183 protein-coding genes, 3 pseudogenes and 1 riboswitch (1 of these 187 only partly in view) are annotated in these 203,545 nt (G+C 71.0%); of the genes and pseudogenes, 78 read left to right on the top strand and 108 right to left on the bottom strand.

All coding sequences use genetic code 11. The features are described from left to right. Nucleotides 1-281 precede the first annotated feature (281 nt). Nucleotides 282-1,532, bottom strand: coding sequence for a threonine/serine exporter family protein (locus EDC34_RS04830; protein ID WP_114959287.1), 1,251 nt, complete (start codon nt 1,530-1,532; stop codon nt 282-284). Between the two features lie 68 nt (nt 1,533-1,600). Here EDC34_RS04830 and EDC34_RS04825 point away from each other — a divergent pair, with 68 nt between their 5' ends. The 5 genes from EDC34_RS04825 to EDC34_RS04805 all read left to right on the top strand — a co-directional run bounded on the left by EDC34_RS04825 (nt 1,601) and on the right by EDC34_RS04805 (nt 7,045). Continuing rightward, the gene (locus tag EDC34_RS04825; protein ID WP_114959288.1) at nt 1,601-2,722 is read left to right on the top strand and encodes an MlaE family ABC transporter permease; all 1,122 of its coding nucleotides are present in this window, start codon (nt 1,601-1,603) and stop codon (nt 2,720-2,722) included. A gap of 26 nt (nt 2,723-2,748) precedes the next feature. Further along, entirely contained in the window at nt 2,749-3,546 is a 798-nt protein-coding gene (locus EDC34_RS04820; RefSeq protein ID WP_114959289.1) for an ABC transporter ATP-binding protein, read from the top strand. 109 nt (nt 3,547-3,655) lie between these two features. Beyond that, nucleotides 3,656-4,582, top strand: coding sequence for an MlaD family protein (locus EDC34_RS04815; protein ID WP_114959290.1), 927 nt, complete (start codon nt 3,656-3,658; stop codon nt 4,580-4,582). Further along, nucleotides 4,579-5,286, top strand: coding sequence for an ABC-type transport auxiliary lipoprotein family protein (locus EDC34_RS04810; RefSeq protein WP_114959291.1), 708 nt, complete (start codon nt 4,579-4,581; stop codon nt 5,284-5,286). Before EDC34_RS04815 ends, EDC34_RS04810 begins: the two co-directional genes overlap by 4 nt. A gap of 82 nt (nt 5,287-5,368) precedes the next feature. Next, nucleotides 5,369-7,045 carry an electron transfer flavoprotein-ubiquinone oxidoreductase gene (locus EDC34_RS04805; protein WP_114959292.1) on the top strand — a complete coding sequence of 559 codons (1,677 nt, stop codon included), beginning with the start codon at nt 5,369-5,371 and terminating at the stop codon, nt 7,043-7,045. 25 nt (nt 7,046-7,070) lie between these two features. On the opposite strand, the gene EDC34_RS04800 is transcribed toward EDC34_RS04805, so the two are convergent. From EDC34_RS04800 to EDC34_RS04790, 3 genes are all read right to left on the bottom strand, one after another. Then, entirely contained in the window at nt 7,071-7,286 is a 216-nt protein-coding gene (locus EDC34_RS04800) for a hypothetical protein (RefSeq protein WP_114959293.1), read from the bottom strand. Between the two features lie 134 nt (nt 7,287-7,420). After that, nucleotides 7,421-8,047 carry a CoA transferase subunit B gene (locus EDC34_RS04795; RefSeq protein WP_114959294.1) on the bottom strand — a complete coding sequence of 209 codons (627 nt, stop codon included), beginning with the start codon at nt 8,045-8,047 and terminating at the stop codon, nt 7,421-7,423. A 1-nt stretch (nt 8,048) separates the two neighbouring features. Further along, complete coding sequence (locus EDC34_RS04790) at nt 8,049-8,765, bottom strand: CoA transferase subunit A (protein WP_114959295.1); 717 nt, start codon at nt 8,763-8,765, stop codon at nt 8,049-8,051. Nucleotides 8,766-8,945: 180 nt separating this feature from the next. On the opposite strand from EDC34_RS04790, the gene EDC34_RS04785 reads away from it, so the two are divergent. Together EDC34_RS04785 and EDC34_RS04780 are read left to right on the top strand one after the other, a co-directional pair. Beyond that, nucleotides 8,946-9,692, top strand: coding sequence for an electron transfer flavoprotein subunit beta/FixA family protein (locus EDC34_RS04785; RefSeq protein WP_114959296.1), 747 nt, complete (start codon nt 8,946-8,948; stop codon nt 9,690-9,692). Beyond that, nucleotides 9,692-10,633, top strand: a complete 942-nt coding sequence (locus EDC34_RS04780; protein WP_114959297.1) for an electron transfer flavoprotein subunit alpha/FixB family protein — start codon at nt 9,692-9,694, stop codon at nt 10,631-10,633. The genes EDC34_RS04785 and EDC34_RS04780 overlap by 1 nt, the downstream gene beginning before the upstream one ends. 252 nt (nt 10,634-10,885) lie before the next feature. Here the strand turns inward: EDC34_RS04780 and EDC34_RS12440 are convergent, their stop codons facing one another. The 7 genes and pseudogenes from EDC34_RS12440 to EDC34_RS12370 all read right to left on the bottom strand — a co-directional run bounded on the left by EDC34_RS12440 (nt 10,886) and on the right by EDC34_RS12370 (nt 19,864). Next, the gene (locus EDC34_RS12440; RefSeq protein ID WP_114959298.1) at nt 10,886-12,832 is read right to left on the bottom strand and encodes a tetratricopeptide repeat protein; all 1,947 of its coding nucleotides are present in this window, start codon (nt 12,830-12,832) and stop codon (nt 10,886-10,888) included. Between the two features lie 80 nt (nt 12,833-12,912). After that, complete coding sequence (locus EDC34_RS04770) at nt 12,913-15,117, bottom strand: glycosyltransferase family 2 protein (protein WP_114959299.1); 2,205 nt, start codon at nt 15,115-15,117, stop codon at nt 12,913-12,915. Further along, complete coding sequence (locus EDC34_RS04765) at nt 15,110-16,477, bottom strand: ABC transporter ATP-binding protein (protein ID WP_114959300.1); 1,368 nt, start codon at nt 16,475-16,477, stop codon at nt 15,110-15,112. The genes EDC34_RS04770 and EDC34_RS04765 overlap by 8 nt, the downstream gene beginning before the upstream one ends. After that, a complete protein-coding gene (locus tag EDC34_RS04760) occupies nt 16,467-17,273 on the bottom strand; it encodes an ABC transporter permease (RefSeq protein ID WP_114959301.1) in 807 nt (268 codons plus the stop codon). Before EDC34_RS04760 ends, EDC34_RS04765 begins: the two co-directional genes overlap by 11 nt. A gap of 46 nt (nt 17,274-17,319) precedes the next feature. Further along, nucleotides 17,320-17,718: pseudogene (locus tag EDC34_RS04755) on the bottom strand (CBS domain-containing protein); the annotation flags it as partial. A gap of 286 nt (nt 17,719-18,004) precedes the next feature. Then, entirely contained in the window at nt 18,005-18,220 is a 216-nt protein-coding gene (locus EDC34_RS04750; RefSeq protein ID WP_114959302.1) for an HP1242/YdcH family protein, read from the bottom strand. Nucleotides 18,221-18,661: 441 nt separating this feature from the next. Next, a complete protein-coding gene (locus tag EDC34_RS12370) occupies nt 18,662-19,864 on the bottom strand; it encodes an OmpA family protein (protein ID WP_162797661.1) in 1,203 nt (400 codons plus the stop codon). Between the two features lie 150 nt (nt 19,865-20,014). Between EDC34_RS12370 and EDC34_RS04740 the strand changes: the two genes are divergently transcribed. Continuing rightward, nucleotides 20,015-21,121 (top strand): PilT/PilU family type 4a pilus ATPase, encoded by a 1,107-nt coding sequence (locus EDC34_RS04740; RefSeq protein WP_114959304.1) that lies wholly within the window; start codon nt 20,015-20,017, stop codon nt 21,119-21,121. 53 nt (nt 21,122-21,174) lie between these two features. Here EDC34_RS04740 and maiA read toward each other — a convergent pair whose 3' ends face one another. The 3 genes from maiA to EDC34_RS04725 form a co-directional block, all read right to left on the bottom strand. Beyond that, on the bottom strand, nt 21,175-21,840 hold the full coding sequence (gene maiA, locus EDC34_RS04735; RefSeq protein ID WP_114959305.1) for a maleylacetoacetate isomerase: 666 nt from the start codon (nt 21,838-21,840) through the stop codon (nt 21,175-21,177). Between the two features lie 71 nt (nt 21,841-21,911). After that, nucleotides 21,912-22,901: a fumarylacetoacetate hydrolase family protein gene (locus tag EDC34_RS04730; RefSeq protein ID WP_114959306.1), complete on the bottom strand. Its 990-nt coding sequence runs from the start codon at nt 22,899-22,901 to the stop codon at nt 21,912-21,914. Between the two features lie 52 nt (nt 22,902-22,953). Continuing rightward, entirely contained in the window at nt 22,954-23,754 is an 801-nt protein-coding gene (locus EDC34_RS04725; protein WP_114959307.1) for a 2OG-Fe dioxygenase family protein, read from the bottom strand. A 121-nt stretch (nt 23,755-23,875) separates the two neighbouring features. Here EDC34_RS04725 and argS point away from each other — a divergent pair, with 121 nt between their 5' ends. The 5 genes from argS to EDC34_RS04700 all read left to right on the top strand — a co-directional run bounded on the left by argS (nt 23,876) and on the right by EDC34_RS04700 (nt 28,143). Beyond that, nucleotides 23,876-25,564, top strand: coding sequence for an arginine--tRNA ligase (gene argS / locus EDC34_RS04720; RefSeq protein WP_114959308.1), 1,689 nt, complete (start codon nt 23,876-23,878; stop codon nt 25,562-25,564). Further along, the gene (locus tag EDC34_RS04715) at nt 25,564-26,325 is read left to right on the top strand and encodes an SPOR domain-containing protein (RefSeq protein WP_114959309.1); all 762 of its coding nucleotides are present in this window, start codon (nt 25,564-25,566) and stop codon (nt 26,323-26,325) included. The genes argS and EDC34_RS04715 overlap by 1 nt, the downstream gene beginning before the upstream one ends. A gap of 119 nt (nt 26,326-26,444) precedes the next feature. Continuing rightward, the gene (locus EDC34_RS04710) at nt 26,445-26,816 is read left to right on the top strand and encodes a hypothetical protein (protein WP_114959310.1); all 372 of its coding nucleotides are present in this window, start codon (nt 26,445-26,447) and stop codon (nt 26,814-26,816) included. A gap of 53 nt (nt 26,817-26,869) precedes the next feature. Continuing rightward, entirely contained in the window at nt 26,870-27,637 is a 768-nt protein-coding gene (locus EDC34_RS04705) for an SDR family NAD(P)-dependent oxidoreductase (RefSeq protein WP_114959311.1), read from the top strand. Beyond that, the gene (locus EDC34_RS04700; RefSeq protein ID WP_114959312.1) at nt 27,634-28,143 is read left to right on the top strand and encodes a DMT family transporter; all 510 of its coding nucleotides are present in this window, start codon (nt 27,634-27,636) and stop codon (nt 28,141-28,143) included. Before EDC34_RS04705 ends, EDC34_RS04700 begins: the two co-directional genes overlap by 4 nt. On the opposite strand, the gene EDC34_RS04695 is transcribed toward EDC34_RS04700, so the two are convergent. From EDC34_RS04695 to EDC34_RS04670, 6 genes are all read right to left on the bottom strand, one after another. Continuing rightward, the gene (locus EDC34_RS04695; protein ID WP_114959313.1) at nt 28,140-29,258 is read right to left on the bottom strand and encodes an acyltransferase family protein; all 1,119 of its coding nucleotides are present in this window, start codon (nt 29,256-29,258) and stop codon (nt 28,140-28,142) included. The two genes, EDC34_RS04700 and EDC34_RS04695, sit on opposite strands and share 4 nt — an antisense overlap. Further along, the gene (locus EDC34_RS04690) at nt 29,258-30,004 is read right to left on the bottom strand and encodes a LytR/AlgR family response regulator transcription factor (RefSeq protein ID WP_114959314.1); all 747 of its coding nucleotides are present in this window, start codon (nt 30,002-30,004) and stop codon (nt 29,258-29,260) included. The genes EDC34_RS04695 and EDC34_RS04690 overlap by 1 nt, the downstream gene beginning before the upstream one ends. Continuing rightward, a complete protein-coding gene (locus EDC34_RS04685) occupies nt 30,001-31,101 on the bottom strand; it encodes a sensor histidine kinase (RefSeq protein ID WP_114959315.1) in 1,101 nt (366 codons plus the stop codon). The genes EDC34_RS04690 and EDC34_RS04685 overlap by 4 nt, the downstream gene beginning before the upstream one ends. 8 nt (nt 31,102-31,109) lie before the next feature. Continuing rightward, nucleotides 31,110-31,607: a nuclear transport factor 2 family protein gene (locus EDC34_RS04680; protein WP_114959316.1), complete on the bottom strand. Its 498-nt coding sequence runs from the start codon at nt 31,605-31,607 to the stop codon at nt 31,110-31,112. 106 nt (nt 31,608-31,713) lie between these two features. After that, on the bottom strand, nt 31,714-33,603 hold the full coding sequence (gene speA, locus EDC34_RS04675; protein ID WP_114959317.1) for an arginine decarboxylase: 1,890 nt from the start codon (nt 33,601-33,603) through the stop codon (nt 31,714-31,716). 39 nt (nt 33,604-33,642) lie between these two features. Continuing rightward, nucleotides 33,643-35,499, bottom strand: a complete 1,857-nt coding sequence (locus tag EDC34_RS04670) for a M48 family metalloprotease (RefSeq protein ID WP_162797662.1) — start codon at nt 35,497-35,499, stop codon at nt 33,643-33,645. Nucleotides 35,500-35,632: 133 nt separating this feature from the next. On the opposite strand from EDC34_RS04670, the gene speE reads away from it, so the two are divergent. Next, nucleotides 35,633-36,487, top strand: coding sequence for a polyamine aminopropyltransferase (speE, locus tag EDC34_RS04665; RefSeq protein ID WP_114959319.1), 855 nt, complete (start codon nt 35,633-35,635; stop codon nt 36,485-36,487). Nucleotides 36,488-36,572: 85 nt separating this feature from the next. Continuing rightward, the gene (locus EDC34_RS04660; RefSeq protein ID WP_114959320.1) at nt 36,573-38,474 is read left to right on the top strand and encodes a tetratricopeptide repeat-containing diguanylate cyclase; all 1,902 of its coding nucleotides are present in this window, start codon (nt 36,573-36,575) and stop codon (nt 38,472-38,474) included. Nucleotides 38,475-38,492: 18 nt separating this feature from the next. Here the strand turns inward: EDC34_RS04660 and EDC34_RS04655 are convergent, their stop codons facing one another. Beyond that, on the bottom strand, nt 38,493-38,831 hold the full coding sequence (locus EDC34_RS04655; RefSeq protein ID WP_114959321.1) for a P-II family nitrogen regulator: 339 nt from the start codon (nt 38,829-38,831) through the stop codon (nt 38,493-38,495). Between the two features lie 171 nt (nt 38,832-39,002). Here EDC34_RS04655 and ubiK point away from each other — a divergent pair, with 171 nt between their 5' ends. Both ubiK and EDC34_RS04645 read left to right on the top strand, forming a co-directional pair. Beyond that, on the top strand, nt 39,003-39,260 hold the full coding sequence (ubiK, locus tag EDC34_RS04650) for a ubiquinone biosynthesis accessory factor UbiK (RefSeq protein WP_114959322.1): 258 nt from the start codon (nt 39,003-39,005) through the stop codon (nt 39,258-39,260). Nucleotides 39,261-39,271: 11 nt separating this feature from the next. After that, nucleotides 39,272-40,786, top strand: a complete 1,515-nt coding sequence (locus EDC34_RS04645) for a YifB family Mg chelatase-like AAA ATPase (protein ID WP_114959323.1) — start codon at nt 39,272-39,274, stop codon at nt 40,784-40,786. A gap of 15 nt (nt 40,787-40,801) precedes the next feature. On the opposite strand, the gene EDC34_RS04640 is transcribed toward EDC34_RS04645, so the two are convergent. Continuing rightward, nucleotides 40,802-42,034, bottom strand: a complete 1,233-nt coding sequence (locus EDC34_RS04640) for a putative peptide maturation dehydrogenase (RefSeq protein WP_162797663.1) — start codon at nt 42,032-42,034, stop codon at nt 40,802-40,804. Nucleotides 42,035-42,122: 88 nt separating this feature from the next. Here EDC34_RS04640 and EDC34_RS04635 point away from each other — a divergent pair, with 88 nt between their 5' ends. Continuing rightward, entirely contained in the window at nt 42,123-42,428 is a 306-nt protein-coding gene (locus tag EDC34_RS04635) for an NHLP-related RiPP peptide (protein ID WP_162797664.1), read from the top strand. A 10-nt stretch (nt 42,429-42,438) separates the two neighbouring features. Further along, complete coding sequence (locus EDC34_RS04630) at nt 42,439-42,723, top strand: NHLP-related RiPP peptide (RefSeq protein WP_162797665.1); 285 nt, start codon at nt 42,439-42,441, stop codon at nt 42,721-42,723. Nucleotides 42,724-42,782: 59 nt separating this feature from the next. Here the strand turns inward: EDC34_RS04630 and EDC34_RS04625 are convergent, their stop codons facing one another. The 4 genes from EDC34_RS04625 to aceB form a co-directional block, all read right to left on the bottom strand. Further along, on the bottom strand, nt 42,783-45,275 hold the full coding sequence (locus EDC34_RS04625) for a putative peptide modification system cyclase (protein WP_114959327.1): 2,493 nt from the start codon (nt 45,273-45,275) through the stop codon (nt 42,783-42,785). A gap of 10 nt (nt 45,276-45,285) precedes the next feature. After that, on the bottom strand, nt 45,286-46,293 hold the full coding sequence (locus tag EDC34_RS04620; protein WP_114959328.1) for a GGDEF domain-containing protein: 1,008 nt from the start codon (nt 46,291-46,293) through the stop codon (nt 45,286-45,288). Nucleotides 46,294-46,376: 83 nt separating this feature from the next. Further along, nucleotides 46,377-47,675, bottom strand: coding sequence for an isocitrate lyase (gene aceA, locus EDC34_RS04615; RefSeq protein ID WP_114959579.1), 1,299 nt, complete (start codon nt 47,673-47,675; stop codon nt 46,377-46,379). Nucleotides 47,676-47,743: 68 nt separating this feature from the next. Next, nucleotides 47,744-49,375 (bottom strand): malate synthase A, encoded by a 1,632-nt coding sequence (gene aceB, locus EDC34_RS04610; RefSeq protein ID WP_114959329.1) that lies wholly within the window; start codon nt 49,373-49,375, stop codon nt 47,744-47,746. 118 nt (nt 49,376-49,493) lie between these two features. Here aceB and EDC34_RS04605 point away from each other — a divergent pair, with 118 nt between their 5' ends. Beyond that, the gene (locus EDC34_RS04605) at nt 49,494-50,462 is read left to right on the top strand and encodes a LysR family transcriptional regulator (RefSeq protein ID WP_114959330.1); all 969 of its coding nucleotides are present in this window, start codon (nt 49,494-49,496) and stop codon (nt 50,460-50,462) included. Between the two features lie 12 nt (nt 50,463-50,474). On the opposite strand, the gene EDC34_RS12365 is transcribed toward EDC34_RS04605, so the two are convergent. Together EDC34_RS12365 and EDC34_RS12360 are read right to left on the bottom strand one after the other, a co-directional pair. Next, on the bottom strand, nt 50,475-51,431 hold the full coding sequence (locus EDC34_RS12365) for an isoaspartyl peptidase/L-asparaginase family protein (RefSeq protein WP_240311055.1): 957 nt from the start codon (nt 51,429-51,431) through the stop codon (nt 50,475-50,477). A gap of 474 nt (nt 51,432-51,905) precedes the next feature. Continuing rightward, nucleotides 51,906-52,226: pseudogene (locus tag EDC34_RS12360) on the bottom strand (Type 1 glutamine amidotransferase-like domain-containing protein); the annotation flags it as partial. A gap of 282 nt (nt 52,227-52,508) precedes the next feature. On the opposite strand from EDC34_RS12360, the gene EDC34_RS04595 reads away from it, so the two are divergent. The 3 genes from EDC34_RS04595 to EDC34_RS04585 all read left to right on the top strand — a co-directional run bounded on the left by EDC34_RS04595 (nt 52,509) and on the right by EDC34_RS04585 (nt 57,211). Further along, on the top strand, nt 52,509-53,081 hold the full coding sequence (locus EDC34_RS04595) for an RNA polymerase sigma factor (RefSeq protein ID WP_114959332.1): 573 nt from the start codon (nt 52,509-52,511) through the stop codon (nt 53,079-53,081). Further along, a complete protein-coding gene (locus EDC34_RS04590) occupies nt 53,068-54,072 on the top strand; it encodes a FecR family protein (RefSeq protein ID WP_114959333.1) in 1,005 nt (334 codons plus the stop codon). The genes EDC34_RS04595 and EDC34_RS04590 overlap by 14 nt, the downstream gene beginning before the upstream one ends. An 85-nt stretch (nt 54,073-54,157) precedes the next feature. Then, nucleotides 54,158-57,211: a TonB-dependent receptor gene (locus tag EDC34_RS04585; protein WP_114959334.1), complete on the top strand. Its 3,054-nt coding sequence runs from the start codon at nt 54,158-54,160 to the stop codon at nt 57,209-57,211. Nucleotides 57,212-57,253: 42 nt separating this feature from the next. On the opposite strand, the gene EDC34_RS04580 is transcribed toward EDC34_RS04585, so the two are convergent. From EDC34_RS04580 to oleC, 14 genes are all read right to left on the bottom strand, one after another. After that, nucleotides 57,254-58,231 (bottom strand): hypothetical protein, encoded by a 978-nt coding sequence (locus EDC34_RS04580; RefSeq protein ID WP_114959335.1) that lies wholly within the window; start codon nt 58,229-58,231, stop codon nt 57,254-57,256. Further along, nucleotides 58,228-60,603: an LTA synthase family protein gene (locus tag EDC34_RS04575; protein WP_132982852.1), complete on the bottom strand. Its 2,376-nt coding sequence runs from the start codon at nt 60,601-60,603 to the stop codon at nt 58,228-58,230. The genes EDC34_RS04580 and EDC34_RS04575 overlap by 4 nt, the downstream gene beginning before the upstream one ends. After that, nucleotides 60,600-61,883, bottom strand: a complete 1,284-nt coding sequence (locus EDC34_RS04570; RefSeq protein ID WP_114959337.1) for a YaiO family outer membrane beta-barrel protein — start codon at nt 61,881-61,883, stop codon at nt 60,600-60,602. The genes EDC34_RS04575 and EDC34_RS04570 overlap by 4 nt, the downstream gene beginning before the upstream one ends. After that, nucleotides 61,880-63,412, bottom strand: a complete 1,533-nt coding sequence (locus tag EDC34_RS04565) for a glycosyltransferase family 2 protein (protein WP_205388032.1) — start codon at nt 63,410-63,412, stop codon at nt 61,880-61,882. The genes EDC34_RS04570 and EDC34_RS04565 overlap by 4 nt, the downstream gene beginning before the upstream one ends. Next, entirely contained in the window at nt 63,409-64,482 is a 1,074-nt protein-coding gene (locus EDC34_RS04560) for a HEAT repeat domain-containing protein (RefSeq protein ID WP_114959338.1), read from the bottom strand. The genes EDC34_RS04565 and EDC34_RS04560 overlap by 4 nt, the downstream gene beginning before the upstream one ends. A 363-nt stretch (nt 64,483-64,845) precedes the next feature. Next, nucleotides 64,846-65,466, bottom strand: coding sequence for a 1-acyl-sn-glycerol-3-phosphate acyltransferase (locus EDC34_RS04555; protein WP_114959339.1), 621 nt, complete (start codon nt 65,464-65,466; stop codon nt 64,846-64,848). After that, a complete protein-coding gene (arfB, locus tag EDC34_RS04550) occupies nt 65,463-65,876 on the bottom strand; it encodes an alternative ribosome rescue aminoacyl-tRNA hydrolase ArfB (RefSeq protein WP_114959340.1) in 414 nt (137 codons plus the stop codon). Before arfB ends, EDC34_RS04555 begins: the two co-directional genes overlap by 4 nt. 9 nt (nt 65,877-65,885) lie before the next feature. Continuing rightward, nucleotides 65,886-66,605: a pseudouridine synthase gene (locus EDC34_RS04545; protein WP_114959341.1), complete on the bottom strand. Its 720-nt coding sequence runs from the start codon at nt 66,603-66,605 to the stop codon at nt 65,886-65,888. Further along, nucleotides 66,598-67,524 (bottom strand): cation diffusion facilitator family transporter, encoded by a 927-nt coding sequence (locus EDC34_RS04540; RefSeq protein ID WP_114959342.1) that lies wholly within the window; start codon nt 67,522-67,524, stop codon nt 66,598-66,600. Before EDC34_RS04540 ends, EDC34_RS04545 begins: the two co-directional genes overlap by 8 nt. An 85-nt stretch (nt 67,525-67,609) precedes the next feature. Next, a complete protein-coding gene (gene ubiB, locus EDC34_RS04535) occupies nt 67,610-69,262 on the bottom strand; it encodes a ubiquinone biosynthesis regulatory protein kinase UbiB (RefSeq protein ID WP_114959343.1) in 1,653 nt (550 codons plus the stop codon). After that, nucleotides 69,259-69,897, bottom strand: coding sequence for a ubiquinone biosynthesis accessory factor UbiJ (locus tag EDC34_RS04530; protein WP_114959344.1), 639 nt, complete (start codon nt 69,895-69,897; stop codon nt 69,259-69,261). Before EDC34_RS04530 ends, ubiB begins: the two co-directional genes overlap by 4 nt. Nucleotides 69,898-69,956: 59 nt before the next feature. After that, complete coding sequence (locus EDC34_RS04525) at nt 69,957-70,112, bottom strand: DUF1328 domain-containing protein (protein ID WP_114959345.1); 156 nt, start codon at nt 70,110-70,112, stop codon at nt 69,957-69,959. Between the two features lie 89 nt (nt 70,113-70,201). After that, nucleotides 70,202-71,203 (bottom strand): 2-alkyl-3-oxoalkanoate reductase, encoded by a 1,002-nt coding sequence (gene oleD / locus EDC34_RS04520; RefSeq protein WP_114959346.1) that lies wholly within the window; start codon nt 71,201-71,203, stop codon nt 70,202-70,204. Further along, nucleotides 71,200-72,855, bottom strand: a complete 1,656-nt coding sequence (oleC, locus tag EDC34_RS04515) for an olefin beta-lactone synthetase (protein WP_114959347.1) — start codon at nt 72,853-72,855, stop codon at nt 71,200-71,202. Before oleC ends, oleD begins: the two co-directional genes overlap by 4 nt. Before the next feature lie 111 nt (nt 72,856-72,966). On the opposite strand from oleC, the gene EDC34_RS04510 reads away from it, so the two are divergent. After that, nucleotides 72,967-73,356, top strand: a complete 390-nt coding sequence (locus tag EDC34_RS04510) for a YkgJ family cysteine cluster protein (RefSeq protein ID WP_114959348.1) — start codon at nt 72,967-72,969, stop codon at nt 73,354-73,356. A 121-nt stretch (nt 73,357-73,477) separates the two neighbouring features. Further along, nucleotides 73,478-74,215: a glucose 1-dehydrogenase gene (locus tag EDC34_RS04505; RefSeq protein WP_114959349.1), complete on the top strand. Its 738-nt coding sequence runs from the start codon at nt 73,478-73,480 to the stop codon at nt 74,213-74,215. 152 nt (nt 74,216-74,367) lie between these two features. Here the strand turns inward: EDC34_RS04505 and EDC34_RS04500 are convergent, their stop codons facing one another. From EDC34_RS04500 to polA, 3 genes are all read right to left on the bottom strand, one after another. After that, nucleotides 74,368-75,270: an alpha/beta fold hydrolase gene (locus EDC34_RS04500; protein WP_114959350.1), complete on the bottom strand. Its 903-nt coding sequence runs from the start codon at nt 75,268-75,270 to the stop codon at nt 74,368-74,370. A 27-nt stretch (nt 75,271-75,297) separates the two neighbouring features. After that, the gene (locus tag EDC34_RS04495) at nt 75,298-75,843 is read right to left on the bottom strand and encodes a class I SAM-dependent methyltransferase (protein ID WP_205388033.1); all 546 of its coding nucleotides are present in this window, start codon (nt 75,841-75,843) and stop codon (nt 75,298-75,300) included. 556 nt (nt 75,844-76,399) lie between these two features. Continuing rightward, nucleotides 76,400-79,147, bottom strand: coding sequence for a DNA polymerase I (polA, locus tag EDC34_RS04490; RefSeq protein ID WP_114959352.1), 2,748 nt, complete (start codon nt 79,145-79,147; stop codon nt 76,400-76,402). A 79-nt stretch (nt 79,148-79,226) separates the two neighbouring features. Between polA and prpF the strand changes: the two genes are divergently transcribed. Next, nucleotides 79,227-80,408: a 2-methylaconitate cis-trans isomerase PrpF gene (gene prpF / locus EDC34_RS04485; RefSeq protein WP_114959353.1), complete on the top strand. Its 1,182-nt coding sequence runs from the start codon at nt 79,227-79,229 to the stop codon at nt 80,406-80,408. Nucleotides 80,409-81,170: 762 nt separating this feature from the next. Here prpF and EDC34_RS04480 read toward each other — a convergent pair. Further along, nucleotides 81,171-82,046, bottom strand: coding sequence for an SDR family NAD(P)-dependent oxidoreductase (locus EDC34_RS04480; protein WP_114959354.1), 876 nt, complete (start codon nt 82,044-82,046; stop codon nt 81,171-81,173). A 31-nt stretch (nt 82,047-82,077) separates the two neighbouring features. Beyond that, a complete protein-coding gene (locus EDC34_RS04475; protein ID WP_114959355.1) occupies nt 82,078-82,812 on the bottom strand; it encodes an HAD family hydrolase in 735 nt (244 codons plus the stop codon). 73 nt (nt 82,813-82,885) lie between these two features. Between EDC34_RS04475 and EDC34_RS04470 the strand changes: the two genes are divergently transcribed. After that, nucleotides 82,886-83,404, top strand: coding sequence for an adenine phosphoribosyltransferase (locus EDC34_RS04470; protein ID WP_140197724.1), 519 nt, complete (start codon nt 82,886-82,888; stop codon nt 83,402-83,404). A gap of 25 nt (nt 83,405-83,429) precedes the next feature. Here EDC34_RS04470 and EDC34_RS04465 read toward each other — a convergent pair whose 3' ends face one another. Continuing rightward, complete coding sequence (locus EDC34_RS04465) at nt 83,430-84,476, bottom strand: proline iminopeptidase-family hydrolase (RefSeq protein ID WP_114959357.1); 1,047 nt, start codon at nt 84,474-84,476, stop codon at nt 83,430-83,432. 109 nt (nt 84,477-84,585) lie between these two features. Here EDC34_RS04465 and EDC34_RS04460 point away from each other — a divergent pair, with 109 nt between their 5' ends. Then, nucleotides 84,586-85,641, top strand: a complete 1,056-nt coding sequence (locus tag EDC34_RS04460) for a GGDEF domain-containing protein (protein ID WP_114959358.1) — start codon at nt 84,586-84,588, stop codon at nt 85,639-85,641. Nucleotides 85,642-85,653: 12 nt separating this feature from the next. On the opposite strand, the gene EDC34_RS04455 is transcribed toward EDC34_RS04460, so the two are convergent. Both EDC34_RS04455 and EDC34_RS04450 read right to left on the bottom strand, forming a co-directional pair. Continuing rightward, nucleotides 85,654-85,995 (bottom strand): zinc ribbon domain-containing protein YjdM, encoded by a 342-nt coding sequence (locus tag EDC34_RS04455; RefSeq protein WP_114959359.1) that lies wholly within the window; start codon nt 85,993-85,995, stop codon nt 85,654-85,656. 178 nt (nt 85,996-86,173) lie between these two features. After that, entirely contained in the window at nt 86,174-86,506 is a 333-nt protein-coding gene (locus EDC34_RS04450; protein ID WP_114959360.1) for an EF-hand domain-containing protein, read from the bottom strand. A gap of 228 nt (nt 86,507-86,734) precedes the next feature. Here EDC34_RS04450 and ltaE point away from each other — a divergent pair, with 228 nt between their 5' ends. Beyond that, a complete protein-coding gene (gene ltaE / locus EDC34_RS04445; RefSeq protein WP_114959581.1) occupies nt 86,735-87,754 on the top strand; it encodes a low-specificity L-threonine aldolase in 1,020 nt (339 codons plus the stop codon). Nucleotides 87,755-87,775: 21 nt separating this feature from the next. Here the strand turns inward: ltaE and EDC34_RS04440 are convergent, their stop codons facing one another. Next, nucleotides 87,776-88,225, bottom strand: a complete 450-nt coding sequence (locus EDC34_RS04440; RefSeq protein WP_114959361.1) for a hypothetical protein — start codon at nt 88,223-88,225, stop codon at nt 87,776-87,778. 250 nt (nt 88,226-88,475) lie between these two features. On the opposite strand from EDC34_RS04440, the gene EDC34_RS04435 reads away from it, so the two are divergent. Beyond that, on the top strand, nt 88,476-89,030 hold the full coding sequence (locus EDC34_RS04435; RefSeq protein WP_114959362.1) for a fasciclin domain-containing protein: 555 nt from the start codon (nt 88,476-88,478) through the stop codon (nt 89,028-89,030). 48 nt (nt 89,031-89,078) lie between these two features. Here EDC34_RS04435 and EDC34_RS04430 read toward each other — a convergent pair whose 3' ends face one another. The 8 genes from EDC34_RS04430 to EDC34_RS04395 form a co-directional block, all read right to left on the bottom strand. After that, a complete protein-coding gene (locus EDC34_RS04430) occupies nt 89,079-89,267 on the bottom strand; it encodes a CPXCG motif-containing cysteine-rich protein (RefSeq protein WP_114959363.1) in 189 nt (62 codons plus the stop codon). Nucleotides 89,268-89,272: 5 nt separating this feature from the next. Next, nucleotides 89,273-89,815, bottom strand: coding sequence for a lipocalin family protein (locus tag EDC34_RS04425; RefSeq protein WP_114959364.1), 543 nt, complete (start codon nt 89,813-89,815; stop codon nt 89,273-89,275). Nucleotides 89,816-89,906: 91 nt separating this feature from the next. Then, complete coding sequence (locus EDC34_RS04420; RefSeq protein WP_114959365.1) at nt 89,907-90,278, bottom strand: YciI family protein; 372 nt, start codon at nt 90,276-90,278, stop codon at nt 89,907-89,909. A gap of 119 nt (nt 90,279-90,397) precedes the next feature. Beyond that, entirely contained in the window at nt 90,398-91,435 is a 1,038-nt protein-coding gene (locus tag EDC34_RS04415) for an alpha/beta hydrolase (protein WP_114959366.1), read from the bottom strand. A gap of 114 nt (nt 91,436-91,549) precedes the next feature. Further along, nucleotides 91,550-93,211 (bottom strand): hypothetical protein, encoded by a 1,662-nt coding sequence (locus EDC34_RS04410; protein WP_132982851.1) that lies wholly within the window; start codon nt 93,209-93,211, stop codon nt 91,550-91,552. A gap of 28 nt (nt 93,212-93,239) precedes the next feature. Then, nucleotides 93,240-94,007: a TSCPD domain-containing protein gene (locus EDC34_RS04405; RefSeq protein ID WP_114959367.1), complete on the bottom strand. Its 768-nt coding sequence runs from the start codon at nt 94,005-94,007 to the stop codon at nt 93,240-93,242. Nucleotides 94,008-94,085: 78 nt separating this feature from the next. Beyond that, nucleotides 94,086-94,607, bottom strand: a complete 522-nt coding sequence (locus EDC34_RS04400; RefSeq protein ID WP_114959368.1) for a hypothetical protein — start codon at nt 94,605-94,607, stop codon at nt 94,086-94,088. Between the two features lie 111 nt (nt 94,608-94,718). Beyond that, nucleotides 94,719-96,869 carry an adenosylcobalamin-dependent ribonucleoside-diphosphate reductase gene (locus tag EDC34_RS04395; RefSeq protein ID WP_114959369.1) on the bottom strand — a complete coding sequence of 717 codons (2,151 nt, stop codon included), beginning with the start codon at nt 96,867-96,869 and terminating at the stop codon, nt 94,719-94,721. Between the two features lie 552 nt (nt 96,870-97,421). Here EDC34_RS04395 and EDC34_RS04390 point away from each other — a divergent pair. The 7 genes from EDC34_RS04390 (at nt 97,422) to EDC34_RS04360 (ending at nt 103,419) form a co-directional block, all read left to right on the top strand. After that, the gene (locus tag EDC34_RS04390) at nt 97,422-98,852 is read left to right on the top strand and encodes a Do family serine endopeptidase (RefSeq protein ID WP_114959370.1); all 1,431 of its coding nucleotides are present in this window, start codon (nt 97,422-97,424) and stop codon (nt 98,850-98,852) included. Between the two features lie 92 nt (nt 98,853-98,944). After that, entirely contained in the window at nt 98,945-99,301 is a 357-nt protein-coding gene (locus EDC34_RS04385) for a hypothetical protein (RefSeq protein ID WP_114959371.1), read from the top strand. 7 nt (nt 99,302-99,308) lie between these two features. Further along, a complete protein-coding gene (locus EDC34_RS04380; protein WP_240311041.1) occupies nt 99,309-99,875 on the top strand; it encodes a phage holin family protein in 567 nt (188 codons plus the stop codon). Continuing rightward, nucleotides 99,872-100,186, top strand: coding sequence for a hypothetical protein (locus tag EDC34_RS04375; protein WP_114959372.1), 315 nt, complete (start codon nt 99,872-99,874; stop codon nt 100,184-100,186). Before EDC34_RS04380 ends, EDC34_RS04375 begins: the two co-directional genes overlap by 4 nt. Next, complete coding sequence (locus tag EDC34_RS04370) at nt 100,183-101,274, top strand: AI-2E family transporter (RefSeq protein WP_114959373.1); 1,092 nt, start codon at nt 100,183-100,185, stop codon at nt 101,272-101,274. The genes EDC34_RS04375 and EDC34_RS04370 overlap by 4 nt, the downstream gene beginning before the upstream one ends. Before the next feature lie 43 nt (nt 101,275-101,317). Beyond that, nucleotides 101,318-102,031 (top strand): HAD family hydrolase, encoded by a 714-nt coding sequence (locus tag EDC34_RS04365; RefSeq protein ID WP_114959374.1) that lies wholly within the window; start codon nt 101,318-101,320, stop codon nt 102,029-102,031. Continuing rightward, entirely contained in the window at nt 102,028-103,419 is a 1,392-nt protein-coding gene (locus tag EDC34_RS04360; RefSeq protein WP_114959375.1) for a leucyl aminopeptidase family protein, read from the top strand. Before EDC34_RS04365 ends, EDC34_RS04360 begins: the two co-directional genes overlap by 4 nt. On the opposite strand, the gene EDC34_RS04355 is transcribed toward EDC34_RS04360, so the two are convergent. From EDC34_RS04355 to EDC34_RS04335, 5 genes are all read right to left on the bottom strand, one after another. Beyond that, the gene (locus tag EDC34_RS04355) at nt 103,412-103,840 is read right to left on the bottom strand and encodes a hypothetical protein (RefSeq protein ID WP_132982850.1); all 429 of its coding nucleotides are present in this window, start codon (nt 103,838-103,840) and stop codon (nt 103,412-103,414) included. The two genes, EDC34_RS04360 and EDC34_RS04355, sit on opposite strands and share 8 nt — an antisense overlap. Nucleotides 103,841-103,950: 110 nt before the next feature. Beyond that, nucleotides 103,951-104,553: a response regulator transcription factor gene (locus tag EDC34_RS04350; RefSeq protein WP_114959377.1), complete on the bottom strand. Its 603-nt coding sequence runs from the start codon at nt 104,551-104,553 to the stop codon at nt 103,951-103,953. A gap of 44 nt (nt 104,554-104,597) precedes the next feature. Further along, a complete protein-coding gene (locus tag EDC34_RS04345; RefSeq protein WP_240311042.1) occupies nt 104,598-105,827 on the bottom strand; it encodes a sensor histidine kinase in 1,230 nt (409 codons plus the stop codon). A 46-nt stretch (nt 105,828-105,873) separates the two neighbouring features. Beyond that, on the bottom strand, nt 105,874-106,692 hold the full coding sequence (locus EDC34_RS04340) for an ABC transporter permease (RefSeq protein WP_425598117.1): 819 nt from the start codon (nt 106,690-106,692) through the stop codon (nt 105,874-105,876). Next, nucleotides 106,689-107,621, bottom strand: a complete 933-nt coding sequence (locus EDC34_RS04335; RefSeq protein WP_114959379.1) for an ABC transporter ATP-binding protein — start codon at nt 107,619-107,621, stop codon at nt 106,689-106,691. Before EDC34_RS04335 ends, EDC34_RS04340 begins: the two co-directional genes overlap by 4 nt. A gap of 189 nt (nt 107,622-107,810) precedes the next feature. Between EDC34_RS04335 and EDC34_RS04330 the strand changes: the two genes are divergently transcribed. The 4 genes from EDC34_RS04330 to EDC34_RS04315 all read left to right on the top strand — a co-directional run bounded on the left by EDC34_RS04330 (nt 107,811) and on the right by EDC34_RS04315 (nt 112,420). Beyond that, a complete protein-coding gene (locus EDC34_RS04330) occupies nt 107,811-109,070 on the top strand; it encodes an efflux RND transporter periplasmic adaptor subunit (protein ID WP_114959380.1) in 1,260 nt (419 codons plus the stop codon). Between the two features lie 55 nt (nt 109,071-109,125). Next, a complete protein-coding gene (locus EDC34_RS04325; protein WP_114959381.1) occupies nt 109,126-109,809 on the top strand; it encodes an ABC transporter ATP-binding protein in 684 nt (227 codons plus the stop codon). A gap of 133 nt (nt 109,810-109,942) precedes the next feature. Further along, nucleotides 109,943-111,100 (top strand): ABC transporter permease, encoded by a 1,158-nt coding sequence (locus EDC34_RS04320; protein ID WP_114959382.1) that lies wholly within the window; start codon nt 109,943-109,945, stop codon nt 111,098-111,100. 12 nt (nt 111,101-111,112) lie between these two features. Further along, nucleotides 111,113-112,420: an ABC transporter permease gene (locus tag EDC34_RS04315; RefSeq protein WP_114959383.1), complete on the top strand. Its 1,308-nt coding sequence runs from the start codon at nt 111,113-111,115 to the stop codon at nt 112,418-112,420. 13 nt (nt 112,421-112,433) lie between these two features. On the opposite strand, the gene rarD is transcribed toward EDC34_RS04315, so the two are convergent. The 13 genes from rarD to EDC34_RS04250 form a co-directional block, all read right to left on the bottom strand. Beyond that, nucleotides 112,434-113,369, bottom strand: coding sequence for an EamA family transporter RarD (gene rarD / locus EDC34_RS04310; RefSeq protein WP_114959384.1), 936 nt, complete (start codon nt 113,367-113,369; stop codon nt 112,434-112,436). Continuing rightward, nucleotides 113,366-114,283 carry a drug/metabolite exporter YedA gene (gene yedA, locus EDC34_RS04305; protein ID WP_114959385.1) on the bottom strand — a complete coding sequence of 306 codons (918 nt, stop codon included), beginning with the start codon at nt 114,281-114,283 and terminating at the stop codon, nt 113,366-113,368. The genes rarD and yedA overlap by 4 nt, the downstream gene beginning before the upstream one ends. An 88-nt stretch (nt 114,284-114,371) precedes the next feature. Beyond that, nucleotides 114,372-116,558 carry a carboxy terminal-processing peptidase gene (locus EDC34_RS04300; protein ID WP_114959386.1) on the bottom strand — a complete coding sequence of 729 codons (2,187 nt, stop codon included), beginning with the start codon at nt 116,556-116,558 and terminating at the stop codon, nt 114,372-114,374. A gap of 162 nt (nt 116,559-116,720) precedes the next feature. Continuing rightward, nucleotides 116,721-117,422 (bottom strand): lipoyl(octanoyl) transferase LipB, encoded by a 702-nt coding sequence (gene lipB, locus EDC34_RS04295; RefSeq protein WP_114959387.1) that lies wholly within the window; start codon nt 117,420-117,422, stop codon nt 116,721-116,723. Then, complete coding sequence (locus EDC34_RS04290) at nt 117,410-117,691, bottom strand: DUF493 family protein (RefSeq protein ID WP_114959388.1); 282 nt, start codon at nt 117,689-117,691, stop codon at nt 117,410-117,412. The genes lipB and EDC34_RS04290 overlap by 13 nt, the downstream gene beginning before the upstream one ends. A gap of 61 nt (nt 117,692-117,752) precedes the next feature. Then, nucleotides 117,753-118,964, bottom strand: coding sequence for a D-alanyl-D-alanine carboxypeptidase family protein (locus EDC34_RS04285; RefSeq protein ID WP_114959583.1), 1,212 nt, complete (start codon nt 118,962-118,964; stop codon nt 117,753-117,755). Nucleotides 118,965-119,043: 79 nt separating this feature from the next. Then, on the bottom strand, nt 119,044-120,297 hold the full coding sequence (locus EDC34_RS04280; RefSeq protein ID WP_114959389.1) for a septal ring lytic transglycosylase RlpA family protein: 1,254 nt from the start codon (nt 120,295-120,297) through the stop codon (nt 119,044-119,046). Further along, nucleotides 120,294-121,418 (bottom strand): lytic murein transglycosylase B, encoded by a 1,125-nt coding sequence (gene mltB, locus EDC34_RS04275; protein WP_114959390.1) that lies wholly within the window; start codon nt 121,416-121,418, stop codon nt 120,294-120,296. The genes EDC34_RS04280 and mltB overlap by 4 nt, the downstream gene beginning before the upstream one ends. Before the next feature lie 73 nt (nt 121,419-121,491). Then, complete coding sequence (gene rodA, locus EDC34_RS04270; RefSeq protein ID WP_114959391.1) at nt 121,492-122,619, bottom strand: rod shape-determining protein RodA; 1,128 nt, start codon at nt 122,617-122,619, stop codon at nt 121,492-121,494. Further along, complete coding sequence (gene mrdA, locus EDC34_RS04265; RefSeq protein ID WP_114959392.1) at nt 122,616-124,682, bottom strand: penicillin-binding protein 2; 2,067 nt, start codon at nt 124,680-124,682, stop codon at nt 122,616-122,618. Before mrdA ends, rodA begins: the two co-directional genes overlap by 4 nt. A gap of 3 nt (nt 124,683-124,685) precedes the next feature. After that, nucleotides 124,686-125,165 carry a rod shape-determining protein MreD gene (mreD, locus tag EDC34_RS04260; RefSeq protein WP_114959393.1) on the bottom strand — a complete coding sequence of 160 codons (480 nt, stop codon included), beginning with the start codon at nt 125,163-125,165 and terminating at the stop codon, nt 124,686-124,688. Beyond that, a complete protein-coding gene (gene mreC, locus EDC34_RS04255) occupies nt 125,162-126,172 on the bottom strand; it encodes a rod shape-determining protein MreC (protein ID WP_114959394.1) in 1,011 nt (336 codons plus the stop codon). Before mreC ends, mreD begins: the two co-directional genes overlap by 4 nt. A 106-nt stretch (nt 126,173-126,278) precedes the next feature. After that, nucleotides 126,279-127,322 carry a rod shape-determining protein gene (locus EDC34_RS04250; RefSeq protein WP_114959395.1) on the bottom strand — a complete coding sequence of 348 codons (1,044 nt, stop codon included), beginning with the start codon at nt 127,320-127,322 and terminating at the stop codon, nt 126,279-126,281. A 223-nt stretch (nt 127,323-127,545) separates the two neighbouring features. Between EDC34_RS04250 and EDC34_RS04245 the strand changes: the two genes are divergently transcribed. After that, complete coding sequence (locus EDC34_RS04245; RefSeq protein ID WP_114959396.1) at nt 127,546-128,481, top strand: carbohydrate kinase family protein; 936 nt, start codon at nt 127,546-127,548, stop codon at nt 128,479-128,481. Nucleotides 128,482-128,512: 31 nt separating this feature from the next. Here the strand turns inward: EDC34_RS04245 and EDC34_RS04240 are convergent, their stop codons facing one another. Genes EDC34_RS04240 through EDC34_RS04230 form a run of 3 tightly spaced genes read right to left on the bottom strand, consistent with a single transcriptional unit; the run spans nt 128,513 to nt 132,226 of the window. After that, the gene (locus EDC34_RS04240; RefSeq protein ID WP_240311043.1) at nt 128,513-129,262 is read right to left on the bottom strand and encodes a hypothetical protein; all 750 of its coding nucleotides are present in this window, start codon (nt 129,260-129,262) and stop codon (nt 128,513-128,515) included. Nucleotides 129,263-129,289: 27 nt separating this feature from the next. Further along, nucleotides 129,290-130,261, bottom strand: coding sequence for an alpha/beta fold hydrolase (locus EDC34_RS04235; protein ID WP_114959397.1), 972 nt, complete (start codon nt 130,259-130,261; stop codon nt 129,290-129,292). A gap of 18 nt (nt 130,262-130,279) precedes the next feature. Then, on the bottom strand, nt 130,280-132,226 hold the full coding sequence (locus tag EDC34_RS04230) for a M1 family metallopeptidase (RefSeq protein ID WP_132982849.1): 1,947 nt from the start codon (nt 132,224-132,226) through the stop codon (nt 130,280-130,282). A gap of 232 nt (nt 132,227-132,458) precedes the next feature. Here EDC34_RS04230 and EDC34_RS04225 point away from each other — a divergent pair, with 232 nt between their 5' ends. From EDC34_RS04225 to plsB, 4 genes are all read left to right on the top strand, one after another. Further along, nucleotides 132,459-134,723 (top strand): carbohydrate binding family 9 domain-containing protein, encoded by a 2,265-nt coding sequence (locus tag EDC34_RS04225; RefSeq protein ID WP_114959399.1) that lies wholly within the window; start codon nt 132,459-132,461, stop codon nt 134,721-134,723. A 74-nt stretch (nt 134,724-134,797) separates the two neighbouring features. Next, nucleotides 134,798-135,739 carry a hypothetical protein gene (locus tag EDC34_RS04220; protein WP_114959400.1) on the top strand — a complete coding sequence of 314 codons (942 nt, stop codon included), beginning with the start codon at nt 134,798-134,800 and terminating at the stop codon, nt 135,737-135,739. A 128-nt stretch (nt 135,740-135,867) separates the two neighbouring features. Further along, complete coding sequence (locus EDC34_RS04215; RefSeq protein WP_114959401.1) at nt 135,868-138,831, top strand: EAL domain-containing protein; 2,964 nt, start codon at nt 135,868-135,870, stop codon at nt 138,829-138,831. Between the two features lie 57 nt (nt 138,832-138,888). Next, entirely contained in the window at nt 138,889-141,594 is a 2,706-nt protein-coding gene (gene plsB / locus EDC34_RS04210) for a glycerol-3-phosphate 1-O-acyltransferase PlsB (protein WP_425477434.1), read from the top strand. Nucleotides 141,595-141,600: 6 nt separating this feature from the next. Here the strand turns inward: plsB and EDC34_RS04205 are convergent, their stop codons facing one another. Then, a complete protein-coding gene (locus EDC34_RS04205) occupies nt 141,601-141,819 on the bottom strand; it encodes a YdcH family protein (RefSeq protein WP_114959402.1) in 219 nt (72 codons plus the stop codon). Nucleotides 141,820-141,873: 54 nt separating this feature from the next. Here EDC34_RS04205 and ttcA point away from each other — a divergent pair, with 54 nt between their 5' ends. From ttcA to EDC34_RS04185, 4 genes are all read left to right on the top strand, one after another. Further along, nucleotides 141,874-142,812, top strand: coding sequence for a tRNA 2-thiocytidine(32) synthetase TtcA (ttcA, locus tag EDC34_RS04200; protein ID WP_114959403.1), 939 nt, complete (start codon nt 141,874-141,876; stop codon nt 142,810-142,812). 225 nt (nt 142,813-143,037) lie between these two features. Beyond that, the gene (locus EDC34_RS04195; RefSeq protein ID WP_114959404.1) at nt 143,038-143,940 is read left to right on the top strand and encodes a recombination-associated protein RdgC; all 903 of its coding nucleotides are present in this window, start codon (nt 143,038-143,040) and stop codon (nt 143,938-143,940) included. A 29-nt stretch (nt 143,941-143,969) separates the two neighbouring features. Beyond that, nucleotides 143,970-144,764: a M48 family metallopeptidase gene (locus tag EDC34_RS04190; RefSeq protein ID WP_114959405.1), complete on the top strand. Its 795-nt coding sequence runs from the start codon at nt 143,970-143,972 to the stop codon at nt 144,762-144,764. A gap of 53 nt (nt 144,765-144,817) precedes the next feature. Further along, complete coding sequence (locus EDC34_RS04185; protein ID WP_114959406.1) at nt 144,818-145,282, top strand: hypothetical protein; 465 nt, start codon at nt 144,818-144,820, stop codon at nt 145,280-145,282. A 54-nt stretch (nt 145,283-145,336) separates the two neighbouring features. On the opposite strand, the gene EDC34_RS04180 is transcribed toward EDC34_RS04185, so the two are convergent. Both EDC34_RS04180 and hemH read right to left on the bottom strand, forming a co-directional pair. Then, entirely contained in the window at nt 145,337-146,191 is an 855-nt protein-coding gene (locus EDC34_RS04180) for an alpha/beta fold hydrolase (protein WP_114959407.1), read from the bottom strand. Beyond that, on the bottom strand, nt 146,191-147,180 hold the full coding sequence (hemH, locus tag EDC34_RS04175; RefSeq protein ID WP_114959586.1) for a ferrochelatase: 990 nt from the start codon (nt 147,178-147,180) through the stop codon (nt 146,191-146,193). Before hemH ends, EDC34_RS04180 begins: the two co-directional genes overlap by 1 nt. A gap of 104 nt (nt 147,181-147,284) precedes the next feature. On the opposite strand from hemH, the pseudogene EDC34_RS04170 reads away from it, so the two are divergent. The 5 genes and pseudogenes from EDC34_RS04170 to EDC34_RS04150 form a co-directional block, all read left to right on the top strand. Then, nucleotides 147,285-148,097 (top strand): annotated as a pseudogene (locus tag EDC34_RS04170) (lipid-binding SYLF domain-containing protein); the annotation flags it as partial. Nucleotides 148,098-148,180: 83 nt separating this feature from the next. Then, on the top strand, nt 148,181-148,423 hold the full coding sequence (gene tatA / locus EDC34_RS04165; protein WP_114959409.1) for a Sec-independent protein translocase subunit TatA: 243 nt from the start codon (nt 148,181-148,183) through the stop codon (nt 148,421-148,423). Between the two features lie 15 nt (nt 148,424-148,438). Continuing rightward, nucleotides 148,439-148,780: a Sec-independent protein translocase protein TatB gene (gene tatB, locus EDC34_RS04160; RefSeq protein ID WP_114959588.1), complete on the top strand. Its 342-nt coding sequence runs from the start codon at nt 148,439-148,441 to the stop codon at nt 148,778-148,780. Beyond that, complete coding sequence (gene tatC / locus EDC34_RS04155) at nt 148,770-149,528, top strand: twin-arginine translocase subunit TatC (protein ID WP_275895181.1); 759 nt, start codon at nt 148,770-148,772, stop codon at nt 149,526-149,528. The genes tatB and tatC overlap by 11 nt, the downstream gene beginning before the upstream one ends. A 4-nt stretch (nt 149,529-149,532) precedes the next feature. After that, a complete protein-coding gene (locus EDC34_RS04150; RefSeq protein ID WP_162797666.1) occupies nt 149,533-150,216 on the top strand; it encodes an RDD family protein in 684 nt (227 codons plus the stop codon). A gap of 18 nt (nt 150,217-150,234) precedes the next feature. Here EDC34_RS04150 and EDC34_RS04145 read toward each other — a convergent pair whose 3' ends face one another. After that, entirely contained in the window at nt 150,235-151,149 is a 915-nt protein-coding gene (locus EDC34_RS04145) for a hypothetical protein (RefSeq protein WP_114959411.1), read from the bottom strand. 71 nt (nt 151,150-151,220) lie between these two features. Beyond that, nucleotides 151,221-151,937: a glutamine amidotransferase gene (locus EDC34_RS04140; RefSeq protein ID WP_114959412.1), complete on the bottom strand. Its 717-nt coding sequence runs from the start codon at nt 151,935-151,937 to the stop codon at nt 151,221-151,223. 118 nt (nt 151,938-152,055) lie between these two features. Here EDC34_RS04140 and glyQ point away from each other — a divergent pair, with 118 nt between their 5' ends. The 4 genes from glyQ to EDC34_RS04120 are packed head-to-tail and all read left to right on the top strand — an operon-like array spanning nt 152,056 to nt 160,957. Then, entirely contained in the window at nt 152,056-152,988 is a 933-nt protein-coding gene (glyQ, locus tag EDC34_RS04135) for a glycine--tRNA ligase subunit alpha (RefSeq protein WP_114959413.1), read from the top strand. Beyond that, the gene (gene glyS, locus EDC34_RS04130; protein WP_114959414.1) at nt 152,985-155,153 is read left to right on the top strand and encodes a glycine--tRNA ligase subunit beta; all 2,169 of its coding nucleotides are present in this window, start codon (nt 152,985-152,987) and stop codon (nt 155,151-155,153) included. Before glyQ ends, glyS begins: the two co-directional genes overlap by 4 nt. A gap of 57 nt (nt 155,154-155,210) precedes the next feature. Next, nucleotides 155,211-157,061 carry an autotransporter assembly complex protein TamA gene (locus tag EDC34_RS04125; RefSeq protein WP_114959415.1) on the top strand — a complete coding sequence of 617 codons (1,851 nt, stop codon included), beginning with the start codon at nt 155,211-155,213 and terminating at the stop codon, nt 157,059-157,061. Further along, entirely contained in the window at nt 157,058-160,957 is a 3,900-nt protein-coding gene (locus tag EDC34_RS04120; protein ID WP_240311044.1) for a translocation/assembly module TamB domain-containing protein, read from the top strand. Before EDC34_RS04125 ends, EDC34_RS04120 begins: the two co-directional genes overlap by 4 nt. 167 nt (nt 160,958-161,124) lie before the next feature. Here EDC34_RS04120 and EDC34_RS04115 read toward each other — a convergent pair whose 3' ends face one another. From EDC34_RS04115 to rhlB, 4 genes are all read right to left on the bottom strand, one after another. Next, complete coding sequence (locus EDC34_RS04115) at nt 161,125-161,961, bottom strand: response regulator (RefSeq protein ID WP_114959416.1); 837 nt, start codon at nt 161,959-161,961, stop codon at nt 161,125-161,127. A gap of 1 nt (nt 161,962) precedes the next feature. Then, nucleotides 161,963-162,913: a permease-like cell division protein FtsX gene (gene ftsX / locus EDC34_RS04110; RefSeq protein WP_114959417.1), complete on the bottom strand. Its 951-nt coding sequence runs from the start codon at nt 162,911-162,913 to the stop codon at nt 161,963-161,965. Continuing rightward, nucleotides 162,906-163,595: a cell division ATP-binding protein FtsE gene (gene ftsE / locus EDC34_RS04105; RefSeq protein WP_114959418.1), complete on the bottom strand. Its 690-nt coding sequence runs from the start codon at nt 163,593-163,595 to the stop codon at nt 162,906-162,908. Before ftsE ends, ftsX begins: the two co-directional genes overlap by 8 nt. 101 nt (nt 163,596-163,696) lie before the next feature. Beyond that, the gene (gene rhlB / locus EDC34_RS04100; protein ID WP_425477436.1) at nt 163,697-165,646 is read right to left on the bottom strand and encodes an ATP-dependent RNA helicase RhlB; all 1,950 of its coding nucleotides are present in this window, start codon (nt 165,644-165,646) and stop codon (nt 163,697-163,699) included. Between rhlB and trxA the strand changes: the two genes are divergently transcribed. Both trxA and rho read left to right on the top strand, forming a co-directional pair. Next, the gene (gene trxA / locus EDC34_RS04095; protein ID WP_114959420.1) at nt 165,626-165,952 is read left to right on the top strand and encodes a thioredoxin; all 327 of its coding nucleotides are present in this window, start codon (nt 165,626-165,628) and stop codon (nt 165,950-165,952) included. The genes rhlB and trxA overlap by 21 nt on opposite strands. Before the next feature lie 240 nt (nt 165,953-166,192). Continuing rightward, on the top strand, nt 166,193-167,887 hold the full coding sequence (gene rho / locus EDC34_RS04090) for a transcription termination factor Rho (RefSeq protein ID WP_114959421.1): 1,695 nt from the start codon (nt 166,193-166,195) through the stop codon (nt 167,885-167,887). A 54-nt stretch (nt 167,888-167,941) separates the two neighbouring features. Here rho and EDC34_RS04085 read toward each other — a convergent pair whose 3' ends face one another. Next, a complete protein-coding gene (locus EDC34_RS04085) occupies nt 167,942-168,553 on the bottom strand; it encodes an META domain-containing protein (RefSeq protein WP_114959422.1) in 612 nt (203 codons plus the stop codon). Nucleotides 168,554-168,579: 26 nt separating this feature from the next. After that, nucleotides 168,580-169,434, bottom strand: a complete 855-nt coding sequence (locus EDC34_RS04080) for an undecaprenyl-diphosphate phosphatase (RefSeq protein ID WP_114959423.1) — start codon at nt 169,432-169,434, stop codon at nt 168,580-168,582. A 242-nt stretch (nt 169,435-169,676) separates the two neighbouring features. Here EDC34_RS04080 and glnA point away from each other — a divergent pair, with 242 nt between their 5' ends. Continuing rightward, nucleotides 169,677-171,086, top strand: coding sequence for a type I glutamate--ammonia ligase (gene glnA / locus EDC34_RS04075; RefSeq protein ID WP_114959424.1), 1,410 nt, complete (start codon nt 169,677-169,679; stop codon nt 171,084-171,086). Between the two features lie 504 nt (nt 171,087-171,590). Here glnA and EDC34_RS04070 read toward each other — a convergent pair. Continuing rightward, a complete protein-coding gene (locus tag EDC34_RS04070) occupies nt 171,591-173,489 on the bottom strand; it encodes a M61 family metallopeptidase (RefSeq protein ID WP_114959425.1) in 1,899 nt (632 codons plus the stop codon). 147 nt (nt 173,490-173,636) lie between these two features. Between EDC34_RS04070 and EDC34_RS04065 the strand changes: the two genes are divergently transcribed. After that, nucleotides 173,637-174,020 (top strand): I78 family peptidase inhibitor, encoded by a 384-nt coding sequence (locus EDC34_RS04065; protein WP_165921013.1) that lies wholly within the window; start codon nt 173,637-173,639, stop codon nt 174,018-174,020. 7 nt (nt 174,021-174,027) lie between these two features. Here EDC34_RS04065 and EDC34_RS04060 read toward each other — a convergent pair whose 3' ends face one another. The 5 genes from EDC34_RS04060 to EDC34_RS04040 form a co-directional block, all read right to left on the bottom strand. Further along, nucleotides 174,028-175,296, bottom strand: a complete 1,269-nt coding sequence (locus EDC34_RS04060) for a TCR/Tet family MFS transporter (protein ID WP_240311045.1) — start codon at nt 175,294-175,296, stop codon at nt 174,028-174,030. Nucleotides 175,297-175,346: 50 nt separating this feature from the next. After that, nucleotides 175,347-175,970 (bottom strand): DUF2239 family protein, encoded by a 624-nt coding sequence (locus EDC34_RS04055; protein ID WP_240311046.1) that lies wholly within the window; start codon nt 175,968-175,970, stop codon nt 175,347-175,349. A gap of 3 nt (nt 175,971-175,973) precedes the next feature. Then, nucleotides 175,974-176,582 carry a GTP cyclohydrolase I FolE gene (gene folE, locus EDC34_RS04050; protein ID WP_114959427.1) on the bottom strand — a complete coding sequence of 203 codons (609 nt, stop codon included), beginning with the start codon at nt 176,580-176,582 and terminating at the stop codon, nt 175,974-175,976. 57 nt (nt 176,583-176,639) lie between these two features. After that, complete coding sequence (locus tag EDC34_RS04045; protein ID WP_114959428.1) at nt 176,640-176,855, bottom strand: hypothetical protein; 216 nt, start codon at nt 176,853-176,855, stop codon at nt 176,640-176,642. Between the two features lie 122 nt (nt 176,856-176,977). Continuing rightward, nucleotides 176,978-178,627, bottom strand: coding sequence for an acyl-CoA dehydrogenase family protein (locus EDC34_RS04040; RefSeq protein ID WP_425477437.1), 1,650 nt, complete (start codon nt 178,625-178,627; stop codon nt 176,978-176,980). A gap of 112 nt (nt 178,628-178,739) precedes the next feature. On the opposite strand from EDC34_RS04040, the gene EDC34_RS04035 reads away from it, so the two are divergent. Next, complete coding sequence (locus tag EDC34_RS04035) at nt 178,740-179,231, top strand: hypothetical protein (protein ID WP_425477444.1); 492 nt, start codon at nt 178,740-178,742, stop codon at nt 179,229-179,231. A 27-nt stretch (nt 179,232-179,258) separates the two neighbouring features. Here the strand turns inward: EDC34_RS04035 and EDC34_RS04030 are convergent, their stop codons facing one another. The 3 genes from EDC34_RS04030 to crcB all read right to left on the bottom strand — a co-directional run bounded on the left by EDC34_RS04030 (nt 179,259) and on the right by crcB (nt 181,321). Continuing rightward, on the bottom strand, nt 179,259-180,221 hold the full coding sequence (locus EDC34_RS04030) for an IS110 family transposase (protein WP_114959494.1): 963 nt from the start codon (nt 180,219-180,221) through the stop codon (nt 179,259-179,261). A 348-nt stretch (nt 180,222-180,569) separates the two neighbouring features. Further along, a complete protein-coding gene (locus EDC34_RS04025) occupies nt 180,570-180,890 on the bottom strand; it encodes a DUF190 domain-containing protein (RefSeq protein WP_205388034.1) in 321 nt (106 codons plus the stop codon). Then, entirely contained in the window at nt 180,887-181,321 is a 435-nt protein-coding gene (gene crcB, locus EDC34_RS04020) for a fluoride efflux transporter CrcB (protein ID WP_114959430.1), read from the bottom strand. The genes EDC34_RS04025 and crcB overlap by 4 nt, the downstream gene beginning before the upstream one ends. 38 nt (nt 181,322-181,359) lie before the next feature. Next, nucleotides 181,360-181,450, bottom strand: a riboswitch (Fluoride riboswitch). 226 nt (nt 181,451-181,676) lie between these two features. On the opposite strand from crcB, the gene EDC34_RS04015 reads away from it, so the two are divergent. The 5 genes from EDC34_RS04015 (at nt 181,677) to EDC34_RS03995 (ending at nt 185,522) form a co-directional block, all read left to right on the top strand. Beyond that, complete coding sequence (locus EDC34_RS04015; RefSeq protein WP_114959431.1) at nt 181,677-182,465, top strand: ATP-binding cassette domain-containing protein; 789 nt, start codon at nt 181,677-181,679, stop codon at nt 182,463-182,465. Continuing rightward, a complete protein-coding gene (locus EDC34_RS04010) occupies nt 182,465-183,214 on the top strand; it encodes an MlaE family lipid ABC transporter permease subunit (protein ID WP_114959432.1) in 750 nt (249 codons plus the stop codon). Before EDC34_RS04015 ends, EDC34_RS04010 begins: the two co-directional genes overlap by 1 nt. A gap of 85 nt (nt 183,215-183,299) precedes the next feature. Next, nucleotides 183,300-183,806: an outer membrane lipid asymmetry maintenance protein MlaD gene (mlaD, locus tag EDC34_RS04005; RefSeq protein WP_114959433.1), complete on the top strand. Its 507-nt coding sequence runs from the start codon at nt 183,300-183,302 to the stop codon at nt 183,804-183,806. Continuing rightward, nucleotides 183,803-184,453, top strand: a complete 651-nt coding sequence (locus EDC34_RS04000; protein ID WP_114959434.1) for an MlaC/ttg2D family ABC transporter substrate-binding protein — start codon at nt 183,803-183,805, stop codon at nt 184,451-184,453. Before mlaD ends, EDC34_RS04000 begins: the two co-directional genes overlap by 4 nt. Nucleotides 184,454-184,493: 40 nt before the next feature. After that, a complete protein-coding gene (locus EDC34_RS03995; protein WP_240311048.1) occupies nt 184,494-185,522 on the top strand; it encodes an MlaA family lipoprotein in 1,029 nt (342 codons plus the stop codon). 18 nt (nt 185,523-185,540) lie between these two features. On the opposite strand, the gene EDC34_RS03990 is transcribed toward EDC34_RS03995, so the two are convergent. Genes EDC34_RS03990 through EDC34_RS03980 form a run of 3 tightly spaced genes read right to left on the bottom strand, consistent with a single transcriptional unit; the run spans nt 185,541 to nt 188,909 of the window. After that, nucleotides 185,541-186,920 (bottom strand): DNA recombination protein RmuC, encoded by a 1,380-nt coding sequence (locus EDC34_RS03990; RefSeq protein ID WP_114959436.1) that lies wholly within the window; start codon nt 186,918-186,920, stop codon nt 185,541-185,543. Nucleotides 186,921-186,960: 40 nt separating this feature from the next. Next, the gene (locus tag EDC34_RS03985) at nt 186,961-187,671 is read right to left on the bottom strand and encodes a VIT1/CCC1 transporter family protein (protein WP_114959437.1); all 711 of its coding nucleotides are present in this window, start codon (nt 187,669-187,671) and stop codon (nt 186,961-186,963) included. A gap of 53 nt (nt 187,672-187,724) precedes the next feature. After that, nucleotides 187,725-188,909: a class I SAM-dependent rRNA methyltransferase gene (locus EDC34_RS03980; protein WP_114959438.1), complete on the bottom strand. Its 1,185-nt coding sequence runs from the start codon at nt 188,907-188,909 to the stop codon at nt 187,725-187,727. A 228-nt stretch (nt 188,910-189,137) separates the two neighbouring features. Here EDC34_RS03980 and EDC34_RS03975 point away from each other — a divergent pair, with 228 nt between their 5' ends. Next, complete coding sequence (locus EDC34_RS03975) at nt 189,138-190,100, top strand: TerC family protein (RefSeq protein ID WP_114959439.1); 963 nt, start codon at nt 189,138-189,140, stop codon at nt 190,098-190,100. A gap of 49 nt (nt 190,101-190,149) precedes the next feature. Then, on the top strand, nt 190,150-190,965 hold the full coding sequence (locus EDC34_RS03970) for a rhomboid family intramembrane serine protease (RefSeq protein ID WP_114959440.1): 816 nt from the start codon (nt 190,150-190,152) through the stop codon (nt 190,963-190,965). 31 nt (nt 190,966-190,996) lie between these two features. Here the strand turns inward: EDC34_RS03970 and EDC34_RS03965 are convergent, their stop codons facing one another. Further along, complete coding sequence (locus EDC34_RS03965; RefSeq protein WP_114959441.1) at nt 190,997-191,320, bottom strand: hypothetical protein; 324 nt, start codon at nt 191,318-191,320, stop codon at nt 190,997-190,999. A gap of 199 nt (nt 191,321-191,519) precedes the next feature. On the opposite strand from EDC34_RS03965, the gene EDC34_RS03960 reads away from it, so the two are divergent. From EDC34_RS03960 to EDC34_RS03950, 3 genes are read left to right on the top strand one after another with little or no spacing between them, the layout of a single operon-like run. Continuing rightward, complete coding sequence (locus tag EDC34_RS03960; RefSeq protein WP_114959442.1) at nt 191,520-192,977, top strand: efflux transporter outer membrane subunit; 1,458 nt, start codon at nt 191,520-191,522, stop codon at nt 192,975-192,977. Next, a complete protein-coding gene (locus EDC34_RS03955; protein WP_114959443.1) occupies nt 192,974-194,158 on the top strand; it encodes an HlyD/EmrA/EmrK family protein in 1,185 nt (394 codons plus the stop codon). Before EDC34_RS03960 ends, EDC34_RS03955 begins: the two co-directional genes overlap by 4 nt. 15 nt (nt 194,159-194,173) lie before the next feature. Further along, the gene (locus tag EDC34_RS03950) at nt 194,174-195,748 is read left to right on the top strand and encodes a DHA2 family efflux MFS transporter permease subunit (protein ID WP_425477445.1); all 1,575 of its coding nucleotides are present in this window, start codon (nt 194,174-194,176) and stop codon (nt 195,746-195,748) included. Nucleotides 195,749-195,856: 108 nt separating this feature from the next. On the opposite strand, the gene hrpB is transcribed toward EDC34_RS03950, so the two are convergent. Continuing rightward, nucleotides 195,857-198,355: an ATP-dependent helicase HrpB gene (gene hrpB, locus EDC34_RS03945; RefSeq protein ID WP_114959594.1), complete on the bottom strand. Its 2,499-nt coding sequence runs from the start codon at nt 198,353-198,355 to the stop codon at nt 195,857-195,859. A gap of 206 nt (nt 198,356-198,561) precedes the next feature. On the opposite strand from hrpB, the gene EDC34_RS03940 reads away from it, so the two are divergent. Next, nucleotides 198,562-199,368, top strand: a complete 807-nt coding sequence (locus EDC34_RS03940; RefSeq protein ID WP_114959444.1) for a TatD family hydrolase — start codon at nt 198,562-198,564, stop codon at nt 199,366-199,368. 58 nt (nt 199,369-199,426) lie between these two features. Here the strand turns inward: EDC34_RS03940 and EDC34_RS03935 are convergent, their stop codons facing one another. The 3 genes from EDC34_RS03935 to EDC34_RS03925 all read right to left on the bottom strand — a co-directional run bounded on the left by EDC34_RS03935 (nt 199,427) and on the right by EDC34_RS03925 (nt 201,888). Next, nucleotides 199,427-200,107: a hypothetical protein gene (locus EDC34_RS03935; protein WP_132982848.1), complete on the bottom strand. Its 681-nt coding sequence runs from the start codon at nt 200,105-200,107 to the stop codon at nt 199,427-199,429. Nucleotides 200,108-200,176: 69 nt separating this feature from the next. Beyond that, nucleotides 200,177-200,947 (bottom strand): ABC transporter permease, encoded by a 771-nt coding sequence (locus EDC34_RS03930; RefSeq protein WP_114959446.1) that lies wholly within the window; start codon nt 200,945-200,947, stop codon nt 200,177-200,179. Beyond that, nucleotides 200,944-201,888, bottom strand: a complete 945-nt coding sequence (locus EDC34_RS03925) for an ABC transporter ATP-binding protein (RefSeq protein WP_114959447.1) — start codon at nt 201,886-201,888, stop codon at nt 200,944-200,946. The genes EDC34_RS03930 and EDC34_RS03925 overlap by 4 nt, the downstream gene beginning before the upstream one ends. Nucleotides 201,889-202,019: 131 nt before the next feature. Here EDC34_RS03925 and EDC34_RS03920 point away from each other — a divergent pair, with 131 nt between their 5' ends. The 3 genes from EDC34_RS03920 to EDC34_RS03915 form a co-directional block, all read left to right on the top strand. Further along, nucleotides 202,020-202,742, top strand: coding sequence for an FAD-binding oxidoreductase (locus EDC34_RS03920; RefSeq protein WP_114959595.1), 723 nt, complete (start codon nt 202,020-202,022; stop codon nt 202,740-202,742). 136 nt (nt 202,743-202,878) lie between these two features. After that, nucleotides 202,879-203,049, top strand: a complete 171-nt coding sequence (locus EDC34_RS12220; RefSeq protein WP_162797667.1) for a hypothetical protein — start codon at nt 202,879-202,881, stop codon at nt 203,047-203,049. A 4-nt stretch (nt 203,050-203,053) separates the two neighbouring features. Then, nucleotides 203,054-203,545, top strand: the 5' portion of a protein-coding gene (locus tag EDC34_RS03915; protein WP_114959448.1) for a hypothetical protein. It continues 105 nt past the right edge of the window; only the first 492 of its 597 coding nucleotides appear in the window; it begins with the start codon at nt 203,054-203,056; its stop codon lies beyond the right edge, outside the window.

The raw sequence follows: 203,545 nt of genomic DNA, 5'->3' as shown, positions 1-203,545 counted from the left end.
TCTGGGTGAGGTTTGCTACCGCTACAACCATCGGGGCGAAGACCTGAAACCCTTGATCTACAAGCTTCTCAAGCAGACGTCGATCCAGGAACTCATGCCAACTTTGGTCCGGAAAGGCTAGGAATTACCTTCTTTTGGCCCCGCAGGGGAATCAGGCCGGGCCGTGCGCGGCATGGCGCCGGTTTCGCGGCCAGCGGGATTCCCCATTCAAATGCAGCGGAGTCTTGGCCCCACGGGCCGCCTGCGCGCGACCGATACCCCGCCGCCGCGGGGCGGCGCAGTCACAGGTTACGGCGCGCGCCCGCCAGCAGATTGCCGAACAGCAGCCCGGCCAGCAGCGCCATCAGGGTATTCAGCGCGGCCAGCGCGGCCTCCTGCCCGGCGCCCAGGTCCTGCGCCTGGACCAGGGTGATCACCCCGCGCAGGGCCACGCTGCCCGGCACCAGCATGATCAGGCCCGGCAGCCGGATCAGCGCGCCCGGGCGGTTGAACCAGCGCCCGTACAGATTGCCGGCGGCGGTGGTCAGCAGCGCCGCCAGAAACAGCCCCGCCTGCGGCCCGAACCACTCGCCGCCGTAGCGCGAGATCAGGTAGCCGGAGGCCGCCGCCACCATCACCAGCGGATAGTCGCGGCGGTGGGCGCGGAACAGCACCGCGAACGCGAACGCACCCAGCGCCAGCGCCGCCCACATCACCCAGTCCGGCTGCGGTCGCAAGGCGCGCACCTGCGGCTCGATCCCGAGCAGGCTGGCCAGGCCGAGCGCGATCGCGGTGCCGATGGTCAGCTTGAGGATGGTGGTGAGCGCGCCGGCGAAGCGCGCGGTGCCCGAGACCAGGTGGTGGCTGGTGAGTTCGTTCATCGCGTTGGTCAGCGCCATGCCGGGCAGCAGCACGATGAGCGAGGCGATGATGACGGTGTTGAGGTTGAGCGGGCCGATCCAGACCGACACCGCAATCGTCATCGCGCCCGCCACCAGCCCGCAGATGGCCTCGAACGCCTCGCCCAGCTGCGGCTTCGACTGCACGACCAGCGCCAGCAGGCCGATCACCAGCCCGATCGCGGCGGCGGTGCCGATGTCCAGCCACGGCAGCCGCAGCAGGCCGGCCACTGCGGCCGACGCCAGCGCGAACCCCAGCACCTGCATCAGCCGACCGCGCCGCCCGGCCACCCGCTGCAACGCGCGCAAGGCTTGCCGTCCTTCCGCCACCTGCATGCGCCCGGCCAGCACGTCCTCGGCGATGCGGTCGGCCTCGCACAGCTTGTACAGGTTGGTGTCGCCGCCGCCGAGCCGGATCACGCGGGTGGTCTCGGTTTCGCCCGGCGCACGCCGCGGGTCGCTGAAGGCCAGGATCATCCCGGTGGGGTTCACCCACGGCTCGCAGTCCAGCCCCAGCCGCCTGGACACCGCCACGATCGCGCCCTCCAGGCGCTGCGCGGTGGTGCCGTAGGCGTGCAGGTGCGCCGCCAGGTCGACCACGAAGGCGACACGCTCGGTGTAGGAAACGGCGTCGTGGCGGGCGTGCGCATGCATCGCCCAAGCATGACATGCGCGTGCCGGATTCACACCCGCATCACGGCTTTGCGTAAGCTTGCCCGCGCATGAGCCGCGCGCCCAACCACCATCCGCCCAGCGCCAGCCCCGACCCCGGCGACCCGCAGGTGCTGCGCCTGGGCGGACGCTGGACGTTGCGCTTCGCGGCCGAGATCGGCGAGGTGCTGCGCGCGGTCCCGGACGGCATCGCCTGCATCGATGCGCGCGGGGTGGACCGCCTGGACTCGCTGGGCGTGCTGCAGCTGCTGCGCTGCGCCGACCGCCGCGGGCTGGCGTTCGACCGCTTCCGCTTCCGCGACGAGCACCAGGCCCTGATCACCGCGATCGAGGACGTGCACGACGACCGCCCCAAGGGCCGCCGCGATACCGGCTTCACCGCCGCGCTGGAGCGCCTGGGCCGCGCGATCGTGGCCAATGCGCGCGAGGTGCTGGCGCTGGTGGCCTTCCTCGGCGAGGTGCTGGTGAAGTTGCTGCGCCTGCTGAAGGAGCCGCGCCGGCTGCGGATCACCGCGACCGTGCACCACATGGAGCAGGTAGGGCTGGACGCGGTGCCGCTGGTGGCGCTGCTGGCGTTCATGGTCGGCGCGGTGATCGCGTTCCTCGGCGCCACCGTGCTGGCCGATTTCGGCGCCACCATCTACGTGGTGCAGCTGGTCACCATCGCCTTCCTGCGCGAGTTCGGCGTGCTGCTGGCCGCGATCCTGCTGGCCGGGCGCACCGCCAGCGCGTTCACCGCGCAGATCGGGATGATGGTCAACCGCGAGGAAGTGGACGCGATCCGGGTGCTCGGGCTCGACCCGATCGACCTGCTGGTGATCCCGCGGGTGCTGGCGCTGCTGGCGATGCTGCCGCTGCTGACCTTCATCGCGATGATCGCCGGCCTGCTCGGCGGGCTCGCGATCGGCGGGCTGGTGCTGGACATCCCGGCCGCCGCCTACCTGGCGCGGATGCAGGACACCATGAACATCCGCCACTTCGTCGTCGGCATGGCCAAGGCGCCGTTCTTCGCGCTGGTGATCGCGCTGATCGGCTGCCTGGAAGGCCTGCAGGTGCAGGGCACCGCGCAGTCGCTGGGCGAGCGCACCACCTCCAGCGTGGTGCAGGCGATCTCGCTGGTGATCGTGCTGGATGCGCTGGCCGCGCTGTGGTTCATGGAGATCAACTTCTGAACACGCAGGACGCCAGCGAGGCGCGCATGGACGCCCTGGACGAGGCCGCCGGCGCGGACGCGCCGATCATCCGCGTGCGCGGCCTGGTGAACCGGTTCGGCAGCCAGGTGGTGCACGACGGCGTCGATCTCGACGTGCGCCGCGGCGAGATCCTGGGCGTGGTCGGCGGCTCCGGCAGCGGCAAGTCGGTGTTCATGCGCAGCCTGCTGGGGCTGCAGGTGCCGGCGGCGGGCCGGATCGAGATCCTCGGCGTGGACGCGCGGTCGCAGGACCCGGCCCTGCGCCGGCACATCGAACGCAACATCGGCGTGCTGTTCCAGGACGGCGCGCTGTTCTCCTCGCTCACCGTCGGCGAGAACGTGCAGGTGCCGCTGAAGGAGTACTACCCGGACCTGCCGGACTCGCTGCGCTACGAACTGGCGCTGCTGAAGGTGAAGCTGGCCGGGCTGCCGGCGGATGCGCTGGACAAGCTGCCCTCGCAGCTGTCGGGCGGCATGCGCAAGCGCGCCGCGCTGGCGCGCGCGCTGGCGCTGGACCCGCCGCTGCTGTTCCTGGACGAGCCCACCGCGGGGCTGGACCCGATCGGCGCGGCCGCGTTCGACCAGCTGCTGCACACCCTGCGCGAGGCGCTGGGGCTGACCGTGTTCCTGATCACCCACGACCTCGACACCCTGTACGCGATCTGCGACCGTGTGGCGGTGCTGGCCGACCGCCGGATCGTGGCGGTGGCGCCGGTGCGCGAGTTGGAAACCCTGGACCATCCGTGGGTGCAGGAATACTTCAACGGGCCGCGCGGACGCGCCGCGCGCGGCGATCCGCCATGAGCCACCTGCACGCCATGCACACGCCGCGGGCGGCACTGTCCCGACCACGCTCCCCCACTCCCGGACGATCGCACCCGCACGACCGCCTCCAGCCGACCGAGTCCCGCCGATGGAAACCCGCGCCAACTACGTCCTGATCGGAAGCTTCGCCCTGCTGGCGACGGTGTTCCTGCTGCTGTTCGTGCTGTGGGCCACCAAGTTCGGCGCCGACCGCAACTGGCAGCGCTACCAGGTGGTGTTCACCGAGCCGGTGGTCGGCCTCACCGAGGGCGGCGCCGTGCAGTACAACGGCATCGCGGTCGGCACCGTGGACAAGCTCAGCCTGGACCCGGCCGACCCGCGCCGGGTGGTGGCGCTGCTGAAGCTGAAGGCGGACGTGCCGGTGAAGGTGGACACCCGCGCCAAGCTCTCGCAGCAGGGCATCACCGGGGTGCCGTTCATCCTGCTCAGCGGCGGCAGCCCCAACGCGCCGCTGCTGCAGCCGCCGCCGGGCAGCGACATCGCGGTGATCCGCACCGAACCCTCGGCGCTGCAGAACATCGCCGACAGCGCGAACCGGCTGGTGGCACGGCTGGACGAGCTGCTGAGCGAGGACAACATCCGCCACATCAACGCCACCCTGGCCAACCTCGAGCAGACCAGCGCCGGACTGGCCGCGCGCCGGCAGGACCTCGAGCAGCTGATCGTCAACGCGCGCGACGCCGGCGCCGCGATGAAGACCACCCTCGATACCGCCAACGGCACCCTGCAGGGCCTCGACCGCAATCTCGTGCAGCGGCTGCCGGCGGTGCTGGACAAGCTCGACGCCAGCATCGCCAAGCTCGATGCGGCCGCCGGCAATGCCAATGCGATGATCGCCGAGAACCGCCCGGCGGTCCGCAGCTTCACCCACGACGGCCTGCCGCAGCTGGAGCCGACCCTGGTGGAGCTGCGCGGACTGGTGCGCGACCTGCGCGCGCTGTCCGGCCGCCTGCAGGGCAACCCCGCGCGCTACCTGCTGGGGCGCGACGCACCCAAGGAGTACGAGCCGAAATGAGCCGACTGCCGCACCTCCCGTCGCCCGCCACGCCCTCCGCCGCCACGCCCTCCGCCGCCGCGCGCGCGGCGCTCGCCCTGCCCGGCCTGCTGCTGGCCCTCCTGCTGCTGGCCGGCTGCGGCAGCCTGCTCGGCGGCGGCACGACGCAGGCCACCCGGATCTTCGATCCCGCGCCGCGCCTGCAGTCGGCGGATCCCGCCTGGCCGTCCGTGGACTGGTCGCTGTCGATCGCCGCCAGCGGCGAGTCCAGCCTGCTGGATGGCCAGCGTTTGCTGGTCAACCCGGGCGGCGACGAGCTGCAGCCCTACCGCGGCGCGGCCTGGGCACGCTCGCCCTCGTCGATGGTGGAGGACGCGGTGCTGCGCACCCTGGAAGACAGCGGGAAGATCCTCGCGGTGGCCCGGCAGGGCAGCGGCCAGGCCGCCGACTACCGCCTGCTGCTGGACGTGCGCCGCTTCCAGGCCGAGGTGGGCGGCAGCCCGGAAGCGCGGATCGAGGTCGGCGCCAAGCTGTTGAAGGTGGACGCGATGGCGATCGTCGGCAGCCGCGGCTTCAGCGTCCGCCAGCCCGCCGCCGGCGCGGATGCCCCGGCGCTGGCGGAGGCCTTCGCCGCCGGGCTGGGCACGCTCGGCCACGACATCGCCGGCTGGGTGCTGGCCACCGGGCAGGCGGCGCGCACGCCGGCGGCCCCTACGCGGCCCTGAGCCGGGAGCCGGGAGCCGGCGTCCGGATTGCCCGCTCCCGGCAAAGCCCGGACAATCGCAGGTTCGCCACAGGAGAGCCCCCATGAGCGCCAACCCGCAGACCGCAATCGAACGCGAATCGATGGAATACGACATCGTCGTGGTCGGTGCCGGCCCGGGCGGGCTGTCCACCGCGATCCGGCTGAAACAGCTGGCGGCGGAAGCCGGGCGCGAGGTATCGGTGTGCGTGCTGGAGAAGGGCTCCGAGCCCGGCGCGCACATTCTCTCCGGCGCGATCATGGACCCGCGTGCGCTCACCGAGCTGTTCCCCGACTGGCGCGAGCGTGGGGCGCCGCTCAAGCAGGCGGTGACCGAGGACGAATTCCTGTTCCTCGACGAGACCGGCGCCAAGGCCACGCCGCACTGGCTGCTGCCGGATTGCTTCAAGAACGACGGCAACTACATCGTCAGCCTCGGCGCGGTGACGCGCTGGCTGGCGCAGCAGGCCGAGGCGCTGGGCGTGGAGATCTTCCCCGGCTTCGCCGCGGCCGAGGTGCTGTACGACGAGGCCGGCGCGGTCAAGGGCGTGGCCACCGGCGACATGGGCATCGGCAAGGACGGCCAGCCGACCGACCAGTTCCAGCGCGGCATGGAGCTGCACGCCAAGTACACGATCTTCGCCGAGGGCGCGCGCGGCCAGCTCGGCCGCCAGCTCATCGCCCAATACAAGCTCGACGCGGGCAAGGACCCGCAGAGCTACGGCATCGGCATCAAGGAGCTGTGGCAGGCCGATCCGGCCAAGCACCGGCCTGGCCTGGTGGTGCACACCGCCGGCTGGCCGCTGGACGGCGACACCTATGGCGGCTCGTTCCTGTACCACGCCGAGGACGGCAAGATCGCGGTCGGTTTCGTGGTCGGGCTGGACTACAAGAACCCGTGGCTGAGCCCGTTCGGCGAGTTCCAGCGGTTCAAGACCCATCCCGCGATCCGCAAGCACCTGGAAGGCGGCAAGCGCATCGGCTACGGCGCACGCGCGATCACCGCCGGCGGCCTGCTCAGCCTGCCGAAGACGGTGTTCCCCGGCGGTGCGCTGGTGGGCTGCGAGGCCGGCTACCTCAACGCCAGCCGCATCAAGGGCAGCCACGCCGCGATCAAGACCGGCATGCTGGCCGCCGAGGCCGCGTTCGCGGCGCTGGGCGAAGGCCGGGCGCGCGACGAACTGGCGGCGTATCCGGCCGCGTTCGAGGCGAGCTGGCTGCATGCAGAATTGCTGCAGGCGAAGAACTTCAAGCAGTGGTTCAAGAAGGGGCGCAGGTTCGCCACCCTGATGACCGGCATCGAGCAGTGGCTACTGCCCAAGCTGGGCATCCGCAATCCGCCGTGGACGATCCATCGCCAGAAGCCCGATTACGCCTGCCTGGAACCGGCGGCGACGCAGCCGAAGATCGAATATCCGAAGCCGGACGGCGTGCTGACCTTCGACCGCCTCAGCTCGGTATTCCTTTCCAGCACCCACCACGACGAGAACCAGCCGGCGCACCTGACGCTGAAGAACCCGGCGATCCCGGTCGAGGTGAACCTGAAGGAGTACGCCGGGCCCGAGGCGCGCTACTGCCCGGCCGGCGTGTACGAGTACGTCGGCGATGTCGGCAGCGAGCGCCTGCAGATCAACGCCGCCAACTGCGTGCACTGCAAGACCTGCGACATCAAGGACCCCACCCAGAACATCGTCTGGGTGGCCCCGCAGGGCGGCGGCGGGCCGAACTACCAGAACATGTGAGGCGGGCGCGGCCCACGGCCCGCCTTCACAGGTTGCGCGGCGCGGTGGCGAAGTAGCCGCCGGTGGTTTCGTACTGGATGGCGCTCGCGGCCCCGAACATCGCCGCAAGCGCGGTGAACTGGGTCGCGGTCAGGAACACCTGGGTGGCCGCGGTGGCACCGTCCAGGGTGAAATACAGCCAATACTTCTTGTCGCTCGGCCGGAAGCCGAAGCTGTAGCTCTGCACGCTTTTCCAGGCCATCGCCGCATTTCCGTCGTCAGGTTTCCCTTGAAGCGGGAAAATCGGAGGAAACCGGACAGGCCTGCGCCCTGGGCCCGCTCAAGGCCACCCCTCTCCCGTCCTCCCCTGCTGCGCAAGGGAGGGACCGAAGCGCCTCAGCGCAGGGGCACGCCGGTCTTGGCCGCCACCTCGTCCCGGGTCACGCCCTCGGCCAGCTCGACCAGCGCGAGGCCGTCCGGGGTCACGTCGAACACGCCCAGCTCGGTGATGATGCGGTCCACCACGCCCACGCCGGTCAGCGGCAGGGTGCATTGCGGCAGGATCTTCGGAGTGCCGGCCTTGGTGGTGTGCTCCATCAGCACCACCACGCGCTGCACGCCGGCCACCAGGTCCATCGCGCCGCCCATGCCCTTGACCATCTTGCCGGGCACCATCCAGTTGGCGAGGTCGCCCTTGTCGGTGACCTCCATCGCGCCGAGGATCGCCAGGTCGATGTGGCCGCCGCGGATCATCGCGAAGGAGTCGTGGCTGCCGAAGAAGCTGGCGCCCGGCACCGCGGTGACGGTCTGCTTGCCGGCGTTGATCAGGTCGGCGTCCACCTCGTCCTCGGTCGGGAACGGGCCGATGCCGAGCAGGCCGTTCTCGCTCTGCAGCCAGACGTGCATGCCATCGGGGATGTAGTTGGCCACCAGCGTGGGCAGGCCGATGCCGAGGTTCACGTAGGCGCCGTCGGTGAGCTCGCGGGCGGCGCGCTGCGCCATCTGTTCGCGGGTCCAGGCCATGTCAGTTGCCCTCCTGGCGGATGGTGCGCTGCTCGATGCGCTTTTCCGGATGCGGATTGAGCACGATCCGGTCCACATAGATGCCGGGCAAGTGGACGTGGTCGGGGTCGATCTGGCCGATCTCCACGATCTGCTCCACTTCGGCCACGCAGACCTTGCCGGCCATCGCGCAGACCGGATTGAAATTGCGCGCAGTCTTGCGGAACACCAGGTTGCCCGCATGATCGGCCTTCCACGCCTTGACCAGCGACACGTCGGCCTTCAGCGCGGTTTCCAGCACGTACATGCGGCCGCCGAACTCGCGGGTCTCCTTGCCCTCGGCCACCACGGTGCCGTAGCCGGTGGCGGTGAAGAACGCCGGGATGCCCGCGCCGCCGGCGCGCAGGCGCTCGGCCAGGGTGCCCTGCGGGTTGAACTCCAGCTCCAGCTCGCCGCCCAGGTACTGGCGCTCGAACTCCTTGTTCTCGCCCACGTAGGACGAAATCATCTTGCGGATCTGGCGGGTGGCCAGCAGCTGGCCGAGGCCGAAGCCGTCCACGCCCGCATTGTTGGAGATCACGGTGAGGTCCTTCACCCCGGAATCGCGCAGCGCCGCGATCAGCGCCTCCGGGATGCCGCACAGGCCGAAGCCGCCGACGGCGAGGGTTTGGCCATCCGCCACCAGCCCGGCGAGGGCGGCGGCGGCACTGTCGTACAGCTTGCTCTTGGCGGACGCCACGGGCGGATCTCCGACTGCCGGTTAGAGCCGCCATTCTAGCGTTTCGTGCGACAACGCCCAGCGTACTTTCGGGCAAGCGCCCGCCCCGGCCGCCGCCGCGGGCAGTGCCGGCGCCCGTCCGCTAAAATACGCAGTCCGGCCGCCAGGGCCGCCCTCCGTTCCCCCAAGGACAACCGCACGATGAAAATCCTCGTCGGCTACAAGCGCGTGGTGGACTACAACGTCCGCATCCAGGTCAAGCCGGATGGCTCCGGCGTGGTCACCGACGGCGTCAAGCTGTCGCCCAACCCGTTCGACGACATCGCGCTGGAAGAAGCGCTGCGCCTGCGCGACAAGGGCATCGCCAGCGAGGTGGTGGTCGCCACGATTGCCCCCGCCGACGCCCAGGCGCACCTGCGCAACGGCCTGGCCATGGGCGCCAACCGCGCCATCCACGTGGTGGCCGATGCCGCCATCCAGCCGCTGACCGCCGCCCGCACCCTGCTCAAGCTGGTCGAGAAGGAACAGCCCGACCTGGTGATCCTGGGCAAGCAGGCGATCGACGACGACGCCAGCCAGACCGGGCAGATGCTGGCTACGCTGTGGGGCCGCCCGCAGGCGACCTTCGCCTCCAAGCTCGACATCGCCGACGGCAAGGCCACCGTGGTGCGCGAGGTCGACGCTGGCCTGGAGACGCTCAAGGTGGAGCTGCCGGCGGTGGTCACCACCGACCTGCGCCTGAACGAGCCGCGCTTCATCAAGCTGCCGGACATCATGAAGGCCAAGAGCAAGCCGCTGGAGACGATCGCCTTCGCCGACCTCGGCGTGGACGCCCACGATTCGTTCAAGACCACCCACTACGCCCCGCCCGCCCAGCGCAGCCGCGGCGTGATGGTGAAGGATGCGGCCGAACTGGTGGCCGCGCTCAAGCAGAAGGGGCTCCTGTGATGGCCAAGGTTCTCATCGTCGCCGAACACCTGGACGGCAAGCTCAACCCCGCCACCGCCAAGTGCGTGAGCGCCGCGCAGGCGCTGCAGCCGGAATCCATCACCATCGTCGTGCTCGCCGCCGACCCCGCCGGCGTGGCCGCCGAGGCCGCGCAGATCGCCGGCGTGGCCAAGGTGCTCACCGTCGCCAATCCCGCCAACGCGCATCCCATCGCGCAGGTGCTGGCGCCGCAGATCGCCGCGCTGGCAAGCGGCTACACCCACGTGTTCGGCCCCTCCACCACCTTCGGCAAGGACCTGATGCCCTGCGTGGCCGCCCTGCTGGGCGTGAACCAGGTCTCCGACCTGATGGCGGTGGAAGGCCCACACACCTTCAAGCGCCCGATCTACGCCGGCAATGCCATCATCACCGTCGAGACGCCGGCCGACCAGACCGTGGTCGCCACCGTGCGCACCGCCTCGTGGCCGGAAGCCTCGCGCGGCGGCAATGCGCCGGTGGAAGCGGCGAGCGTGGACGTGGCGCTACCCACCCACACCCGCTTCGTGGGCCTGGCGGCCGGCAAGTCCGACCGCCCCGACCTGCAGTCGGCCCGCCGCGTGGTCTCCGGCGGCCGTGGCGTCGGCTCGGCGGAGAACTTCGAGATCATCTACCGCCTGGCCGACAAGCTGGGGGCCGCGGTCGGCGCCTCGCGCGCCGCGGTGGATGCCGGCTACGTGCCGAACGAACTGCAGGTGGGCCAGACCGGCAAGATCATCGCACCAGAGCTGTATATCGCCGTGGGCATCAGCGGCGCCATCCAGCACCTCACCGGGATCAAGGACGCCGGCACCATCGTCGCCATCAACAAAGACGCCGACGCGCCGATCTTCGAAGTGGCCGACATCGGCCTGGTCGGCGACCTGTTCCAGGTGCTGCCGGAGCTGGAGAAGGCGCTGGGGTGATCCCCCGCCGCCCGCATCCTTCGCCCGGATACGCCAAGGCCCGCCGCGATGCGGGCCTTGTGCGTTGTGGGCTGCGCAAGCCGGCAGGCCAGCCCCGGCCTGTCCTGAGCACCATGAACCGTTTGGTGAGGAAGCGGATGCCCACGGCACCTTGGCAGGCGCGGGTGAATAGGGGCATCGGCTTGCGTGGCAGGGCGGCGGGCTTGCTGCCGGCCGCCGCATTGCCGCTTGCTTAAGGAGTATCTGGCGCGCTTACCGCGCGCCTTTTCTGTCGGCGCTGGTCATGCGCAGCGCCAGCACCTTGGCGAAATTGCCCGGCTTGGCCAGCTCGCGCGTGAGCGCCTGCCCTTCGAGCACCTCGGCGCGGCTCAAGGCTTTTCCCAGACGGTCGCGATCGGCAAGCAACTTTTTTTCTTTGAAAGAATTGTCCGCCGCCGCAAGGTTGTATAGCGCATAGGCCAGCACCTGATCCTCATCGACACCCTGGCCGGACTCATACATCCTGCCGAGGTTGTATTGCGCGGCGGCAGCCCCCTGCTCGGCAGCCTTGCGATACCACTTCGCCGCCTCGGCATCGTCCCGCGACACGCCCCGGCCGTTCGCATAGATCCAGCCGAGGTTGTTTTGCGCGGCGGCCTCCCCCTGCCCGGCGGCTAGGCGGCACCACTTCACCGCCTCGGCATCGTCCAGCGGCATGCCTCTGCCGCCCATGTACATGACACAGAGGCCGAATTGCGCAGCAGCATCCCCCTGCTCGGCCGCCTTGCGATACCACTTCTCCGCCTCGGCATGGTCCCGCGCCACGCCCCGGCCGAGCGCATACATCCAACCGAGGTTGTACTGCGCGGGGGCAACCCCCTGCTCGGCCGCCTTGCGGTACCACTTCACCGCCTCGACATCGTCCTGCGGCACGCCGCGGCCGTTCGCATACGTCACGCCGAGGTTGGTTTGTGCGACGGCAACCCCCTGCTCGGCGGCGCGGTGCCACCACTTCACCGCCTCGGCATACTCCTGTGGCACGCCTCGGCCGTTCTCATACATCACGCCCAGGTTGAATTGCGCGACAGCATTCCCCTGCTCGGCCGCCAGGCGATACCACCACACCGCCTCGGCATCGTCCTGCGGCACGCCCTGGCCTTTCTCATACATCACGCCGAGATTGACTTGCGCATCGGCATCCCCCTGCTGGGCAGACCTGCGATACCACATCGCCGCCTCGACGTAGTCCCGCGACACGCCCTGGCCGTTCGCATATCTAAAGCCCAGGTTGTATTGCGCATCAGCATCTCCCTGCTCGGCCGCCTTGCGATACCAATGCACCGCCTCCGCATCATCCTGCGGCACGCCACGGCCGCTCGCATACATCCAACCGAGGTTGTTTTGCGCAGTGGCATTCCCCTGCTCGGCCGCCTTGCGATACCACTGCACCGCTTCGGCATCGTCCTGCGAAACGCCCTCGCCGTTCGCATACATCACGCCGAGGTTGAATTGCGCGACAGCATCCCCCTGCTCGGCCGCCTTGCGATACCACTGCGCCGCCTCAGCATCATCCCGCGGCACGCCTTGGCCGTTCGCGTACATCCAACCGAGATTGTTCTGCGCATCGACATGCTCCTGCTCGGCGGCCTTTCGATACCACTGCGCCGCCTCGGCGTAGTCCTGCGGTACGCCGCGGCCGTTTGCATACATCCAACCGAGGTTGTATTGCGCGTCGGCATACCCCTGCTCGGCCGCCTTGCGATACCACTGCGCCGCCTCGACGTAGTCCTGCGGCACGCCGCGGCCGTTGTCATACATCACGCCGAGGTTGTATTGCGCCATGGCAAACCCCTGCTCGGCCGCTTTGCGGTACCACTGTACCGCTTCGGCCTCGTCCTGCGGCAGGCCACGGCCATGCTCATACATCCAACCGAGGGTGTTTTGGCCGTCGGCATACCCCTGCTCGGCCGCCTTGCGATACCACTTCAAGGCCTCGACATCGTCTTGCGGCACGCCCAGGCCGTTCTCGTACATCCAGCCAAGGCTTTTCTGCGCGGCGGCATTTCCTTGTTCTGCAAGCGGCCGCAACTCCTTGTAGGCCCTTGCGTAATCGCTCCCGTATGCGGCCACCCCTTTGTCGGAGCCCGCGATGGCGGGCAGTGCGACAAACAAGACGACCGAAAGAAAGCACAGGGCCAGCCGTTTGGAACGCACGTTCATGTGATCTAACTTCCTTTGGATTGATCAAACCCGTTTCAAGAGCAGCCCCTTCCGGCATCGCCCCGCAGATGGAGGCAATTCTATTTGCCCCCCAGCACCATCCACTCCCCCCGCGCCCGCGGCCGCGGGCTGGTGGCGAGGGCGAAGGCTTCGCCGTCGAGGCTGAGGTTGGGGTTGTAGGCGGGGTCGTCGTCGAGCAGCGCGCCCCAGCGCGCGCGCATGAAATCGGCCTCGCGCTGCAGGCGGGCGCGCTTGTCCGGGCGCAGGTCGTCGCCGCGGGTGGCGGATTCGGCGTGCACCAGCCGCGCGTGCGGGGTCCACACGTTGCGGTAGCCGGCCACGCGCAGGCGCAGGCACAGGTCCACGTCGTTGAAGGCCACCGCCAGCGCCTCGTCCAGCCCGCCCACGGCATCGAACGCTGCGCGGCGCAAGACCAGGCAGGCGCCGGTGACGGCCGAGAGTTCCTGCGCCAGCAGCAGGCGATCCATCTGCCCGCGGGTGTGTTCCGGCCAGCCGCACCACGGGTGCGCGGCCACCCCGCCGATGCCCAGCAGCACGCCCGCGTGCTGGATGCGCCGGTCCGGGTACAGCAGCAGCGCGCCGACCGCGCCGACCCCGGGCCGCAGCGCCTGGGCCACCATTTCGCGCAGCCAGCCGGGCTCGATCACCGCGATGTCGTTGTTGACCAGGCCAAGCACGCTGCCGGTGGCCTGACGCGCGGCGAAGTTGTTGATCGCCGAATAGTTGAAGGGCGCGTCGAAGCGCAGCACGCGCACCCGTGGATCGCGCGCGATCGCCGCCAGGTAGTCGCGGGTCTGCGCCTCCACCGAGCCGTTGTCCACCACCAGCACTTCCAGCGCCGGGTAGTCGGTGGCGTGCAGCAGGCCGTCGATGCAGGGGCGCAAGAGATCCACGCGGTCGCGGGTAGGCACGATCAGCGAGACCCATGGCGCCGGCTGCGGCAATGCATGCCGCACGCGCAGGCGGCCGGGCGCGAGGATCTCCACCTGCGCCGCCTGCCCGCTGCGCTGCAGATGCGCCTGCACCGCGCGCTGGGCGGCCGCGGTGGCGTAGTCCTTCGCCGCCGGATCGGCCGCGCTGGAGCCGGGATGCATGCGCCAGTGGTAGAGCACCTGCGGCACGTGCCCGATCTCGTCGTCTTGCAGGCGTTCCACGCAGCGCAGCGCGAGGTCCCAGTCCTGGCTGCCGTCCACGCCGGGCGCGAAGCCACCGACCTCACGCAGCAGGTCGGTGCGGTACATCGCAAGGTGGCCGATGCAGTTCTGCCCGAGCAGCAGAGTGTGGTTGAAATCCGGTTTGAAGTAGGGGTCGCAGCGGCGGCCGTCGGCGTCGAGCTTGTCCTCGTCGGAATACAGCATCCGCCAGCGCGGATGCGCCAGCGCGGCGCGCACCATCTCCAGCAGCGCGTGCGGTGCAAGCAGGTCGTCGTGGTCGAGCAGCGCCACCCACTCGCCGCGGGCCAGCGCCAGCGCATCGTTGCTGGCCGCGGCGATGTGGCCGTTGCGCGCGCGGAACACGGCGCGAATGCGGGCATCGCGGCGGCCATAGTCCTCGATCAGCGCGCGCACCTGTGGCGACGGCGAGGCATCGTCGGCGATGCACAACTCCCAGTCCGGATAGGCCTGCGCCAGCACGCTGTCGAGGCAGGCGCGCAGCCATTCCAGCGGCGGGTCGTACACCGGCAGCAGGATCGATACCCGCGGCCGCGCCGGTAGGGCCGCCAGCTGCGCCGGCCACTGCCGCGGGTCGGCCGGCGGGTCGAGCGCGCGCGCCAGCAGCCAGCCGGCATACGGCTCCAGCGGTGCGCCGAGCTGGTGGCGATAGCAGGCATACGCCCAATCGCCAGCCGCACGCGGGCCGCGCAGCATGCGCACCAGGGTGCCGGCGGCCAGCCGCAGCGCGGCACCGCGCCCGGCGTGGTGGGCCAGGTCCCCCAGCATCGCCGCCAGCGCGCGCAGCCGGCCTATCCGCTGCAGGCGCGCGTCGGCGGCCACCGCCGCCTGCGCATGCCCGGGCACGCCCAGCCGCAGCGCATCGGTGTCCATCCGCAGCCGCACCAATGCCTGCACGCGGGCATCGGCGCGCACCGGCGGCAGCATCACGCAGGCTTCGTCCGCGCACGGCGGGCCGGCATCCTCCACCTGCAGGCACAGCCGCTGCACGCGCAGGCCCGGCGCCTGCAGCGCCACCTGCAGCCGATACCAGCCGCCCGCGTGCGGCCCGCCATCGGCCGACGCCAGCAGCAGCGGCAGGCGCTCAGCCATCCAGCGGCTCCAGCGCGATGTCCAGCATCGGCAGGCCGAGGATGCCGGTCGGCAGGCCCTGGCCCTCGGCCTGCAGCAGCAGCGCCTCGTGCGACCAGTGCTGCACCACGTGCTCGGCCTGGGTGCCGCGCGCCAGCCCGATCGCGAACATGTACGCCCCCGCCTGCAGCCGCGGCATCCGGAATTCGAAGCGGGCGCGGTAGCGCGTGCCCGCCGGCACGCGCAGCGGCGCGCCGGCGGTGGTGAGGTAGGTGTTGTCGCCGAACAGCAGCTGGCCGAGGCGGTCCTTCAGGTAGAAGCCGATGATCGGTGCGTCGATGTCCTGCTGCGCCTCCGCCACGATCTCCAGCGTCACCCGCTCGCCGCCGGCCACGCTGGCCAGGCGGTGCCCGCCGGCATCGCGCAGCGCCACGTCGAGCAGGCGCGCGCTGCCCTCGCCGAAGCCGGTATCGCGCGCGGGGTCGAACACCGGCACCTGGATACGGTTGCACAGCGGGCCGGACGCCAGCGCCGCGCGCACGTCGCCGCCGTCGTCGTCCGCCGCCTGCCGCGATGGAAAAGGCGCGGCCGGGGCCGGGCGCGGCGCATAGCCGGGCACGCCCTCGCGCTCCGCCACCTGCGATTCCAGGTAGGCCTCGCCGACCGCGCGCGCATCGCCGTCCATCCGCAGCCGCCCCTGCTCCAGCCAGATCGCGCGCCGGCACAGCGCGTTCACCGCCGCGGTGTCGTGGCTGACGAACAGCAGGGTGCCGCGCTGCTGGAACCCGCGCAGGAAGCGCATGCACTTCTGCGCGAAGAAGGCATCGCCCACCGCCAGCGCCTCGTCCAGGATCAACACGTCGGCGTCCACGTGCGCCAGCACCGCGAACGCCAGCCGCACCAGCATGCCGCTGGAATAGGTGCGCACCGGCTGCTGCGCATGCGCGCCGATGTCGGCGAAGGCGAGGATGTCGGGCATCCGCGCCTCCACCTGCGCGCGCGTCAGCCCGTGCAGCGCGGCATTGAGGTGGATGTTCTCGATCCCGGTGAACTCGGGGTTGAAGCCGCTGCCCAGCTCCAGCAGCGCGGCCACCCGCCCGTGCACCTGCACCTGGCCCTCGCTGGGCGGTAGGGTGCCGGCGATCAGCTGCAGCAGGGTGGACTTCCCGGAGCCGTTGCGGCCGATGATGCCCAGGGTCTCGCCGCGCCGGAGCTGCAGGTCCAGCCCGCGCAGCGCCCAGAACGGGGTGCCGCGCGCGGGCCCGCCCAGCAGTTCGTGCAGGCGGTGCCACGGACGCGCGTAGGTGGTGTAGCGCTTGCCCAGCCCGCGCGCGACGACCGCCAGCCCGGCCGACTGTTCGACCGCCTGCTCAGAGGACATCGGCGAACCCCGGCTGCAGGCGGCGGAACAGGGTATGCGCCAGCAGCGCGAAGCCGCAGGCCAGCCCGAGATAGGCCAGCAGCAGCGGCCACTGCGGCCACAGGCCGAGGAACAGCACCCGCCGCAGCTGCTCGATGATCGTGGTCAGCGGATTGAGTTCGAACAGCCAGCGCCAGCGCGCGGGCACCGTCGCCAGCGGCACCAGCGCCGAGGACAGGAACAGCATGGCGGTGGTGGCCGGCGCCACCAGCTGGCCGAGGTCGCGCAGGAACACCCCCAACGCGCCCAGCGCCCACAGCAGGCCGAGCAGGAACGGCAGCGCCGGCAGCACCACCAGCGGCAGCGCCAGCGCGCTCCAGGCCAGCCCGCGGGTGCACGCCAGCCCGCCCAGCAGCACCAGCAGCTGCATCGCGAACTGCAGCAGCGCGCCGGCCAGCACCGGCCACGGCAGGAGATCCAGCGGGAACAGCACGCGGGTGACGTAGCCGGGCTGCGCCGCCACCAGCATCGGCGCGCGCGCCAGGCATTCGGCGAACAGCCCGTGCACCGCCAGCCCGGCGAACACCACCAGCGCGAATTCGCCCCATCCATCCACGCCCGGCCAATGCCCGCGCACCAGCGGGCCGAACGCCAGCAGGTACACCGCCAGCATCAGCAGCGGGGTGGCCAAGGCCCACAGCCGCCCGAGGTGGGCGCCGCGGTAGCGCCCCAGCCATTCCCGCCGCGCCAACTCCCACGCCAGCCACAGGTGCTGGCGCTGGCGCGGCAGCGGGCCGGCGTGCGGACGCGCCGCCATCAGCCGCCTCTGCGCGGGCGGTGCCGCGCCACGTCGCGCGCCGCGCTCATGGCTGGCGCTGGCGCAGGTGCGAGAGCAGGTCGCTGCGCGTCACCAGGCCGAGGAACTGCTCGCCCTCCATCACGATCGCCACGTGGCCGCGCCCGAACACCGGCAGCAAGGCCTCGATCGGCGCGGTGTGCGGCAGCTTGTCGAGGCGATCGACCATCGCCGCCGCCACCGGGTCGTCGAAGCGCGCCGCGTCGCCGTACACGTGCAGCAGCAGGTCGGATTCATCCAGCAGCCCGACGATGCGCCCCTCCTGCACCACCGGCAGCTGCGAGACATCGTGCGCGCGCATGCGCTGCAGGGCCAGGTGCAGGGGATCCTCCGGGGCCGCGGTCACCGTGGCCGCCTGTGTATGCGGATGCGCGATGAGGTCGCGCAGGTCGCCATGCCGCACGCGCGCGGTATCGGGGCCGTCGGGGACGCGCAATGCCTGTTCCAGCGCGGCAAGGCCGGTGGCCGCCCAGGCCTCGACCTGCTCCCTGCGCAACCCGGCGCGGGCCGCAATCGCGGCGGCATCGCCGCCACCCAGAACTTCCACCACCAGCGCCGCCTTGCGCGGCGCGCTCCATTCGTCTGCAACTACGCTCATCGCCCAGCCCTTGCGGCACCCGGCGAAAGCCTAGCATCGCCCCGGCCGCGGGCGGGCGGCGGCGCGCCGCGACCCGCCCGGCCAGGGGCCGTCGTCAATGCGTTCGTTCGTACATCTGCAGCAGGCGCTGCTTGGCCGCAAGCTTCTCGCGCTTCATCTGGCCCAGGGTGGTGTCGTCGATCGGCAGCACGCCCAGCTCCGCATCCAGGACCTGGCGGTCCAACTCGCGGTGCCGGTAGTACAGCTGCCGGAACTCGCTGTTGGCCTTCATCAACGCTTCGATTTCCGCCTGCGGTTGACCTTCGAACATGGAAACCTCCTGACTCGGCTTGGGCCACGCCCGGCCGTTGCGCGCGGGCATGGCGGGGGAACGGCAGCCCGACGGCTGCCGGGAAACACCGCCGGTCGCCCACGGCGATCGACGGTTCTGCGTGGCCGGCACGGGCCGGCGCGCAAAAACGCGACGCCCCGGCGCGAAGGCACGGGGCGTCTGCAGGAAACGGGAAACAACCGGCGTGGCCGCATCGCTGCGCGCGCCGCGCCCGGCAACCCGGCTTGCGGCGGCGACCCTCGCGGGGGCCTTCGGTGCAATGGCGAACGGATCGTGCATCGGCCGGTCTCCGTCCGGCGGCGCAATCGGCGCCCCCGGGACATCGAACCTACGCCTGCCGGTCGCGCTTGGCAAGGCCCGCGCGGGCCGCGGCTCAGGCCCGGGCCACGTTCCTGAAAATCAGTGCAAATAATTGATTTTTCAGGATTTCGGCGCGACCACGATTTCCACCCGGCGGTTCTTGGCGCGACCGGCGGCGGTGCGGTTGTCGGCCACCGGCGCCTCCTCGCCACGGCCCTGCGCCGTGACCCGCGCGCGCTCCAACCCGGCCGCCACCAGCGCCGCGCGCACCTGCTGCGCGCGCCGCTCGGACAGGCTGCGGTTGGCCGCCGGGTCGCCCTGGCTGTCGGTGTAGCCGACCACCTGCACCGGGCCACCGGGCAGGGCCGCCAGGTACAGCCCCAGCGCCTTGAGGCTGGCCGCCGCCTTCGCGGTCAGCTTGGCCTGCCCGGAGGCGAAGGCATCGCCGGCCAGGGTGAACACCTCGCCGCGCGCATCGCGCTGCACCGGCGGCAGCTTGGCCCCGGCCACCAGCTCGGCCTCCTTGCGCGCCAGCGCGGCTTCCTGCGCGCGCGCCGCGTCGGCCTTGGCCTGCTGCTCGGCCTGCGCCCCGTCCAGCGCCGCCTCGGCCTGTTGCGCCTGCGCGCGCAGGCGCTCGGCTTCCTCCGCCTGCAGCTGGGCCTGGATGCGCAACCGCTCGGCCTCGGCGCGCGCACGCTCGGCATCGCGCCGGCTGGCTTCCACCAGCAGTTCGCTGCGCTCGCGCTCCATCCGGTCCAGCTCGCGCCGGGCGGCCTCCACCCGCGCCGCCAGTTCGGCGATCGCCACCCGCTGGTCGGCACGCGCCAGCGCCGCCGGCAGCGCCTTGCGGCTGACCGTGGCCAGCGCGGTGACCGCCTGCCGCGCCTGCAGCCGCTCGTACTGCGCGAACGGATTGAGGCGGATGTCCGCGTCCAGCGCCTGCAGGCGCTGCTCCGGCCCGCCGGCCGGCACCGGGATGTCGAGTGGATCCTCGCCCGCCTGCGCGGCCGGCATCTGCAGGTGGCTGCGCAGGGTGGCCAGTTCGTCCTCCTTCTGGCGCCAGTCGGCGCGCACCCGCGCCGCGCTGCTGCGCACCCGCGCCAGGTCGGCGGCCGCGGCCGCGGCCAGCGCACCATCTCTCGCGTCGTCGTTGCGCCCGCGCGCCTGCGCGGCCTGCGCCGCCTGCAGCGCGTTGCGCGCGGCGGCCAGGTCGTCCGCCGCGTACTGGTCGGCATCCGCCGCCTCGGCGCGCGCCAGCGCCTGCTGCGCGGTGTCTAGTTCCGCCGTCGGCGGCGGCAGGCTGGCGCAGCCTGCGATGGACATCACGCCCGCGACGGCGGAGGCGTACAGGGCGCTGCGGAAGTGTGCGAAGCTTGGGCGCATGGGGGTCGCGGCTCTGCGTGGAGGTCGCGGCCATTGTGGGAAGGCGCCGGCGTCGATGCAACGCCGGCGCGGGCAGCACGGGGAGACCGCATGGAGATCGGCCACTATTTCAAGTTGATGGCGGAAAAAGGCGCCTCGGACATGTTCCTGTCCACCGGCGCGCCGGTGAACATCAAGATCGAGGGCATGCTGCAGCCGGTGAGCGAGGCCCCGCTGGGCTCCGGCGAATGCCGCGACGTCGCCTACGGCCTGATGGACGCCGCCCAGGTCGCCGAGTTCGAGCGCGAGAAAGAGCTGAACATGGCGATTTCGGTGCCCGGCTGCGGGCGCTTCCGCGTCAACGTGTTCCAGCAGCGCGGCGAGGTCGGGCTGGTGATCCGCGCGATCCGCAGCGACATCCCCACCATCGAGGAGCTGCAGCTGCCGACGGTGCTGAAGGACATCATCATGGCCCCGCGCGGGCTGGTGCTGATCGTGGGCTCCACCGGCTCCGGCAAGTCGACCACGCTGGCGTCGATGATCGACCACCGCAACAGCACCACCACCGGCCACATCCTCACCATCGAGGACCCGATCGAATACCTGCACCGGCACAAGCTGTCGGTGGTCAACCAGCGCGAGGTGGGGCTGGACACCCACAGCTTCCACGCCGCGCTGAAGAACGCGATGCGCGAGGCGCCGGACGTGATCCTGATCGGCGAGATCCGCGACGCCGAGACGATGGAGGCGGCGATCGCGTTCGCCGAGACCGGCCACATCTGCCTGGCCACCCTGCACTCCAACAACGCCGACCAGACCATCGAGCGCATCCTCAACTTCTTCCCCGAAGGCGCGCACAAGAACGTGCTGATGAACCTCGCGCTGAACATGAAGGCGATCGTCAGCCAGCGCCTGGTGCTGGGCGTGGACGGGCGCCGGATGCCGGCCACCGAGGTGCTGATCAACACCCCGCTGATCCGCGACCTGCTGCGCCGCGGGCAGGTGCACGAGATCAAGATGGCGATGGAGGACTCGCTGCAGGAAGGCATGCAGAGCTTCGACCAGTGCCTGTTCCGGCTGTACAAGGAAGGCAAGATCGAGATGGAGGAGGCGCTGAAGGCGGCCGACTCGCGCGACGGCCTGGCCCTGAAGTTCCGGTTGTCGGAAGGCGCCAGCGCCGAGCACGACCCCTATGCCGAGGTGTTCGGCAGCCATTGACGGCTGCGTTTCCCGCTCGCGCGTGATGGTGCGCGCGGGCGCGCCTTGTATCTTTAGGCCGCAGCCGGGGCGTCCGGCTGGTGTTCCGGGCGGGCGGCGATGAACGCCGGCAGCGCCAGGCAGGCGGCCTCGATCCGGCGGATGGTCGGATACGCGGCAAGGTCCACCCCGAACCGGCGCGCGTTGTACACCTGCGGGACCAGGCAGCAGTCCGCCAGGGTCGGCGTCTCGCCTTCGCAGAAATCGCCGGTGGAGGGATGGTCGGCCAGCAGCGCCTCGACCGCGCGGAAGCCGTCCTCGATCCAGTGCCGCACCCAGCCGTCGCGCTCCGGCTGCGGCACGCCCCACTCGCGCTCGAAATACTGCAGCACGCGCAGGTTGTTGAGCGGATGGATGTCGCAGGCCACCAGCAGCGCCAGTGCGCGCACGCGCTGGCGCTCGCGCGCGGTGGCCGGCAGCAGCGCCGGCTCCGGCCACACCTCGTCGAGGTATTCCAGGATCGCCAGCGACTGGGTCAGCCGGCGCTGGCCGTGGCACAGGGTGGGCACCAGCGCCTGCGGGTTGAGGTCGCGGTAGGCCTCCGAGTGCTGCTGGCCGCCGTCCAGCACCAGGTGCACCGGCACGGTGTCGTAGGCCAGGCCCTTCAGGTTCAGCCCGATCCGCACCCGGTAGGCCGCGCTGGAGCGCCAGTAGGAATACAGCCGCAAAGGTTCGCTCATCTGTCCACCTTACTGCCGCGCATGCACTGCCGCCATGCCGCTGGCGGCGCCGGTTCGACCGCCCGCCGCCCTCAGCCGGCGGGGGCCTGCTGGATCCGCTGCTCGATCGCGCCGAACACGCTGCGGCCGTCGTGGTCCAGCATCTCGATCCGCACCACGTCGCCGAATCGCATGAACGGGGTCAGCGGCTTGCCGTGCTCCAGGGTTTCCACCGTGCGCTTCTCGGCGAAACAGGACGCGCCCTTGGCGGTGTCCTGGTTGGCCACGGTGCCGGAGCCGACGAGGGTCCCGGCCGCCAGCGGGCGGGTCTTGGCCGCATGCGCCACCAGCTGGGCGAAGTCGAACTGCATGTCCACGCCCGCGTCCGGGGCGCCGAACCACTGGCCGTTGATGTGGGTCAGCATCGGCAGGTGCACCTTGTTGCCGCGCCAGGCATCGCCGAGTTCGTCGGGGGTGACCAGCACCGGGCTGAGCGCGCTGCGCGGCTTGGACTGCAAAAAGCCGAAGCCCTTGGCCAGCTCGTCCGGGATCAGGTTGCGCAGCGACACGTCGTTGACCAGCCCGACCAGCTGGATATGCCCAGCCGCCTGCGCCGGGGTGACGCCCATCGGCACGTCGTCGGTCACCACCACCACCTCGGCCTCGAGGTCGATGCCGTAGTCCTCGCTGGCCACCAGCACCGGATCGCGCGGGCCGTAGAAGCCGGCGCTGACCGCCTGGTACATCAGCGGATCGACGTAGAAGCTCTCCGGCACCTGCGCCCCGCGCGCGCGGCGCACGCGCTCCACGTGCGGCAGGTAGGCGCTGCCGTCGACGAACTCGTAGGCGCGCGGCAGCGGTGCTGCCAGCGCCTGCATGTCGAGCGCGAATTCGCCGGCGACCGGCCCGGCCTCCAGCGCCTCGGCCAGCGCGTTCAGGCGCGGCGCGGCCTGCTGCCAGTCGTCCAGCGCGCGCTGCAGGGTCGGCGCGATGCCGTCGGCGCGCACCGCGCGCGACAGGTCGCGCGAGACCACGACCAGGGTGCCGTCGCGCCCGCCTTCCTTGAGAGAGCCCAGTTTCATTGCGACCTCGCTGCTGCGGTTTCGGAATCGTCGGATTTAGTTGCAATTGTAATCATTGCCCGGGCGCGGCGGCCATGTCGGCACCGGGCCGATCCGCCTCCGGCGGCGGATCGCCGAGGAAGCCAGTGGCGCGGAAGGTCAGCACCAGGGTGTCGCGATGGCCGCCGGATGCGGCCTCCGGCTGGATCGGGGTGGATTCGTGGATCACCCGCGCATCGTCCAGCAGCAGCAGCGACCACGGCTCGGCCAGGGTGAAGCGCTGGCCGTCCGGGCCGTCGGCGGCGAACACCCGGGTCTCGCCGCCGCGGATCGCGTGCCGCGCCACCAGCAGCACCGCGACGAAATCCACCCCGTCGCGGTGCGCGCCCTCCGGGGTGGGGCGGCCGATGCCCCCGCTGGTGTCGATCCTGAACTGGTGCACCTCCACGTGCCAGCGCGGCACCCCCGGGCGCTGGCGGCTGCAGGCCGCGGCCAGCCCCAGCACCAGCGGCGCGAAGCCCGGTGCGGCCACGGTCGCGGGCTCCAGCGGCGCGAACCAGCGGTCCATGCCGCCGTGCAGCGCGTTGTAGTCCAGCGGCTGCCAGTGACGGCGGTGCGGCACCGGGTGCAGGCGGCCGGCCTCGACCACGAACGAACCGTGGCGGCGCCGGCGGTAGCGGCCGCCGTCCTTGAGGTATTCGTCCGCCGGCAGGTCGTCCCAGCCGGGTGCCAGCGCCTGCAGCGCGGCCAGCGGCACGCCCGCCAACGTGGCCACGTCGGCCGCGCCCAGCACGGCATAGCCGCGCGCGTGCAGGGCCTGGTCGAGCGCCGGCAACGGGATCAGGGGCGGCGGAAAGCTGGCGACGGCCGACATGCGCAGGTCCGGGAAGAGCGGGCGCCCATTCTCGCACCGGCCCGCTGGCCGCGGCCCGCTTCGGCGCGGCGGCATTGGGACGTACAATGGATGATCGTCGAACCTGCAGTGCCCAACCCCCGTGAAAGCCCAGCTCCGCGCCCTGATCGACCAGGGCCTGACCGCCCTGCGTTCCGCCGGTACCCTGCCGGCCGACCTCGCCCTCCCCGAGTTCGTGATCGAGCGCCCAAAGGAGCGCGCGCATGGCGATTTCTCCACCAATGCAGCAATGCTGCTGGCCAAGGCCACGCGCAGCAACCCGCGCGCGCTGGCGCAGGCGCTGGTGGACGCCCTGCCCCCCTCCGAGGCCATCGCCAAGGTGGAGATCGCCGGTCCCGGCTTCATCAACTTCCACCTGACGCCGGCCGCCTGGCAGCAGCAGGTGCGCGCCATCCACGCCGCCGGCCCCGCGTTCGGCCACAACACCTCCGGCGGTGGCAGGACGGTGGGCGTGGAATACGTCTCCGCCAACCCGACCGGCCCGCTGCACGTGGGCCACGGCCGCGCCGGCGCGATCGGCGACTGCATCGCGCGGGTGCTGGCCGCCAACGGCTGGAACGTGAAGCGCGAGTTCTACTACAACGACGCCGGGGTGCAGATCGAGAACCTGGCGCGCTCGGTGCAGGCGCGCGCCAAGGGCCTGAAGCCGGGCGATGCCGGCTGGCCGGCCGACGCCTACAACGGCGACTACATCGCGGATGTCTCGGCCGCCTACCTGCGCGGCGACAGCGTGGAAGTGGAAGGCCACGTGGTGGCCGCCAAGGCGGATGCCGACGACCTCGATGCCATCCGCCAGTTCGCGGTGGCCTACCTGCGGCGCGAGCAGAACGCGGACCTGGCCGCGTTCGGGGTCGCGTTCGACGTGTATTTCCTGGAGTCCTCGCTGTACGCCGACGGCAAGGTGGAGGAAACCGTGCGCGAGCTGATCGCCCACGGCCACACCTACGAGGAAGGCGGCGCGCTGTGGCTGCGCACCACGGCCTTCGGCGACGACAAGGACCGGGTGATGCGCAAATCCGACGGCACCTACACCTACTTCGTGCCGGACGTGGCCTACCACCTGTCCAAGTGGCAGCGCGGCTACGTGCGCGCGATCACCGAGCTCGGCGCCGACCACCACGGCTCGCTGGCGCGCGTGCGCGCCGGCCTGCAGGCGCTGGACTGCGGCATCCCCGCCGGCTACCCGGACTACGTGCTGCACCAGATGGTCACGGTGATGCGCGGCGGCGAGGAGGTGAAGCTGTCCAAGCGCGCGGGCAGCTACCTGACCCTGCGCGACCTGATCGACGAGGCCGGCCGCGATGCCACCCGCTGGTTCCTGATCGCGCGCAAGCCGGATTCGCAGCTGGTGTTCGACATCGACCTGGCGCGCTCGCAGTCCAACGACAACCCGGTGTACTACGTGCAATACGCGCATGCGCGCATCTGCAGCCTGCTGCGCCAGGCCGGCGAGAAGGGCCATGCGTTCGATGCCGCGCGCGGGCAGGCCGCGCTCCACCGCCTGGACGACGCCCCGGCGCTGGAGCTGCTGCGCGAGTTGTCGCGCTTCCCGGAGGTGGTGGAGACGGCCGGCGCCACGCTGGAGCCGCATCTGGTGGCGCAGTACCTGCGCGAGCTGGCGCAGGCCTTCCACGGCTGGTACCACGCCAGCCCGGTGCTGGTGGACGACGCCGACCTGCGCGACGCCCGCCTGGCGCTGGCATTGGCCACCCGCCAGGTGCTGGCGAACGGCCTCGACCTGCTGGGCGTGTCCGCCCCGGAGAGCATGTGATGGCAGCACGACGCGGCAAATCCCAAGCCCGCCGCAGCAGCGGCAACGGCCTGCCCGGCTGGGCCTGGCTGGTGATCGGCATCGCCCTGACCCTGCTGGCGGTGCTGCTGGTCCCGCGCTACCTGAAGTCCGGCGGCGGCGACGGCTTCTTCCGGCCGAAGCCGAACCCGGATGCGCTGCCGGCCGCGGTCAGCGGCGAAGGCGAGTCCATCGCCCCGGACACCGCGCCGGCCGCCAAGCCCGATACCGGCAAGCCGAAGCCGACCCAGTACGACTTCTACACCCTGCTGCCGGGGCAGGAAGTGGCGATGAGCGATTCCGAGCTGGCCGCCAGCGCCAAGGCCGAAGCCGAGGCCGCCGCGCGCGCGCGCAAGCAGGCGGACGCCGAGACCGCACCCGCCGCCGCACCCGCGCTGCCGCAGCCGCTGGCCGACACGCCCGCCGGCAACGCGCCGGCCACGGCCACGCCGTCCGCCGGCGAGCGCACAATCGCCAAGGCCACCGCCGCGACCGAACCGGCTGCCGGCAACGCGCACTACATCCTGCAAGCCGGCGCGTTCGGCGCCTCCGGCGATGCCGAAGCGCTCAAGGCCAAGATCGCCCTGCTCGGCCTGAACGCGCGGGTGGAATCGGCGCAGATCGGCGACAAGACCGTGTACCGCGTGCGCATGGGCCCCTACGGCAGCGCCGGCGAACTCAGCGACGCCAAGGCCAAGCTGGCCGACGGCGGGCTGTCGGCGATCGCGGTCAAGACCCAGTGATCCGTGCCCGCCGCGCCCCGCGGCGCGCGCGCGCGCACTGGCGCGACCGGCTGTTCACATCGCATCGCAGCCGCTGAGATGCCCGCGTGGCATCCTCGTCAAACCGCGAGGATGCCGCCATGCCGATCGAAGCCGCCCTGATCAAACCCGTCGTGGATGCGCTGATGACGCTGCTCCAGCGCGGCGAGAAAGCCACCCTGAAGCGCAACGCCGAGGCCGCGCTGCGCGAGGCGATCCGCGAGCTGTTGCTGGCCAATCCGGACGAGAACAAGGCGCAGGCGCGGATCGCCGTAGCCAAGGCCGCGGGCCTCCTGTCCGAGGACGTGCTGCTGGCCGAGGACATGCTGCAGAAGCACCGCGCCAGCAAGGCCAGGACCGCAGGCAAGACAGGCACCGGACGCAAGCGCAAGCCCGCCGCCCCGGCGGATTCCGCTACCGACGGGGCGAAGTCCGCGACGCGACGCAAGCCTCCCGCGAAGCCGAGGGCCTGAGTGCGCCTTCGCATCCCACCGGACCGGCAGGCCCGCGCCGCTAGAATGGCGGCATGGACGCACATACCCCCCGCACCGCCCTCATCACCGGCGCCACCGCCGGCTTCGGCCGCGCCGCCGCGCGCCGCTTCATCGCCGCCGGCTGGCAGGTGATCGCCACCGGCCGCCGCGCCGACCGCCTCGACGCCCTGCGCGCGGAACTTGGCGACGCCCTGCATCCGGCCTGCTTCGACATCCGCGACGAAACCGCGCTGCGCGCCGCGCTGGACGCCCTGCCCGAGCGCTTCCGCGGGATCGACCTGCTGGTGAACAACGCGGGCCTGGCACTGGGCACCAAGCCCGCGCAGGAGGCGCTGCTGTCGGACTGGAAGACCATGATCGACACCAACGTCACCGCGCTGGTGACCCTGACCCACGCGGTGCTGCCCACGCTGGTGGCGCGCAAGGGCGCGATCGTGAACATCAGCTCGGTGGCGGGCGTGTACCCGTACCCGGGCGGCAACACCTACGGCGGCACCAAGGCCTTCGTCAGCCAGTTCTCGCTCGGGCTGCGCTCCGACCTGCACGGCACCGGGGTGCGCGTGACCAGCATCGAGCCGGGCATGGCCGAAACCGAGTTCACCGTGGTCCGCACCCACGGCGACCAGGCCGCCTCGGACAAACTCTACGCCGGCGCCCATCCGATGACCGCCGAGGACATCGCCGAGGCGATCTTCTGGGTCGCCAGCCTGCCGCCGCACCTCAACATCAACCGGCTGGAACTGATGCCGACCTCGCAATCGTTCGCCGGCTTCCAGGTGCACCGCGACCCGCAGGCATGAACCTGCTCGGCGCCCTGCTGGTGGCGGTCTTGATCGGCGCGGTGCTGCCGCTGCAAGGGCTGGTCAATGCCCGGCTGGGCGCCCACATCGGCGGACCGGTGGCGGCTGCCTTCGTGTCGTTCCTGGTCGGCTCGGCGGTGCTGGGCCTGTACCTGCTGGCCACGCGCACCCCGGTCACACTGCAGGGCAGCGTCAAGTTGCCGGCGTGGATCTGGATCGGCGGCGCCTTCGGCGCGCTCTACGTGGCCTGCTTCACCCTGCTGGTGCCGCGCATCGGCGCGGCCGGGATGATCTGCCTGGCGGTGCTGGGCCAGGTCACTGCGTCCCTGCTGCTGGACCAGTACGGCGTGCTGCAGGCGCCCAAACCGGTCGACGCGGTGCGGATCGCCGGTGCCCTGCTGGTGCTGGCCGGCGTGGTGCTGGTGGTGGCGCCCTGGCGGGCGCACGCGCAGAAAACCCCGGGAACTGCCGCCGCGGCGAGCGCCGACGCGCGATCGGCGTCCTAGGCGCCGGGCGCGCCGCGCGACAGTACCCGCGTTCGCAGGCGCAGCCCCGGCCATTCCACGCCGTAGTGCAGGAGGACCGCCGCGGCAATCGAGGCGAGGCCGTACACCAGCCATGCGCCAACGCCGCGCCCGTCCAGCACCCCGCCCCAGTGGACTTGCACCAGCCCGTAGATCGGCTTGTGGACGAGGTAGAGGCTGTACGAGATCGCCGCGATCCATGCCGCACCCGGGATGGCGCGCCCGCCGAGCAGGCCATGCGGCTGCGCACCGGCGAACACCAGCAGGGCCAACCCCAGCGACAGCACCGGCCAGCCGACGCTGTTGCCGAGCAGGCCGACGCGGTCACGGAACAGCCAGAACGCCAGCGCCATGACCGCCACGCCGGCCAGCGCGAACAGGTTCGCGTGCCTCGCGGCGCGCGCCCACGACCCTGGCCGGTAGGCCTGCCACGCCGCCAGCATCACCCCCAACAGCAGGCCGTCGAGCCGGTTCCATGTCGGGTAATAGAGGTCCTCGACGAACCACGGGCGCGACGGCTGGGTGGCGTCATCGTGCAGCCAGATCCCGCTGCGCAGGGCGATGCCACCGAGCAGCACGGCCATGCACACCGTCCAGAATTTCATCGCCGACGGCTTGCGCGACAGCAGCAGCGCCAGCGCCGGGAACAGCAGGTAGAAGTGCTCCTCCACGCACAGCGACCAGGCGTGCGAGAACGCGGCGTTGGTGGCGTAATCGATGTCGAGGTTCACGACGAACAGCGCGAACTTCCACCACGGCTCCATCCCCGGCGCCTCGCGGAAGCCCGGCCACAGCAGGTAGACCGCCAGCACCGCCCAGAACGCGGGCAGTATGCGGAACGCACGCTTCAGGTAGAAGTCGCGCAGCGACGGAGTGCCCCCGTTCGCCAGCGGCCGCAGCAGCTGCCCGCCGATCAGGTAGCCGCTGAGCACGAAGAACAGGTCCACGCCCATCCAGCCGTAACGTTCCAGCCAGTGCCAGTCCGCGCCCAGCCCGCCGACGAGGAAGCTGTGGAACTGCATCGTCCACAGCACCGCGATGGCGCGCAGCAGGTCGAGGCCGGGCAAGCGGCGCGGGGAAGCGTTCGTTGCGTTCATCAAGTCCTCGTGCCCGCGTGGCGCAGCCGCGCCAGCAGGGCTTCCATGTAGGTGCGGCTGGCGCGCACCGGCGTGCCATTGCGCAGGCGCAGCAGGGCGTCGCGGTTCGCCAGCGGCTGCAGTTCGTCGATCATCGCCACGCGCACCATCGCCGAGCGGTGCACGCGCAGGAAGACCTGCGGATCAAGCCGCTCCGCCAGCCGATACAGCGGTTCGCGCAGCAGATGCGAATGCGCGCCGACGTGCAGCCGGGCATAGTCGCCGTCGGCTTCGACCCAGTCGATCCGCTCCGGCTCGACATAGCGGATCCGGTTGCCGATGCGGATTTCGATGCGGCCGCCGGCGGTCGGTTGGGCCACTTGCGTTGGCATCGCACCGGCACGCAGCGCCAGCAGCTCGCGGGCGCGATCGAGGGCTTCGGCGAAGCGCGCATCGTCGATTGGCTTCAGCAGGTAGTCGATGGCGCGCAGCTCGAACGCGCGCACCGCGAAGCCGTCGTGCGCGGTCAGCAGGATCGACAGCGGCCGCTGCGCCGGCGGCAGCAGCGCCAGCACCTCCAGGCCGGACAGCCCGGGCATGCGCACGTCGACGAAGGCCAGGTCGACCGGTTCCGCACGCAGGCCGTCGAGCGCGCTTTGGCCGTCGGCATATTCGGCCACCACACGCACGTCCGCATACGCCTTTAGGCGCGCGCGCACGCCGGCCCTGGCCAGCGGTTCGTCGTCGAGGATGGCGATGCGGATCATGGCGCCGTCTCTGCCGCGCGATGGCCATCGGATTCTCGCCACGGCAAGTCCAGCGCGACCCGGAACTCGCTGCCGTCCGCATCCGCCGAGAACGCGTGATCGTCCGGGTACAGCGCCTGCAAGCGCTCGCGCAGATTGCGCAGGCCGATCCGCTCGCCATCATCGCCACTGTCATCGATGGGCGCCGGCGTTTCAGCCATGTCGTTGCTCACCTGCACTCGCAAGCGGCCGCAGTCACGCACAGCGGCGATCTCCAGCCGCCCCGCGCCCGCGCCGGGGGCGATGCCGTGGCGGATCGCGTTCTCGATCAGCGGCTGCAGCAGCAGACGCGGCACCCGCGCCCGCAGCACCTCCGGCCCGACCTGCCAGCGCAGCCGCAGGCGGTCGCCAAGCCGCGTGCGCTCGATGTCCAGATAGTCCTCGGCAGCGGCGATCTCCTCGCCCAGCGGCACCTCGTGCGCCTGCGGCACGTCCAAGGTGCCGCGGAGGAAGTCGCCCAGCCGCGCGATCATCGCCTGCGCCTCGGCGTTGCGCCGCTCCGCCACCAGCGTCGACACCGCATTGAGCGTGTTGAACAGGAAATGCGGCTGCAACTGGTAGCGCAACGCGCGCAGCTCCGCATCGCGCATCGCCGCGCGGGCCGACAGGTGCTGCGCCTGCTCGCGGCGCAGCCGGTAGGCATAGGCCAGCACCGCGTGCGCCGCGCTGGCGGCTAGCAGGGCCAGCCAGCAGGATTCCAGCCCGCCCAGCAGCGACGCCCACTGCATGGCGGGATTGCGCTTCCAGCCCATTGCGATGGCCAGCAGCTGGCCGACCAGGTTGTTGGCCACCGCCATCGCATAGGTCGCGGCGAACACGATGCCCAGCAGCCGCCACCACGCCAGGCCGCGCCGCCACAGGGCCCGCTGCAGCACCGCCAGCGGGATGCTCCACAGCAGGCACAACCCCAGATACAGGCTCTTGAACACCGCCACATGACCGTGCCCGAGATCCGGGATCACCATCAACGCTAGCGAGGCGATGGCCGGCAGTCCGGCCAGCAGGGCCAGCCAGAATGGCGGCTGCGCAGTGGCTTGCGGCGGCATGGCCTGCGTCATCGACGGGATCAGGGCCTGTGCACGGAATACAGCATGGACACGATTTTCCAGCCGTCGTCGGCCTTGACCAGCTGCCAGCTCTCGATGCCGCGGTTCTGCGCCACGCCGTCTTCCTCGTACACGTAGTCGAAACTCACGCTGGCCATCGCGCCGTCGGTGCGGATGTCGATGTCGGTGAAGCGTTCGCGCTGCGGCCGCTTCGCCGTTTCCACCATCTTCGCGAAATTCTCGTAGGTATCCGGGCGGATCCGCTGGGCCTCCGGACGGCGCGCTTTCAGGCGAGCGTATTCGGACTCGCCGAGCACCGACGCCCAGGCGCTGGACTGCGGCCGGAACAGGCTGCGCAAGGTCGCGCCGTCGCCGGCGACGATGGCCGCGTCGAAGCGGCGGATCACCTCGCGCACTTGCGCTTCGGCTGCGGCGTCGTTCGGCGCACGTGCGAACACCGGCGCGCAGACCAGCAGCGCAACCACGAAACCCCATCCCGCCTTGCGTCGTGCATCCATCTGCCTGCCTCCTCATGCCGTAGGATGCCGATTGGACGCTGTCGCCCGCACCGCTGTCGATGCAGCTGCGGCGAACCGGTGGACGGTGCGGCGAACGGGTGGCGAATCAGTGCTGCGGCGTGTCGTCAAGGTAGGTGTAGGCGGTGAGCCCGGCTTCCAGCGCGGCCTTCAGCGCGGCGCCCTCGGCGGCGGGCAGGTTCGCCGCATCCACCTTGGCGGCGTATTCGCGGCGCAGGTCGTCGAGTTTGTAGCCGACGTAGTCCAGCATCACGTCGGTGGTGTCGCCGCGGCGCTGCTGGCTGATCGCGAAGCCGTCGCCGTCGCAGCGCACCTCGATGGCGTCGGTGTCGCCGAACAGGTTGTGGATGTCGCCCAGGATCTCCTGGTAGGCGCCGACTAGGAAGAAGCCCAGCCGGTAGCTCTCGCCCTTGCGCAGCGGATGCAGCGGCAGTGCGGAGTCGAGGTCCTCGTTCTCCACGTAGGTGTCGATCTTGCCGTCGGAATCGCAGGTCAGATCGCAGATCACCCCGCGCCGGGTCGGCGCCTCGTCCAGGCGCTCGATCGGCACGATCGGGAACACCTGGTCGATCGCCCACACGTCGGGCATCGACTCGAACACGCTGAAGTTGACGAAGTACTTGTCCACCAGCCGCTCGTTGAGTTCGTCGAGCAGGTCGCGGTGGCTCTTCTCGTCGTAGCTCAGGCGCGCCTTCACCGCGTGCGCGATGGCATAGAACAGGTCGTCGATGCGCGCGCGCTGGACCAGGTCCAGCTGCCCCAGCGCGTACAGGCTCAGGCCGTCGGCATGCGCCTGGCTGGCCTCGTGGAAGACCTCCACCGCCGGGCGCTGGGCCATCTCCGCATGCAGCTCGCGCAGCTGGCGCACCGGGGTGGACTCGTCGTCATGCGACTCCGGCACCCGGCCTTCCGGCGCCTGCTCGACCTCGCTGACGTTGGCCACCAGCACCGCGTGGTGGGCGGTCATCGCACGCCCGCATTCGGTGAGGATGCGCGGCGGCGCAAGCCCCTCGGCGCGGCAGGCCTCGGCCAGCGGCTGCACGATGCTGGAGGCGTAGTGGTGGATGCCGTAGTTCACCGAGTTGTACGAACGCGAACGGGTACCTTCGTAGTCGATGCCGAGGCCGCCGCCGACATCGACGTGGCGGATCTTGGCGCCCAGGCGCGAGAGCTCGACGAAATAACGGGTGGCCTCGCGCATGCCGGCGGCGATGTCGCGCACGTTGCTGATCTGGCTGCCCATGTGGAAATGCAGCAGCTGCAGGCAATCGCCCATGCCGGCATCGCGCAGCTCCTTCCACAGGGTCAGCAGCTGGCGCGGGTCCAGCCCGAACTTGGCCTTGTCGCCGCCGCTGTTCTGCCACTTGCCGGCGCCCAGCGAGGCCAGCCGCATGCGCACGCCCAGGCCCGGCTTCACGCCCAGCGCGGCCGCTTCCTCCAGCGCCACCTTCAGCTCGGAGGGCTTCTCGATGACGATGAAGGTCTGCAGCCCCAGCTTGCGCCCGATCAGCGCCAGGCGGATGTACTCGCGGTCCTTGTAGCCGTTGCAGACGATGGTGCCGCCGGGACGCGAGAGCGCCAGCACCGCCATCAGCTCCGGCTTGCTGCCGGCCTCCAGCCCGAAGCCCTCGCCGTGGTGCGCGGCCAGGGTGCCGGCCACGCCGGCGTGCTGGTTGACCTTGATCGGATAGATCGCCGTGTAGCCGCCGGCATAGTCCCAGTCCTGCTGCGCCTGCGCGAACGCCGCCTGCAGCTTGCCCAGGCGATGGCCCAGGATGTCCGGGAAGCGCACCAGCACCGGCAGGTTGCCGCCCTGCGCCAGCGAGGCATCCACCACCTCGGGCAGCGCCACCACCGGGCCTTGCGCGCCCTGGGGCCGGACGACGATGCGGCCGCGGTCATCAACGTCGAAATACCCGTCCGCCCAGTGCGGGATCGAGTAGGTCTTGCGGGCGAGGTCGGGGGGCCAACGGGTCATGGCGGCAACGTCAACGGCAGGGGAGGCGCATTCTACGGGCTACCACCAACCCCTGCGGTAAAGCGGGGTACCGGCCACCTTGCGGACCCGGCGGGCGATGCCGCGGCGGTGAGTGGCGACGAACACCAGGACACTGCCCGGCAGCACCAGTGCGTCCACGACCTGCTGTAACTTAGCGGATTCGTTCCATACGAAACCGCGCAGCGTCACCAGCATGACGTGGTGGGGGACGGTTTCGCCCCCGGGCGGCAGGCGCTTGCGAACCAGCCAGGCCCGGCCAACACCACCTAAACGCGCTAACGCCGCGCGCAGCTCTTCCGTGGCAGACGCGTCGAGGCCATGCGGAAGGAACTCGTCATTGGCCGCGAGTGTGTTTCTGGCCTGCTGGATCCTGCTCCACCGGGCCTGCATGCGTGCCCATTCATCGGCGACGCGGTCCCGTCCAGCCAGGTCCCCGGTATCTCGGTAGAAGCTGTCGAGGCGCTGGAGGACCGCCTCGCTACTGCCATCGTCCAGCGCCATCGCCTTCTCCAGATGCCCGATGCCGGACGCGTCCCCACGATCCAAGAGCAAACACCCTACCCGGAAGTGCAGAAAGGCGTGCTCTGGCGCCAGCATCAGCGCCTGCTGGTAAACCGGCAAAGCATCCATTTCCGGGCGCAGGGACTCCACCAGTCCCGCATGTTCGACTGCCTCGTCGGGCGTGCGCGACGGCTGCGCCTCGAGCGCTTCCAGCCGCGCCCGATCCTGCGCGTGCTGCCGAAATCCCCGCTGCCAGTCTTCTTCGACACGCTCGCGCCATTCGTCGCTGAAGCGGCGCTCGAGTTCCGGCAGCAACGGACCCAGCAATTCTTCCGCGCACCCCGTCTGTGCCTCCGGCATCTCGACCTGATCGATACCCAGTGCAGCCAGGCGCTGGGCCAGGGTGGGATGCGTATCGTCGAAATCAGGGACGCGGGCCAACGCCTGCGCCAACCGGTCGCCATCACTGGAAGCAGGCACACGCAGCTGTTCCCCCATCTCGCGATACAGCAGGGCCGGAGGCGCCGGCTGCGTCTGCGATGCGCGCTGCAGGCCCGGCCAGAATTCCTGATCCAGCCGCGCGGCCCCCACGTTCACCCGGACCAGCGCCTTGCCTGCGGCCTGCGGACCCGCCACGCGGGCCGCCGCCGCATCCGCTTCGTACTCCTGCTTCCGCGCCAACACGAAGCTGTAGGCGTCGAAATACGGGGCATACCAGTTGAAGAAGCGGACGAAGAGCTGGCTGGTCCAGGCCTCCTGCGCCTGGAGCGCGCCCAGCAGCCGGTACCAGCTGGCACGGACATGGTAGATCCAGCCCGCGAAGCGGCCGTGTCCACCGCCAAAATGACCGAACTCGTGCGCCACCACCGCAGCGAACTGCGACCGATCCAACAACTGCATCAGCGGCAGGCCAAGCAGCAGGTAATGACGATGCCCCAACAGTCCCAGCGCGCGCGGCACACTGACCGCGGCAGCGTTCAAGTCGGCGTCAATCACGATCCCCGCCAGCTTGGGGGCACCGGTGGCCACGCGGAGATGCTCTACCTCGGCCCACAGCGCCGGGGCCTCGTGCGCCGCCAGTCGATGCCCGTCGGGCGGGGAGAACTTCACCCATAGGCTGCGCAGCAGCACCCAGCCGAACCCGATGGGAATCCAGATCAACTTGGCAAGCTTCAATAACAGCCAGGGACTGATAGCCACCAGCAGCAGCACCAAGCCGATGGACAGGCCAAACGCCAGCAGTACCCCGCCGCCCAGAACCGCAAAACCCGCCAGCGCCAACAGCGCGACCTTGGTCCGGTAGCGCCCCGGGGCCATGGCCGCCTCGTTCTCCAGACGTTCGATCAGCGCACGCCGCGCACTCGCCCTTTCCATCCCTCTCCCCTTCGCTTTTCCGAACCCTCGCCAGCCACCCGCACGGGGCCAGCCATCCCATCCGCTACAATCCGCACCCCCGCCGGACGCCGTCCGCGCGCGGATGACAGGCCTCAACCCACAGGATACCGCCATGACCGAGCCGACCTGGCTGCACGAAAATTTCGACAAGGCCGGCTCCTCGATCGGCTTCCGCGTGACCCGCAAGCTGGACGAGGTGCAGTCGCCGTTCCAGAAGATCGAGATCTTCGAATCGACCGACTGGGGCAACGTCATGCTGATCGACGGCGCGATGATGCTGACCACCCGCGACAACTTCCTCTACCACGAGATGATGTCGCACCCGGCGCTGTTCACCCATCCGGACCCGAAGCGCGTGGTGATCATCGGCGGCGGCGACTGCGGCACCCTGCGCGAGGTGCTGCGCCACCCGGGCGTGGAGAAAGCCGTGCAGTGCGACATCGACGAACAGGTCACGCGCATGGCGGAGAAGTATTTCCCCGAGCTGTGCGAGTCCAACGGCGATCCGCGCGCCGAGCTGCTGTGGGACGACGGCATCGCCTACATGGCCAACTGCGCGCCGGGCAGCGTGGACATCGTGATCGTGGACTCCACCGACCCGGTGGGCCCGGCGGAAGGCCTGTTCAACAAGGCGTTCTTCGAGAGCTGCCACCGCGCGCTGAAGGACGACGGCATCCTGGTCCAGCAGAGCGAGTCGCCGCTGGTGCTGCTGGACCTGATCCAGGCGATGCGCGCGGAGATGGGCAAGGCCGGCTTTGCGAGCTTCCAGACCTTGCCGTTCCCGCAGCCCTGCTATCCCACCGGCTGGTGGAGCTGCACGATGGCGAAGAAGGCGGCCAACGCCGGGTTCGGCTTCCGCGAGGCCGATGCCCGCGCCAAGACATTTGCAACCCGCTACTACAGCGCGGACGTGCACAAAGGCGCGCAGGCCCTGCCGCCGTTCATGGCGGAGGCCCTGGGCGGCTGACCCCGGCCGCGCGGACTGCGATCCCCGGCACAGCGGGCGTCACCGGTTTGTAATACATTCGGGCTCCTACCCACTCGGAGCGCGAATGGGCACAGCCCCATGGCTGCGAAACCTGCTCCTGCTGCTGGCCCTGCTGCCGGCGGCAGCGCCGTCGTTTGCCTCGCTGCTGGACACGCCGCCAGCACCGCCGCAGAAGGCCGCGCAGTTCGACGCGATCTTCCAGAACGTGGTCGGGCCGTCCTCGATGGATGCCCCCTACGAAACCTACAACACCTGGCTGGAGCAGCTGCGCACCCTGCTGCCTCCGGGCGATGCCGCACGCGAAGTGCAGTTCCGCTCGGTGTACTGCGGCAGCCCGCGCTGGAAGGATGCGCAGCAGGGCCTGGCCTATACCGATGACGCCCTGCGCCGGGCCCAGGCCGCGCGCGACATCGCCTCCCAGGGCCGCGCGCAGTTCTGCCGGGTGGGATTCGTGCAGCTGCTGCACGGCACCCGCCAGGCGATCAGCGAGGCGGACAAGCTGGTCGCCCTGCTGCAGGATTCGGGCGAGCGCCAGCTGTATGGCGAAGCACTGATGCTGCGCGGCGGCCTACTCTCGGACATCGGCGAGGAAGCCAAGGCCCTGATCGATTTCCAGCGCGCGCGGGCCGCGTTCCGGGACGCCGGGATCGACCACGAGATCGACTACCTGCAAATGAAGATCGCGGTGGCCTACCGCCGGATCGGCGATTTCGGCCAGGCCGAGCGCTACTTCACCGGCTCGGTCGCGCGCCAGCAGGACCTGGGCGACTGGGAGCGCCAGGTGTCGGACCTGATCCAGCTCGGCTACCTGTACGAGGAATCCGGGGAACTGCCCAAGGCACGTGCCAGCTTCGAGCGCGCACTGGCGGTGGCCCTCAAGCACGAGAGCGGCCTGAACATCGCCAGCGCGCGGCTGGGGCTGGCCTCGGCGCAGATCGCCCAGGGCGAGTTCGATTCCGCGCTGACCACCCTCGCGCAGGCGCGCGCCGGTTATGCCGCCGAGCAGGTGACCGCCAACGAAGGCATGCTGCAGCTGATGGAAGGCGAGGCCGTGGCCGGCAAGGGCCAGCACCTGCAGGCGCTGGCGCATTTCCGGCAGGCACTGCCGCTGATCGAGAAGGACGGCAACCAGCGCTACCTGGCCATGCTCTACCAGGCGCAGTCGGCCAGCGAGGAAGCGCTGGGGCGGATCGGCGAGGCGCTGGCCGACTACAAGCGCTACGCCAGTCTGCAGGCCAGCCTGCAGGCCAAGATGCGGCTGGAACAAAGCCATCTGCTGGAATACGAATACGAGATCCGCCGCCGCGACTTCGAAAACCAGCGCCTGCGCACCGAGGCCCTGGCCCGTCGGCAGCAGCTGGCTGCACTCGAACGCGAGCAGCGCTGGCAATGGCTGGCACTCACCCTGGGCGTGCTGCTGCTCGGGCTGCTGGCAACCCTGGCCTGGCGCCAGCAGCGGCGCGCGCGCCGGCTGCGCACGCTGGCGATGACCGATCCGCTGACCGGCGCCGCCAGCCGGCGGGCAATCGAGAAAACCGCCGCCAGCGCACTGGAGGTGGCGCAGCGGCAGGGCAAGCCGCTGTCGCTGCTGCTGCTCGACCTCGACCACTTCAAGAACGTGAACGACCGCCACGGCCATGCCGCCGGCGACGCGGTCCTGCGCGACACCGTGCAGGCCTGGCAGGCGCAGCTGCGCGATCGCGACGTGCTGGGCCGGATCGGCGGCGAGGAGTTCGCGGTCGTCTGCGCCGGCGCCGATCTCGCGCAGGCACGCATGATCGCGCAGCGGCTGCTGGACGCCACCCGCGCCATCCGCCTGCCCGACATCGACCCGGCGCTGCGCATGGCCACCAGCATCGGCATCGCCGAGGCGCGGGCGGACGACACTTACGAGTCGCTGTTCGCGCGCGCGGACGCCGCGCTGTACCGCGCCAAGCAGCAGGGCCGCGATCGCGTCGCCGACTAGCGAACGGACCGCCGATGCTTACAGCGCGTCGGCGTCGAGTTCGCCGGTACGGATGCGCACCACCTGGTCCAGGCCCCAGACGAAGATCTTGCCGTCGCCGATCTTGCCGGTGCCGGCGGCCTTCATGATGGCCTCCACCACCGCCTCCACGCGGTCGTCGGTGACCGCGATCTCCAGCTTGATCTTGGGCAGGAAATCCACCACGTACTCGGCCCCGCGGTACAGCTCGGTGTGGCCCTTCTGGCGCCCGAAGCCCTTGACCTCGGTCGCGGTGATGCCGGTGACACCCGCCTCGGCCAGCGCCTCGCGCACATCGTCCAGCTTGAACGGCTTGATCACCGCCATCACCATCTTCATCGTCGCGCCTCCATTTGCATGCGGCGAGCATAGCGCGGCCGATGCCGGCATACTGACCGCGTCCACCCGGTTTCCCCTACCCTGCCGCGCGGAACCCGCCGACGGCCATCCGCCCGCGCCCCGCGCGATGCTGGCCCTACCGGCAGGAGACCCACCATGAGCCCCGCAAGCATGATCGACCTGGCCCACCTCGACGACCTCGCCCGCCGCCTCAGCAGCCTGGTGCCCCCCGGCCTGCGCGAGGGCCGCGAGGAGCTGCAGCAGAACTTCAAGTCCGTGCTGCAGGCCGGGCTGGCCAAACTGGACCTGGTGACCCGCGAGGAGTTCGAGGTGCAGCGCCTGGTGCTGGCGCGCACCCGCGAGAAGCTCGAGGCGCTGGAACGCCAGCTGGCCGAACTGGCCGGCGGCGACGATCCCGCCGCGCGCTGAGGGCCGCCGCCATGAGCCTTGCGATCGTGCACAGCCGTGCGCGGATGGGCGTGCGCGCGCCCGAAGTCCGGGTGGAAGTGCACCTGGCCGGCGGCTTGCCGGCCATGTCCATCGTGGGCCTGCCGGAAGCGGCCGTGCGCGAAGCCAAGGACCGCGTGCGTGCCGCCATCCAGTGCGCGCAGTTCGAATTCCCGGCGCGCCGGATCACGGTGAACCTCGCGCCTGCCGACCTGCCGAAGGACGGCGGCCGCTACGACCTCGCCATCGCGCTGGGCATCCTCGCCGCCAGCGGGCAGCTGCCGGTGGAGGCGCTGGACGGCTGGGAGTTCATCGGCGAACTGGCGCTGACCGGCGAACTGCGGCCCGTGGACGGCGCGCTGGCCGCGGCGCTGGCCGCTGGTGAAAGCGGACGCCGCCTGCTGGTCGCTCCCGCCAACGGCGCGGAGGCCGCGCTGGCCAGCGCCGTCGAGGTGCGCACCGCGCGCACCCTGCTGGAGGTCTGCGCCGCGCTGGAAGGCCGTCGTGCCCTGCCGCCCGCGGAAGCGCCCGCGGCCACGGACACCGCCGCCCCTGACCTCGCCGACGTGCGCGGGCAGGCGCAGGCGCGGCGCGCGCTGGAGATCGCCGCGGCCGGGGGCCACCACCTGCTGCTGGTCGGGCCGCCCGGCAGCGGCAAGACGCTGCTGGCCTCGCGCCTGTGCGGCATCCTGCCACCACCCACCGATTCGGAAGCGTTGGAAGCCGCCAGCATTGCTTCCGCCAGCGGGCGCGGCCTGGACCTCGCGCGCTGGCGCCAGCGCCCGTTCCGCGCGCCCCACCACACCGCCAGCGCGGTGGCGCTGGTCGGCGGCGGCGCCGACCCGCGGCCGGGCGAGATCTCGCTGGCCCACCACGGCGTGCTGTTCCTCGACGAGCTGCCGGAGTGGAGCCGGCACGCGCTGGAAGTGCTGCGCGAACCGCTGGAATCCGGCAGCGTCAGCATCGCGCGTGCGGCGCGCCACTGCGAGTTCCCGGCGCGCTTCCAGCTGGTGGCGGCGATGAACCCCTGCCCCTGCGGCTGGGCCGGCGACCCGTCGGGGCGCTGCCTGTGCAACGAGGAGATGATCCGCCGCTACCGCGCGCGCATCTCCGGCCCGCTGCTGGAGCGCATCGACCTGCACGTGGAGGTGCCGCGCCTGCCACCCACCGCGCTGCGCACCGACGGCGCCCCAGGCGAGTCCAGCGCGCGCGTGCGCGAGCGCGTGCTGGCCGCGCGCGACCGCCAGCAGGCGCGTAGCGGCGGCACCAATGCGCGCCTGGACCAGGCACAGACCAACGCGTTCTGCGCGTTGTCCGCGCGCGACGCCGGCCTGCTCGAGCGCGCGGTGGAAGCGCTGCAACTCTCCGCGCGCTCGCTGCACCGCATCCTGCGCGTGGCCCGCACCATCGCCGACCTCGCCGGCAGCGACGCCATCGACACCCCACACCTCACCGAGGCCATCGGCTACCGCAAGCTGGAGCGCGGGCGCGACCGCGTGGCGGCATAGCCCCGTAAACGCCGGTCAGCGCGGCCACACCCGCCGGTTGGGATCGAACTCCGACTCGACCAGCGTCCCGGCGCGCGGCCCGAAGCCGCAGACCAGCAGCGGGCTCTGCTCGTAGTGGGTCATCCCGAACGCCCGCTCCAGATCGACTTCGTTGATCGCACTGGTGACGAATGGCCCCAGCCCGGCCTGCGTCGCGCACAGCTGCAGGGTTTGCGACAGGTGGCCGGCATCGAGGATGCAGACCCGATAGGCCTTGGCATGGTTGCGGTACTTCCAGAAGTTGCGATGGAAGCGCGGGGCCAGCACGCACAGCACCGCGGCATCGGCGAAGAAGCCCTGCCCGGCCACGGCGATCTGCGCGAACGCCCGAAGGCTCTCGCTGCTCCATGCGGTGGCCGCCTCGCCGGCCGGCAGCGCACGCGTGCCGACATCGCCCGCCACGGGCGCCGCGACCTGCGGAGCCACGGCCAGCAAGGCGTGCTCCGCCGCACGATAGCGATACAGGCCCGGGGCCAGCCCCTGCACCCGCTGCACGATCAGGAAGCATTCCACCGGATGCAGCGCCCCTCCCGACGGGCTGGTGCGCTTGATGACCTCGAAGCCCGGAGCGGGCCGGCCACTTCCGCGCCGGCCGAAGGTGCGGGCCATGATCCCGGAAAACACCTCCAGCGGGATGCTGGCCTGCGGGTCGTAATTGCGGCAGGTGGTGCGTGCATCCAGCAAGGCGTCGAACGCATCGCGGGCGGGACGCGGCAGGGCATGCAATGGCGCGCCTTCGGGAAGCGGCCCCTCCGCTGGCGGCGGAAGCCCGTGCTGCCGCAGCAGGCCTTCGTTGCTGTCCAGGCCCTGCTCGGCCATGCCGGCAGGGCCGTCGATGGCCTCCCAGCGCGCGGCCATGTGCGCGACTGCTGACATCGGATACCAGCCTTGTGCACGGTAGCGCTCGTCAGTCTGCGCTTGATCTCCCCCCATTTTGAGCAGCAATAGTCCAGCGGCTATTAGCTGATCGACTGACTCGCTTCCATACCGTTTATCCAGTTCCTTACGGCTGATCCAGTCTACTGCACTCAAGTCACCCAGCATCCGCGCCTGGTCTGCACCTATCTCAACCGCATGATCCAGATGTGGTGCATAAGCGAACCATGCCAAACGACTCACGATGCCCGTGCCACCTGACATCAGACTGTCCAGCCGGAATTCAGCCAGCTCACGTGGCTCAAGCCACACCGTCGCGCAACGACGCAACATTACGCATCCCATACAGCTTTAAAGGCACGTGACTATAATGATAGTCTGCTGTTGCTGCAATCCGCAGCAAAAATTTAAGGAACCAATTATGGACATGCGCGTTGCACCGCCAGCACTCGAGCCTAAAGTGGCCAATGAACTACTTAACCTTCTCTCTGTGAGCGATGAATTTCGCGAGCTATTCGTTAGCAACACTAAAGCTGCACTAGAGATCGCCGGATACATCCACTCTGATGAGCGACTCCCTCATCCCGCAATATGCTTTGGTTCGCTTGCAGGCACACTAGCTAGCAAATCCGAAATCTCTGCTGCTCGAGACAAGCTATTGAGGAACATCACCCAGATCCAGGGGATGCTTTGCCCGTTTGAATCTCAGTCTTCACTAATTGGCTGAGAGTGCTGCCGTGAGCGCTGAAAAGACTCCTCCCGCCGGATTGCATCCCATCATTGTAAAGCGATTGCTGGACAACCTGGAAAGCAACGACGCCTTCCGCACGCTGTTCCAGCAATCGCCCGAGCAGGCGCTGCGGTCGATCGGGTACACCGACGCCTGGGAGTGCATGGGACTGAAGGGGGGCGCCACGCTTGCTTCGCCGGAACAGATCCGTGCGCAGCGGACGAAGCTGGAGGAAGCGATGACGGGCATCCAGAAGGCCGACTGCGTGCTGGAGGCGCAAGAAGGATACTGATTGAGAAGGGTGCTGATTGAAGCGGGGCCGGGCACAGCCCGGCCCCGCTTCTCTCGCGATCACCGTGTCCTTGCCTCGGGCCGCGCCTGATCCGCCAGAAGCGTGGCATTGAGGAACCGCAGCACCTCGGATGTGGTGCTCTCGGTCACGATGCGTCCGCGGTGGGACGCCAGCCATTCCGTCTGTGCGCGGGCGATGGCCTCATCGCCCGCCGCTTGCGCGGCCTGCTGCAATGCCCAGTGCACCGCCACCAAAGCCGTGTCCTTTCCCGCCAGCGGCCGCAGGCGCGCGATCGCCGCCTGCGGCTTGCCAGCCAGCCGTTCCTGCTCTGCCAACACCACCTCGCGCAACTGTGCGACGGTGGGATAGTCGCGCAGGATGCCGCTGCCTTCGGTCCGGCGAAGCGCCTCCGCCACTCCGGCACGGTCGCCGAGACGCGCCGACAACAAGCCGGCATAGAGCCGCAGCTCGACGGAATACGGCGGATACAGGGCGTCGCTCCGCACGCCATTGGCATCGATGGCCGCCAACAGCCTTGCCAGCGCCTGCCGTGCATCACCCTGATGCGCGAGTACTGCCTGCGTGGCGACGGCCGCGCGGGCGCGGCCGGAGTCCAGCACATCCCCATCGGCTTCGGCCTTGGCTTGCCAGTCGCGCGCGGCCGCCGCCGCGCGGGCCGGATCATGGCGGATCGTCCACGTCATCACGGCCGCATCACCCTGCCAGCCATCGCGTCCAGCAGCACTGCCGAAGTAGATCCTGTCTGCCTCCCGGAATTGCCCGCGCAGCTCCAGCGCGCGCGCGTACATTTCGGCCCAACCAGAGAATCCCCCGGCGCGGCTGGTGTGGAACTCTGCCAGGGCCGCGTCATATCGCTCCTGTCCCAGCAAATAGGTTCCAAGCATGTAGCGAGAAATCAGGATTCGCTCGTACTGGGGCTTGAGCGTCCGCCGAACCAGCATCTCCGCGGCACGGAAATCGTTGTTCTGGTGCCACTGGTTGGTCGCCAGCCTCCCCAACGTACGGAAATCGTCCGGATACAGCGCCAGGTATTCCTCGGCCTTGCGGAAATAGGCCTGTGGATTGTCGTACTGCATCAGCATCAGCTCGACCATCTGGCGCTCCTGCGGCGACAGCCGCTGCGGGATCGCCAGCGCCTTGCGCCATTCCTCACGCGCCTGCGCGACTTCGCCCAGCGAGGCATGCAGGCGCGCCATGTCGGCATGCGCCAGCGCGAAATCCGGGTCCAGCTGCAAGGCGCGGCGGTACATGCCCAGCACCTGCTCGCGGTCGGCGGTAGTGGCGGCCAGCCGGCGCGCGACCGCGAACGCCTTCAATGCATCCAGGCTGGGGGTGGCGACGTTCGGCAGCGGCACCGAGGTCTTCTGCACGTTCTGCAGGGCCTCGCCGAGCCTGGCGCGCAGCTGGTCGGTGACGTCGTCGATGGAAGCGAGCGCGGACTCCACGCCCTTGCCGTCCGCCGAGACCGCGTACACGGTGGTCTGGGTGTGCGGATCGATGACCTCGGCGCTCACCCGCAGGCGCCCGCCCACCTCCGAGACCGTGGGCAGCAGCAGCGCGCGGGCACCGTCGCGCAGTGCGATCTCCGAACCGAGCATGCGGTCCACCTGCACGTCCGGCTTGCGCTGCATCCGCTGCAGGGTGTCGCGCACCTTCAGATCGCTGAGCACGTTGACGTAGCGCGACTGCTCCAGGCTGATCCGGAACGCCTGCTCCAGGGCATCGCTCAGGCGCGGATCGCCGGTGAGGTTGCGCAGGTCGCCCACCACCACCCAGTCACGCTCGTTGAAAGCGATGGCCGGCTTCGGCTGGGTCAGGAACCACGCGCCCACCGCCATGCCGGCCACCAGCAGCGCCTCGGCGGCGAGTGCCACCGGCCGCCGCCACAATGGCAGGTCGCGCCAGGCCTTCGGCGTGTGCGCCGGCATGCGCAGCGCGGCCAGGCCGGGCTCGCCGACCTCGTGCACCTCCTGCGCCTCGGGCACGCCCTTGAAGCGCCAGCGCCCGTAGGACTTCCACACCAGCAGCTCGCCGCGTTCGCCCAACTCGCGCGCCGCGCGGTGCGCCAGCGGCTCGGCAGTGGCTGAGAGCAGGATCTGGCCGGGCCGCGCCAGCGCCATCAGGCGCCCGGCCAGTGGCTTGGCCAGGCCCTCCACTTCCAGCGGCTTGGCGCCCATCCGCACCGCGTCCGGGCTGTTCTCCCACAGCAACACTTCGCCCACGTGCAGGCCGGCGCGCGCCTGCAGCGGCTGGTTGAGCTGCATCTGCCGCCCGAGCTCGCGCAGGCCGCGCATGTAGTCGAGGGCGAAGCCGAGGCCGTCGATCGGGCGTTCGAACAGCAGCAGCAGCCCGTCGCTGCGGTCGATCAGCCGCCCGCGCCAGCGCTGCTGCAGCTCCAGCACCAGGCGGTCGTGCGCGCGGAACAGGGCCGCGGCCGGCGCATCGCCGAGGCGCTCCACCAGCTGGGTGGAGTCCACCAGGTCGGTGAGCAGCAGGGTGCGGACCTGCGGGGCGTGGGCCGCCTGATCCATCGCCGCGTGCTCAGTCCAGCCACTCGACATGGCCGCCGCCGCGGCGCTTGGCGCGGTACAGCGCGCGGTCCACGCGGGCGTAGCACTGCTCCCAGCTCGGCGCCTCATGGGGGCCGACCAGGCAGGCGCCGATGCTGAGGGTGGCCATCTGCGGCGGGTTGCTGTGCATGCGCTCGAGCATGCGCGCGCTGTCGGCGATGTAGCCGGCGATGCGCTTCGCCTCGTCGCGGCCCTGGCCCTGCAGCAGCAGACAGAACTCGTCGCCACCCAGGCGGCAGGCGATGTCGTCCTTGCCAGCCACCGCGCGCAGCAGGTTGGCCACGCTCTGCAGCACGCGGTCGCCCACCAGGTGGCCGTGGGTATCGTTGATCGCCTTGAAACGGTCGCAATCGAGCAGGAGCAGCGCGTGCCCGGCGAGCATGCCTTCGCCCTGCAGCTGCTCCAGGTGCTGCAGGAAGCCGCGCCGGTTGGCCAGCCCGGTGAGCTCGTCGGTGCGGGTCAGCACTTCGGTCTGGTCCAGCCGGTGGCTGGTGGAGCGCAGTGCGTCCAGGGTGTCCTGCAGCTCCTGGTTGCGCCGGCGCAGGCGGCCGATCAGCGCCTGCTCGTTCAACACCACGCGCATGATCGCGCGGCGCAGGAACTGCGCCAGCAGGTGCGGGTCGCGCTCGGCCAGGGTCTCGAATTCGCCGCGGCCCAGTTCCAGCAGCGCGCTATCTTCCAGTACGTGGGCGTCCGCGCTGCGCGCATGGTCGCCGATCAGCAGGCCCAGCTCGCCGAAGAACGCGCGCTCGCCCAGTCGCTTGCTGATCAGGTCGTCGCCGAAATCCAGCTCCACCGCGCCGCTGGCGACCACGAACATCGCATCGCCGGCATCGCCGCGACGGAACAGGTGCTGGCCGGCCGCGACCTCGCGCGGGCGAGCGACCTGCGCGAACAGCGCGTACTCGCGGGGGTCCAGCGCCGATACGCCGGGCTCGTCCGCGATCCGTGCCTTGCCGATGGTGCTCACTGCAGCCACGCGCCCCCACTCCCCCTGCGCCTATTCAGGCCCAGACAGGATAGCACCGCCGGGCGCATTGCAAGCCCCCGGCAGCGCGGACTTCAGGCCGCCACGCGGTCGCCGTGGAACTGCTCTTCCTCGGTGCTGCCCTTGAGCGCGACGGTGGCACTGTGCTGGCCCTGGATGGTCTGGGTGAGCGCATCGAAGTACCCGGTGCCGACCTCGCGCTGGTGCTTGACCGCGGTGAAGCCGCGCTCGGCGGCGGCGAACTCCTTTTCCTGCAGCTCCACGAACGCGCTCATCTGCCGCCGCGCATAGCCATGCGCCAGCTCGAACATGCCGTAGTTGAGCGCGTGGAAGCCGGCCAGGGTGATGAACTGGAACTTGTAGCCCATCGCCCCGAGTTCCCTCTGGAACTTCGCGATCGTCGCGTCGTCCAGGTGCTTCTTCCAGTTGAACGAGGGCGAGCAGTTGTAGGCCAGCAGCTTGCCCGGGTACTTGCGGTGGATGGCCTCGGCGAACTTGCGCGCAAACTCCAGATCCGGCTTGCCGGTCTCGCACCACACCAGGTCGGCATAGGGCGCGTAGGCCAGGCCGCGGCTGATAGCCTGCTCCAGGCCCTTGCGGGTCTTGAAGAAGCCCTCGACGGTGCGCTCGCCGGTGCAGAACGGGCGGTCGTTGTCGTCCACGTCCGAGGTCAGCAGGTCGGCGGCCTCGGCGTCGGTGCGGGCGACGATCAGGGTCGGTACGCCCATCACATCGCTCGCCAGGCGCGCGGCGGTCAGCTTCTCGACCGCCTCGCGGGTCGGCACCAGCACCTTGCCGCCCATGTGCCCGCACTTCTTCACGCTGGCCAGCTGGTCCTCGAAATGCACGCCTGCGGCGCCGGCTTCGATCATCGCCTTCATCAATTCATAGGCGTTGAGCACCCCGCCGAAACCGGCCTCGGCGTCGGCCACGATCGGCTGCAGGAAGTCGATCGAATCATCCCCTTCGGCATGGTGCAGCTGGTCGGCGCGCAGCAGGGTGTTGTTGATGCGCTTGACCACCGCCGGCACCGAGTTGGCCGGGTACAGCGACTGGTCGGGGTACATCTCACCGGCGAGGTTGGCATCCGCCGCGACCTGCCAGCCGGACAGGTAGATCGCCTTCAGCCCGGCCTTCACCTGCTGCATGGCCTGGTTGCCGGTGAGCGCGCCGAGCGCGTTGACGAAATCCTCGCTGTGCAGCGACTTCCACAGCTTCTCCGCGCCGAGCCGCGCCAGCGAGTGCTCCACGTGCACGGTGCCGCGCAGGCGCACCACGTCCTCGGCGGAATAGGTGCGGGTGATCCCGGCCCAGCGCGGGTTGTTGGCCCAGTCCAGCTTCAGTTGCTCGGCGGTCGGCAGGGTGTGCTTCATCATGGCGGTGTCCTTGGTGGAAGGCAGTGGGATGCGTGCCCGTTGCGCGCGGCGACCGGGCGCAGGGTTCAATCCAGACGTTCGTAGGCCGGCAGGGTCAGGAACGGGGCGAGCTCATCGGCGTGGGTGAGGCGGTCGAGGATCCCGATCGCCTCCGCCACCCGGCTCGCGCCCGGCAGACCGGGCTGCGCGCGCAGGCGGCTGGGCAGCGCGATCAGGGCGCGCTCGAACAGGGCGAAATCGACCGGGGTGCCGTCATCCAGCGCCAGTGCCTCGCGGCCGTCATCGCCGTAGTGCAGCCATTGCCACAGCTGTGCGCGCGCGATCTCGGCGGTGGCCGCGTCCTCCATCAGATGGTGGATCGGCACGCAACCGTTGCCGTCCAGCCATGCCGCGAGGTAGCGCACGCAGACCTCGACGTTGCCGTCGAAGCCGGCGCGGGTGATGGTGCCCAGGCAGGGCTGCAGCAGGTCGGCGGCCTCCACGTGCACGTCCTCGCGGGCGACGTGCAGCTGGTTCGGCCCGGGCATGCGTGCGTCGAACACCTCGCGCGCCAGCGGCACCAGCGCCGGGTGCGCGACCCAGGTACCGTCGTGACCGGCCGTGACCTCGCGCAGCTTGTCCGCGCGCACCCGCGCCAGCGCTTCCGCATTGGCCTGCGCGTCGTGCGCGATCGGGATCTGCGCGGCCATCCCGCCCATCGCGTGCGCGCCGCGGCGGTGGCAGGTCCGGATCAGCAGCTCCGAATACGCGCGCAGGAACGGCTGCACCATCGTCACCTGCCCACGCTCGGGCAAGACCCGGTCGCGGTGCCGGCGCAGGGTCTTGATGTAGGAAAAGATGTAGTCCCAGCGTCCGCAGTTGAGGCCGACCACCCGCCCCTTCAGGGCATGCAGGATCTCGTCCATCTCGAACACGGCCGGCAAGGTCTCGATCAGCACAGTGACCCGGATCTGCCCGCGCGCCAGCCCGAGCACGGATTCGATGTGGGCCAGCACCGCGTCCCACAGCGCGGCCTCTTCCATCGACTCCAGCTTGGGCAGGTACAGGTAGGGCCCGCGGTCGCGCGCGGCCAGCGCGCGGGCGTTGTGGAAGCAGAACAGCCCGGCGTCGAACAACGCCCCGGCCAGGCGCACGCCGTCCACCCGCACGTGCTTCTCGTCCATGTGCCAGCCGCGCGGGCGCACGATCAGCACCGCCTGCTCGGCCTCCGGCTTCAGTGCGTAGTGCTTGCCGTTACCAGCGGTGAACGCCAGCGTGCCGGCCACCGCTGCGCGCAGCGCCTGCTGGCCGGCGACGAGATTGTCCCAGGTCGGCGCGGTGGAGTCCTCGAAGTCGGCCATGTAGCAGCTGGCGCCCGAGTTCAGCGCGTTGATGACCATCTTCGGGTCCACCGGCCCGGTGATCTCCACCCGGCGGTCGCGCAGCGCAACCGGGGCCGGGGCCACCGTCCACTCGGCGGCGCGCAGGGCGGCGGTGTCGGCGCGGAAGTCCGGCAGCGCGCCGGCATCGAACGCCTGCTGGCGCGCGCGGCGGGCGGCCAGCCGGGCCTGGCGTTCGCCCTCGAAGCGGCGGTGCAGGTCGGCAAGGAAGGCCCGCGCGGCCGGCGTCAGCAGGGCGTCCTGGCCGGGCGCCTGGCCGTCGATTTCAAGGGTCGCCTCCGGTTCCGCCTCCGGAACCCGCTGCAGCACTGCCGACATCCGTCCTCTCCTTGCGCGTCTTGCGTGGAGCAGCACCATCCGCCAGCGTGTGGTATTTGACAAACGAGATTTATCAATGATTAGTATTTGTAATTCAAATACTTTTGGCTGACCCCGCATGCCGGCCTCCGGCGCCCGCCCGCCACGCTTTTCCTACAAGGGCTCGCGCCTGAAGCCGCTGCGCGCGTTCTGCCAGGTGGCGCGCCTGGGGTCGATCAGCCGCGCCGCGGAAGCGCTGTACCTCAGCCAGCCGGCGGTGACCCTGCAGCTGCAGGCGCTGGAGCGCGAGCTCGGGGTACGCCTGCTGGAGCGCAGCGGCCGCCGGCTCACCCCCACCCGCGAGGGCGAGCTGCTGTATGCGATGGCGCGTCCGCTGGTGGAAGGGCTGGACGGGCTGGCCGCGCAGTTCCGCGAGCAGGTGCGCGGGCTGGATGCCGGCGAGCTGCACGTGGCCGCCGGCAGCTCGACCATCCTCTACCTGCTGCCGCCGATCGTGGAGGCGTTCCGCCGCCAGTACCCGGACGTGCGCCTGAGCCTGCACAACGTGACCGGCGCCAGCGGGCTGGACCTGCTACGCAGCGACGCGGTGGATCTGGCGGTCGGCTCGATGCTGGACGTGCCGGCCGACCTCGCCTACGCCCCGGCGCAGCGCTACGAGCCGATGCTGATCACCCCGCCCGACCACCCGCTGGCGACCAAGCCCGAGCTGGCGCTGGAAGACCTGTCACCGTATGGCCTGATCCTGCCGCCCAAGCGCCTGACCACCTACCGCCTGGTGGACCTGGTGTTCCAGCAGAACCGGGTGCCGTACACGGTGGCACTGGAGGTGGGCGGCTGGGAGGTCATCAAGCAGTACGTAGCGATGGGCCTCGGCATCAGTATTGTCACTGCGATCTGCCTGACCGCAGCCGACCGCGAGCGCCTGGCCGCGCGCTCACTGGCACGCTGGTTCCCCTCGCGCAGCTATGGCGTGGTGGTGCGCAAGGGCAAGTTCCTGTCACCGCAGGCGCGCGCCTTCGCGGAACTGCTCCAGCCCGGCCTGCTGGCGCCGCGCGGCTACGACGAGAGCGGCCACTCCGAGCGCTGAAGCAGCGCACGCTCAGCGCTCCGGGATTGCCAGCGCATCTTCCTTGTAGATGGCCACGTGCGGCACGCCGTCGGGGCCGATCCAGCCGCGGTACATGCCGCCGGTGTTGAACGGGAACGCGACCACGCCATCGGCCCCGAGCGCGATCGCCCCCCCATCGCCGCCCGCCTTTGGAATGTCGCGGTTGATGACGCCATCGGCCGCCTTCGGCAGCGGTTCGCCGGCCAGCCGCACCCGCGCGCAGATCTCATGTGCAGCGGCGGCGCGGATGTAGAACTCGCCCCAGCCGGTACCGGACACCGCGCAGCCGGCCTCGGCCCAGGTACCGGCGCCAATGATCGGGCTATCCCCCACACGCCCGTAGCGCTTGTTGGTCATGCCGCCAGTCGAAGTGCCGGCAGCCAGATGCCCGCGCGCATCCAGCGCCAGCGCCCCCACGGTGCCGAAATAGGCCTTGCCCGGCAGCACCAGCGGAACCTGCGCTGCCTGCGCCTGCCGCTCCTGCTCCAGCGCCTTTTGCAGCTGCTGCCAGCGCTTCTCGGTACGGAAATAGGCCGGGTCCACCAGCGCGATGCCTTGCTCCTTGGCGAATTGCTCGGCGCCATCACCCACCATCATCACGTGGTTGGACTTGTCCATGATCGCGCGCGCCAGCAGGATCGGATTTTTCACCCGATGCAACCCGGCTGCCGCGCCAGCCTTGCCGCTGGCGCCATCCATGATCGCCGTGTCCAGCTCGTTGCGGCCGTCATGGGTGAACACCGCACCACGCCCGGCATTGAACTGCGGCGCATCCTCCAGCACGGTGATCGCCGCCGTCACCGCATCCAGCGCGCTGCCGCCGCCCTGCAGTCTGACGTAGCCCGCGCGCAGCGCCGCCTCCAGCGCCTGCTTGGCCGCCGCTTCCTCGTCAGGCGTGAGATCGCCCGGCTCCACGCCGGCACCGCCGTGGATCACCAGCGTCGGCATGTCCAGCGCCACCAGCACGCCGTCGCGCACCGCATAGTTGCGGGTGAACGCCGGCCGCTCCACTTCGCCGGATGGCAGGTGCAGGACCGAATTGGCATCCACGCCCACCGTCCACAGGCGATCGATGCGCAGCGGATGCTCCTCCTTCTGGATACGCTCGAAGCCGCCATGCACCACGGTGACGCCGGCGCCAGGCGCGGTGGAATAGACGTGCGCACGGCCGTCGGCCTCCACCGCCAGCGCGGCGCGTTCGTCCACCCCGAGGCCCAGCAGGGGACGCCCGGCGAGTTGCTCGCTCTTGGTCAGGAACGCCACCAGCCGGCCCAGGCGGGCGCGCTCGCTGAAGTGGGTGTCGGTCACCACCCCTTCCAACAGGGGAATGTTGAGGAAGCCCGTCTCGATGGTATTGCCATCGCCCAGTGGGTCGGCCAGCGCGCGTGGACTGGTGATGCTGCCGCCATCCATCGCGCCGTACAGGTACTCGCCCAGGATCGCCAGCCCCGCGCTGGTGCCGCCCAACGGCTTGCCTGCACGCACGTGTGCATCCAGCGCCTTCGCCAATGGAGTACCGCGCCAGTAGCGTACGTAACGCGACTGGTCGCCACCGGCAATGAAGATGCCATCGGCGCGGCGGATCGCGGCGAGGATGGCCGGATCGCTGGCCGCCTCGCGGTCCTTGAACACGAACGTCTCGGCCGAGGCGATCCCGCCCACTTTTTCGTAGAACTCCTGGCCGATCTCGCCCCCCAGCGAAGCACGCAGGATCACGATATGGCCGTGGCCGGCCTTGGCCATGAACCAGCGCAGCGCATCGAAGTTGCGGTCGCCACCACCCATCAGCAGCAAGCCCGGCTGCACCCGCCCCGGAGTCTTGGCGGTGGGATTTCCAAGCAGGTAGTGGTCCACATTCGCCGCGGGCGCCAGCAACGGCAACAATAGCGCCAGTACCGCCACCAGAAGCTGCGTGGTGCCGCTCAGTCGCTTCATATCGCTTCCTCTCGCAGGGGCATGCCTGGGATAGACGAATGGACGCGCGATTTCCCCCGCCGAAGTATCGGCTTTCGCTATGGTAGAGCCATGCAGGCCGACCTCGACCGCTGGTTCATCCACGAAATCCTGGCCCATGAGCAGGCCCTGATGGCGTTCCTGCGCCGGCACTGGCCGCACCCGGACGAATGGCACGATCTGCGCCAGGAGCTCTACACCCGCATCTACGAAGCCGCCTCGCGCACGCTTCCGACCCAGCCCAAGGCCTTCCTGTTTGCCAGCGCGCGCCACCTGATGGCCGACCGCCTGCGCCGCGCCAAGGTCGTCTCGATCGAACCGATGGGTGATTTGCCGCCTTCGCACGTCTTGGTGGACGAGGTCTCGCCGGAACGCTGGTGCGGCGGACGCCAGTCCCTGCGGCGGCTGGCGCAGGCACTGGACCGCCTGCCCAATCGCTGCCGCGAAGTGGTGTGGCTGCGGCGGGTCGAGGAGCTTTCCCAGAAGGACGTGGCCCTGCGGCTAGGAATCAGCGAGAAAACGGTGGAAAAACACATCGCCAAAGCCATGCGTCTGCTGGCTGATGCCCTGTTTGCGGGAGAACCGGCACCTGCACCCACAGCCAGCGCGCCGGGCAAGGCGGAGCCGGGCCATGGCCGCAAATAGCGCCGCCATCGAAGCCGCCGCCGCCGCCTGGCTGGCGCAGCGCGACAGTGAACGCTGGAGCCGGCAGGACGAAACCGCCCTGCAGGCTTGGCTGGCCGCGGACACCGCGCACCGCGTGGCCTTCCTGCGCTTGCAGGCGGCCTGGCAGGAGAGCGCGCGCCTGCAGGCGCTGGGCGCCGGCCGCCCCGCCCGCCGCGAGCAGATGCTGCAGGCGCTTGCGGCACGTCCTGCCCGCCACGTCCGCCATCGCCGCCCTCGCTGGCCGTGGGCCATAGCGGCCATGCTGGCCGCCTGCACCTTGGTCGCCGTAGGGCTATGGCGACCAACACCACCCGCATCGCAACCGCCCGCATATGCCTATGAAAGCGGCATCGGCCAGGTGCGCCAGATCGTGCTCACCGATGGCTCCCGGGTGACCCTGGCCGCCGCCAGCCGGATCGAGGTGCAGCTGACGCGACAGGCGCGCCGCGTCCACCTGCTGCAGGGCGAGGCGATCTTCGCCGTGGCCAAGGACCCCGCACGGCCATTTTCCGTCGCCGCCCGCGGCTATCGCGCCGTGGCGGTGGGCACGCGCTTCTCGGTGCGGCGCGATCCCGGCAGCGTGCGGGTCGTGGTGACCGAAGGCACCGTGCGCCTGGAAGACGCGGCAGGTGCCGCCGGCGCCTCCGCACTGCTGCCGGCGGGCAGCCTGGCGCTGGCACGCGCGGATGGCGTCCTGGTGCGCAACCTCGCGCTCGAGGACGCGCAGCATCTGCTGGACTGGCAGCAAGGCTGGTTGGTGTTCCGCGACACCCCGCTGTCCGAGGCGGTGGCCGAATTCAACCGCTACAACGCGCGCAAGCTGGTGCTGGCCGACGCGCGCGCCGGCGCGCTGCGGATCGGCGGCAGCTTCCGCTGGGACAACGAGGATGGCTTCGTCCGCCTATTGGAGGCCGGATTCCCGATCCGCGCCGAGGCCCAGGACGGGCGGATCCTGCTGCACGCGCGCTGAGGAAAGCGAATGCGGGATTTCCCGCGGTCGCTCGTCATGATGCCGCGATGGCGCCACGTCGAGCGCCCACTGGGGAATCTTCGCCATGAAACCGCTACGCGTCCTGCTGTTGTCGCTCGCCTGTTCCGCCGCCCTGGCGGCGCAGGCGCAAACCGCCACCCGCCTCGACATCCCCGCCGGCGACCTCGCCACCGCGCTGGATGCCTATGCGCGCCAGACCGGCACCCAGCTGGTGTACCGCGCGGACCAGCTGAAGGGCGCACGCAGCCGTGGACTGCGCGGGCAAGTGCCTTCCGCGCAGGCGCTCGATGCCCTGCTGGCAGGCAGTGGCTTCATCGCGCGGCGCGACGCCTCCGGGGCCGTGCTGATCGTGCCGGCCGCCAATGCGCCGGCCGCGCCACCAGCGCGCAAGCCGGCCGCGCAGGCGGAGGCTCCGGTGACCAACCTGGAGGCGGTGCAGGTCACCGGCTCCCGCATTCCGCGCGCGCAGGTGGAAGGCCCGGCTCCGATCACCATCGTCAGCGCCGAGCAGATCCAGGCCGCCGGCCTGACCACGCTGCCCGAGGTGCTGCGCTCGCTCAGCCAGAACAGCGGCAGCGTGCAGGGCCAGCAGAACACCACCAGCGCGCAGTCCACTCCCGGCGCGCAGGCGGTGGACCTGCGCGGACTGGGCCCGAACCATACCCTGGTGCTGGTCAACGGCCGCCGGATCGCCGACTTCCCGCTGCCGCTCAACAGCCGCAGCAATTTCACCGACATCGGCAACATCCCGCTCGGCATGATCGAGCGCATCGAGATCCTCACCGGCAGCGCCTCCGCCGTATACGGCTCGGATGCCATGGCGGGGGTGATCAACATCATCCTCAAGAAATCGGTGGACGGCACCATCCTCGACTACCGCTACGGCGGCACCAGCGAGGGCGGAGGCGAGTCGCACGACCTCACCCTGACCACCGGCTTCGAGCGCGGTGATTTCAGCGCAGTGCTGGGGCTGGAGCTGATCGACCAGCGCCCGTTGTGGGGCTATCAGCGCAAGGTGCAGGATTCGACCCTGGATGCGCCGATCCCGCGCCGCCGCCTGCCGCGCCTGATCGCGCAGGTGTACGACTGGGACGACGATATCAATCTCGCGCCGCCGGATGGCTGCCAGGCGATGGCGGGACTCAATGGCGGAACCACGGTGCTGGCCTACGACCGCTATGGCGAGCCCTACTGCGGCAGCGACCGTGCGATCGCCTACCGCACCATCCGCAACCAGCGCACCGGGGTCAGCGCGTATGGATCGTTCGAGTACCGCATGTCCGGCGACCTGTCCTGGTTCGCGGACGTGCAGGCCGCGCGCCAGACGGTGAAACTGCTCACCGGCACCAACGGCAACGACGTGGTCAGCGACAACATGGGCTGGGAGTTCCACGATCCGGCCTCGACCGACAACTACCGCAACAAGATGTTCTTCAACCAGGCCACCGGGCATTACGAGATCTGGTCGCGCCAGTTCACGCCCGAGGAGATGGGCGGGCTGCGCAACCGCATGAACACCACCACCCAGAAGACCCTGGCCATCACCACCGGCTTCAAGGGCAGCTTCGGGCGCGACTGGAACTGGGAAGCGGCCTACAACCACTCGCAATACGATGCCGACGTGGCGATGCCGCGGATCAAGGCGGCGGCAGCCAACGCCCTGTTCCTGGGGCCGCGCCTGGGCTACGACGCCGACGGCTACGCCATCTACGACGCCGATCCGGCGCGCCTGTTCAAGCCGCTGACCGAGGCCGAGTTCGCCTCCATCGCGTCGATGTCGGTGTTCCGCCCGAAGGCGGACAACGACAACCTGAGCCTGACCCTGGACACCCCGGCCCTGTTCGCCCTGCCGGCCGGCGATGCCGGGTTCGCGGGCGCGCTGGAATTCGGCCGCCAGTCCTATCGCATCAATCCCGACCCGCTGGCGCTCACCGACGATGCGTACGTGGGGCCGCGCTACGGCGACGGCCGCGGCAGCCGCAACCACTGGAGCGCCGCCGCCGAATTGCGCCTGCCCCTGCTGCCCAGCGTGCAGGGCAGCCTCGCCGGCCGCTACGACCAATATCGCTACGCTGGCCGCCAGCCCGGCAAGTTCACCTACAGCCTGGGCCTGGAATGGCGCCCGCTGGATACGCTGCTGGTGCGCGGCTCCTACGGCACCGGTTTCCGCGCGCCGGACATGCACTACCTGTTCGCCGGAAACGATTACTACCGCACCCGCTACGCCACCGACTACTACCAGTGCCGGGTGGACAACCCTGGCGCCAGCAACGCCTGGTGCTATGACGATGGCGGCTACGACATCAGCACCTTCGACGTCTACACCGGCAACATCGCGCTCGACGTGGAGACCAGCCGATCCGCCACGTTCGGCTTCGTGTGGTCGCCCAGCCACGACTTCGACATCGCGGTCGACTACTACGCGATCCGCGTGCAGAACCAGGTGCAGGCCCAGGACCGCGATCTGCTGCGCCAGACCGAGGCCAACTGCCGGCTCGGCCAGACCGACACCGGCACGCCGGTGGACATCAACTCGCCCACCTGCGTGGATGCCATCGCGCGGGTGATCCGCGACGGCAACGGCGACATCACCAGCGTGCATTTCGGGCCGATCAACATCGCGCGCGAGCAGACCTCGGGGATCGACGTCACCGCCAACTACCGCCTGCAGACTGCGGCAGGCGACTTCCGCTTCACCGGCAACTACAACTGGACGCGCCGGCACACCCGCCAGCAGTATCCGGGCGATCCTACCGAGGACATGCTGGCGGTGAGCTTCAGCGATACCACCCTGCCGCGCGCCAAGGGCAACCTGGGGATCAACTGGGACCGCGGCGCATGGGGTGCCAGCCTGTTCGGCACCTACCTCGGACGGGTGGCCAATTACGCCAACGATGCATGGACGCACGCCACCTGGCGCTTCAATGCCGGCGCGCGCTATGACATCAACGACCATCTGCGCCTGGCGCTGACGGTGGACAACCTGTTCAACCAGATGCCGCCGAAGGATCCTACCTGGGGCAACTACCCTTACTACGACACCTCGTGGTTCGACAGCATCGGCCGCAGCTTCTTCCTGCAGCTGACCTGGAAGCTGGGCGGCAAGCCGTTGCAGTGACGCGGCGCGGGGCGGCGCTGCCAGCGGCGCCGCAGCCTGCCCTTACTCCGCCTCCGGCACCGGCTCGCCGACGAAACGGCGGTAGCCTGCGTAATGGTGGAACACGAAACCGGCGAACGCCGGGCGCGCGCGGTAGGCGCTTTCCACCTTGGCCGCCTCGGCCTCGAACGCGGCCTCGGTCATGCCGTGGAAGCTGAGCTTGGCCGGCTCGCCGGGGTTGAAGTCCAGCCCGATCACCACGCGCTTGCCCACGCGGTCGGCGTACGCCATTTCGGAGTCGGCGTGGGCGAGGATGGAGTCGCGCCCTTCGGCGAAGTTGCGGTAGTCCATCAGCGCCACGTAGTCGGTCAGGTCGAGCACGTGCTCGCTCACCGGCTTGCGCACGCCGCGCCACTCCAGGGAAATACCATCCCACCAGAACGGCATCGCCGGGCCGACCGGCAGCGCCTGCCCGGACTTGCGCCGGGCCTCCAGCATCGCCGCGGTCATGTCGAGGAAGCCGCGCAGCAGGCGCGGGCGGGTGGTCTCATTCCAGGCATCGAGCATGTGCGGCTCGATGTCGTAGTTCACCCCGTCGAAGCGCGCGTCCGGCGCGGCGGCGGCGTTGTAGTCCAGCACCCGCTGCAGCATCGCTACCGCCTTGTACTGCTGGCGCGGCAGCACGTAACGCTCGGTATGCAGGTACCACGAGCCGAGCAGGGCGTACACACGCATCCCGCGCGCATGCGCGGCGCGGATCAGGCCGCGGTAGCGCTGCGGCTGCTGCACCAGCAGGTTGCGCTCCTGGTAGGCATCCGCATACAGGTAGAGGATGCCGATGCGCTTGCGCTGCAGGAAGGCCAGCGCTTCGTCGGCGACCTGCGGAGCGGTCAGCATCGCGTACGCGTCGGCTTCCCAGATCCAGACCGCGCGCGGCGCGTGGCCGCCGTCCGCGCGCGATTCCGGCGTCTGCGCGGCGGCACTGGCGATCACCGCCAGCAGCGCGGCGAGCAGCCAGCCACCGGCACGGCGCAGGCTCATTGCGTGGCGCCCGCGATGTCCACCGGCACATGGTAGCGCCCGCGCCCCAGGGGCTTGCCGGTGTCCGGATCGGACGGCCGCACCGAGACGAAATAGCGCCCCGGCGCCGCCGGCCGCGGCAGCACCAGTGACACCCGCTGCTGCCCCTGTGCGGGCAGGCGCAGGGCCGGGCCATAGCTTTCGTGCAGCTCGCGCCCGTCCTCCGTGGTGAGCACCGCCAGCGGGACGAAGCGCGTGGAATCATGGCCGTCGCCATTGGCGAACCCGGCCTGCAGGTGGATGCCGTCGGCCGCCACCGCCACAGCCAGTGCCTCCACCCCGAGTCCGGGCGCGGCGGCCTGTACCGCCTGCGGCGCGGCGGCGGGCGCCTCGCGCCAGGCCACCAGCGCCGGGACCGCGCCCTCCGGCGACAGCCGGCGGCTGCGCAGGAATGCGGCGTTCGCGGCCTCATACGCCTGCAGGCGCGCCTGCACCTGCGCGCGCAGGTCGGCATCGTCCACCTCGGAAGTGCGCAGGCCGTCCTGCAATTCGAACAGCGTGCTGTCGTGCAGGAACCAGCGCCCGGAGACGAAATCCAGCGCGCTGGTCTTGGTCTGCTTCAGCGGAAACTCGTGGGTGCTGCGGAAGGTGGTGGCCATGTCCAGCCCGCTGCCGGTCCAGGCCGCACGCGCCGGACGCTTGAGCCCGTAGGTATGCGCCAGCAGCGCCAGCAGCGAGGGCGTCACGTCCAGGTGCGAGGACACCGCGCGCACCCGCGCCGGTTGCCTGAGCAGCGGCGAGAACACCAGCAGCGGCACGTGGTAGCGCTCGATGTGGGTGTCCATCGGAATTTCCGGCAGGCGGTGGTCGCCGGTGATCACGAAGACGGTGTCGGCATACCACGGGGCGCCGGCAACGCCCTCGAAATAGCGCCGCAGCTGGTCGTCGGTGTAGAGGATCGCAGTAAAGATATCGGACTGCGCGCGATAGGCCGCGCGTCGCGCTTCGGGGATGCCCAGCTGCTGCAGGCGCTGCTCCAGCCGCGCGCGGTAGGCCTCCTGCCCGGGGAAGCGGTAGTTCGTATGCATGCTGATGGTCTGCATGCCAAGCACGAACGGCGCCTGCAGGCGCGGGCTGTCGGCCAGCACCCGCGCCACCAGCTCGCGGTCGGGATAACCCCATGCATCGAACGGGTTGCGCTGGTAGCCCGCGCCGAAAGTGCGCAGGTCCACGATGTCCTGCACGCCCTGCCGCTGCAGGAAGATGCGCTCGTCGTCGAAATCCAGATTCGTGCCGCTGTAGAACGCTGTGTGGTAGCCCTGGCGCTGCAGCACGTTGAACAGGCCGGCATGCGCGGGCATGTCCGCGCCCAGCGCGGTGAAGCCCTGCTCGGCCATCGGCAGCGAGGCCAGCAGCGAGGGCAGCACGCCGAAGGTGCGGCCCTGGTTGGCGAGGAAGTTGTCGAAGTACAGGCTGCGCCCGACCAGTTCGTCCAGGAACGGGGTGAAGCTGCCGAGCGCCGCCTCCGGGCCGGAGAACGAGCGGCCCAGGCCCTCGACCACGATCACCACCACGTTCGGCGGGCGGCCGTCGCGGGTGGGGCCGAAGTACGCGCCCAGCGCATCCGGGGTGGCGTCCGCATGCAGGAAGGGATAGGCCGGATCGCCGCCCGCCGCCACGGTCGCCGTCGGCGCGGCGGCGCTGGCGCTGGCGATCGCGGGGATGTCCCGTGCGCGCCACCAGCGCAGGCTGTCGGCCACGAAATAGGCCCCCTTGCTGGTGGCCGCGGCGCGCACCGCCTCGCCGCGCAGCAGGGAAACGCCGGGCGCCAGCGGCAGCGCCCAGGCCGCCAGCCCGGCTAGCACCAGCACCGCCAGCACGCCACGCCGCGCCGGCCGAGGGCGGCGTGCGCGCCAGGCGAGCAGCACCGCCAGCACCAGCAGCGGCAGCAGCAGGCCGACCGCGCCGATGAGGCCGAGCTCGCCGCCGGCACCGCCGAGGGTGGTGCGGATTTCCTCCAGCCGGTAGCCGAACAGGTCGGCGCCGAGCGCCACGCCGGCGGTGAGGAAGTACTGCTCCAGCAGCGCCTGCGCCAGCAGGAACAGCGCCCAGCAGGCGCCGACCCCCAGCAGCGCCCAGCGCCGCGCCGGGAGCGCGGCCAGCGCGAGGCTGGCCGGCAGCAGCAGCGGCAGCGCGCGCAGCAGGAACAGCAGCTGCCCGGCCACGGCCAGCGCCCACGCCGCCACGCCCGCGCCCGGCGGCAGCGCACGCGCGCCCGCCCACAGCGCCAGCACCAGCTGCGCCACCAGCAGCGCCGGCAACCACGCCAGCAGGCGTGCGCCCGCGCCTTCGCGCCCGTCGTCCGCGGGCCGGGGTGCGTTATCCCGCCTCACCAGCGTCGGTACAGCGCGAAGGAGAGCTGGCGCTCGTTGAACCCGTCGGCATCGTCGGCATAGCCGGCGCCGAGCTTGAGGCCCCAGCTGCCGAAATAGCGCACCCACGACACCCCCAGCACGGCATTGCTGTTGCGCACCAGCGCGCCACCGCGGTCGAGGTCCACGCTGCGGCCGTGGCCGGCGCTGACTTCCCAGTAGTCGTCGGCATTGCCGTGGTAGTAGTTGCGCAGCTGCACGCGCTGGCTCCAGCTGCCGGAGCCCACGCCGGGCACGTGCTGCAGCTTGTAGCGGGCGTACCAGTCGCCCCAGTAGCGGCCCACCCCCACCCCGTAGAACGCGGTGGTGGTGGAAAAGCGCAGGTGGTCCACGCTGGCCGACAGCTCCCAGCCGCTGCCCACGCCCTGGAACAGCTCCGCCCGCCACGCCGTGCGCGGCAGCACCCCGGACGCCGGGCCCTGCTGGTAGCGCAGGTTGGCGTAGGCGCGTGCCCACAGGCTGGCGTAGCCATCCAGCGCCCAGGCATCGTCGCGCTGGCGGAAGTGGTCGGCGCTCAGCCATTCCAGCGCCAGCGAGCCGCGCGGGAAATAGCGCCGCAGCGAAACGCCGGCATCGGTCCAGGCATCGCGGCCGCCGCTGAAGGCGGTGCGGTCGAGCCCGGCCCGTAGCTGCCAGCGGTAGCCGTCGCTGCGCAGCGCCTCGGGCGCGGCGGCCGGACGCAGGCTGGCAAGCAGCGCGGCCACCTGCGCCGGATCGGCGCCGTGCGCCGCGGCTGCATCGAAATCCGCACGCGCGGCATCGCGCTCGCCGGCGGCGCGCCAGGCGCGCCCACGGGCCAGATACGCAGCGGCGTCCGTCGGCGCCAGCGCGACCCAGCGCGCATACGCCGCCGCCGCTTCGCGCGGACGGTCGCTCCACAGGTACAAATCGCCCAGCGCCGACCAGGCATCGGCATAGCCGGGCTTGGCCGCGGTCACCGCGCGCAGGTCGACCTCGGCCTCGGCATAGCGCCCGTCCCAGGCATAGGTGCGGCCGCGCGCCAGCAGCACGTCGCTGTTGCCGGACGAGTCCTGCAGCATCGCCGCGTACAGGGCCAGCGCCTGCGCGCGCTTGCCCGGGTCGCCGGACGTGGCCAGTTCGCGCGCCTGGCGCAGACGCAAGGTCTCGGCATCTTCCTGCGCGGTGGCCACGGGCGGCGCGACCTGCAACGGCGCGGTCGCAGCGGGACTGCCCGCGAGGAGGGCGGCCGCCTGCAGCACGGCCGGGGACAGCAGGATCATCGGGTCGCTCCCGGCGCGGATTGCAGGGGACGGGAAGCGGCGGCGCCGGCGCCTGCCTCCCCGGGGTCGTCCTCGTGCCAGTCGCCGTTGCGGCGCATGTGGCCCCAGTGCGAGCGCCGCCGCAGCCGGAGCATGCGCACCAGCCAGCGCAGCAGCCCGACCACCCGGAACAGCGACATCATCTGGCGGTAGCCGAAGTTCTCCAGCACCGCCACCAGGAACAGCTTCAGCTGCTGGCCAGGGCGCGGGTAGAGGTGGAACGAGATTTCTTCTAGCATCATCGCATTCACCGACAGCAGGATCCCCAGCCCGACCGAGGCGAACAGGAACACGAAAAACGCCTGCGGCGACAGCATGCCGGCCAGCCCAAGCACGATCACCGAGAAATACCCGAACACTTCGATCAGCGGCCCCAGGCATTCGAACAGCAGCATGAACGGGTACGCCACCCAGCCGACCATGCCGCCGTTGCGCCGGGCCATCAGCCGCCAGTTCCCGAACAGGCTCTCGGCCAGGCCCTGCTGCCAGCGCACGCGCTGGTTGTACAGCGAGCGCAGGTCGGACGGCACCTCGGTCCAGCAGATCGGGTCGGGCACGAACGCGATCCGGTAGGGCCGTTTCTCCTCGCGCATCTGGTTGTGCAGGCGCACCACCATTTCCATGTCCTCGCCGACCAGGTCGCTCTTGTAGCCGCCGGCGGCGATCACGCGCTCCTTGTAGAACACGCCGAACGCGCCGGAGATGATCAGCAGCGCGTTCAGCGGCGACCAGCCCAGGCGCCCGAACAGGAACGCGCGCAGGTATTCCAGGGTCTGCGTCAGCGGCAGCAGCCGGTCCGGCAGGTCGATCTCCGACAGCAGCCCGTCCTTGACCTTGCAGCCGTTGACGATGCGGATCACGCCGCCGGCGGCGATCATCCGCGAGTCCTCCAGGAACGGCTGCACCACCCGCGCCAGGCTGTCCTCCTGCAGGATGCAGTCGGCATCGACCACGCAGAACAGCGGGTAGCGGGCGGTGTTGATGCCGGCGTTCAGCGCGTCCGCCTTGCCGCCGTTCTCCTTGTCCACCAGGCGCACCCGGCCGTTGCCGGGGGAGACGAAGATGCGCTTGACCGGCGCGGTCTTCAGGCGCGCGCGGTACGCCTCCGGGAACTCCACCAGCCCGAACTCCTCCACCACCGCGCGCAGGGTGCCATCGCGCGAGCCGTCGTTGACGACCACCACCTCGAAGTTGGGATAGCCCAGCCGCAGCAGCGAGCGCACGGTGGCGACGATGGTCTTTTCCTCGTTGCAGGCCGGCACCAGGATGCTGACCGGCGGCTGGTACTCGGCGAAATTGCGCAGGCGGAAGCTGGCGCCGTGCTCGCGGGTGTAGCGCAGGATCGCGAACATCGCGATGAAGTTCAGCCCCAGGTACACCGCGTTGATGCTGACGAAATACAGCAGGAAGGCCCACTGCAGGGCCTCCAGGGTGGTCGCCAGCGCGGCCGGGATGGCGGGCATGGCCAGGGCCTGGGCGGCGAGGCTCATGCCGCCACCTGCAGGTGTTGCTCGGCCAGCACCTGGGTGAGGATGTCGCGCGCGTAGCGGTCCTGCTGGCGTTCGCGGATGCGCGCCAGCGCCTCGTCGTCGCCCAGCAGGTGCTGCAGCGCCTGCGCGCTGCGGTAGCGCACCCACCACTGGGTGTCGCCCAGCAGCGGCAGCAGCGCCTCGGCATCGCGCGCATTGCCCAGCCGGCCCAGCGCCGCCGCCGCGTGCATGCGCACGTGCCAGCGCGGATGCGCCAGCAGTGGCCGCACCTTGTCGAGGTCGGCGGCCTCGGTCATCACCTGCAGGCAGGTCGAGACCAGGTGCTCGTCGTGCGGCTCGGACAGGATGCGGCGGATCACCGGGGCCGCCGCCTGCGGGCTGACCCCGGCCAGGAAACGCACCATGCGCGGCGCCACCTCGTCGTTGGCGCGCAGCGCGGCGCCGCTCAGCGGGCCCTGCACCACCTCGGCATCGGTTTCCGACAGGATCTGCGCCACGCCGCCGTCCACCCAGTCCTGGCGCGCCTCGATCTGCGGCACCACCCGTTCCACCGCGCGTGCGGCATCGATCCGCATCAAGGCGCGCGCGGCGCTGATCGAGACGATCGGGCTGGGGTCGTCCAGCAGCGGCTCGATCCGGCTGAAGCTGGACACGCTGCGCAGGTGGCCGAGCGCGATGATCGCCATCACCCGGTCATGGAAGCGGCCGCTGCTGGCGATCTTTTCCAGCTTCGGCGCCAGCCCGACTTCCCACGCCAGCTGGTGCATGCCCAGGTTGTCCACGCCCTGCGGCAGCTCGTGCAGCGCGTTCCAAGCCTCCATGAAACCGGTCATCTCGTACTCGAGCAGCAGCGGCAGCCGCGCGGGCAGGCCGTCGCGCATCGCGTCCTCCAGCAGTGCCCGCCAGCGCGCGACGGCCTGCTGGTGCTGGCGCTCGCGCCGCTGCGCCAGCCGGCGCAGCACCAGCACCGCCACGAACAGAACCAGCGAGGCCACGGTCATGCTCAGGCCCACCCAGAACGCGAACACCACCCGCGGGTCGCTGCTGTAGAGCAGGTCGAAGACGTTCATCGGCCGGCCTCCGCGCGCGCCAATGCCAGCCGCGCGCATGCGCGCCGCCCGACACCTTCCATCGCTGGCCATGACCGATTCAAACCGCTGCTGCTCCCTTAACTTTCCGTACCCATCGACGCACCTGATGCCGCCGCACTGCCCTCATTTCCCGCCAGCCGCACTACTCCCGGCCGCACGCAGCGCGCGCCGCCCGGAAGGGCCTTGCGGGGCGGTATCCCGGCGCGCGCACACGGCGCACGCGAAAACTGCGACGCAATTCCCATGCCAAACCCGGAGTCGCGGGTTTGCCACGGGAAATTCATGAAATTCTGGAAGTGGAACTGACGCACTGCGTCAGTTCCGGCCGCGGGGCGACCGCATTCAGCCGGGCTGCACCACGTCGTGGTGGCGGCCCCGGAACGGCGCGTACCAGCGCTGGATGCCCGCGATGTCCGCCGCCATGTCGCCGCTGGTGGCAAACGCCGGGCCGAGCACGATCCGGCGCCGCGGGTAGTCGAACGCGGCCACCACCACCGGCACCTGCGCCGCATGCGCGATCCGCCAGAACCCCGGCTTCCACTGCGCCACCTGGCGGCGGGTGCCTTCCGGCGCCATCGCATACCAGATCACCTCGCGCGCACGCATGGCCGCCACCGCCTGCTCCACCACCCCCTGCGGGGCGGCGCGGTTGACCGGAATCACCCCCTGCCAGCGCAGCAAGGGGGCCAGCAGCGGGATGCGGAACAGGGTGTGCTTGCCCAGGATCGACAGCCGGATCCCCAGCGCCAGCTTGGCCGCGATGCCCCAGAAGCCGTCCCAGTTGGACGAATGCGGCGCGGCGATCACCACGGCCTTGGGAATGTCTGGCAGTTCGCCCTCCACCCGCCAGCCGCCCAGCCGCAGCACCGTCCGCCCCAACCAGGGCGCGAACCGCCCGTGCGGCATCCGCGGCACCCGCGGCGGCAGCGCCGGTACCACCCCGTTGTGCGCGTCGCCGTTCATTCCCAGCCCCGCCCACTGCGGCCCTGCTTGCGCGCGGCGCGCACGCGCTTCTCGCCGAGGCGGCGCTCCTTCGCGGCGCGGGTGGGCCGGGTGGCGATGCGCGGCGTCGGCGCGCGTAGCCCGCTTTCGATGAAGGCGGCCAGCCGCGCGCGCGCGTCCTCGCGGTTGCGTTCCTGGGTGCGGAAGCGCTGCGCCGACAGCACCAGCACCCCGTCCGTGGTCATACGCCGGTCGCGCCGGGCCAGCAGGCGCGCGCGCACCATCTCCGGCAGCGCGGGCGAAGCGGCCACGTCGAAGCGCAGCTCGACCGCGGTGGCGACCTTGTTGACGTTCTGCCCGCCCGGCCCGGAGGCGCGCACGAAGCGCTCCACCAGTTCGTGTTCGGGAATGGAAAGCGGGCCGACCTGCATCCGTCGATCTTAAACGAGGCCTACGGCCGGCTGCGGGCCGAACAGGGCCAGCGCCCTGGCGAACTCCGCGTCCACCGGCGCCAGCACCTCGATGCGCTGGCCGGTCTGCGGATGTGCGAACGCCAGCCGGCGCGCGTGCAGCAGCATGCGGTGGATGCCGAGCATGCGGAAATGGCGATTGTGGCGGCCATCGCCGTGGCTGGAGTCGCCGATCAGGTGGTGCGAGACATGCTTGAGGTGGCGGCGGATCTGGCGGAAGCGGCCGGTGTGCGGGCTGGCGCGCAGCCAGGCATAGCGCGAGGTCGGAAAGCCCGCGGACGGCAGCGGCAGCTCGCAGGTGGCCAGCACCTCGAACGCGGTGCGCGCCTCCTTCTTCTGCGGCTTGCCGGGGCCGCCGTCCAGCGGGTGGTCAACCACGAATTCGCGCTCCGCCGGCCAGCCGCGGCAGATCGCCCAGTAGTCCTTCTCGACCTCGCGCGACATCAGCATCTTGCCGAGCGCGGAGGCGGTGTCACGGTCGAACGCCAGCAGCAGGCAGCCGCTGGTGGCGCGATCGAGGCGGTGGACCAGGTGGATCGACCGCCCGAACTGCGCGCGCAGGTGGTCGGCGGCGAATTCGGTGACGCCGCGCGCCAGCGCGCTGTCGTGCACCATCAGCCCGGCCGGCTTGCCCACCACCGCCAGCGCCACATCCTGATACAGCACTGGCAGCGGTGCCGGCTCAGTCATGCAGGCCCTCGGCCCCGCAATGCCGCGCCTCCACCTGCAGGGTGGCGTGGTCGATATCGAAGCGCGCCTGCAGCATCGCCGCGACCTGCACGCGCACGCCGTCGGCATCGGCAGCGGCCTCCGCCAGCAGCACGTGCGCGGTCAGGATCGGCTCGCGCGAGCCCAGCGCCCACACGTGCAGGTCGTGCACCGCGGCCACGCCGGGCACGGCCTGCATGGCATCGCGCACGGCGTCGATGTCCAGCCCGGCCGGCACGCCCTGCATCAAGACCTGCCCGGCCGCGCGCAGCAAGGCCCAGGTGCGCGGCAGCACCCACAGCGCGATCAGCACCGCGATGATCGGGTCCAGCAGGGTCCAGCCGGTATAGCGGATCAGCAGCGCGCCCGCGATCACACCCAGCGAGCCGAGCATGTCGCTCCATACCTCGAGATAGGCGCCGCGCACGTTCAGGCTCTCGCCGGCGCCCGCCGCCAGCAGCCGCATCGACACCAGGTTCACCACCAGCCCCAGCACCGCGACCCCCAGCATGGCATCCAGCGCCACCGGCTGCGGCGTGCGCAGGCGGCCCACCGCCTCCCACAGGATGATGCCGGCGGCCACGAACAGCAGGCCGCTGTTGGCCAGCGCGCCCAGCGCCTCCATCCGCGCGTAGCCGTAGGTGCGGCGCGCATCCGCCGGGCGTCGCGCCATGCGCACCGCGAACAGCGAGATGCCCAGCGCCATCACGTCGGTGAACATGTGCGCCGCATCCGACAGCAGCGCCAAGCTGTTGCTCCACAGGCCGCCCGCCACTTCCACCAGCATGAACAGCAGGGTCAGCGCGAACGCGATCCACAGCGGCCGTTCGTGGCGGATCTCGCTCGGCACGTGGCTGTGGCCGTGCGAATCGTGGTGGTCGTGGGAATGGCCTGCGCCCATCGCGGGTGCTCCTGCGGAAATTGCGCGGCACCCTAGCCGCCGCCGCGCTGGTACACAATTGCAGTGGCGAACGGAACGGCCGCGGTCAGCGCCGCGGCCAGGCCGCGAATACCGCCCACAGCCCGCCGAGCCCGGCGATCCACGCCGAGACCGGCAGCGCCAGCAGGCGCGGGCCACCCGCGTCCAGCGCGTACAGGAGTGCGGCGGCGATCAGCAGCCCCACCCCCAGCACCGAGGCCACGATCCGGCGCTGCATCTGCACCAAGACCTGGGCGATCTCACGCACGTCGGCCGAGCGCATCGCCAGCTCGTGCCTTCCCTCCACCTGCTGCTGCAACCACGCGTGCAGCAGGCGCGGCATCTCCGGCGCGCGGGTCACCAGTTCCGGCACCTGCTTGCGCAGCTCGCCCAGCAGCCGGCGCGGGCTGTAGCGCTCGGCCAGGATGTCCTCCAGCACCGGCCTGGCCACCGCCCAGATGTCGATCTGCGGGTCCAGCTGGCGGCCCACGCCCTCGATGTTCAGCAGCGTCTTTTGCAGCAGGATCAGCTGCGGCTGCAAGGTCAGCTCGTAGCGCTGCGCGGTGCGGAACAGCTTGACCAGCACCTCGGCCAGCGAGATCTCGCTCAGCGGGCGGGTGAAGTACGGCTCGCACACCGCGCGCGCCGCCGCCTCCAGCTCGTCCAGGCGGATGTGCGCCGGCATCCACCCGGCCTGCACGTGCAGCTCCGCGATGCGGCGGTAGTCGCGGTTGAAGATCGCCATGAAGTTCTCGGCGAGCCAGTACTGGTCGTCGCGCGAGAGCTGGCCCATGATCCCGAAATCCAGCGCGATGAAGCGCGGGTCGGCCTTGCGCTCCGGGTCCACCCAGATGTTGCCGGCGTGGGCATCGGCGTGGAAGAAGTTGTCGCGGAACACCTGCTGGTAGAACACGCGCACGCCCTTGGCCGCCAGCGCCTTGCGGTCGATCCCGGCGGCATCCAGCGCGGCGATGTCGTCGGACGGGATGCCGCGCACGCGCTCCAGCGTCAGCACCCGCTCGGCGGTATGGCTCCAGATCACCTCGGGCACGTAGAGGTCGGGCGAGCCGGCCCAGTTGCGGCGCAGCAGGCTGGCGTTGCCGGCCTCGCGCTGCAGGTCCAGCTCGGCGGCGAGGGTGTTCTCGATCTCGGCCACCACCTCGCGCGGGCGGATCTTGTCGGCGCGCGGATGCGCGCGCTCGACGATCGCAGCGATGCTCTCGAGCAGGGCGATGTCGGAGGCGATCAGGGCATCGATGCCGGGGCGCAGCACCTTCACCACCACCTCGCGCCCGTCGTGCAGGGTCGCGGCGTGCACCTGGGCGATGCTGGCCGAGGCCAGCGGCACGGTGTCGAAGCTGGCGTAGGCGGCCTCGATCGCGCGCCCCAGCCCCTGCTCCACCAGCGCGCGCGCCTGCTCGCCCGGGAACGGCGCCACCCGGTCCTGCAGCAGCGCCAATTCGTCGGCGATGTCGGGCGGCACCAGGTCGCGGCGGGTGGACAGGATCTGCCCGAACTTGACGAAGATCGGCCCCAGCGCCTGCAGTGCCAGGCGCAGGCGCGCGCCGCGCGACAGGCTGGCCACCTCGCGCGGGGCGCGTGGCACCAGCGGCCGCATCAGGGTCAGCCAGCGCTCGGCCGGGGTGCCGTCCAGCAGAGCATCCAGCCGGTAGCGCAACAGCACGCGGCCGATCCGCCAGGCCCGCAGCGCCGACCTCATGCCGGCAATCCCCGCTGCCGACGCAACCGCGCGATCTTCGCCGCCAGCCGCTCGACGTCATCGCGCAGCGCGTCCACGTCGTCGTGGAAGGCGTCCAGTTCGGCGCGCGCCACCACGTCGCGGCTCTCCTCGGTGACGTACTCGGCCGCCGCCTGCGCGAGATGGCGCCCTGCGCCCTGCGCCTGGCGCAGCGCGACGGCCACCGCCTTCGCCACCTGCACGCCCAGCACCTCGCCGAACACGGCCACGAACGGCAGCTGCCAGTCGGGATCGAAACGCTGCGCCAGCTTCTGCAGGCGGCGCGCCAATTCGGCATCGCCCTCGATCCGCAGCTGCCCCACCGGCGGCGCGGACGTATCGCGCAGCGGCGGCAGCTGGCGCAGCAGCGCGCCGAGGCTGGCGCGCACGCCGAGGTCGGGTGCCTGCGCCGCATCCGGCGGCCCCACCCGCAGCGCCTCGCCGTCCACCCGGATCTCCAGCGCCAGCGGCGGCGCCGCCAGGTGCAGCGCGATGCGCCGGCCATCCAGCGCCGGCAGCGTGGCGCGGGTCTCCGGGTCCAGCGCCAGCGCGCGGTTGAGCGCGGCTTCCAGCGCCCGCCCGGCAGGCTGCTTCCAGTTGAAGGGGAGCTCGGTCATGGGCGCATTGTAGGGTGCGCCATGCCCGTGCAGGACGCCGCCGTCCGCGGCCGTCCGCTTCAGGTCTTCTTGCGCAGGAATGCAGCCACCGCAAGGATCAGGAACACGATGAAGAGGATCTTGGCGATCGTGGCGGCCAGGCCCGCCAGGCCGCTGAAGCCCAGGAACGCCGCGATCAGGGCAATGACGAGGAAGACGAGCGCGTAATGCAGCATCTGGCAACTCCGTGCGGGCACGCCGGATTGGCGTGGAGCCGAGGGTCGCGCCCGGGCGGTCGTCGTGAGGTGAAGGGCATCGCCGGCGTTCAGGTTTGCGCCGCCAGCGACGCGCGCAGCCGCGCCATCCCCTCCGCCATCGACACCCGCGGGGCGTAGCCGAAATCGCGTGCCGCCGGCGCCATCGAATACCAGTGCGGCGTGGCCAGCTGCTCGGCGAGGAAGCGCGTCATCGGCGGGTCGCCGCGCAGCGGCAGCAGCGTCCACAGCCCCTCGCAGACGGCGCCGAGCGCGTAAGCCGCGCGGAACGGGATGGTCGCATGCACTTCCGGCGCCCCGGCGGCGCGCAGCAAGCCGTTGAGCACCGCGCGCAACGGCCATGGCTCGCCGTTGCTGATGAAGTAGGCGCGGCCGGCGCAGGCCGCGCCCGGATGCAGGTGGTCGAGCGCATCGACGTGCGCCTGCGCGGCGTTGTCGATGTAGGTGGTATCGACCAGGTTGTCGCCGCTGCCGACCAGGCGCAAGCGGCCGCTGCGCGCGCGCTCCACCAGCCGCGGCAGGATCTGGGTATCGCCGGGGCCCCAGATCAGGCGCGGGCGCAGCGCCACCGTCGCCAGGTCCGGGCCGTTGGCCGCCAACGCTTCGCGCTCGGCGATGATCTTGGTCGCGGCGTAATGCGCCTTCACGCCCTCGCCATAGGGCACCTCGTCGGCGGACGCGCCCTCGACCGGATGCGTGGCGCGATGGGCGACGCTGGGCGTGGAGGTATGCACCAGCCGGCCGATGCCGTGCGCGCGGCAGGCCGCGATGACGTTGCGGGTGCCCAGCACGTTCGCACTGAAATAGCTGGCATGGCTGCCCCAGGCGCCGGCCTTGGCGGCGTTGTGCAGCACTGCGTCGAAGCCGCCGTCGAATGCGCGCAGCACCGCCTCGCGGTCGGCCAGGTCGGCCTGCCGCTGGGGCACGCCCAGCGCCTCCAGCGCGGGATGATGGCTGCGGCTGACGCTGGTGACCGCATGGCCGCGCGCCAGCAGCGCGCGGCACAGCGCCTGGCCGAGGAAGCCCCCACCGCCGGTGACGAGGATGTTCATGCGGATGCGTCCTCCAGTCGCGCCGCGGCCCAGGCCGCCAGCCGCTCGCGGCCGATCTTGGCGTTGTGGCGGATGTCCACCGGGAATGGCTTGGGGTAATACAGGAACCGCGCGACCTTCGCGGTATGCACGAAGCCATCGGCAAGCTGGCGCAATTCGTTTTCGATGCGCGGCCATTCGCGCTTGTCGATGCCGCGCTTCAATTCCACGCACAGCACCGGCACCTGCGCGCCCTTCGCCCCCACCCCGACCAGCGCGCTGCGCGCCACCTCGGGATGGGTGTTGAACACGGGTTCGACCTGTTCCGTGCACAAGGTCGTGGCCGCATCGACGACGACCCGCTGCGACTTGCGCCCGCAGAACCACAGCCGGCCCTCGCCGTCGAACCAGCCGAGATCGCCCATGCGGTGCACGATGCGCTCGCCGCCGCCGGGCAGGGCTTCGCGGATCTTGGCCAGCGCGGTCTGCGCCTCGCGGTTGAAGTAGGCATCGGTGGCGCTGGGCCCGGCGACCGTGATCTCGCCCACCTGCCCCGGCGCGACTTGCAGGCCGTCATGCCACTCCGGGATCGCATCATCATCGATGCGGATGATGCGCACCGTATTGCCTGCCACCGGGCGTCCGACGCAGGTGCCGGCGCCGGCCTCGGTGCGCGCGCGCAAGGTCAACAGCTCGCGGCCCTCGATCACCGCCACCGGCAGGCATTCGGTGGCGCCGTAGGGCGTCCAGAACTGCGCCTGCGGCGGCAATAGCGCCAGCATTTTCTCGACCACCTCGGGCGGCACCGGCGCGCCGGCGCTGGTGACCCGGCGCAGGGTGGGCAGCGGCTGGCCGTGATCGGCCAACACGCGCATCAGGGCCGGCGAGCCGAACAGCTGGTCGGCACCGAAACGCGCGATCGCGGCATGCAGCTTGCGCGGGTCGGCGCGCGCCGGGCGCGTGGGGTCCATGTCGGGGATGATGCTGGTCAGGCCGAGGGCCGGATCGAACAGCGCGAACGGCGGGAAGGTGGGGAAATCCACCCCGCCGGGGGCGATCGCGAACGCCGCGCGCAGCATTTCGATCTGCGCCACGAAATGCCGGTGCCGGTACACCACGCCCTTGGGCACGCCGGTGCTGCCGCTGGTGAACAAAATCGCGGCCACCTCTTCGCCCTCGGTCGCGGCCAGCTGCGGCCCGGCGCCGGTGCCCTCGGCCTCGACCTGGGCCAGGGTTGCATCCGCCAGCAGCGGCCAGCGCCCGGTGGTGATGCGCACCCGCGCCGCACGCGCCCAGCCCAGCAGCGCCTTGGCCAGCATCGCCAGCGGGATGCCGATGAACGCCTGCGGCTGCGCCTCGTCCAGGCATTGCCTGAGCGCGCGCTTGTCGATCCCGGGGTCCACCAGCACCGGCACCGCGCCGGCCTTGAACAGCGCGAACATCAACAGGAAGAACTCCGGCGTGGGCCGCACCATCACCACCGTGCGGGTGCCGCGCACGATCCCGCGCCGGGCCAGGCCCGCGGCGATCGCATCGCTGCGCGCGTCCAGCTCGGCATAGGTCAACGCCAGGTCGTAGCGGCCGCCCGCGCCGGGGCAGCGCATGGCCACCTGGCCGGGACGCTCGCGCGCCAGATGCGGCAGCGCCGCGGCGATGTTGCAGGGTTCGCTCATGCCGGCATTATCGCCCGCGCCCGCCACCCGCGCCGCCCCTTGCACGGCGCGCGGCAGCGGCCAACAATCGCGGCCCCGCCGCTTCCGCCGCGCACCGCCCGGCCCGCCCGCATGCATCCCTGCCTGACCTGTGGCGCCTGCTGCACCCAGTACCGCGTCGCCTTCCACTGGATGGAATCGGACGAGGTGACCCCGGGCGGGGTGCCGGCCGCGCTCACCGAGCGCGTGGACGCCCACCGCCTGTGCATGCGCGGCACCTACGCACCGCCGATCCGCTGCGTGGCGCTGGAGGCCGACATCGGCCGCCATTCGCGCTGCACCATCCACCCCAACCGCCCCTCGGTCTGCCGCGAAGTCGATGCCTCGTGGGAATTCGGCCGGCCCAGCCCGCAGTGCGACAAGGCCCGCCTCGCCTATGGCCTGCCGGTGTTGACGCCCGCAGATTGGGTGGACGTGGCCGAAGCCGGTCACACCACGCCGGAGCCGCTCGCTCCGAAGTGAATCCCACCCGCTTCATCCGCCCACCCGCGCGTCCCCTGCCCCGGCGTCGGTTTGATGCCGATCAAAGCATCCCGCCGCGCGTTCGCGCAGGCTGACCTTCCATTGGCCGCGGAGGGATGCCATGAACGAAACGCTCGCAGGCAAGATCGCCCTGGTCACCGGCGGAGCGCGCGGCATCGGTGCCGCCATCGTCCGCCGCCTGCACGCGGATGGCGCGCGCGTCGCCATCACCGACATCCTCGATGACCTTGGCCAGGCGCTGGCCGCCGAGTTGGGCGAGCGCGTCGCCTACTTCCATCACGACGTGAGTGACGAAGCCGCATGGGTGGACACCCTGGCTGCGGCGACGGCGCACTTCGGTGGCCTGCATATCGTGGTGAACAATGCAGGCATCTTCCATCCCGGGCAGATCGCCGACACCGCCGTGCACGACGTCGAGCAGCAGTTCCGGGTCAACCAACTGGGCGTGTTCCTGGGCATGAAGCACGGCCAGGTGCCGCTGCGCGCGGCCGGCGGTGGCTGCATCGTCAACATCAGCTCGATCGCCGGCCAGCTGGGCTTCCCCAATGCGGCTGCCTACGTGGGCACCAAGTGGGCGGTGCGCGGGATGACCAAGACCGCCGCGCTGGAACTGGCGCCGGCGTACATCCGGGTGAACTCGGTGCATCCGGGCTTCATCGACACGCCGATGCTCGACAACAACCCACCCGACGCCAACCAGGCCGGCATCGAGGCCACCCCGTTGAAGCGCATCGGCAAGCCCGAGGAAATCGCCGCCGCGGTGGCGTTCCTGGTCGGTCCGGACGCCGGCTTCATCACCGGCGCGGAGCTGACCGTGGACGGCGGCTGGATTCTCTGACGACGCTGTTACCGCCGGAGCCAGCCAACCGCACGGCAGCGGCCTCGCAAGTCGCTCCCCGATACTCGCTTGGTTGCGCGGCCGCTGCCATCCGGCTGGCCTCGCAACTTGCAGTGCCATCGTTCCGTCGATGCCACGTGCTGGAGCTGGCGCTAAAGCGGATGGCGGTCCAGGAACGCCCGGATCAGCGGCACCAGCACCTCGTGCTTGTCTTCCAGCACGTAATGGCCGGCATCGGCGTAGGCATGCACTTCCGCGTTCGGCAGCGCCTTGCGGAAGCCGTCGAGGAAGTGCTGGTCGAACACGAAATCGCGCAGACCCCAGCCGAGGAACGCCGGGCGGTCCGCATAGCCCGGCAGCGCGCGTGCGCTGGCCTGCACCAGCGGCAGCGCGCGGTCGCCGTCGTGCAGCGGGATGTCCTGCATGAAGCGCAGGGTGGAGATCGCGTTGTCCCAGCCGTCGTACACGCCGGCATACGCCGCTCGCACGTCCTTCGGCAGCGAGCGCTTGGTGCCGAACCACGCCGCGCCGCGCGCGAACAGGTTGAAGCGGCGGATCAGCCAGCCGCCCAGGCGCGAATCGCGTCCCATCGCCAGCCGGCGCGGGAAGCGCTTGGCCGGCGGCAGGGGGAACGCGGCGGTGTTGGTGATGACCAGGCGCTGGATCCGCGCGGGATCGCGCAGCGCCCAGCCGAAGCCGATCATCCCGCCCCAGTCGTGCACCGCCAGCGTCACTGGGCCGTCGATGCCGAGGTGCTTCAGCAGCGCATCGAGATCATCGATGCGCGATTGCAGGGTGTAGTCGTAGCGCGGCTGCGCGGACACGCCATCGTCCGGACGGTCGCTCAGGCCCATGCCGACGTGGTCGGGCACGATGCAGCGGTATTTGTCGCGCAGGCCCAACACCAAGTGGCGCCAGTAATAGCTCCACGACGGATTGCCGTGCAGCATCACCACCACCTCGCCATCGCGCGGTCCTTCATCGAGGAAGGACATCGCGATGCCGGGGCGGACGTCGAAGCGGTGCGGGGTGAACGGATAGTCGGGAAAGCGCATCCGCCCATTGTAGGCGGTGCGCCTGCCTCAGCCCTGCCTGCGCAGCAGGAAGGCCTGGCTCTCCACCTGCTCCAGCGCGAACCCGAAGCGGGCCGCCAGCCACTCCAGCGTGGCCAGGCGGTGGAAGCTGACGTGGGTGCGGTCGTCGCGGTAGCGCCAGCGCAGGAAGTTCGCCGGCAGCGCCGGCGCCAGTTGGGTCATCACCCCCAGCCAGCCACCGGGGCGCACCAATGCGGCCAGCTGCGTCCAGCCGGCCAGCGGATCGCGGAAATGCTCCACCACCTCGGTGCAGGTGACGAAGTCGTACTGCGCCTGCAGCAGCGTCGCGTCCGGCGCGTAGAACGGGTCGTAGGCCGCCATCGCCATGCCCGCCTCGCGCAGCATCAGCGCCAGCACCGGCCCCGGCCCGCAGCCGAAGTCCAGCCCGCGCATGCCCGGCGCCAGCTTCGCCAGCAGCGGCTCCGCCAGCCGCGCCAGGAACGCGCGGTAGCGCGCATCCGCGGGATCGTTCTGGTGCAGGTCGTAGATCGCGCGTTCCTCCACCGCGGACAGGTGCGAGGCCGGATCGGCCATCACCAGGGCGCAACACGTGCATTCGAAATAGCGGCGCGCGCGATCCGCGCAGAACGCCCGCGTCTCGCCCGCGCAGAGCGCGCAGGGGGGAAGCGCTGCGGCGGTCAGCATCGGCGACGGCCGCACACGGCTGGATCAGGGGACTCCCGCTGCATGCTGGGCACCTGCAGTCGATGGAGGGCGCATTGTAGGCCGGCGGGGTGGCGGGGACGGCGGGCGAGGCGCGCATGGCCGGACGCACGCGGAAGAAGCGGGAGCGGAAAAGAAAAAGCCCCGCAGCCAGGGGGGACTGCGGGGCCGGGGAAGGCCGGTTGGGGAGGACCGGTTGCCTTCCGGTTGATCACACCAGGGGAGGGGTAGTGATCGACAACAGGCGTTGCACCTGTTGCGGGCTATATGACCACTCCGCGCCTTGATGGTTCGTGAAGATTCGGGTTAAAAAACCGTTCGGTTCAGGAATGATTCATTGCATTCCGGCCGCTGCCGCCCGCGCCGGCATTCGGTCACGGTTTCGGGCTTGCCACCCCCGCCCGCAGGCGGCATCCGCGCGGCGGCGTCAGTGCGCCTCGTCCCAGTTCGCGCCCACGCCGCCTTCCACCAGCAGCGGCACGCGCAGGTCGGCCACGCCGGCCATCAGCGCGGGCACCTTGGCCTGCAACTCGGGCACGAAATCGGCATCGGCCTCGAACACCAGCTCGTCGTGCACCTGCAGGATCATCAGCGCGCGCGGCGCGCCGGCGGCGGTGCGCTGGTCCTCCAGCCACGCATCCACGGCCACCATCGCGCGCTTGATGATGTCGGCGGCGGTGCCCTGCATCGGCGCGTTGATCGCGGCGCGCTCGGCGCCGGCGCGCTGCGCGGCATTGCGCGAGTGGATGTACTCCAGCGCCAACCGGCGCCCGAACACGGTCTCGACGTAGCCCTGCTCGCGCGCCTGCGCGCGGGTGCGCTCCATGTAGTCGCGCACGCCCGGATAGCGGCTGAAATAGAGCGCGATGTAGTCCTGCGCCTGGCCGCGGTCGATCCCCAGCTGGCGCGCCAGCCCGAACGCGCCCATGCCGTAGATCAGCCCGAAGTTGATCGCCTTGGCCGCGCGCCGCTCCTCGCTGGTCACCGCCTCCAGCGGCTTGCCCAGCACCTCGGCGGCGGTGGCGCGGTGGATGTCGGCGCCCTGCGCGAATGCGCGCAGCAGCGCCGGGTCCTGCGACAGGTGGGCCATGATCCGCAGCTCGATCTGCGAATAGTCGAACGAGACGATCCGGCGCCCGGGCGGCGCGATGAACGCGGCGCGGATGCGCCGACCCTCCTCGGTGCGCACCGGGATGTTCTGCAGGTTGGGATCGGACGAGGACAGCCGCCCGGTGGCGGCGCCGGCCTGGTGATAGCTGGTGTGCACGCGCCCGGTGTCGGGGTTGACCATCTCCGGCAGCTTGTCGGTATAGGTGCTGCGCAGCTTGGCCAGGCTGCGGTAGTCGAGGATCACCCGCGGCAGCTCGTGCAGGTCGGCGATCGCCTCCAGCGCCTCCTCGTTGGTGGAAGGCGCGCCGCCCGGGGTCTTCACCCGCGCCGGCAGCTTGAGCTCGTCGAACAGCAGCGCGCCCAGCTGCTTGGGCGAATCCAGGTTGAAGCTGCGCCCGGCCAGCGCGGTAGCGCGCTGCTGCAGGGCGAGCATGCGCCGCGAGAGGTCGGCCGACTGCCGGCGCAGCTCCTCCACGTCGATCATCACGCCGTTGTCCTCGATCCGCGCCAGCACCGGTACCAGCGGCATCTCGATATCGCGATAGACCGCCAACAGCGCCGGCTCCGCCTCCAGCTTCGGCCGCAACACGCGGTGCAGGCGCAGGGTGATGTCGGCATCCTCGGCGGCATAGCGGGTGGCGGCGTCGATCGCGACCTGCGAGAACGGGATCTGCCTGGCGCCCTTGCCGGCCACGTCCTCGTACTTGATGGTGGTATAGCCAAGATGGCGGCGTGCCAGCGAATCCATGTCGTGGCGCGCAAGGCCCGCCTCCAGCACGAAACTTTCCAGCATCGTGTCGTCGGCGTAACCACGCACCTGGATACCGTGCCGGCACAGCACGTGCAGGTCGTACTTTCCGTGCTGGCCGAGCTTGTGCTTCGCCGGGTCCTCCAGTAGCGGGCGCAGCGCCTCGAGTACCGCGGCGCGGTCCAGCTGCGCCGGCGCATCGGGATAGACGTGCGCCAGCGGGATGTAGCAGGCACGCCCGGGTTCCACGCTGAAGCTCAGGCCCACCAGATTGGCGCGCAACGGATCGAGGCTGTCGGTCTCGCTGTCGAAGGCGAACTCCGCCGCTGCCTGCAGGCGCGCGATCCAGGCGTCGAGCTGGGCCTGCGTCAGCACCGTCTCGTATTCGCCGGGCGCGGCCAGCGCGGGGTCGGTCTGCGCGGCTACAGACGCAGCCGTGGCGACAGGCGCGGGAGCGGCCGCCGCAGACGCCCCGGCGTCCAGCTCCTTCAGCGCCTGGTTGAAGCCGTAGCGGGTATAGAGCGCGCGCAGCGCATCCACGTCGCGCGGACGCAAGGCAAGATCTTCTGGCGCCACATCCAGGGGCACATCGGTCTTGATGGTGACCAGCTGCCGGTTCAGCGGCAGCCGCGGCAGCGCCGCGCGCAGGTTCTCGCCAAGCTTGCCCTTCATCGCTTCGGCCTGCGCCATCACCGCGTCCAGCGAGCCGTATTCGTCCAACCACTTGGCCGCGGTCTTGGGGCCGCATTTCTCCACACCCGGCACGTTGTCGATGCTGTCGCCCATCAGCGCCAGGTAATCGACGATCTGCGCCGGGCGCACGCCGAACTTGGCGCGCACTGCCTCCTCCGAATCCAGCCGGCTGCCGCTCATGGTGTTGACCAGCGCGATACCGGGCCGCACCAGCTGGGCGAAATCCTTGTCGCCGGTGGAGATGGTCACCTGCATGCCCTGCTCCGCCGCGCGCACGGCCAGGGTGCCGATCACGTCGTCGGCCTCCACCCCGGGCTCGCGCAGGATCGGGATGCCCAGCGCAGACACCACGTCCAGCATCGGCGCCACCTGCGCGCGCAGCTCGTCGGGCATCGGCGGGCGGTTGGCCTTGTAGTCGGGGTACATCTCGTCGCGGAAGGTCGGCCCCGGCGCGTCCACCACGAAGGCGATGTGCTCGGGCTGCTCCTTCAGATGCCCGCGCAGCATGTTGACCACGCCGAACAGCGCGCCGGTCGGCTCGCCGGCCGCGTTCGACAGCGGCGGCAGCGCGTGGAACGCGCGGTAGAGGTAGGAGGAACCGTCGATCAGGACCAGGCGTGTCATCCCGCGATTCTACGCAGCGGCGCCGGCCAGCGCCGGCGGAGGGATAATGGACGCCCCCCACCGCCACGCGAGTCCCGCTATGCCGCACGCCCCGCAGCTCCGCATTCCCGCCACCTACATGCGCGGCGGCACCAGCAAGGGCGTGTTCTTCCGGCTGCAGGACCTGCCGGCCGAGGCACAGGTGCCGGGGCCGGCGCGCAACGCGCTGCTGATGCGGGTGATCGGCTCGCCCGACCCCTACGGCAAGCACACCGACGGCATGGGCGGCGCGACCTCCTCCACCTCCAAGTGCGTGATCATCTCCGCCAGCACCCGGCCCGGCCACGACGTGGACTACCTCTACGGCCAGGTCAGCATCGACACCGCGTTCGTCGACTGGTCGGGCAACTGCGGCAACCTGTCCACCGCGGTCGGCCCGTTCGCGATCGCCAACGGCTTCATTCCCGCCGAGCGCATCCCGCAGGACGGCATCGTGACCGTGCGCGTGTGGCAGGCCAACATCGGCAAGACCATCCTGGTGCACGTACCGGTCAGCGGCGGCCAGGTGCAGGAAACCGGCGACTTCGAACTGGACGGCGTCACCTTCCCGGCGGCGGAGATCGTGCTGGAGTTCCTCGACCCGTCCGACGAGGGCGAGGCCGGCGGCGCGATGTTCCCCACCGGCCACCTGGTGGACGATCTCGACGTGCCGGGCGTGGGAACGCTCAAGGCGACGATGATCGCCGCCGGCATCCCCACCGTGTTCGTGAACGCGGCCGACATCGGCTATGACGGCACCGAGCTGCAGCCGGCGATCAACGACGACAAGGCCGCGCTGGCGAAGCTCGAGGCGATCCGCGTGGCCGGCGCGCTGCGCATGGGCCTGATCCAGTCTCCGCAAGAGGCCGCCACCCGCCAGCACACGCCGAAGGTGGCGTTCGTGGCACCGCCGAAGGCTTACGTGGCTTCCAGCGGCAAGCAGGTCGCGGCCGACGCGATCGACCTCAACGTGCGCGCACTGTCGATGGGCAAGCTGCACCACGCGATGATGGGCACGGCCTCGGTGGCGATCGCCACCGCCGCCGCGGTGCCGGGCACGCTGGTGAACCTGGCGGCCGGCGGCGGCACCCGCGACGCGGTGCGCTTCGGGCATCCCTCCGGCACGCTGCGGGTGGGCGCTTCGGTGGAACAGCGCGACGGCCAGTGGACGGTGACGCGCGCGGTGATGAGCCGCAGCGCGCGGGTGCTGATGGAAGGCTGGGTGCGGGTGCCGCACGACTGAGCGCCGTGCGGCCTGCCCGGGCTGCGTCAGTGCCCGTGGCCCTTGCCCTTGCCAAGGCCAACGCCCTTTCATTGCCACGACCGGTGTTGCCGTTCCCGTTGCCGTGCCCGTTGCCATGGGCGGCAGGCGCGCCCTTGGCGGGATGCGCGGCCTGGCCGGGGGCTTGCCCCGACTTGCCGCGGTTCGGATAGGCGCGGCGCAGCTCCTCGTCGAGGGTGATCGGCCGCGACCAGCGGTCGTACGTCGGGACGAAGCCCTGCTTCAGCCGATGGAAGGCCGGCGATCCCGGCTTGACGCCGAGGCGCTGCGCGACCACGCCCCAGCCTTGGCCGCGGTTGGCCTCCCACATGTCGACGACGTAGCGGCAGGGCCGGCCGATGACCTGCGCGATCGCGCAGGCGTAGTACACGTCGCCCGGGGCCCAGCGACGGTTCAGCAGCAGGTCGGTGACCAGGTCACGCGGCGCGCCGTGGTAGCGCACCATCTCGTCGATGAACGGGTCGCGGTAGCGGGTGCCGTAGCGGTTCATGTCGCCGAGCCACGTGTCCACCCAGACGTCGCCGCTGCGGGGATTCCAGTGGAGGGAGATGTCCTGCGCGGCCGCGTGGCCGGCGGCCAAGGCAAGGGCAAGCGCGAGGGACGGCAGGAGGCGGTTGCGTTGCATGCGAGGCTCCTCGGCGGGTGCCGGAGGTCCGGCGGGGGTCCAGTGTCGGCGATTCGGGTGAATGCCCCGTAAAAACGGGGCCGGCCCTGCGACGGTGTTCAGGGATCGGCGTGGAAGCCGGCCTTGCGCAGTTCGTGGCGGGCCTGGTCGAAGCCCTGCATCGGCGCGAAGTCGCTGCTGCGGTCGGTGAGCTCGGCCCAGCGCGCGAGGATCTGCTCGCCGCTGGCGGCCTCGCCCAGGTGGATGCCCTGGGTCAACGCGATATAGGCCAGCTCGAAGCCGCCGGCGCCGGCGCTGAGGATGGCGCGGTTGGGCGCGTTCTCGGCCACCAGCGCCAGCACCGCCGGGCTGACCAGCTCCGGCTTGAACCAGGCCAGCTGCTCCGGCGGCAGGATGCCTTCCATCATCCGGGTCGCGCCGGTCGGGGCCAGGCAGTTGACCCGGATGTCGTGCTTGGCGCCCTCGATCCCGAGGGTCTGCATCAACCCCACCAGCGCCATCTTGGCGGCCGCGTAGTTGGCCTGGCCGAAGTTGCCGTACAGGCCGCTGCAGGAGGTGGTCATCACGATGCGCCCGTAGTTGCGCGCGCGCATGCCGTCCCAGACCGCCTTGGTGCAGTGCACCGCGCCCATCAGGTGCACGTCGAGCACGCGCCGGAAATCCTCCAGCGGCATCTTGGCGAAGCTCTTGTCGCGCAGGATGCCGGCGTTGTTGACCAGGATGTCGATGCCGCCCCAGTCGGCGGCCACGGCGTCCACCATCGCCTGCACCGCCACCGGATCGTCCACCGCGCATTGCGCCGGGCGCGCGCTGCCGCCGGCGGCGCGGATCTCGGCGGCCACCAGGTCGGCGTCCTCGCCGAGGTCGTTCACCACCACCTTCGCGCCCCGGCTGGCGAGCAGCAGCGCATGCGCGCGACCCAGCCCGCCGCCGGCGCCGGTGACGATGGCCACCCGGCCGCTCAGGTCGATCATGCAACGCCCCCTCGTGCGTGGTCGGTGGCGCTCATCCTGCCACGGCCAGGGCGGCCAGGTCGCGCACCGCCTGCGGCAGGGCGGCGATGGCCTGCAGCGTGCGCATGCGCTCGCCGCCGGCCTCCACCCGCGCCTGCGCCTCGTGCGCCCAGGTCGTGTGGTAGGGCACATGCACGCCCCAGCCGCCCAGCGCCAGCACCGGCGCGATGTCCGAGCGCAGGGAATTGCCGACCATCAAAAACTGCGCCGGCGCGATCGCGAATTCCTCCAGCAGCCGCGCATAGGTCGGCGGGTCCTTCTCGCTGACGATCTCGATCCGCCGGAACAGGTCGGACAGCCCGGACTGGCGCACCTTCGCTTCCTGATGGAACAAATCGCCCTTGGTGATCAGCACCACCGGGAACTCGGCGGCCACCGCCTCCACCGCCGCGCGCACGCCCGGAAGCAGTTCCACCGGGTGCTGCAGCAGCGCCTTGGCGATTTCCACGATGCGGTGGATGTCGGCGGCGCTGATGCGGCCCTCGGTGATTTCCACCGCCGCCTCCACCATCGACAGCGCCATCCCCTTCACGCCGTAGCCGAAGATGGCGATGTTGCGCGCCTCGTATGCGTACAGGCGCCGGCCCACGTCCTGAAGGTCAACATAGGCGGAGATGATCCGTTCGAACTGCGCCTGCGCGTCGTCGAAGTAGTCCTGGCTGCGCCAGAGGGTGTCGTCGGCATCGAAGCCGACCAGCGCGATGCCGCGCGGCGAAGGGGAATCCATCGCCGCATTCTAAACAGGCGGGCGCTGCGGCATGATGCGCCGTCTCGCTTCCCGCCACCCCGCCGCCACCGCCATGACCGACTGGACCCGCCTGCTGCGCGACATCCCGGATTTCCCCAAGCCCGGGATCCTGTTCAAGGACGTGATGCCGGTGCTGGCCGACCCGCAGGCCTTCGCCGCGGCGATCACCGCGCTGGCCGCGCCGTGGCGGGATGCGCGGATCGACGCGGTGCTGGCGATCGAGGCGCGCGGCTTCCTGCTCGGCGCGCCGCTGGCGCACGCGCTCGGCGCCGGCCTGGTGCCGTTGCGCAAACCCGGCAAGCTGCCCGGCGAGGTGCGCGAGCAGCGCTACGCGCTGGAATACGGCGAGGATGCCCTGCAGGTGCAGGCCGGCGCGCTGGCGCCGGGCGCGCGGGTGTTGCTGGTGGACGACGTGCTGGCGACCGGCGGCACCCTGGCCGCGGCCTGCGCCCTGGCGCAGCGGCTGCAGGCCGAGATCGCCGGCGCCGGCGTGCTGCTGGAACTCGCCGCGCTGGGCGGCCGCGCGCGCTGGCCGGTCACCGCGCCGCTGCAGGCCGCGCTGGTGGTGTGAGGCGGCGGACGCTGCGGACGCGCCGTCAGCGTGCGGCGGCGTCCACCTTGTGCAGCCACGCCAGCAGCCCGGCGAAATAGGCCTGCTGGTCGTCGTACATCGCCATGTGCCCGCCGTTGGGCAGGTACAGGAATTCGCCGCGCGGCAGGCGCGAGGCCATCATCCGCATCCACTTCGGGTCCATGGTGTCGTGCTCGGCGCCGATCACCAGGGTGGGCACGGCGATCTTCGCCAGGTCGGCGGTGCGGTCCCAGTCCACCAGGATGCCGCTGGCGCCCATCTCGCTGGGGCCCTGCATCGGCACGTACACCGCCTTGTTGAGATGGCGGCCGAACCCGCGCAGCACCGGCTCCGGCCACTGCGCCATCGGCCGCCGCAGCACGTGCTCCTCGTAGAACGGCGCCAGCAGTTCCTCGTAGCGCGGATCGTCGTATTTCTGCGCCGCCTCCAGCGCCAGGATCTCCTTCAGCGCGGCCGGGTCCATCCGCGGCATCAGCACCTCGTGCGCGTAGCGGTTGTACGCCGGGATGCTGGACATCATGTTGGAGATCACCAGCCCCTTGAGGTGCTGCGGGTACTTCAGCGCGTACTCGATGCCGAGGATGCCGCCCCAGGAGTGGCCGAGCAGGAAGAAGTTGTCGCGGTCCAGGCCCAGCGCCTGGCGCACCTGTTCCACTTCCTCGACGTAGTGGTCGATGCTCAGGAACGGCGTCATGTCCTTGGGCTGGTCGCTGTAGTACGAGCCCAGCTGGTCGTAGTAGTAGTACTCGATGCCATCCGCCGGCAGGAAGCTGTCGAACGCCTCGAACGCCTCGTGGGTGCCGCCCGGCCCGCCGTGCAGCAGCAGGACCTTGATCCGCGGGTTGTGGCCCACGCGCTTGGTCCACACCCGGAAGTCGCCATGCGCGGTGTGGATCGGGATCATCCGCACCCCGCCGGTCCAGGCGTCGTCGCCGGTGGCGGCGTGGTAGCTGGCGAGGGTCGGCGTGCGCGGCGGTTCGGCGGCGGCGGCCGGACGCACGATGAGGAGGCTGGCAAGGCACAGCAAGAGCGCGGCAAGCGGCTGGCGCATGGTGGGTTCCCCGTTGGGCCTGCCCGGCACTATAAGCCGGGCGCGGCCCCAACACCGGCGACGCCGGGCGCGCTAGGCTAGGCGGGTCTCTATCCGCCGCCTTCCGCCGATGCAGCGCCCCGCCAAGCCCGCCAACGAAGCCGAGCGCCTGCGGGCCCTGCGCCGCTACCAGGTGCTGGACACCCCGCGCGAGGCGGATTTCGACGACCTGGTGGCGATCGCCACCGCGATCTGCGACGTGCCGATGGGCTCGGTGACCCTGATCGATGCCGAGCGCCAGTGGTTCAAGGCCAAGCTGGGCATGGACGATGCGCCGGAGACCGACCGCGATACCGCGTTCTGCGCGCATGCCATCCTGACCCCCGACCAGGTCACCGTGGTCGAGGATGCAACCCTGGACCGCCGCTTCCACGACAACCCGGTGGTCACCGCCGAGGGCGGCATCCGCTTCTACGCCGGCGCGCCGCTGCTGACCCCGGAGGGCTATCCGCTGGGCACGCTGTGCGTGATGGACAGCCGCCCGCGCGAACTGGCGCCGCCGCAGGTCAAGGCCCTGCAGGCGCTGTCGCGGCAGGTCACCGCGCTGCTGGAACTGCGCCGCACCGCGCGCGAGCTCAAACTGCAGCTGGAGGACCGCGCCTGGTTCGAACAGACCCTGCATGCGTTCAACGAGAGCCTGAAGCTGGAGAACGCGGACCTGACCCGGCAGCTGCGCATGGATCCGCTGACCGGGCTGGCCAACCGGCGCGCGCTGGCGGATGCGCTGGAACAGGCGCTGGCGGGAACCGCCGCGCTGTGCGTGGCGCTGGCCGACATCGACCACTTCAAGGCGGTCAACGACACCCACGGGCATGCGGTGGGCGACGAGGTGCTGGTGCGGGTGGCCTCCAGTCTGCGGGTGGCCAACGGCGAGGCCGGCCTGCTGGCACGCTACGGCGGCGAGGAGTTCGCGCTGGTGCTGCCGGGCATGGACCTGGACGCGGCCCGCCGGCACTGCGAGGCGCTGCGCCGGGCGGTGGCGCTGGCATCGACCAGCCTGCCGGTGACCATCAGCATCGGCGTAGCCGCGCGCCAGCCGGGCGAGGACAAGGCGGCGCTGCTGCAGCGCGCGGACGAGGCCCTGTACGCCGCCAAGCGCGCCGGCCGCAACCGGGTGCACGCCTGAGGCCGCTGGCGCTCAGGCCTTCTTGACGAACTCCGACTTCAGGCCCATCGCGCCGATGCCATCGATCTTGCAGTCGATGTCGTGGTCGCCGTCGACCAGGCGGATGTTGCGCACCTTGGTGCCCACCTTCACCACCAGCGACGACCCCTTCACCTTCAGGTCCTTGATGACGGTGACGGTATCGCCGTCCTGCAGCACGTTGCCGACGGCGTCCTTGACCACGCGCACCGCCTCGTCCTCGGCCGCCGGTTCACCCGCGCGCCACTCGTGGCCGCATTCCGGGCAGACCAGCTGCGCGCCGTCCTCGTAGGTGTATTCGGAGCCGCAGCTCGGGCAGGGAGGAAGCGTGGACATCGCGGATGCCGTGACAGGGGGGGGCGACTATTCTAACGGACGCCGCGGATGCCCCCGGGCGCGGGAAAACGCAGGGCGGCTTGCGCCGCCCTGCGTGCCACGCTGCGTCCGGTGGCGCGTCCTGCGCCTGTTGTTGTGCTCTCCGGATGGGGGATTGCGGCAGGCCGCGAGACCAGGCTTACGGCGTGCCGGCCTCGCCGCCGTTGCTGGCCAGCCAGGCCTTGTACTCCTCGACCGTCAGCTGGCCGTCGTGGTCGGCATCGGCGGCCGGGAAGATCTTCGCCACGTTCTCCATCGCGGCGGCCTCGTTGGCACTCAGGCGGCCATCGCCGTCCGCGTCCAGTTCGGCCCACCAGTTCTTGTGGCCCTCGTCCTGGCGGGGCGCGGCCTTGTCCTGGGGTTGCGCCTGCGCCTGTGCCTGGACGGCGGCGTCCTGCGCGAAGGCGGACGTGGTGGCGATGGACGCCAGCAGGGCGGCGGACAGGACCAGCGGGGTTTGGATCTTGCGCATAAGTTCTCCTCGTTCTGCGGGGGATCAAAACGGATGGATGCCGATGCGGATCGCATCGACACCCCGCACCTTACCCACGCGCTCTGAACGCACCGTTCCCCACAACCTGAACACTGACGCGGGCTTAACCACCGCCTGCGCGATCCACGCTAGGCCGCGCGCGCACCACGGCGCGCATCCGCAGTAAAGTCGCGCCTTCCCCACGCACACGGTGCAACTGCAATGACGATGGACTGGGTGGACCTGCGCAGCGATACCGTCACCCGGCCGACTAGCGCGATGCGCGCGGCGATGCTGGCCGCCGAGGTCGGCGACGACGTGTACGGCGAAGACCCGACGGTGAACGCGCTGCAGGCACGGCTGGCCGACGAACTCGGCTTCGAGGCGGCGCTGTTCGTGCCCAGCGGCACCCAGTCGAACCTGCTGGCGCTGCTGGCGCACTGCGAGCGCGGCGACGAATACCTCGTCGGCATGGACGCGCATACCTACAAGTTCGAGGGCGGCGGCGCGGCGGTGCTCGGCTCGATCCAGCCGCAGCCGATCGTGCAGGCCGAGGACGGCACGCTGCCGCTCGCGCGCGTGGCCGCGGCGATCAAGCCGGTCGATCCGCACTTCGCGCGCACCCGCCTGCTGGCGCTGGAGAACACCTGGCACGGGCGCGCGCTGCCGCTGGACTACCTGCGCGCGGCGGGCGACTTCGCCCGCGCACACGGCCTGGGCTACCACCTCGACGGCGCGCGCCTGTTCAACGCCGCGGTGGCCTGCGGAGTGCCGGCGCGCGCGATCGCGCAGCATTTCGACAGCGTGTCGGTGTGCTTCTCGAAGGGGCTCGGCGCGCCGGTCGGCTCGGTGCTGGTGGGCACGCAGGCCTTGATCGACAAGGCGCGGCGCTGGCGCAAGGTGTGCGGCGGCGGCTGGCGCCAGGCCGGGATGCTCGCGGCCGCCTGCCTGCACGCGCTGGACCACCACGTGGCGCGCCTGGCCGAGGACCATGCGCGTGCCGCGCGCCTGGCCGCGGCGCTGGCTGGGATCGACGGCATCACCCTGCTCGGCCAGCACACCAACATGGTGTTCATCGACGTGCCGGCCGAGCATCTGCGCGCGCTGGATGCCCACCTGCGCGCGGCCGGCATCCGCATCAGCATCGGCTACCTGCCGACGCTGCGCCTGGTGACGCATCTGGACGTGGACGACGCCGGGATCGCGCGCACCGCCGACGCCTTCGCCGGGTTCTTCGCGCGCGCCTGAGCGGCGCGCAAGCGGCGGCCGCTACCAGCGCCGCCAGCCCCACGGGCGCACCAGCCCGGGGCCGCTGGCATTGCCCACCTGCACGTCCACGTTGACGGTGCCGGCCTTGCCGCCGTCGGTGGCGGTATCGGTGCAGTAGTGCAGGCGCGCCGCGGTGAAGTTGCTGCTGCCGTAGTGCTCGGTGTAGCCGACGCCGGCGCTCACGCTGCCGCTGAAATGGCGCGGGTTGCCCTGCGCATCCCGCGGGCAGCCGGAAGCCGCCACCCAGCCGCTGCCGGCATTGCCGATGCCCGGCGCCATCGGCGAGGTCACGGGCGCGGCCACCGGTGCGGCCAGCGGCGCAGAATCGAAGACTTGCGCCGGTGGCAGCGACAGGTCCAGCGCCGACTGCGGGCCTTCCGGCCATCCTCCCGCCAGTGCCGGCAGCACCGGCGCGCACCACACTGCAGCCATCGCCAGGGCCTTGCGCATGTCGGCGTCCTCGATCGGGTTCGTCCCGCCCGGCGGGCGGTGCAGGCCGACGCTAGCAAGGATTGCTTGAACGCGCGCTGGCTATCGCGGCCTGCGCGCATTCAGGTGCGGCCGCGCGCGCACCGGGCTGCACGCTGCGCATCCATCGCCACAAGGCGCGCGTATCGATGGTGGCAACGCCTTGCATGCCGGCCACTGCGCGGGTAGCGCGGAGGCGCTGCCCTTCCCCCACTCTTTCCGGAGACTTCCGATGAAGCCGACCCTGCCTTACGCCGTCGCCAGCGCCCTCGCCATCGCCCTGTGCGCCCAGCCCGCGCTGGCCGCTTCGCCCGCCGCCACCAAGGCCGACCACGCCCAGCCGGACATCGTGGCGGCCGCCGTGGCCACCCCCAGCCTGAGCACGCTGGTGGCCGCGGTGAAGGCGGCCGACCTGGTCGGCACGCTGCAGGGCGCAGGCCCGTTCACGGTGTTCGCGCCCACCAATGACGCCTTCGCCAAGCTGCCGGCCGGCACCGTGGACGGCCTGCTGCAGCCGCAGGCCAAGGACGCGCTGACCGGCGTGCTGACCTACCACGTGGTTGCCGGCAACGTGGATGCCGCCAGCCTCGCCAAGCAGATCGCCGCCGGTGGCGGCCGCGCCACGTTGACCACCGTGCAGGGCGGCACCCTCACCGCCACCTCGGACGGCATGGGCGGCATCATCCTGACCGATGCCAAGGGCGGCACCGCCAAGGTGGTCGCGGCCGACCTGCGCCAGCGCAACGGCATCGTGCACGTGATCGACGGCGTGCTGCTGCCGCAGTGACCGCCTGATCGTTCGCGCGTCATCCGCGGGCGGCTGTGGCCGCCCGCGTCAGGCCTCGTCCTGCGAATACACCGCCAGCGCGAGCGCGCCGTCGTCCTCCACCTCCACCACCACCGTGATCGGGCGGCAGCACACCGCGCAGTCCTCGATGTAGTGCTGCGCGCCGGCGCTGGCATCCAGCATCAGGGTGATGGTCTCGCCGCAGTACGGGCAGGCGACGTCGCGCGCGTCCAGCATCGCGCTCACTCCAGCGTGCCCTGCGGCAGCACCAGCCGCTGCACCGGATAGCCGCGGCGGGCGGCGCGCTCGCGGATCGCCTCGAACTCCGCGCGCGGCATCGCCGGCGTGCGCGAGAGCACCCACAGGTACTTGCGCGATGGACTGCCGACCACCGCCCAGCGGTAGTCGGGATCGAGCTCGACCACCCAGTAATCGGCCCAGGTGAACGGCAGCCACGCCAACCAATCCGGCGCGAAGCGCACCTGCAGCGCACCCGGCTGGCCCGGCACCCGGCGCGCCACGCCATCGGACACGTCGAAGCTCCCGTCGCGGGTGCGGCAGGCGTTGCGCACGCCCACCAGTCCGTCCGCGCGCAGGCTGTAGGTGGCGCTGATATCGGCCACGCACTGGCGCTGGAAGAACATCGGCAGGTGCGCGATCTCGTGCCAGCTGCCGGCGTAGCGCTGCAGGTCCAGCGCCGGCACCGGCGCGTTCGGCAGCGGCGGTTCCTGCGCCGTGGCCGTGGCGGCGGCAAGCGCGAGTGCGAATGCGAGGGGACGCAGCATGGGCAAACTCCGGCGGGGGATGCGTGCATCCTCGCGCCCCGCGCGTGGTGGCGCGGTGAATGCGTGCGGGGCTCACCCACGCCAGCCGGCGTCACCCCTCCAGGTAGAACTCCAGCGGGATCAGCTCCACCGCCCAGCCGCCCTCCTCGCCGATCTGCGCGGCCGGGTGCATGGCGGCCAGGCGCAGTGCCTCGTCGCGACTGTCGGCTTCGATGATGAACAGGCCGCCCACCACCTCCTTGGCCTCCGCGTAGGGGCCGTCGCTGACGTGCGTCTTGCCGGCGCGCGGGCGCAGCGTGGCCCAGGTGTCCAGGTCGCCCAGCGATGCGGACAACCGCACCTTGCCGGTGGCGCGCATCGCCTGGTCCAGCGGCGGGCATTGGCTGACCAACGCCTTCACGGCGTCGGGCGGAAGCGCGGCGAAGCGTTCGGGGGTGAAGTAGGCAAGGCCGAGGTATTTCATGGAGCGTCCTCCGGAAGGGTTGTCCCACTGCGACGATCCGGCAGGGCGCGGATCGACAGGTTGCCGGCAAGGGCGCGTCGCCGCGCCTGCCATCGGATGATCGGTGTCGCGATGCCTGCCTACCGCGCACACGCCTTCGGCGCGGCGGCCGAAGCAAAGGCGTGCGCGAAGAAGGGCAGCATCGCGGTCTCGAAGCGTTCGCGGGTGTGGTCGGTGTGGGTGCCGTCGTAGGTGGCGAAGGCATGCGCGATGCGGTGCCGATCCAGCGCCTGCGAAAACGCGCGCGCGCCGGCCGTCACGCTGGTGATCTGGTCCTGCAGCCCGGCGTCGAAGGCGATCCCGCACAGGCGGCGATAGCCGGCCGGATCGCGCTCGAGCCGATATAGCGGCATGTAGCGCTTCCACGTTGCCTCGACGGCCACGTGCCGCTCAACACCACCGTCGGGCGTGGCCGTGAACGGCAGCGGCGGCTCCGCCTCCGGGGCGGTGTTGCCCGGGGCAGCGAAGGCCATCGCCATCGCGCGCAGCCAGCCGCCGAGGGGCTGCCGCCAGCGCGCGCCCGCCTGCGCCAGGTCGCCGACGAAACCCAGGCAACAGGGGCTCACGGCATACACATAGGCGAACGTGTCGGGATGCCGGCCGGCCAGGTACAGGGCGCCGAATCCGCCCATCGACTGCCCCGCCAGCCCGCGCGCGCGCCGCTCCGGCTGCGTGCGGAAGCGAGCATCGACGAACGCCACCAGCTCCTTCGCCACGAAGTCCTCCCAGCGGCCGAAGCGGGCGGAGTTGACGTAGAACGAACCGCCGTAGCGATTGTTCGCCGCCGGCATCACCACGATGAACTCGCCGGGGCCGGCCATGCGGTCCAGCGCCGCGCCGAGGTCCATGCCCTGGTAGCTGCCGTCGAACCACTCGCCGGGCTCGGACGTGGCCCCGTGCAGCAGGTACACCACCGGATAGCGCCGGGCGACCTGCGTGTCGTAGCTGGGCGGCAGATAGACCGTGATCGCACGGTCCGGCGAATCCCCGATCGCATTGCCGCGCAGCGCCGTGGAGTGCAGCGTCTCCACCACCACCCGCGCCTGCGCGTCCACGGCGGCAACGCCAGCCAGGGCAAGTAGCAGAAGGCCCAGACCCCATCCGACTTGGTGCCTCATCCCGCCCACCTCCGCTACCCGCGACTAAAGCAGCTTAGTCCTGAAGCGGGGAAAAGGATCGGAAAAGTGAACCTGACACCGTTTTGGTTCCTTGTTTCCCCTCTGTTTTGCTCGTTAGTGAGTCAAACTCGTCGTCAGATGACCAGGCAAGCTACCAATAACAACAACTTCCTGCTCAGAATCCCAAGCAAAATAAATCCGATAAGTCCTCTTAGGATCCCAGCTACCCCTTTCAGATGTACCCGGGGCAGGAGCCAAATGCAGATCTAGCTCGATGCTTCCTCGTTGATAGGGCGCAAGGAACTGCTGCCTGTAGCGATGATTCTGAAGCGCTTCCCCAACATCAGAAACTTCTACCCTCAAACGCTCGCATTCATTCCTAAATGATTCAGCTGCAGAATCACGACCCCTGCGCATATCAACATAGTGGGAGGCGAGTAGAGTTAGACAGCTAGAAATGTGATCCACATCCTCATATACAGCCTTCTTTGCCGCTCGCGCCGCTTTCGGCAGGATCACCAACCGACCCGCGAAATGCCGTTCCGACCAATCTTCCAAATCCTCAAACGACACTAATGGCTCCACCGCTACACGAGCCTCACCATATTCTGCCAGCTGCGCTTCCAGCGATCGATTTCGTGCGGAGATACCAAAAATCTGAGCTTTTAGTCGATCAATTTCTTGTTCGAGCTCCCGGTTAAACTCGTATGCCATATCTCTATCTTGAATTGCCTCCAGCAATTTCGCATCGATAGATGCAACTTGAGCACGCAAGCTATCTGCCTCCACCCGCATCGCGTCGATTTGTCGATGCTGCGCAGCAACTCTATCTTCGGATGTTTTCGCAGCTGCAACCTCGGCCTGCGCCTTCCTTGCAACAGTCGAGGCATCCGCAAGTTGAAGCGCCCGTAGATGTGAGTTGATTGAGTTAAAGCTTGGAGCCAACTCATCCAAATCTGTTCGCGAAACAGAACTAGTAAGCAACCGATCAAGAAGCCGCCTTGTAAAAGCACGCACCCCCTCGCGATCCGCCGGAAGCGATTGTTTTAGCCATATAGGATGATCCCTGTAATTGCCCAGCTCCAGGGAAACACCTGGCATAAAGAGACGCAACGCGCCATTAAAGACGGACCATTTACGGCCAAATGCTTTAGTAATATCCCAAGCTGTTTGGTTTGGAATTCGAACCACATGAGCGAAGCCGCAGACGGATTTACTTATCGCCTGGACATAAAAAGATTCAGAACCATCTTCATTGTCAGCTACAGCAAGTACAGGAAGCCTGTCTTTCCTCGATAAGAACTGGAACAAAAGCGCCGCATTGCGACTTAGCTCCTGCGGATTAAGCAGACCATCGAAGATTAGCCCTGGCGCCTCAGCGAGTTCGCGCACTAAGCTTGGCGAGGATCGGAAAAATGGCACCCCCGGTATCGCCGTCACCACAGACAAGCGCACCGTGAAAATTGCCTTCTCTTTTATCTCAGCAATTACCGCCTCGGTACGCCAACGACGCTCAATTCCAGCCTCGTCTCTAAGCTCTTCATCCGCCGTATCGAACCGAAGCGCCCAAAGCCCGTTACCTGAGATTACGTCGCAATGCCCTAATGCAAGCGAGAAAGATGCACCGGAATATGCATTCGATGGCAGCGCCTCATCAGATCTGCTTGCAACCCATCGCAGTATTTTTTCCCTGGCCAACGATATGGGGTCGGGCGAAGAAGCGGCCAGAGCTCCCCAAGTCGCACTAACCAGACGACTTTCAGCGGGCGTAACCACTACGTCCTCCCCCCGATCAATCATTACCTCACCCGCACTTGCTATACCCGCAATTCAAACAAGTCGCGCATCCGTCCATCAGCACCAGGGCCTTGGTGTTGCACTTGTGGCACATGGTCGCGGACGGCGGGAAGCTGGCGCCTTCGCCGGTGACGGCGATGTCCTCGGGGTGGCCGGCGGTGCTGCTCAGGCCGGGCGCGGCGGGTTCAGCGTTTTTTTTTGAGCGCTCTTCGAACTGCTTGCGCTTCTCGGCGATCAGCGCGCGCTGGTGCTCGCTCATCTCCGGGTCGTGCAGCAGGCCGATGGACTTCAGGTGGTCCTCGACGATGCTGCCGAGTTCGGCCACCAGCGACGGCATGTACACGCCGCCGGCCTTGAAGTAGCCGCCGCGCGGGTCGAACACGGCCTTCATCTCGTCGACGATGAAGGTGACGTCGCCGCCCTTGCGGAACACGGCGGACATGATGCGGGTGAGCGCCACGATCCACTGGAAATGCTCCATCGACTTGCTGTTGATGAAGATCTCGAACGGGCGGCGGTGTTCGTGCTCGGTGCCGGCGTTGAGCACGATGTCGTTGATGGTCACGTACATGGCGTGTTCCACCAGCGGCGACTTGATCTTGTAGGTGCTGCCGATCAGGACTTCCGGGCGCTCGATGCGCTCGTGCATCTGGATCACGTTGTCCTCGGGGGCGGCTGGCGCGGCGACTTCCGCGGCCTTGGCGCTCTCCTTCGCCTTGTCGTCCGGGGTGACGACGGCGTAGCCCTTGATTTTCTTCTCGATCCTGACGGTCATGGTCCTGACTCTGGCGGTCTGTGCGTTGCGGGTTGCGCGCCACGCCCGGCACGGCCGGGCGGGCGCAAAGGGAACGGCTTACTTGCGGGCGGCCTTCTTGGCGGCCTTCTTCGCCGCCGGCTTCCTGGCGGGTGCCTTCTTGGCCACGGCTTTCTTGGCGACGGCTTTCTTGGCCGCGACCTTCTTCACGGCCTTCTTCACCGCCTTCTTGGCCACGGCCTTCTTGGCGGCCGCCTTCTTCACCACTTTCTTGGCGGCCTTCTTCGCCGCCGGCTTCTTGGCCGCGACCTTCTTCACCGCCTTCTTGGTGGCGGCTTTCTTGGCGGCGACCTTCTTCTTCAGCGCGGCCACTTCCTTCTTGGCGTCCTTGCTGGCGGCTTCGAGCTTCTTCTTGGCCTTGGCCACGGTCTTGCCGACCGCCTTCTTGGCCTTGGCCACTTCGGTCTTGACCTTCTTCTCGGCCGACTTCGCGGCCTTCTTCACCTTCGCCACGGTGGCGCTGGCGGTGGTGGCCATCGCGCCGCCGACTTCCGCAACCTTCTCTTTCGCAGTTTCAACGGCATCCGACAGGGTCGCCGTCACTCCATCTCCATTGCTCATAGGCCCTCCTCAAGGGCGTGGTTGGTGGGTACCGCAGCGCGATCCTATACCCGGAAACGGCGCGCGTGCAGCAGGCGGCGCGGCCTTCCGCGCGCGCCGCCGCGGGCGCGCTCAGAACTTGCCGTAATAGCCTTCCTTGAGGGCATCGAACAGGTTGGCGGCGGTGTGCACCTCGCCGTCGTATTCGATCTGCTCGTTGCCCTTCACCTCGACCACGCTGCCGTCCTCCAGTTCGAAGCGGTAGGTGGTGTTCTCGAGGTCGGCTTCCTTCACCAGCACGCCCTGGAAGGCGGCCGGGTTGAAGCGGAAGGTGGTGCAGCCCTTCAGGCCCTGCTGGTAGGCGTAGCGGTAGATGTCCTTGAAGTCCTCGTACGGGTAGTCCGTGGGGACGTTCGCGGTCTTGGAGATGGAGGAATCCACCCACTTCTGCGCCGCGGCCTGCACGTCCACGTGCTCCTTCGGGCTGATGTCGTCGGCGGCGATGAAGTAGTCCGGCAGCTTGGCGGCCGGGTCCTCGGCGTAGGGCATGGCCTTCGGGTTGACCAGCGCGCGGTAGGCCAGCAGCTCGAAGGAGAACACGTCCACCTTCTCCTTGGTTTTCTTGCCCTCGCGGATGACGTTGCGGCTGTAGTGGTGCGCGAAGCTGGGCTCGATGCCGTTGCTGGCGTTGTTGGCCAGCGACAGCGAAATCGTGCCGGTGGGTGCGATCGAGGTGTGATGGGTGAAGCGCGCGCCGACCTCGGCCAGCTCGTCCACCAGCTCGGGCGCGACCTCGGCCACCTTCTGCATGTAGCGGCTGTAGCGCGCATGCAGGGTCTTGCCCTGGATCTCCTGGCCGATCTTCCAGCCGTCGCGCGCCATCTCCGGGCGCTTGCGCAGCATCTCGGCGGTGACGGTGAACACCTCGTCCATGATCGGGGCCGGGCCCTTCTCGCGCGCCAGCGCCAGGCCGGTTTCCCAGCCGGCCACCGCCATGTCGCGGGCGATGCGCTCGGTGAACTCGCACGATTCCTGGCTGCCGTACTTCATCCGCAGCATGGTCATGGTGCTGCCCAGGCCCAAAAAGCCCATGCCGTGGCGTCGCTTGCGCATGATCTCGTCCCTTTGCTGTTGCAAGGGAAGCCCGTTGACCTCCACCACGTTGTCCAGCATGCGGGTGAACACGCGGACGACTTCCTTGTATTCCTCCCAGTCGAACTCGGCGCGGTCGGTGAAGGGGTGCTTGACGAACTTGGTCAGGTTCACCGAGCCCAGCAGGCAGGCCCCGTACGGCGGCAGCGGCTGCTCGCCGCAGGGGTTGGTGGCGCGGATGGTCTCGCACCACCAGTTGTTGTTCATCTCGTTGACCTTGTCGATCAGGATGAACCCCGGCTCGGCGTAGTCGTACGTCGAGACCATGATCATGTCCCACAGGTGGCGGGCGCGGATGTGGCCGTAGATCTTGCAGGCCACCAGGCCGTCGTCGCGCACGATGTAGTTGCGGTGGGTGGGCCACTCGCGCCAGACCACCTGCGCCGGATCGTCCAGGTCGACGTCGCCCTTCTCCTTGATGTTCACCGGGAACACCAGCGGCCAGTCGGCGTCGTTCTCAACCGCCTGCATGAAGCCGTCGGTGATCAGCAGGGACAGGTTGAACTGGCGCAGCCGGCCGTCCTCGCGCTTGGCGCGGATGAAGTCCTTCACGTCCGGGTGCGACACGTCGAAGGTGCCCATCTGCGCGCCGCGGCGGCCGCCGGCGGAGGACACGGTGAAGCACATCTTGTCGTAGATATCCATGAAGGACATCGGGCCGGAGGTGTAGGCGCCGGCGCCGGCCACGAACGCGCCGCGCGGGCGCAGGGTGCTGAACTCGTAGCCGATGCCGCAGCCGGCCTTCAGGGTCAGGCCGGCTTCGTGAACCTTCTCCAGGATGCCGTCCATCGAATCTTCGATCGTGCCGGAGACGGTGCAGTTGATCGTCGAGGTGGCGGGCTTGTGCTCCTGCGCGCCGGCGTTGGACGTGATGCGGCCGGCGGGAATGGCCCCGCGGCGCAGCGCCCACAGGAAGCGGTCCTGCCAGTACTGCTGCAGCTCGGCGGTGGGCTCGGCCTCGGCCAGCGCCTTGGCGACGCGCTTGTAGGTGCCGTCGATGTCGGCATCCAGCGGCACCCCCTGCTTGGTCTTCAGGCGGTACTTCTTGTCCCAGATGTCCACCGACGCCGGCTGCATCGGGATGTCCTGATTCGCGTCCGTGGTCACCGCTTCAAGCCTCGCCGTGCTCATGCCCTTCGACTCTCCTGTGTCTTTATAGACCCGCGCTGGCGGATCCGTTGCCCGTATCCCGCCCCCGGCATCCGTCGGGGGCGACGATGCAGGCCGCGCACGATGCGCGCAGCCTGCGAATGCCTCACTGTGGTGGCGTCACCGCCGGTTCTTGCTTCGTCACGCGCCGCTCCCCTGCCGACGTCGTTGCCCTCGACTCGGCACCCCTGCGCCACTAGCCTTGGGATTTCCTGCAAAACCGACCACAAGATGTTGTGGCCAACCGGCAAGACCATAGCCACGCCTCCGGCCCAAGTCAACGCGAAAATTGCGCTGCCCCGGCTTGCAATCCCGCGCCCATTGCTGACACCCGCCAAGGATGCGTGTTCCACGCGATCCGGCGTGTTTTCGGCGTGAAACTGAATGCGCGAAACTCCGCGTCCGCCGGATGCTGCAGTGCAGTGCCCGGGGCCTGCGATGGCCGCGTCCGCCCCTTCAGCGACGATTGCGCAAGCCGCGGCGGGTCTCGGCAATACTTGCGGCCTGGCCCGCCGTTGGTTCCGATCGCCGCGCATGAAGACCGCCACCAAGACCCTGCTCGCCCTGACCGCCGCCGCCGCGTTCGGCGGCTTCGCCGCCACCGGGCTGAACCTGCTGCTGGACCAGCCGGCGCGCGCCGCCGCGGCCACCCCGGCGATGCCGGTGGCCGGCGGCACCCTGCCGGCGGCGGTGGCGGGCACCCCGGTGCCGTCGCTGGCGCCGATGCTCAAGCGCGTGCTGCCGGGGGTGGTCAGCGTGAACACCAAGCAGGTGGTGCGGGTGAATACCCCGTTCGGCGACGACCCCGTCTTCCGCCGTATCTTCGGCATCCCGGCCGAGCGCATCGCGCAGTCGCTGGGCTCGGGCGTGATCGTGGACGCCCAGCGCGGGCTGGTGCTGACCAACAACCACGTGGTCGAGGACGCCGACGAGGTGCAGGTGACCCTGGCCGACGGGCGCAGCCTCAAGGCCCAGTTCGTCGGCAATGACCCCGACACCGACATCGCGCTGATGCGGATCCCGGCGCAGAACCTGACCGCGATCCCGCTGGCCGACAGCGACAAGCTGCAGATCGGCGACTTCGTGGTGGCGATCGGCAACCCATTCGGCGTGGGACAGACGGTGACCTCGGGCATCGTGTCCGCGGTCGGCCGCAACAACCTGCCCGGCGCCGGCTACCAGAACTTCATCCAGACCGATGCCAGCATCAACCCCGGCAACTCCGGCGGCGCGCTGGTGAACCTCAACGGCGAGCTGGTCGGGATCAACACCGCCAGCTTCAACCCGCGCGGCTCGATGGCCGGCAACATCGGGCTGGGCTTCGCGATCCCCTCCAACCTCGCGCACCGGGTGATGAACGACCTCCTGGCCCGCGGCGTCGTCCGCCGCGGCACCCTCGGCATCGATACCCAGGACGTGGACGCGCGCCTGGCGCCGGGCCTGGGCCTGGCCGAGGCGCGCGGCGCGGTGGTGACCCGGGTGTTCCCGGGCTCGGCCGCGGGCGCCGCCGGGCTGAAGGTGGGCGACGTGGTGGTGGCCGCCAACGGCCAGCCGATCGACAACGCCGAGGCGCTGCGCAACTTCCAGGGCCTGCAGGCGCCGGACGCCACCGTGGTGCTGGACGTGCGCCGCGACGGCAAGCCGCTGCGCATCACCAGCGGCCTGCGCGAGGCCCCGAAGGCGCTGGACGGTGGCCAGCTGGATCCGCGCCTGGCCGGCGCGCGCTTCGCGGAACTGCCCGAATCGCTGCGCCGGCAGGGCCTGGCCGGGGTGCTGGTGGAACAGGTGCAGCGCGGCAGCCGCGCCGCGCAGAACGGATTGCAGCCCGGCGACGTGGTGCTGGCCGCCAGCAGCGGGGCGTTCAGCGACCTCACCGGATTCCGTGCCACCCTGTCCGCGCCGGTACCGCAGCTGGTGCTGCGGGTGCTGCGCGGCAACGCCAGCGGGCAGCTGCCGATGCGCTGACCTCGGCGCTGATCCCGGCGTTGACGCCATCCATGCAGCGCCGGTGCGACACTGCCGGCGCGATTCCCTTCCACCACCCGAGGACGCAGCAGATGAGCGAGCACACCGAAGCGGTCAAGAGCAACCTGGGCGAGGCCGGCACCCACCTGAAGCAGGCCGCCAGCGCCGCCGGTGGCGCGGTGAAGAACGCCGCCAGCGCGGCCGGCGACGAGCTGCGCCTGGGCAAGGCGCAGGTGAAGGCCGAACTGGCCGACGGCGCTGTGGCCGGGCTGGGCGCGGCCGAGCACCTGGGCGGCGCCGCGGGCGAACAGATGAACGCACTGATGGACAAGGGCCGCGACCTGCTGGACAGCGCTTCCGAGCTGATCCGCGAGCGTCCGCTGGCCGCGTTCGGGGTGGCCTTCGCCGCCGGTTTCATCCTGTCCAAGCTCGCCCGCAGCGACAAGTAAGCCGCCGATGGCCACCGGGGAACCGCGGCAGGCCGCGGGCGAAGGCGCCGGCACGGGGCAGGCCGATGCGCATGCGGGCACGGCGGCAGGCGTCGCCGACAGCCTGCGCGCGCTGGGCGCCGAAGGCCGCGCCGGGCTGCGCGCCAGCCGCGATGCGCTGAGGGCGCTGCGGCTGCTGGTGGCGGCCGACATCGCGCTGGCGCGCGCGGCGCTGATCCGCGCGCTGGTCGGGGTCGCGCTGGCGGTGATCTTCGGCGGTTCGGCCTGGCTGCTGCTGATGGCGGCGCTGATCGCGGCGCTGCAGGCGCTGGGGCTGTCGTGGCTGGCGGCCCTGCTGGTGACCGCGCTGCTCAGCCTGGCGGTCACCGCGGTCTCCGCGCGGGCGGCGATGCGCTATTTCGAGCACAGCAGCCTGCGCGCCACCCGCCGCCAGCTGGCGCGCCTGGGCCTGGGCGCGCTGGATGAACTGGAGGCGCTGCTGCGCCGCGACGCGCAGGAGCCGCCCGACACCGAGGCCACGGCCAATGCCGATGGTGAGGGCGACGCCAGACCGAACGGAGCCCCCACGCCATGAGCCTCGACCGCGGCTTCGATGCCCTGCTGCAGCGCGTGCAGCACGCCGAGCACGCGCTCGCCGTGCGCGAACAGCGCGCGCAGCGCCAGTGGCAGCGCCTGCAATCGACCTGGCGCGCGGCCTGGACCCCGGGCCGGATCCTCGTGGTCGGCCTCGCCCTGGGCTTCGCCAGCGGCCGCGCGCGCCCGCTGCGGCTGGCCGGCGAAAGCGGCGTGCTCGGCGCACTGCGCGCACTCGGCCCGCTGCTGGCCACCCTCGACGCGGTGCGCGCCGCCACCGCGGGCACGGGCGACGACGACGCCCCGGCATGAATTCGACCGGCGAGCTCCCGCCCGGCGCGGACCCGCTGCCGCCACGCCCGCGCGGCCCGTTCTCGCTGCTGGTGCTGGCGGTGCTGGCGGTCGGCTACACCCTGTGGGCCGCGCAGGATCTGATCCTGCCGATCCTGCTGGCGATGTTCCTCGCGCTGGTCGGCAATCCGCTGCTCCGGCTGCTGCAGCGGCTGCGCCTGCCGCGCTTCCTGGCCGCGCTGTCGGTGCTGTGCGGCGGGCTGGCGCTGGCGATCCTGCTGGCTGCGCAGCTGGTGCAGCCGGCCGCGGACTGGGTGCACGAGGCCCCGCGCGCGCTGCGCACCCTGGCCCCGAAGCTGCAGAAACTGACCAAGCCGATGCAGGACGCCAACCAGGCGGCCGAGAACATCGCGCGCGCCGCCGGCGGCGATGCCGGCGCGCATCCGGCGCAGGTGGTGCGCGCCGACACCCGCGACCCCTACCGCTCGCTCACCGCCACCCCGCGCGCGCTGGCGGCGGTGCTGGCGGTGGTGCTGCTGACGCTGTTCTTCATGGTGTACGGCGAGGACCTGCAGCGGCGCGCGATCGCGCTGCTGCCGGACCGGCAGAAGAAGAAGCTGACGGTGGAGATCCTGCATGCGATCGAAACCGAGATCAGCCGCTACGTGCTGGCGATCAGCGCGGTCAACGCCGCGCTCGGGCTGGCCCTGGCCGGCGGCCTGTGGCTGCTGCTGGGCCTGCCGCCCGGGGATGCGCTGCTGTGGGGCACGATGGCGATGCTGCTCAACTTCGCGCCTTACGTCGGCCCGCTGATCGGGATCGTGGTGCTGCTGCTGATGGGGTTCTCCAGCTACGACGCGCCGCTGCAGGCGCTGGCGCCGGCGGGGCTGTACCTGCTGCTGCACGGCATCGAGGGACAGGTGGTGACGCCGATCGTGCTGGGCCGGCGGATGGCGCTGTCGCCGCTGGTGCTGATCCTGGCGCTGATGCTGTTCGGCTGGCTGTGGGGCATCGTCGGCCTGCTGCTGGCGGTGCCGATGCTGGTGTGCGCGAAGATCGTGCTGGCCCGGCTGGACGGCATGGAGGGCTGGGCCCGCCTGCTGGAATGAGCGCGCGCCTGCCGGCGCCGCCGCGGCGGCCTACAATGCGCGCGTGAACCCGTCCATCCGCGCCATCACCTTCGACCTCGACGACACCCTGTGGCCGTTCGCCCCGATCGGGGAGCGCATCGAGAACGCCCTGCACGCCTGGTTCGTCGAGCACAGCCCGCGCACTGCCGAGCGCTTCCCGATCACCGAGATGCGCGCCCTGCGCGAGCGGGTGTTCGCGGAGTTCCCCGAGCACGCGCACGACCTCGGCCTGCTGCGGCGGCTGACGATCGAGCGCGCGCTGCGCGAGAGCGGCGACGACCCCGCGCTGGCCAGCGCCGCCTACGCGATCTTCTTCCGCGAGCGCAACCGGGTGGAGTTCTATCCCGACGCGCAGGACGGCCTGCGCCGGATCGCCGCGCAGCTGCCGATCGCCGCCCTGACCAACGGCAACGCCGACCTCGCGGTGATCGGCATCGCCGGGCTGTTCCGCTTCCAGCTCGGCGCGCGCGAATACGGCGCGCCCAAGCCCGATGCCGGCCTGTTCCAGGAAGCCTGCCGCCGGCTCGGCTTTGCACCAGAGGAGGTCATGCACGTGGGTGACCATCCGCATATGGACGTGGCCGGTGCCGCCCATGCCGGCCTGCGCAGCTGCTGGATCGACCGTGGCGACCACGCCTGGCCGGAGGGTCTGGCCCGCGCCGACCTTCGCGTCACCACCCTGACCGCGCTCGCCGACTGGCTGGACGCGGGGGCCCGCTTCGAGGACGCCGCATGAGCCTGCCCGCCGGTTTCACATCCTCCGTCGATGCCGCGCTGCCGCTGCACGCGGTGCGCAAGGCCGAGTTCGCCACCTGGTGCCAGGCGCAGCCGGCGCCGGTGCAGGCCTGGCTGGCGGCACAGCGCTTCGACGCCGCACCCGGCAGCGCCTGCAGCTGGGCCGACGGCGACGGCCGGGTGGCTGGCGCAGTGCTGGGCATCGACGATCCCCACGATCCGTTCGCCTGGGCGCACGCGCCGCGTGCGCTGCCGGCTGGCGACTGGCAGCTGGTCGGGCACGTCGCTCCCGAAGCCGCACGCGCCCTGCAGCTGGGCTGGGGCCTGGGCCGGTACCGCTTCGCCCGCTACAAGGCGCAGCCGGCACCTGCCGCGCAGCTGGCCGCGGAGCATTTCGACGCCGAGACCTTCGACATCCTGGCCGCCTGCGTGCGCGTGCGCGATCTGGTCAACACGCCCACCGAGCACATGGGCCCGGACGAACTGGAAGCCGCCGCGCGCGAACTCGCGCAGGCGCACGGCGCCACGGTCGCCGTCGTCGCCGGTGACGCATTGCTCGCGCAGAACTACCCCGCCATCCACGCGGTCGGCCGCGCATCGCACCGCGCGCCGCGCCTCATCGAACTCACCTGGGGCGAGGCGGCGCATCCGCACGTGGCGCTCTGCGGCAAGGGCGTGTGCTTCGACACCGGCGGGCTGGACCTCAAGGCCGCCGCCGGCATGCGCAACATGAAGAAGGACATGGGCGGCGCCGCGCACGCGCTGGCGCTGGCCGGGTTGGTGATGGCGCGCAAGCTGCCGCTGCGCATCACCCTGCTGCTGGCCGCGGTGGAGAACGCGGTGGGCCCGAACGCGTTCCGCCCCGGCGAAGTCATCGCCACCCGCAAGGGCGTGAGCGTGGAGATCGACAACACCGACGCCGAAGGCCGGCTGGTGCTGTGCGACGCGCTCACCCGCGCCTGCGAACTCACGCCCGAGCTGCTGCTGGACTTCGCCACCCTCACCGGCGCCGCGCGCGTCGCGCTGGGGCCGGACCTGCCCGCGCTGTACGCCAACGACGAGGCGCTGGCTAACGACTGGCTGGCCGCCGGCCAGCATGAACGCGATCCGCTGTGGCGGATGCCGCTGTGGCGGCCATACCTGCGCTACCTCACCAGTGGCATCGCCGACCTGGCCAACAGCAGCAACACCACGATGGCCGGCAGCGTCACCGCCGCGCTGTACCTCGAGCGCTTCGTCGAGGACGGCGTGCGCTGGGGCCACGTGGACGTGTACGCATGGAACGACGGCGACCGCCCCGGCAAGCCGGCCGGCGGCGAGGCGCAGGGCCTGCGCGCCGCCTACGCGCTGCTGAAGGCGCGGGCAGGCATGGCGGTGGCGTCTAGCTGAGCCAGCCGCGCACGGTCGCCTTGCGCGCCAACAGCCACAGGCCCAAGCCGATCAGGCCGATGCACAGCGGCAAGGCCGCGCCACCGATGCCGGTCAGCGCCCAGGTCGGGGTGAGCAGGTAGTAGGCGCCGAATTGCACGATGATGCCGAGCAGCGACAGCAGCAGCACCGTCACCGCCCAGCGCCTGCCCAGCAGCAGACCGAGCGTGCCGAGCGTGCCGCCGATGGTGGCGATGGCGAAGGCCACGAAGATCCAGCGTGGCGTGACTGCCTCGATCTGCTGCTGCACCGCCGGCCAGGTGGCGATCACCTCGGGCGTGGCGGTGACGTGGTAGTAGAACGACCACAGGCCGAACGCATTCCAGAGCACGGCCAGCACCGCCACCACCACGAACCACATCGGACGCTTCGCTGTCTGCATGGCCACCCCTCCCCAGTCGGATCAGCGCAGCCTACGCCGAAGCCGCGCGGATCGCATGCCGCTGCACGGCTAACAGCGGAGTCAATCTGCAGCAGGTTTTCACCCGCCTGTCAGAGCCACCCCTTCTGCCGCGCCAGCCGGTAGGCCTCGATGCGGTTGCCGACGCCGAGCTTGCCGATCGCCTCGGACAGGTAGTTGCGCACGGTGCCGTGCGAGAGGTTCAGGCGCTGCGCGATCTCGGCCGCGGACAGGCCTTCGCCGGCCAGGCGCAGGGCCTGGCGCTCGCGGTCGCTGAGCGGGTCGGCCTCGCCCCAGGCCTCCAGCGCCAGCTGCGGGTCGATCGCGCGGCCGCCGCGGTGGACGTTACGCAGGGCCTGCGCCAGCTGCTCGGCCGGGGCGTCCTTCAGCAGGTAGCCGCGCACCCCGGCCTCCAGCGCGCGCCGCAGGTAGCCGGCGCGGGCGAAGGTGGTGATGACCACCACCTTCACCGGCAGTTCGTGGCGGGCGATCCGCTGCGCCAGCTCCAGGCCGGTCAAGCCGGGCATCTCGATGTCGGTCAGCAGCAGGTCGGGGCGATGCCGCTGCAGTTCGCGCCAGGCCGCCTCGCCGTCGCCCACCGCGGCCACCACTTCGAGGTCGGATTCCATCCCCAGCAGCGCCGCCAGCGCGCCGCGCAGCATGGTCTGGTCTTCGGCGAGCAGGATCCGGATCATCGCGCGGGCAGGCAACGGGAATACGCGGGAACGGGAGCCAGACCTTAGCAGGTCGGCGCAGCCGGAAGGGCCGCATTGGCCGCCAGCGGGAGGCGGATTTCCACGCAGGTGCCGGCTTGCGCGCTGCTGTCCAGCCGCAGGCGTCCGCCGAGGGCGCGCACGCGCTCGCGCATGCCGGACAGGCCGTTGCCGGGGACCAGCTCGCCACCGCGGCCGTCGTCGCGGATGCGCAGCAGCAGCTCGCCGGCGTCGCGCGTGAACAGCGCCTGCGCGCTGCGTGCGCGCGCATGCCGCTGGACGTTGGTGGCGGCCTCGCGCAGGCACATCGCCAGCGCGGTTTCGGCCGCGGCCGGCAGCGGCTGCACCGAGAACGCCTCGTCCACGTGGTAGTCGAAGGCGACGCCGTCGCTCTCCAGCAGCAGCTTGGCGGCAGCCAGCTCGGCGGCGATCCCGGCCGCGCGGATGCCGCTGACCGCGCCGCGCACCTGCGCCAGCGCCTCGCGCGCGACCTGGCTGACCGCGGCGATCTCCGCCTGCGCCGCCTGCGGATCGCGCGCCAGCAGGCGGCCGGCGAGGTCGGACTTCAGCGCCACCATCGACAGCGTGTGCCCGAGCAGGTCGTGCAGGTCTCGCCCGATGCGCTCGCGCTCGGCCAGCGCCGCCAGCCGCCGCACTTCCTCGTGCGAGAGCTTGAGCGCGGCGTCGCGCTGGCGGTTCAAGCGCTCGACGAAGGTGATGAGGCCGATGATCGCGGTCACCGCCGGCATCCACACCAGCGCCACCCACGGATAGCCGATCAGGCGCGCATAGCCCATCAGCGCGAGGTTGCAGGCCAGCAGCCAGACCACGTAGCGGCGCAGCGCGCCGTTGCCGCGCGGCTGCAGCATCACGCAGCCGAACACGAAGTAGCTGAGCCCGGATGGGTACCACGGCAGCAGCGCGAAGCACAGCAGCAGCATGCCCAGCGCGGCCAGGTGCGCGCGGCGCTCGCTGGCGCAGACGCTGACCGCGTACAGCCACAGGAACAGCGGATAGCTGACCGCGGTCAGCAGCAGCCAGCGCCCGGTATAGCCGTACGCGCCGCCGGAGAAGGCCGGGGTGATGAACACCCAGATCGACCACACCAGGTGGATGAAGCTGGTCCAGGCCGGGCGCTCCAGGCGCGCCTCGCGCGCGACCAGCGAATCCGGCGCCGGCGCGAAGTGGCGCGCCAGCCAGCCGCGCAGGCGACGGTCGAGCCGATCGGCCATGCCGCTGCCAGTGTCTGCGTCCATCACGTCCCTCCCGCGGGCCAGGCGCGATCCTACTGCAGGCCTCGCCTCAGCCGCGCCTGCGCAGGCGGCGTGCCGCCAGCCACAGCAGCCCGGCGGTGAACGCGGCCAGCACCAGCACGTGCGGCCAGCGCACGCCGGTGTCGAACCCCACCGCCGACAGCGCCAGCGCGTTCAGGTGGTAGCTCGGCCACACCGGCGCCAGCTGGCGCAGCAGCGGCGGCATCATCTGCAGCGGGAACCATAGGCCGGACAGGAACGCCATCGGCAGGTACACCATGTTCAGCAGCCCCGGCGCGCCCTGGCCCTTGAGCAGGGTGCCGATGAACAGGCCGAGCGCGCAGAACGGCAACACGCCCAGCGCATCCACCAGCAGCAAGGTGGCCATCTGCGCCGGCGCCAGCGGCGCGCGCGCAACGCCCACGGCCAGCGCCAACAGCAGCGCGCCCACCACCAGCGCCACCAGCACCGCCATCAGCATCTTGCCGAGCAGGTAGGCGCCGGGCGGCATCGGCAGCGCGCGCTTGAGGGTGAGCAGGCCGCCATCGCGCTCCAGCGCCAGCGACACCCCGAAGCCGAACAGCCCCGGCGCCATCACCCCGAAGGTGCTGTAGCTGCCCAGCATGTAGCGCGTGGCCTCGCCGCTGCCGTGGTTCAGCACCACCGCGAACATCAGGTAGAACACGTTCGGGAACAGGATGACCGGCAGCAGGAAGCCGGGGTTGCGCAGGTAGCGGACGATCTCGCTGCGCGCCTCCTGCGCGTAGGCGCCCAGCAGCCGCGCGCGCGGCAGCGCCGGCAGCATGGCCACGGTGGTCGCCGCGGGATGGGATGAAGAAGTGGATGACGCGAGCGATGCACGGTTCATGCGGCCTCCGCGGCCTGCGCGGCGCTGGCCGCGCCGGTGAGTTCGGTGAACGCCTCGGCCAGCCCGGCCGCGCGCACTTCCAGCCCCGACAGCGCCGGGTCGGCGGCCAGCAGCCGGCGCAGCAGCCGCTCGGGGGCGTCGCTGGACAGGCACAGGCGCTCGCCATCGCGCGCGGCTTCCGCCACCTCCGGCCACGCCGCCAGTTCCGCCAGCGGCAGCGTGGTCGCGCACCACACCCGCTTGCGCGCGACCCGCGCGCGCAGCGCCTGCACGCTGCCCTCGCTCAGCAGCCGGCCGTGCGCGAGCACGCACACGCGGTCGGCCAGGGCTTCCGCTTCCTCCAGGTAATGGGTGGTGAGCACCACCCCGCAGCCATCCGCCACCAGCGCGCGGATCGCCGCCCACAGCGCCTGCCGCGCCTGGATGTCGAGGCCGACGGTGGGTTCGTCGAGGAACAGCAGGCGCGGGTTGCCGCAGATCGCCAGCGCGAACTGCACGCGCCGCTGCTGGCCGCCGGACAGCTTGCCGTAGGGCCGCGCCAGCAGGTCCTCGATGCCGGCCAGCGCGACCACGTCGGCGATGCTGCGCGGCGCGGGGTAATAGCTCGCGGTCAGGCGCAGCAGCTCGCGCACCTTCAGGGTCGGCGGCAACGCCGCCTCCTGCAGCATCACCCCGACGTGGCGGCGCGCGGCGATGTCCTGTGGGTCGCGCCCGAATAGTTCGGCGCTGCCCGCATCCGGGCGTGCCAGGCCCAGCAGCAGGCCGATCGCGGTGGTCTTGCCGGCGCCGTTCGGCCCCAGCAGCGCCAGCAGCTCGCCGCCGCGCAGCGCCAGGTCCAGGCCCTGCAGCGCATGGATCGCGCCATGCCGCTTGTGCGCACCGCGCAGGCACGCCAGCAGCGGCCGCGCATCCGTCCCGTGTCCGTCCATCGTAGGCCTCCGCGAAGATGGCGCCAGCATGCCGATGGCCCGTCCGCGCCCGCAGGCACGGGCGTCAGGACATCCGGATGACAGCCATCACATGACCGCCCGGAGCCCCCTGCGTAGGCTGTGCCACGATGGCGATGCAGCGCGGGCCTCGACCGGCCCCGCCGTTCCGCCACCGCCCCGGATACCGACATGACCTCGAACGCCGACCTGCTCAATTCCCTCAAGATCGACCGCAGCGCACCGCCGCCGCGGGCCTCGCGCCGCCGGCTGTGGATCGCCCTGGCGGTGGCCGGCGCGGTGGTGCTGGCCCTCGCCGCCGGGTTCGCCCTGCGCGGCGGCCGGCCGGCGCGCGTGCAGGTGGCCGAGGCGACGGCGATCGGCAACGGCGCTGCAGCCGCTGCCTCGGTGCTGGACGCCAGCGGCTACGTGGTGGCGCGGCGGATGGCCACGGTCTCGGCCAAGGTCACCGGCAAGGTGCGCGAGGTGCTGATCGAGGAAGGCCAGAAGGTCGCGGCCGGGCAGGTGCTGGCGCGGCTGGACCCGGTGGATGCCGATGCCCAGCGCCAGCTTGCGGCCTCGCAGCTGGCCGCCGCGCGCAGCCAGATCGGCAGCGTGCAGGCGCAGCTGAAGCAGGCCGAGGCGGATGCCGTGCGGCTGTCCGCCCTGGCCGCGCAGCAGCTGGTGTCGCGCGCCCAGGCCGAGCAGGCCATCAGCCAGCGCGATGCCCTGCGCGCGCAGCTGGCCACCGCCCAGCGCAACGCGCAGGTCGCGGCCGATTCCCTGCGCATCGCCGACAACGGCGTGGACAACACCGTGGTGCGCGCGCCGTTCGCCGGCGTGATCATCGCCAAGGCCGCGCAGCCGGGCGAGATCGTCTCGCCGCTGTCGGCCGGCGGCGGCTTCACCCGCACCGGCATCGGCACCGTGGTGGACATGGATTCGCTGGAGGTCGAGGTGGAGGTCGGCGAGGCTTACATCGGCCGGGTGAGGCCCGGCATGCCCACCCAGACCGTGCTCAACGCCTACCAGGACTGGAAGATCCCGGGCCATGTGATCGCCATCATCCCCGCCGCCGACCGCGGCAAGGCGACCGTGAAGGTCCGGGTGAGTCTGGATGCCAAGGGCGACCCGCGGATCGTGCCCGACATGGGCGCACGGGTCAGCTTCCTGGACGAGACGCCCGCGCCGGCGCAGCGCACGCCGGGCGTGCTGGTGCCCGCCCGCGCGATCACCGCGCGCGGCGGCAAGGACGTGGCGTTCGTGGTGCAGGACGGCAAGGCCGTGCAGCGCGCGCTCACCCTCGGCCGCACCCTGGGCGATGACCGCGAGGTGCTCTCGGGGCTGGCCGGCGGCGAGCAGGTGGTGCTCGACCCGCCCGAGACCCTGGCCGACGGCGCACGGGTGGCGGCGGCGCGCGAGGATGCGCCGGCCGACGCGAACGACGAATGACGACTGCTTCCCCGCGCGCCGCGACCGGCGCGCCCCATCCGCCGGAGATCCATACATGACCGCCCTCGTCCGTATCCGCGACCTGCACAAGACCTACCGGCGCGGCCCCGAAACCGTGGACGTGCTGCGCGGGATCGACCTCGACATCGCGCAGGGCGACTTCGTCGCGCTGATGGGCCCCTCCGGCTCGGGCAAGACCACCCTGCTGAACCTGATCGGCGGCCTGGATTCGCCCACCGCCGGCAGCATCGAAATCGCCGGCCAGCACATCGAGAAGATGCGTTCCGGCGAGCTTGCGCACTGGCGCAGCCAGAACGTCGGCTTCGTGTTCCAGTTCTACAACCTGATGCCGACCCTGACCGCGCAGAAGAACGTGGAGCTGCCGCTGCTGCTGACGCCATTGAATGCGGCGCAGCGCCGCCGCAACGCCGAGATCGCGCTGCAGCTGGTCGGTCTGGCCGATCGCGCACGCCATCGCCCGAACGAGCTCTCCGGCGGCCAGCAGCAGCGGGTGGCGATCGCGCGTGCGATCGTCTCCGACCCCACCCTGCTGATCTGCGACGAGCCCACCGGCGACCTCGACCGCGCCTCCGCCGAGGAGGTGCTGGGCCTGCTGCAGCAGCTCAACCGCGAGCACGGCAAGACCATCGTGATGGTGACCCACGACCCGAAGGCCGCGGAGTACGCCACCCACACGCTGCATCTGGACAAGGGCGTGCTGGTCGAGCAAGCGGCATGAGCCCCTCTCCCCTCGGGAGAGGGGTTGGGGTGAGGGTCCGGAGGCACGCGAACCTTCACTCCCGCACCGAACCCACATCCGGCGCTCCGCGCCAGCTTCTCCCGGAGGGAGAAGGCACAGCTGGAGGCTTCCCATGAAGTACCTGCACCTGGTCTGGGCCGCGCTGATGCGCAGCAAGACCCGCACCCTGCTCACCCTGCTGTCGGTGCTGGCCGCGTTTCTGCTGTTCGGCCTGCTCGACTCGGTGCGGGTGGCATTCAACGCCGGCGGCAGCGTGGCCGGCGCCAACCGCATGATCACCCTGTCGCGGCTGTCGATCACCCAGATGCTGCCCTACCGCCTGGATGCGCAGATCCGCGCGGTACCGGGGGTGAAGAAGGCGGCCTATGCGGCCTGGTTCGGCGGCATCTACCGCGACCCGAAGAATTTCTTCGCCAACTTCAGCGTCAGCCCGGACTACCTCGACCTGTATCCCGAGTTCAAATTGCCGAAAGCGCAGAAGGAGGCCTGGCTGGCCGACCAGCGCGGCGCGATCGTGGGTGAGGCGCTGGCCAAGCAGTTCGGCTGGAAGGTGGGCGACACCATCCCGCTGCAGGCCACCATCTTCCCCACCCGCGGCAGCAACGACTGGCAGTTCACCCTGCGCGGCATCTACAAGGTCGCAGACCCCAAGCAGAAGGCGCAGGAGCGCGTGCTGTTCTTCCACTGGAAGTACTTCGACGAAGCCAACGACTACGTGAAGGGGCGCGTCGGCTGGTGGGTGATCGAACCGTCCAGCCCGGCCGTGGCCGACCGCGTGGCCAAGGCCATCGATGCGCTGTCGGCCAATTCCGACCACGAGACCAAGACCCAGAGCGAGGCCGCGTTCAACCAGGCCTTCGCCAAGCAGTTCGCGGACATCGGGCTGATTGTCACCGCCATCATGGGCGCGGTGTTCTTCACCCTGCTGCTGCTGACCGGCAACACCATGGCGCAGGCGGTGCGCGAGCGGATTCCCGAACTTGCGGTGCTCAAGACCATCGGCTTCTCCAACCGCAGCGTGCTGTGGCTGGTGCTGGCCGAATCGGTGCTGCTGGTGGTGCTGGGCGGCCTGCTCGGGATGCTGCTGGCGGCGGCGATCGTGCCGATGGTGTCCGCGGCCAGCGGCGGCATGGTGCAGCTGCCGGGTCTGCTGGCGCAGACCTGGGCCAGCGGGATCGCGCTGATGGTGGCGATCGGGCTGGTGGTCGGCCTGCTGCCCGCGCTGCGCGGCATGCGCCTGAACATCGTCGATGCCCTCGCCGGGCGCTGACGAGGACTTCCCATGAAGCGTTTCGTTTCCGGCCTTGCCACTGTCCTGCTGCTGGCGCTGCTGCTGGCCCTCTGGATCGCGCTGCCGTGGCAGGGCGTGCTGGTGCTGGTGCTGGCACTCGCGCTGTGGCTGGCACTGACCCGCAGCGGCCATCTGGCGCGCGAGGCGGCCAAGCTCGGCATCGCCTCGCTGCCGCAGCGCTGGGGCGCCGCCAGCGTGGTGGTGGTGGGCATCGCCGGCGTGGTCGGCGTGCTGGTGGCGATGCTGGCGATGGCGGAAGGCTTCAAGGCCACCCTCGACCGCACCGGCGACGCCAGCGCCGCGATCATCCTGCGCGCCGGCTCGCAGGCCGAGACCAATTCGGTGATCACCCGCGACCAGGTGCCGCTGATCGCCGCGCTGCCGGGCATCGCGCGCGGTGCCGACGGCCAGGCGCTGGCCTCGCCGGAGCTGTCGCAGGTGGTGAACCTGCCCAGCCGCGCCGATGGCACCGACGCCAACGTGCAGTTCCGCGGGGTCGGCCCGGCCGGCTGGGCGATCCGCCCGCAGCTGAAGATCGTCGAAGGCCGCAAGTTCACCCCGGGCCTGCGCGAGATCGTGGTCGGGCGCGGCGCGCAGCGCCAGTTCCGCGGGCTCGAGGTGGGCAGGCCGCTGAAGCTGGCCAACCAGCAATGGACCGTGGTCGGCGTGTTCGAATCGAAGGATTCGCACGAGTCCGAACTGTGGACCGATGCCGACGTGCTGGGGCCGGCCTACCAGCGCAGCGCGTTCCAGTCGGTGACGGTGAAGCTGGACGGCAAGGCCGGATTCAAGCAGTTGAAGGCGGCGCTGGCGGCCGACCCGCGGCTGAAGCTCGACGTGCTGACCACCCGCGACTACTACGGGCGGCAGTCCGCAGGATTGACCAAGCTGATCCGCATCCTCAGCACCGTGATCGGCGCGATCATGGCGATCGGCGCGGTGTTCGGCGCGCTCAACAGCATGTACGCGGCGGTGGCCGGGCGCGCACGCGAGATCGCCACCCTGCGCGCGCTCGGCTTCCGCGGCCTGCCGGTGGTGACCGCGGTGATGCTGGAAACCCTGCTGCTGGCGCTGCTGGGCGGGCTGCTGGGCGCGGCCGTCGCCTGGGTGGTGTTCAACGGCTACACGGTGAGCACGCTGGGCCAGAACTTCAGCCAGGTGGTGTTCCAGTTCAAGGTCAGCCCGGCGCTGGCCTGGACCGGGCTGAAGTGGGCACTCGGCATCGGCCTGGTCGGCGGCCTGCTGCCGGCACTGCGCGCGGCGCGGCTGCCGGTGACCGAGGCCCTGCGCGCGGCCTGAGCCGGCGCTGCGCTCAGGCCAGCTCGGCCAGCGCCTGCGCGCGCTGGCGGCGGCCGTGGCGGATGCCATCGGCCACGAATACCAGCAGCGCCAGCCAGATGCAGGCAAAGCCAAGCAGGCGGGTGCGGTCGAACGGCTCATCGAACACGAACACGCCGATCAAAAACTGCAGGGTCGGCGCGATGTACTGCAGCAGACCCACGCTGGTCAGCGAGATCCGGCGCACCGCATAGGCGAAGCCGACCAGCGGCAGTGCGGTCACCAGCCCGGACAGCACCAGCAGCGCATCCAGCCCCAGGCCATAGCCCGGGTGCCCGCCCAGCGCGAGGAACCCGCCGCGGCCGTGCAGCTCGCTCCAGGCCAGCAGCGCCAGCACCGGCAGGAACAGGTAGGCGCTCTCCACGCCCAGCCCGGTCACCGAATCCACGTGCGCCAGCTTGCGCAGCACGCCGTACACGCCGAACGAGGCCGCCAGCGCGAGCGCGATCCACGGGAACTGGCCGTAGCGCACGGTCAGCCACAGCACGCCGGCCGCGGCGATCGCCACCGAGGCCCACTGCAGCGGGCGCAGCCGCTCGCGCAGGAACAGCACGCCGATCACCACGTTGAGCAACGGGTTGATGAAGTAGCCCAGCGCCGTCTCCACCACGTGCCCGGCGTTCACCGCCCAGATGTACAGGCCCCAGTTGCCGGCGATCAGCACCCCGCTGAGCAGCAACATCCAGCGCAGCTTCGGCTGCCCGGCCAGCACGTCGCGCAGCCAGTGGCGGCCGTCGCGCCAGGTCAGGAAGGCGCCGACCAGCAGCGCGCTCCACACCACCCGGTGCAGCACGATCTGCAGCGAGGGCACCGCCTTCAGCAGGTGCCAGTACAGCGGTGCCACGCCCCACAGCACGAAGGTGCCCACCGCCACCCAGGTGCCGCGCACGGCCTGCGCATGCGCGCTCACGGCGCCTCTTCCGGCGCGACCGGCACCGGCCGGTTCGCCTTCGCGGTGCGCGCGAAGGTGATGATGGCCACGCCGGCGAGGATCACCGCCATCGCCACCAGCTCGCGTGCGCCGAAACGCTCGCGGGCCAGCCACGCACCCAGCAGCACCGCGATCGCCGGATTCACGTAGGCATAGCTGCCGGCCAGCGCCGGGCGCACGTGGTGCAGCAGCCAGATGTAGGCGGAGAACCCGACCAGCGAGCCCATCACCACCAGGTACCAGAACGCGCCGAGGGCGTGCAGCGTGGGCAGGCCGTGCAGGCGTTCGCCCAGCGCCAGCCCAGCCGCCAGCATCAGCACCCCGCCGCACAGCATCTGCGCGGCGGCCGACATCAGCGGCGACGGCAGATCGCGGCCGCGGCTCCAGATCGAACCGAACGACCAGCTGACCGAGGCCAGCAGCAGCGCCACCAGCCCCAGCGGCGCGCCGGTCAGGCTTCCGCCGGTGCTGAGCCAGACCACGCCGGCAAACCCAATCGCCAGGCCCAACGCCTCGCCGCGGGTCGGGCGCTCGCCGCGCAGGCCGGCGAACACCGCCATCCACAGCGGCGCCGAGGCCACCGTCACCGCGGCCAGCCCGGACGACACCGTGGTCTCGGCCAGGTTCACCATGCCGTTGCCGAGCAGCAGCATCAGCGCGCCCATCACCGCCGTGTTGCGCCATTGCGCGGGCGTCGGCGCGGGCAGCCCGCGCCAACGCAGCAGCGCGAACAGCAGCGCGCCGGCGATGACGAAGCGGATCCCGCCGAGCAGGAACGGCGGAAACCCGCCCTCCAGCGCGAACCGGATGGCGAGATAGGTGGAACCCCAGATCACGTATACGGCGGCCAGCGCCAGCGCGACGCGCGCGGCGGGCGGTGTGGAAGACGGCATTGCAGATACCCCGGACGGCAGTCCTTAACAGCGGCGGGCGCCCGAGGACGCCCGCCGGAAACCCCATGGAAAACCGGAAACGGCGCAGTCAGTCGGCCCAGTGGCCGGCGGCATTGCGGGTGGCCGGCAGCACCTGCGCCGCCAGCCCCGCATCCTTGCTAAGCAGGCCGATCGCATCCGACAGGATCGCCGCGGATTCGCGCAGCAGCGGGTCGGTGGCCTTCTTCGCCGCCTCCTCGCGCGCCACCGAATCGGCCACGTTGCGCTCGTCGGCGGCCAGGCCATCGTCGGGGCGCGCGTCCAGCAGCGGATCCTGCTGCAGGCCGAGACGCTCGCGCTCCTCGGCGCGCTGCTTGCGCTGGGCGTCGAACCTGTCGCGCTCGGCGCGGCGCTCGGCCTCGTTCAGCGAAATCGACTTCTTGGCCTGCTCCTCGCGGAAGCGGCGCACGTCCTCCACCCACCACTGGTACTCCACGTCCTTGGCCGCGCGCGCCTGGTGCAGCGCGTCCAGCTGCGGCAGCAGCGGCGCGAAGTTGCCGTAGCGCACGTGCGGCGCGGCGGCGATCCGGGTCCACGGCAGCGCGTTGGGGTAGGTGCTTTCACCGAACTCGGCGGCATCCACGCTGGTCGGGAAGGCCACGTCGGGCTGCACGCCCTTGTTCTGGGTGCTGCTGCCGTCGGGACGGAAGAACTGGGCGACGGTGAGCTTGACCTCGCCGAAGCGCGGGGTCTCGTTGGCCGGCCAGCGGTCGAGGTCCACCATGGTCTGCACGGTGCCCTTGCCGAAGGTGTTCTCGCCGATGATCAGGCCGCGCCCGTAATCCTTGATCGCGCCAGCCACGATCTCCGAGGCCGAGGCCGAGCCGCGGTTCACCAGCACCGCCAGCGGGCCGTCCCAGGCCACGCCCGGGTCCTGGTCGTACTGCACGCTGACCCGCCCGCCGGTTTCGCGCACCTGCACCACCGGGCCCTTGTCGATGAACAGCCCGGTCAGCTCGATCGCCTCGTTCAGCGAGCCGCCGCCGTTGCCGCGCAGGTCCAGCACCACGCCGTCCACCTTCTGCGCGCGGAACTCGGCCAGCATGCGCGCCACGTCGCGGGTGGCGGAGGCGTAGTTCTTCTCGCCGCGGCGGCGGGCCTCGAAGTCCTGGTAGAAGCCGGGCAGCTTCACCACCCCGATCCGGCGCGCCGGCTGGCCGGCGCTGGCCGGCACCACGATGGTCTCGGCCTTGGCGCGCTGGTCCTCCAGCCGCACCTTGGCGCGGGTCAGGGTCACCAGCTGCGGCTTGCTGTCCAGCGGCGCCTCGGCCGGCACCACGTCCAGCCGCACCTGGGTGTCGGCGGCGCCGCGGATCAGTGCAACCACGTCGTCGATGCGCCAGCCGATCACATCCTTCATCTCGCCGCTGCTGCCCTGGCCGACGCCGACGATGCGGTCGCCCGGCTTGAGCTTGCCGCTGCGCGCGGCCGGGCCACCCGGCACCATCTCGCGCACCGTCACCACGTCGTCCTGGCGGAACAGCACCGCGCCGATACCCTCCAGCGAGTTCGACATCTGCACGTTGAAGTTTTCCGCGCTGCGCGGGGTCATGTAGTCGGTATGCGGGTCGATGCTGCCCGCATAGGCGTTCATGAAGGTCTGGAAGACTTCATCGCCCTTGAGCTGCTGCACGCTGGTGGCGAGGTTGGCGTAGCGCTTGTCGAGGGTCTTGCGGATCTCGTCCGGCTGCTTGCCGGCCAGCTTCAGGCGCAGCCAGTCGTTCTTCACCGACTGCCGCCACAGCGCGTCCAGTGCGGCCGCATCCGCCCACGGGGCGTCCTTGCGGTCGTACTCGTAGCGCTCGTCCTTGCTGAAATCGAAGTCGCCCTTGAGCTGCTTGCGCGCGTACGCGGTGCGCTCGTCCACCCGCTGGCGATAGACCGAGAAGATCGCCCAGGCCGGGTCCACCTGCCCCGACTTGATGGCATCGTCCAGGCGGTTGGCATAGGCGGCCTGGAAACCGGCCACGTCCTGCGCGGTGAAGAACACCTTGGCCGGGTCCAGCGCCTTCAGGTATTCGGTGAGGATCTCCTGCGACAGGGCGTCGTCGAGCGCGCGCGGGCGGTAGGCGTAGCGGCTGTCGGACAGCAGCCCGTACACCATGCGCGCGGTGGTGGCCTGGTTCTGGCTGGGGCCGGCCGGCAGCGAGCTATCCCCGGCACCGGCCAGCAGTGCCAGCGGCGACGCCAGCGCCAGGCCGAGGGTGAGGGCGATCAGGAGGCGGTTGCGGATCATCGGAGTCCCGCGGCGTGGGGGCCGCTTGCAGGGTGGCGGTGACTGTGGCGGCATCTTCGACTTCCGGCCAGTGCCGGAAGTTCACGGTGCCCGTGCCGCCACTGTATCGGCAAGCCGGCCGCTTGTGTGAACGCCACCCGCCTTGACGGCGGGGCGGCGCGCTCAGCCCGCCAGCGCGGACGGCGGCGCCGGTTCCAAGCGCCAGGTAAGCCCGAGCTGGCGGCCCAGATGCGCCAGCAGGGCGGGCTTGACCGCCTCCAGCGCGGACGGCCCGCCCAGGTCGGCCAGCGCCACCACCTGCAACCCTGCATAGCCGCAGGGATTGATCCGCGCGAACGGCGGGGTGCTCTCGCCGGCGATGTTGAAGGCCAGCCCGTGGAAGGTGCAGCCGCGGCGCACGCGGATTCCCAGCGAGGCGATCTTGGCGCCGTTGACGTAGACCCCGGGGGCGCCGTCCTTGCGCGCCGCGTGGATGTTCCAGTCGGCCAGGGTGTCGATGATCGCCTGCTCGATCTTGCACACGTAGTCGCGCACGCCGATCTTCAGGCGCTTCAGGTCCAGCAGCGGGTAGGCCACGAGCTGCCCCGGGCCGTGGTAGGTCACCTGGCCGCCGCGATCGACGTGCAGCACCGGGATCTCGCCCGGCATCAGCACGTGCTCGGGCTTGCCGGCTTGGCCGAGGGTGAACACCGGATCGTGCTCGACCACCCACAGCTCGTCCGGGGTGTCCTCGCTGCGGGCGTCGGTGAACGCCTGCATGGCGCGCCAGACCGGTTCGTAGGCCCGGCGCCCGAGGTCGCGAGCGATGCCGGCGCGCGCCGTGGCGGCCGGCTCGGCCGCGCAGGCCGCGCTCACAGCGTCCATTTCACTTCCGGGTGGTCGCGCAGCGCCTGGTGCGCGCGGTCGTACTCCTGGCGCGAGCGCGCGCGGAAGGAGATCCGCACCGAGACGTACTTGCCGTTGGACGAATGCCGCCAGTTGACGCTCTCGTGCAGCACGTCGATCCCGGCCTCCAGCAGGTGCTGGGGCAGCACCGCCTCCAGGTGCTGGTCGGCCGCCCCCATCGCCGACAGCTCAAAGGTGCCGGGGAACTGGAAGCCGTGCTCGGGATTGTCGGAATGGATGCCGTTCATGCCGCCATTATGGGGATGCGCGGCGGCGGGCCCAAGCCCGCCCGCGCGCGCGGCCGGCGGGTCAGCCCTGCCACCACATCAGCAGTTCGTGCCAGAGGCGCTTGAAGAAGCCGCCTTCCTCCACCGCCGCCACCGCCACCAGCGGCGCCTGCGCCACCAGCTTGCCGTCCAGGGTCACCTTCACCGTGCCCAGCTTCTGGCCCTGCGCGATCGGCGCCACCAGCGCCTTCGGCAGCTCCATGGTCGCCTTCAGGCGGTCGTACTTGCCGCGCGGGGTGGACACCAGCAGCGGCTGCGCCACGCCCACCTGCACCACGTCGGTACTGCCCTTCCACACCTTCGGCGTGGCCAGCACCTTGCCCGCCTCGTACAGGCGGTGGGTCTCGAAGAAGCGGAAGCCCCAGTTCAGCAGCGCCTGCGAATCGACCGCGCGCTGGTTCTCGCTGGAGTCGCCCATCACCACCGTGATCAGGCGCTGGTCGCCGCGCTGCGCCGAGGCCATCAGGCAGTAGCCGGCGGCCGAGGTGTGGCCGGTCTTGATGCCGTCCACCGACGGGTCGCGCCACAGCAGCAGGTTGCGGTTGGGCTGGGTGATCGGGCCGACCGTGAATTCCTTGATCTTGTTGTAGCTGTAGGCCACCGGGTAGTCGCGGATCAGCGCGCGCCCGAGCAGCGCCAGGTCGTGCGCGGTGCTGACGTGGCCGGGGGCGGACAGCCCGTGCGGGTTGACGAAGTGGGAGTTCTTCATCCCGATCTTCTTGGCATAGGCGTTCATCAGCTGGGCGAAGGCCTGCTCGCTGCCGGCGACGTGCTCGGCCAGCGCGATCGCGGCGTCGTTGCCCGACTGCACCACCATGCCCTTTTCCATCTCCACCAGCGGCGCGGTCTTGTTGACCTCGAACCCGCTGTAGCTGCCGTCGGTGGCGGCCCCGCCCTCGCGCCAGGCGTGCTCGGTCATCATCACCGGATCATCGGCCTTGATCTTGCCGGCCGCCATTTCCGCGGCGATCACGTAGCTGGTCATCACCTTGGTGATGCTGGCCGGTTCCACCGGGGTGTCGATGTTCTCGCCGGCCAGCACCTGCCCGGTGGCGTAGTCCATCACCAGCCAGGCCTTGCTGACCTTGGGCGCGGGCGCGTCCGGGATCGGCAGGGCGTCGCTCAGCGCGGCGGCGCGGACGGGCGCGGCGGGGGCCGGGGTCTGGGCCAGCACCAGCCCCGAGGCGGCCACCAGCGCGGTGGAGACCAGGGCAACCGGGAACAGGGAACGCATCATCAACAACACTCCTGGGGCCGCAACGGCGCGGCGCGAGACATGCAAGCGGCCATTCTAAGCCGCGAATGGAAGGGGGTCAGTTGCGCACGCGCTGCGGCGGGCCGAATCCGAGACCGGCGATGCGGGCCGCAAGTTCCGCGCTGGCGGATTCGGCCACCGGCCCGACCCGCAGCCGCCACACCTTGCGGCCATTGACGTCCACGTCCTGCAGGCGGGCGCCGTCGATCGCGGCATTGCGCAGGCGCGCAAGCGCCTGCTCGGCATTGCGCTGGTCGCTGAAGCTGGCCACCTGCCAGATGCTGCCGGTCTCGGCGACGGCCGGGGCCGGCGCGAGGGTGGCGGACGCGAGCGGCAGATCGGGCACTACCGGCACTGGCGCCGATGCGACTGCCGGCGGCGCAGCGGTCACCGCGCCGGCAGTGGTGGGCGCGGGGGTGGCCGGCTTGCCGGTGGCCACCCGGATCTGGCGCGCGCGCAGCCAGGCGTCGAACTCGTCGGCGGTGCGCGGGCGCGCAGCGTCCAGCATGCGGAAGCGGTTGTCGTCGTCGCCAGCGGCCACGGGGCCGGACGCCGCCGGCAGGCGCGCCACCAGCCCGTCCATCGCGCTGGCGGCTGGCGCACTGGGAGAGGAACTGGCCGGCGCGCGCCGGGCCAGCGCATCGTCCACCGGGGTCAGGGCTTCCACCCGCACCCGCGCGCTGCCCTTGTCGCGGTAGCCCAGCTTGACCGCGGCGGCATAGCTGAGATCGATCACCCGGCCCGGATGGAACGGGCCGCGGTCGTTCACCCGCACGATCACGCTCCTGCCGTTCTCGAGGTTGGTGACACGCGCGAAACTGGGCAGCGGCAAGGTCTTGTGCGCGGCGGTGAAGGCGTACATGTCGTACACCTCGCCGCTGGAGGTGCGGCGACGGTGGAACTTGTTGCCGTAGTAGGAGGCCATGCCCTCCTCGACGTAGCCGCTGGGGTCGTCCATCACCCGGTACTGCTTGCCCAGCACCACGTAGTCGCGGTTGCCGGTGGCCGCGCGCGGCTCGTCGCGCACCTCGGGCTCGGGGATCGCGTCCACGTCGGGGATCTCGTCCGGCACCGAATCCGGCACCCCGGGGCGGAACAGCCCGCCGGCCACGTAGTCGCCGCGCTTGGACGGGTCTTCCTGCGCCGGCGCGTACGGCGAGACCTTGCGCGGCGGATGCGCGGGCGCGGGCGAAGGCGGCGGCACGTGCGCCACCGGCGCCGGCCCCGGCTTGCCGCCACCCGTAGTGGCGCAGGCCGCGAGCGCGAGCGGCAGCAGCGCCGCCGGCAGCCGCACGCGCCGCGCCAGGCTCATGCGCCGCCGTCCCCGCGGCCGGCGATCGCCTGCGCGAGCTGGTACACCGCGGTCGCGTACAGGCGGGAGATGTTGTAAGTCGTGATCGCGCGGAAGTTGTTGTAGACGATCCAGTACTCCGGGCCGTCCACGCCGTCGAGGGTGATCAGGGTGGCCCCGGCATCGCCCGGCACCCCTGGCACCACCGGGCGGTAGCCCAGCCGCGCCAGCGCGTCCACCGTCTGGTCCAGGGTCACCGCGTTGCCGGGGTTGGCGAAGTCGGCCGCGCCCGCGTCGCGCTGCGCGCGCACCATCACCGCGCCGCCGCGCTGCCACTGGCCCTTCCTGGCGAAGTAGTTGGCGACCGAGGCGATCACGTCGTCACTGTCGTTGAACAGGTCGCGCCGGCCGTCGCCATCGCCATCCACCGCGTACTGGCGGTAGCTGGACGGCATGAACTGGCCCCAGCCCATCGCCCCGGCGTAGCTGCCCTTCAGCGTGCCGATGTCGAGGCCTTCCTCCTTGCCCAGCGCGAACAGCTGCGCCAGCTCGTCGCGGAAGAACGCCTGGCGCTTGTCCTCGTAGGCCACGCGCGCGGGATCGCCGCTGCGCGGGTAGGCAAACGCCAGGGTGTACAGCGCGTCCACCACCGGCCAGCTGCCCTGGTTGGCGCCGTAGCTGGTCTCCACCCCGAGGATGGCGACGATGATTTCCTTGGGCACACCGTAGGTGTCCTCGGCGCGCTGCAGGGCGGCGCGATGGGCGTCCAGGAAGGCACGGCCGCCGGCGATCCGCGCCGGCTGGATGAAGATCGGGCGATAGTCGCGCCACGGCTTGGCCTCGGCCGGGCGCGCCATCGCCTTGCGGATGGGTTCGCGGATCTGCGCGCGCGCCAGCACCGCCTCGATCTGCGCGGCGGGGATCGCGAACCGCTGCGCGGTCTCGCGCACGAACGCGGCGCGCGCGGCGGCGAGGTCGGCCTCTGCCGGCAGCGTGGCATCGGCGACGGCCGGCGCGGCCGGTGCGGGAGCGGCGGGGGTGGAAGGCACCACCGGCGCCGCGGCCGGCAGCGGTTTCGGCGAGGGTGCGGCGCAGGCGCAGAGCGCAAGCGCGACCAGGCTGGGCAGGCTGCGTCGGATCATCGGCGGCGAGGGTAGCATGCGCCGTCGCGGCGATCGGAACGACCCATTCAGGCAAGCGCGCGGCGGCGTCGCATCAGCGGTGCACCGGGCGGTGCGCGCGGATCGCCATCACCAGGCCGAAGCCGAGCAGGATGCTCACCGCCGAGGTGCCGCCGTAGCTGAGCAGCGGCATCGGCACCCCGACCACCGGCAGCAGGCCGGCGATCATGCCGCCGTTGACGAACACGAACGCGAACAGCGACAGCGCGATCGCCCCCGCCAGCAGGCGCCCATAGCCGTCGCGCGACTCCGCCGCGATCCACAGGCAGCGCGCGATCAGCAGCAGGTAGAGCGCCAGCACCAGCGCCACCCCGAGCCAGCCGAAATCCTCCGCCAGCACCGAGAACGCGAAGTCGGTGGTGTGCTCGGGCAGGTAGTTCAGGTGCGACTGCGTGCCCTGGCCCCAGCCCTTGCCGGTCAGGCCGCCGCCGCCGATCGCGATCTGCGACTGCAGGATGTTCCAGCCGGCGCCCATCGGGTCGTTGTCGGGGCTGCGGAAGGTGAGGATGCGCTCCTGCTGGTAGGGCCGCAGGAACCATAGCCACTCCATCGGCGCCCACATCGCGATGGCAAACCCGCCGCCCCCGAGCGCCGCCGCCGCGCCCCACCACCACCACGAGGTGCCCGCCAGGAACAGCACGAACACGCCGGTGGCCAGGATCAGCACCGCGGTGCCGAGGTCGCGCTGGAGCAGGGTCAGGCCCACCGGCACCGCGATGATCGCCAGCGCGCCCAGCAGCACCGGCAGCGACGGCGGCAGCCGGTGGCGGTCGAAATGCCAGGCCAGCAGCATCGGCAGGGTGAGCTTGCACAGCTCGGCCGGCTGCACGTTGAAGAAGCCGAGGTTGATCCAGTGGTTGCCGTACTTGCCGCTACCGATGAACAGCACCGCCACCATCGGCAGCATCGACAGCACGAAGATCGCCGGCGTCGCCTGCTTGAGCAGCGGCACCGGCAGCCGCGACACCACCCACAGCCCGCCCAGCCCGACCAGGTAGAACGCGCCCTGCATCGCCACCCCGCGCACCGACTCGTTGCTGGCGCTGTACTGGGTCACCAGGCCAATGCCCATCAGCACCAGCAGGGCCGGCATCAGCACCGGGTCGAGGGTGCGCACGAACCGCCGCAGCAGGTCGAACAGCAGGAACAGCAGCCCCTTCATCGCGGCGCTCCGGCAGCGGGCGCCGTCGCTGGCGCAGGCTCAGGCGCGGGTGCAGGCGTCGCCGCCGGCAGGCGCGGCGCGGGCGCGACGGCGGGGCTGGCCGCGGGGGTCGCCGACGGCGGCAGCGGCTGCGCGTCCGGGCTGCCGCGCACGTTCGAGAAATCCGGGCGCGCGCGCGCGCTGGCCGCGCCGCCCTCGCCCGCGACCGGCTGCGGCGCCGGCATCTTGCCCAACAGCCAGGCATCGAACACCTTGCGCGCGATCGGCGCGGCGGTATCGGCGCCGTAGCCGCCGCCCTCGACCGCCACCGCGATCGCGATCCGCGGCGCGTCCGCCGGCGCATAGGCGATGAACAACGCGCGGTGGCGCAGGTTCATCGGCAGGCTCTTGGGGTTGACCGCGGCGTCGCCGCGCCGGCTGACCACCTGCGCGGTGCCGGTCTTGCCGGCGATCAGGTAGGTCAGGCCGGGGCGGATGTTGGTGGCGGTGCCGGGCCCATGCACGGTGCCGATCATGCCCTCGCGCACCACCTGCAGGTGCGCGTCGCTGTCGCTGATGCGGCGCTCCGGCTTCAGCGGCACCGGCCGCCACGGCGCGTCGAACCCGGCGCGGATGTCCTTGACCAGATGCGGCGGGCGCAGCCAGCCGGTGGCCAGCCCGGCGGTGCCCTGCGCCAGCTGCAGCGGGGTCACCTTCCAGAAGCCCTGGCCGATCGCGGTGATCACGGTGTCGCCCGGATACCAGGGGCCGAGGGTGCGCGCGTACTTCGCCTTCCACGCCGGCGACGGCAGGATGCCGCCGATCTCGCCGGCGAGGTCGATCCCGGTGGGATGGCCAAACCCGTAGCTGCCCATGTACTGGTCCACGCGGTCGATGCCCATGTCCAGCGCCAGCTTGTAGTAGTAGGTGTTGACCGATTCGTAGATCGACTTGCGCAGGTCGGTCCAGCCGTGGCCACCGCGGTGGGAGTCGCCGTAGCCGCGCTTGAAGCCGGGCAGGTAGAACATGCCGGTGGACAGCACCTTGTCCTCCGGCCGGCGCACGCCGCTGTCCAGCCCGGCCAGGCCCAGGAACGGCTTGACCGTGGAGCCCGGCGCCACCCCGCCCAGCACCACCCGGTTGAACTGCGGGCGCGAGGGGTTGTCGTTGAGCGCGGCGAAATCGGCGCGGCTGATGCCGTTGACGAACAGGTTGGGGTCGAACGCCGGCAGGCTGACCATCGCCAGCACCTCGCCGGTACGCGGGTCCACCGCCACCGCCGAGCCCTCGAGATCGCCGAAGGCATCCACCATCGCCTGCTGCAGGTCGGCGTCGATCGACAGCCGCAGGTCGTGCCCGGGCACCGCGGGCACGGTATCCAGCGCGCGCACGGTGCGCCCGGCGACGTTGGTCTCCAGCCGGCGGTAGCCGGGGCGCCCGCGCAGTTCATCCTCGTAATAGCGCTCCAGCCCGCTCTTGCCGACGTGGGTATAGGCCGCGGCGGCCTCGCCCAGCTTCTCCAGGTCGCGCTCGTCGGCGCGCCCGACGTAGCCGATCACGTGCGCGAACAGCGCGCCGTACGGATACACCCGGCCGAGGTAGGGCACCAGGTCCACCCCGGGGAAGCGCCAGCGGTTGGCGGCGAAACGCGCGGCCTCCTCGTCGCTGAGACGCAGCTTGAGGGTGACCGGCTTGAACGGGCGCGCCGCGCGATACTCGCGCAGGAAGCGCTCCTGCTGCTCGGCATCCAGCGTCACGACATCCTGCAGCGCGCGCAGCAGGGCCACGCCGTCGCCGGCGCGCTCGGGCACCGCGTCCAGCCGCCAGGCGGCCACGTTGTCGGCCAGGATGCGGCCCTTGCGGTCGTAGATCAGCCCGCGCGCCGGCGCCACCGGCACCAGGCGCAGGCGGTTGCGGTCGGAGCGGGTGGCGTACAGCGCGTGCTGGGTCACCTGCAGGTTGAAATACCAGCCGGCCAGCACCGCCAGCCCGCCCAGCACCGCCAGCAGGCCCACCAGTGCGCGCCGCCGGAACAACGCGGCCTCGCTGGCATGGTCCTTGAGTGGCCGCACCCGCCGCAGCATGGCTCAGCCCCGCCGGCGCAGGCGCGCCGTATCCAGCAGCAGGTGCAACGGCGGCCACAGCAGCATGCCCAGCAGCGGCGCCAGCCAGTAGGCCCAGGCCAGCTGCGGCACGCCCATCAGCAGGTGGATCACCGCAGTGATGACGCGGTCGTTGAACAGCAGCACGCCGAGCGCGAGGGTCTGCTGCGACATCGGGAAAAAGCGCAGGCGCGCGCGGAAGCGCTCCAGGATGAAGGCCAGCACCACCAGCCGCAGCGCCTGCTCGCCGAGCAGGCTGCCGAACGCGAGGTCGGCCAGCAGGCCGAGCACGAACGCGCTGCCCAGGCCCACCCGTTCCGGCGCTTCCAGCAACCAGTACGCCAGTACCAGTGCCAGCCAGTACGGGCGCAGCGGCTGCAGTGCATCCGGCAGCGGCAGCAGCCCCAGCAGCAGTGCCACGGCGAGGCTGAGCGGCAGCACCCAGGTATTGCGCGGGCGGCTCATCGCGCACGCTCCGGCGGACGGCTGGCAGCGGCCGCGGGCGCCGCCACGGCGGGCGTGGGCGTTGCTGCCTTCGTCATCGACACCGCGGTGGATGGCTCGCAGGCGCCAGCGGCAGGCGCCGCGACGGCCGGCTTCTTGCCGGCCGGGGCCGGCGGGCAGGCCGGCAGCGGCGGCTGGTAGCCGCGCAACAGCAGCACGTCGCGGCCGCGGTCGAGCTGCGCGGCGGGGACCACGTCGGCCTCGAGGAAGGCGCGGCTGTCGTCGGCGCGCAGCGCGACCACCCGGCCCACCGCGAACCCCGGCGGGAAACGGCCGCCAAGCCCGGAGGTGAGCAGCTCGTCGCCCGCGCGCACGTCCGCCGACAGCGGCACGTCGGCCAGCCGCAGCAGGTCGCTGCGGCCGGTGCCGTACACCACCAGGCGCACCCCGCTGCGCGCCACCATCACCGGCACCGCGTGGTCGGGATCGGTCACCAGCAGCACGGTCGCGGTCGCCGGGGTGGTGGCGATCACCTGCCCCAGCAGGCCGCCGTCGTCGATCACCACCTGGCCCACGTGCACGCCGCTGCGGCTGCCGGCGTCCAGCAGCAGGCGCTGGCGGCTGGGATCGAGGTCCACGTCGAGCACGCCGGCCAGCTGCACGTCCAGGCGCGCACGCGCGGCGCTGTCGAGCAGGCCGCGCAGGCGTGCGTTCTCGGCCGCCACCATCTGCAGGCGCGCGTTGCGGGCGTTGGTCAGCAGCAGGGCCTGGCGCAGGCGCGCGTTGTCGGCGATCAGCTGGCTGCGCGAGACCGCGTTCTCGCGCACACCGACCACCAGCCGCGCCGGTTGCGCCGCCAGCCACCACAGCGGCTGCACCAGCGCCTCGGCCTGCGCGCGCGCGGCGTGCAGCCAGCCGCCGCGGAAATCCAGCACCATCAGCGCGCCGGCCGCCACCAGATAGGCCAGCAACCGCAGCACGCCGGCGATATCGCCGGGGCGGGATGCAGGGGAACCGGCCTGGGGCATCGGGCGAGGGCTGCGCGGAGGAAGTCGGGAAACCGGGAGAACGGCCAGCGGCCGAGGAAACGGGGCCGGGCGCGGCGCGCGCGGCCCGGCGTGCGCGCCGCGGCGGTCAGTCCGGCGCGAAGAACTCGTTGCCGTGCATGTCCACCAGCTCCAGCGCGCGGCCGCCGCCGCGGGCGACGCAGGTCAGCGGGTCGTCGGCCACCTGCACGTGCAGGCCGGTCTCGCCGCTGATCAGCTTGTCGAGGTCGCGCAGCAGGGCGCCGCCGCCGGTCAGCACGATGCCGCGCTCGGCCACGTCCGCGCACAGCTCCGGCGGGGTCTGCTCCAGCGCCAGCTTGATCGCGGACACGATCCCGGCCAGCGGCTCGCGCAGCGCCTCCAGCACCTCGTTGGAGTTGATGGTGATGATCTTCGGCACGCCCTCGGCCAGGTGGCGGCCGGAGATCTCGATCTCGCGCACCTGCTGCTGCGGGAAGGCGTTGCCCAGCTCCAGCTTGATCCGCTCGGCGGTGGCGTCGCCGATCAGCATGCCGTGGTGGCGGCGCACGTAGTTGATGATCGACTCGTCGAAGCGGTCGCCGCCGATGCGCACCGACTGCGAGTACACGATGCCGTTCAGCGCGATCACCGCGACCTCGGTGGTACCGCCGCCGATGTCCACCACCATCGAGCCACGCGCCTCGGTCACCGGCATGCCGGCGCCGATCGCCGCGGCCATCGGCTCCTCGATCAGGTACACCTCGCGCGCGCCGGCCTCCTCGGCCGACTCCTTGATCGCGCGACGCTCCACCTGGGTCGAACCGGCCGGCACGCACACCAGCACCCGCGGGCTGGGCCGCAGCACGCGCGACTTGTGCACCTTGCGGATGAAGTGCTTGAGCATCTCCTCGGTGTAGGTGAAGTCGGCGATCACGCCGTCCTTCATCGGCCGCACCGTGGTCATGTGGCCGGGGGTGCGGCCGAGCATCTGCTTGGCCTCGCTGCCGACCGCCGCCACCGCCTTGGCGCCGCCGCCGCGGTCCTGGCGCACCGCCACCACCGACGGCTCGTTGAGGACGATGCCCTGGCCGCGCACGTAGATCAGCGTGTTGGCGGTGCCGAGGTCGATGGACAGGTCGCTGGAGAAATAGCCCCTGAGGAACTTGAACATGCGGGTGTCGTGCCGGAATGGGAGGTGGGCCGCGTGGGCGACGCGGTACGGGGAATACTCGCCTGGGGCGGGGGATGCCGCGGCGGACGCCGGGGGCGGACAAGCCTAGCAACGCCCCCCGCCGGCGGCAAGGAACCGCCCCGCCGGCATTCAGCGGCGGTGCCGCCGGCCGGGCCGGGCGGGTATCATTCGCGGCCCTGCATCCCTAACGACCGAGGCGTCCATGGCAGCCCTGATCTGCGGCTCGCTGGCCTACGACACCATCATGGTGTTCCCCGACCAGTTCAAGAACCACATCCTGCCGGACAAGGTGCACATCCTGAACGTGTCGTTCCTGGTGCCGCGGATGCGCCGCGAATTCGGCGGCTGCGCCGGCAACATCGCCTACAACCTCAAGCTGCTGGGCGGCGACCCGATCCCGATGGCCACCGTCGGCGCCGATTTCGGCCCGTACCGCGAGTGGTTCAACGAGCAGGGCATCACCCTCGAGCACGTGAAGGTGATCGACGAGCTGTTCACCCCGCAGGCGTTCATCACCACCGACCACGACAACAACCAGATCACCGCGTTCCACCCGGGCGCGATGATGCGCAGCTACGAGAACCACGTGAAGGACGTGCCGGGCGTCACCATCGGCATCGTCAGCCCGGACGGCTACGAGGGCATGCTGCAGAACGCGCGCGAGTTCGCCGAGGCCGGCATCCCGTTCATCTTCGACCCCGGCCAGGCGATGCCGCTGTTCAACGGCGAGGAACTGCGCCACTTCATCGAGCAGGCCGACTACGTCTGCGTGAACGACTACGAATCCAACCTGCTGCAGGAGCGCACCGGCTGGAGCGAGCGCGACATCGCCGGCAAGGTGAAGGCCTACATCACCACCCGCGGCCCCAAGGGCGCGGAGATCCACGCCGACGGCACCACCTACCGCATCCCGCCGGCGCACGAGCGCCGCGTCACCGACCCCACCGGCTGCGGCGACGCCTTCCGCGCCGGGTTGCTGTTCGGGATCGAGAAGGGCTACGACTGGGAGACCATCGGCCGCATGGGCAACCTGATGGGCGCGCTCAAGGTCGAACACCCCGGCACCCAGAACCAGCGCTTCGACTACGCCGAATTCGCCGAGCAGTTCCGCCAGCAGTTCGGCTACGCGCTGGCCTGAGGCGCGGCGCCCGCGCGGGCCGCGCGCGCCTTCAGTTCCATTTCGGAAGTTTCGCCGGGTCCAGCCCGCCGACCTCGAACTGGGCGGTGCGCGCGCCGACCGCCTTGGTCGGGAATTCGATCGCCAGCTGCTTGCCGGACTTGGCGAGCTTCCACAAGCCCTTCCAGTCGTCGATGAACATGGCGATGGCCTCGTCGGTCTTCGGGCGCGAGCCGGGCAGGGTGTGCACCTGGCCGTCCAGGGTGACCTTGAGCCGGCAGCCGGCGTAGCAGTCGAAGTCGCCGGCCTGCAGCACGAGGTAAGCGCTGCGGCCCCAGGCCGGATGGTCGCGGAAGATCAGCCGCACCGGGTGCGCACCGCTGCCGTCGGTGTCCACCGGCTCCTGCGAGTAGATCGCAGCCGACAGCTGATGCCCGCCGCCGGCGACCGGAATGTCGTCGTAGCTCCACAGCGCGGCCAGCCGCTGCTGCTGCACCTGGGCCTCGGCCTTGGCGCGCACCTCCTCCAGGCGCGGCTTGACCCGCGCGGCGGCGGCAGTGGTCGGATAGTCCACCTGCAGCACTTCGGCATAGCCCTTGGCCAGGCGCCAGTTCTGCGCCGCCACCGCATCCTCGAACTGCTTCTCCATCGCGGCGGCGGCCTGCTCCCTGGCCGCGGCCTGGGCGGCGGCGGCCTGGGCGGCAGCCTTCGGATCCTCGCCGCGCTGGCAGGCAGCCAGCAGCAGGGCGGCGGCGAACACGGCGAACGCGGCGGGCATGGCGGTGCGGGACATGGCGGGCATCAAAGCAGTCTGCGGGAAGCCGGGAGCTTAGCCGGCCGCGGCGGGCGTGTCCTCGATCCAGGCCACGAGCGCCCGCGCCACTTCGCGTGGCCGCTCCATCAGGCTCATATGCCCGCAGCCGTCCAGCAGGACTTGGCGCGCCTGCGGCAGGCGTGCCGCGTAGAGCTCCAGCGCGCTGGGGTCGATTACCGCATCCTGCCGCCCCCAGACCAGCAATACCGGCTGGCGAATGCACGCCGCCTCCTCGCCGGGCCGTAGGCTGTCCGGGCCGCGCCCGATCCGCTCCAGCACCGCCTGCTCGAACGCGGCATCGCGGCGGCGGCGGGCGATCAACGCGGCGGAGAATGGCCACGGGATCCACGGCCGCGCGCGGCGATCGAAGAACACGGTGGCAAGGTAGCGGCGCAGCGAGGCGGCATCCGACACCGCGAACGGGTTCTCGCCGGCCAGCACCGCAAGGCCAAACGCGTTGTCGCGAAAGCGCACGCCGGCGGCATTCAGCAAGGCCACCTGCGCCACCTGCTGCGGATGGCGCGCGGCGACCAGCGCGGCGATCCCGCCGCCCATCGAATGCCCCACCAGCACCACCGGCCGCGCAGGCGAAAGCGCCGCGATGAACGCCGCCACGTGTTCGGCCTGCTCGACGAAGCCATAGGCGGCCTCCGGCTTGCGCTCGGACTCGCCCCAGCCGGGCAGGTCGGGGATCAGCAGGTGGTAGCGGCGGCCGAGCGCGCGCGCCAGCGGATACCAGTTCTCCTTGCTGCCGGTGAACCCGTGCAGCAACACCAGCGTGGGCGCCTGCGGATCGGCGGCGGCGCGCGCCGCATACACCCAGCGGTGGCCCGCGGCGAGGCAACGGCGGCGGCGCAGGCCGCTGGCGACGCGCTGCGCGGCGAACACCAGTTGCACCAGCCGGAACGGATCGCGCGCCAGCGCCCACGCGGCCAGCAGCGCCAGCGCCAGCAGCCCGGCAAGCGCCAGCGCGCCGCCCATCGCCATCCCGCGCCTGGCGCCGGCTTACTGCGCGGCGGCGACCGGCGTCGCCTGCGCCTTGGCGGCATCCAGGATCGCCTGCACCGAGCCGGCGGTGATCGGGTGGGTGGCCGGCTTGGCCTTGGCGAACACCTGCTCGGCGAACGCCAGCCCGTCCGGGGTCGCCACCAGCGCCTTGTAGATCGGCAGGATCAGCTTGCGGCGGCCCACCTTCTCCAGGAACTTGCCCATCTCCTCGCGCGCGGCGGTATAGCCGCTGCGCTCGGCCAGCGGATACCAGCGCATCGCGATCTCGCCGTTCGGCGTGCCGGTGAAGTGGTAGGCGGCATCCAACTGCGCCAGCTGCTCCTGCTTCAGGGTCGGCGGCATGCTCTCCAGGAAGTGCACCCACTCCTGGGTGGTCCAGGCATCGGTCACCGACTTCGCCGGCAGCTGGCCGCTGCCCTGCCAGGCGATGCGCGCGGCGTTCACGGTGGCGAACTTGCCCGACTCGACCTGCGGCGCGTTGCCGGGGATGCCCGGCTCGTACAGCCACTGGTCCACCTCCTGCATCGTCACCACGTTCGGGTGCTTGTCGATCAGGGTGGCCTTCAGGTAGTCGCGGAACTGTTGGGTGGTGATGCTCTGGAACGCGAAGTGGTCGAAATAGCCCTTCAGCCACGGGTCGAACACGTCGCGGCCGAAGCGCTTCTCCAGGAACTCCAGGAACCACGCGCCCTTGGTGTACACGGTGGCGCTGGACTGGTCATCCGGATCGGCCAACGTGCCCGGCTTGAGCGAGAGCCGCTGCAGCTCGGGACGCAGGGTCTTGTACTCCTGCTTGAGCTCGTCGCGGTCGATCACCTCCTCCATGTCGGCCATGTCGCGGCCATACAGGGCCTCGGTGATGCGGCTCTGCACGTAGGTGGTGGTGCCCTCGTTGAGCCAGGCGTCCTTGTCGGTGGCGAAGGTCACCAGGTTGCCGGACCAGCTGTGCGCCAGCTCGTGCGCCACCAGCGACACCAGCGACTTGTCGCCGACGATCACGGTCGGAGTGGCGAAGGTCAGGCGCGGGTTCTCCATGCCGCCATAGGGGAAGCTCGGCGGCAGCACCAGCAGGTCGTAGCGACCCCAGCGGTACGGGCCGTACAGCGACTCCGCGGTGTCGATCATCTTCTCGGTGTCTTCGAACTCGTGCGCGGCCTTGTCCACCATCGCCGGCTCGGCCCACACCCCGCTGCGCGCGGAGATCGGCTTGAACACGAGGTCGCCCGCGGCGATCGCCAGCAGGTAGGACGGGATCTTCTGCGGCATCTTGAAGCTGTAATCACCGTCGCGGACCGCGTTCGGGTCGTTGTCGGCGCTCATCAGCACCATCGCGTCCTTCGGCGCCTTCACGTGGGCGCTGTAGGTGAAGCGGATCTGCGGGGTGTCCTGCAGCGGCACCCACGAGCGCGCGTGGATCTGCTGCGACTGGCTGAACATGAAGGGCTGCTTGCCGCCCTCGGTCATCGATGGCGCCAGCCACTGCAGGCCGGAGGCCTGCGGCGAGGTGGCGTAGGTGACGCGCACCTTGGCCGGGCGGGTCGGGGCCTCGATGGTCAGCGCGCTGCCCAGCACCTTGTCCTTGTCCGACAGCGAAAACTGCAGCGGCACCCACTTGCCGTCCGCGCCCAGGCCCTCGGCCTTGTCGATGGTGAGGTCGCGGGTGTCCAGCACCAGCTGGGTGGCGGACTTGTCCACCCAGTCGAGGGTGTAGGTGGCGGTGCCACTGATGACCTTCTTGTCGAAGTCGATCGCCAGATCGAGCGCGAGGTCGGTGGTGCGGACCTTGTCCGGCTGCGAGAAGGAATGTTCGTCCACGATTTTCTCGGCCACGGCGGGCGCGGCGGCGGGGGCGGCGGCGGTTTCCGGGGCGGGCGCGCGGTTGCAGGCGGCGAGGGGCGCGCCCAGCGCGGCGGCGATGGAGACGGACAGGAGCAGCTGACGCATGAAAGTTCGGCCTTGCAGCGGAAAGCTTCGAGTTTAGCGCCATCGCCTGCGGGCCGCCGCCCGTGCCGAAGGTCGCACCCACCTGCGGCACTTCGGGCGCGCGCGCGCCGCGGGCATCGTGCCTGCCATGCGGGCGGAACCGTCGCGACCCCTGCCATCGGTCATGGCAACCGTGGCGGCGCTCGCGGCATCCCTGCCCGCACCACCCAACTCTTCCGCCAGGACGCCCCGCTTGAAACCGCATGCCCTGATCGCCGCCCTGCTGCTGTGCGCCCCGTTCGCCCAGGCCCACGACTCCGCCCGCGCCGGCGCGCAAGACGCCGCCCCGCCGCCGGCCTACGTTCCCGGCGGCCGCATCCCGCTGCTGCACGGGCCGATCGTGATCGACGGCAAGCTCGACGACGCGGCCTGGCAGGGCGCGCTGGTGCAGGAGATCGCCTACGACATCCAGCCCGGCGACAACACCCCGGCGCCGGTGAAGACCAGCGTGCGCATCGGCTACGACCGCAACGCGCTGTACTTCGCCTTCCATGCCGAGGACCCGGACCCCGCGCGCATCCAGGCCCACCTGCGCGACCGCGACAGCGCCTTCAACGACGACTGGGTGGGCGTGTTCCTGGACACCTTCAACGACCACCGCCGCGGCTACGAGCTGATCGTCAACCCGCTGGGAGTGCAGGCCGACCTGATCCGCGACGAAAGCAACCCCGAGAACCAGGAAGACCCGAGCTGGGACGGCCTGTGGGAGAGCGCCGGGCGGCTCACCGCGACCGGCTACGACGTGGAGATCCGGATCCCGTTCTCGACCCTGCGCTTCCCCCGCAGCGGCGGCCTGCAGCGCTGGGGCATCTCGCTGTTCCGCAACTGGCCGCGCGACAAGCGCCACCAGCTGACCAGCCACCGGGTGCCGCGCGACTCGCGCTGCTTCCAGTGCGAATGGGGCCAGTACACCGGGATGGAGGGCGTGCACCAGGGCCGCAACCTCGAGATCGTGCCCACCCTCACCGCCGGCCTCGGCCAGACCCGCGATGCCGCCGGCACGCCCTGGGGCAAGACCGACTCCAAGGTCTCCCCGGGGCTGGACGTGAGCTGGGCGCCCTCGCCGGCGATGACGCTCAACGCCACCCTCAACCCGGACTTCTCGCAGGTCGAGACCGACCAGCTGCAGGTCAACTTCAACGATGGCTTCGCCCTGTTCTACCAGGAGAAGCGGCCGTTCTTCCTGGAGGGCGCGGATTACTTCACCACCCCGCTGAACGTGCTCTACACACGCCAGATCGCGGACCCCGATTTCGGGCTGCGCATCACCGGGCGCAGCGACGGCAGCACCTACGGCGCGCTGCTGGCGCGCGACGCCACCACCCAGCTGCTGGTGCCGGGCGTGCTGGGCTCCAGCTTCGAATCGCTGGACCAGAAGGCCGACGTGGCGGTCGGCCGCTACCGCTACGACTTCAACCAGCACGCCAGCGTCGGCGTGATCGGCACCTTCCGCCGCGGCGAGGGCTACGACAACGGCGTGGCCGGGCTGGATGCGCGCTGGCAGCAGGGCGGACACACCCTGTCGGCGCAGCTGCTGCACAGCGACTCGCGCTATCCGCAGGCGATCGTGGATGCCTATTCCGACGCGCTCGGCGACAACCCACGCCCGTCCGGCAATGCCTGGCAGGTGCAGTACAACTACGGCAACCGCAACTGGGGCTTCAGCGCCCTGCACGTGGACATCGACCCCGGCTTCCGCGCCGACCTCGGCTTCATCGGGCAAGTCGGCTACCGCCGCAGCGCGCTGTCCGGCAACCGCGTCTGGTACCGCGACGATGCCGCGTTCAACCGCATCTCCCTGGCCGCCACCGGCGGCACCAGCTCGCGCTTCGACGGGCAGCTGCTGCAGCGCGACTTCAAGCTGAGCCTGGCCGTGCAGGGCCCGATGCGCAGCAGCTTCAGCCTCGCGCCGCTGGTGCGCACCCGCTTCTGGAACGGCGCCCTGTTCCACGAACGCGACCTGTCGCTGTTCGCCGGGCTGTGGCCGCTGCCCAACGTGCGCCTGGGCCTGGCCGCGAACGCCGGGCGCGTGCTCGACCTGACCGGATCGCGCCTCGGCCAGCGCCTGCTGCTGAACCTCAACGGCGAAGCCGATGTCGCGCGCGGCATCAACCTCAACTGGGACCTCATCCACCAGCGCATGCACCGCGACGGCGGCACCGCGTTCACCGCCAGCATCGCCAACCTCGGCGGCAGCTGGCAGCTCACCCCGCGCCAGCGCCTGCGCCTGACCCTGCAGGGCAGCAACGTGGAGCGCAACCAGGCGCTGTACGCAGACACCGTCAACCAGCATGCCCGCGACCGCGCCGCGCAGTTGGTCTATTCCTACAAGATCAACCCGCACACCGCGCTGTACGCCGGCGGCGCCTGGGGCGGCTTCCTCGACGACGACCACCCCGCGCTGTTCGGCGATACCCGCAGCGTCTTCATCAAGCTCAGCTACGGCTGGCAGCCGTGATCCCGGCCCGGCAGGCGAAGTAGGAGCGCACGCGGCGGCTTGCCTCGCGCGCGGGCTGCCGCGACACTCCGCGCATGCCGTCCCGGGACGCCCTGCCGCCGACCCCTCGCCGCCACGTGGCCTTCGCGTTCGCGCTGGTGGCGCTGCTGGCGGGTTTGGCCGGCTGCCGGCAGCCGGCCGGGGTGGAGGCGCGGGACGACGCGCAGGCGGCCGGTGAACCGGTGCCGGCCGCGCGCCCGGTGGATGCGGTGTACGTGCTGCGCGACCGCCTGCTGGCGCGCGACGGGGTGGGCTTCGCGCGGGTGGCGGTGCCGCCGGCGATCCACGCCGACCTGCGGCGGGCCTGGCGCGACGGCCGCAGTCGCTGGCCGCTGGACGAACTGCCACTGGATGCGCGCATCCCGGCGATGCTGGCCGCGCTGCAGGCGCCGGACGCGGACCGGCGGCTGATGGCCACCTTCCGCAGGCAGTTCGCCGGGGCCGATGCCGACATCGACCAGGCGGTGCGCACGCTGATGGTCTTCGGCGGCGAATACGTGCAGCGCGACCCCGGCTACAGCGCGGACGAGCGCGACCACGCCGCGCAGGCGATCGCCGCCGTCGGGCGCTGGGCGATCGCGGCACCGCTGGACGACCCGGCGCGGGCGCAGCGCTTCTTCACCGTGCTCTCGGCCGCGGCGGTGCGCAGCGGCATCGACGGCAAGGCCGGCTGGCCCGCGTTCGCGGCGCTGGGCATGACCCAGAGCCTGAACCGGCTGTCCCCGTTCTTCGCCACCCTGCTGGCGCAGCTGCGCCAGCAGTACGGCCTCGACATCGACGCCAGCCTGCGCAGCCTGCGCGTCAGCCTGGTCGAGCAGACCGGCGACCGCGCGCGCCTGCGCCTGCAGTACACCCTGGCCGGGACCCCGATCGACACCCTGGCCACCGCGGTACGGATCGACGGTCGCTGGTACCTGGCCGACTACGTGCAGAGCGCGCAGCGCAGCCTGGGGGCCGCCTCGCCACCCGGGCGCTGACCCCGGCCGGGCAGGCAACAGCTTGGGCGAAACCTGCCGATATACTCGCCAAGGCGTCCGTGCATGCCCGGCATGCGCGGCCCCCGGCATGAGCATGCCGGCACGCGCCTGCATGGGAGAAGCAAGGCATGAGCGAAGGCGGGCAGACGGGACAGCAGGACGCAGCCGGCGCGGACGCGGGCGTCGCCTTGCCCGGGATCGCACCGGCAGGGCTGGCGATCAGCACCGCGGCCAGCGTGCGCGAGGCCGCCAGCGCGCTGCTGCGCGGACTGGCCGGGTGTGGCCGCAGCGCCGATGCGGTGGCCTGGACCGACCACGGGGAGCTGCTGTTCGAGCCACCGGAAGGCGGCAGCGCCGCCCGCCGGCAGGCGGCCATCGCCGCCTTCTCCGGGCGGCCCCTCAGCGGCCCCGATGCCCCCGACACCCGCCTGCTGCCACCCGGCGCGGCCGATGCCGGGGCGGTGCTGCTGGCCCCGCACGGGGCGCTGGCGCGGCTGGAGCCGGGCCCCAGCCGCCTGCTCGCACTGGCCGGCCAGCGCCTGGCCGAGCTGTTCGCATTCCAGCGCCTGCACGCCTCGGTGAAGGACCTGGAGCAGGCCGAGCAGCTGCAGCACGCGCTGTTCGCGATCGCCGACATGGCCGCCTCCGACCGCGACATGCAGAGCCTGCTGCGCGGGCTGCACCAGATCATCGGCCGGCTGATGTACGCCGAGAACTTCTACATCGCGCTGTACAGCCCGGAGCGCGACACCCTGCGCTTCATCTACTTCGTCGACCAGATGGACGGCGAGATGTACGACCCCGACCAGGAGATCCCGGCGGCGCAGATGCGCGGCAGCCTGACCCTGGGCCTGATCCGCCACGGCCGGGCGGTGCGCGGGCCGTCGGAGGAGATCATGGACCTGCTGGGGCTGCCGCCGGAGCACGGCATCGGCACGCCGTCGGTGGATTTCATGGGCGTGCCGATGCAGCGCGACGGCCAGATCTACGGCGCGCTGGTGGTGCAGAGCTACCAGGAGGGCGTGAGCTACACCCAGTCCGACTGCGCGGTGCTCAGCTTCGTGGCCGAGCACGTGCTGAACGCGGTGGAGCGCAAGCGCGGCCAAGAGGAACTGGAACAGCGGGTGGCCGAGCGCACCCGCGAGCTGGCGGTGGCCAATGCGCAGTTGCAGGAACAGATCGCCGAGCGCGAACGCGCCGCGCACCTGCAGGCCACCCTTTACAAGCTCGCCGAGCTGTCCAATACCGAGGCGCGCGACGAGGACTTCTACCGCAGCATCCACCAGGCGGTGGGCGAACTGATCGACGCCGAGAACTTCTACATCGGGCTGGTTTCCCCGGATGGCCAGGACCTGCAGATCCCCTACACGGTGGACGCCGCCGGCGACGAGCGCCGCGACCGCCCGCTGGGCCGCGGCCTGAGTGAGTACGTGCTGCGCCTGGGCCGGACCCTGCTGATCGACGATGCCGGCGTGCGCGAACTGGTGGCACGCGGCGAGATGGACGCCGCCCACCACGCCAGCCGCACCCCGGCGGTGTGCTGGCTGGGCGCGCCGCTGCTGGGCAGCGACGGAGTGATGGGGCTGGTGGTGGTGCAGAGCTACCGGCCGGAGCTGGTGTACAGCCGCGACGATGCCGAGCTGCTGACCTTCGTCGCCCACCAGATCGCCAACAGCGTGCAGCGGCGCCGGCATGCGGAGGCCCTGCGCAACCTCAACGCCGAGCTGGAACAGCGGGTGCAGGTGCGCACCCGCGAGCTGCGCCGCGAGATCGCGGTGCGCGAACAGGTGGAGGCGCAGCTCAAGCACCAGGTGATGCACGACCCGCTGACCGGGCTGCCCAACCGCCTGTACCTGCGCGATCGCCTGGAGCGCGCGCTGTCCAGCCAGCAGCGCAACCCCGAGCAGTCCTTCGCCCTGCTGTACCTCGACGTGGACCGCTTCAAGCTGTTCAACGACAGCCTCGGCCACCTCGCCGGCGACGCGGTCCTGCGTGAAGTTTCACGGCGCCTGCTGGACTGCGTGCGCGGCCCCGACATCGTGGCCCGCCTGTCCGGCGACGAATTCGCGATCCTGCTGGAGGAAGGCGCGCAGCCAGGCACCGCGGTCAAGATCGCGCAGCGCATCCAGGCGCGGATGCAGGCCCCGCTCCCGGTCGGCGAGCGCGAGGTGCAGGCCTCGGTCAGCATCGGCATCGCCATCAGCCATGACCGCTACCTGGCGATCGACGAGATCCTGCACGATGCCGACGTGGCGCTGTACCGCGCCAAGTCCACTGGCCGCCAGCGCTTCGTGCTGTTCGACGAAAGCCAACAGACCGCGGCGATGAACGTGCTGGAGCTGGAACTGGCGCTGCGCAACGCGCTGCACGCGGGCGAGTTCGTGCCGTACTTCCAGCCGATCGTACGCATGGACGACCGCAGCACGCTTGGCTACGAGGCGCTGATCCGCTGGCAGCACCCGGTGCGCGGCCTGCTCGGCCCGGGCGAGTTCCTGCCGGTGGCCGAGGAAAGCGGGCTGATCGAGGCGATCGACTGGCACATGTACCGGCTGGCCTGCACCGCAGGCGCGCCGCTGGTGGCCAAGGGCGGCTTCATCAGCATCAACATCTCGCCGCGCCACTTCCAGTACGAGGATTTCGACCAGCGCCTGCTGGAGCTGCTGCGCGAGACCGGCTTTGCGCCGGAGCGCCTGCGGATCGAGGTGACCGAGGGCACCCTGCTCGGCGATCCGGACGCAGTGGCGCGCATCCTGGAGCGGCTGCAGGCCGCTGGGGTGTCCGCCGCGCTGGACGATTTCGGCACCGGCTATTCCTCGCTCAGCTACGTGCACCGCTTCCCGCTGAAGAAGATCAAGATCGACCGCAGCTTCATCCGCGACCTCGGGCAGGAAAACGCGCAGCGCAGCCTGGCCATCATCCACGCGGTGCTCAGCCTGGCGCGCTCGCTGGACATGAGCGTGGTGGCGGAGGGAGTGGAGACCGAGGCGCAGCGGCAGGCGCTGCTGGAGATCGGCTGCCAGCGCGCGCAGGGCTTCCTGTTCGGGCGCCCGCAGCCGGCGGCGTACTGGCTGGAGCCGGACGGGAAAGCGTGATCCCCGTCACGCCGGGTTGCGGTGGGGCGTCCCTGCGGCAACGGGCGCTCGGCCATAATGGCCGCGATGCCTGACCGCCACAGCCCCGACCAGCCCGGCCTGTTCGACCCGCCGGCCGCCGCCGACGACGCCGCGACCGGCCCCGCCGGGCCCGCGCCGCTGCCGCTGCCCGGGTTCCTTGCGGCCGACGCCGCCACGCCCCCCGGCCCGCCATCCCCGCCCCCCGCGGGCAAGGCGCGCAACCCGCTGTGGGCGCGCCTGCTCGGGCGGCTGCTGGCACCGTGGCTGCGGCTCGAAATCGAGGTCGATCCCGCGATCGCCGCCGATCCGCGCCCGATCTGCTACGTGCTGGAGGACTACGGCCTGTCCAACGCGCTGATCCTGCAGCGCGCCTGCCGCGAGGCCGCGCTGCCGCCGCCGCTGCAGCCGATCGCCGGCGATCCGCTGGGCCGCCGGCGCGCCTACGTGGCGCTGTCGCGCAGGCACGTGAATGCGCTCGGCCTGCTGCCGGGGGCCGAGCACAAGACCCATTCCGGCTCGCTGGCGCGGCTGCTGCAAGCGCACCAGCAGCAGCCGGAGCTGGACGTGCACCTGGTGCCGGTGTCGATCTTCGTCGGCCAGGCCCCCAAGCGCAGCAGCGGCTGGTTCAGCGTGCTGTTCTCGGAGAACTGGACCCTGGTCGGCCGCTTCCGCCGGCTGCTGGCGATCCTGCTGAACGGGCGCGACACCCTGGTCAAGTTCGCCGCACCGGTGCCGGTACGCGAGATCGTGGCCGAAGGGCTGGAGCCGGAGCGCACGGTGCGCAAGCTCTCGCGCATCCTGCGCACCCATTTCCGGCGCGTGCGCGAGGTGGTGATCGGGCCCGACCTGTCCACCCGGCGCATGCTCGCCGACCAGGTCCTGTCGTCGCCCCTGGTGAAAGAGGCCATCGCCGACCAGGCGCGGCGCGACGGCAGCAAGCCGGAGGCGGCGTGGGAGAAGGCCAACGCCTATTTCTGGGAGATCGCGGCCGACTACTCCAACACCGTGGTGCGCTCGGCCAGCTTCGCCCTGACCTTCGTCTGGAACCGGATCTACCGCGGCGTGCTGGTGCACCACCTCGACCAGTTCAAGCAGGAGGCGCCGGGCCACGAAGTGGTGTACGTGCCCAGCCACCGCAGCCACATGGACTACCTGCTGGTGAGCTACCTGCTCTACACCCACGGCGTGGTGCCGCCGCACATCTTCGCCGGCATCAACCTCAACCTGCCGGTGGTGGGCACCCTGCTGCGCAAGGGCGGCGCGTTCTTCGCCCGCCGCAGCTTCAAGGGCAACGCCCTGTATTCGGCGGTGTTCCGCGAGTACATGGCGCAGCTGGTGGCCGGTGGCTATTCGATCGAATACTTCATCGAGGGCGGGCGCTCGCGCACCGGGCGGCTGCTGCAGCCCAAGGGCGGCTCGCTGGCGATGACCGTGCGTGCCTACCTGCGCCAACCGACCCGTCCCGTGCTGTTCCAGCCGGTGTACATCGGCTACGAGAAGCTGATGGAGGGCCGCAGCTACCTGGACGAGCTGTCCGGCAAGCCGAAGGAGAAGGAATCGATCTGGCAGCTGCTGGCCGGCATCCCCAAGGTGCTGCGCAGCAACTACGGCCAGGTGGTGGTGAACTTCGGCGAGCGCATCCAGCTCAGCCAGGTGCTGGCCGAGCTGGCGCCGGAGTGGGACGGCCAGCCCATCGGCGATGACGAGAAGCCGGCCTGGTTCGCGCGCACGGTGGACGCGCTGGCGCAGCGCATCCAGACCAACGTGAACCGCGCCGCCGACGTCAACCCGATCAACCTGCTGGCGCTGGCGCTGCTGTCCACGCCCAAGCACGCGATGGGCGAGGCCGACCTGCGCGCGCAGATCGCGCTGTCCAAGACGTTGCTGGCGGAGGTGCCGTATTCCGACTGGGTGACGGTGACCCCGCACACGCCGGAGCAGATCATCGCCCATGGCGAGGAGATCGGCCTGATCACCCGCACCGCGCACCCGCTGGGCGACGTGCTCGGGGTGGAGGGCGACAACGCGGTGCTGCTGAGCTACTTCCGCAACAACGTGCTGCACCTGTTCACCGCCTCCTCGTGGATCGCGGTGTGCTTCCAGAACAACCGCCGCATGGGCCGGCGCCAGCTGCAGCAGATCGGGCGCACCCTGTACCCGTTCCTGCAGGCCGAGCTGTTCCTGCCCTGGGACGAGGAGACCTTCGCCGCCCGCATCGACCGCACCATCGAAGTGTTCGTGCGCGAGGGCCTGCTGGAGCAGGTCAGCGACGAGGACGGCGGCATCCTCCAGCGCAATGCCGGCCAGAGCGACGAGGTGTTCCGCCTGCGCGCGCTGGGACATACCCTGCAACAGGCCTTCGAACGCTATTACATCGCCATCGCCATCCTGGTCAAAAATGGCTCCGGCACGCTCCAGGCCGGCGAATTGGAAAGCCTGTGCCAGCTCACCGCGCAGCGCCTGTCGCTGCTGTATGCGCCGGCCGCGCCGGAGTTCTTCGACAAAACCCTGTTCCGCGGCTTCATCCAGAAGCTGCGCGAACTCAAGCTGGTGTGGCCGGACGACACCGGACGGCTGGCGTTCGACGAGCGCCTGAAGGCCTGGGCCAAGGATGCGCGCGTGGTGCTCGGGCGCGAGCTGCGCCACACCATCGAGAAGATCAGTCCCGCCGGCAGCGGCCGCAGCAGCGGCGAGCAGCCGGCGCTGCCGCCCGATCCGGCCGCCACGAACGGCGCAAGCTGAACGCGGTCACGCCGGCTCGTCCGGGATCAGCAGGTTCTCGATCCAGGCGATCTGGTCCTTCAGCCGCAGCTTGTGCTTCTTCATCCGCTTGAGCACCAGCTCGTCGGCCTGGATGCCCTCCTGCAGGCGGGCGATGGCCTCGTCCAGGGCGCGGTGCTCCTGGCGCAGCTCGGCGACGCGCCGGGCCAGGCGCGAGAGTTCGGCCGGATCGAGGGGCTGGTTCATGCCCCGAGCATAGCGCGCCCGGCGCGCCGCGGCAGGCGGGTAAAATGCGGCCGGATGACGACCCAGGCCCACATTCCCGCGCCGCCCCCCGCCCGCCACAAGCGCGAGGCCGACAAGCTGGCCAAGCGCCTGCGCCACCAGGTGGGCAAGGCCATCGCCGATTTCGGCATGATCGAGGACGGCGACAAGGTCATGGTCTGCCTGTCCGGCGGCAAGGACAGCTACACCCTGCTGGACGTGCTGCTGCAGCTGCAGAAGAAAGCGCCGGTGCGCTTTTCCATCACCGCGGTCAACCTCGACCAGAAACAGCCCGGCTTCCCGGAGCACGTGCTGCCGGAGTACCTGCGCTCGATCGGGGTGGACTTCCACATCCTCGAGCAGGACACCTACTCGGTGGTCAGCCGCGTCATCCCCGAGGGGAAGACGATGTGCTCGCTGTGCTCGCGCCTGCGCCGCGGCGCGCTGTACACCCATGCCGCGCAACACGGCTTCACCAAGATCGCGCTGGGCCACCACCGCGACGACATGGTCAACACCTTCTTCCTCAACCTGTTCTTCCACGCGAAGTTGAGTGGCATGCCGCCCAAGCTGCTGAGCGACGACGGCAAGCACGTGGTGATCCGGCCGCTGGCCTACGTGCGCGAGGACGACATCGCCGCCTACGCCGAGGCCAGGGGCTTCCCGATCATCCCCTGTAACCTGTGCGGGTCGCAGGAAAACCTGCAGCGCAAGCAGGTATCGAGGATGCTGGCGCAGTGGGAGAAAGAGGCGCCCGGCCGGATCGAGACCATGGCGCGCGCGCTGGGCGACATCCGCCCGTCGCAGCTGGCCGACCCCAAGCTGTTCGACTTCCTCGCGCTGGGGCGGCACAGCGACGCCCCGCTGCCCGACGCCCACGCCTGGCTGGCGGGCGCGCCGGCCGAGCCCGAACCGGTGGCGATGGCGCTGCACCCGGTGCGCAACCACGACGGCCTGGACATCCTCAAGTCCTAGCCAGCCCAAAGCCGTCTCGTGCGTGCCGCGTCCTTGCCCGCCCGAAGGCAGTACCGTTCGTGGTGAGCCTGTCGAACCATGAACGGGACTCGCCAGAACCCAGCTGTTCCCCCTATCACGCGCTCCGGCATTCCCGACCTGCCAATCGCTGCATCAAAAAAACCACTCCGCCTCGTTCCCACATCGCTGCACCGCTACCACGCCGCAGCCCGCACAGGATTCCCGATGTTCTTCCGCAACCTCACCCTGTTCCGCTTCCCGTCCTCGCTCGACCTGTCCGACCTCGAACCGCAGCTGGCCGAATGCGCGCTCAAGCCGGTGGGCCCGCTGGAGCTGTCCTCGCGCGGCTTCGTCGCGCCGATGGGCCAGCACCACGACGGCTTGCTGCACCTGTGCGACGGCGCGCGCTGGTTGACCGTGGGCGGCGAGGACAAGCTGCTGCCGGGCGCGGTGGTCAACGACCTGCTGCAGAAGAAGCTGGCCGCGATCGAGGAGAAGGAGGGCCGCAAGCCCGGCGGCCGCACCCGCAAGCGGCTGAAGGACGAGCTGATCACCGAGCTGCTGCCGCGCGCGTTCGTGCGCCCGGTGCGCACCGACGCGCTGCTGGACAGCCAGCTGGGCGTGATCGCAGTGGACACCTCCTCGCGCAAGTCGGCCGAAGCGGTGGTGTCGGAAGTGCGGCGCGCGCTGGGCAGTTTCCCGGCGCTGCCGCTGAACGCGGAAGTGGCGCCGCGCGCCATCCTCACCGGCTGGCTGGCCGGCGATGCGCTACCCGACGGCCTCGCCCTGGGCGATGAATGCGAGCTGCGAGACCCTACCGATTCCGGCGCGGTGGTGAAGATCCAGCGCATGGAGCTGTCGGGCGAGGAAATCGCCAAGCACCTCGAGGCCGGCAAGCAGTGCACGCGGCTGGCGCTGGTGCTGGACGACCACGTCAGCTTCGTGATCGGCGAGGACCTGATCGTGCGCAAGTTCAAGCTGCTTGACGGCGCGGTGGACACACTGGAATCCACCGAGCACGACGATCTCGTGGCCGAGCTGCAGGCCCGCTTCGCGCTGATGACCGGCGAGTTCAAACGGCTGTTCCCGGTGCTGGAGAAGGCGTTCAAGCTCAGCCGCGCGGAGTGAGGCCGGCGCGGCCCGGCTAGACTGGCCGCATGCGCGCCCTGTTCCGCCTGCTCGTCCCCGCCCGCGGCGCATCCGCGGCGCCCGCCACCCGGCGCGAGACGGTCGCGCTGGCACTGGCCGACGGCCGCGAGATCTCTGTGCTACGGGTACGCGACCCGCGCGCGCGGCGGCTGCGGCTGAGCGTCAGCGAGCGCGGCGCGCGCCTGACCGTGCCGCCCGGGACCAGCCTGGCCGCCGGCGAACGCTTCCTGCACCAGCACCGCGACTGGCTGGCCGCGCAGCTGCAGGCGCACGCCGCCGACGCGCAGGCGCCGCTGCTGCGCGGGCAGACCGCATCCCTGCCGCTGCGCGGACAGGAGGTCCCGCTGCGCTGGGCCGAGGGCCGCGCCGCGCGCCTGCAGGCGGAGGCCGACGGCCTGGTGTTCGCCGCGCCCGCACGCGCCGGGGATGCGGCATTGCGGCGCGTGCTGCGCGATTTCTATGAAGCACAGGCGCGCGCCGACGTCGGCCGCTGGCTGCCGGCCTACCTGCCGGGGCTGCCGCGCGCGCCGCGCCGGATCGTATTCAAGCGCACCACCTCGCTGTGGGGCTCGCTGGCCCCGGACGGCACCCTGGCGCTGGACCTGGCACTGGTGCTGGCGCCGCCGGCGGCATTCGAATACGTGCTGGTGCACGAGCTCTGCCATCTGCTGCACGCCGACCATTCGCCACGCTTCTGGCAGGCGGTGGAACAGCGCTGCCCCGGCTGGCGCCAGCAGCGCGAGGTGCTGCGCGCCGACGGCCGCCGGCTGAAGGCGCGGCTGCGCGCGCTGCTGGCCGGTTGAGGCGCGCGCGCGCGTTTTCCCCGGCAGGCACAGACCAAGCGCCCGGGGGATCCATGACCACCATGCACAGCCGCCTGCCGGGCCTGCTGCTGCTCGCGGCCGTGGTCGTGTTGGCGATGGGTTGCCGCAAGGTGCAACAGGGCGCGCCGGAAGCGGCGGCGGAGCGCGGGCCGGCGGCGACGCGGGTTGCGGCGGCGGCCGATGGCGGCACCCGCGTGGCGCTGCCGCCGGGCTTTCCCACCGACATCTACCTGCCGGCGCGGCACCGGGTGGCCACCGCGGTGGACATGGCGGGGATGCAGATGGTCAACCTGGTGACCCCGGCGACCACCGAGGCGGTATATGCGGAAGCCGACCGGTTGATGCAGGCGCGCGGCTGGAAGCGCGAGCTGGCGATGCAGTCGGACGACGGCAGCACGCTGGCGTTCCGCAAGGAACATCGCCAGGTGTTCTACCAGCTGGTGCGCGACGATGCCGGCGGCACCCAGCTGGCGGTGCGGGTGGCTGCCAGCGACTGAATCCGCCATCCGCGGCCTGCGGGCGGTGGCGGCCGACTTCGCAATCCGGGTGGCTCAGTGCGCGCCGAGGAACTCGCGCAGCACCTGCGCCACCGCCTCCGGCTGCTGCATGTGCAGATGATGGCCACCGGGCAGCTCCACCATCCGCCCACGCGGCAGCAGCGCCACCCGGCGGCGGCGCTGCGCATCCGGCAGGTAGGGCTGCGCGGGATCGGCGAACACCGCCAGCGCCGGGCATTCGATCGCGCGCAGCACGTCGTCGATCTGCGCCTCGGTCATCCGGATCATGGTCGGCTGCACCAGGCGCGGATCACTGCGCCAGACGAACCCGCCGTCCACCGCGCGCAGGCCGCGCTCCACCAGCAGCCGCAGCTGCGCCGCCTCCAGCCCGGTGCCAGGGACGCGCTGCGACTGCAATCGCGCGCGCACCGCGGTATCGACGTCGGGGAACACCCGCAGCCCGCGCCCGGAACGCCCGCGCTGGGCGATCGCCTCGCGCATGCGCGCGGCGGTGCGCTCCGGTACCTCCGCCAGCGCGCCGAGCATTTCGATCACCGCCAGGCGCTCGACCCGCTGCGGGCAGGCCGCCGCCAGCAGGCTGGCCAAGCCGGCGCCCATCGAATGCCCGAGCAGGCAGAACGACTCCCAGCCCAGCGCATCGGCCACGTCCAGCAGGGTGTTCAGCGCCAGCGGGAACCCGTAGTCGGTACCGGGCGGCAGGTGCACGCTGTGCCCGTGGCCCGGCATGTCCAGCGCCACCAGGTCCAGTTCGCGCAGGTAGGGCGCCAGCGGCAGGAAGCTGGCGGCATTGTCCAGCCAGCCGTGCAGCGCCAGCACGCGCGGACCGTGGCCATCGTTGCGCAGGGCCGCGATCCGGCCCAGCGGAATATCGAGCGTGATCTCGCGCATCAGCTCCAGCCCGCGTCCGTGCGCGCCAGCGCCGCCAGCGCATCGGCATGCGCCGGCGCGGCGTTGAGGCAGGGGATGTAGCGCAACGCCTGCCCGCCGGCGGCGCGGAAGGCCTCGGCGTTCTGCATCGCGATCTCCTCCAATGTCTCAAGACAGTCCACCGCGAACCCCGGGCAGGCCACGTCGACCGTGCGCACGCCCTCGCGCGCCAGCGCTTCCAGGGTCTGCTGGGTATAGGGCTGCAGCCAGGCCTCGCGGCCGAAGCGCGACTGGAAGGTCAGCACGATCTCCTTGCGCGCGATTCCCAGTGCCGCGGCGATCGCGGCGGTGCTGGCCTCGCACTGGCGCGCATACGGGTCGCCCGCGTCCACCAGCCGCTGCGGGATGCCGTGGAACGACAGCAGCAACCGCTCGCCGCGCCCGTGCGCCTGCCAGTGCGCGCGGATGCGCTCGGCGATGGCCGCGACCCAGCCCGGGTCAAGGTGGTAATCGCGCCGCAGCTGCACCTGCAGGCCGCTGCCGGGGACGGCCGCAGCCACCGCGTCCTCGACGCTGGTGGTGGTGGTGGTGGAATACTGCGGATACAGCGGCAGCACCCGCACCCGGCGCACGCCCTGCGCACGCAGCTCGGCCAGCACCGTAGCCACCGACGGCTCGCCGTAGCGCATCGCGTGCCGCACCTGCCAGCCCGGCAGGCGCGCGCCCACCGCGGTGGCCAGCGCGGCGGTGTGCACCGCCAGCGGCGAACCATCCTCCATCCAGATCTCGGCGTACTTGCGCGCCACCTTCGGGCTGCGCAGCGGCAGGATCACGAAGTGCAGCAGCGGGCACCACAGCCAGCGCGTCAGCTGCACCACCCGGTGGTCGTGCAGGAACTGCGCAAGGTAGCGGCGCACCGCGCGCGCGGTGGGGGCCGCCGGGGTGCCGAGGTTGACCAGCAGCAGCGCGGGCGGGGCGGCGGAAGCGTCGTGGGGGGCGTCGTCCTGCATGTGCATAGGATGGCACGAAGCGCGCGCGCGGCCGGCCTGGCTTAACATCGATTCATCGCCGCCGCGCCAGGATGCGGCAGTCCCCCACGCAACCGGAGACCCCGATGACCGCCACCCCGCGCCGCCTGACCCTCGCCCTCGCCGTCCTCCTCGCCGCCGGCAGCGTCGCCGCCGGGACCCGCGAGGATGCGCGCGCCGACGAGGCCATCCGGGTGCTGAAGCAGATCCAGGCCATCCCGGAATCCTCGATCCCCGACCGCCTGCTGGAGGACGCGCGCGGGATCGTGGTGGTGCCCGACACCATCAAGGCCGGCTTCATGCTGGGCGGCCGCCGCGGCCTCGGCATGATGGCGGTGAAGCGCCCGGACGGCAGCTGGTCGAACCCGGTGTTCGTGAAGCTGTCCGGTGCCAGCTTCGGCTTCCAGGCCGGGGTGCAGTCGGCCGACGTGATCCTGGTGTTCCGCAGCGACCGCGGCCTGGACAACATCGTCAACGGCAAGTTCACCCTCGGCGCCGATGCCAGCGTCGCCGCCGGCCCGGTCGGCCGCAACGCGGCGGCCGCCACCGACGGCGCGATGAAGGCCGAGATCTGGTCGTGGTCGCGCGCGCGCGGGCTGTTCGCCGGGGTGGCGCTGGACGGCGCGGTGCTGCAGATCGACCACGGCGCCGACCGCAGCGTGTACGGCGAGGGCGTGACCCCGCGGATGATCTTCGAAGGCCGAGTGCGTACGCCCTCGGCCGCGATCACCGCCTTCCGCGACACCCTTGAGGAAGCCACCGCCGCCGCCCGCTACGCGCGCCAGCGCGCCGAGGCGGCATCGGCCCCGCCGCCGCCCGCGCCGGGCGCGGCCACGGTGACCCCGCTGGACAGCGACAACCCGGCCAGCAGCGCGCCGCTGCCGCCGCCCACCAAGCCCTGATCCAAGCCCGCCGCGGGTGCGCACGGCGCTCCTGCTAGACTGGCGGTCTTATCGATTCCACTTCTTCTGACGGGTGCACCATGGGTGGCTTCAGCATCTGGCACTGGCTGATCGTGCTGTTGATCGTGCTGCTGGTGTTCGGCACCAAGCGGCTGACCTCGGGCGCGCGCGACCTCGGCAAGGCCGTGCACGAGTTCAAGAAGGGCATGCGCGGCGAGGACGAGGCCGCGCAGGACGCGAAGAAGCCCGCGCCGCGCATCGGCCAGGAGCCGCCGGCGGGTGCGCCCTCCGAACAGCGCGAGCACGACGACGCTTCGCGTTGACGCCCGCAGGCGGCGATGTTCGAGTTCTCGCTCGGCGAGATGCTGGTGGTGGCGCTGGTGGCGCTGGTGGTGCTCGGCCCCGAGCGCCTGCCCAAGGCCGCGCGCTTGGCCGGGCTGTGGCTGCGCCGCGCGCGCGCGCAGTGGGTGTCGATGAAGAACGAGCTGGAGCAGGAACTGGCGCGCGAGGAACTGGCGCGCAGCCTGCGCGAGGGCCGGCAGGCGCTGGACGAGGTGCAGGCGCAACTGCACGCAGCCGGCCGCGAGGCCGCCGCACCCACGGCAGGTGCACCCGCTGCCGCCGCCCCTCCACCCGCAGCCAACGCCGCGCCAGCCGGAGAGGTGCGCCGTGACGACTGAACACGGTGATGATGCCGGCGAGCGCCCGCTGATCGCGCACCTGCTGGAGCTGCGCATGCGCCTGCTGCGCGGCCTGACCGGGCTGGCGCTGGTACTGCTGGCGCTGCTGCCGCTGGCCAACCGCCTGTACGCATGGCTGGCGCAGCCGCTGCTGGCCAAGCTGCCGAAGGGCGGCCAGCTGATCGCCACGCAAGTGGCCGCGCCGTTCTTCGCGCCGATGAAGCTGGCGTTCTTCGCCGCGCTGATGGTGGCGATGCCGTGGCTGCTGTACCAGCTGTGGGCGTTCGTGGCGCCGGGGCTGTACCGGCGCGAGAAGCGCCTGGCGCTGCCGCTGCTGACCTCGGCGCTGGCACTGTTCTACGCCGGCTGCGCGTTCGCCTATTTCCTGGTGCTGCCGATGGTGTTCGGCTTCCTCGCCCGGGTGACCCCGGACGGGGTGGCGATGATGACCGACATCAGCGCCTACCTCGATTTCGTGCTGGTGCTGTTCCTCGCCTTCGGGCTGGCGTTCGAGCTGCCGGTGGCGCTGGTGATCCTGGCCCTGCTCGGCTGGGTGACCCCGGCCCAGCTGCGCGAGGCGCGCGGCTACGCGATCGTCGGCATCTTCATCGTGGCTGCCATCCTGACTCCGCCGGACGTGGTCAGCCAGCTGATGCTGGCGATCCCGATGTGCCTGCTGTACGAGGCGGGCATCCTCGCCGCGCGTCTGGTCGCGCCCCGCCCCGGCCGCGATGGTGCGACCGCCTGATCCCGTGGCCGCCGGCTTCTGGCGCCGCTACGCGGCGTGGTCGCTGGATGCCGCCTGCCTGCTGCCGCTGGTCATGCTGCTTGGCGCCGGTCCGCTGCGGCGGGCATGGGCGCAGGCCGATGCCGGACTGCAGGCGCTGATGACGCTCGTCGCGGGCCGGCTGGACGCCGGGCTGGCGCAGGGCGATCCGCCGCTGGCGCTGGCGCTGGCCGCCGCCGGCGACCCCCGGCTGCAGGCCGCGGCGGGTGCACTGACGGCCGCGCTGGGCACCCTGCTGGGGCTGCCGCTGCTGCTGTACGCCTTGCTGGCGATGGCCTGGGCGCTGGGGTTCGAGGCCTCGCCGTGGCAGGCCACCCCGGGCCAGCGCGCGCTGGGGCTGCGCGTGACCGATGCCGCCGGCGCCCGCGCCGGCGCGGGACGGGTGCTGCTGCGCCACCTCGCCGCCGGGCTGTCCTGGGCCAGCCTCAACCTCGGCCACGCGCTGGCCGCGTTCCCGCCGCACCTGGCCCTGCACGACCGCCTCAGCGGCACCCGCGTGCTGGCGCGCGACGGCGATCCGCGCCTGCCCGCATGGGCGCGCGCCTGGCTGTGGCTGCAGGCGACGGCCTGCGTGTTCGCGCTGGCCTGGCTCTACCGCCTCCTGCAGGCGCAGGTGGACGCCGCCCTGCGCGCGGCGCTGGGCAGCTGAGCGCCCGCCGGGCGCGGCTTACAGCTCGATGTGGTCCTCGCGCGCCGGCATCGATTGGCCATCGCCGCCAGCACCGCTGATATCGCGCCAGGCGAAATACATCACCCCGAACATCACCACCATCAGGCCGACCACGAACGCCAGGTACAGCGGCACCGCGATCGCCGCCACCACCCAGCCGCCGACCAGCTTGGCCAGCACCCCGGCCAGCAGTATCGCCAGCACCAGCACGATCGCCAGCGCGATCGCCGCCAGCACCGCCAGCACGAACAGCAGCAGCAGCGCCGGCAGGTTGCGCAGGGTGCCGCGCACGCCGTCGGCCAGGGCCGCGCCGACGCTGCTGCCGCGCAGCGCGATCTGGCCGAAGCCGACCGCCTGCACCCCGTAAAACAGCAGCCCCACCACCCACATCACCAGCATCGCCAGGCTGAAGCCGTCCGGCAGCGCGGTCGGCGGGGTGCCGCCGGCCGGGCCCTGCAGGGTGTGCAGGTACCAGCTGCCGATGTCGGGCGCCAGCAGCCCCACCAGCGCCGCCAGCAGCAGGTTCTGGGCCAGCATCAGCACCAGCATGAACAGCACCGCGCGCGCCGCCACCGGCGGTTCGGCCAGTACCGAGAACACATCGCCGGCACTGGCGCCGCGACCGTGTTCCACCGCGTCCACCAGCCGCAGGTAACCGGCGATCAGGGCCGCCATCAGCGCGGTCACCACCAGTCCTACCAGCATCGAGACGCCGCTGGCCACCAGTCCGTCGGGCTTGGCCACCATGCCCACCGCCACCAGCACGACCACCATCGCCACTGCCAGCGCCAGGATCGCCGCCAGCAGCAGCAGCGCGCCGCCGAAGATCGCCTTCGGGTTGTCGCGACCCAGGTTCAGCGCCCGCCGCAGCCAGTCGATGCTGGCCGTGGCGCCCACCGCGCGTATCGTCATCCGTGTGTCCCCCGTGGAAATGCCAAGGCCCGCGGCGCGGGCATCGCGCACAGCATACCCAACCGGCGCCCTCAACCGGCGCGCGCGTGTCGCACGAAGCGCCGCAGCACGCGCCGGGCCAGCGGCGCGGCGCGCACCCCGGCTTCCAGCGCGCGCGCATCGCCCCCCTCCTGCGCCAGCGCCTCGCGGCGGGCGCGGATGTAGCCGCGCATATGCAGCGTGCTGAACTCGGGATGGAACTGCACCCCCCAGGCGCACGCGCCCCAGCGGTAGGCCTGGCAGGCGTCCTGCGCGCTGCGCGCGAGCACGGTCGCGCCCGGCGGCGGCTGCAGCACGCTCTGCAGGTGGGTCACCTGGGCAGGGAACCGCGCCGGCAGGCCGGCGAACAGGGGGTCGGCCGCGGCCTCCGGCAGCAGCTCGACCGCCACCGTGCCCATCTCGCGCCCCTGCGGGTTGTCGCCCACGGCGCCGCCCAGCGCGTGCGCGATCAGCTGGTGGCCGTAGCAGATGCCCAGCAGCGGCAACCCGGCCTGCGCGGCCTCCGCCAGCCAGGCCGCGCTGCGCTCGCTCCAGTCGCGGCGTTCGGTCACCATCGCCGCCGAGCCGGTCACGATCACGCCGGCAAACCCGGCGCGCCCGGGCAGCGCCTCGCCGTGCTCCACGTCCACCACCACCGCGGCATCGCGGTCCAGCCCGGCCGCCACCCGGATCCAGTGGGCGAAGCTGCCATGCCGACGCATGGTCGCGGTGGGGTGGCCGGTTTGCAGGATCAGCAGGGGAGCGGTCATCGGCGTTGGCGTCTCCCGCCGCGGCATGCGCGGGGAAGGTCGGGAATGGGGTGCGAAGGGGCGGGCGGCGGTGGTCGGCCACTTATACTAGCCGGCCACGTTGCCGCTTGACCCGCCGATGGCCGCCGACCGCGTACCGATCACCTTCCAGCAACTCATCTCCCGCCTCAACGCGTACTGGGCCGAACAGGGCTGCGTGCTGATCCAGCCGCTGGATCTGGAAGTCGGCGCGGGCACCTTCCACCCGGCCACCTTCCTGCGCGCGATCGGCCCGGAGCCGTGGAACGCCGCCTACGTGCAGCCCAGCCGCCGCCCCACCGACGGCCGCTACGGCGAGAACCCCAACCGCCTGCAGCGCTACTACCAGTACCAGGTGGTGATGAAGCCCAGCCCCGACAACATCGTCGAGCTCTACTTCGACTCGCTCAAGGCGCTGGGCATCGACCCGCTGGTGCACGACCTGCGGCTGGTCGAGGACAACTGGGAATCGCCCACGCTCGGCGCCTGGGGCCTGGGCTGGGAAGTCTGGCTGAACGGCATGGAGGTGACCCAGTTCACCTACTTCCAGCAGGCCGGCGGGCTGGAATGCCGCCCGGTGCTGGGCGAGATCACCTACGGCCTCGAGCGGCTGTGCATGTACCTGCAGAACTGCGACAACGTCTACGACCTGGTGTGGACCTACGGCCCCGACGGGCTGCCGGTCACCTACGGCGATGTGTACCACCAGAACGAGGTGGAGCAGAGCGCCTACAACTTCGAGCACGCGGACGTGGCCGAGATGTTCCACCGCTTCGACGCCTGCGAGAAGGAGGCGTTGACGCTGGTCGAGGCGGGGCTGCCGCTGCCGGCCTACGAGCAGGTGACCAAGGCCAGCCACAGCTTCAACCTGCTGGACGCGCGCCGCGCGATCTCGGTGACCGAGCGCCAGCGCTACATCCTGCGCGTGCGCAAGCTGGCGCAGGCGGTGGCGGAAAGCTACTACGCCCAGCGCGAGAAGCTCGGTTTCCCAGGGCTGAAGAACGACGCCGCCCGCACGGAGGCCACGGCATGAGCATGCAACCCTTGCTGATCGAACTCGGCACCGAGGAACTCCCGGTCAAGGCCCTGCCTGGGCTGGCGCAGGCGCTGTTCGACGGCATCATCGCCGCGCTGGAAAAGCGCGGCATCACAGTCGAACGCGGCGATGCCAAGCCGCTGTATTCGCCGCGCCGGCTGGCGGTGCTGCTGCCGGGCGTGGCCATCGAACAGCCGGAGCAGACCTCCGAAGTGCTGGGCCCTTACCTCAACATCGCGCTGGACGCCGATGGCCAGCCGACCAAGGCGCTGCAGGGCTTCGCCGCCAAACTCGGGGTGGAGTGGACCCAGCTCGAACGCCTCACCGATGCCAAGGGCGAACGTTTCGTGCACCGCGCCACCACCCCGGGCGCATTGACGTTGGACCTGCTGCAGGCGGTGCTGGACGAGGCGCTGGCCGGCATGCCGATCCCCAAGCCGATGCGCTGGGGCGCGCATCCTTACGGCTTCGCGCGCCCGCTGCACTGGCTGGTGGTGCTGCTGGGCAGCACCGTCGCCAACGTGCAGGCACTGGGCATCCGCGCCGGCCGCCACTCGCGCGGGCATCGCTTCCACGCACCGGACGACGTCGCCATCGCGCAGCCGCAGGACTACGTGCAGGCCATGCGCCAGGCGTTCGTGCTGGTGGATCCCGATGCACGCCGCGCGCGCATCGTGGAGGAAGTGACGCGCGCGGCGGCGGCCGCCGGCGGCAGCGCGCGCATCGACGCCGGCAACCTGGAGCAGGTGAACTGCCTCAACGAATGGCCGGTCGCGGTGGCCTGCACCTTCGAGCGCGACTTCCTGGCGGTGCCGCAGGAAGCGCTGGTCGAGACGATGGAGGCCAACCAGAAGTTCTTCCCGGTGCTGGACGCGCAGGGCCGGCTGACCGAGCACTTCATCGGCATCGCCAACATCGAATCGAAGGACGCCGCGGAAATCCGCAAAGGCTACGAGCGCGTGATCCGCCCGCGCTTCGCGGATGCCAAGTTCTTCTTCGACGAGGACCTCAAGCAGGGCCTCGCATCGATGGGCGAAGGCCTGGCCAGCGTCACCTACCAGGCCAAGCTGGGCAGCGTGGCCGACAAGGTGGCGCGCGTGGCCGCGCTGGCCGAAACCATTGCCGCGCAGGTCGGCGCCGACCCGGTGCAGGCGCGGCGTGCGGCACTGCTGGCGAAGAACGACCTGCAAAGCCGCATGGTGGGCGAGTTCCCCGAACTGCAGGGCATCGCCGGCCGCTACTACGCGCAGCGCGCGGGCGAAACGGATGAAGTCGCGCTCGCCATCGACGAGGCCTACCGCCCGCGCTTCGCCGCCGACAACATCGCGGCCTCAGCGCTGGGCAAGGTGCTGGCGATCGCCGAGCGCCTGGACACGCTGGCCGGCGGCTTCGCCGCGGGCCTGAAGCCGACCGGCAACAAGGACCCGTTCGCGCTGCGCCGCAATGCGCTGGGGCTGGCGCGGACGATTATCGAAAGCGGGTTCGATCTCGATTTGAAAATGTTGATTCACGATGCCAGAGCCCAGGTAAGCATTGCCATCGCAGGAACTGAAGTTGACCGACTTGATATAGCTGCTGAAAAAGCACGCGCTGAGGGCGTAGAGGTTCCACTTAGTCAATCGGCATCCAGTGAGTTCACTCAGAAAGACCTCGCCGAACTCTACGACTTCATCCTCGACCGCCTGCGCGGCTACTACACCGATCGCGGCGTTCCTGCCGCGCACTTCAACGCCGTCGCGGAGCTCAGGCCCGCCTCGCTGTACGACTTCGACCGCCGCCTCGACGCCATCGGCGTGTTCGCGCAGCTGCCGGAAGCCGCGGCGCTGGCCGCCGCCAACAAGCGCATCGGCAACATCCTGAAGAAGGCGGACATCGCCATCCCGGCGATGGAAGACGCGGCGCTGCTGTCCGAGCCGGCCGAGCGCGCGCTGGCCGAGGCGGTGGAAGCCGCCTACGCCGAGACCGGGCCGGCGCTGGCGCGCGGCGACTACGTGGACGTGCTCACCCATCTGGCGCGGCTGCGCCCGCAGGTGGACGCGTTCTTCGACGCGGTGATGGTCAACGCCGACGATCCTGCCGTGCGCGCCAACCGCCTGGCCCTGCTCAAGCGGCTGGCGGAGCGCCTCGGCAGCGTGGCGGCGATCGAGCACCTGTCGGCGTGAGGGCCGCGCGGCGGCGGGCTTAATCCCGCGTTGACGCCGCGCCGGTATCCTGCGCCGATGCCGATCCGTCCCCCCCGCCTTCCGCTGCTGTTCGCCTGCCTGTGCGCCGCCGCCCCGGCGTGGGCGGTGAAGGTGGACCGGATCGAGATCGAAGGGCTCAAGGACGCCGCCCTGCGCGACAACGTGCGCAGCGCGCTGTCGCTCAACGACGAACTGGGCAAGGACCTGCGCGCGCGCCGCCTGGGCTACCTGCTGCGGGTGGCCGACGACGAGGCGCGGCGCGCGCTGGAGCCGTTCGGCTACTACGCGCCGACGGTGGAAGTGCTGCGCAGCGACCGCCCGGCAGCGGACGCGGACGATGCCAGCGCGGAGGATGCCGCCGATGGCGATACCGCCGCCGAGAACGCGCCGGGGCGCGCGATCACCGTCATCCTGCGCATCACCCCGGGACTGCCGGTGCGGGTGCGCGGCTTCGATCTCGGGGTGGACGGCCCCGGGGGATCGGACCCCACGGTGGCCGACGCGCTGCAGGCGTTCCAGCCACGCCCGGGGCAGGTGCTGGACCACGCGCTCTACGAAGCCAGCAAGGCGCAGGTGGCAGGCGCGCTGGCGCGCCACGGCTATTTCCAGGCGCAGCTGCTGCAGCACCGGGTGGAAGTCACCCGCGCAGAACACGCCGCCGACATCGCGCTGCGCTGGGCCAGCGGCAGCCGCGCCGCGTTCGGGCCGGCGCAGTTCACCCAGCAGCCGGAGGCGGTGGTCTGGCCGCGCCTGCTGGACAAGCTGGTGCCGTGGAAGCCGGGCGCGCCCTACGACGAGGCGCAGGTGGACCGCCTGCGGCAGTCGCTGCAGGCACTGGACTATTTCGCGCTGGTGGACGTGCAGGCCGACCCCGCCGCCGCCAGCGACGACCGCGTGCCGGTGCAGGTGCAGCTGACCCCGGCCAAGCGCAGCATCTACAGCGCCGGCGCCAGCTACGGAAACGTCAGCGGCGCCGGCATCAGCCTCGGCATCGAGCGCCGCTACCTCAACCGCCGCGGGCACAAGGCGCTGGCGCAGATCGACTGGGCGCAGAAGCGCAAGACCGCGACCGTGCAGTACCGCATCCCGGCCTTCGCCTGGCTGGACGGCTGGTACACCGCCAGCCTGCAGGCCGCCGACGAGCAGACCGACTACGTCAACAGTCGCCGGCTGGAACTCGTCGCCGGGCGCACCGGGCAATACAGCCGGCACCTGGAGCTGTCGGCCAGCCTGCACGTGCTGCGCGAACGCTGGGCCTACTCCGTGCTGACCAAGCCCACGCCCAGCTTCCAGTTCGCCAGCTTCGTGTTCCCGGAACTGCGCGGCGAGTACATCGCGGTGGACGACCGCCTGGCCCCGCGCCGCGGCGGTGGCCTCACCCTCACCCTGCGCGGCGGCAGCGGCGGCGCCGACGGCAATGCCACCTTCACCCAGCTGCACGCGCGTGCGCAGTGGTTCCACGGGATGGATGCGGACAGCCGCCTGATCGTGCGCGGCGAGCTGGGCCACACCTTCACCCGCGACGTGCTCGACCTGCCGCCCAGCCTGCGCTTCTACGCCGGCGGCGACCGCAGCGTGCGCGGCTACGGCTGGCACGAGATCGGCCCGCGCATCGTCACCACCGGCGGCGACTACTTCACCGGTGCGCCGAACGTGGTCACCGCCAGCCTGGAGTACGAGCGCTACTTCCACGGCCCATGGGGTGCAGCGGTGTTCGTGGACAGCGGCAGCGCGTTCGCCGGGCGCACGCCGGACCTGCACACCGGCGTCGGCATCGGCCTGCGCTGGCGCTCGCCGGTGGGCCCGGTGCGGATCGACATCGCGCGCGGGCTGAAGTCGCCCGACTCGCCGTTCACCCTGCACCTGAACATCGGGGCCGACCTGTGAGCCGCGGCGAGCGCCGCTTCGGGCTTACGCCGCTGCCGGCGGACGCCACCCCGGAACAGCGCGAGGCGCGGATCGCGCAGCTGCGCGCGCTGCGCCACGCACGCCGGCGCCGCCTGGCCGTGCGCAGCGGGATCGGCGCGCTGGCGCTGCTGCTGCTGGCCGCCGTCGCCGTCACCTGGCTGCTGATGACCATCCGCGGGCGCGACGCGCTGTTGGCGCAACTCGTGGCGCGGCTGCCGGCCGGCACCGAGCTGACCTGGGAGGCGGCGGACGGGCCGGTGTCCGGACCGATGACCCTGCATGGCGTGCGTTTTTCGATGCCGCGCCAGCGCGACCCCGACTGCGTGCCCACGGCCCGCGCCAGCTGCGCGATGGGCACCCTGCGCTTCCAGGCGCAGACCGTGGTGCTGGCGCCGTCGTTGTTGCCGCTGCTGGGCCGCACCCTGCGCCTGGACGCGCTGGAGGTGCGCGGCGGCGTGCTCGACCTGCCGCGCAGCGACACCCCGCTGGAACTGCCGCGCTGGCCGGACGTGCTGCCGCAGATCGCGCCGCCGCTGGCGCTGCGCGCCGACGCCATCCGCATCGACGACCTCGCGATCCGCCACGAGGGCGCGCCGCTGGTGGTGATCCAGCGCCTGCGCGGCGGGTTGCAGGCCAGCAGCGGCCACCTGCACGTGGAGCACCTGGCGATCGACAGCGACCGCGGCCGTTTCACCCTGCACGGCGATTACCAGCCGGCGCGCGATTTCCGCAGCGACCTCACCGCCACCGCGGTGCTCGCCGCCGCGCCCGGGCGCACCCCGGCGCGACTGGGCCTGGTAGTGCGCGGCGACCTGAAGCGGATGGTGGTGGCGCTGGCCGGGGAGGTCCCGGACCCGCTGCGCGCAAGCCTCCTCCTGCAGGGCGACAAGGCGACCCCGCACTGGCAGCTGGACGCACGCGGCGACGGGCTGGACCTGGGCCTGCTTCTGGGCGCGGCCACGCCCGCCACTCCACTGCGGTTCTCGCTCAGCGCGCGCGGCGACGGCGGCGACGCGCAGCTGCAGGGCGCGCTGCACCAGGGCGATCGCGCCTTCGTCCTGCAACCCTCGCGGCTGCGCCTGCAGGACCAGCAGCTGCAGCTGCAGCCGCTGGTGCTGGATGCCTTCGGCGGCCGCGTCACCGCCAACGGCAGCGCCGACCTGCGCGATCCCGCCCATGCCGCGGTGCGGCTGGCGCTGAACGCGCGCGGCCTGCACTGGAACAGCGCCGACGGCCGCACCACCCTGCGCGGCGATGCCGATCTTGGCGTGGCCGGCCAGCTGCAGCGCTGGGCGCTGCAGGGCCAGCTGCGCCTGCTGCGCGGCAACGAGCGCGCGGAGGTGGAGCTCACCAGCACCGGCGACATGGACCGGATGCAGGTGACGCGCCTTACGGCGACGATGCCGCAGGGCCGGCTGGAGGCCACCGGCGCGCTGGCGTGGACGCCGGCGCTGGCATGGACGGCGCAGGCCACGCTGGCCGGGTTCGATCCCGGTTACTTCGCGCCGGACTGGCCGGGCGCGCTCCGCGGCGAACTGCGCAGCCGCGGCGGCCTCCGCGCCGACGGCCGGCTGCGCGCCGAGCTGCAGGCGCGCGACCTCGGCGGCCGCCTGCGCGGGCGCGCGCTGGCCGGGCATGCCGACGCCGCGATCGACGGCGATGCCTACCGCGGGCAGCTTGCGCTCACCCTCGGCGGCAGCCGGATCGACGCGCGCGGCAGCGTGGACACCACCGTCGCGGTGACGGCCAGCCTCGCCCCGCTGCGCCTGGACGACCTGCTGCCGGGCGCTCGCGGCGTGCTGCGCGGCACGCTGGCACTGCGCGGCGCGCGCACCGCGCCGGACATCGCGGTGGATCTTGCCGGCAGCGACCTCGCCTTCGGCGCCTACCGCGCCAGCCGCGTGCAGGCGCAGGGCCGGCTGCCGTGGCGGGCCGGCGACGGCGATCTGCGCCTCGAGGCCAGTGGCGTGCAGGCCGGCCTGCCGCTGGACACCCTGCACGCCCGCCTGCGCGGCGCGGTCGAGCGCCTGCAGCTGGACGCCGAGGCGCGCGGCGAGGCCGGCCGCCTGGCGCTGTCCGCGCAAGCGCGCCGGCAGGGCGCGCGCTGGGACGGCACGCTGGCGACCCTCACGCTCGCGCCCGCGCAGGCGGCGGCGTGGACGCTGCGGCAGCCGGCGCGCTGGGCTTGGGATGGCCGCAGCGGCGCGCTGTCCGAGGCTTGCCTGGCCGCAGCCGGCGGCGGCACGCTGTGCGTGCAGGGCGACTGGCCGCGCCGCGGGCTGGACCTGCGCGGCGAGGCGCTGCCGCTGGCCCTGCTCGGCGACTGGCTGCCGCGCCGCGAGGACGGCCGCCGCTGGGCCTTCGAAGGCACCCTGGACCTCACCGCGCAGCTGCGCCCGCAGGGCGGCGCGTGGCGCGCCAGCGCCAACCTCGCCTCGGCCAGCGGTGGCCTGCGCAACAGCGCACGCGCGCGCCGCGCCTTGTTCGCGTATCGCGACCTGACGCTGGCCGCCAGCCTCGACCCGCAGCGGATCGAGGCCCGCATCACCGCCGGGCTGGACTCCGGCGGCCGCCTCGATGCCCGCTTTACCACCGGCTGGGACGCGCCTGCGCCGCTGTCCGGTCAGCTGCAAGCCAGCGTGCGCGAACTCGGCTGGCTGGAACTGTTCTCGCCCGACCTGGTGGAGCCCAGCGGTGCGCTGGACGTGGATGTGAGCCTCGGCGGCACCCGCGGCAAGCCGCAGCTTGCGGGCAATGCGCGCCTGCAACGCTTCGCCGCGGAACTGCCGGCGCTGGGCATCGCCCTGCAGGACGGCGACGTGCAGCTGCAGGCGCAGGCAGACGGCAGCGCGCGCATCGCCGGCCGCCTCGGCAGCGGCCAGGGCCCGCTGCAGATCGACGGCCGCCTCGACTGGCAGGACGCCGACACCCCGCTGCAACTGACGCTGCGCGGCACCCGCGTGCTGCTGGCCGACACCCGCCAGCTGCGCCTGCTCGCCTCGCCCGACATCCAGGTGGACTACCGCGCCGGCACCCCGCTGCAGGTGCGCGGCAGCGTGGCCGTGCCGGAGGCGAACCTGCATCTGGAGCGGTTGGACATGGCCGTGGCGCCCTCACCGGACGTGGTGGTGCTGGACCCGGCCGATCCGCAGCAGGCCGCCCGCGCCCCGCTGCCGCTGGACCTCGACCTCACGCTGACGGTGGGCGATGCGGTGAAGCTGGACGGCTATGGCCTGGCCGGCACCCTCGGCGGCAGCCTGCGCGTGCGCCAGCTGCCCGGCAGTGAGGTGCGTGCCACCGGTGCGCTCGACGTCGGCGGCCGCTACCGCGCCTACGGACAGGACCTGCGCATCACCCGCGGCCGCCTGCTGTGGTCGAACGAAGCGATCGGCGACCCGCGGCTGGACATCCGCGCCGAGCGCGAGATCGGCGAGGTGACCGCCGGCGTGCAGGTGTCGGGGCGCGCCTCCGCGCCGCAGGCCAGCGTGTGGTCGAACCCGGCGATGAGCCAGTCCGAGGCGCTGGCCTACCTCACCCTCGGCCGCCCGCTGCCCAGCCTGAACCGCAGCGAGCTGCAGCAGGTGGACCTGGCCAAATCCGCGCTCAACACCGGCGTCGGTCTGCTCACCGCGCAGCTGGGCGCGCGCATCGGGCTGGACGATGCCGGCGTGAGCAACTCGCGCGCGCTCGGCGGCGACGTGCTGGGCGTGGGCAAGTACCTCTCGCCGCGGCTGTACGTCAGCTACGGCGTGTCGCTGCTCGGCACCGGCCAGGTGGTGACCCTGAAGTACCTGCTGCGCAAGGGCTTCGACATCCAGGTGGAATCCAGCACGGTCGAGAACCGCGCCTCGATCAACTGGCGTACGGAGAAATGAGGCGCACCGCGCTAGGAACCTCTGAACAACTCAGAGGTTCCCGCCGGCCATGGATGGCCGGCCACGCATCAATCACATAAGTGATTGATGCGTGCGAGCCGAGTCCGGACCTGTGCCGGACTCGGCGTGGGCTGACAACGCCTGGATGGCGTTGTTCAGACCTTCCCTTACTCCTGCTTGATCCGCGCCAGCCGCAGCTGGAACAGCACCTTGGTCACCAGCAGGCGCTCCTCGATCGGCTTCAGCACGAGGTCGTTGGCGCCTTCGCGCAGCAGCGCGGCCTGGTTGTCGCGGTTGTCGTCGCCGGTCATCATCACCATCGGCAGGCGGCGCTTGCCGTAGCGGAACACCGCGCGGATCTGGTTGAGCAGGTCGCGCCCGGACAGCGCGCCCTTGAGGTACACGTCGCTGAGCACCAGGTCGGCACCGACGTCGCCGTCGCTGCGGCCGAGGAAACGGTGCAGGTGCTCCAGCGCGTCCTCCGCGGAAATCATGTGCAGCACCTGCAGGCCGTGCCGCTCCAGCATGCGCTTGGTGGCCACCGCCACCACCTTGCTGTCCTCCACGTACAGCACGCGCGCGCCCTCGATCGGGGCCGGGTGCACGTAGCCGCGGATGAACGCGGCCAGCGCGTCCTGGCCGAGCGACTTGTCGAAGTAGTCGGTGATGTCCTCGCTGAAGGCGCGCGCCTCCAGCGCTTCCTGCGCGCTGCCGGAGACCACGATCACCGGCACGTAGGCCTGGCCGGCCGCCTCGCGCACGCTGCGCGCCAGCGCCAGGCCGTCGCCGTCGGGCAGCACCAGCGCGGTGGTGACCAGGTCCACCGCGCCGTCCTGCAGCGCCTGGCGCGCCTCGGCGATGCCGCCGCAGCCGATCACCTGCGCACCCGGCAATTCCTTGCGCAGGGTGTCGCCGATCAGCTTGCGCACCAGCTTGCTGCCATCGACCACCATCACCCGCGGGGCGTCGCTGACCACGTGGCGAAGATCGTGCTTGTCGGCCATGTCAGCCCTCCACCGGGCGGTTCTGTCGCAAATGATGGCCGGCGACCGCGGCCGCACCCAGCCAGCCGAGCAGGCCCGCTACCGCGAGCACGCCGGCGACCTCCGGCCAGGCCAGCCCCTGCAGCGCGAAGGTGCCGCCGTAGCTGGCGGCGAGGGAGGCCAGCGGTGCCCGCAGGGCCTGCCCCGCCGCGGCCAGGATGGCCAACGCCAACGCGCCGGCGGCCAGTCCGTACCACAGGCCGAGATAGAGGAACGGCCGCCGCACGAAGCCATCGCTGGCGCCCAGCAGCTTCAGCACGGCGATTTCCTCGTGCCGGGACTGGATGTCCAGGCGCACGGTGTTGCCGACCACCAGCAGCGCGCCGAGGCCCAGCAGCACCGCCAGCACCTGCGCGATACGCGTACCGAAGCCCAGCCACGCCTGCAGGCGCTGGCGCCAGGCGGCGTCGTACTGCACGCGCTCGACCCCGGGCATGGCCTGCACCGCGGCGGCCAGCGCGCGTTCGTCGCCGCGCGCCGAGACCCGCAATACCGACGGCAGCGCGCTGCGCGCGGCGTCTTCGCCGAGGGCGTCGATCGCGGCGGCCAGGTCCGGGCGCTCGCGCATGCGCGCCAGCGCCTGCGCCGGCGAAACCGTCTCCACCGTCGCCACGTCGGCCCGCGCGCGCAGCGTGCGCGCCAGCGCCTCGGCCTCGCCCGCGCCGGTGCCCGGCGGCAGGAACACCGTGACCTCGTGCGCGGCCTGCACCGCGCCGTCCAGCCGCGCCAGGTTCTGCAGCGCCAGCCCCAGCGCCAGCGGCAGCGCCAGCGCCAGCGCCATCACCGCGATCGTGAGCAGGCTCGACCACGGCCGCCGCAGCAGCCGGCCCAGGCTGGCCATCACGCTGAACCCGTGGTGCGCCAGCCAGGTGCGGAAGCGGCCGGCATGCGTGCCTGCGGTGCGCTCACGCATCGACCAGGTCCTCCGGCGCGATGTCGTCCACCAGCCGCCCCTGTTCCAGCACCAGCACGCGCTTGCGCATGCGCTTGACCAGCGCGAGGTCGTGGCTGGCCACCAGCACGCTGGTGCCGCGCTCGGGCAGGGCGGCGAACAGGTCCATGATCTCCGCCGACAGCCCCGGGTCGAGGTTGCCGGTGGGCTCGTCGGCGATCAGCAGGCGCGGCTCGGCGATGATGGCGCGGGCGATGCCCACCCGCTGCTGCTCGCCGGCCGAGAGCTGGCCGGGCAGGGCGCCGGCGCGCGCGGCCAGCCCCAGCTTGTCGAGCAGGCTGCGCACGCGCTTGCCGATCTCGCCACGCGCGATCCCGCGCAGCACCAGCGGCAGCGCCACGTTGTCGGCCACGCTGCGGTCGGCCAGCAGCTGGTGGTTCTGGTACACCACGCCGACCTCGCGCCGGTGGCGGGCGATGCCGCCGCCGCGCACGCGCGCCAGGTTGCGCTCCTCGAACAGCACCGCGCCGCGGCTGGGCCGCTCGGCCAGCTGGATCAGCTTGAGCAGGGTGCTCTTGCCGGCGCCGGAACGGCCGGTGACGAACAGCATCTCGCCCGGCTCCACGGCAAAGCTCACCTCGGCCAGCGCGGCGTGGCCGCCGGGATAGTGCTTGCTGACGTTGTCGAACCGCAGGACCGGCATGCGCACAGGCTATCCGAAAGGGGCACCAGTATCGCCGCCAGCGTCGCCGGCGGCCAGCGCCACCCGGCGACGCGGCGGGCGCGGCTGCGCGTGGCGTGCGCTCAGTGCGGGCCGGCCGGGCCGCGCCAGACCAGCGACTTCAGGCCGCGGCCGATGCGCTTGAGCAGCGAGGGCTTGCCGGCCGCAGGCGCGCTCGACGCCGCCTTGTTCGCCGGCACGTACTTCGGCGCGTCGGGGCGGGACGGTTGGCCCTGCGCCTGCGCCGCGGCGGCCTCGCCGCCCTCGATGGGACGCCCGCGGCGACGGCGGCGGCGCTTGCGTGCGGGCGCCTCGCCTTCGGCGGCGGCCGGCTTGGCGGGTGCCGGCGCAAGCGCGGCTTGCGCGCCGGCTTCCACTGTCTCCGCATCTGCCGCGCGCGGCTTGCGCGGCGGGCGCGGGCCACGGCCCTCGCCGCGTCCTTCGCCACCGCGCCCGCCACTGCGGCGCTCGCCGGAACGCTCGCCGCTGCGGCTACCGCGGCCACCGCCGCGCCTGGCGTCCTCGGCGGCGCGGGCCTCGCGCACTTCCTTGAAGATCTCGCCGATGCTCTCGCCTTCCTCGGCGTTGGCCTCCACGCCCTCGCGCGGCTTGCGCGGCAGCGCGGTCAGCAGCTCGGCGGTGACCGGCTCGGACGGGATCTTCTGTTCGATGTAGGCCTCGATGTCGGGCAGCGACATCGCGTAGCGCTCGCAGGCGAAGCTGATGGCATCGCCTTCCTCGCCCAGGCGCGCAGTGCGCCCGATGCGGTGCACGTAGTCCTCGGCGTCGAACGGCAGGTCGTAGTTGTAGACGTACTTGATGCCGTCGATGTGCAGGCCGCGCGCGGCCACGTCGGTGGCGACCAGGATCTCCAGCTGGCCGGCCTGGAACTTCTTCAGCAGCGACTCGCGCTTCTTCTGCGGCACGTCGCCGGACAGCACGCCGACCCGGTAGCCGGCCTTCTCCAGCGCACGCGCGACGCGCTCCACGAACGCCTTGGTGTTGACGAACACCATCGTGCGCGCGCCCTCGCTGCGCGAGAGCAGGCCCAGCAGCAGCGGCAGCTTCTCCTCGTCGGCCGGGTAGTACAGCTTCTGGCGCACGCGCGCGGCGGTGACGGTCTCGGCCTCCACCACCAGCTTCTGCGGCTCGTTCATGTGCTCGTAGGCCAGCTCCAGCACGCGGTGGCTCAAGGTGGCCGAGAACAGCAGGGTCTGGCGGGTGGTGCGCTCGGGCATGCGCCGCAGCAGGAAGCGGATGTCCTTGATGAAGCCGAGGTCGAACATGCGGTCGGCCTCGTCCAGCACGCAGATCTCGCAGGCGTGCAGGCTCACCACCTTGTGCTGCTTGACGTAGTCGATCAGGCGCCCGGGGGTGGCGATGATCACGTCGGCGCCGGCCTGCAGCAGCTCGCGCTGCTTGTCGTAATCGACGCCGCCGTACACCAGCGCGAACTTCAGGCCGAGGTCGGAGGCGAACTTCACCGCGTCCTTGTGGATCTGGATGGCCAGCTCGCGGGTGGGCGCCAGGATCAGCGCGCGCGGGTCCGCAGGCGTCCGGTCGGCCAGCGCCGGGCGGGTCAGCAGGCGGTTGATGACCGCGACCAGGAAGGCCAGGGTCTTGCCGGTGCCGGTCTGGGCCTGGCCGGCGACGTCGCCGCCGGCCAGCGCCACGGGCAGGGTCATCGCCTGGATCGGGGTGCAGCGGGTGAAGCCGGCGCCTTCCAGCCCGGCGAGCAGGGCCGGGTGCAGGTCGAACGAGGAAAAGGTGATGTCGGTCAGGGGCTTGTCGGACACGGATACGGCCTCGAGGGCGGCGGATGCACGCGGGCCGGAACGTCGCGTTGCACTCGGCCACTTGTCATGATGGGGGCAGCCGCGCAGACTGCCGGGAGGATTCCGGGGCTGGTCATTCCCGGCACGGGCACGGGGCGAACACTTGGAACCCCGGCCAATCCCCCCGAGTTTAACATCCGCGCGCCGTTCGCCGCGCCCTTCCCATCTGGAGCCCCCATGAGCAACACCGTGCTGCATGCCACCGATGCCGATTTCGACGCCCAGGTCCTGGCCTCCGACGTGCCGGTGCTGGTGGACTTCTGGGCGCCCTGGTGCGGCCCGTGCAAGATGATCGCGCCGGCGCTGGACCAGCTGGCCGCCGACTACGCCGGCAAGGCCAAGGTGGTGAAGGTGGACGTGGACCAGAACCAGGCCACCGCGATGAAGTACCACGTGCGCAGCATCCCGATGCTGCTGGTGTTCAAGGGCGGCCAGATCCACAGCCAGCAGATCGGCGCGGTCGGCAAGGCCCAGCTCGCGCAGATGCTCGACAAGGCGCTCTGAGCGCCGCCCATCCCGCCGGCCTCACGGGGCCGTAAGCGGCCCCATTTCCGGCCTGCCCCTGCCACGTGCGCAGGGGCAGGCGTCTCCCCGAACTTGCACGCAATGCCGCGCGGGTGCTAGTTTTCCGCCGTCCCGGTGCCGATCCCCCCGCCAGCCTGGCGCGCCGCACCTCCTTCTGATCCATTCCCACGACCCCGTCCGCGCGACGCGGACGCTCGCCACCATAGCGAGGATTCCCCCTTGTCCGACACCACCAACGACGCCACCGGCGAAGTCGCCGAGAAGCGCGCGCGCAAGACCCGCGTGGCCAAGCCCCGCAGCCCCGAACAGCCGGAGATGAGCTTCGGCGACGCCCCGCCGCCGGCACCCGCGCCGGCCCCGGATGCCGCCGCGAATGCTTCCGCCCCCGCGCCCGCGCGCCAGGCGGAGGCCCCTGACGCACCGCAGGCCGCGCGCCCGCCCGCTGGCGACCCGCCGGCACAGGACGGCGCGTCGCAGGACGGCGGCCAGCCACGCGAGGGCGGCCACCGCATGAGCCGCCGCGAACGCTTCAAGAACCGCCGCGAGCGCCAGCGCGAACGCCAGCGCGAAGCCGGCGGCATGCCCGACGACGGCGGCAATGGCGAGCCCTTCGTCCCACGCCCGCACCCGCAGGTGCCGGAAGGCTTCCCCACCTACACCCTGGGCGACCTCAAGCGGATGCCCGCCTACAAGCTGCTGGAGATCGCCGACCAGCTCTCGATCAGCGAGGGCGTGGCGCGCGCGCGCAAGCAGGACATCATCTTCGCGATCCTGAAGGTGCTCACCCGCCACGGCGAAGGCGTGCAGGCCGACGGCGTGCTGGAGATCCTGCCCGACGGCTTCGGTTTCCTGCGCGCGGCCGAGGCCAGCTACCTGGCCGGCCCGGACGACACCTACATCAGCCCGTCGCAGATCCGCCGCTTCAATCTGCGCACCGGCGACCACGTCTCCGGCCGCATCCGCTGGCCGAAGGACGGCGAGCGCTATTTCGCGCTGAACATCGTCGACACCATCAACGGCGAGCCGCTGGAAGCGAGCAAGAACAAGACCCTGTTCGAGAACCTCACCCCGCTGTTCCCGCGCAAGCGCTTCAAGCTGGAGCGCGGCGACGGCTCCAGCGAGGACATCACCGGCCGCATCCTTGATCTCATGGCCCCGCAGGGCAAGGGCCAGCGCTCGCTGATCGTCAGCCCGCCGAAGGCCGGCAAGACGATGATGATGCAGCAGATCGCCAGCGCCATCACCTACAACCACCCGGACGTGCACCTGATCGTGCTGCTGATCGACGAGCGCCCGGAGGAAGTGACCGAGATGCAGCGCACGGTGCGCGGCGAGGTCATCAGCTCCACCTTCGACGAGCCGGCGGCGCGCCACGTGCAGGTCGCGGAGATGGTGATCGAGCGCGCCAAGCGCCTGGTCGAACACAAGAAGGACGTGGTGATCCTGCTCGACTCCATCACCCGCCTGGCGCGCGCCTACAACAACGTGCTGCCCAGCAGCGGCAAGGTGCTCACCGGCGGCGTCGATGCGAATGCCCTGCATCGCCCGAAGCGCTTCTTCGGCGCCGCGCGCAACGTCGAGGAAGGCGGCAGCCTGACCATCATCGCCACCGCGCTGGTGGACACCGGCAGCGCGATGGACAAGGTGATCTACGAGGAATTCAAGGGCACCGGCAACAGCGAAATCCACCTCGACCGCCGCATCACCGAAAAGCGCGTGTACCCGGCGATCGCGGTCAATCTCTCCGGCACCCGCCGCGAGGATCTGCTGATCGAGCCGGACTTGCTGCAGAAGATCTGGATCCTGCGCAAGCTGCTGCACCCGATGGACGAGATCGCGGCGATGGAGTTCCTGCTCGACAAGATGAAGAACACCAAGTCGAACGACGAGTTCTTCGCCTCGATGAAGCGCTGACGGCCCGCCGCCCGCGCACCGACCGACGCCCCGCCCCGCGCGGGGCGTCGCCGTTTACGGCTGTCGCCCTGCGGCGCCGGACGCGCCAGCGGAAGGACTCGACGGCGGACCGTCAAAGCGGTCGGCGGCGGTAGGCAGGCCGGCGAAGGTCAGGGTATCGCCGGCCGCGTTGACCAGCACCAATCGCGGCGGGGTGCCGGCATCCAGCTGCATCGCCAGGCGGCCTTGCAGGCGGTGGGCGATCGCGCCGTCCAGCGCGGCCAGGGCCGGGTCCGGGCAGGCGCGCATGCTGGAGGCGAATGCGTCGATGGTCAGGCTGTCGGCCTCCACCGTGTGGTGCGCGCTGAGCACGTTGCAGGCATTGCCCACGCTCACCAGCGAGGCGTTGAAGTCCAGCTGCAACGGCGCCTCGGGCCGCGCGAACAGGGCGTCGATGCGGTGGCCGCCGGCATCCACCGCCGCCACCAGCCGCCAGTGGTGGCGGATCAGGCGCAGGGTGGTCTCCAGCGAGCCGGGCGGCGCCGGCGTGGCCTGCTGCAGCGCCGGCGCCGGCGCCGGGGCGGGATCGGCCGCGGCCGCCGGCAGCGCGGCCGGGCCGGGGGCCTGGCAGGCGGCCAGCAGCAGCGCCAGCGGCAGCGGCAGATGGCGGTGGGTGCGCGGGATCATGCGTCCTCCTCGGCGCGGCGCGGGCCTCACTGCCCGACCGGCAGCCACAGCAGCAGGGCCAGGCCGACCAGCAGGCGGTACACCGCGAAGCCGGTGAAACGGTGCTGCTGGATGTAGTGCAGCAGCCACTTCACCGCCACGAACGCGGTGATCGCGGCGGCCACGAACGCCACCGCCAGCGCGGTCCAGTCCTCGCCCGCGGCGCCGCCGGCCTTGAGCGTGCCCAGCAGCTCGTAGCCGGTGGCGGCGAACATGGTGGGGATGCCGACCAGGAAGGCGAACTCGGTGGCGGCGGCGCGGTGGGTGGTACCGGCCAGCAGCGCCACGAAGATGGTGGCGGCGCTGCGCGAGGTGCCCGGAAACACCCCCGCGACGATCTGCGCGGCGCCCACCAGCAACGCAACGGTCCAGGTGATGGCACTGCGCTCGCCCTCGCGCGCGGCGCGGCGCGCGGCCAGCTGCTCGGCCAGCACCATCCACACCGCGCCGATCACCAGCGCCCACGCCACCGGCGTCACCGTCTCCGGCAGCCGCCAGCCCAGCTTCTTCACCAGCAGCCCGCCGACCGCGGTGACCAGGAAGGCGGCGATCAGCTTGAAGGCATAGTCGCGCGACTGCGCCGGGGTGGCGGTCTGCCCCAGCGGGTCGTAGGCGGCGGGCGCGTCCTTGCCGAGGAAGGCCAGCAGCATCCCCCACAGCCGCTTCCAGTAGATCACCACCACCGCAAGGATGGCCCCGGCCTGGATGGCGATGTTGAACAGGTCACTGCGCGCGCCCAGCCAGTGCTCGGCGATCAGCAGGTGGCCGGTGCTGGAAATCGGCAGGAATTCGGTGATGCCTTCGATGATGCCCAGCAGCAGGGCGATGAACAGATCGTGCATTGGGATGGCCGACAGGAATGCCGCGCGGCAGGCGCGGCCGAGGGCGCAGGATAGCCGATTCCCTCGCGCACTATTTGTGTGCAATCAGCCGCCCATCTCGCTCAAAAATAATGCAAACGCGCCTGGGCGATTTCACTATCCCTAATTGAATCAATGCTTTGCATGACTGGCACGCATCCTGCTACATCCGGCCTGTCGCAGCCCTGCGTCGCCCCTTCCCAACTGCCGCCCGAGGTTCCCCGATGTCGCTCGAACACGTCGAAAAACTGGTCAAGGATCACAAGGTCGAATTCGTCGACCTGCGCTTCGCCGACATGCGCGGCGTGCAGCACCACGTCACCTTCCCCGCCTCGATCATCGATGCCGGCCTGTTCGAGGACGGCAAGATGTTCGACGGCAGCTCGATCTCCGGCTGGCGCGGCATCCAGAACTCCGACATGGTCCTGCTGCCGGACGCCTCCACCGCGTTTGTGGACCCGTTCACCGCCGATCCCACCCTGGTGATGACCTGCGACATCCTGGATCCCAACACCATGCAGGCCTACACGCGCGACCCGCGCGGCGTGGCCAAGCGCGCCGAGGCCTACCTGAAGGCCAGCGGCATCGCCGAGCAGGCCTTCTTCGGGCCGGAGCCCGAGTTCTTCATCTTCGACTCCGTGCGCTTCGCCAACGAGATGGGCCACACCTTCTTCCACGTGGATTCGGAAGAGGCGCACTGGAACTCCGGGCGCGATTACGACGGCGGCAACAGCGGCTACCGGCCGATGGTGAAGGGCGGCTACTTCCCGGTGGCGCCGCTGGATTCGCTGCACGACCTGCGCGCGGAGATGTGCAAGACCCTGCAGCAGGTGGGGATCGAGGTCGAGGTGCACCACCACGAGGTGGCCAACGCCGGCCAGTGCGAGATCGGCACCAAGTTCAACTCGCTGGTGAAGAAGGGCGACGACCTGCTGACGATGAAGTACATCGTCAAGAACGTGGCCCACCGCAACGGCAAGACCGCCACCTTCATGCCCAAGCCGCTGGTCGGCGACAACGGCAGCGGCATGCACGTGCACCAGTCGCTGGCCAAGGGCGGGGTGAACCTGTTCTCCGGCGACGGCTACGGCGGCCTGTCGCAGCTGGCGCTGTGGTACATCGGCGGCATCTTCAAGCATGCCCGCGCGATCAACGCCTTCGCCAACTCCACCACCAACAGCTACAAGCGCCTGGTGCCGGGCTTCGAGGCGCCGGTGATGCTGGCGTACTCGGCGTCCAACCGCTCGGCGTCCTGCCGCATCCCGTTCGTGTCCAACCCGAAGGCGCGCCGCATCGAGATCCGCTTCCCCGACCCGATGAACAGCGGCTACCTGACCTTCGCCGCGCTGCTGATGGCCGGCCTGGACGGCATCAAGAACCAGATCGACCCCGGCGCGCCCAGCGACAAGGACCTGTACGACCTGCCGCCGGAAGAGGAAAAGGGCATCCCGACCGTCTGCCACTCGCTGGACCAGGCCCTGGAAGCGCTGGATGCCGACCGCGAGTTCCTCAAGGCCGGCGGCGTGTTCACCGACGACTTCATCGACGGCTACATCGCGCTGAAGATGAAGGAAGTGACCGCGTTCCGCGCGGCCACCCACCCGCTGGAATACCAGCTGTACTACACGATCTGAGCCTCGCCGCGGCCCGGCCCCGAAAGCCGGGCCGGGCGCCGGCCACCCCGAGACCCCGGGCCCCAGGCCCGGGGTTTTTGCATGTGCGCCTCCCGGGCGTAGGCGCGGGGAGCCGGGCGGACGCGGGCGCCGCGATGCGGCCGGGCAGCCGGGCTGGGAGTGAAGGCGGGGGCGATGGCGGCGTGCCGGGACTCGCAGCGCCGGCATGCCGGGCGCACGGCGCACGCCGCGAGGCGGGTGCGGGGATGCAGGAAAGAACCGGCAGCCCCGTCCTCCCTGACGGGGCCCGCAGCGGAAGGATGTCCTTCGCCACCCAGGGGTCACGGGCGGATCCGAGCGCTGCCGGTGAGGCAAGCTTGGCGGCAACTGGCGGCCACCGCCATGAGAGCTTTTCTTGCCGTCGGGTAGGATTTTTCTGACCCTTCCACCCGCCCGGCCGCAGGCCCCCGAAACGCACGGGGCCCGCTTGCGCGGGCCCCGTGGCAACGCCTCTACCGCGGCGGCTTACTTGCGCGCGGTCAGGATCGGGGTCAGCAGGTCCGGCTTGCCGGGGATGCGCTCCAGGTGCGGGTAGCGCAGGCCGCCGTGGTAATCCAGCGTGACCGTGCGGTAGCGGTCGAACTCCTTGATCAGCAGCTCGATCGACGCCTTGGGATCCTTCGCCGCGGCCTTCACCGCTTCCTCCAGCACGTCGTTGCTGTAGGCCTGGCCGTTGACCGCGACCACGCTGGCGCCGCTGCCGATGCCGGCATTGAACGCCGGGCCGTCCCAGCGCACGTCGTTGATGGTGCCGTCCTTGCCCACGCTCAGGCCCAGCGAATAGGTGAAGTCGGCGCCGCCCCAGCGCGCATTGGCCTTGGCATAGGCGCTGGGAGTGTCCTTGAACACCAGTTTCCAGCCGGCCGCCTCGATCCCGCCGGTCAGGGCCTTCTTGCCGTCCAGGCGCTCGCGCAGGAAGGTCGCCCAGTCGTACGGCATCACCCCGTTGAGGGTGGCCACCACGGTGTCGAAGGTGTAGGTGTTCTGCTTCTCCCACTCGCCGTCGTTGACCCCGAAGAACGCCTTGGCGAAATCGTCCAGCGACTTCTTGCCGCCGGTGCGGGTGCGGATCAGCGCATCCGCCTCCAGCCAGATCATCTGCCCGCCGGAGTAGTAGTCCTCGCTCATCTGGTAGTTGCGGTAGGCGAGCGGGGCGCGGTTGGCGATGATCGGGTCGTTGGTGGTGTCCTGGATGTTGCGCCAGGACAGGCCGGGGCGGTTCTCGGCGTAGGTCGCGGCGACCAGCGCCAGCGCGTCGATCGAGGCCGGCAGCGGGCGCATGCCGCTGCGCGCGGCCAGCACGTTGCCCCAGTACTGGGTCTGGCCCTCGTACACCCACAGCAGGCTGTCCTGCATCGGCACGTTGAAGTTCGGGATCCACAGGTCGGCCGGGCGGCGGTACTTGCCGTTCCAGCTGTGGGTGTACTCGTGCGCCAGCAGGTCGGTGAAACCGGTCTTCTCGTTCCAGCCGGTGAAGTAGTCGGTGCCGACGCCGTTCTCGCTGGAGCGCTGGTGTTCCAGCCCGTTGCCGCCCATCTGCTCGGACAGCGAGAACAGGAACTGGTAGTGGTCGTAGTGCTGGGCGCCGTACAGCTTCAGCGCCTGCTCCACCATCGCCTTGTGCAGCGCGACCTGCTCCGGCTTGGCCTCCAGGTACTTCGGCGCATCCGCGATCACGCCCAGCTTCACCGGCACCTTGCTGCCGGCCGGGGTGAGGTCGATGTTCTTCGCGTAGCGGCCGGCGTACACCGGCGAGTCCACCAGGATGTCCAGCGGCACATCTTCATAGTCCACGGTGTTCCCCTGGCGACCGTCCTCACGCAGCGCGGTGAAGGCGGTCCAGCCGACCGGGTAGGTGACGCGCATGTCGAACGGGATGCGGTGCGCGTAGTAGCCGGCCGGGTAAAGCACCGTCGCCAGCGTCTGCAGGTTGAGCATGTTCGGGGTCATCACGATCCGGCCCTGGCTGGGGCTGGTCGGGGTGAGGTAGTCGAACTCGGCGGTGATCTCGCCGACCCCGGCCGGCACGTCCAGGTGGAAGGCGTTCACGTCGAGGGTGTCGCGCTTCCAGTCCAGCGGCTTGCCGTTGGCCTTGAAGGTGATGCCGGCGATCTTGTCGATCGGATTCCGCGGACTGTGGCCGCCCGGCACCCACTTCGGATACAGCAGGGTCAGCGGCCCGGCCTGCACCGGGATGGTCTCCTTCACCCGGAAGATGCGCTGCGACAGGCGGGTGGCATCCACCTCGAGCCTGATCGTGCCGGGGTAGGGCACGTCCTGCGGCGGCGGGATGTCCGGGGCCTGGGCATAGGCGACTCCGGCAAGCAGCAGGGACAGGGCGAGGGGCAGCAGGCGGCGCTTCATGGCGGACTCCGGGCAGCGGGGGTAAACCCGCATCCTACTGGTGGCGGCCACGCCACCCCTATGCCGAAAGGCATGTAAGCCCCTGCACGCGGCCTTGACCCGCGCCGGCGCACGCTCCACCCTCCCATCACCACCGAGGGCTTCCGCATGCCGCTGCGCCCGTTCGCACTCCTCCCGGCCCTGCTGCTGGCCGCCTGCGCCAGCCAACCGGCACCGCCTCCGCCGCCTCCGGCACCGCCCGCCCCGCCGGCCGGGATGGCTCCCCCGCCGCCCACGCCCCCCGCCACGCCGGCACCGCCGACGGCAGCCCCGCCCCCGCCGCTGGCGATGGCCTGCGATGCCGCGCCGGCGCAGCGGTTCGTGGGCCAGCCGGCCACCAGCGCCAACGTCGAGGCCGCGCGCCAGGCCGCCGGTGCGCGCACGGTGCGTAGCCTCAAGCCCGGCCAGCCGATGACGATGGATTACCGCGGCGACCGCCTGAACGTGCTGCAGGACGCCGCCGGCAAGATCGACAAGATCAGCTGCGGCTGAGCGCGGCTCACTCCAGCGCGTCCGCGGGCGCCGGCAGCGGCGCCTGCGCGGCGGGATCGGGCGCGTAGCGGCGCGCTACCAGCGCGGCCAGCGCCAGCAGGCCCGCCGCCAGCAGGAAGGCCACGCCGGGCAGGCGCAGCGGGGCCTGCGGGCTGATGAAGAACCCGAACGCCCCGGCGAAGGTGGCCGGGGCCACGATCCCGGCCAGCGACACCAGGCTGCTCAGCGAGCCCTGGATGCGCCCCTGCTCGTTGGCCGGGACCTGGCGGGTGATCAGCGCCATCGTGGCCGGCCCGGCCACCGCCCACAGCGCGCTGATCGGCAGACCCAGCAGGAACAGCCAGCCCTGCCCGGCCAGCCCGTACAGCAGGAAGCCGAGGGTGCCGCAGGACAGCCCCAGCAGCAGCGCGCGGCGTTCGCCCAGCGCCTTCACCAGCCGCCCCACCACCGCCACGTTGACGATCACGCTGAGCACGCCGACCGCGGCCAGCACGTAGCCCGCCTGCCGTTCCTTCCAGCCGAAGGCGGCATCCGCGAACAGCACGAAGGTGCTCGGGTACACGTAATGGGCGAAGTTGGCGATGAACACCACCGCCACCAGGCCCCAGATCGCGCGATGCTCGCGCAGCATCTGCACACCCCCCAGCGGGCGCGCGTGCCGCCAGTCGAAGCGCGGGCTGCGGCGCTCGCGCGGCAGCGATTCCGGCAGCACGAACAGGCCGTACAGGAAGTTCAGCAGGGCCAGCCCGGCCGCGCACCAGAACGGCAGGCGGTGGTCGATCCCGCCGAGCACGCCACCCAGCAGCGGGCCGACGATGAACCCCAGCCCGAACGCCGCGCCGATCATGCCGAAGCCCTTGGCGCGCCGCTCCGGCGGCAGCACGTCGGCGATGTAGGCATTGGCGGTGGTGAAGCTGGCCGAGGTGATCGCGGAAATGAGGCGGCCCGCGAACAGCCAGCCCAGACTCGGCGCCAGCGCCATGAACACGAAATCCGCGCCCAGCCCGAGGCAGGACAGCAGGATCACCGGGCGCCGCCCGAAACGGTCGGACAGGGCCCCCTGCACCGGCGCGCTGAAGAATTGCACCAGCGAGAACGCGAACGCGAACACCCCGGTCCAGTAGGCGGCGGTGGACAGCTCGCCACCCACCATCTGCTGCACCAGGTGCGGCAGCACCGGGATGATCACCCCGAACGCCAGCACGTCGATCAGCACGGTCACGAAGATGAAGGCCAGCGCGGCCTTGCGCGCGGCGGGCGGCGGGATCGGAGTCACGCGGTCATTCCGGTTGGGGGCCCACGCGCGGCGGGCCGGGAATCCTGGGGTCAGGCCACGAAGGCCTCCGTGGCCAGCCATTCTGCATGTTCGCGCACGTCCTCGGGCCAGGCCGCGAGCTGCGCCTGGAAGCGGTGGAAATCGCCGGCGAACAGCGCGCGCGCGGCCTCCTCGCGCCCCGCCAGCTCGCCGCCGATCGCCTGCATGAAGCGGTAGGCCGCCTCCTGCGCCGCGCGCCGGCGGTCCTCCGCCGCAGTGACCGCGCGCGCCGCGTCCACCAGCCGGCGCAGCGCGATCGACGCCCCGCCCGGCTGCGCCGACAGCCAGTCCCATTGCTCGGGCAGCAAGGTCACCTCGCGCGCCACCACGCCCAGCTTGGGGCGCCCGGGCCGGCGCGGGCGGCCGGGGCCGGCCGCACCCGCCTGCGGCCGCGACAGCCATGCCAGCAGGTCGGCGGCCGGCAGTTCCAGCGGCAGCGCCAGCAGGCGCGCATCGCGATCATCGAACACCCGCAGCGGGCGCTCGGGATAGGCGTCGAAGGCCTGCTTGGCCTTCAGCGCGACGTGGCGCAGCTCGCCGCTGGCGACCCGGTCGCTGCCGGAAAACGCGGTGCAGCGCAGGAACGGGCTGACCGCTTGCGGCGGGCCTGCTGCGTGGCTGGACTCCTCCGGCACGGCTCAGCGCCCCGGCCCGACCTCGATGAAGCGCAGGAACTCGGCGCGGGTGCGCGCGTCATCGCGGAAGCTGCCCAGCATCTTGCTGGTCACCATGCTCACCCCGCGCTTGTGGATGCCGCGGGTGGTCATGCACTCGTGCGTGCCCACCACCACCACGCCGACGCCGCGCGGCTGCAGCGCGCGCTGGATGCAGTGGGCGATCTGCGCGGTCATCTTCTCCTGCACCTGGAAGCGGCGCGCGTAGGCCTCGACCACCCGCGCCAGCTTGCTGATGCCCACCACCTTGCCGTCCGGCAGGTAGCCCACGTGGACCTTGCCGATGATCGGCGCCATGTGGTGCTCGCAATGGCTTTCGTACTCGATGTCGCGCAGCACGATCATCTCGTCGTAGCCGTCCACCTCCTCGAAGGTGCGCGCCATGTAGTCGTCCGGGTCCAGCGCGTAGCCGCTGAACCAGTCCTCGTAGGCCTTGGCCACGCGCTTGGGCGTGTCCAGCAGGCCCTCGCGCGCCGGATCGTCACCAGCCCATTTCAGCAGCGTGCGCACGGCCTCCTCGGCCTGCGCGCGGGCGACGCCGTGGCGGACGTCATCGGGGCGGGAATCGGACATGGCGGCTCCGGGCGTGCGTGGGGGCCGCATGGTAGCGCGATTGGCGTCGGCCCCGGATCAACCCGCTGCCGCGGCGCGGCCACCCAGCAGGCGCGCCGGCAGCATCAGCAGCGCGCGCAGGAACGCGAACACCGCCGACAGCGTGATCCCTACCAGCCGCAGTGGCAGCGACACCAGCCACACCAGCGGCCACAGCACCAAGGCCAGCAGCGCCAGCGGCCAGCACAGCACGAACAGCAGGCACCACAGCAGCAGGGCAGTCAGGGTTTTCATCGCGGCTTCCTCCGGCACGCCGCCGGCACTCCGGCACCCGCACCGTGGCCCAGCCGCCCCGCCCCGGCAAGCGGTTTGCGACGAAATGGCCGAAATATGGAACGAAGCCTGCTGCCATGCCCTCATTCGGGAACCGCCCACGCCAGCGCCGCATCCGCAGCCGTCGCAGCCGGCAGGCTGCCGTAGGTGGCACCACGTGCCGGGCCCAGCCGCGCGGCGCACCACGCCTGCGCCAGCGGATGCTGCGCGCGCAGCAGCGTGGCACCCTGCAGCAGCAGGGCCAATCGTTCGACGAAGGCGCGCGCGCCGGCTTCGTCGCTGCCGGCCTCGAGCATCGCCATGCCGGCCTGCAGCGCGGTGTCGAACTGCGCGTCCATTCCGGCCGCCGCCTGCCATTCCGCACGCAGCGCGGCGCCGGTCTCCGGTTCGCGCGCCAGCGCGCGCAGCACATCCAGGCACTGGATGTTGCCGCTGCCTTCCCAGATCGAATTGAGTGGCGCCTGCCGGTACAGCCGCGGCAGCAGCGTCTCCTCGATGTAGCCGATCCCGCCCAGGCATTCCTGCGCCTCGTTGACGAAACCCGGCGCGCGCTTGCAGACCCAATACTTGCCGATGGCGGTGGCGATCCGCGCCAGCGCCGCCTCCCGCGGATCGTGCGGCGTGCGATCCACCGCGCCGGCGACCCGCAACGACAGGGCGGTGGCGGCCTCCGACTCCAGCACCAGATCCGCCAGCACGCTGCGCATCAGCGGCTGGTCGAGCAGGCGTTTCCCGAACGCGCTGCGATGGCGCACGTGGTACAGCGCCTGCCGCAGCGCCATCTTCATCAATCCGGCCGAGCCGAGCATGCAATCGAGGCGGGTCAGCATCACCATCTCGAGGATGGTGGCGACGCCGCGGCCTTCGTCGCCGATCCGGTAGGCCCAGGCGCCCTCGAACTCGACCTCGCTGGAGGCATTCGACCAGTCGCCCAACTTGTCCTTCAGGCGCATCAGCCGCAGCGCGTTCTTGGTGCCATCCGGCCGCCAGCGCGGCAGCAGGAAGCAGCTCAAGCCGCCCGGCGCCTGTGCCAGCACGAGGAACGCATCCGACATCGGGGCGGAGAAGAACCACTTGTGCCCGACCAGCGCGTATTCGCCGTCCGCACCGAGCGGCAGCGCGCGGGTGGTGTTGGCGCGCACGTCGCTGCCACCCTGCTTCTCGGTCATGCCCATGCCGAGGGTGACGCCGCGCTTGTCCGCCATCGGCACGTCGCGGCCGTCGTAGACGAATGCGCAGGCCTTGTCCGCCCACTCGCGCAGCGCCGGCGCCTGGCGCAGCACCGGCACCGCGGCGTGGGTCATGGTCAGCGGGCAGCTGCTGCCGGGCTCGGCCTGGTAGTGCAGATAACTCAGCGCCGCGCGCGCGACGTGCGCCCCCGGCTGCGGGCGTGCCCACGACAGCGCAGCGACCCCATGCGCGATCGCCGTGCCCATCACCTCGTGGTAGGCGGCGTTGAAGGCGACGCGATCGATGCGGCGGCCGTAGGCATCGAAAGTCTGCAGGCGCGGGCGGTCGCGGTGGGCCTCCTCCGCCAGCCGCAGCAGCGCATCCCCGGCCAGCGCACCGTACGCCGCAAGGTGCGCATCGAACGCCGCGCCGCCTTCGCGTGCCACCGCCGCGCGCAGCCCCGGATCGTCCGCCCACAGGTCGAACGGGCCGGGCGGCGACGGCTGGTTGAACACCTCGTGTGTCGCTACGCACAGTTCCGCCATCGCCCGTTCTCCGCCCATCAAGCCCGATCCCATTCTGCCGTTGCTGGCAGCAGGAAGGCCATTCTGCTGCCAACACCGCCGCGCCCAACCGCGCTACGTTGGCGCAACGTCTCGCGTTCATTGGAGGTGGATCATGCGCACCCTGCACCACGGCACCGCCGCCGAACTGTGGCATACCTTGCTGCGCGAGGCCGAGAACCGCAGCCACGTCGCTCTCGACGAAATGCAGGAGAGCTATCTGGTGTTCGTCCTGCTGCGGCACCAGAACGATCCCGACCTGCTGGCGCGGGTGCAGGCACTGGACTGGCTGCAGGCACAGGAACGGGTCGGACAAATGCGTGCCGACCACTTGCGCGACGTCGGCGATCGCTGCCTGCTGATCGCCGGGCTGTTCCCTGCGCAGGCCGAACGCCGGCGGGTCAGCGTGGAGTACTTCCTGGCGCTGGGCCGCAGCGCCTATCGCGACGTGGCCGACGCCTGCCGCAATGCCTATGCCGAGCTGTTCGCGCACCTGGCCGCGCATTACGAAGGGCTGGTGGCCGTGCTGCGCGGCCTGCGCGAAGCACCGGTGCCGGCGCTGGCGCCGGTTGCGCACAGGCCGCCCAACATCCGTCTGCACTAGGGAACCTCTGAGTAACCGTCTTCCGGGTCAAGCCCCGTGCAGCGAGTTTTTCCAAGGCGTGTTGGTTCTGACCATGGCGTTGAGCGCGGTCAGCAGCTTGCGCATGCAGGCCACCAGCGCGACCTTGGGCAACTTGCCGGCGGCAATCAGCCGCTCGTAGAAGGCCTTGATGACGGGGTTGCGCCGAGTGGCGGTCAGCGCGGCCATGTACAGCACGCGGCGCACGTCGAAGCGCCCGCCCTGGATGTGTCTTCTGCCCTTGCTCGCGCCCGAGTCGTTGGCCATCGGGGCAACCCCCACCAGTGCGGCGATCTCGCGCCGGTTGAGCTGGCCGAGTTCGGGCAGCTCGGCGATCAGCGTGGCGCTGGCCACCGGGCCGATGCCGCTGGCCGACTGCAGCAACCGGTCGAGTTCGCCGAAGTGCTCACGCACGTGGCCGACCATCTGGGCCTCGATGTCGTCGAGCTGCGCCTTGATGGCCGCGACGATGGCCTCGATGCTCGGATGCAGCCCCTTGGGCGTGATCTGCAGCCGCTGTCGCTCGCTCAGCAGCATGGCCAGCAGCTGACGCCGGCGCGTGACCAGCGCCGCCAGCCATTGCTGCTGCGGGTCTGCCAGCGGGCGCAGGAAGCGGGCGAGATCGTCGCGGCGCAGCAGCACCGCGGCGAACTCCGCCAGCATGCGCGCGTCCACCGTGTCGGTCTTGGCCAGACGCCCCATCGACTTGGCGAAGTCGCGTGCCTGACGAGGGTTGACCACCGCCACAGGCAGGCCGGCGGCCTGCAGCGCGCAGGCCAACTCCGTCTCGTAGCCGCCGGTGGCCTCCATCACCACCAGCGCCACGTCCAGCGGCTTCAAGGCCGCCGTCAACGCCGAGTGAGCCTCGGCCTGGTTGTCGAACCGCTGGGCATCGAACTTGGCGCCCAGCACCGCGACATCGACATGCGCCTTGGCCACGTCGATGCCCACCACCACTGAGGAAGCAGACATGGTCTTCGGATCCCTTGCTTGTGCATGCGCACTCGGCCAAGCCGGCGCGCGTAACCGTTCGGGCTTGAAGAAGACCAGCACGGCGGCCGTGCGCTCTTTACTCAGAGACGGGCTCGATCACCCCAGCGCGTACCAAGCTGCACGGGCCGGTCTGGTCGCCTCATCGGCGATCAGACTCTACCGTTCTGGTCCGGTCTGAACATACAAGCAACTCCGAGGTTCCTGCCGGCTATGGATGGCCGGCCACGCATCCATCATGCAAGTGATTGATGCGCGTGAGCCGAGTCCGGACCTGTGCCGGGCTCGGCGTGGGCTGACAACGCTTGGATGGCGTTGTTCAGACCTTCCCTAGGCAGGTGCAATCACCCCGAAATCCGCCTCGATGCGCGCGTAGAACGCCTGTACGCCTTCCTGCTGCAAATGCTCCAGCAGCGCATCGGCCTGCTCCGGTGCGGTGATGAACTCCACCAGCACCGGCTCGCTACCGGCCAGCTCGAAAAAGCGCTCCTCGTGCAACACGCCGTGGCGACCGTAGCCGGCCATCGCGCGGAACACAGAACCGCCGGGAATCCCCTGCGCCTTGGCGGCCTCCAGCAGCCATTCATACAGCGGCTTGCCCGCATGGCGGCTGTTCTCGTAGGTGTAAATCCGCAGGTGGATGCCTTTCATGAGCTTGCTCCTTGGAATTGGGCCTGCAGCAGGGCATGGGTGGCGGTATACCCCGCCCAGGTGGCGAGCAGCGACAGCCCGACATGCAGCGCGATGCCGGCACCGGCCCAGCCGAACTGGCCGCGCATCATCAAGGTGGTGATCTCGGCGGAGAACGTGGAGAACGTGGTCAGCCCGCCGAGGAAGCCGGTCATCAGCGCCAGCCGCAACGCGGGGGGCAGGGCATCGAACTGGTTGAACAGCGCCAGCAGCACACCCATCAGCAGGCCGCCCACGGTATTCGCGGCCAGCGTGCCCAGCGGCACGGTGGGGAACAGGGGATTGAGCGCCAGGCCCAGGCCCCAGCGCGCCAGTGCGCCGAACCCGGCGCCGATGAAGATTCCCAGGGCTGCAATGAAGTTCACGGCCTGTGCCTCGCATGTGGCCGGCATGCGCAACCCGCGATGAGCCTGCGCACCGGCGATCGTCCGGATGGGCAGGCATCATCAGCACCCCGGCGTTCGCGCCGCGTGCGGTTCGCCTGTCGAAACAGGCCGGAGGATGCCTTCTCCTTGGCGGCCATCTTAGCGCAGGTGCGGGGCGCGGAATGCTGCATTCCAGCGCCAACTCCGTCGCGGGCGCGCGCCGGCGTGCACGCGCGGCGCGGATCGGCGATAATTCCTGTACCCGCGGGTTTACCCGCTCCGCCCCTGTTCAGCCAGTGCCCGCCAAGCTGCGCGCCGACGCGCCCGCAGCGGAAGGCCGCAGTCCGCGTTTTTCCCTCGTCCCGCCCACGCCCCGGAACCGATGCCCACGCCCACTTCCCCCGCCGTGCGCCTGTCCGATGTCCGCCTGGAATACAGCGGCCGCACGATTTTGCGCGGGCTGGACCTGGCGGTGCCGCGCGGCAGCATGACCGCGGTGCTGGGTCCGTCCGGTAGCGGCAAGTCCACCCTGCTGGCGGCGATCACTGGCGAGCTGGTGCCGGCGCAGGGCACGGTGGAGGTGTTCGGCCAGCCGGTGCCGCGCGGCGCGCGCGCGCTGCTGGAGATGCGCAAGCGCCTGGGCGTGCTGCTGCAGGGCAATGGCCTGCTGACCGACCTGACCGTGGCCGAGAACGTGGCGCTGCCGCTGCGCGCGCACCTGCGCCTGGCGGAGCCCGAGCTGCGCGCGCGGGTGGCCGCCAAGCTCGATGCGGTGGGCCTGGGCGCCGCCGCCGACCTGTTCCCGCGCGAGCTGTCCGGCGGCATGGCGCGGCGCGCGGCGCTGGCGCGGGCGATCGCGCTGGATCCGCCGCTGCTGCTGTGCGACGAGCCGCTGACCGGGCTCGACCCGATCGCCAGCGGGGTGGTGATGGCGCTGCTGCGCCAGCTCAACCAGTCGCTGGGGCTGACCTGCATCGTGGTCAGCCACCACGTGCGCGAAACCCTGCCGGTCTGCGACCAGGCGGTGGTGGTCGCCAACGGCACGCTGGTCTTCGAAGGTGCGCCCGACGTGCTGCAGGCCAGCCAGGATCCGCTGCTGCGGCAGTTCCTGGACGGCGCCGCGCACGGGCCGATCGCCTTCGACGACGTCACCGGACAGAGGGCCGCCTGATGCCGCTCGCCAACAGTCTTCGCGCGCTGGGTCGTTCCGGGCTGTTCGCCTTGGCAGTGCTGCGCGCTTCGCGCCCGACCCGCGATTTCCTGGCCGAACTGGTCAAGGAGATCTACAAGATCGGCGCGCGATCGCTGCCGATCATCGTGGTCGGCGGCGCCTTCGTCGGGCTGGTGCTCACCCTGCAGGGCTACCGCACCCTGACCACCTTCGGCGCCAGCGACGCACTGTCCACCCTGCTCGGGCTGTCGCTGTACCGCGAACTCGGGCCGGTGCTGACCGCGCTGCTGTTCATCGGCCGCGCCGGCAGCTCGATCGCGGCCGAACTGGGCCTGATGCGCGCCACCGACCAGCTCAAGGCACTGGAATTGATGGCGATCGATCCCGTCGCCAAGGCGGTGGCGCCGCGGTTCTGGGCGGCGGTGATCAGCCTGCCGCTGCTGACCGGACTGTTCTGCCTGCTGGCGGTCACCGCCGGCTGGTTCGAGGCCGTGCCCTCGCTGGGGTTGGACAACGGCACGTTCTGGGCGGGCCTGCAGAGCAGCGTGGATGCCTGGGACGATTTCGGCGTGGCGCTGCTGAAATCAGCGGTGTTCGGGGGTACCGCGGCGCTGGTGGCGGCGTATGCCGGGTACTATGCCGAACCCACCATCGAAGGCACCTCGGTGGCCACCACGCGCGCGGTGGTCAACGCCTCGCTGCTGGTGCTGATGTTCAATTTCGTGATGTCGGCGCTGTTGTTCAAGTAATCCCACAGCCCCGCGCCGGTGCGCGCGGGGTCAACAGAAACACAGGGCGTCCGAAATGCCCTCCACGTTCGTATAGAGGTCGTACATGGCAATCCGTAGCCCCAGGATCGAATTCGCGGTCGGCGCCTTCCTGCTGCTGGCGCTGGCGTCCCTGCTGGTGCTCGCCTTCGTGTCCACCAACCGCCAGTTCGGTGACGGCGGCAGCCACTACCCGCTGCGCGCCAGCTTCACGTCGATCGGCCAGCTGCGCCTGCAGGCGCCGGTACGGATCGGCGGGGTGACGGTGGGACGGGTGGCGAAGATCGAGCTCGACCCCAAGACTTTCAATGCGGTAGTGACGCTGGACATCGATGCGCGCTACCCGCTGCCGGCGGATACCTCGGCCGGCATCTACACCAGCGGCCTGCTGGGCGAAAGCTATGTCGGCCTGCAACCCGGTGGCGACCCCGAAAACCTCAAGCCGGGCGAGCAGATCGCCTTCACCCAGCCGGCGGTGGATCTGATCCAGCTCGCCGGCAAGTACATGTTCGGTGGTGGCACGGCGACCTCTGCGCCGGCCACCGCCCCCACCCCCACGGAAGCCAAGCCATGAAGACCCTGCTTCTGAGCCTCTCCCTCGCCCTCGGCGCGCCGCTGCTGGCGGCCGCGCCGGCGCTCGCGCAGACCCCGCAGGCGGCCACTGCGACCCCGGGCCAGCAGATCGTCGCTACCGGCAACCGCGTGCTGGCCACCCTGCAGCAACGCCGCGCCGAATTCCGCAAGGACCCGGCCGCCCTGCGCGTGTTCGTCAACGGCGAGCTGCGCACCAGCTTCGACAGCCTGTACGCGGCGCGCCTGGTGCTGGGCGTGCACGGCCGCGGCGCCAGCGATGCCGACGTCAAGCTGTTCGCGGATGCGCTGGTGGACAACCTGATGCAACGCTACGGCGCGGCCCTGCTCGACTTCGAAGGCAACCCGCGGCTGCGCCTGAAGGGCGAGACCGCGCTGCCCGGCGGGCGCGGGGTAAAGGTCTCCACCGAGCTGCTGCGCGACAACGGCGCGCCGGTGCCGGTGGACTACCTGGTGCGCAACAACGGCGGCTGGAAGATCTTCGACGTGATGATCGAAGGCGTGTCCTACGTGCAGACCTTCCGCAGCCAGTTCGACGGCCCGCTGCAGCAGAAGTCGATCGCGCAGGTCGCGGCCGAGCTGCGCAACGGCGCCGCCACTCCGGCGCCCGCCGCCAAGGCCGGCCGCTGAGCCCGCCCACGTTTTCCGGGAGACCACCATGGCGCGCCTGATGCTTGCCCCGCTCCTGCTGCTGGCCCTGTCCGGCTGCGCCGGCCAGGCCGTGCGCGCGGATGTCTCCCCGGCACGCGTGGAAACGCAGGCCCCGGCCGCCACCCCGGACCAGGTCGCGCCGGACGCCACCCCGGCCGCCGGCGACACCGATGGTGCCGCCACGGCCAATGCTACCGGCACCCCGGCGCCGGACGCGGCTCCGCCGCCGGCCGACCAGCCCCCGCTGTCCGCGGCCGAGCTGGCCGCCAGCGATGCCTCGGCCGACGCCGCGGACGCCGACTACGCCGCGATCTACGGCAGCGCCGGCGTGGACGGCAGCAGCGACACCACCCCGGTGCTGGACCCGTGGGAACCCATGAACCGCCGCGTCCACGCCTTCAACCTGGCGGTGGACCGCGCGGTGATGCGCCCGGTCGCACGCGCGTACGCCACCGTGGTGCCGGCACCGGTGCGCGCCGGGGTCGGCAATTTCTTCGACAACCTGGGCGCACCGATCGCCTTCGCCAACCTGCTGCTGCAGGGCCGCCCGGGCGAGGCGCTGGAAACCCTGGGCCGGTTCCTGGTGAACACCACGGTCGGCATCGGCGGCCTGTTCGATCCCGCCGGCAAGGCGCTGAAGATGCACCGCCACAGCGCCGACTTCGGGCGCACCTTCGCGCGCTGGGGCTGGCGCGAGTCGCGCTATCTCGAACTGCCGTTCCTCGGCCCGAGCACCCTGCGCGATGCCTTCGGCAAGGCCGGCGATTATGAACTCTCGCCGCTGACCCATATCGAGAAGGACCGCACCCGCATCAGCCTGCAGGCACTGCAAGCGGTGGACCTGCGCGCCGGGCTGCTGAGCCTGGATGCCCTGCGCCAGTCCGCGCCGGACGAATACGTGCTGACCCGCGACGCCTGGCTGGCGCGCCGCCGCTACCTGATCGAAAGCGACCGCAAGCATGGCGACGAAGGCATCGACGCGCTGCCGCCGTACCTGATGGACGCCCCCGTGGAGCCGGAAAAGCCGGAGCCTGCGCAGCAGCCCTGATCCGATCCCGGTGCCAGCTCAGGACGCGGCCGCGTCCGGGCCGCCCAGGCGCGGCGGCGCATCCCCGCCCGCATCCGCGGCGACGTCCACCTCGCGCAGGCTGCGTTCGATCGCACGGGTGCGCACGCCGGTCTGCTCGATCTGCTTGCTGGCCTGGTCGAGCTTGGCCTTGACGTTGTCGAGGACGTCGCCGAACTTGCCGAACTCGGTCTTGGCCTTCTCCAGAATCCGCCACACTTCGGCCGAGCGCTTCTCGATCGCCACCGTGCGGAAGCCGATCTGCAGGCTGGTCAGCAGTGCCAGCAGGGTGGTCGGGCCGGCCAGGGTGATGCGGTGCTCGCGCTGCATCGCCTCGAACAGCCCGGGTCGGCGCAGCACTTCCGCGTACAGCCCTTCGGTCGGCAGGAACATCACCGCGAACTCGGTGGTATGCGGGGTCGCGACGTACTTGCGGATCTCACGCGCCTGCAGCCGCACCGCGCGCTCCAGCGCATCGCCGGCGGCGCGCACCGCTTCGGCATCGGCACGCTCCTGGGCATCCAGCAGGCGCTCGTAGTCCTCGCGCGGGAACTTGGCGTCGATCGGCAGCCAGACCACGCCGTCGCTGGCGGTGCCGGGGAAGCGCACCGCGAATTCCACCCGGCGGTTGCTGCCGGGCACGGTCTCCACGTTGGCGGCGTACTGGTCGGGCGCGAACACCTGCTCCAGCAGCGCCGCCAGCTGCACCTCGCCGAAGATGCCGCGCGACTTCACGTTGGTCAGCACCCGCTGCAGGCCGCCGACATCGGCCGCCAGCTTGCTCATGTCGCCCAGGCCCTGGTGCACCTGCGCCAGCATCTGGTGCACGCTGGCGAAGCTCTCGGTCAGGCGGGTCTCCAGGGTGGCGTGCAGCTTCTCGTCCACGGTGGCGCGCATCTGTTCGAGCTTGCGCGCGTTGTCCTCGCGCATGCCGGTGAGCTGCTGCTCGAGGGTGGCGCGCAGCTCGCCCAGGCGCGCCTCGTTGCGCTGGGTGAGCTCGCGCAGGCTGGCCGCGAGCGACTCGGCGTGCTGCTGCTGCTGCGTGGCCAGCTCCAGCCGCGCCTGGCGGGCATCGTGGGTGAGCGCGGCGCGCAGGTCCTCCAGGCGGGCATCGGTACGCGTGGTCAGCTCGTCCAGGCGCGTGTCGGTGCGGGTGGCCACCGCCTGCACCTGCAGGCCGAAGCCGTCGATGCGCTGGCCCTGCTGCAGGGCGAAGCTGTCGAGCTGGGCGCGCAGCTCGTCGCGGCCTTCGCGTGCCTGCGCGCGCAGCAGATCCGCCAGGTGATCGCCGCGGCCGCGGGCCAGCAGCAGGGCAAGCATCGCGAGCGCGGCCAGCACCGCCAGCAGCAGCACGCTCAACAGCAGGGTCGTGGTGTCCATCGCGTCAGTGTAGCGGCGCGCGGTCGCAGCGCCTGCGACTTCAGCCGGCGCTGATGCCGAAGATCCGGCCGATGCCGGCGGTCACCGCCAGCGCGAGGGTGCCCCACAGCAGGACCCGCAACGCGCCCTTCATTCCGCCACCACCGGCCACGCGTTCGGCGACGTAGCCCAACACCGCCAGCAGCACCAGGGTGCTGGCGACGATCACGGCGGACAGGCCCGGTGCGGTCCACAGCCACGCCAGCAGCACCGGGGGCAATGCGCCGATCGTGAACGAGGCGGCCGAGGCCAGCGCCGCCTGCACCGGACGCGCGCGCTGCAGGTCGTGGATGCCGACCTCGTCGCGCAGGTGGGCCGCCAGCACGTCGTGCGCCGTCAGCTGCTCGGCCACCTGGCGCGCCAGCACCGGCTCCAGCCCGCGCCCGATATAGATCTGCGTGAGCTCCTCGAGCTCCGCCTCGGGATGCTGTTCCAGCGCCTTGCGCTCCATCCGGATATCCGCCAGCTCTGCGTCCTCCTGCGAGCTGACCGACACGTACTCGCCCGCCGCCATCGACAGCGCGCCGGCCGCCAACCCGGCGATGCCGGTCAACAGGATGGTCGCCGGCGCCGCCTGCGCCGAGGCCACGCCGAGCACCAGGCTGCTGGTGGAGATGAGGCCATCGTTGGCGCCCAGCACCGCGGCACGCAGCCACCCGGAGTGCTGGCTGCGATGGACCTCGTGGTAATGGTGGTGGCGCTCGGCAGGCATGGTGGATCCCTCGGCTTGAATGGGGGCAAGGCGCGCAGTCCGCGCGATCGCGTTCAGTCCAGCACGCGGCAGAATACCGCCTTCAGGTAGCGCGATTCCGGCACCTGCGCCAGCCATGGATGGTCCGGGCCAGCACCGGCGACCTTGAGCACCTGCACGGTGCGGCCGGCGTAGAACGCGGCGCGGCGCAGCATGTCGAGGAACTGCTCCTCGCTGACCAGCCCCGTGCAGCTGAAGGTGGCGAACAGGCCGCCGGGCTTGACCACGCCCAGCGCCAGCTTGTTCATGTCGAGATATTTCTTGAGCGCGTTGATGACCTGCTCGCGGTCGCGGGTCATCTTGGCCGGGTCGAGGATCACCGCGTCGAAGCGCTCGCCGTTGAGCGCGGCATCACGCAGCCACGGGAAGATGTCGGCCTGCACGAAGCGCGGCTTGCGGCTGCCGATCAACGCACTGTTGAGGTGCGCGTTCTGCTTGGCCAGCTCGATCACCGCCGGGTCGATGTCGATGCCCACCACCTCGGCCGCGCCGCGCGCTGCGGCGTACACCGCGAAACCGCCGGTGTTGCAGCACAGGTCCAGCACGCGCTTGCCTTCGACCTGCCGGCTGAACCACTCGCGGTTCTCGCGCTGGTCGGCGAAAAAGCCGGTCTTGTGCGCGCCGGCCGGATCGGCGCGGAAGCGGATGCCGTGCTCGGTGACGATCGCCGGTTCGGTGCCCTGGGTGTCCTTGTAGTCGAAACTCTCCTGCTTCTGCACGTGCTCGTCGGCGAAGCTGTGGAAGCGGCAACCGGGGAAATGCTCGCGCAGGGCGTCGAAGATGATGCTGCGATGGCGCCACGCGCCGGCGCTGAAGAACTCGACCACCAAGAGGTCGTCGTAGCGGTCCACCACCAACCCGCTGATGCCGTCGCCCTCGCTGTGGACGACGCGCCACGCGTTGGAGACCGCATCCAGCTTGAGGATCTCGCGGCGCAGCCGCACCGCCTCGCCGATCTTGCGCACGAACCAGGCGGCGTCCACCGCCACGTCGGGGTCGCGTTCGAGCATGCGCAGGGCGATCCGCGAGTGGCCGTTGTAGAAGCCGCGCCCGACGAAGGCGCCATCCACCCCGACCACCTCGACGATGCTGCCGGGCTTGGGCCGCTGCGCCGGCTTCTCGACCAGGCGCTGGAAGATCCACGGATGGGTGGAGTTCCAGGCGTTCTTCAGGCGGACGACGGGCAGGGGCTCGGACATGGGGCTTGACGACGGGCGGGCGGGATCGGCTATTGTCGCCGAAGAAGGGGAGTAATCCCGCGCGCGACGGTCGTCATGACGGGCCGATGTCCTTGCCGGACATCCCGCCCCGGCCCCGCGGCAGGCCACCGGGTCTGTGGATGAGACCTTCGCCGAACGGCGAAGCGCGCTCCCTTTCCATGCGTCCCTGCATGGACGCCTCCGCCGCTCGAACCCGTGGAGCGTTGCATGGAGACGATCGGAACCCCCTTTCTCTGGCTGGTATTCGCCGGCGTGGTGCTGCTGGCCCTGGTGGTCGACCTGGTGCTGATGCGCCACGGCGGGCCGCACAAGGTCACGTTCAAGGAAGCCGCCTGGTGGAGCCTGGGCTGGGTCGCGCTGGCGCTGGCCTTCAATGCCTGGCTGTGGTGGGAGGCCGGGCAGCGCTTCGGCGCCGCGGAAGGCGAGCGCATCGGCATGGAGTTTTTGACCGGCTACCTGGTCGAGAAGGCGCTGGCGGTCGACAACATCTTCGTGTTCCTGATGATCTTCGGCTATTTCGCGGTGCCGGAGATGCAGCGCCAGCGCGCGCTGGTGATCGGCATCATCGGCGCGATCGTGCTGCGCGCGATCCTGATCTTCGCCGGCGCGCTGCTGCTCGCCAGGTTCCACTGGATCCTCTACCTGTTCGGCGCGTTCCTGCTGTTCACCGGGGTGAAGATGTGGCGCGCGGCCGGCGAGGAGCCCGACCTCGACCGCAACCCGGTGCTGCGCTGGCTGACCGCGCACGTGCCGTTCGTGCGCCGCTACGTGGGCAGCGCGCTGTGGATCGGCCGCGGCCGGCGGCGCAAGTTCACCCCGCTGTTCATCGTGATCGCGATGATTGGCATCACCGACGTGATTTTCGCGGTGGACTCCATCCCGGCGATCTTCGCGATCACCGCCGACCCCTTCATCGTGCTGACCAGCAACGTGTTCGCGGTGCTGGGCCTGCGCGCGATGTTCTTCCTGCTGCAGGGCATGGCCGACCGTTTCCACCTGCTGCCTTATGGCCTCGCGCTGGTGCTGGTGTTCATCGGCGCCAAGATGCTGCTGGTGGACCTGTACAAGCCGCCGGTGCTGCTGGCGCTGGGCGTGGTGGCGGCGATCATCGGCACCACTATCGCGCTGAGCCTGCTGCGGCCGCCGGCGGCACGCAGCGGCCACGGCTGAGACCAGGGGCACGCCTTGCGTGGGCGCCGGCGCGCCCCATCTCGTTGCGATGGACACGCTTGCCGCCACCGCCGCGCGCCAGGATCGCCGCCGCCTGCGCCACGCCATGCTCGCCAGCGGCGGCTTCGTGCTGCTGCTGTGGGCCTGCTTCCTCGCCCAGCACGCCCTGGACCGGCTGGGCGTGGACTGGACCGGGCTGACGCTGACCCCCGGCACCGGCGCCGGCCTGGTGGGCGTGCTCACCGCGCCGCTGCTGCACGGCTCGCTGGAGCACGTGCTGGCCAATTCCTTCGCGCTGCTGGTGCTGGGCACGCTGGCGCTGGTGGTGTACCCGAAGGCGACCCTGCGCGCATGGCCGCTGCTGTGGCTGGGCTCGGGGCTGGGCGCCTGGCTGCTGGGCGACCCCGGCAGCCACCACCTCGGCGCCAGCGGGCTCGCCCACGGCCTGGGGTTCCTGGTGTTCACCCTGGGCCTGCTGCGGCGCGACCGCGCGGCGATCGCCGCGGGCATGATCGGCTTCCTGTTCTATGGCGGGATGCTGCTGACCATCCTGCCGCACGAGGCGGGGATCTCGTGGCAGTCGCACCTCGGCGGCGCACTGGCCGGCCTGCTCGCCGCCGTCCTGTTCCGCCGCAGCGACCCGCCGCCCGCGCGCGCGCCCTACAGCTGGGAGCTGGAGGAACAGCAGGAAGCGGCCGCGCGCGAACGCGCCGATGCTGATATCGCGCAGTTCGAACCGCCCGCCCCTGCGGACGTGCCGGTGCTGTGGCAGCGCCCGGCGTCCGCACCGGGCACGGGTACGGTCGTACCACTGCGGCGGCCTGCGTCCGCGCCTGTCGAATCTTCCCGCAAGAGGGGCGATTGAACCCGCGAGCAGATCCTCGCGGCTCGCGCGCTCAAACGCCGTAGTCGTCCTGCTCGTATTCGCCGCGGCGCAGGGCGCGCACCTGGCGGGCCTGCCCCTCCAGCGCCGCCTGCCGGCGGGCGCGCTGGCGCGCGGCGTACCAGAGCAGGCCGGCACCGGCCACCGCCGCGCCCACCAGCAGCGGGTTGCGGCGCACGAAGCCGCCGGCCACCTTGGTGCCCGCGCGCACTGCCGCCAACGCGGCCCCGGTCTCCAGCCACTGCTTGGCGCTGCCCGGCAGGGCCTTGCGCAGGCCGTCGCCGAGCTCGCCCATCAGCTCCTGCGCCCGGTCCTGGGTGTCATTCAACTTGCGCATGGATTCCTCCGTCGTTTGTTTGCCTGCTTACCGGGGCGACTATCCACCCGCGCCCGTTGATGGATCGTGAGCGGGATGACGCCGATGCGATCCGCCGCGCTACCATCTGCGTATGCCAGCACCGAGCCTTCGGCGCAACCGGGCCTGCTCGTGGACTTGCTTGTGCACTGATGGACGCCACCAAGGAGCGCATGTCCGCATGAACCCCTCTGCTTTCCGTCCGCTGCTGGCCGGCATGGCCGCGGCGCTGCTGGCCGCCTGCGCCGCCGCGCCGCCGCGCCTGCCGCCCCCGGCGCTGGACGCGCGCGCGCCCCTGCCCGCTTCCGGCGGCGACATGCACGCGGCATGGCCGACCGCCGACTGGTGGGCGCGCTACCGCGACCCGACCCTGGACGCGCTGATGGCGCGCGCGCTGGCCGGCGCGCCCAGCCTGGCGCAGGCACAGGCCCGGGTGGCGCAGGCGCGCGCCGCGATCGCCGCGCAGGCGGCGTCCGGCAATCCCTACGTCGGCGCCAGTGCCGACCTGCAGCGGCAGCGGATCAGCGAGCACGGGCTGTTCCCGGTGCAGTTCCTCGGCTTCACCTGGTACAGCCAGGCCGACCTCGGGGTGCAGCTGCAGTACGACGTGGACTGGTGGGGCAAGCACCGCGCGCAGGTCGCCGCCGCCACCGACCAGGCCCGCGCCGCCGCCGCGGAGGCGGACGCCGCGCGCCTGGCGCTGACCGCCGCGGTCGCGCAGACCTATTTCGGCTGGCAGGCCGACCAGGCCCGGCTGGCGCTGGCCGCGCAGGCGATCGCCGCGCAGCAGCGCCTGCTGGCGCTGGCGCAGGCGCGCGCCGCGCGCGGGATCGACGGCAGCGATGCGGTGCATGCGGCGGAATCGGCGCTAGCCGCGGCCGAGCGCGGGCGCACCGCGCTCACCGCCAGCGCCGAGGGCCGCCGGATCGCACTGGCGGCGCTGCTCGGGATCGCCCCGGACGCGCTGCCGCCGCTGCAGGCGCAGCCGCTGCCGCCGGCCTCGGCGGGCCTGCCCGCGGATGCCTCGCTGGCGCTCATCGCGCGCCGCCCGGACATTGCGGCCAGCCGCTGGCGGGTGGAGGCCGCGGCGCAGGACGTGGCCGCCGCGCGCGCCGCGTTCTTCCCCGACCTCAGCCTGAAGGCGCTGCTTGGACTGTCCAGCATCAACCTCGGCAAGCTGCTGACGGCGGGCAGCCGGGTCGCGCTGCTGCAGCCGGCGCTGAGCCTGCCGCTGTTCGACGGCGGTCGCCTGCGCGCCGGCTACGGCATCAGCCGCGCCCAGCTCGACGCCGCGATCGCCGACTACCACGCCAGCGTGGTGCAGGCCGCGCGCGAGGTGCAGCAGCAGGCGCTGACCCTGGCCCAGCTGGGCGAGGAGGCGCAGCAGCAGGCCACCGCGCTGGCCGCCGCGCGCGCGCTGCAGGCCAATGCCGATGCGCGCGCCCGCGCCGGGCTGGGCGACGACCGCAGCCGCGCCCAGGCCGCGCTGGCCCTGCTGCAGGCCGAGGACGCCGCGCGCGTGCTGGCCGCGGCGCGGTTGGCGGCCGACATCGCCCTGATCCAGAGCCTCGGCGGCGGCTATGCCGATCCGGCCACCGCCGCGCCTTCCCCCGATTCCAAGGACGCCCCCACGCCATGAGCACGCCGACGCCTTCCGCCGATTCCACTGCACCCAGCAACGGCAACGGGACCGGCAAGCGCAAGCGCGTGCTGCTGGTGATCGCCGCGCTGTTCGCGCTCGCCGGCCTGGCCTGGCTACTGCTGTGGCTGTTCGTGTTCTCGCTGCGGCAGACCACCGACAACGCCTACGTCGGCGGCAACCAGGTCGGGGTGAACGCGCGCGTGGGCGGCACCGTCACCGCGATCTACGCCGACGACACCGATCTGGTGCGCGCCGGCCAGGTGCTGGTGCGGCTGGACGGGACCGACACCCGGCTGGCGCTGCAACGCGCCGCCGCCGCGCTGGCGCAGGCGGTGCGCCAGGCGCGCCAGGCCGACAGCGGGGCCGCCGCCGCCGGGGCCGCCGAGGCGCAGGCGAAGATCGCGCTGGCGCAGGCCGAGGCCGACTACCGCCGGCGCCTGCCGCTGCTGGCCGAGAAAGCGGTGCCGCCAGAGGAAGTGGCGCACGCGCGCGAGGCGGTGGAGCGCGCGCGCGCGGCGCTGGCGCAGGCCAGCGGGCAGGCACGGGCGCAGCGCGCGCTGGTGGAAGGCGTGGCGATCGCGCAGAACCCGGCGGTGCAGCTGGCGCGCGCCGCCTACGTCGAGGCCTGGGTGGCCGACCACCGCACCGCGATCGTGGCGCCGGTGGACGGCATCGTGGCCGGACGCAATGTCCAGGTCGGGCAGCTGGTCGCACCCGGGCAGCCGCTGCTGAAGATCCTGCCCCTCGATCAGCTGTGGGTGGATGCCAATTTCAAGGAAGGCCAGCTGGACAAGATCCGCCTCGGCCAGCCGGCGCGGCTCACCAGCGACCTGTACGGCAGCGGCGTGGTCTTCCACGGCAAGGTCGCCGGGATTGCCGCCGGCGCGGGCAGCGTGTTCTCGCTGCTGCCGGCGCAGAACGCCAGCGGCAACTGGATCAAGGTGGTGCAGCGGGTGCCGGTGCGGATCGCGCTGGAGCGCGACGACACCCTGCGCCAGCATCCGCTGCGTCTGGGGTTGTCGATGGAAGTGGAGATCGACACCCGCGACCAGTCCGGGCCGCGCCTGCCCAGCCAGCCGCCGACGGCCGCGGTCGGCCAGACCGACGTGTACGCGCACGACCTCGACGCCGCCGCGCGCGAGGCCGACGCCATCATCGCCGCTAACGGCGGCCGCTGAGGCCTGGCCGTGGCCGTGGCCGCCGCCGCCACCGACGCCGCGCCGATGCCGGTGCCGGCGATCCCCAAGCCGCCCCTGCGCGGCGGGGCGCTGGCGCTGCTCACGCTGGCGATCGCGCTGTCCACCTTCATGGAGGTGCTGGACATCACCATCGTCAACGTGTCGGTGCCGACCATTGCCGGCAGCCTGAGCGTGGGCGTGTCCGAAGGCACCTGGGCGATCAGCTCCTACTCGCTGGCCAGCGCGATCGTGCAGCCGCTGACCGGCTGGCTGGCGCGCCGCTTCGGCGAGGTGCGCACCTTCACCGCCTCGGTCACCCTGTTCGTGGTGTTCTCGATCCTGTGCGGGTTCGCCGCGAGCATGCCGATGCTGGTGCTGTTCCGGCTGCTGCAGGGGCTGGTGTCGGGGCCGATGGTGGCGCTGTCGATGACCCTGCTGCTGGCCAACTACCCCAACGAGAAGAAGGGGATGGCACTGGCGCTGTGGGCGATGACGGTGATCGTGGCACCGATTTTCGGGCCGATCCTGGGCGGCTGGATCACCGACAACTATTCCTGGCACTGGATCTTCTTCATCAACGCGCCGGTCGGGCTGCTGGCGGCGCTGGTGGTGTGGACCCTACTGCGCGACCGCGAGACCCCGATCCAGAAGGTGCCGATCGACCGCATCGGGCTGGCGCTGTTGGTGATCGGGGTGGGCTCGCTGCAGTTCATGCTCGACAACGGCAACGACAAGGACTGGTTCAGCTCGCCGCTGATCACCACGCTCGGGATCGTCGCGCTGGTCTGCCTGACCTTCTTCGTGGCCTGGGAGCTGACCGACAAACACCCGGTGGTGGACCTGTCGCTGTTCAAGCAGCGCAATTTCCGGGTCGGCGTGATCGCGCTCTCGGTCGGCATGTTCGGCTTCTTCGGCATCAACGTGATCTACCCGCTGTGGCTGCAGACCACGTTGGGCTACACCGCCGAATGGGCCGGCCTGGCGACCGCGCCGGTCGGCATCCTTGCGGTGTTCTTCTCGCCGCTGGTCGGGCGCATGATCGGCAAGGCCGACCTGCGGATCATGGTCAGCTTCGCGTTCCTGGTGTTCGCCTTCACCACCCACTGGTTCTCCACCTTCACCGCGCAGGCCAGCTTCGGCCAGCTGATCTGGCCGCGCCTGATCCAGGGCATGGGGGTGGCGTTCTTCTTCATCCCGCTGAACCAGATCATCCTGTCGGGGCTGCCGCAGCACGAGATCGCCAGCGCCTCGGGGCTGTCCAACTTCTTCCGCACCATCGCCGGCAGCATTTCCACCGCGGTCTCGGTGACCCTGTGGCAGCACCGCGCCGACTACCACCATGCGGTGCTGACCGAACACGTCACCAGCGCGCGGCCGCCGGCGGAACAGTGGCTGGGCACGCTGCAGGGCGTGGACATGGGCCAGGCGCAGGCGCTGTCGCTGACCGACCAGGTGATCAACCTGCAGGCGTTCACGCTGGCGGTGAACGACCTGTTCCTGCTGTTCTCCGGCCTGTTCGTGGCGATGATCGTGCTGGTGTGGTGGGCCAGGCCGCCGTTCGGCAGCGCCGGGGGCGCGCCGGGGCATTGAGCCGCTGCGCCCGCCGATGGCGGGTGCGGCGCGCTTGTTGCTACTCGCGCGCGTTCGTGGTTCGACAGGCTCACCACGAACGGGGGTGCCGTCGCGATGGCGCGATGATCAGGTCCCGCGCGGCTTGGCGCGGTGGGTGGCGGTGGCGCTCCACGGATCGTCCGGCCACGGGTGGCGCGGGTAACGGCCCTTCATTTCCTTCTTGACCTCGGGATAGGTGCGCTCCCAGAACCCGCGCAGGTCCTGGGTCACCTGCAGCGGGCGGCCGGCGGGCGAGAGCAGATGCAGGGTGAGCGGCACGCGGCCATCGGCGATACGCGGGGTGTCGGCCAGGCCGAACAGTTCCTGCAATTTCACCGCCAGCACCGGCGGCGCTGGCGTGCCGTCGGCCTCCAGCGCGTACGCGATGCCGCGCTGCATGCCGGACGGCACCGCGATGCGGGTCGGCGCGAGTTGATCGAGGCGCGAACGCAGCGCCCATTCCAGCCGGCCCTGCAACGCCGCGGCCAGCTCTTCGGATGTGAGCGCATCCAGCCGGGTCTTGCCGGCGAAGGCAGGCGTCAGCCAGTCCTCCAGCGTCGCCAGCAGCGCGGCGTCGGAGACATCCGGCAGCCCCAGCTCCGGCATCCATGCGCGCAGGCACTGCACGCGGCTATGCCACTGCGCCAGCGCCTCGCTCCACGGCAACACGCACAGGCCGAGCTCGCGCACGGCCTCGGTCAACCCGCGCGCGGCCCGCGCCGGATCGACCCGGCCGGCGGATTTGACCGCCAGCACGATGCCGTCGAAGCGGGCGATGCGCTCGCTCACCAACGCGCGCCGCTCGGCGTCCCAGCGCACCTCGTCGGCCTCGGAGAATTGCGCAGCGAAGTCGCGCCGCAGTGCGGCCTCGTCCACCGGCGCGCCGCGCAGCAGCAGGGCGTCCCTGGCCTCCAGGCGCAGCTCGCTGGCCACCAGCCACGGCTCGCCGTACAGCGCCGAATCCTCCAGCAGGCGCGCGCTGCGCCCGTTCGCCAGCAGATAGCGGCGCGCATCCTGCGGATGCTGACGGGCGATGCGGTCGGGAAACGCATGCGCCAGCAGGTCGCCCAGCGCATGCGCCGGTGCCGCGGCGGGCGGCGCAGCCTCGCAGCGCAGGCGCCGCCACCACTGCCGGGCCGCGGCATCGATCGCCGCCAGCGCGCTGCGGCTGGCCTCGGGCGGGCTGCGTCCGGTGCGGAACGCAGCCAGCGCCTGCCAGCGCGCGGCCAATGCATCGGAACGGCTGCGCAGCGGGTCGCGCGCTTCCAGCAGTGCGGCCAGATCGCAGGCCAGCGCGACCTGCTCGGGAGTGTCGGCGGCCAGCAGCATCGCGGCCAGGCGCGGATGGGTGCCCAGCGCGAGCATGCGCCGGCCGCGCGCAGTGATGGCGCCGCCGGCCTCCAGCGCGTCCAGGCGGCGCAGCAAGTCGCGCCCGGCCGCCAGCGCGCCGGGCGGCGGCGGATCCGGGAAACGCAGGTCGCTGCTGCCCCAGGCCGCCAGCTCCAGCGCCAGCGGCGCCAGGTCCAGCTGCGCGATCTCCGGCCGGCGCTGCGGTTCCAGCCGTTGCGAGGCCGGCCACAGGCGATACGCCCAGCCTTCGGCCACGCGCCCGGCGCGGCCGGCGCGCTGGTCGGCGCTGGCCTGCGAAATGGCCACCACCTCCAGCCGCGAAAAGCCGCTGTTGGGATCGAAACGCGGCTCGCGCGCCAACCCGCTGTCGATCACCACGCGCACCCCCGGCAGGGTGACGCTGGATTCGGCCACGTTGGTCGCCAGCACCACCCGGCGGCGGCCGTCGGGCGCCGGCTGCAGCACGCGCGCCTGCTGCTCGACCGGCAGCTCGCCGTGCAGCGGCGATACCTCGGCATCCACGGCCGCCTGCGCCAGCAGCGCCCCGACCTTGGCGATCTCGCGCTGGCCCGGCAAGAACACGAGGACATCGCCCGGATGCGCTCTGAGCGCCTGCTCGACCGCGCGCCGCACCTGGTGCTCCAGCGCCTCGTCGCGGCGCGCCGGGAAGTGCGCGATCTCCACCGGGAAGCTGCGCCCCGCGCTGGCCAGCCGCGGCGCATCGAGAAAAGCCGCCAGCTGCGCGCCGTCCAGCGTGGCCGACATCACCACCAGCCGCAGGTCGTCGCGCAGGCCGGCCTGCACGTCCAGGGCGAGCGCCAGGCCGAGGTCGCCGGCCAGGTGACGCTCGTGGAATTCGTCCAGCAGCAGCGCGCCCACGCCCTCCAGCAGCGGATCGTCCTGCAGCATGCGGGTGAGGATGCCCTCGGTCACGACCTCGATGCGGGTGGCCGGCCCTGTCTTGTTCTCGAAGCGGATGCGGTAGCCCACGGTCTGCCCGACCGCTTCCCCCAACTGCTGCGCCATGAAGCCGGCCGCCGCGCGCGCGGCGACGCGACGCGGCTCCAGCATCACGATCTTGCGCCCCTGCAGCCACGGCGCATCGAGCAACGCCAGCGGCACCTGGGTGGTCTTGCCCGCGCCCGGCGGCGCCTCCAGCACCAGCCGCGGATGCGCCTCCAGCGAAGCGAGGAGGTCGGGCAGCAGGGGGGCAATGGGGAATGCGGCGGTACTCACCTGCAAAGGATACGGGAGCATGGCTCCCTGCTTCGGGTGGGCCGTGCGCCGTCGGCGGGGTGCGCTTCGCCGCGCAGGCTCCGCATCCAGCTTCGATGCGCGGCCGCGCGCCATCCTTGGCGCGCTCGAAACGCACCCCGCCGCCGACGCACGGCATGGCGGCGTTTACTTCCAGGCGTCGCGGGCACTCTCGCTAAAATCGCACCATGCAACTCATCGACATCGGCCTGAACCTCAGCCACGACAGCTTCGACCGCGACCGCGACGCGGTCTGGCAGCGCGCGCGCGACGCGGGGGTGGCGCACGCCATCCTCACCGGCGCCAGCCGCGCGCATAACCCGAAAGTGCTGGCGCTGGCGCGCAGCCGGCCGGGCGAATGGTTCGCCACCGCCGGCGTGCATCCACACCACGCGGTCGAATACACCGAGGAATGCGATGCCGAACTGCACGCGCTGCACGCGCACCCCGAGGTGGTGGCGGTGGGCGAATGCGGGCTGGACTACTTCCGCGATTTCTCGCCGCGCCCGGCGCAACGGCGCGCGTTCGAACGCCAGCTGCAACTGGCCGCTGACCTTGCCGCCGCCGGCAATCCCAAACCGCTGTTTTTGCACCAGCGCGACGCCCACGCCGACTTCCTGGCGATGATGCGGGCCTTCGAGGGCCGGATCGGGCCGGCGGTGGTGCACTGCTTCACCGGCAGCCGCGAGGAATTGTTCGACTACCTCGACCGCGACTGGCACATCGGCATCACCGGCTGGCTGTGCGACGAACGCCGCGGCCAGCACCTGCGCGAACTGGTGCGCAACATCCCCGCGCAGCGGCTGATGGTGGAGACCGACGCGCCTTACCTGCTGCCGCGCACGCTCACGCCGATGCCGAAGGACCGCCGCAACGAACCGGCATTCCTGCCGCATATCGTGGCCGAGCTGGCGCGCGACCGCGGCGAGGCAGTCGAAGTGACCGCCGCGGCGACCACCGCCACCGCCCGCGCGTTCTTCCGCCTGCCGGCCTGACCCCGGACACGAAAACGCCCGGCCGGAGCCGGGCGCCATCGTCCGCGACGAACGACCGTCAGGACTTCGCCGGCGCCTCCGGCAGGGGGCCCTCCGCCACCAGCAGCGCGCCGCGATCGTTGTTGCTCTGGAACACGATCCAGATGGCCTTGTCGGCACGGCGGATGACATAGGTATCGGCGTCGCTGTCGTACGAGTAGGCGCTCTGCATGCGAATGAACTCCTGCGAGAAGTCGCCCAGCGCTTTCTCGTTCGCCTTGTAGGTCGCCTCGTCGAAGCTGCGTTCGGTCAGGCGCACGCCACCCAGCGCTTCGATCGCCTGCTGGAGGTTCTTGCGCACTTCGAACTTGGAGTAGGTCTTGCCATCGACGTTGTCGATCGCATCGCTGAACACCTTGCCTTCCACCCACAGCAACTGGCCGCCGGTCCAGACCGGCACGCGGGCCAGGTCCTTGGTGCGCGAGGCCAGATCATCGGCATAGCTGAACTGGTAGCCGGCCGGCAGCACGACGTACGGCCAGGCCGGCAGCGCGGCCGTACTCACCGGGATGGCGTTGATGTCAAAAGCCACCGCAGCCGGCGCAGGCGTGGCCGCCGGCGCGGAGGCGGGCGTCGCAGGCTGCTCGGCCGTGGTGGCCGCAGGCGCCGCGTCCACAGGCGCGGCGGCGTCCTGCTTCTTGGCACAGCCGGCCAGGGTCACGCCCAGGGCCAGCACCAGCATTGCGTTTCTCATCGGCATCGCATCGGCTCCATGTCGGGGGAATGAAGGCGCGGAGTGTAAGCGATGGCAGGACGCCACGCGGGTGATTCAGTGGCGCAGCCCGACCCCGCGCTGGAGCAGCCACAGGCCGAGTGCGGCGAGCGCCACCGCGAAGCCCAGCATCAGCGCGAAGGCCACGCCCAGCGGCACGTCGGAGACGCCCAGCAGGCCGTAGCGGAAGGCATTGACCATGTAGAAGATCGGGTTGAGGTGGGTGGCGGCCTCGGCCCAGCCGGGCAGCAGCTTGACCGAATAGAACACGCCGCCGAGGTAGGTCAGGGGAGTGAGGATGAAGGTCGGCACGATCGCGATGTCGTCGAACTTCTTCGCATACACCGCGTTCACGAACCCGGCCAGCGAGAAGATGATCGCTCCCAGCAGCACCGAGCCGATGGTCACCAGCGGATGCGGCACGTGCACGTGGGTGAACAACATGGCGATGCACAGCACGATGCCACCCACCATCAGCCCGCGCAGCACGGCGCCGGCCACGTAGCCGCCCAGGATCACCCAGTTGGGCATCGGGCTGACCAGCAGCTCCTCGACATGGCGGCCGAACTTGGCGCCGAAGAACGAGCTGCTGATGTTGCCGTAGCTGTTCTGGATCACGCTCATCATCACCAGCCCGGGGACGATGAACTCCATGTAGCGGATGCCGTCCATGGTGCCGACGCGCGAGCCGATCAGGCCGCCGAAGATCAAAAAGTACAGGGTCATGGTGATCGCCGGCGGCATCAGGGTCTGGCCCCAGATGCGCAGGATGCGGGCCACTTCCCGGCGCACGATGGTGCCCAGGGCAACGAGGTTCGGATTACTCACGCCGGGGCTCCTTCACGGGCGGTCATGCGGACGAACAGCTCCTCCAGCCGGTTGCTCTTGGTACGCATCGAGCACACCCGGATACCGGCGGCATCGAAGGCGGCGAAGACGCGGTTGAGATCCATCGCGCGCGGCATGTCCAGCTCCAGGGTATGCGCGTCCACCGCCACCAGGGTGGCGCCCTCGATCGCGGGCAGGGTGGCGGGCAGTGCGTCCTCGACATCGAACAGGAAGCCCTCCACGTCGAGTTTGGCCAGCAGCGACTTCATCGGCCCCTGCTCAACGATGCGGCCGTGGTCGATGATGGCGAGGTTGCGGCACAGGCTCTCGGCTTCCTCCAGGTAGTGCGTGGTGAGGATGATGGTGGTGCCGGCGGCGTTGATTTCCTTCAGCGTCTTCCACATGCCGCGGCGGATCTCGATGTCCACCCCGGCGGTGGGCTCGTCCAGGATCAACAGCTTCGGCGCGGTCATCATCGCGCGCGCGATCATCAGCCGGCGCTTCATGCCGCCGGACAGGGTGCGGCTCATCTTGTCCGCCTTGTCCCACAGCTGGGCCTCTTTGAGCACCTGCTCGGCACGCGCCAGCGCCTGCCCGCGCGGCACGCCATAGAAGCCCGCGTAGTTCACGCAGATGTCCAACGGCTTTTCGAACATGTTGAAGTTGAATTCCTGCGGCACCAGGCCGATCAGGCGCATCGCCGCGCTGCGGTCGGCGTCGATGTCCACGCCGAATGCCTGCACGGAACCCGAGGTCTTGTTGACCAGCGAGCTGATGATGCCGATCAGGGTGCTCTTGCCGGCGCCGTTGGGGCCGAGCAGGGCATAGAAATCGCCGGGCGCCACGTCCAGGCTGACGCCTTTCAGGGCTTCGACGCCATTGTCGTAGGTCTTGCGCAGGTCGCGCACGCGCAGCGCGGGCGCAGCGGGATCGACGGTCATGGGTAGCCTCGTGCGCGGAGGGTCGCGCGGGAAGCCGTTAGTATAGGCAGCCCCGTGGCTCCACCCCCGCCACGCACTGTTGCATCGCCGTGGCCATCGCCCATTTCCCGCTCAAGCTCGTCGCCCGCCGCATGATCGCGCCGACCGTGGCGCACCTGTCGTTCGAACGCGACGACGGCCAGCCATTGCCCTGCATCCCCGGGCAGTTCATCCAGATCCACTTCCAGTACGCCGACGGCACCCCCGCGCGGCGCAGCTATTCGATCGCGGTCGGGCGCGCGCTGGACGCCGCGCCGGATGCGCGGGTGGAAATCGCCGTCAGCTACGTGCCGGGCGGTGCCGCCACCGCGCTGTTCGAGGCGCTGCCGATCGGCGCCACGCTGGACGCCAGCGGGCCGTTCGGCCGTTTCTGCCTGCTGCCCCAGGATGCCAACCGCCGCTACCTGCTGATCGGCACCGGCACCGGCATCACCCCATACCGGGCGATGCTGCCGCAACTGGAGCGCCTGATGGCCGAACGCGGCGTGGAAGTCGTGCTGCTGCAGGGCGCGCGCACCCCGGCCGAGCTGCTGTATGGCGATGAGTTCCGCGCCTTCGCCGAGGCCCATCCCGGCTTCCGCTACTTGCCTTGTTTCTCGCGCGAGCTGCCGGCCGACGGCTCACCGCAGGCCCACCCCGACGTGCGCCACGGCTACGTGCAGAACGTGCTGCCGGAACTGGCGCCCGACCCGGCCGGCGACATCGCCTATCTGTGCGGCAACCCGGACATGGTGGATGCGAGCTTCGAGGCGTTGAAGACGGTGGGGCTGCCGGTGCCGATGATCCGCCGCGAGAAATACGTCAGCAACAAGTGACCTAGGCGGCGGATCCCCCGCCACGCGCTCACGCACGCGGCGCTCGGTGGCGGCGGCCATCCATGTAAAGGACGCTTGACAAGTGGCCCAAGGCCGCCGTATCGTCGTGTCAAGCATCCTTGACATGAGGTGGCGCATGACCCAGCAAGACCCGAAGCCGCTGCGCGGCGCCGGCATCGCGTTCCTGGGTGCCGGCGTGGCGTTCTCGGCCGCCGCGCTGGCCGCCGGGCAGACCGCCTTCATCGGCGTGGCCACTGCCTTCATCGCGCTGGGCGTGGTGTTCCTCGCCCGTTCGCGCCGGGGTTGAGCCGATGACCCTGCGCCGCTGGATGTGGATCTTCGTCGCGATCGCGCTGGGCTGTCTGGCCCTGGCCGGCGCCGGCCGCTGGTGGTTGCGCTGGCCGGACACGGCGGTCGGGATGTGGGCCGGGATCGGCGCCGGCTACCTGTTGGGCGCGGCGCTGCTGGCGCTGGTGCCGCGCTGGTGGCGCCAGCACTGCGACGACATGTACGCGCAGCCGGCCGGGCGCCGCTACCTGCGCGCGCTGTGGCCGATCATGGTGGCCTATTCCCTCACGTTGTTCCTATCGCTCTGGCTGCTGAAGCGCGGGATCGATGCCGTCCCGCTGCGCGCGGGGGTGGCCGTGCTGCCCGCGTTGCCGATCGCGCTGCTGATGCGCGCGGCGTTGCGCTACCTGCGCGAGATCGACGAACTGCAGCGGCGCATCGAGACCGAGGCCATCGGCATCGCCAGCCTGCTGGTGGCGCTGCTGTACTTCGCCGGCGGCCTGCTGCAGAAGGCG

This window comes from Thermomonas haemolytica (assembly GCF_004346265.1).
GTDB lineage: Bacteria > Pseudomonadota > Gammaproteobacteria > Xanthomonadales > Xanthomonadaceae > Thermomonas > Thermomonas haemolytica.
Note: the sequence above shows the minus strand (reverse complement) of the source record. Positions and strands in the feature narration are given on the sequence as shown.

Coding starts and splice junctions, on each gene's coding strand:
- EDC34_RS04830 (WP_114959287.1), bottom strand. CDS start 1,532: ATGCATGCGCACGCCCGCCACGACGCCGTTTCCTACACCGAGCGTGTC.
- EDC34_RS04825 (WP_114959288.1), top strand. CDS start 1,601: ATGAGCCGCGCGCCCAACCACCATCCGCCCAGCGCCAGCCCCGACCCC.
- EDC34_RS04820 (WP_114959289.1), top strand. CDS start 2,749: ATGGACGCCCTGGACGAGGCCGCCGGCGCGGACGCGCCGATCATCCGC.
- EDC34_RS04815 (WP_114959290.1), top strand. CDS start 3,656: ATGGAAACCCGCGCCAACTACGTCCTGATCGGAAGCTTCGCCCTGCTG.
- EDC34_RS04810 (WP_114959291.1), top strand. CDS start 4,579: ATGAGCCGACTGCCGCACCTCCCGTCGCCCGCCACGCCCTCCGCCGCC.
- EDC34_RS04805 (WP_114959292.1), top strand. CDS start 5,369: ATGAGCGCCAACCCGCAGACCGCAATCGAACGCGAATCGATGGAATAC.
- EDC34_RS04800 (WP_114959293.1), bottom strand. CDS start 7,286: ATGGCCTGGAAAAGCGTGCAGAGCTACAGCTTCGGCTTCCGGCCGAGC.
- EDC34_RS04795 (WP_114959294.1), bottom strand. CDS start 8,047: ATGGCCTGGACCCGCGAACAGATGGCGCAGCGCGCCGCCCGCGAGCTC.
- EDC34_RS04785 (WP_114959296.1), top strand. CDS start 8,946: ATGAAAATCCTCGTCGGCTACAAGCGCGTGGTGGACTACAACGTCCGC.
- EDC34_RS04780 (WP_114959297.1), top strand. CDS start 9,692: ATGGCCAAGGTTCTCATCGTCGCCGAACACCTGGACGGCAAGCTCAAC.
- EDC34_RS12440 (WP_114959298.1), bottom strand. CDS start 12,832: ATGAACGTGCGTTCCAAACGGCTGGCCCTGTGCTTTCTTTCGGTCGTC.
- EDC34_RS04770 (WP_114959299.1), bottom strand. CDS start 15,117: ATGGCTGAGCGCCTGCCGCTGCTGCTGGCGTCGGCCGATGGCGGGCCG.
- EDC34_RS04765 (WP_114959300.1), bottom strand. CDS start 16,477: ATGTCCTCTGAGCAGGCGGTCGAACAGTCGGCCGGGCTGGCGGTCGTC.
- EDC34_RS04760 (WP_114959301.1), bottom strand. CDS start 17,273: ATGGCGGCGCGTCCGCACGCCGGCCCGCTGCCGCGCCAGCGCCAGCAC.
- EDC34_RS04750 (WP_114959302.1), bottom strand. CDS start 18,220: ATGTTCGAAGGTCAACCGCAGGCGGAAATCGAAGCGTTGATGAAGGCC.
- EDC34_RS12370 (WP_162797661.1), bottom strand. CDS start 19,864: ATGTCCATCGCAGGCTGCGCCAGCCTGCCGCCGCCGACGGCGGAACTA.
- EDC34_RS04740 (WP_114959304.1), top strand. CDS start 20,015: ATGGAGATCGGCCACTATTTCAAGTTGATGGCGGAAAAAGGCGCCTCG.
- maiA (WP_114959305.1), bottom strand. CDS start 21,840: ATGAGCGAACCTTTGCGGCTGTATTCCTACTGGCGCTCCAGCGCGGCC.
- EDC34_RS04730 (WP_114959306.1), bottom strand. CDS start 22,901: ATGAAACTGGGCTCTCTCAAGGAAGGCGGGCGCGACGGCACCCTGGTC.
- EDC34_RS04725 (WP_114959307.1), bottom strand. CDS start 23,754: ATGTCGGCCGTCGCCAGCTTTCCGCCGCCCCTGATCCCGTTGCCGGCG.
- EDC34_RS04715 (WP_114959309.1), top strand. CDS start 25,564: ATGGCAGCACGACGCGGCAAATCCCAAGCCCGCCGCAGCAGCGGCAAC.
- EDC34_RS04710 (WP_114959310.1), top strand. CDS start 26,445: ATGCCGATCGAAGCCGCCCTGATCAAACCCGTCGTGGATGCGCTGATG.
- EDC34_RS04705 (WP_114959311.1), top strand. CDS start 26,870: ATGGACGCACATACCCCCCGCACCGCCCTCATCACCGGCGCCACCGCC.
- EDC34_RS04700 (WP_114959312.1), top strand. CDS start 27,634: ATGAACCTGCTCGGCGCCCTGCTGGTGGCGGTCTTGATCGGCGCGGTG.
- EDC34_RS04695 (WP_114959313.1), bottom strand. CDS start 29,258: ATGAACGCAACGAACGCTTCCCCGCGCCGCTTGCCCGGCCTCGACCTG.
- EDC34_RS04690 (WP_114959314.1), bottom strand. CDS start 30,004: ATGATCCGCATCGCCATCCTCGACGACGAACCGCTGGCCAGGGCCGGC.
- EDC34_RS04685 (WP_114959315.1), bottom strand. CDS start 31,101: ATGACGCAGGCCATGCCGCCGCAAGCCACTGCGCAGCCGCCATTCTGG.
- EDC34_RS04680 (WP_114959316.1), bottom strand. CDS start 31,607: ATGGATGCACGACGCAAGGCGGGATGGGGTTTCGTGGTTGCGCTGCTG.
- speA (WP_114959317.1), bottom strand. CDS start 33,603: ATGACCCGTTGGCCCCCCGACCTCGCCCGCAAGACCTACTCGATCCCG.
- EDC34_RS04670 (WP_162797662.1), bottom strand. CDS start 35,499: ATGGAAAGGGCGAGTGCGCGGCGTGCGCTGATCGAACGTCTGGAGAAC.
- speE (WP_114959319.1), top strand. CDS start 35,633: ATGACCGAGCCGACCTGGCTGCACGAAAATTTCGACAAGGCCGGCTCC.
- EDC34_RS04660 (WP_114959320.1), top strand. CDS start 36,573: ATGGGCACAGCCCCATGGCTGCGAAACCTGCTCCTGCTGCTGGCCCTG.
- EDC34_RS04655 (WP_114959321.1), bottom strand. CDS start 38,831: ATGAAGATGGTGATGGCGGTGATCAAGCCGTTCAAGCTGGACGATGTG.
- ubiK (WP_114959322.1), top strand. CDS start 39,003: ATGATCGACCTGGCCCACCTCGACGACCTCGCCCGCCGCCTCAGCAGC.
- EDC34_RS04645 (WP_114959323.1), top strand. CDS start 39,272: ATGAGCCTTGCGATCGTGCACAGCCGTGCGCGGATGGGCGTGCGCGCG.
- EDC34_RS04640 (WP_162797663.1), bottom strand. CDS start 42,034: ATGTTGCGTCGTTGCGCGACGGTGTGGCTTGAGCCACGTGAGCTGGCT.
- EDC34_RS04635 (WP_162797664.1), top strand. CDS start 42,123: ATGGACATGCGCGTTGCACCGCCAGCACTCGAGCCTAAAGTGGCCAAT.
- EDC34_RS04625 (WP_114959327.1), bottom strand. CDS start 45,275: ATGGATCAGGCGGCCCACGCCCCGCAGGTCCGCACCCTGCTGCTCACC.
- aceA (WP_114959579.1), bottom strand. CDS start 47,675: ATGAAGCACACCCTGCCGACCGCCGAGCAACTGAAGCTGGACTGGGCC.
- aceB (WP_114959329.1), bottom strand. CDS start 49,375: ATGTCGGCAGTGCTGCAGCGGGTTCCGGAGGCGGAACCGGAGGCGACC.
- EDC34_RS04605 (WP_114959330.1), top strand. CDS start 49,494: ATGCCGGCCTCCGGCGCCCGCCCGCCACGCTTTTCCTACAAGGGCTCG.
- EDC34_RS12365 (WP_240311055.1), bottom strand. CDS start 51,431: ATGCCGACGCTGGTGATCCACGGCGGTGCCGGCGTGGAGCCGGGCGAT.
- EDC34_RS04595 (WP_114959332.1), top strand. CDS start 52,509: ATGCAGGCCGACCTCGACCGCTGGTTCATCCACGAAATCCTGGCCCAT.
- EDC34_RS04590 (WP_114959333.1), top strand. CDS start 53,068: ATGGCCGCAAATAGCGCCGCCATCGAAGCCGCCGCCGCCGCCTGGCTG.
- EDC34_RS04585 (WP_114959334.1), top strand. CDS start 54,158: ATGAAACCGCTACGCGTCCTGCTGTTGTCGCTCGCCTGTTCCGCCGCC.
- EDC34_RS04580 (WP_114959335.1), bottom strand. CDS start 58,231: ATGAGCCTGCGCCGTGCCGGTGGCTGGCTGCTCGCCGCGCTGCTGGCG.
- EDC34_RS04570 (WP_114959337.1), bottom strand. CDS start 61,883: ATGATCCTGCTGTCCCCGGCCGTGCTGCAGGCGGCCGCCCTCCTCGCG.
- EDC34_RS04565 (WP_205388032.1), bottom strand. CDS start 63,412: ATGAGCCTCGCCGCCCAGGCCCTGGCCATGCCCGCCATCCCGGCCGCG.
- EDC34_RS04560 (WP_114959338.1), bottom strand. CDS start 64,482: ATGAACGTCTTCGACCTGCTCTACAGCAGCGACCCGCGGGTGGTGTTC.
- EDC34_RS04555 (WP_114959339.1), bottom strand. CDS start 65,466: ATGAACGGCGACGCGCACAACGGGGTGGTACCGGCGCTGCCGCCGCGG.
- arfB (WP_114959340.1), bottom strand. CDS start 65,876: ATGCAGGTCGGCCCGCTTTCCATTCCCGAACACGAACTGGTGGAGCGC.
- EDC34_RS04545 (WP_114959341.1), bottom strand. CDS start 66,605: ATGACTGAGCCGGCACCGCTGCCAGTGCTGTATCAGGATGTGGCGCTG.
- EDC34_RS04540 (WP_114959342.1), bottom strand. CDS start 67,524: ATGGGCGCAGGCCATTCCCACGACCACCACGATTCGCACGGCCACAGC.
- ubiB (WP_114959343.1), bottom strand. CDS start 69,262: ATGAGGTCGGCGCTGCGGGCCTGGCGGATCGGCCGCGTGCTGTTGCGC.
- EDC34_RS04530 (WP_114959344.1), bottom strand. CDS start 69,897: ATGACCGAGCTCCCCTTCAACTGGAAGCAGCCTGCCGGGCGGGCGCTG.
- EDC34_RS04525 (WP_114959345.1), bottom strand. CDS start 70,112: ATGCTGCATTACGCGCTCGTCTTCCTCGTCATTGCCCTGATCGCGGCG.
- oleD (WP_114959346.1), bottom strand. CDS start 71,203: ATGAACATCCTCGTCACCGGCGGTGGGGGCTTCCTCGGCCAGGCGCTG.
- oleC (WP_114959347.1), bottom strand. CDS start 72,855: ATGAGCGAACCCTGCAACATCGCCGCGGCGCTGCCGCATCTGGCGCGC.
- EDC34_RS04510 (WP_114959348.1), top strand. CDS start 72,967: ATGCATCCCTGCCTGACCTGTGGCGCCTGCTGCACCCAGTACCGCGTC.
- EDC34_RS04505 (WP_114959349.1), top strand. CDS start 73,478: ATGAACGAAACGCTCGCAGGCAAGATCGCCCTGGTCACCGGCGGAGCG.
- EDC34_RS04500 (WP_114959350.1), bottom strand. CDS start 75,270: ATGCGCTTTCCCGACTATCCGTTCACCCCGCACCGCTTCGACGTCCGC.
- EDC34_RS04495 (WP_205388033.1), bottom strand. CDS start 75,843: ATGGCCGATCCGGCCTCGCACCTGTCCGCGGTGGAGGAACGCGCGATC.
- polA (WP_114959352.1), bottom strand. CDS start 79,147: ATGACACGCCTGGTCCTGATCGACGGTTCCTCCTACCTCTACCGCGCG.
- prpF (WP_114959353.1), top strand. CDS start 79,227: ATGCCGCACGCCCCGCAGCTCCGCATTCCCGCCACCTACATGCGCGGC.
- EDC34_RS04480 (WP_114959354.1), bottom strand. CDS start 82,046: ATGATCGACCTGAGCGGCCGGGTGGCCATCGTCACCGGCGCCGGCGGC.
- EDC34_RS04475 (WP_114959355.1), bottom strand. CDS start 82,812: ATGGATTCCCCTTCGCCGCGCGGCATCGCGCTGGTCGGCTTCGATGCC.
- EDC34_RS04470 (WP_140197724.1), top strand. CDS start 82,886: ATGACCGACTGGACCCGCCTGCTGCGCGACATCCCGGATTTCCCCAAG.
- EDC34_RS04465 (WP_114959357.1), bottom strand. CDS start 84,476: ATGCGCCAGCCGCTTGCCGCGCTCTTGCTGTGCCTTGCCAGCCTCCTC.
- EDC34_RS04460 (WP_114959358.1), top strand. CDS start 84,586: ATGCAGCGCCCCGCCAAGCCCGCCAACGAAGCCGAGCGCCTGCGGGCC.
- EDC34_RS04455 (WP_114959359.1), bottom strand. CDS start 85,995: ATGTCCACGCTTCCTCCCTGCCCGAGCTGCGGCTCCGAATACACCTAC.
- EDC34_RS04450 (WP_114959360.1), bottom strand. CDS start 86,506: ATGCGCAAGATCCAAACCCCGCTGGTCCTGTCCGCCGCCCTGCTGGCG.
- ltaE (WP_114959581.1), top strand. CDS start 86,735: ATGGACTGGGTGGACCTGCGCAGCGATACCGTCACCCGGCCGACTAGC.
- EDC34_RS04440 (WP_114959361.1), bottom strand. CDS start 88,225: ATGCGCAAGGCCCTGGCGATGGCTGCAGTGTGGTGCGCGCCGGTGCTG.
- EDC34_RS04435 (WP_114959362.1), top strand. CDS start 88,476: ATGAAGCCGACCCTGCCTTACGCCGTCGCCAGCGCCCTCGCCATCGCC.
- EDC34_RS04430 (WP_114959363.1), bottom strand. CDS start 89,267: ATGCTGGACGCGCGCGACGTCGCCTGCCCGTACTGCGGCGAGACCATC.
- EDC34_RS04425 (WP_114959364.1), bottom strand. CDS start 89,815: ATGCTGCGTCCCCTCGCATTCGCACTCGCGCTTGCCGCCGCCACGGCC.
- EDC34_RS04420 (WP_114959365.1), bottom strand. CDS start 90,278: ATGAAATACCTCGGCCTTGCCTACTTCACCCCCGAACGCTTCGCCGCG.
- EDC34_RS04415 (WP_114959366.1), bottom strand. CDS start 91,435: ATGAGGCACCAAGTCGGATGGGGTCTGGGCCTTCTGCTACTTGCCCTG.
- EDC34_RS04405 (WP_114959367.1), bottom strand. CDS start 94,007: ATGACCGTCAGGATCGAGAAGAAAATCAAGGGCTACGCCGTCGTCACC.
- EDC34_RS04400 (WP_114959368.1), bottom strand. CDS start 94,607: ATGAGCAATGGAGATGGAGTGACGGCGACCCTGTCGGATGCCGTTGAA.
- EDC34_RS04395 (WP_114959369.1), bottom strand. CDS start 96,869: ATGAGCACGGCGAGGCTTGAAGCGGTGACCACGGACGCGAATCAGGAC.
- EDC34_RS04390 (WP_114959370.1), top strand. CDS start 97,422: ATGAAGACCGCCACCAAGACCCTGCTCGCCCTGACCGCCGCCGCCGCG.
- EDC34_RS04385 (WP_114959371.1), top strand. CDS start 98,945: ATGAGCGAGCACACCGAAGCGGTCAAGAGCAACCTGGGCGAGGCCGGC.
- EDC34_RS04380 (WP_240311041.1), top strand. CDS start 99,309: ATGGCCACCGGGGAACCGCGGCAGGCCGCGGGCGAAGGCGCCGGCACG.
- EDC34_RS04375 (WP_114959372.1), top strand. CDS start 99,872: ATGAGCCTCGACCGCGGCTTCGATGCCCTGCTGCAGCGCGTGCAGCAC.
- EDC34_RS04370 (WP_114959373.1), top strand. CDS start 100,183: ATGAATTCGACCGGCGAGCTCCCGCCCGGCGCGGACCCGCTGCCGCCA.
- EDC34_RS04360 (WP_114959375.1), top strand. CDS start 102,028: ATGAGCCTGCCCGCCGGTTTCACATCCTCCGTCGATGCCGCGCTGCCG.
- EDC34_RS04355 (WP_132982850.1), bottom strand. CDS start 103,840: ATGCAGACAGCGAAGCGTCCGATGTGGTTCGTGGTGGTGGCGGTGCTG.
- EDC34_RS04350 (WP_114959377.1), bottom strand. CDS start 104,553: ATGATCCGGATCCTGCTCGCCGAAGACCAGACCATGCTGCGCGGCGCG.
- EDC34_RS04345 (WP_240311042.1), bottom strand. CDS start 105,827: ATGGACGCAGACACTGGCAGCGGCATGGCCGATCGGCTCGACCGTCGC.
- EDC34_RS04340 (WP_425598117.1), bottom strand. CDS start 106,692: ATGAACCGTGCATCGCTCGCGTCATCCACTTCTTCATCCCATCCCGCG.
- EDC34_RS04335 (WP_114959379.1), bottom strand. CDS start 107,621: ATGGACGGACACGGGACGGATGCGCGGCCGCTGCTGGCGTGCCTGCGC.
- EDC34_RS04330 (WP_114959380.1), top strand. CDS start 107,811: ATGACCTCGAACGCCGACCTGCTCAATTCCCTCAAGATCGACCGCAGC.
- EDC34_RS04325 (WP_114959381.1), top strand. CDS start 109,126: ATGACCGCCCTCGTCCGTATCCGCGACCTGCACAAGACCTACCGGCGC.
- EDC34_RS04320 (WP_114959382.1), top strand. CDS start 109,943: ATGAAGTACCTGCACCTGGTCTGGGCCGCGCTGATGCGCAGCAAGACC.
- EDC34_RS04315 (WP_114959383.1), top strand. CDS start 111,113: ATGAAGCGTTTCGTTTCCGGCCTTGCCACTGTCCTGCTGCTGGCGCTG.
- yedA (WP_114959385.1), bottom strand. CDS start 114,283: ATGCCGTCTTCCACACCGCCCGCCGCGCGCGTCGCGCTGGCGCTGGCC.
- EDC34_RS04300 (WP_114959386.1), bottom strand. CDS start 116,558: ATGATCCGCAACCGCCTCCTGATCGCCCTCACCCTCGGCCTGGCGCTG.
- lipB (WP_114959387.1), bottom strand. CDS start 117,422: ATGGACGCTGTGAGCGCGGCCTGCGCGGCCGAGCCGGCCGCCACGGCG.
- EDC34_RS04290 (WP_114959388.1), bottom strand. CDS start 117,691: ATGAACGGCATCCATTCCGACAATCCCGAGCACGGCTTCCAGTTCCCC.
- EDC34_RS04285 (WP_114959583.1), bottom strand. CDS start 118,964: ATGCGTTCCCTGTTCCCGGTTGCCCTGGTCTCCACCGCGCTGGTGGCC.
- EDC34_RS04280 (WP_114959389.1), bottom strand. CDS start 120,297: ATGAGCCTGGCGCGGCGCGTGCGGCTGCCGGCGGCGCTGCTGCCGCTC.
- mltB (WP_114959390.1), bottom strand. CDS start 121,418: ATGATCCGACGCAGCCTGCCCAGCCTGGTCGCGCTTGCGCTCTGCGCC.
- rodA (WP_114959391.1), bottom strand. CDS start 122,619: ATGAAGGGGCTGCTGTTCCTGCTGTTCGACCTGCTGCGGCGGTTCGTG.
- mrdA (WP_114959392.1), bottom strand. CDS start 124,682: ATGCTGCGGCGGGTGCGGCCACTCAAGGACCATGCCAGCGAGGCCGCG.
- mreD (WP_114959393.1), bottom strand. CDS start 125,165: ATGAGCCGCCCGCGCAATACCTGGGTGCTGCCGCTCAGCCTCGCCGTG.
- mreC (WP_114959394.1), bottom strand. CDS start 126,172: ATGCCCCAGGCCGGTTCCCCTGCATCCCGCCCCGGCGATATCGCCGGC.
- EDC34_RS04250 (WP_114959395.1), bottom strand. CDS start 127,322: ATGTTCAAGTTCCTCAGGGGCTATTTCTCCAGCGACCTGTCCATCGAC.
- EDC34_RS04245 (WP_114959396.1), top strand. CDS start 127,546: ATGGCAGCCCTGATCTGCGGCTCGCTGGCCTACGACACCATCATGGTG.
- EDC34_RS04240 (WP_240311043.1), bottom strand. CDS start 129,262: ATGCCCGCCATGTCCCGCACCGCCATGCCCGCCGCGTTCGCCGTGTTC.
- EDC34_RS04235 (WP_114959397.1), bottom strand. CDS start 130,261: ATGGCGATGGGCGGCGCGCTGGCGCTTGCCGGGCTGCTGGCGCTGGCG.
- EDC34_RS04230 (WP_132982849.1), bottom strand. CDS start 132,226: ATGCGTCAGCTGCTCCTGTCCGTCTCCATCGCCGCCGCGCTGGGCGCG.
- EDC34_RS04220 (WP_114959400.1), top strand. CDS start 134,798: ATGCCGTCCCGGGACGCCCTGCCGCCGACCCCTCGCCGCCACGTGGCC.
- EDC34_RS04215 (WP_114959401.1), top strand. CDS start 135,868: ATGAGCGAAGGCGGGCAGACGGGACAGCAGGACGCAGCCGGCGCGGAC.
- plsB (WP_425477434.1), top strand. CDS start 138,889: ATGGCCGCGATGCCTGACCGCCACAGCCCCGACCAGCCCGGCCTGTTC.
- EDC34_RS04205 (WP_114959402.1), bottom strand. CDS start 141,819: ATGAACCAGCCCCTCGATCCGGCCGAACTCTCGCGCCTGGCCCGGCGC.
- ttcA (WP_114959403.1), top strand. CDS start 141,874: ATGACGACCCAGGCCCACATTCCCGCGCCGCCCCCCGCCCGCCACAAG.
- EDC34_RS04195 (WP_114959404.1), top strand. CDS start 143,038: ATGTTCTTCCGCAACCTCACCCTGTTCCGCTTCCCGTCCTCGCTCGAC.
- EDC34_RS04190 (WP_114959405.1), top strand. CDS start 143,970: ATGCGCGCCCTGTTCCGCCTGCTCGTCCCCGCCCGCGGCGCATCCGCG.
- EDC34_RS04185 (WP_114959406.1), top strand. CDS start 144,818: ATGACCACCATGCACAGCCGCCTGCCGGGCCTGCTGCTGCTCGCGGCC.
- EDC34_RS04180 (WP_114959407.1), bottom strand. CDS start 146,191: ATGCGCGAGATCACGCTCGATATTCCGCTGGGCCGGATCGCGGCCCTG.
- hemH (WP_114959586.1), bottom strand. CDS start 147,180: ATGCAGGACGACGCCCCCCACGACGCTTCCGCCGCCCCGCCCGCGCTG.
- tatA (WP_114959409.1), top strand. CDS start 148,181: ATGGGTGGCTTCAGCATCTGGCACTGGCTGATCGTGCTGTTGATCGTG.
- tatB (WP_114959588.1), top strand. CDS start 148,439: ATGTTCGAGTTCTCGCTCGGCGAGATGCTGGTGGTGGCGCTGGTGGCG.
- EDC34_RS04145 (WP_114959411.1), bottom strand. CDS start 151,149: ATGACGATACGCGCGGTGGGCGCCACGGCCAGCATCGACTGGCTGCGG.
- EDC34_RS04140 (WP_114959412.1), bottom strand. CDS start 151,937: ATGACCGCTCCCCTGCTGATCCTGCAAACCGGCCACCCCACCGCGACC.
- glyQ (WP_114959413.1), top strand. CDS start 152,056: ATGGCCGCCGACCGCGTACCGATCACCTTCCAGCAACTCATCTCCCGC.
- glyS (WP_114959414.1), top strand. CDS start 152,985: ATGAGCATGCAACCCTTGCTGATCGAACTCGGCACCGAGGAACTCCCG.
- EDC34_RS04125 (WP_114959415.1), top strand. CDS start 155,211: ATGCCGATCCGTCCCCCCCGCCTTCCGCTGCTGTTCGCCTGCCTGTGC.
- EDC34_RS04115 (WP_114959416.1), bottom strand. CDS start 161,961: ATGGCCGACAAGCACGATCTTCGCCACGTGGTCAGCGACGCCCCGCGG.
- ftsX (WP_114959417.1), bottom strand. CDS start 162,913: ATGCGTGAGCGCACCGCAGGCACGCATGCCGGCCGCTTCCGCACCTGG.
- ftsE (WP_114959418.1), bottom strand. CDS start 163,595: ATGCCGGTCCTGCGGTTCGACAACGTCAGCAAGCACTATCCCGGCGGC.
- trxA (WP_114959420.1), top strand. CDS start 165,626: ATGAGCAACACCGTGCTGCATGCCACCGATGCCGATTTCGACGCCCAG.
- rhlB (WP_425477436.1), bottom strand. CDS start 165,646: ATGCAGCACGGTGTTGCTCATGGGGGCTCCAGATGGGAAGGGCGCGGC.
- EDC34_RS04085 (WP_114959422.1), bottom strand. CDS start 168,553: ATGATCCCGCGCACCCACCGCCATCTGCCGCTGCCGCTGGCGCTGCTG.
- EDC34_RS04080 (WP_114959423.1), bottom strand. CDS start 169,434: ATGCACGATCTGTTCATCGCCCTGCTGCTGGGCATCATCGAAGGCATC.
- glnA (WP_114959424.1), top strand. CDS start 169,677: ATGTCGCTCGAACACGTCGAAAAACTGGTCAAGGATCACAAGGTCGAA.
- EDC34_RS04070 (WP_114959425.1), bottom strand. CDS start 173,489: ATGAAGCGCCGCCTGCTGCCCCTCGCCCTGTCCCTGCTGCTTGCCGGA.
- EDC34_RS04065 (WP_165921013.1), top strand. CDS start 173,637: ATGCCGCTGCGCCCGTTCGCACTCCTCCCGGCCCTGCTGCTGGCCGCC.
- folE (WP_114959427.1), bottom strand. CDS start 176,582: ATGTCCGATTCCCGCCCCGATGACGTCCGCCACGGCGTCGCCCGCGCG.
- EDC34_RS04045 (WP_114959428.1), bottom strand. CDS start 176,855: ATGAAAACCCTGACTGCCCTGCTGCTGTGGTGCCTGCTGTTCGTGCTG.
- EDC34_RS04040 (WP_425477437.1), bottom strand. CDS start 178,627: ATGGGCGGAGAACGGGCGATGGCGGAACTGTGCGTAGCGACACACGAG.
- EDC34_RS04030 (WP_114959494.1), bottom strand. CDS start 180,221: ATGTCTGCTTCCTCAGTGGTGGTGGGCATCGACGTGGCCAAGGCGCAT.
- EDC34_RS04025 (WP_205388034.1), bottom strand. CDS start 180,890: ATGAAAGGCATCCACCTGCGGATTTACACCTACGAGAACAGCCGCCAT.
- crcB (WP_114959430.1), bottom strand. CDS start 181,321: ATGCCGGCCACATGCGAGGCACAGGCCGTGAACTTCATTGCAGCCCTG.
- EDC34_RS04015 (WP_114959431.1), top strand. CDS start 181,677: ATGCCCACGCCCACTTCCCCCGCCGTGCGCCTGTCCGATGTCCGCCTG.
- EDC34_RS04010 (WP_114959432.1), top strand. CDS start 182,465: ATGCCGCTCGCCAACAGTCTTCGCGCGCTGGGTCGTTCCGGGCTGTTC.
- mlaD (WP_114959433.1), top strand. CDS start 183,300: ATGGCAATCCGTAGCCCCAGGATCGAATTCGCGGTCGGCGCCTTCCTG.
- EDC34_RS04000 (WP_114959434.1), top strand. CDS start 183,803: ATGAAGACCCTGCTTCTGAGCCTCTCCCTCGCCCTCGGCGCGCCGCTG.
- EDC34_RS03995 (WP_240311048.1), top strand. CDS start 184,494: ATGCTTGCCCCGCTCCTGCTGCTGGCCCTGTCCGGCTGCGCCGGCCAG.
- EDC34_RS03990 (WP_114959436.1), bottom strand. CDS start 186,920: ATGGACACCACGACCCTGCTGTTGAGCGTGCTGCTGCTGGCGGTGCTG.
- EDC34_RS03985 (WP_114959437.1), bottom strand. CDS start 187,671: ATGCCTGCCGAGCGCCACCACCATTACCACGAGGTCCATCGCAGCCAG.
- EDC34_RS03980 (WP_114959438.1), bottom strand. CDS start 188,909: ATGTCCGAGCCCCTGCCCGTCGTCCGCCTGAAGAACGCCTGGAACTCC.
- EDC34_RS03975 (WP_114959439.1), top strand. CDS start 189,138: ATGGAGACGATCGGAACCCCCTTTCTCTGGCTGGTATTCGCCGGCGTG.
- EDC34_RS03970 (WP_114959440.1), top strand. CDS start 190,150: ATGGACACGCTTGCCGCCACCGCCGCGCGCCAGGATCGCCGCCGCCTG.
- EDC34_RS03965 (WP_114959441.1), bottom strand. CDS start 191,320: ATGCGCAAGTTGAATGACACCCAGGACCGGGCGCAGGAGCTGATGGGC.
- EDC34_RS03960 (WP_114959442.1), top strand. CDS start 191,520: ATGAACCCCTCTGCTTTCCGTCCGCTGCTGGCCGGCATGGCCGCGGCG.
- EDC34_RS03955 (WP_114959443.1), top strand. CDS start 192,974: ATGAGCACGCCGACGCCTTCCGCCGATTCCACTGCACCCAGCAACGGC.
- EDC34_RS03940 (WP_114959444.1), top strand. CDS start 198,562: ATGCAACTCATCGACATCGGCCTGAACCTCAGCCACGACAGCTTCGAC.
- EDC34_RS03935 (WP_132982848.1), bottom strand. CDS start 200,107: ATGCCGATGAGAAACGCAATGCTGGTGCTGGCCCTGGGCGTGACCCTG.
- EDC34_RS03925 (WP_114959447.1), bottom strand. CDS start 201,888: ATGACCGTCGATCCCGCTGCGCCCGCGCTGCGCGTGCGCGACCTGCGC.
- EDC34_RS03920 (WP_114959595.1), top strand. CDS start 202,020: ATGATCGCGCCGACCGTGGCGCACCTGTCGTTCGAACGCGACGACGGC.
- EDC34_RS12220 (WP_162797667.1), top strand. CDS start 202,879: ATGACCCAGCAAGACCCGAAGCCGCTGCGCGGCGCCGGCATCGCGTTC.